Annotated in this window: 152 protein-coding genes, 2 tRNA genes, 1 rRNA gene, 1 other RNA gene and 3 pseudogenes; 66 read left to right on the top strand and 93 right to left on the bottom strand. The window is 58.4% G+C overall.

Annotated features, from left to right (window positions below; all coding sequences use genetic code 11):
* Positions 1-162: 162 nt before the first annotated feature.
* The 9 genes from msrQ to mrcB form a co-directional block, all read right to left on the bottom strand.
* The gene (gene msrQ / locus EQV96_RS22755) at positions 163-777 is read right to left on the bottom strand and encodes a protein-methionine-sulfoxide reductase heme-binding subunit MsrQ (RefSeq protein WP_095018779.1); all 615 of its coding nucleotides are present in this window, start codon (positions 775-777) and stop codon (positions 163-165) included.
* A complete protein-coding gene (gene msrP / locus EQV96_RS22750; RefSeq protein WP_095002582.1) occupies positions 777-1,790 on the bottom strand; it encodes a protein-methionine-sulfoxide reductase catalytic subunit MsrP in 1,014 nt (337 codons plus the stop codon). The genes msrQ and msrP overlap by 1 nt, the downstream gene beginning before the upstream one ends.
* Positions 1,791-1,853: 63 nt before the next feature.
* Entirely contained in the window at positions 1,854-2,711 is an 858-nt protein-coding gene (pssA, locus tag EQV96_RS22745; protein WP_095002581.1) for a CDP-diacylglycerol--serine O-phosphatidyltransferase, read from the bottom strand.
* Positions 2,712-2,856: 145 nt separating this feature from the next.
* Complete coding sequence (gene ilvC / locus EQV96_RS22740) at positions 2,857-3,873, bottom strand: ketol-acid reductoisomerase (RefSeq protein WP_095002580.1); 1,017 nt, start codon at positions 3,871-3,873, stop codon at positions 2,857-2,859.
* A 49-nt stretch (positions 3,874-3,922) separates the two neighbouring features.
* A complete protein-coding gene (ilvN, locus tag EQV96_RS22735; RefSeq protein WP_016783407.1) occupies positions 3,923-4,414 on the bottom strand; it encodes an acetolactate synthase small subunit in 492 nt (163 codons plus the stop codon).
* A 2-nt stretch (positions 4,415-4,416) separates the two neighbouring features.
* Positions 4,417-6,141 carry an acetolactate synthase 3 large subunit gene (locus EQV96_RS22730; RefSeq protein ID WP_095020695.1) on the bottom strand — a complete coding sequence of 575 codons (1,725 nt, stop codon included), beginning with the start codon at positions 6,139-6,141 and terminating at the stop codon, positions 4,417-4,419.
* A gap of 409 nt (positions 6,142-6,550) precedes the next feature.
* Positions 6,551-6,880, bottom strand: a complete 330-nt coding sequence (locus EQV96_RS22725; RefSeq protein ID WP_095002592.1) for a YqcC family protein — start codon at positions 6,878-6,880, stop codon at positions 6,551-6,553.
* A gap of 5 nt (positions 6,881-6,885) precedes the next feature.
* Positions 6,886-7,623 (bottom strand): tetratricopeptide repeat protein, encoded by a 738-nt coding sequence (locus tag EQV96_RS22720; RefSeq protein WP_095002579.1) that lies wholly within the window; start codon positions 7,621-7,623, stop codon positions 6,886-6,888.
* A 16-nt stretch (positions 7,624-7,639) separates the two neighbouring features.
* Positions 7,640-9,964, bottom strand: a complete 2,325-nt coding sequence (gene mrcB / locus EQV96_RS22715; protein WP_095025617.1) for a penicillin-binding protein 1B — start codon at positions 9,962-9,964, stop codon at positions 7,640-7,642.
* Between the two features lie 116 nt (positions 9,965-10,080).
* Between mrcB and EQV96_RS22710 the strand changes: the two genes are divergently transcribed.
* Together EQV96_RS22710 and EQV96_RS22705 are read left to right on the top strand one after the other, a co-directional pair.
* Positions 10,081-11,637 (top strand): AAA family ATPase, encoded by a 1,557-nt coding sequence (locus EQV96_RS22710; RefSeq protein ID WP_240882441.1) that lies wholly within the window; start codon positions 10,081-10,083, stop codon positions 11,635-11,637.
* Positions 11,638-11,949: 312 nt separating this feature from the next.
* The gene (locus EQV96_RS22705) at positions 11,950-12,222 is read left to right on the top strand and encodes a TfoX/Sxy family protein (RefSeq protein ID WP_095002576.1); all 273 of its coding nucleotides are present in this window, start codon (positions 11,950-11,952) and stop codon (positions 12,220-12,222) included.
* 221 nt (positions 12,223-12,443) lie between these two features.
* Here EQV96_RS22705 and EQV96_RS22700 read toward each other — a convergent pair whose 3' ends face one another.
* From EQV96_RS22700 to EQV96_RS22690, 3 genes are read right to left on the bottom strand one after another with little or no spacing between them, the layout of a single operon-like run.
* Entirely contained in the window at positions 12,444-13,211 is a 768-nt protein-coding gene (locus EQV96_RS22700; protein WP_240882440.1) for a heme ABC transporter ATP-binding protein, read from the bottom strand.
* Positions 13,211-14,194: an iron ABC transporter permease gene (locus EQV96_RS22695; RefSeq protein ID WP_169917069.1), complete on the bottom strand. Its 984-nt coding sequence runs from the start codon at positions 14,192-14,194 to the stop codon at positions 13,211-13,213. The genes EQV96_RS22700 and EQV96_RS22695 overlap by 1 nt, the downstream gene beginning before the upstream one ends.
* Positions 14,195-14,244: 50 nt before the next feature.
* Positions 14,245-15,120, bottom strand: coding sequence for an ABC transporter substrate-binding protein (locus tag EQV96_RS22690; protein WP_095002573.1), 876 nt, complete (start codon positions 15,118-15,120; stop codon positions 14,245-14,247).
* A gap of 166 nt (positions 15,121-15,286) precedes the next feature.
* Between EQV96_RS22690 and EQV96_RS22685 the strand changes: the two genes are divergently transcribed.
* The gene (locus EQV96_RS22685; RefSeq protein ID WP_240882439.1) at positions 15,287-15,625 is read left to right on the top strand and encodes a Rieske (2Fe-2S) protein; all 339 of its coding nucleotides are present in this window, start codon (positions 15,287-15,289) and stop codon (positions 15,623-15,625) included.
* Here the strand turns inward: EQV96_RS22685 and sfsA are convergent.
* Positions 15,608-16,315: a DNA/RNA nuclease SfsA gene (gene sfsA / locus EQV96_RS22680; protein ID WP_095002571.1), complete on the bottom strand. Its 708-nt coding sequence runs from the start codon at positions 16,313-16,315 to the stop codon at positions 15,608-15,610. The two genes, EQV96_RS22685 and sfsA, sit on opposite strands and share 18 nt — an antisense overlap.
* The gene (locus EQV96_RS22675) at positions 16,315-17,487 is read right to left on the bottom strand and encodes a pyridoxal phosphate-dependent aminotransferase (protein ID WP_240882438.1); all 1,173 of its coding nucleotides are present in this window, start codon (positions 17,485-17,487) and stop codon (positions 16,315-16,317) included. Before EQV96_RS22675 ends, sfsA begins: the two co-directional genes overlap by 1 nt.
* A 322-nt stretch (positions 17,488-17,809) precedes the next feature.
* Here EQV96_RS22675 and dksA point away from each other — a divergent pair, with 322 nt between their 5' ends.
* The 14 genes from dksA (at position 17,810) to EQV96_RS22605 (ending at position 36,838) form a co-directional block, all read left to right on the top strand.
* On the top strand, positions 17,810-18,250 hold the full coding sequence (gene dksA, locus EQV96_RS22670) for an RNA polymerase-binding protein DksA (RefSeq protein WP_016783419.1): 441 nt from the start codon (positions 17,810-17,812) through the stop codon (positions 18,248-18,250).
* Positions 18,251-18,419: 169 nt separating this feature from the next.
* Positions 18,420-19,307 carry a tRNA glutamyl-Q(34) synthetase GluQRS gene (gluQRS, locus tag EQV96_RS22665; RefSeq protein WP_095018774.1) on the top strand — a complete coding sequence of 296 codons (888 nt, stop codon included), beginning with the start codon at positions 18,420-18,422 and terminating at the stop codon, positions 19,305-19,307.
* Positions 19,308-19,385: 78 nt separating this feature from the next.
* Positions 19,386-19,562, top strand: a complete 177-nt coding sequence (locus tag EQV96_RS22660) for a hypothetical protein (RefSeq protein WP_003176118.1) — start codon at positions 19,386-19,388, stop codon at positions 19,560-19,562.
* The gene (locus tag EQV96_RS22655; RefSeq protein ID WP_165446546.1) at positions 19,546-22,500 is read left to right on the top strand and encodes a sensor histidine kinase; all 2,955 of its coding nucleotides are present in this window, start codon (positions 19,546-19,548) and stop codon (positions 22,498-22,500) included. Before EQV96_RS22660 ends, EQV96_RS22655 begins: the two co-directional genes overlap by 17 nt.
* Before the next feature lie 22 nt (positions 22,501-22,522).
* The gene (locus tag EQV96_RS22650; protein ID WP_095002567.1) at positions 22,523-23,956 is read left to right on the top strand and encodes a sigma-54 dependent transcriptional regulator; all 1,434 of its coding nucleotides are present in this window, start codon (positions 22,523-22,525) and stop codon (positions 23,954-23,956) included.
* Between the two features lie 735 nt (positions 23,957-24,691).
* Positions 24,692-26,086 (top strand): polynucleotide adenylyltransferase PcnB, encoded by a 1,395-nt coding sequence (locus tag EQV96_RS22645; RefSeq protein ID WP_095002566.1) that lies wholly within the window; start codon positions 24,692-24,694, stop codon positions 26,084-26,086.
* A gap of 3 nt (positions 26,087-26,089) precedes the next feature.
* A complete protein-coding gene (gene folK, locus EQV96_RS22640; RefSeq protein WP_095002565.1) occupies positions 26,090-26,572 on the top strand; it encodes a 2-amino-4-hydroxy-6-hydroxymethyldihydropteridine diphosphokinase in 483 nt (160 codons plus the stop codon).
* 222 nt (positions 26,573-26,794) lie between these two features.
* Positions 26,795-27,595: a 3-methyl-2-oxobutanoate hydroxymethyltransferase gene (gene panB / locus EQV96_RS22635; protein WP_095018772.1), complete on the top strand. Its 801-nt coding sequence runs from the start codon at positions 26,795-26,797 to the stop codon at positions 27,593-27,595.
* Complete coding sequence (panC, locus tag EQV96_RS22630; protein WP_095002563.1) at positions 27,592-28,452, top strand: pantoate--beta-alanine ligase; 861 nt, start codon at positions 27,592-27,594, stop codon at positions 28,450-28,452. The genes panB and panC overlap by 4 nt, the downstream gene beginning before the upstream one ends.
* Before the next feature lie 265 nt (positions 28,453-28,717).
* Entirely contained in the window at positions 28,718-30,382 is a 1,665-nt protein-coding gene (gene pgi / locus EQV96_RS22625; protein WP_095018771.1) for a glucose-6-phosphate isomerase, read from the top strand.
* 52 nt (positions 30,383-30,434) lie between these two features.
* Entirely contained in the window at positions 30,435-31,304 is an 870-nt protein-coding gene (locus EQV96_RS22620) for an oxygenase MpaB family protein (protein WP_095002561.1), read from the top strand.
* Between the two features lie 157 nt (positions 31,305-31,461).
* On the top strand, positions 31,462-32,643 hold the full coding sequence (locus EQV96_RS22615; protein WP_095002560.1) for an acetyl-CoA C-acetyltransferase: 1,182 nt from the start codon (positions 31,462-31,464) through the stop codon (positions 32,641-32,643).
* 177 nt (positions 32,644-32,820) lie between these two features.
* Complete coding sequence (locus EQV96_RS22610; protein ID WP_095002559.1) at positions 32,821-33,834, top strand: class I SAM-dependent methyltransferase; 1,014 nt, start codon at positions 32,821-32,823, stop codon at positions 33,832-33,834.
* A gap of 88 nt (positions 33,835-33,922) precedes the next feature.
* The gene (locus EQV96_RS22605; RefSeq protein ID WP_095002558.1) at positions 33,923-36,838 is read left to right on the top strand and encodes a DUF748 domain-containing protein; all 2,916 of its coding nucleotides are present in this window, start codon (positions 33,923-33,925) and stop codon (positions 36,836-36,838) included.
* A gap of 253 nt (positions 36,839-37,091) precedes the next feature.
* Here EQV96_RS22605 and EQV96_RS22600 read toward each other — a convergent pair whose 3' ends face one another.
* The 16 genes from EQV96_RS22600 to rlmE form a co-directional block, all read right to left on the bottom strand.
* Entirely contained in the window at positions 37,092-37,445 is a 354-nt protein-coding gene (locus EQV96_RS22600) for a BON domain-containing protein (RefSeq protein ID WP_095002557.1), read from the bottom strand.
* Positions 37,446-37,732: 287 nt separating this feature from the next.
* On the bottom strand, positions 37,733-39,838 hold the full coding sequence (gene pnp / locus EQV96_RS22595) for a polyribonucleotide nucleotidyltransferase (protein ID WP_095002556.1): 2,106 nt from the start codon (positions 39,836-39,838) through the stop codon (positions 37,733-37,735).
* Between the two features lie 224 nt (positions 39,839-40,062).
* A complete protein-coding gene (gene rpsO, locus EQV96_RS22590; protein WP_016783433.1) occupies positions 40,063-40,332 on the bottom strand; it encodes a 30S ribosomal protein S15 in 270 nt (89 codons plus the stop codon).
* 161 nt (positions 40,333-40,493) lie between these two features.
* Positions 40,494-41,411: a tRNA pseudouridine(55) synthase TruB gene (gene truB, locus EQV96_RS22585; protein WP_240882437.1), complete on the bottom strand. Its 918-nt coding sequence runs from the start codon at positions 41,409-41,411 to the stop codon at positions 40,494-40,496.
* 3 nt (positions 41,412-41,414) lie between these two features.
* On the bottom strand, positions 41,415-41,816 hold the full coding sequence (gene rbfA / locus EQV96_RS22580) for a 30S ribosome-binding factor RbfA (protein WP_016783435.1): 402 nt from the start codon (positions 41,814-41,816) through the stop codon (positions 41,415-41,417).
* A 158-nt stretch (positions 41,817-41,974) separates the two neighbouring features.
* Positions 41,975-44,479: a translation initiation factor IF-2 gene (infB, locus tag EQV96_RS22575; RefSeq protein WP_095002554.1), complete on the bottom strand. Its 2,505-nt coding sequence runs from the start codon at positions 44,477-44,479 to the stop codon at positions 41,975-41,977.
* Between the two features lie 27 nt (positions 44,480-44,506).
* Positions 44,507-45,988: a transcription termination factor NusA gene (gene nusA / locus EQV96_RS22570; protein ID WP_016783437.1), complete on the bottom strand. Its 1,482-nt coding sequence runs from the start codon at positions 45,986-45,988 to the stop codon at positions 44,507-44,509.
* A gap of 47 nt (positions 45,989-46,035) precedes the next feature.
* Positions 46,036-46,494 (bottom strand): ribosome maturation factor RimP, encoded by a 459-nt coding sequence (gene rimP / locus EQV96_RS22565; protein WP_016783438.1) that lies wholly within the window; start codon positions 46,492-46,494, stop codon positions 46,036-46,038.
* 141 nt (positions 46,495-46,635) lie between these two features.
* A tRNA-Met gene (locus tag EQV96_RS22560) sits at positions 46,636-46,712 on the bottom strand.
* A 96-nt stretch (positions 46,713-46,808) separates the two neighbouring features.
* Positions 46,809-46,894 (bottom strand) — tRNA-Leu (locus tag EQV96_RS22555).
* 29 nt (positions 46,895-46,923) lie between these two features.
* Positions 46,924-47,307 carry a preprotein translocase subunit SecG gene (secG, locus tag EQV96_RS22550; RefSeq protein ID WP_003439612.1) on the bottom strand — a complete coding sequence of 128 codons (384 nt, stop codon included), beginning with the start codon at positions 47,305-47,307 and terminating at the stop codon, positions 46,924-46,926.
* Between the two features lie 2 nt (positions 47,308-47,309).
* A complete protein-coding gene (gene tpiA, locus EQV96_RS22545; protein ID WP_095002552.1) occupies positions 47,310-48,065 on the bottom strand; it encodes a triose-phosphate isomerase in 756 nt (251 codons plus the stop codon).
* Between the two features lie 65 nt (positions 48,066-48,130).
* Positions 48,131-49,468 carry a phosphoglucosamine mutase gene (glmM, locus tag EQV96_RS22540; protein ID WP_095002551.1) on the bottom strand — a complete coding sequence of 446 codons (1,338 nt, stop codon included), beginning with the start codon at positions 49,466-49,468 and terminating at the stop codon, positions 48,131-48,133.
* Positions 49,469-49,484: 16 nt separating this feature from the next.
* The gene (gene folP, locus EQV96_RS22535) at positions 49,485-50,336 is read right to left on the bottom strand and encodes a dihydropteroate synthase (RefSeq protein ID WP_095002550.1); all 852 of its coding nucleotides are present in this window, start codon (positions 50,334-50,336) and stop codon (positions 49,485-49,487) included.
* Between the two features lie 8 nt (positions 50,337-50,344).
* Positions 50,345-52,252, bottom strand: a complete 1,908-nt coding sequence (ftsH, locus tag EQV96_RS22530) for an ATP-dependent zinc metalloprotease FtsH (protein ID WP_016783442.1) — start codon at positions 52,250-52,252, stop codon at positions 50,345-50,347.
* Positions 52,253-52,445: 193 nt separating this feature from the next.
* Positions 52,446-53,096 carry a 23S rRNA (uridine(2552)-2'-O)-methyltransferase RlmE gene (gene rlmE, locus EQV96_RS22525; protein WP_016783443.1) on the bottom strand — a complete coding sequence of 217 codons (651 nt, stop codon included), beginning with the start codon at positions 53,094-53,096 and terminating at the stop codon, positions 52,446-52,448.
* 107 nt (positions 53,097-53,203) lie between these two features.
* Here rlmE and yhbY point away from each other — a divergent pair, with 107 nt between their 5' ends.
* Complete coding sequence (yhbY, locus tag EQV96_RS22520) at positions 53,204-53,512, top strand: ribosome assembly RNA-binding protein YhbY (protein WP_003439595.1); 309 nt, start codon at positions 53,204-53,206, stop codon at positions 53,510-53,512.
* A gap of 279 nt (positions 53,513-53,791) precedes the next feature.
* On the opposite strand, the gene greA is transcribed toward yhbY, so the two are convergent.
* The 7 genes from greA to grpE all read right to left on the bottom strand — a co-directional run bounded on the left by greA (position 53,792) and on the right by grpE (position 63,830).
* Positions 53,792-54,268 (bottom strand): transcription elongation factor GreA, encoded by a 477-nt coding sequence (greA, locus tag EQV96_RS22515; RefSeq protein ID WP_016783444.1) that lies wholly within the window; start codon positions 54,266-54,268, stop codon positions 53,792-53,794.
* On the bottom strand, positions 54,265-57,486 hold the full coding sequence (gene carB, locus EQV96_RS22510; protein WP_095002549.1) for a carbamoyl-phosphate synthase large subunit: 3,222 nt from the start codon (positions 57,484-57,486) through the stop codon (positions 54,265-54,267). The genes greA and carB overlap by 4 nt, the downstream gene beginning before the upstream one ends.
* Before the next feature lie 114 nt (positions 57,487-57,600).
* On the bottom strand, positions 57,601-58,737 hold the full coding sequence (carA, locus tag EQV96_RS22505) for a glutamine-hydrolyzing carbamoyl-phosphate synthase small subunit (protein WP_016783446.1): 1,137 nt from the start codon (positions 58,735-58,737) through the stop codon (positions 57,601-57,603).
* Positions 58,738-58,996: 259 nt separating this feature from the next.
* Positions 58,997-59,803, bottom strand: a complete 807-nt coding sequence (gene dapB, locus EQV96_RS22500) for a 4-hydroxy-tetrahydrodipicolinate reductase (protein ID WP_240882436.1) — start codon at positions 59,801-59,803, stop codon at positions 58,997-58,999.
* A 10-nt stretch (positions 59,804-59,813) separates the two neighbouring features.
* A complete protein-coding gene (gene dnaJ / locus EQV96_RS22495; RefSeq protein ID WP_095002547.1) occupies positions 59,814-60,938 on the bottom strand; it encodes a molecular chaperone DnaJ in 1,125 nt (374 codons plus the stop codon).
* Between the two features lie 320 nt (positions 60,939-61,258).
* Positions 61,259-63,175, bottom strand: coding sequence for a molecular chaperone DnaK (gene dnaK / locus EQV96_RS22490; protein ID WP_095002546.1), 1,917 nt, complete (start codon positions 63,173-63,175; stop codon positions 61,259-61,261).
* Positions 63,176-63,275: 100 nt separating this feature from the next.
* Positions 63,276-63,830 carry a nucleotide exchange factor GrpE gene (gene grpE / locus EQV96_RS22485; RefSeq protein ID WP_095002545.1) on the bottom strand — a complete coding sequence of 185 codons (555 nt, stop codon included), beginning with the start codon at positions 63,828-63,830 and terminating at the stop codon, positions 63,276-63,278.
* A 252-nt stretch (positions 63,831-64,082) separates the two neighbouring features.
* On the opposite strand from grpE, the gene recN reads away from it, so the two are divergent.
* Positions 64,083-65,765 (top strand): DNA repair protein RecN, encoded by a 1,683-nt coding sequence (gene recN, locus EQV96_RS22480; protein WP_095002544.1) that lies wholly within the window; start codon positions 64,083-64,085, stop codon positions 65,763-65,765.
* A 98-nt stretch (positions 65,766-65,863) separates the two neighbouring features.
* Here recN and fur read toward each other — a convergent pair whose 3' ends face one another.
* Complete coding sequence (fur, locus tag EQV96_RS22475) at positions 65,864-66,277, bottom strand: ferric iron uptake transcriptional regulator (protein WP_029611724.1); 414 nt, start codon at positions 66,275-66,277, stop codon at positions 65,864-65,866.
* A 98-nt stretch (positions 66,278-66,375) separates the two neighbouring features.
* Between fur and EQV96_RS22470 the strand changes: the two genes are divergently transcribed.
* Positions 66,376-66,903, top strand: coding sequence for an outer membrane protein assembly factor BamE (locus EQV96_RS22470; RefSeq protein WP_095020681.1), 528 nt, complete (start codon positions 66,376-66,378; stop codon positions 66,901-66,903).
* Between the two features lie 57 nt (positions 66,904-66,960).
* Here the strand turns inward: EQV96_RS22470 and EQV96_RS22465 are convergent, their stop codons facing one another.
* The 3 genes from EQV96_RS22465 to EQV96_RS22455 are packed head-to-tail and all read right to left on the bottom strand — an operon-like array spanning position 66,961 to position 69,116.
* A complete protein-coding gene (locus EQV96_RS22465) occupies positions 66,961-67,278 on the bottom strand; it encodes an RnfH family protein (protein ID WP_240882435.1) in 318 nt (105 codons plus the stop codon).
* Positions 67,271-67,705: a type II toxin-antitoxin system RatA family toxin gene (locus tag EQV96_RS22460; protein WP_095002542.1), complete on the bottom strand. Its 435-nt coding sequence runs from the start codon at positions 67,703-67,705 to the stop codon at positions 67,271-67,273. Before EQV96_RS22460 ends, EQV96_RS22465 begins: the two co-directional genes overlap by 8 nt.
* Positions 67,706-67,712: 7 nt before the next feature.
* Entirely contained in the window at positions 67,713-69,116 is a 1,404-nt protein-coding gene (locus EQV96_RS22455; protein ID WP_240882434.1) for a sodium-dependent transporter, read from the bottom strand.
* 117 nt (positions 69,117-69,233) lie between these two features.
* Here EQV96_RS22455 and smpB point away from each other — a divergent pair, with 117 nt between their 5' ends.
* Positions 69,234-69,716 carry an SsrA-binding protein SmpB gene (gene smpB, locus EQV96_RS22450; RefSeq protein WP_048383611.1) on the top strand — a complete coding sequence of 161 codons (483 nt, stop codon included), beginning with the start codon at positions 69,234-69,236 and terminating at the stop codon, positions 69,714-69,716.
* Between the two features lie 155 nt (positions 69,717-69,871).
* On the opposite strand, the gene EQV96_RS22445 is transcribed toward smpB, so the two are convergent.
* Positions 69,872-70,639, bottom strand: a complete 768-nt coding sequence (locus EQV96_RS22445; RefSeq protein ID WP_016783458.1) for a GntR family transcriptional regulator — start codon at positions 70,637-70,639, stop codon at positions 69,872-69,874.
* 261 nt (positions 70,640-70,900) lie between these two features.
* Between EQV96_RS22445 and EQV96_RS22440 the strand changes: the two genes are divergently transcribed.
* The 9 genes and pseudogenes from EQV96_RS22440 to EQV96_RS22400 all read left to right on the top strand — a co-directional run bounded on the left by EQV96_RS22440 (position 70,901) and on the right by EQV96_RS22400 (position 82,061).
* Positions 70,901-72,595 (top strand): lactate permease LctP family transporter, encoded by a 1,695-nt coding sequence (locus EQV96_RS22440; protein ID WP_095020679.1) that lies wholly within the window; start codon positions 70,901-70,903, stop codon positions 72,593-72,595.
* Between the two features lie 113 nt (positions 72,596-72,708).
* On the top strand, positions 72,709-73,533 hold the full coding sequence (locus EQV96_RS22435) for a (Fe-S)-binding protein (protein ID WP_095020678.1): 825 nt from the start codon (positions 72,709-72,711) through the stop codon (positions 73,531-73,533).
* The gene (locus EQV96_RS22430) at positions 73,530-74,990 is read left to right on the top strand and encodes a LutB/LldF family L-lactate oxidation iron-sulfur protein (protein WP_240882433.1); all 1,461 of its coding nucleotides are present in this window, start codon (positions 73,530-73,532) and stop codon (positions 74,988-74,990) included. Before EQV96_RS22435 ends, EQV96_RS22430 begins: the two co-directional genes overlap by 4 nt.
* The gene (locus EQV96_RS22425) at positions 74,987-75,658 is read left to right on the top strand and encodes an LUD domain-containing protein (protein WP_095020676.1); all 672 of its coding nucleotides are present in this window, start codon (positions 74,987-74,989) and stop codon (positions 75,656-75,658) included. The genes EQV96_RS22430 and EQV96_RS22425 overlap by 4 nt, the downstream gene beginning before the upstream one ends.
* A complete protein-coding gene (locus EQV96_RS22420; protein ID WP_240882432.1) occupies positions 75,655-78,462 on the top strand; it encodes an FAD-binding and (Fe-S)-binding domain-containing protein in 2,808 nt (935 codons plus the stop codon). Before EQV96_RS22425 ends, EQV96_RS22420 begins: the two co-directional genes overlap by 4 nt.
* 262 nt (positions 78,463-78,724) lie before the next feature.
* Positions 78,725-79,006, top strand: a complete 282-nt coding sequence (locus EQV96_RS22415) for a hypothetical protein (protein ID WP_095002535.1) — start codon at positions 78,725-78,727, stop codon at positions 79,004-79,006.
* A gap of 73 nt (positions 79,007-79,079) precedes the next feature.
* Positions 79,080-79,471, top strand: a transfer-messenger RNA (tmRNA) gene (gene ssrA / locus EQV96_RS22410).
* 281 nt (positions 79,472-79,752) lie between these two features.
* Positions 79,753-81,129 (top strand): annotated as a pseudogene (locus EQV96_RS22405) (DUF927 domain-containing protein); the annotation flags it as partial.
* A gap of 92 nt (positions 81,130-81,221) precedes the next feature.
* Positions 81,222-82,061, top strand: coding sequence for a chromosome segregation protein SMC (locus EQV96_RS22400; RefSeq protein WP_240882431.1), 840 nt, complete (start codon positions 81,222-81,224; stop codon positions 82,059-82,061).
* 1,134 nt (positions 82,062-83,195) lie between these two features.
* Here the strand turns inward: EQV96_RS22400 and EQV96_RS22395 are convergent.
* Genes EQV96_RS22395 through EQV96_RS22385 form a run of 3 tightly spaced genes read right to left on the bottom strand, consistent with a single transcriptional unit; the run spans position 83,196 to position 86,122 of the window.
* Positions 83,196-83,885, bottom strand: coding sequence for a hypothetical protein (locus tag EQV96_RS22395; protein WP_240882430.1), 690 nt, complete (start codon positions 83,883-83,885; stop codon positions 83,196-83,198).
* Positions 83,872-84,978, bottom strand: a complete 1,107-nt coding sequence (locus tag EQV96_RS22390; protein WP_240882429.1) for a hypothetical protein — start codon at positions 84,976-84,978, stop codon at positions 83,872-83,874. The genes EQV96_RS22395 and EQV96_RS22390 overlap by 14 nt, the downstream gene beginning before the upstream one ends.
* A gap of 1 nt (position 84,979) precedes the next feature.
* A complete protein-coding gene (locus tag EQV96_RS22385) occupies positions 84,980-86,122 on the bottom strand; it encodes a hypothetical protein (RefSeq protein ID WP_240882428.1) in 1,143 nt (380 codons plus the stop codon).
* Positions 86,123-86,652: 530 nt separating this feature from the next.
* Here EQV96_RS22385 and EQV96_RS22380 point away from each other — a divergent pair.
* From EQV96_RS22380 to EQV96_RS22360, 5 genes are all read left to right on the top strand, one after another.
* Complete coding sequence (locus EQV96_RS22380; RefSeq protein WP_240882427.1) at positions 86,653-87,789, top strand: HNH endonuclease; 1,137 nt, start codon at positions 86,653-86,655, stop codon at positions 87,787-87,789.
* Between the two features lie 752 nt (positions 87,790-88,541).
* Positions 88,542-90,299 carry an ATP-binding protein gene (locus tag EQV96_RS22375; RefSeq protein WP_240882426.1) on the top strand — a complete coding sequence of 586 codons (1,758 nt, stop codon included), beginning with the start codon at positions 88,542-88,544 and terminating at the stop codon, positions 90,297-90,299.
* Entirely contained in the window at positions 90,271-91,704 is a 1,434-nt protein-coding gene (locus tag EQV96_RS22370; protein WP_346769641.1) for a UvrD-helicase domain-containing protein, read from the top strand. The genes EQV96_RS22375 and EQV96_RS22370 overlap by 29 nt, the downstream gene beginning before the upstream one ends.
* Positions 91,705-92,639: 935 nt before the next feature.
* Positions 92,640-93,383: a hypothetical protein gene (locus EQV96_RS22365; RefSeq protein ID WP_240882424.1), complete on the top strand. Its 744-nt coding sequence runs from the start codon at positions 92,640-92,642 to the stop codon at positions 93,381-93,383.
* Between the two features lie 720 nt (positions 93,384-94,103).
* The gene (locus EQV96_RS22360; RefSeq protein WP_240882423.1) at positions 94,104-94,559 is read left to right on the top strand and encodes a nuclear transport factor 2 family protein; all 456 of its coding nucleotides are present in this window, start codon (positions 94,104-94,106) and stop codon (positions 94,557-94,559) included.
* A 13-nt stretch (positions 94,560-94,572) separates the two neighbouring features.
* Here the strand turns inward: EQV96_RS22360 and EQV96_RS22355 are convergent, their stop codons facing one another.
* Positions 94,573-95,775: an NAD(P)/FAD-dependent oxidoreductase gene (locus tag EQV96_RS22355; RefSeq protein WP_153400498.1), complete on the bottom strand. Its 1,203-nt coding sequence runs from the start codon at positions 95,773-95,775 to the stop codon at positions 94,573-94,575.
* Positions 95,776-95,977: 202 nt separating this feature from the next.
* On the opposite strand from EQV96_RS22355, the gene EQV96_RS22350 reads away from it, so the two are divergent.
* Positions 95,978-96,541 (top strand): Rrf2 family transcriptional regulator, encoded by a 564-nt coding sequence (locus EQV96_RS22350; protein ID WP_095002523.1) that lies wholly within the window; start codon positions 95,978-95,980, stop codon positions 96,539-96,541.
* On the opposite strand, the gene EQV96_RS22345 is transcribed toward EQV96_RS22350, so the two are convergent.
* Positions 96,462-97,397 (bottom strand): EamA family transporter, encoded by a 936-nt coding sequence (locus EQV96_RS22345; protein ID WP_130872490.1) that lies wholly within the window; start codon positions 97,395-97,397, stop codon positions 96,462-96,464. The genes EQV96_RS22350 and EQV96_RS22345 overlap by 80 nt on opposite strands.
* 119 nt (positions 97,398-97,516) lie before the next feature.
* On the opposite strand from EQV96_RS22345, the gene EQV96_RS22340 reads away from it, so the two are divergent.
* The gene (locus tag EQV96_RS22340; RefSeq protein WP_095025623.1) at positions 97,517-98,299 is read left to right on the top strand and encodes a helix-turn-helix transcriptional regulator; all 783 of its coding nucleotides are present in this window, start codon (positions 97,517-97,519) and stop codon (positions 98,297-98,299) included.
* 59 nt (positions 98,300-98,358) lie between these two features.
* On the opposite strand, the gene EQV96_RS22335 is transcribed toward EQV96_RS22340, so the two are convergent.
* The gene (locus EQV96_RS22335) at positions 98,359-101,268 is read right to left on the bottom strand and encodes an RHS repeat-associated core domain-containing protein (protein ID WP_240882422.1); all 2,910 of its coding nucleotides are present in this window, start codon (positions 101,266-101,268) and stop codon (positions 98,359-98,361) included.
* A gap of 177 nt (positions 101,269-101,445) precedes the next feature.
* A complete protein-coding gene (locus tag EQV96_RS22330; protein WP_153328213.1) occupies positions 101,446-102,468 on the bottom strand; it encodes an aldo/keto reductase in 1,023 nt (340 codons plus the stop codon).
* 281 nt (positions 102,469-102,749) lie between these two features.
* On the opposite strand from EQV96_RS22330, the gene EQV96_RS22325 reads away from it, so the two are divergent.
* From EQV96_RS22325 to EQV96_RS22290, 8 genes and pseudogenes are all read left to right on the top strand, one after another.
* On the top strand, positions 102,750-103,337 hold the full coding sequence (locus EQV96_RS22325) for an XRE family transcriptional regulator (RefSeq protein ID WP_240882421.1): 588 nt from the start codon (positions 102,750-102,752) through the stop codon (positions 103,335-103,337).
* Positions 103,338-103,373: 36 nt separating this feature from the next.
* Positions 103,374-104,513: an LLM class flavin-dependent oxidoreductase gene (locus EQV96_RS22320; RefSeq protein ID WP_095039273.1), complete on the top strand. Its 1,140-nt coding sequence runs from the start codon at positions 103,374-103,376 to the stop codon at positions 104,511-104,513.
* A 20-nt stretch (positions 104,514-104,533) separates the two neighbouring features.
* Positions 104,534-106,162 (top strand): ABC transporter substrate-binding protein, encoded by a 1,629-nt coding sequence (locus EQV96_RS22315; protein WP_130872487.1) that lies wholly within the window; start codon positions 104,534-104,536, stop codon positions 106,160-106,162.
* On the top strand, positions 106,155-107,141 hold the full coding sequence (locus tag EQV96_RS22310; protein ID WP_095002516.1) for an ABC transporter permease: 987 nt from the start codon (positions 106,155-106,157) through the stop codon (positions 107,139-107,141). Before EQV96_RS22315 ends, EQV96_RS22310 begins: the two co-directional genes overlap by 8 nt.
* A 14-nt stretch (positions 107,142-107,155) precedes the next feature.
* Entirely contained in the window at positions 107,156-108,034 is an 879-nt protein-coding gene (locus EQV96_RS22305) for an ABC transporter permease (RefSeq protein WP_095018743.1), read from the top strand.
* Complete coding sequence (locus tag EQV96_RS22300; protein ID WP_240882420.1) at positions 108,031-109,737, top strand: ABC transporter ATP-binding protein; 1,707 nt, start codon at positions 108,031-108,033, stop codon at positions 109,735-109,737. Before EQV96_RS22305 ends, EQV96_RS22300 begins: the two co-directional genes overlap by 4 nt.
* A gap of 25 nt (positions 109,738-109,762) precedes the next feature.
* Complete coding sequence (locus EQV96_RS22295) at positions 109,763-110,989, top strand: acyl-CoA dehydrogenase family protein (RefSeq protein WP_130872486.1); 1,227 nt, start codon at positions 109,763-109,765, stop codon at positions 110,987-110,989.
* A gap of 3 nt (positions 110,990-110,992) precedes the next feature.
* Positions 110,993-111,085: pseudogene (locus EQV96_RS22290) on the top strand (transcriptional regulator); the annotation flags it as partial.
* A 10-nt stretch (positions 111,086-111,095) separates the two neighbouring features.
* Here EQV96_RS22290 and EQV96_RS22285 read toward each other — a convergent pair.
* The 10 genes from EQV96_RS22285 to EQV96_RS22240 all read right to left on the bottom strand — a co-directional run bounded on the left by EQV96_RS22285 (position 111,096) and on the right by EQV96_RS22240 (position 120,647).
* Positions 111,096-111,875, bottom strand: coding sequence for a transporter substrate-binding domain-containing protein (locus EQV96_RS22285; RefSeq protein WP_240882419.1), 780 nt, complete (start codon positions 111,873-111,875; stop codon positions 111,096-111,098).
* 28 nt (positions 111,876-111,903) lie between these two features.
* Positions 111,904-112,683, bottom strand: coding sequence for an ABC transporter permease (locus EQV96_RS22280; protein WP_095018739.1), 780 nt, complete (start codon positions 112,681-112,683; stop codon positions 111,904-111,906).
* 2 nt (positions 112,684-112,685) lie between these two features.
* Complete coding sequence (locus EQV96_RS22275) at positions 112,686-113,552, bottom strand: ABC transporter ATP-binding protein (protein ID WP_240882418.1); 867 nt, start codon at positions 113,550-113,552, stop codon at positions 112,686-112,688.
* Positions 113,552-114,583 (bottom strand): ABC transporter substrate-binding protein, encoded by a 1,032-nt coding sequence (locus EQV96_RS22270; protein WP_095002509.1) that lies wholly within the window; start codon positions 114,581-114,583, stop codon positions 113,552-113,554. Before EQV96_RS22270 ends, EQV96_RS22275 begins: the two co-directional genes overlap by 1 nt.
* 100 nt (positions 114,584-114,683) lie before the next feature.
* Positions 114,684-116,015, bottom strand: a complete 1,332-nt coding sequence (locus EQV96_RS22265; RefSeq protein WP_240882417.1) for an LLM class flavin-dependent oxidoreductase — start codon at positions 116,013-116,015, stop codon at positions 114,684-114,686.
* Between the two features lie 31 nt (positions 116,016-116,046).
* A complete protein-coding gene (locus tag EQV96_RS22260; protein ID WP_095002507.1) occupies positions 116,047-116,811 on the bottom strand; it encodes an ABC transporter ATP-binding protein in 765 nt (254 codons plus the stop codon).
* A gap of 25 nt (positions 116,812-116,836) precedes the next feature.
* On the bottom strand, positions 116,837-117,625 hold the full coding sequence (locus EQV96_RS22255; protein WP_095002506.1) for an ABC transporter permease: 789 nt from the start codon (positions 117,623-117,625) through the stop codon (positions 116,837-116,839).
* Positions 117,622-118,524, bottom strand: a complete 903-nt coding sequence (locus EQV96_RS22250; protein WP_095002505.1) for an ABC transporter permease — start codon at positions 118,522-118,524, stop codon at positions 117,622-117,624. The genes EQV96_RS22255 and EQV96_RS22250 overlap by 4 nt, the downstream gene beginning before the upstream one ends.
* An 80-nt stretch (positions 118,525-118,604) precedes the next feature.
* Positions 118,605-119,699 (bottom strand): ABC transporter substrate-binding protein, encoded by a 1,095-nt coding sequence (locus EQV96_RS22245; RefSeq protein ID WP_095002504.1) that lies wholly within the window; start codon positions 119,697-119,699, stop codon positions 118,605-118,607.
* A gap of 36 nt (positions 119,700-119,735) precedes the next feature.
* On the bottom strand, positions 119,736-120,647 hold the full coding sequence (locus tag EQV96_RS22240; protein WP_095002503.1) for a TauD/TfdA family dioxygenase: 912 nt from the start codon (positions 120,645-120,647) through the stop codon (positions 119,736-119,738).
* Between the two features lie 505 nt (positions 120,648-121,152).
* On the opposite strand from EQV96_RS22240, the gene EQV96_RS22235 reads away from it, so the two are divergent.
* From EQV96_RS22235 to EQV96_RS22185, 11 genes and pseudogenes are all read left to right on the top strand, one after another.
* The gene (locus EQV96_RS22235; protein WP_095002587.1) at positions 121,153-121,392 is read left to right on the top strand and encodes a type II toxin-antitoxin system RelB/DinJ family antitoxin; all 240 of its coding nucleotides are present in this window, start codon (positions 121,153-121,155) and stop codon (positions 121,390-121,392) included.
* A pseudogene (locus EQV96_RS22230) lies at positions 121,382-121,662 on the top strand (type II toxin-antitoxin system RelE/ParE family toxin). The gene EQV96_RS22235 and the pseudogene EQV96_RS22230 overlap by 11 nt, the downstream one beginning before the upstream one ends.
* Before the next feature lie 128 nt (positions 121,663-121,790).
* Positions 121,791-123,002, top strand: a complete 1,212-nt coding sequence (locus EQV96_RS22225) for a CmpA/NrtA family ABC transporter substrate-binding protein (RefSeq protein WP_240882416.1) — start codon at positions 121,791-121,793, stop codon at positions 123,000-123,002.
* Between the two features lie 14 nt (positions 123,003-123,016).
* Positions 123,017-123,592 carry an ANTAR domain-containing protein gene (locus EQV96_RS22220; RefSeq protein ID WP_240882415.1) on the top strand — a complete coding sequence of 192 codons (576 nt, stop codon included), beginning with the start codon at positions 123,017-123,019 and terminating at the stop codon, positions 123,590-123,592.
* 226 nt (positions 123,593-123,818) lie between these two features.
* Positions 123,819-125,030, top strand: coding sequence for a nitrate/nitrite transporter (locus EQV96_RS22215; protein ID WP_095002501.1), 1,212 nt, complete (start codon positions 123,819-123,821; stop codon positions 125,028-125,030).
* Between the two features lie 7 nt (positions 125,031-125,037).
* On the top strand, positions 125,038-126,708 hold the full coding sequence (locus EQV96_RS22210) for a bifunctional protein-serine/threonine kinase/phosphatase (RefSeq protein WP_240882414.1): 1,671 nt from the start codon (positions 125,038-125,040) through the stop codon (positions 126,706-126,708).
* 317 nt (positions 126,709-127,025) lie between these two features.
* Positions 127,026-129,479: a nitrite reductase large subunit NirB gene (gene nirB / locus EQV96_RS22205; protein WP_095025635.1), complete on the top strand. Its 2,454-nt coding sequence runs from the start codon at positions 127,026-127,028 to the stop codon at positions 129,477-129,479.
* On the top strand, positions 129,476-129,793 hold the full coding sequence (gene nirD, locus EQV96_RS22200; RefSeq protein ID WP_095002498.1) for a nitrite reductase small subunit NirD: 318 nt from the start codon (positions 129,476-129,478) through the stop codon (positions 129,791-129,793). The genes nirB and nirD overlap by 4 nt, the downstream gene beginning before the upstream one ends.
* A complete protein-coding gene (locus tag EQV96_RS22195; RefSeq protein ID WP_240882413.1) occupies positions 129,793-132,510 on the top strand; it encodes a nitrate reductase in 2,718 nt (905 codons plus the stop codon). Before nirD ends, EQV96_RS22195 begins: the two co-directional genes overlap by 1 nt.
* A 10-nt stretch (positions 132,511-132,520) precedes the next feature.
* A complete protein-coding gene (gene cobA / locus EQV96_RS22190; protein WP_240882412.1) occupies positions 132,521-133,297 on the top strand; it encodes a uroporphyrinogen-III C-methyltransferase in 777 nt (258 codons plus the stop codon).
* A gap of 279 nt (positions 133,298-133,576) precedes the next feature.
* Positions 133,577-134,977: a metallophosphoesterase family protein gene (locus EQV96_RS22185; RefSeq protein ID WP_176465004.1), complete on the top strand. Its 1,401-nt coding sequence runs from the start codon at positions 133,577-133,579 to the stop codon at positions 134,975-134,977.
* Positions 134,978-135,092: 115 nt separating this feature from the next.
* Here EQV96_RS22185 and garD read toward each other — a convergent pair whose 3' ends face one another.
* From garD to EQV96_RS22160, 5 genes are all read right to left on the bottom strand, one after another.
* The gene (garD, locus tag EQV96_RS22180; RefSeq protein WP_095020654.1) at positions 135,093-136,646 is read right to left on the bottom strand and encodes a galactarate dehydratase; all 1,554 of its coding nucleotides are present in this window, start codon (positions 136,644-136,646) and stop codon (positions 135,093-135,095) included.
* A gap of 11 nt (positions 136,647-136,657) precedes the next feature.
* The gene (locus EQV96_RS22175; protein WP_095002494.1) at positions 136,658-138,013 is read right to left on the bottom strand and encodes an MFS transporter; all 1,356 of its coding nucleotides are present in this window, start codon (positions 138,011-138,013) and stop codon (positions 136,658-136,660) included.
* Positions 138,014-138,163: 150 nt separating this feature from the next.
* Complete coding sequence (kdgD, locus tag EQV96_RS22170; protein WP_240882411.1) at positions 138,164-139,075, bottom strand: 5-dehydro-4-deoxyglucarate dehydratase; 912 nt, start codon at positions 139,073-139,075, stop codon at positions 138,164-138,166.
* Positions 139,076-139,428: 353 nt separating this feature from the next.
* Positions 139,429-140,178 (bottom strand): FadR/GntR family transcriptional regulator, encoded by a 750-nt coding sequence (locus EQV96_RS22165; RefSeq protein WP_095002585.1) that lies wholly within the window; start codon positions 140,176-140,178, stop codon positions 139,429-139,431.
* A gap of 263 nt (positions 140,179-140,441) precedes the next feature.
* A complete protein-coding gene (locus tag EQV96_RS22160) occupies positions 140,442-145,154 on the bottom strand; it encodes an AAA domain-containing protein (protein WP_240882410.1) in 4,713 nt (1,570 codons plus the stop codon).
* A gap of 182 nt (positions 145,155-145,336) precedes the next feature.
* Between EQV96_RS22160 and EQV96_RS22155 the strand changes: the two genes are divergently transcribed.
* Complete coding sequence (locus EQV96_RS22155; RefSeq protein WP_169917042.1) at positions 145,337-148,306, top strand: autotransporter outer membrane beta-barrel domain-containing protein; 2,970 nt, start codon at positions 145,337-145,339, stop codon at positions 148,304-148,306.
* A gap of 235 nt (positions 148,307-148,541) precedes the next feature.
* On the opposite strand, the gene EQV96_RS22150 is transcribed toward EQV96_RS22155, so the two are convergent.
* From EQV96_RS22150 to EQV96_RS22090, 13 genes are all read right to left on the bottom strand, one after another.
* Positions 148,542-149,120, bottom strand: a complete 579-nt coding sequence (locus EQV96_RS22150) for a TerD family protein (RefSeq protein ID WP_095002490.1) — start codon at positions 149,118-149,120, stop codon at positions 148,542-148,544.
* Between the two features lie 39 nt (positions 149,121-149,159).
* Complete coding sequence (locus tag EQV96_RS22145; RefSeq protein ID WP_016783512.1) at positions 149,160-149,735, bottom strand: TerD family protein; 576 nt, start codon at positions 149,733-149,735, stop codon at positions 149,160-149,162.
* Positions 149,736-149,761: 26 nt separating this feature from the next.
* Positions 149,762-150,808: a TerC/Alx family metal homeostasis membrane protein gene (locus EQV96_RS22140; protein WP_095002489.1), complete on the bottom strand. Its 1,047-nt coding sequence runs from the start codon at positions 150,806-150,808 to the stop codon at positions 149,762-149,764.
* A gap of 7 nt (positions 150,809-150,815) precedes the next feature.
* The gene (locus EQV96_RS22135; RefSeq protein WP_095002488.1) at positions 150,816-151,265 is read right to left on the bottom strand and encodes a tellurite resistance TerB family protein; all 450 of its coding nucleotides are present in this window, start codon (positions 151,263-151,265) and stop codon (positions 150,816-150,818) included.
* Between the two features lie 66 nt (positions 151,266-151,331).
* Positions 151,332-152,555: a TerD family protein gene (locus EQV96_RS22130; RefSeq protein ID WP_240882409.1), complete on the bottom strand. Its 1,224-nt coding sequence runs from the start codon at positions 152,553-152,555 to the stop codon at positions 151,332-151,334.
* The gene (locus tag EQV96_RS22125; RefSeq protein ID WP_095002486.1) at positions 152,552-153,142 is read right to left on the bottom strand and encodes a TerD family protein; all 591 of its coding nucleotides are present in this window, start codon (positions 153,140-153,142) and stop codon (positions 152,552-152,554) included. Before EQV96_RS22125 ends, EQV96_RS22130 begins: the two co-directional genes overlap by 4 nt.
* A 73-nt stretch (positions 153,143-153,215) precedes the next feature.
* Positions 153,216-153,893, bottom strand: coding sequence for an HAD family hydrolase (locus tag EQV96_RS22120; protein ID WP_095018727.1), 678 nt, complete (start codon positions 153,891-153,893; stop codon positions 153,216-153,218).
* Positions 153,890-154,849: an HpcH/HpaI aldolase/citrate lyase family protein gene (locus tag EQV96_RS22115; protein ID WP_095031909.1), complete on the bottom strand. Its 960-nt coding sequence runs from the start codon at positions 154,847-154,849 to the stop codon at positions 153,890-153,892. The genes EQV96_RS22120 and EQV96_RS22115 overlap by 4 nt, the downstream gene beginning before the upstream one ends.
* Positions 154,849-155,943: a cysteine protease StiP family protein gene (locus EQV96_RS22110; protein ID WP_240882408.1), complete on the bottom strand. Its 1,095-nt coding sequence runs from the start codon at positions 155,941-155,943 to the stop codon at positions 154,849-154,851. The genes EQV96_RS22115 and EQV96_RS22110 overlap by 1 nt, the downstream gene beginning before the upstream one ends.
* Complete coding sequence (locus EQV96_RS22105; protein WP_095018724.1) at positions 155,936-156,694, bottom strand: trehalose phosphatase; 759 nt, start codon at positions 156,692-156,694, stop codon at positions 155,936-155,938. Before EQV96_RS22105 ends, EQV96_RS22110 begins: the two co-directional genes overlap by 8 nt.
* Entirely contained in the window at positions 156,684-157,820 is a 1,137-nt protein-coding gene (locus tag EQV96_RS22100; RefSeq protein WP_095020647.1) for a phosphoribosyltransferase domain-containing protein, read from the bottom strand. Before EQV96_RS22100 ends, EQV96_RS22105 begins: the two co-directional genes overlap by 11 nt.
* A gap of 77 nt (positions 157,821-157,897) precedes the next feature.
* Positions 157,898-159,040, bottom strand: coding sequence for a trypsin-like peptidase domain-containing protein (locus EQV96_RS22095; RefSeq protein WP_138738824.1), 1,143 nt, complete (start codon positions 159,038-159,040; stop codon positions 157,898-157,900).
* Positions 159,041-159,080: 40 nt separating this feature from the next.
* Entirely contained in the window at positions 159,081-160,094 is a 1,014-nt protein-coding gene (locus tag EQV96_RS22090; protein WP_240882407.1) for an ATP-grasp domain-containing protein, read from the bottom strand.
* 176 nt (positions 160,095-160,270) lie between these two features.
* Here EQV96_RS22090 and EQV96_RS22085 point away from each other — a divergent pair, with 176 nt between their 5' ends.
* The 3 genes from EQV96_RS22085 (at position 160,271) to EQV96_RS22075 (ending at position 163,717) form a co-directional block, all read left to right on the top strand.
* Entirely contained in the window at positions 160,271-161,566 is a 1,296-nt protein-coding gene (locus EQV96_RS22085) for a carbohydrate porin (RefSeq protein ID WP_240882406.1), read from the top strand.
* Positions 161,567-161,657: 91 nt separating this feature from the next.
* Entirely contained in the window at positions 161,658-163,118 is a 1,461-nt protein-coding gene (locus EQV96_RS22080) for a phospholipid carrier-dependent glycosyltransferase (protein ID WP_138738825.1), read from the top strand.
* Between the two features lie 92 nt (positions 163,119-163,210).
* Complete coding sequence (locus EQV96_RS22075; protein ID WP_095018720.1) at positions 163,211-163,717, top strand: hypothetical protein; 507 nt, start codon at positions 163,211-163,213, stop codon at positions 163,715-163,717.
* Between the two features lie 47 nt (positions 163,718-163,764).
* Here the strand turns inward: EQV96_RS22075 and EQV96_RS22070 are convergent, their stop codons facing one another.
* Positions 163,765-164,487: a histidine phosphatase family protein gene (locus tag EQV96_RS22070; RefSeq protein WP_232527685.1), complete on the bottom strand. Its 723-nt coding sequence runs from the start codon at positions 164,485-164,487 to the stop codon at positions 163,765-163,767.
* Positions 164,488-164,855: 368 nt separating this feature from the next.
* Between EQV96_RS22070 and EQV96_RS22065 the strand changes: the two genes are divergently transcribed.
* Both EQV96_RS22065 and EQV96_RS22060 read left to right on the top strand, forming a co-directional pair.
* A complete protein-coding gene (locus EQV96_RS22065; RefSeq protein WP_240882405.1) occupies positions 164,856-166,778 on the top strand; it encodes a methyl-accepting chemotaxis protein in 1,923 nt (640 codons plus the stop codon).
* Positions 166,779-167,086: 308 nt separating this feature from the next.
* The gene (locus tag EQV96_RS22060) at positions 167,087-167,533 is read left to right on the top strand and encodes a hypothetical protein (RefSeq protein WP_141232290.1); all 447 of its coding nucleotides are present in this window, start codon (positions 167,087-167,089) and stop codon (positions 167,531-167,533) included.
* Between the two features lie 123 nt (positions 167,534-167,656).
* Here the strand turns inward: EQV96_RS22060 and EQV96_RS22055 are convergent, their stop codons facing one another.
* The 6 genes from EQV96_RS22055 to EQV96_RS22030 all read right to left on the bottom strand — a co-directional run bounded on the left by EQV96_RS22055 (position 167,657) and on the right by EQV96_RS22030 (position 173,894).
* Positions 167,657-169,102 (bottom strand): SulP family inorganic anion transporter, encoded by a 1,446-nt coding sequence (locus tag EQV96_RS22055; RefSeq protein WP_095018718.1) that lies wholly within the window; start codon positions 169,100-169,102, stop codon positions 167,657-167,659.
* A gap of 199 nt (positions 169,103-169,301) precedes the next feature.
* Complete coding sequence (gene ggt / locus EQV96_RS22050; RefSeq protein ID WP_095020641.1) at positions 169,302-170,969, bottom strand: gamma-glutamyltransferase; 1,668 nt, start codon at positions 170,967-170,969, stop codon at positions 169,302-169,304.
* A 155-nt stretch (positions 170,970-171,124) separates the two neighbouring features.
* Complete coding sequence (locus EQV96_RS22045; RefSeq protein WP_240882404.1) at positions 171,125-171,298, bottom strand: hypothetical protein; 174 nt, start codon at positions 171,296-171,298, stop codon at positions 171,125-171,127.
* 60 nt (positions 171,299-171,358) lie between these two features.
* A complete protein-coding gene (locus EQV96_RS22040) occupies positions 171,359-172,279 on the bottom strand; it encodes a LysR family transcriptional regulator (protein WP_095002472.1) in 921 nt (306 codons plus the stop codon).
* Between the two features lie 116 nt (positions 172,280-172,395).
* Positions 172,396-172,986, bottom strand: a complete 591-nt coding sequence (locus EQV96_RS22035) for an NAD(P)H-dependent oxidoreductase (RefSeq protein WP_095002471.1) — start codon at positions 172,984-172,986, stop codon at positions 172,396-172,398.
* 143 nt (positions 172,987-173,129) lie between these two features.
* Positions 173,130-173,894 carry a sulfite exporter TauE/SafE family protein gene (locus EQV96_RS22030; RefSeq protein ID WP_240882403.1) on the bottom strand — a complete coding sequence of 255 codons (765 nt, stop codon included), beginning with the start codon at positions 173,892-173,894 and terminating at the stop codon, positions 173,130-173,132.
* 167 nt (positions 173,895-174,061) lie between these two features.
* Between EQV96_RS22030 and EQV96_RS22025 the strand changes: the two genes are divergently transcribed.
* The 3 genes from EQV96_RS22025 to EQV96_RS22015 all read left to right on the top strand — a co-directional run bounded on the left by EQV96_RS22025 (position 174,062) and on the right by EQV96_RS22015 (position 176,966).
* Positions 174,062-174,943 (top strand): LysR substrate-binding domain-containing protein, encoded by an 882-nt coding sequence (locus EQV96_RS22025; protein ID WP_095020640.1) that lies wholly within the window; start codon positions 174,062-174,064, stop codon positions 174,941-174,943.
* 137 nt (positions 174,944-175,080) lie between these two features.
* Entirely contained in the window at positions 175,081-176,484 is a 1,404-nt protein-coding gene (locus EQV96_RS22020) for an amino acid permease (protein ID WP_095018713.1), read from the top strand.
* 137 nt (positions 176,485-176,621) lie between these two features.
* A complete protein-coding gene (locus EQV96_RS22015; protein ID WP_016783536.1) occupies positions 176,622-176,966 on the top strand; it encodes a cupin domain-containing protein in 345 nt (114 codons plus the stop codon).
* A gap of 60 nt (positions 176,967-177,026) precedes the next feature.
* On the opposite strand, the gene mmsB is transcribed toward EQV96_RS22015, so the two are convergent.
* Together mmsB and EQV96_RS22005 are read right to left on the bottom strand one after the other, a co-directional pair.
* Positions 177,027-177,914 (bottom strand): 3-hydroxyisobutyrate dehydrogenase, encoded by an 888-nt coding sequence (gene mmsB / locus EQV96_RS22010; RefSeq protein WP_240882402.1) that lies wholly within the window; start codon positions 177,912-177,914, stop codon positions 177,027-177,029.
* Between the two features lie 11 nt (positions 177,915-177,925).
* Entirely contained in the window at positions 177,926-179,440 is a 1,515-nt protein-coding gene (locus EQV96_RS22005; RefSeq protein WP_095002465.1) for a CoA-acylating methylmalonate-semialdehyde dehydrogenase, read from the bottom strand.
* Positions 179,441-179,554: 114 nt separating this feature from the next.
* Between EQV96_RS22005 and EQV96_RS22000 the strand changes: the two genes are divergently transcribed.
* Positions 179,555-180,502 carry a LysR family transcriptional regulator gene (locus EQV96_RS22000; protein ID WP_095002464.1) on the top strand — a complete coding sequence of 316 codons (948 nt, stop codon included), beginning with the start codon at positions 179,555-179,557 and terminating at the stop codon, positions 180,500-180,502.
* A 68-nt stretch (positions 180,503-180,570) separates the two neighbouring features.
* Here EQV96_RS22000 and EQV96_RS21995 read toward each other — a convergent pair whose 3' ends face one another.
* The 7 genes from EQV96_RS21995 to rrf form a co-directional block, all read right to left on the bottom strand.
* A complete protein-coding gene (locus EQV96_RS21995; RefSeq protein WP_095002463.1) occupies positions 180,571-181,074 on the bottom strand; it encodes an OmpA family protein in 504 nt (167 codons plus the stop codon).
* Positions 181,075-181,081: 7 nt separating this feature from the next.
* A complete protein-coding gene (locus tag EQV96_RS21990) occupies positions 181,082-182,353 on the bottom strand; it encodes a diguanylate cyclase (protein ID WP_095002462.1) in 1,272 nt (423 codons plus the stop codon).
* Positions 182,350-182,925: a YfiR family protein gene (locus EQV96_RS21985; RefSeq protein ID WP_095002461.1), complete on the bottom strand. Its 576-nt coding sequence runs from the start codon at positions 182,923-182,925 to the stop codon at positions 182,350-182,352. The genes EQV96_RS21990 and EQV96_RS21985 overlap by 4 nt, the downstream gene beginning before the upstream one ends.
* Positions 182,926-183,107: 182 nt before the next feature.
* Positions 183,108-185,192, bottom strand: a complete 2,085-nt coding sequence (recD, locus tag EQV96_RS21980) for an exodeoxyribonuclease V subunit alpha (RefSeq protein ID WP_240882401.1) — start codon at positions 185,190-185,192, stop codon at positions 183,108-183,110.
* Positions 185,189-188,878, bottom strand: coding sequence for an exodeoxyribonuclease V subunit beta (recB, locus tag EQV96_RS21975; RefSeq protein WP_095024389.1), 3,690 nt, complete (start codon positions 188,876-188,878; stop codon positions 185,189-185,191). The genes recD and recB overlap by 4 nt, the downstream gene beginning before the upstream one ends.
* Entirely contained in the window at positions 188,878-192,327 is a 3,450-nt protein-coding gene (gene recC, locus EQV96_RS21970) for an exodeoxyribonuclease V subunit gamma (RefSeq protein WP_150628828.1), read from the bottom strand. The genes recB and recC overlap by 1 nt, the downstream gene beginning before the upstream one ends.
* A gap of 141 nt (positions 192,328-192,468) precedes the next feature.
* A 5S ribosomal RNA gene (gene rrf / locus EQV96_RS21965) occupies positions 192,469-192,570 on the bottom strand; the annotation flags it as partial.

Here is a 192,570-nt window from a genome sequence, read left to right as displayed (position 1 = left end):
CACGCTGCTGTCAACACCTCATTTCCTGCTTCGATGACTTGAAGCTGACACCGCCGAAAACCGTCCAACTCATTGAAACTCAAGGAGTTTTCCGTTTCGACTGCGCCGGAAGTGGGGCGAATTATAGGCCGTTTGAATCTAGGGTCAAGCACTAATTTGAACTTAAATCGCAGAAGCTGATTTCTTCTTATATAGACGCGGAATCCGGCTCTTCACCATCGGTATGCGCAGTGCCAGCAGACCTACACCTATACAGGCATAAATCGACCATTCCTTGAGGTCCGCCCGCACTATCCAGAGCATATGCAGCAACCCCAAGCCCACTACCACATACACCAGACGATGGAGCTTCTTCCAGCGCGTGCCCAAGCGTCGCTGACTGTAGCGATTCGACGTCACCGCCAACGCCAGTAAACACAAGAACCCCAGGCTGCCGACAATAATGTAGGGACGCTTGCTTAGCTCAACACCCAACTGCGACCAGTCAAACCCCAGCACGAAAGTCAGGTAGGCACACAGATGCAGCACCACATAGGCAAAACACCACAAGCCGAGCTGTCGACGCACCGTGACCCAGCCCGACCAGCCCGTCAGTCTATGCATCGGCGTCATGCTCAACGTCACCAACAGCAGTATCAACGTTCCCAGCCCCAGACGATCGACCAACACCTTTCCCGGGTCTGGCCCCAAGGCAAAGATCCAGGCCTCGTACAACCAATACAAAGGCCAGATGGCCACCACGATAAAGACGCCAAGGCGCCAAGGTAGATGCTTCATCAGTAGTTCTTCCGCAGATCCAGGCCTGTATATAAAGAAGCAACCTCATCGGCGTAACCGTTGAACATCTGCGTATCGCGCACATTGGGACTGAACAGACCGCTCGGCAAGCGTCGCTCACGCGCCTGTGTCCAACGCGGATGATCAACTTGCGGATTCACGTTGGCATAGAAGCCGTACTCATCCGCAGCAATGCTTTGCCAGGTGGTTTTTGGCTGATCCTCGACCAGACTGATACGCACGATGGATTTCACGCTTTTGAAACCATACTTCCAGGGCACCACCAACCGTAGCGGCGCGCCATTTTGATTGGGCAATTCGCGGCCATACATGCCCACCGCCAAAATCGCCAACGGATTCATCGCCTCATCCAGCCGTAACCCTTCTACATACGGCCAGTCAATCAATGCAAAACCCGAACGCTGCCCCGGCATGACCTTAGGATCCTGCAATGTTTCAAAACGGATGTACCTGGCTTTGGAGGTTGGCTCCACCTGCTTGAGCAATGCCGAAATGGGAAATCCCATCCACGGGATCACCATCGACCAGGCCTCTACACAACGCAGACGATAAATCCGCTCCTCCAACTGATAAGGCTTCATGAAGTCTTCCAGCGCGTAACGACCCGGTTTGCCCACCTCCCCGTCGACTACCACAGTCCAGGGCTCGGTTTTCAAGGCACCAGCATTTTGCGCCGGATCCCCCTTGTCAGTGCCGAACTCATAGAAGTTGTTGTAGTGGGTCGCATCCTTGAAAGGTGTGATCGCCTCCCCCTTCACCGTGACGGCCTGCCATTTGGTTTGCGCTAGCTTGTCGGCAAACCAGGCTGGAGCCTTGCCCGGTTCAACATCTGCATAGCGCACCGCATCTTCGGCACTGGCCAAACGTGGAAGCGCGCCCACAGCCAATCCGGCAAGCGAACTGCCCAACAATGCACGACGGGATAAATAGAAGGATTCAGGCGTAACGTCCGACTCTTTGCAGTCGGACGCTTTAGGCAGCTTGATGAGCATGACAACTCCGCAGTATTGGAGGGCTGATGCACCAATAGACTACGGAGTATGGGAGAAATTACATCACTCGGCGTTTTTGTTACGACGCAAACGCAGCAAGTACTGGATCGGCCCCGATGCCGCATATGCCAGGAAGGCCAGCAACAGAATGCGCGGCGGATCGCTGAACACAACCGCGAAGACCAGTACCACAGCCAGAATCGCCACAAAAGGAACACGCCCTTTCAAGTCCAGTTCCTTGAAGCTGTTGTACTTGATATTGCTGACCATCAGCATGCCGGCTGCCGCTACGAGCAAGGCAACCAGGAACGACATTTTCGAACCCTGAATACCGTAATCACTGAATGCCCATACGATACCCGCCACCACACCAGCCGCCGCCGGGCTGGCCAGGCCGATAAAGTAGCGTTTGTCCGCTGTACCTACCTGGGTATTGAAACGCGCCAGACGCAACGCCGCGCCCGCAACATAGATGAAGGCAACCATCCAGCCGACCTTGCCCATGTCCCCCAGTGCCCAGCCAAAAGCCAGCAACGCAGGGGCAACACCAAAGGCAACCATGTCCGACAAGGAATCGTACTCGGCACCAAAGGCACTTTCGGTATTGGTCATGCGGGCTACGCGGCCATCAAGACCGTCGAGCACCATGGCGACAAAAATGGCGATGGCTGCAAAGGCAAAGTATTTGCTGGCCCCAGCAGTATCACCCGCACTCATGGCACTTTGCGCACTCATGGAACTGATGATGGAGTAAAAACCGGCGAACAGGTTCGCAGTGGTGAAAAGGTTCGGCAGCAGATAGATACCACGATGCCGGACTTTTCGGCCTTCGGCGTCATGCCCTTCTTCGACATGCTCATCGATAGGCAGCAGGCTATCGGCGTCTGAAGCCGCTTTTGGCTCTTCGGGACGTTCGCTCATGGACATTACCTTGCAACGATATGGAAAGTTTCGGTAGAAGCTTGGGGGCCAACACGCACCCGCAAACGATCCTGCTTTATACCAGAAGCCGCCGCTTAAACGAAAAAACGCGGCCTAGGCCGCGTTTTCTCTACAGGCTGGGAACTTAGTTCTTTGCCTGGTCAACGATTTTGTTCGCGCCGATCCAAGGCATCATCGAGCGCAGTTGCCCGCCAATGACTTCGATACCGTGAGCGGCGTTGTTGCGACGCTTGGCAGTCATCGAAGGGTAGCCGGTAGCACCCTCGCTGATGAACATTTTCGCGTATTCACCGTCCTGGATGCGTTTCAGAGCGTTACGCATTGCCTGACGGGATTCAGCGTTGATGACCTCAGGGCCAGTCACGTACTCGCCGTATTCGGCGTTGTTGGAGATCGAGTAGTTCATGTTGGCGATACCGCCTTCGTACATGAGGTCAACGATCAACTTCAATTCGTGCAGGCACTCGAAGTAAGCCATTTCTGGCGCGTAACCGGCTTCAACCAGAGTTTCAAAGCCAGCCTTAACCAGTTCAACAGTACCGCCACACAGAACTGCCTGCTCGCCGAACAGGTCGGTTTCGGTTTCGTCCTTGAACGTGGTTTCGATGATGCCGGTACGACCGCCGCCTACGCCCGAAGCATAAGACAGGGCCAGGTTCTTGGCGTTGCCCGACGCATCCTGGTAGATAGCGATCAGGTCAGGGATACCACCGCCACGTACGAACTCGGAACGAACGGTGTGACCTGGCGCTTTTGGCGCGATCATGATCACGTCGAGGTCGGCACGCGGCACAACCTGGTTGTAGTGAATCGCGAAACCGTGGGAGAAGGCCAGGGTGGCGCCCTTCTTGATGTTCGGTTCGATTTCATTTTTGTACAGCGCGGACTGGAACTCGTCCGGGGTCAGAATCATGACCAGGTCCGCAGCGGCAACAGCGCTGGCAACGTCAGTTACTTTCAGGCCATGAGCTTCAGCCTTGGCGACAGTGGCCGAACCCTTGCGCAGGCCAACGGTAACGTCAACGCCGGAATCTTTCAGGTTGCAGGCTTGAGCGTGACCCTGGGAGCCGTAACCGATGATGGCTACTTTTTTGCCCTGGATGATCGAAAGGTCGCAGTCTTTGTCGTAATAAACTTTCATGATTTTCCCTTATATCCAGGCCATTCAGGCCAATTAGCACTTGTTAGTTTTAGATGCTGAGTACTTTGTCGCCACGGGCAATCCCGGTGACGCCACTGCGAACTGTTTCCAGGATCGAGGCGGTTCCAATCGACTGAATGAAACTGTCGAGCTTCTCACTGGTGCCTGTCAACTGCACGGTATACACACTGGCGCTGACATCAACGATCTGCCCACGGAAAATATCCGTGGTGCGTTTGATTTCTGCGCGCTGTGCACCCGTTGCCTTGACCTTGACCAACATCAGTTCGCGCTCGATGTGAGCGCTTTCCGACAGATCCACCAGCTTGACCACTTCGATCAGCTTGTTCAGGTTTTTGGTGATCTGCTCGATCACTTCATCATGCCCCACCGTGGTCAGGGTCAGACGCGACAGGGTCGGGTCTTCTGTTGGTGCCACGGTCAGGCTTTCGATGTTGTAGTTGCGTTGCGAAAAAAGCCCGACAACGCGAGACAATGCGCCCGGTTCGTTTTCAAGAAGCAAGGAAATAATGTGCCGCATGATTAAGTACGCTCCGTCTTGCTCAGCCACATGTCGCGCATGGAGCCATCTTTGATCTGCATCGGATAAACGTGCTCACTGGTATCAACCTGAATATCCAGGAACACCAGGCGATCCTTCATGGCAAAGGCTTCTTCCATTTTCGGCTTGAGGTCTTTCAGATCGGTGATCCGGATACCTACATGCCCGTAAGCTTCAGCCAGCTTGACGAAATCAGGCAGCGATTCCATATACGAATGGGAGTGACGACTGCCGTAGTTCATGTCCTGCCACTGACGCACCATCCCCAGCACTCCGTTGTTGAGGCTGACGATTTTGACGGGCAAGCCGTACTGCAGACAGGTGGACAATTCCTGAATGTTCATCTGAATACTGCCCTCGCCTGTCACGCAGGCAACGTCAGCATCAGGGAAGCTCAGTTTTACCCCCATCGCAGCCGGGAAACCGAAGCCCATGGTGCCCAGGCCTCCGGAGTTGATCCAGCGGTTGGGCTTATTGAAGCGGTAGTACTGGGCCGCGAACATCTGGTGCTGCCCCACATCGGACGTTACATAGGCATCGCCCTTGGTCACTTCGCAGAGCATCTCGATAACAGCCTGAGGCTTGATCTGGCTGCCGTCACCCTTGTTGTAAGGGAACAGGTCACCGTCTCCGCGCCACTCGTCGATTTGCTTCCACCAGTTGGCAACCGCTTCCGGGTTTGGCTTGTCGCCGATGTCCTTGAGGATGGCGACCATTTCGGTCAGCACGCTCTCAACAGGGCCTACGATCGGCACGTCCGCCTTGATGGTTTTGGAGATGGACGCCGGGTCGATATCGATATGGATGATCTTGGCATTCGGGCAGAACTTGGACGGGCCGTTGATGACCCGGTCATCGAAGCGCGCACCTACCGCAAGGATCACGTCTGCGTTGTGCATCGCCATGTTGGCCGTGAAGCTGCCATGCATGCCAAGCATGCCGATAAACTGACGGTCGGTGCCAGGGTATGCACCCAGACCCATCAGCGTATTGGTCACGGGCACGTTGAGCATTTTTGCCAGCTCGGTCAGTGGCTCCGAGCCACCGCCCAAAATAACCCCGCCGCCTGCGTAAAGCACAGGGCGCCTGGCCGCCAGCAGCATCTCTGCCGCCTTGCGGATCTGGCCGGAGTGGCCACGCAAGGCCGGGCTGTAGGAGCGCAGCTTGGCTTTTTTCGGGAAAACGTATTCGAATTTTTCGGCCGGGTTGGTCATGTCTTTCGGGATATCGACCACGACCGGACCAGGACGGCCGGATTGCGCCAGGTAGAACGCCTTTTTCATGACTTCCGGGATTTCCGAAGCATGCTTGATCATGAAGCTGTGCTTCACGATGGGCCGGGAGATACCGATCATGTCGGTTTCCTGGAAGGCATCAGTTCCGACCATGGTACTAGGCACCTGGCCCGAAATGATCACCATCGGAATGGAGTCCATGTAGGCAGTGGCAATACCGGTGATGGCGTTGGTAGCACCCGGCCCGGAAGTCACCAGTACTACACCGGCTTTACCGGTGGCACGGGCGTAGCCGTCAGCCATATGGGTTGCAGCTTGTTCATGACGAACCAGGATGTGGGTAACTTCCGGCTCTTTGAACAGTGCGTCGTAGACATGCAGGAGAGCACCACCTGGGTACCCGTAGATATATTTGACACCTTCGTCGCGCAAAAAGCGGACGAGCATCTCACCACCAGACAAAAGCTCCACGTTGTTCACCTCTAAAACGCCAGAATACCGTCCACAAAAATACGAACGGGTCTTAATAGGTTTACTTTTCAGCAGAGCATGAGCGACGGTGGTCGCCGACTACGTCAGCACTGACTGAGCAAGTATTGGGAACTCCCCAAGTATTGCGGGGGTTTCCCACCCAGCGCGAGGTAACGCGTTGCGGGTGTAACAGGTCGGCGCGGGTGTGCGCCTCATGATCTGCTGAGAGAGCCTGCTTCTGGCAGCCCCTCTACAGCGGGAGTTCGATTCTTGTCATTAGGCCTGTCCAAGTCAAGCCATCAATTCAATTTATTTGCATAAATCGACAGGAACGCACAAAAAAACGCGCAAAATGACAGAAGCCAACAAGAAAATGGATGGCTGCCAGTAAAAACTGGCAGCCATGACCTTAGGAGGCAGGGCTGATCAGGTGGTCAAAGTCTTGGAAATGCTTGAGCAAGGGTTTCCAGTTGCCACGACGCTGGGCAAACACATGCTCAGCCATATGCCAAATACCCGAGACACTGGGCAGAGGCTGCCCCCGTTCGACGATGGTTTTCATCTTCGGCAGGAAGATCCACTGCACCCATTGCTCAAAATCCAGGCGATCGACACTGAACGGCTCCAGGCTGGAAAGGTCGTGTTCGGTCGGGACCTTGTCACTCCACAAGCCCTGGGTGCGCATTTCGTGTTCGATAAGCAGCAGGAACCCGGCAACTTCAGATGTGCGTGCATCCATGACCATCAGAGGCTCACCTTGGCTTTTTGACGGGCCAATGCAGCGCCAGCGGCATCACCTTGTTTCTCACGGGCCTGGGCAATCAAACCCCACAAGCTCGCCTGCAAATCCGGACGACCGCTGGCGAACGTCAAACCACGGCGGGCAAACTGCTCAGCCTGGGCGGCATCGCCCTGGGCCATACGCACCTGAGCCAGACGATAAAGCACCTGAGGCTCACGAGGGGCCACGCGCTGGGCACGTTCAAGGCTCGATGAAGCGCCGTTCAAGTCGCCGCTCGCCTGTTGTTGCTGAGCGGTGGTAAGCAGCGCCAGCACCGGGCCATCCAGTTGCTCGTCGGCAGCCAGGCCGCCGCTGTTCGACGGAATGCCGCTGGGGGTAATGGCCGTCGGGGCACTGTAGGCCGCGCCCGGTGTGTAGCTACCCGTGCTGATGGGGGCTGCGGCAGGGCCGGGGGTGATCGGCCCCGGCGTAAATGGCTGGGTGCTGATCGGCGTCGACACGCTGGCAGCGCCGCCCGGAATCATCACCACAACCCCCGAGTCCTCGGTAATCGTACGTGCCTGAGCGGCACGCGGCGCAGTGGCCTGTGGATAATTCCCCGCCGTACGCTGGGCCGAAACACGCTCGTTATTCGACACCGCAACACCAGAATCGACCACAGGGATGGACCCCTGCGGCACGCTGGCACAACCATTGAGCAAAGCCAGGGCTGAAACAGCCGCAATCCACAACTTATTCACGTCATACCCTCTTTGCTTAATTCAACCAGCCCTTGACCCAATCCATCACGGCTTCACCGGTGGCGGGCTCTTGCCCACCACAACTGGCACCAGCTGGCGGTTCACTGCCGCGAATATACGGCATCTGTACCGCGCCAGGGCAGCCGGCATCCGATCCTTGACCGGTATGCGGATCAATCCAGGCCTGCACAATGTTATCGGGCTGAGGCATGTCGAGCGGCAGCGGGTCAGCCTTCTTCATAAAGCTGGTCCACACCTGCAAGGCACCGGTTGCCCCCGTGAACGGGGTTTTGCCGTTGTCATCGCGCCCCAGCCAGACCACTGCCAGCAAGTCCTGGCTAAAGCCGGCAAACCAGCTGTCACGGGAATCGTTACTGGTGCCGGTCTTGCCCGCCAACGCGAGACTCTTGGGCAGCACGTTATAAACCGAGCGCCCCGTACCTTCGCGCATCACATGCTGCATGGCGCTCTGGATCAGAAAGATCGAGCCCGGATCAAAGCGTTGCTGGATCTGGAACGGGTAACGTTTGAGCGGCTCGCCTTCGGCTGTCAGCACGCTGCGAATGCCGCGCATCGGCGTATTGAAGCCGCCGTTGGCCAAGGTCTGGTACATGGTCGCCACTTCCATCGGGCTCAAGGCACCAGCCCCCAGCAACATGGACGGGAATGCCGGAAACTCGCGCTCCACACCCAGTCGCGCCAGGGTCTTGAGTACATTAGGCACGCCGACTTCCTGCCCCAGCCTTACCGTACCGAGGTTGTAGGAGTTCATCATGGACTGATAGAGGAAAATCGTACCGTGAGAGCGGCGGTCATAGTTCTGAGGCTTCCAGATCTGACCATCAGCGCCTTTGATCGACAATGGCTCATCCGACAGCCAACTGGTCAGCGTGTACTTGCTCGGCCGCTCAAGTGCTGTGAGATAGACCGCAGGCTTGATCAGCGAGCCAATCGGTCGCACCGCATCCAGTGCACGGTTGAAACCTGCGTAGCCTGGCGCACGACTGCCGATCAGTGCCTGGACTTCGCCGGTTTCAGGGTTGGTCACCACCATGGCGGCTTCCACTTCATCCGCGCCCTTGCGCCCGGCCAGACGCTTGAAGGTCTCGCCCACCGCAGCTTCGGACTTCATCTGCAGGATCGGGTCGAAGCTGGTGAAGATTCGCAGCCCTTCTTCGGTCAAGTCTTCGTCGCGGTAGTCTTCACGCAGCTGACGCTTGACCAGATCCAGGAACCCCGGGAACGAGCTGTCTGCCAGACTGCCGCGCTTGGTCACGCCCAAAGGCATTTTTTTCGCTGCAGCCACTTGCTCGGGCGTTGCAACACCTTGCTGCTCGAGCAGGTCGAGCACCAGATTACGTCGTACAAGCGCACGCTCGGGGTAACGCCGCGGGTTATAGGCCGAGGGCCCTTTAACCATACCGACCAGCAGTGCTACCTGGTGCAACTTGAGCTCGGCCAGCGGCTGGCTGAAGAAGAACTGGCTGGCCAGACCGAAACCGTGCACCGCGCGTTGACCGTCCTGGCCGACAAACACCTCGTTGAGGTACGCCTCAAGGATTTCGCGCTTGTCATAGTGCAACTCAAGCAGCAGCGCCATCATTGCTTCGGTCAGCTTGCGGCTCAGGCTGCGTTCGTTGGTCAGGTAGAAGTTCTTGACCAGTTGCTGGGTCAAGGTACTGCCGCCCTGGCGCATTTGCCCGGCCGAGGTATTGACCCACATGGCGCGTGCAATCGACTTGGGCGACACCCCGAAATGGTGATAGAAGTCCCTGTCCTCGACGGTGACCAGGGTTTCCAGCAGAAACGGCGGTACCTGATCGATATTGATCAGGATCCGGTCTTCAAGGTTTTTCGGGTACATGCCGCCAATCAGCAGCGGCTCAAGGCGCACCACCGGCAGTTTGGAACCATTGGTCGAGGAAAGCTCGGCAACATAGTCGCCAGAAAATCTTACCCGCACCGGCTGCGCCTGCTCGGCACCTTCATAAAACTGAAAGCCACGGGTATTGAGGTCAACCGTGTTGCCATTGACGGATGCCGCGCCCGGGCCGTTGGCCACGCTTTCACGGCGATAGCCCAGCGCATCGAGCTCGGTGAGGAAGTCGTTCTTGCTCAGCTTCTGGCCGACGAACAGCTCCAGCGGGCGCGCATACACCTTGGCCGGGATGGTCCAGCGCTTTCCGGAGAATTTCTCCTGAACGATGGCATCCAGATAGACGGCAAAACCTGCCAGCACCACCAGGCCGACCAGACTGAGCTTGATTGCCCAGCCCAGCCAGGGCCTGAGGCCACCAGAGGGACGTTTGGAACGGGAACGAGGAGATCGGGTACGAGTCATGGCGCGAGATTATACGCACTTTATTCATGTTCATCATGCGCAGCCCGGCGGTTTGCACTCCCGCGGCCAGCCGCCATAATGGCGCATCGAATATTCCCGACCTTGAAGGATCAACCGTGAGCCAGAACCTGATTGCCGCCCTGCAAAACCCGGACCTCTATCCCCATGAAGTCGAAGGATTTCAGGTTATCGAGACGCATATCTCCTGGGTCATCCTTACCGGGCCGTATGCCTATAAATTGAAGAAACCGGTCAACTTCGGCTTTCTTGACTTCACCGAACTCAGTGGCCGCGAACACTTTTGCAATGAAGAGTTGCGTCTCAACCAGCGCCTGACCGAAGGCCTGTACCTGGACGTGCTGCCGATCACCGGCAGCGCCGACGTACCAGCATTCGGCGGTGAAGGCCCGGCCATTGAATACGCGTTGAAAATGCGCCAGTTCCCGCAAAGCCAGCTGCTGAGCACACTGCAAGCCAATGGCGAACTGAATGCCGGCCATGTCGACGAAATGGCCCAGCAGATCGCCCGCTTCCACATGCAGGCACCCCATGTGCCTGCTGTGCACTACCAGGGCACGCCTGAGGCGGTAATGGACCCGGTTCGTCAGAACTTCGAACAAATTCGCCCGTTCCTTTCGGACAAAGCCGACCTGTTGCAACTGGAAGCACTCCAGGCCTGGGCAGAGGCCAGCTTCACCCGCCTCAAGCCGCTGTTCGAGCAGCGCAAGGCCCAAGGCTTCATTCGCGAATGCCACGGTGACATTCACCTGGGCAATGCCACGATGATTGACGGCAAAGTAGTGATTTTCGACTGCATCGAGTTCAACGAACCGTTCCGCTTCACCGACGTCTACGCCGATACCGCCTTCCTGGCGATGGACCTCGAAGACCGCGGTCTGAAATGCCTGGCCCGCCGTTTCGTCAGCCAGTACCTGGAACTGACTGGTGATTATCAGGGCCTGGAGCTGCTGAACTTCTACAAGGCCTACCGCGCACTGGTTCGCGCCAAAGTCAGCCTGTTCAGCATGCCTGCCGAAGCCAGCCCGGTGCAGCGCGCAGCCACTCTGCGTCAATACCGCAACTACGCGAACCTGGCAGAGAGCTACAGCACGATTCCTTCGCGTTTTCTGACCATTACGCACGGTGTTTCGGCTGTAGGTAAAAGCTCGGTAGCCATGCGACTGGTTGAAGCTTTGGGGGCGATTCGCCTGCGCTCAGACGTCATCCGCAAGCAACTGTTCGGTCAGCAGACGGCAGAAAACGCAGTCGGCGATGGCATCTACAACGCCGACGCCAGCGCAGCTACCTACAATAAACTGCATGAACTGGCCGGCATCGTCCTGCGTGCGGGCTTCCCGGTGGTGATCGATGCCACCTACCTCAAGCGTGAGCAGCGCGATGCGGCCGCCAAAGTGGCCGAAGCGACAGGTGTTCCTTGCCTGATCCTTGACTGCACCGCCCCGGACGCCGTGATCGAAGGCTGGCTGGCCCATCGCAAGTCCGTGGGTACCGACCCGTCTGACGCCACCCTGGAAGTAGTCAAAGCTCAGCAAGCCAGCCGCGAAGCGCTGGGCGCTGATGAGATCCTGCGCAGCAAGCGTGTTGAAACCCACAACAGCAAAAGCCTCGACACTCTGATTGCCGACATTCGCCAGCGCTTGCCGGGCCTGTAAGGTCCATGTTCGCCGTGGAACCGCAACGGTTTCACGGCGTTTACCTGCGTAACATCGCCCGTTAACACAAATACGACATCAGATTCGGCGCTGGCGTTTCACAGTCGCCAAGGTGGATTGAATGGTCATGGGCGCTCTACCCTCTTGGGTCCAGGGAACTGATTTGCGCCTTACTACAGCACATTCGCTCAATTCCAACTCCGCCTTGTTCCAAAACCGACTAACGGACTACGAATTTCCTACTGAGCGCTACACTCAATAGAGTCAACATACCCCGTAAACGCTGAGCTCACGCCGTCGCAAGGAGAGCTGATGAACGATGAACTCCAGCATTTGAAAAATCTTGGCAAGACCTCTTCACAATGGCTGCACGCTGTTGGCATTCACAGTGCCGCGGACTTGAAGCGCCTGGGCGCAGTGGATGCCTACCGGGCGGTGAAGGCACGAGGGTTCAGAGCCTCCAAAGTACTTTTATATGCTATCGAAGGTGCCCTGCTGGATGTTCACTGGAACGATATTCCTGCAGAACGCAAAGAGGCCCTCAATCAGCAAGTCGAGCATCTGGCCACACTGAAAAAGGCCTGATACGGCAGGCTGGCAACGAACACGATGAACGGTAAAAAACAGTTGTTGACTTGGTAATGAGAATTGTTATGATTACGCCATCTGGTCGCGAGACCAGTCGATCTTCTGAAAGGCCCTTGGTTCGGACTCTCAGAAAATCTCCTCATCAGGCTAATCACGGTTATTTGACCCGGCTCTTGCCGGGTCTTTTTTTGCCTGTGGAAAAGTGCTTGGGCGGCTGCTCAGCGAGCAATTACCATCGGGCAACCCAGCTCCGGGTGCGGCTGCACTAAAACATCGAGCCCAAACACGGCCTTGAGCTCATCCGGCTGCAATACCGCTTGCGGGCAATCCAGAGCCCGTGGGCGCCCCTGTTCCAGCAAGAGCAAGCGGTCACAGTAACGCGCCGCCAGGTTAAGGTCATGCAGGATGATCAACACCGCAGCACCGCGATCAGCAAATGCCCGAATGGCCTTGAGCGTGGTGTGCTGATGCAAGGGGTCGAGCATTGAAGTGGGTTCATCAAGCAACAGGGTCTGCCCGTTTTGCCCCGGCCATAATTGCGCCAGTACCCGTGCCAGATGCACACGCTGACGCTCGCCCCCCGATAAGGCCAGGTAGCTGCGCCCCGCAAGATGCTCAACATCGGCGGCCTGCAATGCCTCATGGATTATTTCGGCGTCGCGAGTGCGACCCGTCTGATGAGGCAGTCGGCCCATGCCCACCACTTCTTCAACGCGAAAGGCAAAATCCAGGGTCGAGGTTTGCGGCAGGACAGCGAGGCGTTGTGCCCGCTGCGCGCCCTTCCAGTGGCTCAAGGCCAGCTCATCCAGCCAGACCTGCCCGCCATTCGGCGCCAGCTCCCCGCACAAGGCCGCCAGCAGGGTACTTTTACCCGCGCCATTGGGGCCGAGCACACCCAGCACTTCCCCCGGGCGTACATCAAGGGTGACATCCGCCAGCACGATTTTCTGATCGCGACGGATCTGCAGGTTTTCCGTACGCAGCATCAGTGGCGTCCTCGCATCAGCAAATACAGGAAGAAAGGCGCACCGAGAAACGCAGTAACAATCCCGATGGGCAGTTCGGCTGGCGCCAGCGCCAGGCGAGCGATCAAGTCGGCAAACAGCAACAAGGTGGCCCCCGCCAGTACCGAAGCAGGCAACAGCACCCGGTGATCAGGCCCCGCCAGCAGTCGCACCAGATGCGGCACCACCAGCCCGATAAAGCCAATCATGCCTGCCGCTGCCACAGCGGCCCCCACCCCCAGGGCCGTGCAGAACACCAGTTCGCGCTTCAGGCCTTCAACGTCGATGCCCAGGTGATTGGCTTCGGATTCCCCCAACAGCAGTGCATTGAGCGCATTCGCCCGCCGGGGCAGCCACAGTGCGACCCCCACCGTCACAATCAACAGTGGCCACAGCCGTGCATAGCTGGCGCCATTGAGACTGCCCAGGTTCCAGAATGTCAGAGTGCGCAAGGTCGCGTCATCGGCGAGATAGGTAAACAAACCCACAGCAGAACCAGCCAAGGCTGTCAGGGCAATGCCCGCAAGCAACATCACCGCCACATTGGTCTGACCGTTGCGCCGGCCCAACCGATACACCAGCGCCGTCACCCCCAAACCACCGATAAACGCACACAGCGACAGCAGGTACGGGCCCATCACTTCCGGCAACCCGCCAAAAGCAGCCCCGCCGACAATCGCGATCGCCGCCCCGAGGGCGGCGCCGCTGGATACGCCGACCAACCCCGGATCGGCCAGCGGGTTGCGAAACAACCCCTGCATGGCTACACCTGAGAGCGCCAGCACGCCACCCACCGCCAGCCCCAACAAGGTTCGCGGCAAGCGGATCTGCCCCAGGATCAATTCGGCCTGCTCCAGGCCTTCACCCGCAATCGGCACCCCGATCAGGCGCAGTGCCGCGCGCAAGGTGTCAAACAACGGCAGGCTCACCGGCCCCAGTGCCAGCGACAGCCAGATCGACAACAGGCACAACGCGCTCAAACCTGTAAACAGGGCCCGGGGTTTAACCAACGTCCTCATTGGCTGACCGGAACCGCGGGATAGAACTCAGCCGTCAGTTGCTTCAGGCGTTCCGGCAGACGCGGCCCCAGGCCACCCACCAGCAGCGTCGGGTCCAGCTCATAGACACGGCCATTTTTAGCGGCGCGTATAGATGCCAGTACCGGGTTTTCTTTCATAAGCGCTTTGCGCGCCGCCTCACCGGTCAGGCTGCGATCGGCAAATACCAGCACTTCAGGGTTGAGCCCCGCCAGCGCTTCCACAGAAAACGGCTTGTAACCGCTGTGGGTCGCCAGGTTATGTCCCCCCGCTTGCGTCAGCAGCCAGTCCGCCGCCGTATCTTTGCCAGCAATCATCGGTTTACCACCGGCATGGCCCAACAGTAGCAATACCCCGGGTGCCTGATGACTGGCTTGTGCGGCCTTGACCTGCTGTTGATGCTCTTCCAGTTGCTGCTGGTAGTCCTTGAACACTTGCGCTGCCTGCGCCTCATCCCCCAGCAGGCGCCCCAAATGCTGCAAGGTGCCCTCAAGGCTGGCTAGGTCTGCCTGGGCCGAAAACATCTCCACCGGCACACCGGCACCGCGAATCTGCAACAACACCGCGGCCGGGCCCATTTCTTCAGTGCCGATCAGCACATCCGGCTTCAGGCTCAGGACACCTTCTGCCGAGAGTTGGCGCTGATAGCCGATACTGGGCAGCGACTTGAGTGATTCAGGATGCTGGCTGGTGGTATCGACCCCAACCAATTTAGACTCCGCACCCAATACGCTGACCCACTCCGAAAGCGCTCCTCCGGCGCTGACCCAACGTTGTGGCAACTCGCCAGCCAGGCTGACATGACTGATCATAAGGCCTGCACAGAACGTAATCAGGCGGGTACTCAGGCGCATACAGAGGCTTTCCTTGAATAAAGAGGGCTCACAATTTTCACGCTGTGAAAACAGCACATGCAGAGCAAGCCGCCATTTGATAATTGTTTGCATTTGCACGTCAACCTGTTAACCCGCTCAGAAACCCGTCATCGACTCAACCGTTTAGCTGTTATTAAGGATTGTCATGAAGTTTTTATGCTCATCGCATGCACTGAGCGAAGGTACCAGCCGTGGCTTTGAGCTGGATGAAGTGCGGCTGCTGATCACTCGCCGGGAGGGCCGGGTGTATGCCTACAAAAACCGCTGCCCCCATCGCGGGGTGGCACTGGAATGGCAACCCGACCAGTTTCTCGACCCCAGCGCCAGCCTGATCCAGTGTTCAACCCACGCAGCATTGTTCCTGATCGAAAGCGGGGAATGCGTGGCCGGGCCCTGCGCGGGACAATTTCTGACAGCCCTTGACTGCCGTGAAGACGGCCAAGGGATCTGGATTACACCGCAAGCCTCAGAGGATGACGTCTAGACGGCGATCAACCACTACAGCATCCGATGTCAGGCTGACCCCATAAGCCAGCACCTGCACCCCGGCCGCCACAGCCTCGCGCAGGGCAGCGGCATAACCCGGGTCGATTTCTTCAGCCGGACGCACCGCATCGATCCCCGTCAGGTTGACGCAATACAACTGCACTGCACGCACGCCTTCCTTCGCCAGGGTCGCCAGCTCGCGCAGATGCTTGGCGCCACGCTGGGTCACGGCATCCGGAAATGCCGCGACACGGGAACCGTCAAACCCCAGGGTGACACTCTTGACCTCAACATAGGCAAAGCCCTGCGGGTACTCAAGGCGAAAGTCGATGCGACTTTTTTCCTGCCCGTAAGGGACCTCGCGCTTGAGCGCGGTAAAACCCTCCAGCTCGGTAATCACCCCGGCCAGCAGCGCCTCTTCGATCAAGTGATTGGCGCGCCCGGTGTTCACGCACGCCAGCCGTCCTTGCGGGGTTTGGCTGATTTCCCAGGTACCCGGCAACTTGCGCTTGGGGTCGTTGGAACGACTGAACCACACCTGACCACCCTCGACCATGCAATTGAGCATGGAACCGGTGTTCGGGCAGTGGATGGTCATCAACTCGCCAGCGCTGGTTTCGATATCCGCCAAAAAGCGCTTATAGCGCTTGATCAGGCGCCCTTCTTCCAGTTCAGGTGAAAAACGCATCAGCCCTTCCAGCTCTTGAGGCCACGGGCAATCCGCTCAACAGCTTCCTGCAGGCGTGGCAAATTTTGGGTATAGGCAAAGCGTACGTGATGCCCGGATTTGTAACGGCCGAAATCCAGGCCTGGGGTAAAGGCGATGTGCTGGGTTTCCAGAAAATGCTGACAAAACGCGAAGGCATCACCGCCAAACGCGCTGATGTCGGCATACAGGTAAAACGCACCTTCAGGCTCAACCGCAATGCCAAAGCCCAGCTCGCGCAAGGCCGGCAACAGGAAATCGCGACGACGGCCAAACTCGGCCCGACGCTCTTCCAGAATCGCCAGGGTCTGCGGTTCGAAGCAGGTCAATGCTGCGTACTGGGCCATGCTTGGCGCGCTGATATAGAGATTCTGTGCGAGTTTCTCCAGGTCGGCCACTGCCTCTGGCGGCGCCACCAGCCAGCCCAGGCGCCAGCCGGTCATGCCGAAATACTTGGAAAAACTATTAAGCACAAACGCGCTGTCATCAACTTCCAGCACACTCGCCGCATCACAGCCATAGGTCAGGCCGTGATAGATCTCATCCACCACCAGATGCCCATTGCGGGCCTTGACCGCTGCAGACAGGGCTGCCAGTTCGTCACGACTCAACAGTGTGCCGGTCGGATTGGCCGGGGACGCCACCAACGCGCCTACGCTGTCCTGGTTCCAGTGGCGTTCGACCAGTTCGGCTGTGAGTTGATAGCGCACATCGGGACCTACAGGCACCAGTTGGGCCGCCCCCTCTACCAAACGCAGGAAATGTCGGTTACATGGGTAGCCTGGGTCTGCTAGCAACCAATGTTTACCCGGATCAACCAGCAGGCTGGAAGCCAGTAACAGGGCACCAGAACCACCGGGCGTTATAAGAATTCGCCCGGGGTCGATATTCAAGCCATAGCGCTGCCGGTAAAACCCGCTGATCGCTTCACGCAGTTCCGGCAGGCCACGGGCGGCGGTATAACGGGTTTTGCCGGCGGCCAGGGCAGCCTGGCCGGCAGCAATGATCGGCTCGGCCGTGGTGAAGTCCGGCTCGCCGATTTCCAGGTGAATCACATCGTGCCCGGCAGCCTGCAACTCATTGGCCCGCGCCAACAACGCCATCACGTGGAACGGTTCGATTGCGCGGCTGCGCGCACTGTATGACTGAGCCATGAGCCTGCCTTCCTGGGTAAGCAAAAAGCCGATTCTACCCAAGCAGTGCTATAAGAGAGAGCTAATTACGGTCTTAGCCCACTTGCCGATAGAACCAAACAACCCGGCCTTTAGTCATAGCTCGACTAAAATTATTAATTAGCCACTAATCTCAAGCACCACAGGCTCTGCACACATACCCTGAGAACGGGCTGGACATGCGGGAGTAGCGCAGCCCGATTTGATCTGGTAAGTTCGCCCGCTTGCAGCCGCAGGGCCGGCAGGTGTCGGTGATGTTGCAATCCTGCGCAATGGATTAGAAGAATGAGAGGCGGTCCATTTCATGCCCACACAAGCAAAGCAACAGAATACTCAACTTAGCGGCTTCGAACCCTACGTTGAAAAGAAGGGTGAAGAGTACATGGGCGAGCCCATGCGTAAACACTTCACCAAGATTCTGCAAAAGTGGAAACAGGACTTGATGCAGGAAGTCGACCGCACCGTTGATCATATGAAAGACGAAGCGGCAAACTTTCCTGACCCATCCGACCGCGCGAGCCAGGAAGAAGAATTCAGCCTGGAACTGCGCGCCCGCGATCGCGAGCGCAAGCTGATCAAGAAAATCGACAAGACGCTGCAACTGATTGAAGACGAAGAATATGGCTGGTGCGAATCCTGCGGCGTCGAAATCGGTATCCGTCGACTCGAGGCCCGCCCTACTGCCGACATGTGCGTAGACTGCAAGACCTTGGCTGAAATCAAGGAAAAACAAGTCGGCAAGTAATCGCCAACTTGACCAGATGGGGCGTGCGAACGCCCCATTTTTGTTTGTGAAATTTCAGTGCCCTGCGTGGGAGCGGGCTTGCTCGCGATAGCATCACCGCGCCAAAGGTTCAAAACCGGGTTGCCCCATCGCGAGCAAACCCGCTCCCACAAGAAATCGGCCCACGTCCATGACTGCACCCTCCTATATCGGGCGCTTCGCCCCAACGCCCAGTGGCCATCTGCATTTTGGCTCGTTGGTCGCCGCCCTTGCGTCATACCTCGATGCCCGCTCCGTAGGTGGCCGCTGGTTGCTGCGCATGGAAGATCTCGATCCGCCGCGGGAAATGCCCGGCGCCCAGGCCGCGATTCTCGATGCCCTTGAGCGCTACGGTTTTGAATGGGACGGCGAACTGGTCCGTCAAAGCGAGCGCCACGAAGCCTATGCGCACGTGCTAAACCGACTGTTCAGCATGGGCCTGGCCTACGCCTGCACCTGTTCACGCAAACAGCTGGAAGGTTACAACGGCATTTACCCCGGCTTTTGCCGCAATGCCGGGCACTCAATGGATAACGCAGCCATCCGCATTCGCGTCCCTGAGCTGGAATATGCCTTCACCGACCGGGTTCAGGGCGAGTTCCGCCAGCACCTGGGGCGCGATGTCGGTGATTTCGTGATTCGTCGCCGCGACGGTCTCTATGCCTACCAATTAGCGGTGGTGCTCGATGATGCCGCCCAGGGTGTGACCGATATCGTGCGTGGCGCCGACCTGCTCGACTCCACCCCGCGCCAACTTTACCTGCAAGAGTTGCTGGGTTTGTCACAACCGCGCTATCTGCATGTGCCACTGATCGTGCAGCCTGATGGCCACAAACTCGGCAAATCCTACCGCTCACCGCCCCTGACCCCGGAGCAGGCCACCCCGCTGCTGCTGCGGGCCTTGCGTGCTCTGGGTCAGACAACAGAGCAACACTTGAACGACGCAACCCCGCGTGAGGTGCTGGATTGGGGCATTGCCCACTGGAACGCCGCCAATATCCCACGCACACTGACCCTCGCCGAGGCGCAATTACGCTGACAGCCCTTGCAGGTTGCCAGCCATCCGTTACCATCGCCGCACGTTTTTGGGCATGCGGCCTGTAAAAGTGAGGGCGGGATGTATATCTATCGATTGGTCCTGTTGCTGGTTGTCGGGATCTACCTGTTTTCTCCCGCCATCATGGATTGGTGGATCGATGCGACAGGCGCCTGGTACCGGCCCTATCTGCTCTGGCTGATTCTGATCGTTGTGACCTTTATTCTGCAGAGCCAAAAAGATGCCGATGAGCTTTAGCCTGACCCAGATGATCCTGATCAGCGCCGCCTACCTGCTGGTGCTGTTTGGCGTGGCCTGGATCAGTGAACGCGGCATGATCCCGCGCGCAATCATTCGTCACCCGCTGACCTACACCCTGTCTTTGGGCGTTTACGCCAGTGCCTGGGCGTTCTACGGCACAGTGGGGCTGGCTTACGAATATGGCTACGGCTTTTTGTCCAGCTACCTTGGGGTTTCCGGGGCTTTTCTGCTGGCGCCTGTGTTGCTTTACCCCATTCTAAAAATCACCCGCACCTACCAGCTCTCATCGCTGGCCGACCTGTTCGCCTTTCGCTTCCGCAGCACCTGGGCCGGAGCCCTGACCACGATTTTCATGCTGATAGGCGTGTTACCGCTATTGGCCCTGCAAATCCAGGCCGTGGCCGACTCCATCAGCATCCTCACCCGCGAGCCGGTGCAACACCGCGTAGCCCTGAGCTTCTGCGCACTGATCACCCTGTTTACGATCTTCTTCGGCTCTCGGCATATCGCCACCCGTGAGAAACACGAAGGCCTGGTATTCGCCATTGCCTTTGAGTCGGTGATCAAGCTGATCGCCATTGGCGGTGTGGGTCTTTACGCGCTTTATGGCGTGTTCGATGGCCCGCAACAGCTGGAAGTCTGGCTGCTGCAAAACCAGACCGCCCTCGCCGCACTGCACACACCGCTTCAAGAAGGGCCATGGCGCACCCTGCTGCTGGTATTTTTCGCCTCGGCCATTGTGATGCCGCACATGTATCACATGACCTTCACCGAGAACCTCAACCCGCGCGGGCTGGTCAGCGCCAGCTGGGGCCTGCCGCTGTTCCTGTTGCTGATGAGCCTGGCCGTGCCGCTGATCCTGTGGGCCGGCCTCAAGCTGGGCGCCACCACCAATCCGGAATACTTCACACTCGGTATCGGTATTGCCGCCAACAGCAAACCCCTGGCGCTGCTGGCTTATGTGGGCGGGCTTTCGGCCTCCAGCGGGCTGATTATCGTAACCACCCTGGCGCTTTCGGGCATGGCCCTCAACCACCTGGTGCTGCCGCTTTATCAACCGCCCGCCGAAGGTAATATCTACCGCTGGCTGAAGTGGACCCGCCGCGCCCTGATCGTTGCCATTATCATGGCCGGCTACGGCTTCTACCTGCTGCTGGGCGCCGAGCAGGATCTGGCCAACCTCGGCATCGTGGCCTTTGTCGCCACGTTGCAGTTTTTGCCGGGCGTGCTCTCGGTACTGTACTGGCCGACGGCCAACCGACGTGGCTTTATTGCCGGTCTGCTGGCCGGGATACTGGTGTGGATGGCGAGCATGCTGTTCCCGCTGATCGGCAACTTCCAGGGCTTCTATATCCCGTGGTTGAACATGATCTATGTGCTGGACGATACCAGCTGGCACATGGCAGCCATCGCCTCGCTGGCGGCCAACGTGCTGATGTTCACCCTGATTTCCCTGTTCACCAACGCCAGCCCTGAAGAAGCCAGTGCCGCCGAAGCCTGTGCTGTGGATAACGTACGCCGCCCGCAACGTCGCGAGCTGCACGCGGCCTCCCCGCAGGAGTTCGCTACTCAGCTGGCCAAACCTCTGGGCGCCAAAGCGGCGCAAAAAGAAGTCGAACAGGCGCTGCGTGACCTTTTCCTGCCTTTCGATGAACGTCGCCCCTATGCCTTGCGACGCCTGCGCGACAGGATCGAAGCCAACCTTTCCGGCCTGATGGGCCCCAGCGTCGCACAAGATATGGTCGAAACCTTTTTGCCCTACAAGTCCGGCGGCGAAAACTACGTTACCGAGGACATTCACTTTATCGAAAGCCGGCTTGAGGACTACCACTCACGCCTTACCGGGCTGGCAGCCGAGCTCGACGCCTTGCGCCGTTATCACCGCCAGACCCTGCAAGAGTTGCCGATGGGCGTGTGTTCACTGGCCAAGGATCAAGAGATCCTGATGTGGAACAAGGCCATGGAAGAGTTGACCGGCATCCCGGCCCAGCGCGTGGTGGGTTCGCGCCTGGGTACCCTGGGCGATCCATGGCGCGAGTTGCTGCAAGGTTTTATCGACCTGCCGGACGAACACTTGCACAAGCAGCACCTGGCCCTTGATGGCCAGACCCGCTGGCTCAACCTGCACAAAGCCGCCATTGACGAGCCGCTGGCACCGGGTAACAGCGGCCTGGTGCTGCTGGTCGAGGACCTGACGGAAACCCAGATGCTCGAAGACAAGCTGGTGCACTCCGAGCGCCTGGCCAGCATCGGGCGGCTGGCGGCAGGGGTGGCTCACGAAATCGGCAACCCGGTCACCGGCATTGCCTGCCTGGCGCAGAATCTGCGCGAGGAACGCGAAGACGATGGCGAATTGACCGAAATCAGCAGCCAGATACTTGAACAGACCAAACGCATCTCACGCATCGTCCAGTCTCTGATGAGCTTCGCCCATGCCGGCAGCCATCAACACAATGACGAGCCCGTCTGTCTGGCCGAAGTAGCCCAGGATGCCATTGGCCTGCTGGCCCTGAACCGACGCAATTTCGAAGTGCAATTCTACAACCTGTGCGACCCGGACCACTGGGTCGACGGCGACCCGCAGCGGCTCGCCCAGGTATTGATCAACCTGCTCTCCAACGCCCGCGACGCGACGCCTGCCGGCAGTGCCGTACGGGTCAAGAGCGAGGCCAGCGAGCACACCGTCGACCTTATCGTGGAAGATGAAGGCACTGGCATTCCGCAGAACATCATGGACCGGTTGTTCGAACCGTTTTTCACCACCAAGGACCCTGGCGAAGGTACAGGTCTGGGCCTTGCACTGGTCTATTCCATCGTTGAAGAGCATTATGGACAAATCACCATCGACAGCCCGGCTGACATTCACAGCCAACGCGGAACCCGTATCCGGGTGACACTACCGCGTCATGTCGAAGCGACGTCCGCTGTGAACTGAGACCGTCGAGAGAACCGAATCAATGCCGCATATTTTGATCGTCGAAGATGAAACCATCATCCGCTCCGCCCTACGCCGCTTACTGGAGCGCAATCAATACCAGGTCAGCGAGGCTGGCTCGGTGCAAGAGGCGCAGGAGCAGTTCAGCATCCCGTCGTTTGACTTGATTGTCAGCGACCTGCGCCTGCCCGGCGCTCCGGGGACCGAGCTGATCAAGCTTGGCCAGGGCAAGCCGGTGCTGATCATGACCAGCTATGCCAGCCTGCGCTCGGCCGTGGACTCGATGAAAATGGGCGCGGTGGACTACATCGCCAAACCTTTTGATCACGACGAAATGCTGCAAGCGGTGGCGCGCATTCTGCGTGACCGGCAAAACACCCAGAGCGCGCCGGCCGAACGCCCTGCCAAAGCAGGCACCGCTGACAAAAACACGGTGGATAACAGCAACGGTGAAATCGGCATCATCGGTTCGTGCCCGCCAATGCTGGACATGTACAGCAAGATTCGCAAAGTAGCGCCCACTGACTCCAATGTGCTGATCCAGGGTGAATCCGGCACAGGTAAAGAGCTGGTAGCCCGCGCCCTGCACAACCTGTCGCGCCGCGCCAAAGCACCGATGATCTCGGTCAACTGCGCGGCCATCCCGGAATCCCTGATCGAGTCCGAACTGTTCGGCCACGAAAAAGGCGCGTTTACCGGCGCCAGCGCTGGCCGTGCCGGTCTGGTTGAAGCGGCCGATGGCGGCACGCTGTTCCTCGATGAAATCGGCGAATTGCCGCTTGAGGCCCAAGCCCGACTGCTGCGCGTGCTGCAGGAAGGCGAGATTCGCCGGGTTGGCTCGGTACAGTCGCAAAAGGTCGATGTTCGCCTGATTGCCGCGACCCACCGCGACCTGAAAAGCCTGGCCAAGGTAGGCCAGTTCCGCGAAGACCTGTACTACCGCCTGCACGTTATCGCGCTCAAGCTGCCTGCGCTGCGTGAACGTGGCGCTGACGTCAACGAAATCGCCAACGCCTTCCTCGCCCGCCAAAGTGCTCGCGTGGGTCGCACCGACCTCAAATTCGCCCCTGATGCCGAACGGGCGATCAGCCATTACTCATGGCCGGGTAACGTGCGCGAGCTGGAAAACGCTGTGGAGCGCGCGGTGATCCTCTGTGAAAGCCCGGAAATCTCGGCTGAACTGCTGGGTATCGATATTGAACTGAGCGACCTGCAAGACGATGACTTCATCGGCCTGGCCCCGCAGCAGAGCATCAGTAACGGTAACACCAGCCTTGATCCCACCGAGGACCTGTCACTGGAAGACTACTTCCAGCACTTCGTCCTTGAGCATCAGGACCATATGACCGAGACCGAACTGGCTCGAAAACTGGGGGTCAGCCGCAAATGCTTGTGGGAGCGACGTCAGCGTCTGGGAATCCCGCGACGCAAAACCGGCGTGCCAAGCGAGGGCTAGGTAACAGCGCCAGAGGTAACCAACTGTTACCTCTGTTAAATCACGTAACAAAAGCCGGGTCTTACGGTAACGATGGCCCGGCTTTTTTTTGCCCGGAAAAAGGCCAAAACCCTGAAAACCCCTTATTTTGCTGGGCCGCACAAAAGTTGGCACGCACCCTGCTATATGTATTCGTACAAGAACAATAAGAATCACAGCAGCACACAATAAAAATAAGACGTATCGGCTCACGCATAACAAGAACAACACGGCGGAGGCGCAGCTAACTGATTGTTTTGGAGAGGTGTTGTAAATGGGGCTTGCCCCGCGACCAGGCAGAGAACAACAAAAACTGCACTTAAAGCAGAGCCTGAACTGGTTGGATCATTGATCACATCAACGCAGCGACCAAAGCAATCCGTTTGCTCTTATCTCCCGATTGGGAGGGTTGCACAGGCAAGACCTTTGTAACCAGGGCGATTAACAAAAACAAAAAGCCCGCAATCAATTATAAAAATAGAGCACGCAACTAATTCTGGGGGAGCTTCGGCTCCCCTTGTGGTTTCTGCGATTTAACAAATCCCCTCGCAACCGTCTAAACCGCGCCTCTTACAGCTATTTATGCTTACGGCTTGCAGCTTCGCTCGCAAGAGCGGCTAAGCGTCCTACACCATCCCCTGACTAAATGCTAGAATCCCCGCCCATCATGCGGTCATTCTTCGTTTTGGCCGAACATTCCTTCAAACAGTGCATCCCATGCTGAAGAAGCTGTTCCAGTCATTCCGTTCTCCCAAGCGTCGTACGCAACAACTGCGCAGCACCCCTGAAGTGCTCAACAGCAGCCAACACTCGCTGCAACGTGCCCAGTTCAGCCGCTACGCGGTCAATATCGTCGAACGCCTGCAGAACGCCGGTTACCAGGCCTATCTGGTTGGCGGTTGCGTACGCGACATGCTGCTCAATATCACGCCAAAAGACTTTGACGTCGCCACCAGCGCCACGCCCGAGCAAGTGCGCGCCGAATTTCGCAATGCGCGAATCATCGGTCGTCGTTTCAAGTTGGTGCATATCCACTTTGGCCGCGAAATCATTGAAGTCGCGACCTTCCGTGCCAATCACCCGCAAAACGACGAAGAGGAAGACAGCAACCAGTCCTCGCGTAACGAAAGCGGGCGCATCTTGCGCGACAACGTCTACGGCACCCTTGAAGAAGACGCCCAGCGTCGTGACTTCACGATCAACGCCCTGTACTACGACCCGGTCAGCGAGCGCATCCTCGATTACGCCAATGGCGTACACGATATCCGCAACCGCTTGCTGCGCCTGATCGGCGACCCGCAACAGCGCTACCAGGAAGACCCGGTTCGCATGCTGCGCGCCGTGCGCTTTGCCGCCAAGCTCAACTTTGGTATCGAAAAGCACACCGCCGAACCAATCCGCGAACTGGCGCCGATGCTGCGGGAAATCCCTTCCGCGCGCCTGTTCGAAGAAGTGCTCAAGCTGTTCCTCTCCGGTAACGCTTCCGACACCTTCGAGATGCTGGTTGACCTCGAGTTGTTCGACCCTCTGTTCCCGGCCAGCGCCGAAGCACTGGAGCACAACCCGACCTACACCCACACCCTGATCAGCGAAGCCTTGCGCAACACTGATCTGCGCATCAAACAGGGCAAACCGGTGACCCCGGCCTTCCTGTTTGCCGCCCTGTTGTGGCCCGCGTTGCCTGCACGCGTATTGCGCCTGCAAGATCAAGGCATGCCGCCCATTCCTGCCATGCAGGAAGCCGCCCATGAACTGATCGCCGAGCAATGCCAGCGTATTGCTATTCCCAAGCGCTTCACCATGCCGATTCGCGAGATCTGGGACATGCAGGAGCGCCTGCCGCGTCGCAGCGGCAAACGCGCCGACATGTTGCTCGACAACCCGCGTTTCCGTGCCGGGTATGACTTCTTGCTCTTGCGTGAAAGCGCCGGCGAGCAGACCAATGGCCTGGGCGAATGGTGGACCGACTATCAGGACGCCAATGACAGCGGCCGCCGCGAGATGATCCGCGACCTGAGCAACGCCAAGGATGACGGTACCGGTCCTGCACCGCGCAAACGTCGCCGTACCAGCGGTGCCAAGCGTAAACGCAGCGCCGCAGCGGACGAGTAAGCGATGGAACGCGTCTACATTGGAATGGGCAGCAATCTGGCTGACCCGGCGGATCAATTGCGCAGTGCTGTCCAGGCCCTGGCGCAATTGCCGGACTCCCGACTCATCGGGGTTTCAGCATTTTATCAAAGCGACTCGCTGTTGCCTGGCCAGCCGCGCTACACCAATGCCGTAGCGGCCATCGACAGCTCGCTGGCGCCGCTGGACCTGCTCGATGCCCTGCAGGCCATCGAACTGGACCAGGGACGCGAGCGTCAAGAACGTTGGGGCCCGCGCACTCTGGACCTGGACATCTTGCTATTCGGCGATCGCCTGATCGACGAGCCCCGCCTTAAAGTCCCGCACTACCACATGCACGCCCGGCCTTTTGTGCTGTATCCGCTGGCCGAACTGGCGCCAGCATCGCTGAAACTCTCCGATGGCCGCACGCTCGCGCAATTGCTCGATGACTGCCCATTTATCGGGCTTGAGCGAATCCCCTCTTAAGCTGAATCGAATCAATACCCGGGTAACACCATTGCGGTAACACCCGGAATTGACTTCCAGTGCCCTCGTCACGACTATAGGCATCCCGCAGCCATCCACAGGATGGTGCAATGTGAAAAGCAGGCTTTATAAGCGCCCTCTATAAAGGTGTGCCTGTTCATAACGATGAATCACACGCGTTACTCGCAGTGGTTACCACACTGCCTGACGAGGATCCTTTTCATGCCAGCTATTACCCTGACCACCCTGCAAGGCCTTAAGCAAAAAGGTGAAAAAATCACCATGCTGACGTGCTATGACGCCACCTTCGCCCACGCCTGCAATCAGGCCGGTGTTGAAGTGCTATTGGTAGGCGACTCCCTGGGCATGGTTCTACAAGGGCATGACAGTACATTGCCTGTGACGACCGCTGACATGGCCTACCACGTGGCCTGCGTCAAACGCGGTAACCAGGACGCTCTGATCCTGGCGGACATGGCCTTTATGGCCAACGCCACCCTGGAACAAAGCCTCAACAACAGCGCGGTGCTGATGAAGGCCGGCGCGCATATGGTCAAGGTCGAAGGCGCCGTGTGGCTGGCCGAGTCGATCCGGGCCATGACTGAACGCGGCATCCCCGTGTGCGCGCATATGGGCCTGACCCCGCAGACCGTGAACGTGCTGGGGGGTTACAAGGTACAAGGCCGCAACGAAAACCAGGCGCGCCAGATGCGTGCCGATGCCATTGCCCTGGAACAGGCGGGGGCGGCCATGCTGCTGCTCGAATGTGTACCCAGCGAACTGGCAAAAGAGATCACCCACGCGGTCAAGATCCCGGTCATCGGCATCGGCGCCGGCAGTGACACCGACGGCCAGGTCCTGGTGCTGCACGACATGCTGGGCCTTTCACTGACCGGCCGCGTGCCCAAGTTCGTGAAAAACTTCATGAGCGGCCAGCCCGATATCCAGTCCGCCCTGCGCGCCTACGTCACTGAAGTCAAAGCCGTCAGCTTTCCTGCTACCGAACACGGATTCTCTGCATGAACACAGTTAAAACCGTTCGCGAACTGCGCGCCGTCATCGCCCGCGCACGCCGTGAAGGCAAACAGATAGCACTGGTCCCGACCATGGGCAATCTGCACAGTGGCCATGGCGCACTGGTAACCACCGCCGCACAACAAGCCGATTTCGTGGTGGCGAGCATTTTCGTCAACCCGCTGCAGTTTGGCGCCAACGAAGATCTGGATACCTATCCGCGCACCTTGGCAGCCGACCAGGAAAGGCTTCTGCAGGCAGGCTGTGACTTGCTGTTTGCCCCGACCGTTGAAGAAATGTACCCCAACGGCATGGACGGCCTGACCCGTGTTACTGCTGCCAAATTAAGCAATGAACTGTGCGGCAGCCGTCGCCCGGGGCATTTCGATGGTGTGACCACCGTGGTCAGCAAGCTGTTCAACATGGTTCAGCCCGACCTGGCGATCTTTGGGCAAAAAGACTACCAACAGCTGGCAGTCATTCGCGCAATGGTCAACGATCTGAACTTCCCGATCCAGATCATCAGCGAACCCACCGTGCGCGCCGAAGACGGCCTGGCCCTGTCCTCGCGCAATGGTTACCTGAGCGAAGAGCAGCGAGCCCTGGCGCCAGCGCTGTACCGTCACCTGAGTGAAATGGCGCGCGCCATCGAAGCCGGTGAGCGCGACTACCCGGCCCTGGTGCGCCAGCATCTGGCGCAAATCGAAGCCATTGGTTTTCGTCCGGACTACCTGGAAGTGCGCCACGCACAGACCTTGCTACCGGCGCAGGCGACTGATCGCGACCTGGTAATTCTGGTTGCGGCCTTCCTGGGTGCCACCCGTTTGATCGACAACGTACATCTTAATCTCGACAGCGCGCTCTGACAGAGTCGCCTGTGCGGAACCGCGGAATGACCCGCACTCCATAAAGAAACACTGAAACGTTTCACCTGCTGTGACGTAACTGTGACAAAAGTTACTTCTCGGTGTCAGACAAAGCCAAGACAGAAGCAGGCGCGAAGGTTACTGTAATCGCCCTGCTTCCAGTTAACGTGCAGAATCAGACCGACCGAACGCCTGAACAAGAAAAACCAGGCGCAGGTGTTTTCAGTGTCCAAAGGCAGTTCAAGCAAAAAGGATATCCGCAGCGATGGCGTACTACCGCACCCCTCACGACGTTACCGCTCTGCCCGCTTGGCAAGCGTTGAAACTTCACCGTGCCAGCATGCAAAACTTCAGCATGCGTGACGCGTTTAACAGCAACCCGAAACGTTTTGAAGAATTCACCCTGAGCAGCTGCGGGCTGTTTCTGGACTACTCGAAAAACCTGATCACCAACGAGACCCGCGACCTTCTGGTCGACCTCGCCAATGAGGTCGACCTCAAAGGCGCGATCAAATCGCTGTTCAGCGGTGAAATCGTCAACGCCTCCGAAGGTCGCCCGGCCTTGCACACCGCGCTGCGTCGCCCGGTTGCCGACAAACTGTCGGTCAACGGCGTGAACATCATGCCCGAGGTGCATAAAGTCCTGAACCAGATGACCGAGCTGGTCGGCCGGATTCACGACGGTCTGTGGCGCGGTTACACCGAGAAGCCAATCACCGACATCGTCAATATCGGCATCGGCGGCTCGTTCCTCGGCCCTGAGCTGGTTTCTGAAGCGCTGCTGTCCTACGCGCAAAAAGGTGTGCGCTGCCATTACCTGGCGAACATCGACGGCAGTGAGTTCCATGAACTGACCGCAAAACTGCGCGCTGAAACCACCCTATTTATCGTTTCGTCCAAATCATTCAATACCCTCGAAACCCTGAAAAACGCCCAGGCGGCACGAGCCTGGTACCTCGCCCAGGGCGGTTCGGAAGCTGAGCTGCATCGCCACTTTATCGCCGTATCGAGCAACAACGCGGCAGCCGTGGCATTCGGTATTCGAGAAGAAAACATCTTCCCGATGTGGGACTGGGTCGGCGGGCGTTACTCGCTGTGGTCGGCCATCGGTCTGCCAATTGCCCTGGCCATCGGCATGTCCAACTTCAAAGAGCTGCTGTCCGGTGCCTACAGCATGGACCAGCACTTCCAGACTGCTCCGTTCGAGCAGAACATGCCGGTACTGATGGCCGCACTGGGCGTGTGGTATGGCAACTTCTGGGGCGCGCAAAGCCACGCGATCCTGCCGTACGACCACTACCTGCGCAACATCACCAAGCACTTGCAACAACTGGATATGGAATCCAACGGCAAGAGCGTGCGCCAGGACGGCACTCCGGTGTCAACCGATACTGGCCCGGTGATCTGGGGTGGAGTGGGCTGCAACGGTCAGCATGCGTACCACCAATTGCTGCACCAAGGCACCCAACTGATCCCGGCCGACTTTATCGTGCCGATTGTCAGCTTCAACCCGGTGTCCGACCACCATCAATGGCTGTATGCCAACTGCCTGTCGCAAAGCCAGGCGCTGATGCTGGGTAAAACCCGCGCAGAAGCCGAAGCTGAACTGCGCGACAAGGGCATGAGCGAAGAAGAAGTTAAAAAACTGGCGCCGCACAAGGTGATCCCGGGCAACCGCCCGAGCAATACCCTGGTGGTGGAACGCATCAGCCCGCGCCGTCTGGGTGCACTGGTGGCGCTGTATGAACACAAAGTGTTTGTGCAAAGCGTGATCTGGGGCATCAACGCCTTCGACCAATGGGGTGTTGAACTGGGCAAGGAGCTGGGCAAGGGCGTATACAACCGCCTGACCGGTATCCAGGAAGAGCCTGCCGACGATGCGTCGACCCAGGGCCTGATCAACTACTTCCGCGGCCGTCACCGCGGGTGATTGATAGCCAGCCAGTTTTCATCGACTGGCTGGCACCATCGAGAAAGGCATAATGGAATTTATCCGCCGCCCCATCGAGCGCCAGATCATGAGCCTGACCGGGCTTTCCCTCGGCAAGCTCGACCTCGAAAACCCCAAGGGCGACCCCGGCCTGTTCGGCCCGGACTCCATCAGTTGGCAGGTCCACGGTGACTTCACCAGCATGCTGATTGGCGGCATCAGCGCCTTGATGCTGCAAGCCTTGCACCCACTGGCCCTGGCCGGGGTGTGGGACCACTCCAGTTTCCGCGAAGACATGCTGGGTCGGCTACGCCGCACCGGGCAGTTCATTTCAGGTACCACCTTCGGCGCCACTGGCGATGCCAACTGGCTGATCGACAAAGTGCGCACCATCCACCTGCAAGTCAGCGGCACCGGTCTCGATGGCCGCCCCTATGCGGCCAGCGACCCCGAGCTGCTGACCTGGGTGCATGTGGCCGAAGTCAGCAATTTTCTCGCCGCCCACCTGCGCTATCGCAACCCGCATTTATCCGCTGAAGATCAGGACCGCTACTACGACGAAATCGCCATGATCGCTGAACGCCTGGGCGCCACCCACGTACCGCGCTCACGTCAGCAAGTAGCCGATTACCTCGACAGCGTTCGCCCGCAATTGCTTTGCGATGAGCGCAGCCGTGAAGTCATTCGCCTGCTGCTCAACGCCCCTGCCCCCAGCCTGCTAGCCAAACCATTTGGTGCATTGATGATGCAGGCCGGGATCGATTTACTGCCCGACTGGGCCAGCGACCAGTTGGGGCTGCAACAACACTCGATGATTCGCAAAGGGGTGCGGGCCGGGGTCAACAGCACCGCGCCAATCCTGCGCTGGGCCGTACGCAACGGTTCGGTACAACGGGCGCGACGGCGCATGGGGCTTGGCTGAAAACCGCTACGTTGCCATCGCGGGCAGGCCCGCACCCACAGGATCTGTGGTGCTCTTGTGGGAGCGGGCCTGCCCGCGATGAACTCAACACCGATTTATGCCACCATGCCCGCCTGAATCCGGACACAACACTCCAAGAATAAAGAGGACTCAAGCAATGCAAGACGTCGTAATCGTTGCGGCTACCCGCACCGCCGTTGGCAGCTTTCAAGGTTCGCTGGCCCATGTACCTGCCGTGGAACTGGGTGCCGCCGTCATTCGCCAATTACTCGCACAAACTGGCCTGGATGGCGCCCAGGTCGACGAAGTGATCATGGGTCAGGTACTGACCGCCGGTGCCGGGCAAAACCCTGCCCGCCAGGCGGCAATCAAGGCCGGCCTGCCGTTTGCGGTACCGGCACTGACCCTGAACAAGGTTTGCGGGTCGGGCCTCAAGGCCCTGCACCTGGGGGCCCAGGCCATTCGATGCGGCGATGCCGAGGTGATCATCGCCGGCGGCCAGGAAAACATGAGCCTGTCCAACTACATCATGCCCGGTGCCCGCACCGGTCTGCGCATGGGCCACAGTCAGATCGTCGACACCATGATCAGCGATGGCCTGTGGGATGCGTTCAACGACTACCACATGGGCATTACCGCCGAAAACCTTGTGGCTAAATACGACATCAGCCGTGAAGCGCAAGACGCCTTCGCCGCCGCCTCACAGCAAAAAGCCACTGCGGCGATTGAAGCCGGGCGCTTTGTCGATGAAATCACCCCCGTCCTGATCCCGCAGCGCAAAGGCGATCCGATCGCATTCACTACCGACGAGCAACCGCGCGCTGGCACCACCGCCGAATCGTTGGCAAAACTGCGTCCCGCATTCAAAAAAGACGGCTCTGTCACCGCAGGTAACGCCTCCTCACTCAATGACGGCGCAGCCGCGGTCATGCTCATGAGCGCCGCCAAGGCCAAGGCCCTGGGCTTGCCGGTGCTGGCCAAAATCGCGGCCTACGCCAATGCCGGCGTGGATCCGGCCATCATGGGCATCGGCCCGGTCAGTGCCACCCAGCGTTGCCTGAGCAAAGCCGGCTGGACTTTGCAGCAACTGGACCTGATCGAAGCCAACGAAGCCTTCGCCGCACAAGCGCTGGCCGTGGGCCAGGAACTGCAATGGGACGCGAGCAAGGTCAACGTCAATGGCGGCGCAATTGCCATTGGCCACCCTATTGGTGCGTCAGGTTGCCGGATCCTGGTGACCCTGCTTCACGAAATGCTCAAGCGCGACGCCAAAAAAGGCCTGGCCACCTTGTGCATCGGCGGTGGTCAGGGCGTAGCGCTGGCGATCGAGCGGGAGTAATGCAAAACGTGTAGATACTCTGTTGCCGGTCAAGCCATCCTGTGGGAGCGAGCCTGCTCGCGAACGACCTTCGCGAGCAGGCTCGCTCCCACAGCGGCTACAAGAGCAACGCAGCAATAATCACCAGCCCTATTCTGCTAAACTGCCGCGCCTTATCTGTCCCCCAAGGCGCAATGCATGTCTTCCTTGAATCAGGCGCTGCGCGCCGCCCTCGATAATCGTCACGACCTGTTGGCCGAGCTGCACGCCCAGGGCACCGACTGCTATCGCCTGTTCCACGGCAGCCAGGAAGGCGCCGGCGGCCTGACCATCGACCGCTACGGCCCGCAACTGCTGGTACAAAGCTTTCATCAACGTCTTGAGCGCGATGACTTGCTGCAACTGCACGAAGCCATCAATCGCCACCTGGGCCTCGACCTGCTGCTGGTCTACAACGACCGCTCCCAGGGCAACTCGCGTATCGACCGCGAAGACACCGTGTACCGCGCCGAAGACGCCGCCCTTGAAGACACCGTCGGCCACGAATGGGGCCTCAAGTACCGGGTGCGCGGCCGCCATGCCGGGCAAGACCCGCTGTTGTTTCTCGACCTGCGCAACGCCCGTGGCTGGGTCAAGCAGCACAGTGCCGGCAAAAGCGTGCTCAACCTGTTCTCCTACACCTGTGGTGTTGGCCTGAGTGCCGCTGCAGGTGGAGCCAGCGAAGTCTGCAACCTCGATTTCGCCGAAGGCAATCTGGCGGTTGGTCGCGAAAACGGCCTGCTGAACCCTGAACTGCCAAAAATGAAATTCGTACAGTCCGACTATTTCGCGGCCATCCGCCAATTGGCCGGTCTGCCAATCATTCAGCGTCGTCACAAGCTGCCTGCCTACCCGCGCATGGATCAGCGTGAATACGACCTCGTGCTGCTCGACCCGCCTGCCTGGGCCAAGAGTGCCTTCGGCACGGTCGATCTGCTGCGCGACTACCAAAGCCTGCTCAAGCCGGCCGTACTGACCACCGCACCAGACGGCGTATTGATCTGCTGCAACAATCTGGCAAAGGTCAGCATGGACGACTGGCGCGAGCAGGTTTTGCGTTGCGCCGAGAAAGCTGGCCGCCCGGTTCGCGACTGGCAGGTCATGAGTCCGGCCAGCGATTTCCCGTCCCTGGATCAGCAGCCACCGCTGAAAACCCTGATCCTTCAGTTTTAATCCATTCTCCCAATACGGCGTTCGTCTCGGAACCAGAAACGCGTGCCATACTCCAAGGCACTTCCGACTGCTATAGACGACGCCCCACATGCTCAAAGGATTGATCCGCGCCCTTGGCGCCGTGCTGATTGCCATCGCACTTTACAGCGTGCTTGGGTTCCTGATCTTGCCGGGCATCGGCCTGCGCATCATCAACCAGCAACTGGCCAACTACGCCACGGTGCCCGCCCGACTCGACCGGCTGGAGTTCAACCCCTTCAGCCTTGAGCTGACCCTGTGGGGGTTCAGAGTCGGCGAACCGGGCAAGGAACAGGTCGGCTTCGAGCGGCTGTACACCAATCTGCAAGCCGACAGCCTGTGGACAAAAGCCCTGCACCTGGCCGACGTGCAGCTGGATAAACCCAAAACCGAGCTGCTGTTCAACAAGGACGGTACGCTCAACCTGACACAACTGTTCAAGCTGCCCGAGAGCGAGCCCACCCCGGCCGATCCCGAGAGCAAACCGTTCCCGCTGCGTATCGACAACATCAAGCTGGCGGGTGGCTACCTGCACTTCACCGATATGCGTCCCAGCGAACCCATCGAATTCCTCTATGACTCGATGGACCTGGAGCTGAAAAACCTCAGCACCCTGCCCGATGACAACGCCGATATGACCCTGGTGGCCGCAGGCCCTGCAGGCGGGCGGATCGACTGGACCGGCACCCTGAGCCTGGTACCCATCACCTCGACCGGCAAACTGAAAGTCACCGACGGCAAGATGAAAGTCTGGTGGCCCTATGTGCGCGATGCATTACCGCTGGCCCTGGAAGATGGCGTGCTGAATTTCAGCACCGACTACACCCTGAACCTGTCCAAAGAAACCGAAATGCTCCTGAGCAATGCCACGGCCAGCATCGCACCGCTCAAGATCAATGCCCCCGATGGCCGCCCGCTGGTGCGTCTGGAGCGCCTGGATGTCAGCGACACCAGCGTCGACCTGGCCAAACAGGAAGTGGTGGTCGGCAAGATCAACAGCCAGAACCTCGAAACCTGGGCCGCCCGCGAAAAAGACGGCCAGCTTGACTGGCAAAAGCTGTTTGCCAGCCAGCCCGACAAACCATCGACCAAAACCGAAGAAGTGGTGACCGTCGAAGCACCGAAAGCAGCCCCGGTGGCGCCTAGCAAACCCTGGGCCGTGCTGCTCAAGGATGTCGACCTGCGTGACTATCGCATCCACCTTGCCGACAAGGAGCCCAAAACCCCGGTGGAGCTGGAGGTCGGCCCGCTGAACCTGAACCTGAAAAACTTCGACAGCCTGAACCGTTCTCCTTTCACCCTCAACCTCGACACCGGCGTGGGCAAGCAAGGCAAACTCACCGCCAGCGGCGACGTCAGCCTGAGCCCGGTAAGCGCCAGGCTCAAGGTCAACACCAAAGATATCGACTTGCGTATCGCCCAGGCCTATATCGACCCGTTTATCCGCCTTGAGCTGCGTAGCGGCATGCTTGGCAGCGACCTGGCGGTTGATCTGAAAAGCACCGCCCCCCTGGCCTTTACCGTGGCCGGCCGCGCCCAGATCGATCAACTGCACACATTGGACACCCTGAAAAACCGCGACTTCCTGAAGTGGCAAAAACTGGTGCTGGAGGATCTGAAGTACCAGCACGGCGATAGCCTCTCGCTTGCACGGGTCAATTTCGAAAAGCCCTATGTGCGCTTCATGATCAACGATGACCGCACCACCAATATCGATGACCTGCTGATCCCGCAACCTGCAGGCAGTACGTCGGCCAAAGGCACGGCCAGCAAGGAAAAACCGCTGGGCATTCACATCGGCGCAATTGCGATCAACGATGGTTCGGCCAATTTCGCCGACTTCAGCCTGACACCCAACTTCCAGACCGCGGTTCAACAGCTCAACGGCCTGATTGGCACCATCGACAGCCGTAACCCCAAACCTGCCCCGGTCAATATTGCAGGCAAGGTCGACCGTTATGCGCCGGTGACCATCAAGGGCAGCGTCAACCCGTTTGACCCGATGGCCAGCCTGGATATCGCTACCAGCTTCAAGCGTGTCGAACTGACCACATTGACCCCCTACTCCGGGAAGTTTGCCGGTTACCGCATCCGCAAGGGTCGTCTCAACCTCGACCTGCATTACCTGATCACCAACGGCCAGCTCAAGGCCGAGAACAAACTCGTGGTCGAACAATTGCAGCTGGGGGAAAAGGTCGACAGCCCGGACGCCGTGGATCTGCCGATCAAACTGGCGATTGCCTTGCTCAAGGACACGGACGGCAAGATATCCATTGAACTGCCCATCAGTGGCGACCTCAACAACCCGCAGTTCAGCGTGATGCCGATTATCTGGCAAACGGTACGCAACCTGGTGCTGCGTGCCGCCCAGGCGCCCTTCAAGTTCATTGGCGGGCTGATCAGCGGCGGTGGAGCCGAGGACCTGGGCACCGTGTCATTCGCCCCAGGATCAAGCGAGCTGAGCCCTGAGGCACAAAAAGCCCTGACCACACTGGCCCAGGCCCTGAAAGAACGCCCGGCCTTACGCCTGGAGATCGAAGGTACGGCCGCACAGAGCAGCGATGGCCCTCTGATCGCCAAGGAACGTCTTGAGCGCGAGTTCCAGTACACCTACTACAAGATTCTCCAGCGCCGTGGCGACAAAGTACCGGCCAGCGCCGGCTTGCTCACCGTGCCGGACGATGAGAAAGGCCCGTTACTTGAAGGTATCTACCGCACGCGTCTCAAGCAGCAACCGCCTGCTGAATGGAAAGACCTGAGCCGTGACGAGCGCGCGGCCAAAATGACCGCGGCACTGATCGACTTCTGGAGCAAAAGCGAAGTGTTGTTGCGTCAGCTGGGGCAAGACCGTGCAAGCAGCATCAAGGACTACCTGGTGGACAAGGGCGGGCTGGCGGATGACCGCGTGTACTTTATCGATGCCACCCTGGGCCAAGCCGAGAGCGACGGCCGGGTAATCTCGCCACTGCATCTGGATAGCGAATAATGCACAACGTCGCTGATTTGTAGCAGCTGCCGAAGGCACGAGGCTGCGTTCGGCAGCTGCTACGCGGATTTTCGTAGCCCCAATCCCAAATAGACCCAATCCCAAAATAGAACAGCCCCCGACGCAAGCGCCGGGGGCTGTAATGGCCACATCCGTGTGGCCGTCGCATGAACCTTTTAAACAATGCCTGCAGGCGTACTGCTTCAATCACCTGCCAGAACCTTGTTCCCCCGGTTCTACGAGAAAGGGTGCTTTATTCCGCTTTCAGGCCATCAGCCGATACAGCTTTAACGCCTTTGATCTTTTTGGTGATCGCAACAGCAATCTCTTTTTGCGCTTCAGTCACCGGTACCATCGAGGACAGGGAAACAACGCCTTTGTTGGTTTCTACCTTGATGTCCGTGCCCGGAATGCCTTTTTCAGTGACCAGGTCAGCTTTTACTTTGGTAGTGATCCAGGTATCAGAAGTAGCTTCCTTGGCTTTGGTTACTTCGCCTGCAGCCACCACCATGGGTGCCTGGGTGGTCGCCTGGGCAGCAAATGCAGCATTGGCCATAGTCAGGGTCAGAGCGGTGGCAGTTGCGGCAGCGATAGCGAACTTCTTCATACGAGTAACTCCTGTCTTCTTTAGAATCTGCGCCGTCTTGCAGCAGCAGGGTTATCAGTACTATTGCAGGCCGCGTGCCAACTTTTAAAAACAAATAAACCTATATAAATCAACAACTTACAAAATAGCCAAAATTGCCCCGTCGTGCAAAATGCATGGCGCCGGTTAATTCTGCATGCAAGTTGCGGCTTTCGACTCGTGGCCTATGGCCCTATGGTGCTGACTTTGCTCCAGGCATAAAAAAAGGACCCCGAAGGGTCCTTTTTCAAAGCAGGTGTCGAGAGCGATTAAGCTTCCGAAGCCTTGGCAGCAGCGACGTCCTTGATGGACAGCTTGATACGGCCGCGGTTGTCCACGTCCAGTACCAGTACTTCCACTTCCTGACCTTCTTTCAGAATGTCAGTCACTTTCTCAACGCGAGCATCGCTCAGCATGGAGATGTGAACCAGGCCGTCTTTGCCCGGCAGGATGTTTACGAATGCGCCGAAGTCGACGATACGCTCAACCTTGCCCACGTAGATCTTGCCGATCTCGGCTTCAGCGGTGATGCCCAGAACGCGCTGACGCGCGGCTTCTGCTGCTTCCTTGGACTCGCCGAAGATCTTGATCGAACCGTCGTCTTCGATATCGATCGAAGCCTTGGTTTCTTCACAGATTGCACGGATCGTCGCGCCGCCTTTACCGATAACGTCACGGATTTTGTCGGTGTCGATTTTCATCGCGATCATGGTCGGAGCGTTGGCCGACAGTTCGTTGCGCGATACGGCAATGATCTGGTTCATCTGGCCCAAGATGTTCAGGCGAGCGTCCAGGGCCTGGCCCAGAGCGATCTCCATGATTTCTTCGGTGATGCCCTTGATCTTGATGTCCATCTGCAGCGCGGTAACACCTTTGGCGGTACCGGCTACCTTGAAGTCCATGTCGCCCAGGTGGTCTTCGTCACCCAGGATGTCGGTCAGAACAGCGAACTTCTCGCCTTCTTTAACCAGACCCATGGCGATACCGGCAACCGGCGCCTTCATCGGCACACCGGCATCCATCAGTGCCAGGGAAGCACCGCAAACCGATGCCATCGAGCTGGAACCGTTGGATTCGGTGATTTCCGATACAACACGGATGGTGTACGGGAACACGTCGGCAGCAGGCAGCATGGCTTGAACCGAACGACGGGCCAGACGGCCGTGACCGATTTCGCGACGACCAGCACCACCCATGCGACCACACTCACCTACCGAGAACGGAGGGAAGTTGTAGTGCAGCATGAACGGGTCTTTTTTCTCGCCTTCCAGGGTGTCCAGCAGTTGCGCGTCACGGGCAGTACCCAGAGTTGCAACAACCAGCGCCTGAGTTTCACCACGGGTGAACAGGGCCGAACCGTGGGTCTTCGGCAGAACGCCAACTTCGATGTTCAGAGGGCGAACAGTCTTGGTGTCACGACCATCGATACGCGGCTTGCCGTTAACGATGTTTTCGCGAACGGTGCGGTATTCGATTTCGCCGAATGCAGCTTTAACTTCGCTGGCAGAAGGCTGGCCTTCTTCACCGGACAGCTTGGCAACAACCTGATCCTTCAACTCGCCCAGACGCGCGTAACGGTCTGCCTTGACGGTGATGGTGTAAGCCTGGGAGATCGCTTCGCCGAACTCGGCACGGATAGCGCCCAGCAGTGCGGTCGCTTCCGGGGCAGCAGCCCAGTCCCAAGTTGGCTTGGCAGCTTCGGCAGCCAGCTCTTTGACAGCCTGGATAACCACCTGGAATTCGTCGTGGGCGAACAGTACGGCGCCCAGCATCTGGTCTTCGGTCAGCTCTTTGGCTTCCGATTCAACCATCAATACGGCTTCCGAAGTACCGGCAACAACCATGTCCAGGCTCGAAGCGGCCAGTTGCTCGTAAGTCGGGTTCAGCAGGTAACCGGTGCTTTCGTGGTAAGCAACGCGGGCAGCGCCGATCGGACCATCAAAAGGGATGCCGGAAATGGCCAGGGCAGCCGAAGTACCGATCATCGCAGCGACGTCCGGATCGGTTTTCTTGCTGGTGGACAGAACGGTGCAGACAACCTGCACTTCGTTCATGAAACCTTCTGGGAACAGCGGACGGATCGGACGGTCGATCAGACGCGACGTCAGGGTTTCTTTCTCGGAAGGGCGACCTTCACGCTTGAAGAAACCGCCAGGGATTTTACCCGCGGCGTAGGTTTTTTCCTGGTAGTGAACCGACAGAGGGAAAAAGCCCTTGCCTGGATCCGCTTGCTTGGAACCGACCACAGTCACCAACACGCTGACGTCGTCGTCAACGGTGACCAATACTGCGCCGGAAGCCTGACGGGCGATACGGCCAGTCTCGAGAGTAACGGTCGACTGACCGAACTGAAATTTTTTGATAACCGGGTTCACGGTGTCCTACCTTCTTTGTGGCTCTTGGGGAACGGGTTTCTTGCGAAAGTCATATGCAACATCGGGTGTTGGCCCGACTCAAGATGCTTACGAAAACAGCCCTATAGGCAAGCTTTCGTAAGAATCCGGGTAGTCCAGATAAAACTTGAGGCTGGAAGCCTGCCATGAGACTGCGGGAAACCCGCAGACACACGACAGACAACCAGCCTCTAGCAACATCGCTATTAGCGACGCAGACCCAGGCGAGCGATCAGCGCTTTGTAACGCTCAACGTTCTTGCCTTTCAGGTAGTCCAGCAGCTTGCGACGCTGGTTTACCATGCGGATCAGACCACGACGGGAGTGGTGATCTTTGCTGTTAGCTTTGAAGTGACCTTGCAGCGTGTTGATGTTAAAGGTCAGCAGTGCAACCTGCACTTCTGGAGAACCTGTATCACCTGGAGCTTGCTGGTAGTCTTTTACGATTTCTGCTTTGTGTTCAACTGTAAGTGCCATTTGGCTTTCCTTTCAATTAGGGCCTGCTTGCGAACAAGACAGATCCAATAGGCCGAGGACAAATCCTCGTATTTAAATGTGAGATGTGACCGTGCCTAATAACAGCCACCCTCATTCCAGTCTGCGCCGGTAATACTACACCCGATGCAGCCTGGTTCCGGTCATTCCGACCGAATCAGTCGACGCGGCGCAATACGCCCGTCTTCGCTCACTTCACCGATACCGATAAAGCGACCGTTGTGATCCTGTACCCGCACCATACCGAACTTCGGAGCATCCGGAGCACGCACCGGTTGGCCATTGAGCCAATAAAACGAGCTGGCTTCCGAGAAGTGCAGCAATGGCCAGTCGAGCAAACCGCTGTCCGATGGCATCAGGAAGCGATCAACCGCTTCATTGCCGCCTTCGGCATGCACCGCCTCCAGCTCTTCCAGGGTAACCGTCTGGGCCAGGCTGAAAGGTCCGGCGTGGGTACGACGCAGTTCTGCTACGTATGCCCCGCACCCCAATTGCTCACCGATATCTTCCACAAGGGTACGGATATAGGTGCCTTTGGTGCAGTCGACGGCCAGGCGCGCAGTGTCGCCTTCGCTGGCCAGTAATTCGAGGCGGGTAATAGTAACAGAACGCGGTTCACGCTCCACCACTTCGCCTGCACGGGCCAGCTTGTAAAGCGGCTGTCCGTCACGCTTGAGCGCAGAGTACATCGGCGGTATCTGGCTGATTTGCCCACGAAAACTGGGTAAAACAGCTTCAATATCGGCGCGACCAACGGTCACCGGGCGAGTCTGCAAAACCTCGCCTTCAGCGTCTGCCGTGGTCGTGGTCTTGCCCAATTGCATCAGGGTTTCATAACCCTTGTCGGAATCGAGCAGGTATTGCGAAAACTTGGTGGCTTCGCCAAAGCACAGCGGCAATACACCGCTGGCCAATGGATCGAGGCTACCGGTGTGCCCTGCCTTCTCGGCATTGAGCAGCCAGCGAACTTTCTGCAGGGCCGCATTGGAAGTAAACCCAAGTGGCTTGTCCAGCAGGATGATGCCGCTGACGTTACGACGGATACGCTTGACCTGAGCCACCGGTTACTCCTTGGTGTCTTCGGGAGCAGTGGTTTCAGGGTGCTGATTGTCTTCAGCCACTGCACGCTCGATCAAAGCGGACAGATGAGCACCACGCACGACGCTTTCATCGTAGTGGAAGTGCAACTGCGGAACGCTGCGCAGCTTCATTTCACGCGCCAGTTGCATGCGCAGGAAACCCGCTGCCGAGTTCAGCACCTTGATGCTCTGGGCGATATCTTCAGCGCTGTCCTGACCCATCACGGTGATGAAGATCTTGGCGTGACCGACGTCACGGCTGACTTCAACAGCAGTAATGGTGACCAGGCCCACGCGCGGGTCTTTGACTTCACGACGGATCAGCTGTGCCAGCTCGCGCTGCATCTGATCGCCAATACGTTGGGTACGGCTATATTCTTTTGCCATGTCTTGTTACCTGTTACTCACCCATGGGAAACCCATGCGGTCTGAAAGCGGCAAACGCCCGGCACGACAGAAGCCGGACCGGGCGTTGCGTTTAGAGTCCAGGCCGAGCGCTGCGCATTTGCATGCGCGGGCTCGTCCTCGCTCTTGAGGCTCGCGAGTTAGAGGCTGCGAGCAACCTGGACCTTCTCGAACACTTCGATCTTGTCACCGACTTTAACGTCGTTGTAGCTCTTGACGCCGATACCGCATTCCATGCCGGCACGCACTTCGGACATGTCATCTTTGAAGCGACGCAGGGATTCCAGCTCGCCTTCGTAGATAACGATGTCTTCACGCAGTACGCGGATTGGACGGTTACGGTGAACAACACCTTCCAGCACCATGCAACCTGCAACCGCGCCGAACTTAGGCGAACGGAACACGTCACGGACTTCAGCGATACCCAGGATGTTCTCCCGAACGTCGCTGCCAAGCATGCCGGTAAGGGCTTTCTTGACGTCTTCGATGATGTCGTAGATGACGTTGTAGTAACGCATGTCCAGGCCTTCCTGCTCGACAATCTTGCGAGCGCCGGCATCGGCACGCACGTTGAAGCCAAACAGTACAGCGTTGGAGGCCAGTGCCAGGTTAGCGTCGCTCTCGGTGATACCACCGACACCGCCGCCCACTACGCGCACTTGCACTTCGTCGTTACCCAGGCCGCTCAGAGCGCCCTGCAGAGCTTCCAACGAACCACGGACGTCAGATTTGAGGACGATGTTAAGCGTCTTCTTCTCTTCCTGGCCCATGTTCTCGAAGATGTTTTCCAGCTTGCCTGCGTGAGCACGCGCCAGTTTCACTTCGCGGAACTTGCCTTGACGGAACAGGGCAACTTCACGTGCCTTCTTCTCGTCGGTCATTACGCTCATCTCGTCGCCAGCATCTGGCGTACCGTCCAGGCCGAGAATCTCGACAGGGATGGATGGACCGGCTTCCTTGATAGGCTTGCCGTTCTCGTCGAGCATGGCGCGGATGCGGCCGTAGTTGGAGCCGACCAGTACCATGTCGCCTTGGCGCAGGGTACCGTCTTGAACCAGAACGGTAGCAACAGGACCGCGGCCTTTGTCCAGACGGGACTCAACCACTACGCCACGGCCAGGAGCCGATGGAGTTGCCTTGAGTTCCAGAACTTCAGCTTGCAGCAGTACGGCTTCGAGCAATTCGTCAACGCCGGTACCCATTTTCGCCGAGACCGAAACAAACGGAGTGTCACCACCCCACTCTTCCGACGTCACGCCGTGAACGGACAGTTCGCTACGAATGCGATCGAGGTCAGCACCTGGCTTGTCGATCTTGTTCACTGCAACAACCAGAGGCACGCCAGCGGCTTTCGCATGCTGAACGGCTTCGATGGTCTGCGGCATTACGCCGTCGTCTGCAGCCACAACCAGAATCACGATGTCAGTCGCCTTGGCACCACGAGCACGCATTGCGGTAAACGCAGCGTGACCCGGGGTATCGAGGAACGTGACCATGCCGCGTTCGGTTTCAACGTGGTACGCACCGATGTGCTGGGTAATACCACCGGCTTCGCCAGCCGCTACCTTGGCACGACGGATGTAGTCGAGCAGGGACGTTTTACCGTGGTCAACGTGGCCCATTACGGTCACAACCGGTGCACGGGAGAACGACTCGCCTTCGAACTTCAGGGACTCGGCCAGGGAATCTTCCAGGGCGTTGTCGCTGACCAGAGTCACTTTGTGGCCCAGTTCTTCAGCAACCAGTTGGGCAGTTTCCTGATCCAGTACCTGGTTGATGGTTGCTGGAGTACCCAGCTTGAACATGAACTTGATGACTTCGGCAGCCTTGACCGACATCTGTGCGGCCAAATCGCCGACAGTGATGGTCTCGCCAATCTGCACGTCACGAACTACAGGGCCGGTTGGGCTCTGGAAACCGTGAGCGTTGCGCTTCTTCAGCTTGCCCTTGCCACGACCACCGCGACGGAAGCTGTCGCTTTCTTCGTCGGAAGTGCGCGGAGCAACACGTGGAGTCGGTGCTTTTTCTTTAACCGAGGCACGATGCGGAGCGTTTTTGCGATCGCCGTCACCACTGCCGCGACGATTGTTATCGTCTGCGCGTGGTTTGTCCGGGCGACGCTGTTCGTCACGCTTGCGTGCATCAGCGGCTGGAGCCGGTGCTGGCGCTGCGGCTTGCACAGGTGCAGGCGCTGCAGCGGCCGGAGCCGGTGCTGCCACAGGAGCAGATGCAGGCTGGCGGCGCGCTTCTTCTTCGGCGCGACGCTTGGACTCTTCTTCAGCCTTTTGACGTGCGGCATTTTCTACTGCACGACGTTCATCCATCTCACGTTTGCGCTCGGCTTCGATTTCTTCCGGGCTTTGCTGTACGAAGACTTTCTTCTTGCGTACTTCAACGCTGATGCTTTTGCTGCCAGCTACACGCAGGGTACTGGTGGTTTTACGCTGCAAAGTGATCTTGCGCGGTTCTTCCACTTTAGCCTTGTGGCTGCTTTTAAGGTGAGTCAGCAGAGCCTGCTTCTCACTATCGGTTACATTCTGCTCGGCGGCGTTGTGCGGCAGACCTGCCTCACGCATCTGCTGCAACAGGCGCTCAACCGGTGTTTTGACCTCATCGGCCAGTTGTTTCACCGTGACTTGCGTCATGCATTTCTCTCCTCAGGCCGCGCCTAATTACTCGAACCAATGGGCTCGGGCGGCCATGATCAACTTGCCGGCACGATCATCGTCAATGCCGTCGATGTCGAGCAGGTCGTCAATAGACTGCTCGGCCAGGTCTTCGCGGGTAATTACGCCGCGCACCGCCAGTTCCATCGCCAAATCCTTGTCCATACCCTCAAGCGAGAGCAGGTCTTCGGCCGGATGGGCGTCTGCCAGCTTTTCCTCAGTAGCGATGGCTTTAGTCAACAGTCGATCCTTGGCGCGAGCGCGAAGCTCGTTGACGGTATCTTCGTCAAAGCCATCGATGTTGAGCATTTCCTCCACCGGTACGTAGGCAATCTCTTCCAGGCTAGTAAAGCCTTCATCAACCAGTACCTGCGCCAGGTCTTCATCAACTTCCAGCTCTTCGATGAAGTTGCGCAGGATATCGCCGGTTTCTGCTTGCTGCTTGGCCTGGATGTCCGATTCGGTCATCACGTTCAGGGTCCAGCCGGTCAACTGGCTGGCCAGACGTACGTTCTGACCGCCGCGACCAATCGCCTGGGCCAGATTGTCTGCGCCAACGGCGATGTCCATTGCATGGGCATCTTCGTCGACGATAATAGCCGCCACTTCTGCTGGCGACATTGCGTTGATCACGAACTGCGCCGGGTTGTCATCCCAAAGGACGATATCCACTCGCTCTCCGCCCAATTCGCCGGACACTGCCTGGACACGCGAACCGCGCATACCAATGCAGGCACCTTGCGGATCAATGCGTTTGTCTTTCGAGCGAACGGCTATTTTAGCGCGTGATCCAGGATCGCGGGAGGCCGCCATCACTTCGATCAGGCCTTCGGAGATTTCTGGCACTTCAATGCGGAACAACTCGATCAGCATCTCTGGCGCTGTACGCGACAGGATCAGCTGAGGACCGCGGTTTTCAGTGCGGATTTCCTTGAGCAATGCGCGAAGGCGTACGCCAACACGGAAAGTCTCACGCGAAATGATGTCTTCACGGGCCAGCAACGCTTCAGCGTTGTTACCCAGGTCAACGATCACATTGTCGCGGGTCACCTTTTTAACGGTGCCGGAAATGATTTCGCCCAGACGCTCACGATAGGCATCGACTACTTGAGCACGCTCGGCTTCGCGAACTTTTTGCACGATGACCTGTTTGGCCGTCTGTGCAGCAATTCGACCGAATTCGATAGAATCGATTTTCTCTTCGATAATATCGCCGGCTTTCGCGCCTGGCTGTTTCGCCTGGGCCTGGTCTACAGCCAACTCGTATGCTGGATCATCCAGATCTTCGTCTTCGACCACAGTCCAGCGACGGAAAGTCTCATAGTTACCGGTGTGGCGATTGATTTCCACACGCAGTTCGACTTCGTCTTCAAAACGCTTTTTAGTAGCGGTGGCCAGAGCCAGCTCCAGCGCTTCAAAAATAACGTTTGCCGGTACGCCCTTTTCATTGGACACCGACTCAACAACCAGCAGTACTTCTTTGCTCATCGTACGCCTCGCCTTTCGCAAGCCATTGGATCCGCGGGATCCGCGTCTCAGTCAAAACTGGGAATAATGTTGGCCTTGTCGATCATATCGATCGGCAACAGGAACTCATGGTCTTCAACCTGCACCACGATGTCCTGCTCTTCTACGCCGCGCAGAAGGCCCTGAAAGTTGCGTCGCCCTTCAAAAGGCGAGCGCAGCTTGATCTTCACTTGCTCACCGACAAATTGGGCAAACTGTTCAAGGGTGAACAGCGGGCGTTCCATGCCAGGAGAAGAAACTTCAAGGGTGTATTCAACAGCGATAGGATCTTCGACATCCAGAACGCCGCTGATCTGACGACTCACGATAGCGCAGTCATCCACCAGTACGCCGCCTTCCTTGTCGATATACACACGCAACATTGAATGGCGGCCTTGAGCCGAAAATTCAATACCCCAGCATTCATAGCCAAGGGCCACGACCACCGGGGCCAACAAGTCCTGCAACTGTTCTAGCTTGCTCGACACCTGAACCCCCTAGTGCATGTTTGTGCATGCTGTGCAAAATGAAAAAATGGGCGAAGCGCCCATCTCTGAAACGTCGTTGAATACCGACGCTATAAAGTGTCCAGCTAACAAAAAGCCCCTGAAAAGGGGCTCCGCTGAAACTGGTTGCGGGAGCCGGATTTGAACCGACGACCTTCGGGTTATGAGCCCGACGAGCTACCAGACTGCTCCATCCCGCGACAAAGCTGGAGCGGAAGTATACGGTTGATCCCGTGACGGGTCAATCCAACCTTCCACATACAAGAAAGCCCGCTACTGCGGGCATTCTTGATAATTGGTACCGAGAAGGGGACTCGAACCCCTACACCCTATGGGCACAACCACCTCAAGGTTGCGTGTCTACCAATTCCACCACCTCGGCAATACAACGTTTACATCATGAAACCCGTTTTACTTTTGCTCTTGAGCTGGAGGTACGTCAGTCGCAGGAGTTGCCGACTTTTGCTCTTGAAGCACCGGAACATCATCTGAAGCCGGCTTTTGCACTGGAACTTCCAACACCGCTGGATTTGGCAAACCTACTTGAGTCAGCTGTTCAGCCTTCTCTTTAGCAAAGTAACCTAACCCCAAGCTGGTTATGAAAAAACCTGCGGCAAGTATAGCAGTAAACTTACTAAGAAAGGTAGAGGAACCTTGGCTTCCGAACACAGTATTTGATGCACCTGCGCCGAAAGATGCTCCAGCATCCGCTCCCTTGCCCTGTTGCAGCAAAACCAGGGCAATTACACCCAATGCTGTCAACAGATGAAACACAGTTACGACGTTATCCAGCATTTTCAGTTTCCTGCGGCACGAATGATCGCACCGAACTCATCTGCATTCAGGGAAGCCCCGCCAATAAGTCCCCCATCGATATCCGGCATGCTGAACAGTTCGACCGCATTGGCCGCCTTCACGCTGCCGCCGTATAGAAGCCGCACACCTTGTGCCACTTCAGAATTCTTTTGCGCCAGCTGTGCGCGAATGGCCGCATGCACATCTTGCGCTTGCTGTGGTGATGCGGTCAGCCCGGTGCCAATGGCCCAGACCGGCTCGTATGCAATCACGGCATTTACAAAAGCATCAATACCAAACTCGTCAATCACGGCATTCAGCTGACGCTCTACCACTTCCAGCGTTTGCCCCGCTTCGCGCTGCTCCAGGGTTTCCCCTATGCACAACACTGGCGTCAAGCCTGAGGCTTGGGCCGCTGCAAACTTGCGATTGAGTGTCTCGTCCTGCTCACCCAGTATCAGGCGGCGTTCGGAGTGCCCCACAAGCACCAGCTTGCAACCTGCGTCGGCCAACTGACTAGAGGAAATCTCGCCAGTCAGCGCGCCCTGCCCCGACTCCACTGCAGCATCCTGAGCACCGACCGAAATCGCTGCGCCTTGCAAGCCATTGATAACACGATCAATAAATAGCTGAGGCGGAAAAACTGCAACATCAACATCGTTTGGCAGGACCAGACCACGCAGACCGTCGATCAGCTCAGCGACGCTGGCGCGGGTACCGTGCATCTTCCAGTTACCAGCTACCATAGTGCGACGCATGCTTTACCTCGTCGGTCAAAGTGGGCGCAGATGTTACCCAACCAAATCAAAGCTGGCAAGCCGAATCAGACACAAACTTCACTTACCAGTTTTGCCAGCTCTTCGGCGTAGCCGCGAACCATGTTTTCGTCATCGCCTTCGACCATCACGCGCACCAAAGGCTCTGTTCCGGACTTGCGCAACAACACACGACCACGGCCATTCATGGCAGCCGTCACTCGCGCGCACGCCTCCTTCACCGCCGGGTGCTCGACAGGGTCGACGCCACCGGCAAAACGAACATTCAGTAACACTTGCGGGCACTTGCGCAGCGCCTGACGCGACTGGGCCAGGCTTTCATCGCGACGACGCAAGGACAACAACACCTGCAGCGCAGCAATGATCGCATCGCCAGTGGTGGTGTGGTGGAAGCACACGATATGCCCGGAGTTCTCGCCACCCACCAGCCAGTTACGCTCTTGCAGGGCCGCGATAACGTAACGGTCGCCCACATTGGCGCGTACGAACTCGATACCCAGGTCAGCCAATGCCAGCTCAAGGCCAAGGTTGCTCATCAGCGTACCGACAACGCCACCCTGCAATTTGCCACGCTCGTGCAGGTCACGGGCAATGATAAACAACAGCTCATCGCCATCGACCACGGCACCGGTATGGTCAACCATCAACACGCGATCGCCGTCGCCATCAAAAGCAATACCCAGGTCCGCACCTTCAGCCACCACGGCAGCCTGCAACTGACCCATATGGGTCGAACCGCAGTTTTCGTTGATGTTCAGGCCATCAGGCTGCGCCGACAGAACAACGACTTGAGCACCCAGCTCCTTGAAAACACTTGGCGCAACCTTGTAGGTAGCACCGTGGGCGCAATCGAGAACAATCTTCATACCGCTGAATTTGGTGCTGCTTGGCACGCTGCTTTTACAGAATTCGATATAACGGCCCGGCGCATCATTGATCCGCGAGACCTTGCCGAGCTTGTCGGAATCGACAACGGTCATCGGCGCATCCAGCAACTCTTCGATCATCAGTTCAACGTCGTCAGGCAGCTTGGTGCCCTCGCCGGAAAAGAACTTGATGCCATTATCGTCGTGGGGATTGTGCGAAGCGCTGATCACGATGCCCGCTTCCGCATGGAAGGTACGTGTCAGGTAGGCAATGGCCGGTGTCGGCATAGGCCCCAGCAACATCACATCAGCCCCGGCAGCCGACAAGCCCGCTTCAAGAGCCGACTCAAACATGTAACCCGAGATGCGGGTGTCCTTGCCTACCAGGATCCGGCAAGCGCCCTTGCTGCGAAACGCCATGCCCGCTGCCCAACCCAACTTGAGCATAAAGTCAGGGGTAATCGGATAAACGCCGACCCGACCACGAATACCGTCGGTGCCAAAATACTTCTTTGTCATAAGTGCTCCATCATTCTTAGTCGGCGGAATCTACCGCTGCGATCATCCGTACCACATCAACTGTTTCGGCAACATCATGGACGCGCAGAATGCGCGCACCCTTGGTCATCGCCAATGCTGCAAGCGCCAGGCTGCCATAGAGACGCCCTGCAACTGGCCGGTTCAGTGTCTGCCCGACCATGCTTTTACGTGACACGCCCACCAGCAAAGGCCGACCCAGCGCATGCAAGGCCTCCATATGCTTGAACAGGCTCAAATTGTGCTGCAATGTCTTGGCAAAACCAAAGCCCGGATCGAGCACGATGCGTTCGGCCCCAATGCCAGCAGCAGCGCAACGCGCCATGCTGTCAGCGAGAAACGTCGACACCTCGCCCACCAGGTCTTCGTAATGCGGGTTGTCCTGCATGTCTCCAGGCTCACCGAGCATATGCATCAGGCATACCGGCAAGCCTGTCGCCGCAGCGGCCTGCAAGGCCCCTTCACGGCGCAGCGAGCGCACATCATTGATCAACCCTGCTCCCAGGCGCGCAACCTCGGTCATGACGATTGGCGCGGATGTATCGACCGAAATAATCACATCCAGTTCCCGGGCAATTCGCTCGACAACAGGAGCAACCCGGTCGAGCTCTTCCTGCGGCAATACCACAGGAGCTCCGGGGCGCGTTGACTCACCGCCAACATCAATCAGGGTTGCACCCGCCTGCACCATCGCCTCTGCATGGCGCAGAGCCGCATCCAGGGCAGCAAAGCGGCCGCCATCGGAAAAGGAATCAGGGGTGACATTGAGGATGCCCATAACATGCGTATGGGCCAAATCAAGAACCCGGTTGCCGCAAGGCAACCGGGTTGAGGACTGAACAGAAGTCATTTCAAGCCTTATTGATCAGCAGCAGGGCCGCCGATAGGTGTTTCCGGGCGCTCGGTTTTATCCAGCGTAGGGGCAGTCGGGGTACCCGAGTTGCCATCTTCCCAGTCACGCGGCTCACGTGGCGGACGACCCGCCATGATGTCGTCGATCTGATCGGCATCGATCGTTTCGTACTTCATCAACGCGTCAGCCATTGCATCCAGCTTGTCGCGATTTTCGGTCAGGATCTGCTTGGCCGTGTTGTAGCACTGATCAATGATGCTGCGCACTTCCGAGTCGATCAGCTTGGCTGTCTCGCCCGACACGTTTGCAGACTGACCACCGCCACGACCCAGATAGGACTCTTCGTCTTCGGCATACATCAGCGGGCCGAGCTTCTCGGACAAGCCCCACTTGGTCACCATGTTGCGGGCAATCTGGCTGGCTCGCATGATGTCGTTGGAAGCGCCGGTGGTCACACCGTCAAAGCCCAAGGTCATCTCTTCAGCGATACGGCCGCCATACAGCGAGCAGATCTGGCTGATCAGCGCACGCTTGGACAAGCTGTAGCGATCTTCTTCCGGCAGGAACATGGTCACGCCCAGGGCGCGGCCACGAGGAATGATCGACACCTTGTAGACCGGATCATGCTCAGGCACTACGCGACCAACGATAGCGTGACCCGCTTCGTGATAGGCCGTGTTGCGCTTTTCTTTATCGGACATGACCATCGATTTGCGCTCGGCGCCCATCATGATCTTGTCCTTGGCCAGCTCGAACTCTTTCATTTCAACAACACGCTTGCCGGTACGCGCCGCGAACAGGGAAGCTTCGTTGACCAGGTTGGCCAGGTCGGCACCCGAGAAGCCCGGGGTACCACGTGCAATAACAGCCGGCTGGACGTCGTCGCCCATTGGCACTTTACGCATGTGTACTTTGAGAATCTGCTCGCGACCACGGATGTCCGGCAAGCCAACCACCACCTGACGGTCAAAGCGACCTGGACGCAGCAGCGCAGGGTCAAGCACGTCAGGACGGTTGGTGGCGGCAATCACGATGATGCCGTCATTCATCTCAAAGCCGTCCATCTCAACCAGCAACTGGTTAAGGGTCTGCTCGCGCTCGTCATGACCGCCGCCCATACCGTTACCACGGTGACGGCCGACAGCGTCGATCTCATCGATAAAGATGATGCAAGGCGCGTGCTTCTTGGCCTGCTCAAACATGTCACGAACACGGCTTGCACCAACGCCCACGAACATTTCAACAAAGTCGGAACCGGAAATAGTGAAGAACGGTACCTTGGCCTCACCCGCAATCGCCTTGGCGATCAGGGTTTTACCCGTACCTGGCGGACCCACCATCAGTACGCCGCGAGGGATACGCCCGCCCAGACGCTGGAACTTGCCCGGATCGCGCAGGAACTCAACCAGCTCGCCCACTTCTTCCTTGGCTTCATCGCAACCTGCCACGTCAGCCAGGGTCGTCTTGACCTGGTCTTCCGACAGCAGCCGCGCCTTGCTCTTGCCAAAGCTCATCGGGCCGCCTTTACCGCCGGCACCGCCCTGCATCTGGCGCATCATGAACATGAAGACCGCAATAATCACCAGGATCGGGAAGCTCGCAACCAGCAACTGGGTCCAGATGCTTTGTTGCTCAGGCAATTTGCCTTCAACGGTGACGTGGTTATCCACCAGGTCGCCGATCAAACCGTTGTCCTGAATCGCCGGACGGATGGTTTTGAAGGTATCGCCATCGCTGCGTTTGCCGGTAATCACGTAGCCATCCACGGCAACGCGCTCGACCTTGCCATCCTTAACTTGCTGGATGAAGTCGGAATAGTTGAGGGTTTGTGGCTCGTTTGGACTGGAGAAGTTGTTCATCACTGTCACCAGGACAGCGGCGATGATCAACCACAGGATCAGATTCTTTGCCATATCGTTCAATTAGCTACCCTCTGAAGCACAAGCCCCGCTACTGAAGCGTGCTTCGCATGATATTCACCGGCATAACTTACTACATTGCCTACAACCCTTGCAGGCTCCGTCTGTAACCCTTTGTGAAACTTTGCCTACACAATATTCGTTATGCCAGATCTGTAAAGCGATTCAAAAAAATCTATCGCCCTTGTTACAGACGTTCATCACTGGCCGAACCTTCAACACCGCGGAAGCCGCGCCCCAGCAAATACTGCTCGCGGGACCTGTCTCGCGACGAGGAGGGCTTGCGCATCTGTACCTTGTCAAACAGCTTGCGAATGTCCTTGTGGTACTGATCGAAGCCTTCCCCCTGGAAAACCTTAATCAGAAAATCACCACCTGGACGCAGGACGCGACCGGCAAGATCCAGTGCCAATTCGCACAGAAACATCGCCCGCGGCATGTCGACAGCTGCCAATCCACTCATATTGGGGGCCATATCTGAAATCACAAGGTCTACTTGTGTATTTCCGACGGCCTCGAGGATCTGAGCAAGCACGGCATCCTCGGTAAAGTCGCCCTTGATGAAGGTCACATCAGGGATGCTGTCCATGTCCAGGATGTCGGAAGCAATCAAACGCCCCTGACCACCGATCAGACGACTGGTCACCTGCGACCAGCCACCCGGGGCTGCACCCAGGTCGATAACGGTCATACCGGGACGAATCAGCTTGTCGCGCTCCTGGATCTCCAGCAATTTGTAGCTGGCACGGGAGCGATACCCGTCTTTTTGCGCCATTTTGACGTACGGGTCGTTGAAATGTTCTTTCAGCCAGTTAAGGCTAGTCTTGGAACGGGCCACGGGCCACCTCAAAAATTTTAAACGGGTCGTGATTAACTGGGCGGTCTGGGACTCGCTCGGGTAAACTGGCCGCCGCTTTTTACAAGATCAGACACAGGGGTCAGATTATGCCGCTCACTCAAGAGCAGAAGAAACAGTACAAATCCATTGGCCACCATCTGAAACCAGTTTTGACTGTGGCTGACAATGGTTTGACTGAAGGTGTTTTAGCCGAACTCGAACGCGCATTGGGCGATCACGAGCTGATTAAAATCAAAGTCAACATTCTGGATCGCGAATCCCGCCTGGAGGCCATTGCAGAACTGTGCAAGGCCGGCAAAGCGGAACTGGTACAGGTTATCGGCAAAATGGCGCTTCTGTACCGCAAGAACGTCAATGTAAACAAGCAACTGTCGAACATCCACCGTTTCAAGTGATGTAGACAAGGGTCAAGGGCGCGCCTGGCGCGCCCTGAAACTCTTCCAGGGCCAAAGCCCGAGAGTCATGCAAGCACTGCCCGCGCAACGCATCAGGCAGCCAGAGACGCCCAACGCACTACTTCCCCACTTGCTCCATGCCACTTCAACAGCTTCGCTGCCAACCGCATTGCGGCCAGCACCGGCAAACAATTCTGTGTGCAACAACCACAGGCCGCCAACCCGGAACACCCGGGCCGACCGCCAAAAAAGTGCGCCCGCACACGGCGGGCGCTCTTCTTAGATGTGACTTACTTTGACAATTTCGTACTCAATGACGCCGCCCGGTGTTTTCACCGCCACCACATCACCCTCTTCCTTGGCAATCAAGGCACGGGCAAGTGGCGAACCAACGGAGATCTTTCCGAGCTTGAAGTCAGCCTCATCTTCACCAACGATCTGGTAGGTCACGCTTTCGTCAGTTTCAACGTTGGCGATCTCGACCGTGGTACCGAAAATCACTTTACCGGTGTGAGGAATAGTCGTTACATCGATGATCACCGCGTTCTGCATGCGGCCTTCGATGTCACGGATACGCGCCTCAACCATACCCTGCTGCTCACGGGCAGCATGGTATTCAGCGTTTTCTTTAAGGTCGCCCAGCTCACGCGCCGTGCCGATATCCTGGCTCAGCTTGGGACGAACAACCTTGGTCAGATGTGCGTGTTCTTCTTCCAGGGCTTTGGCGCCCTGGACCGTCATTGGGTACTTGATCATGCCTTTAATCCTGCGTGTAGATCCTGCAAGCGACGTACGGTTTTTTCAGGACCGAATTTAAGCGCTTCACAGATCGCTTCGCCAGCAGCAATAGTCGTGGTGCAGTAGATCTTGTGCTGCAGCGCGTTGCGGCGAATGGAATAGGAGTCAGCAATCGACTGACGTCCTTCGGTAGTGTTGATGATCAAGGTTACTTCGTCGTTCTTGATCATGTCGACAACGTGCGGACGACCTTCGGTCACCTTGTTCACACGACGTACTTTCAAGCCTGCTGCTTCGATGAACTTGGCAGTGCCAACGGTCGAAACGATTTCAAAGCCCAGGTTGATCAGGTCGCGGGCAACGCCGGCCACCAGCGGCTTGTCGTCGTCGCGCACGCTGATGAAAGCAGTACCGCCAGTCGGCAGCACTTCGCTTGCACCCATCTGGGCCTTGGCAAACGCTTCGCCGAAGGTATCGCCCACGCCCATCACTTCACCGGTGGACTTCATCTCAGGGCCGAGAATCGGGTCAACACCCGGGAATTTGGCGAACGGGAAGACCGCCTCTTTCACGCTGTAGAAGTTAGGAATGATTTCTTTGGTGAAACCGATTTCCTTCAGGGTTTTACCGGCCATTACGCGAGCTGCGATCATCGCCAGGGAAACACCGATGCACTTGGAGACGAAAGGAACGGTACGCGATGCACGCGGGTTCACTTCGATCACGTAGATATCTTCGCCCTGCAGAGCCAATTGCACGTTCATCAGGCCGACAACGCCCAACTCCAGAGCCATTTTCTTGACCTGCTCGCGCATCTCGTCCTGGATGTGCAGCGGCAGCGAGTACGGCGGCAGCGAGCAAGCGGAGTCACCGGAGTGAACGCCAGCCTGTTCGATGTGCTGCATGATTGCGCCGATCACTACATCAGTACCGTCGCAGACAGCATCCACGTCCATTTCGATGGCGCAGTTGAGGAAGTGGTCCAGCAGCACGGGGCTGTCGTTGGACACTTTCACTGCGTCACGCAGGTAGCGCTTGAGCTCGTCTTCTTCGTAAACGATTTCCATCGCACGGCCGCCCAACACGTAGGAAGGACGAACAACCAGCGGGTAACCGATCTTGCCAGCGGCACGAATGGCTTCGTCTTCGCTGCGCACAGTAGCGTTAGGCGGCTGACGCAGGTTCAGGCGCTCAACCATCTGCTGGAAGCGCTCACGGTCTTCTGCACGGTCGATCGCGTCAGGGCTGGTACCGATGATCGGCACGCCGGCTTCTTCCAGGGCACGCGCCAGTTTCAGCGGGGTTTGGCCGCCGTACTGGACAATCACGCCTTTTGGCTTCTCGACACGCACGATTTCCAGCACGTCTTCCAGGGTTACGGATTCGAAGTACAGACGATCCGAGGTGTCGTAGTCGGTGGAAACGGTTTCCGGGTTGCAGTTGACCATGATGGTCTCGTAACCGTCGGCACGCAGCGCCAGAGCGGCGTGAACGCAGCAATAGTCAAACTCGATACCCTGGCCGATACGGTTCGGGCCACCGCCCAGAATCATGATCTTGTCACGATCCGAAGGGTTGGCTTCGCACTCTTCCTCATAGGTGGAGTACATGTAGGCGGTGTCGGTAGCGAACTCGGCTGCGCAGGTGTCAACGCGCTTGTAGACCGGGAACACTTCCAGCTTGTGGCGGTGGCGACGCAGGTTCTTCTCGGTCACACCCAGCAGAACGGCCAGACGCGCGTCGGAGAAGCCCTTGCGCTTGAAGCGGTACATGGCGTCGCGATCGATCGACGACAGGGCCATGGTCTTGATTTTTTCTTCGTCCTTGATCAGATCTTCGATCTGTACCAGGAACCAAGGGTCAATCATGTTCATGCCGAAGATATCTTCAACGGTCATGCCGGCGCGGAACGCGTCAGCCACGTACCAGATACGCTCGGCGCCCGGCACGGTCAGCTCGCGCTTGAGCACGGCCATGCTTTCCGGGTTGCTCAGGTCCAGCTTTGGATCAAGACCGCTGACACCTACTTCCAGACCGCGAAGGGCCTTTTGCAGGGATTCCTGGAAAGTCCGGCCGATGGCCATGACTTCGCCCACAGATTTCATCTGTGTGGTTAAACGGGCGTCAGCCTTGGCGAACTTCTCGAAAGCGAAGCGCGGCAGCTTGGTCACAACGTAGTCGATGGACGGCTCGAAGGACGCAGGCGTAGCGCCGCCGGTGATTTCGTTTTGCAGCTCATCCAGGGTGTAACCGATCGCCAATTTGGCAGCGATACGAGCGATCGGGAAGCCGGTGGCTTTCGATGCCAGCGCCGACGAACGCGATACACGCGGGTTCATTTCGATCACGACCATACGGCCGGTGTCCGGGCAGATACCGAACTGAACGTTGGAACCGCCGGTTTCAACGCCGATCTCACGCAGTACCGCCAACGAGGCGTTACGCATGATCTGGTATTCCTTGTCCGTCAGGGTCTGTGCCGGAGCAACGGTGATCGAGTCACCGGTGTGCACGCCCATCGGGTCGAAGTTTTCGATCGAGCAAACGATGATGCAGTTGTCTTTTTTGTCGCGGACAACCTCCATCTCGTACTCTTTCCAGCCGATCAGGGATTCGTCGATCAGCAGCTCTTTGGTTGGCGACAGGTCCAGACCACGGGTGCAGATCTCTTCGAACTCTTCACGGTTGTAAGCAATACCGCCACCGGTGCCGCCCATGGTGAAGGACGGACGAATGATGCACGGGAAGCCCAGTCGCTCGAGGACCGCATTGGCCTCTTCCATGGTGTGGGCGATACCGGAGCGCGGGCAATCCAGGCCGATGGACTTCATGGCCTTGTCGAAACGCGAACGGTCTTCAGCTTTGTCGATGGTGTCAGCGTTGGCGCCGATCATTTCTACGCCGAACTTCTCGAGCACGCCTTCGCGCTCCAGGTCCAGTGCGCAGTTCAGAGCTGTCTGGCCGCCCATGGTTGGCAGCAGTGCATCCGGACGCTCTTTTTCGATGATCTTGGCAACGGTCTGCCACTTGATCGGCTCGATGTACGTGGCGTCAGCCATGTCCGGGTCGGTCATGATAGTGGCAGGGTTGGAGTTCACCAGGATGACGCGGTAACCCTCCTCGCGCAGGGCTTTGCAGGCCTGGGCGCCGGAGTAGTCGAATTCACACGCCTGGCCGATAACAATCGGGCCAGCGCCGAGAATCAGGATGCTTTTTATGTCTGTACGTTTTGGCATGGGTTTGTCACTCAAATCCGCAGGTCAGTCGGCAAGCTGTCAATCAGGTTCCTGAAGCCCCCTGGGGGCCACCGAGATTCGGGGCCGCCACAGGGCGCTGCAAAAGGGGGCTGATTAACGGCGCTTGGCCATCTCATTGATGAAGCGATCGAACAGCGGTGCAACGTCGTTCGGGCCAGGGCTTGCTTCAGGGTGACCCTGGAAGCTGAAAGCGCTTTTGTCGGTCAGCTCGATACCTTGCAGGGTGCCGTCGAACAGCGACTTGTGGATGGCGCGCACATTGGCTGGCAAGCTCGCTTCGTCTACCGCAAAACCGTGGTTCTGGCTGGTGATCATTACGACACCGGTGTCCAGATCCTGAACCGGGTGGTTTGCACCGTGATGGCCATGACCCATTTTCACGGTCTTGGCGCCGGAGGCCAGGGCCAGCAGCTGGTGACCCAGGCAGATACCGAAAACCGGAATCTCGGTGGTCAGCACTTGCTTGATTGCTGTGATCGCGTAGTCGCAAGGCTCAGGGTCACCCGGGCCGTTGGACAGGAACACGCCATCCGGGTTGAGTGCCAGAACGTCACTGGCCGGAGTCTGTGCCGGAACCACGGTCACGCGGCAGCCGCGCTCAACCAGCATGCGCAGGATGTTCCACTTTACGCCGTAGTCATAAGCGACCACGTGGTAAGGCAGCTCGCTGGCTTCGATAGTCGGGTGACTGTCGGTAGCCAGGTTCCAGACGCTGGAGCGCCACTCGTAGGCTTTTTCGGTGCTGACGACTTTCGCCAGATCCATGCCCTTCAGGCCCGGGAAGCCGCGGGCCGCTGCGATGGCAGCTTCTTCAGAAATGTTGTCGCCCGCCATGATGCAACCGTTCTGCGCGCCTTTCTCACGCAGGATGCGCGTCAGGCGGCGAGTGTCGATACCGGCGATAGCCACAACATTGTTGGTTTTCAGGTAGTCGGCCAGCGACATGGTGTTGCGCCAGTTGCTTGCAACCAGCGGCAGATCACGAATTACCAGACCTGCGGACCAGACACGATCAGACTCGGCGTCTTCCGGGGTAGTACCGGTGTTGCCAACATGCGGGTAAGTCAGGGTCACGATTTGCTGAGCGTAGGAAGGATCCGTCAGGATCTCCTGGTAGCCAGTCATTGCGGTGTTAAACACCACCTCACCAACGGTTTGACCGTCGGCCCCAATGGCTTCGCCGCGAAAAATGCTGCCATCAGCGAGGGCGAGTATGGCTTGCTTAGTCAAGAAGACCTCCCGTAAATAAAGCCTGAAAGGGCGATCGCAGGTTGTAAAAAAGCGGAGTGACGTATGGACACGTCACCCCGCTTCTTCATCGAATTATCTGCGCGCTTTTAGTGGACACACTAAAGCTGTAGCTTACAGAAAAAGGCTTTTTTGGTCTACCGCTAAAGAGTCTAAAAGACAGGGGAATGCGACAGAACATCGCTTAGCGGTTAAAAATCGGGCTACTGGCGCGCCAACAGCCCGATTTTACAGAGGTTACTCAGCGCAGGTCGAGCACATCCTGCATGTCATACAGGCCAGGCTCGCGCCCTTGCAGCCAGAGAGCAGCACGAACAGCACCCTTGGCAAAGGTCATGCGGCTGGATGCCTTGTGGGTAATTTCCAGGCGCTCGCCTTCAGTGGCGAACAAGACCGTGTGATCACCCACCACATCACCGCCGCGCACCGTGGCAAAACCGATGGTTTCGCGCTCACGGGCACCGGTATGGCCTTCACGACCATAGACCGCAACCTTTTGCAGGTCACGACCCAACGCATCGGCGATCACCTCACCCATGCGCATCGCGGTACCCGAAGGCGCGTCGACTTTGTGCCGATGATGAGCTTCGATGATTTCGATATCGGCATCCTCACCCATCACCCGCGCTGCCATATCCAGCAACTTGAACGACAGGTTGACGCCGACACTGAAGTTGGAAGCAAAGACAATCGCAATATCCTGGCCAGCCTCGACCAGCAACTGCTTCTGCTCGGCATTCAGCCCCGTCGTACCAATGACCATGGCCTTGCCCAATTTGCGACACACCGCCAGGTTGGCGAGCATCACTTCAGGCAAGGTGAAGTCGATCAGCACGTCGAAATCAGCCGCGACCGCTTGCAGGCTTTCGGACAACGGCACGCCGATGCGCCCGATAGAAGCCAGCTCACCGGCATCAGCCCCCACCAGGGAGCTGCCAGGACGCACGATGGCCGCCGTCAGCCCGCACTGCGGCGAACGCTGCTGCACCGCATCGATCAAGGTCTTGCCCATGCGCCCGGCAGCGCCCATCACAGCTATACGTCGCATCTACCGCTCCTTACAGGTCGCCGAAAAAACGCTTTACGCCTTCGAACCAGCCAGTGGCGTTCGGCGAGTGACTGCTGTCACCTTCCAGCGTGGTGCGGAACTCTTCCATCAGCTCACGCTGGCGGCGGCTCAGCTTGACCGGGGTTTCGATCACCACACGGCACATCAAGTCGCCAGCACCGCCACCCCGTACAGGGGCCACACCCTTGCCACGCAAACGGAACTGCTTGCCGCTTTGTGTGCCTTCCGGGATTTTCAGCTTGACCCGACCATCCAGTGTCGGCACTTCAATTTCAGCACCCAGCGCAGCGTCGGCAAAGTTGATTGGCACTTCACAGAACAGATGCTTGCCGTCGCGCTGGAAAATCGCGTGCTCGCGCACATCGATCACCACATACAGGTCACCCGTAGGCCCACCCTGCACGCCCGCCTCGCCTTCGCCCGACAGACGAATGCGGTCACCGGTATCAACACCAGCCGGCACTTTCACAGAAAGGGTTTTGTATTCTTCTACGCGGCCTTCACCACGGCAGCTCTCGCACGGATCAGAAATCACCTTGCCTTGACCGTGGCAGCGCGGGCAAGTCTGCTGAACCGCGAAGAAACCCTGCTGCATGCGCACCTGACCAATACCGCCACAGGTGGTACAGGTCACAGGCGAAGAACCTTTCTTGGCGCCCGAACCGTCACATGGTTTGCAATTGACCAGTGTAGGGACGCGGATATTGACCGTAGTACCGCGTACGGCTTCTTCCAGATCCAGCTCCAGCGTGTAGCGCAAATCGCTACCGCGCTGAGCGCCACCCCGGGAGCCGCCACGACCACCGCCAAAGAAGTCGCTGAACACATCACCGAAAATATCGGAGAAGTTCTGACCGCCGAAACCTGCACCGCCGCCGCCCATTTGTGGATCAACACCGGCATGACCGTATTGATCGTAAGCAGCACGTTTGCTGGAGTCCGACAGAACCTCGTAAGCCTCGTTGGCCTCTTTGAACAATTCTTCCGAAGCCTTGTCATCCGGATTACGGTCCGGGTGATGCTTCATCGCCAGGCGACGATAAGCCTTTTTCAGCTCTATCTCGGTCGAGGTGCGTTCAACACCCAAAATTTCGTAATAGTCGCGCTTTGCCATAATTCTTTGCACTCTCAAGGACGTTCGACAAAACCCTCCCGAGCCTCGCCAAACCCGCCAAGCCCGAAAAGGATCAGACCCGACTCACGTCTTTTCAACGATATAGGTTTGTGTTTAACAGCCAATGCATTGGCCGCCAGGAGCGGTTACTTCAGGCCGGAAAACAGAAAAGATCCAGACCAAACCGCCAGCATTCGACTTTGTCGCATGCTGTAAAAATTTCGGTACTCCAGACACGCCAACGCGGGAGCAAGCTCCCGCGCGGCGACATCCTACCAGTCACCGCGCAAGCGCGGTCAACCGGGCGACAAACAAGCTGATTACTTGTTGTCTTTTACTTCTTCGAACTCAGCGTCGACAACGTCGTCCGCTTTTTCAGCCGAATCAGCTGGCTTGGCCGCTGCGTCTGCCGGGTTCGCCTGCTCGGCGTACATTTTCTGTGCAACCGGAGCCGATACCTTGGACAGCTCTTCAACCTTGGCTTCGATAGCCGCCTTGTCGTCGCCTTTAACAGCGGTTTCAAGTGCAACTACAGCAGCTTCGATTGCAGCTTTCTCTTCCTCGGTCACTTTATCGCCAGCATCGACGATCATTTTGCGAGTCGAGTGAACCAGTGCATCGCCCTGGTTACGTGCAGCTGCCAGCTCTTCGAACTTGCGGTCTTCCTCAGCGTTGATCTCGGCATCGCGAACCATCTGAGCGATTTCTTCCTCGGACAGACCCGAGTTAGCCTTGATCACGATCGACTGAGACTTGCCAGTCGCCTTGTCTTTTGCACTTACGTGCAGGATGCCGTTGGCATCGATGTCGAAGGTCACTTCGATCTGAGGCACGCCACGTGGAGCAGGTGGAATGTCAGCCAGGTCGAACTTGCCCAACGACTTGTTCTGTGCAGCTTGCTTACGCTCGCCTTGCAGCACGTGAATGGTCACAGCGCCCTGGTTATCGTCTGCAGTCGAGAACACTTGCGATTTCTTGGTAGGAATCGTGGTGTTTTTCTCGATCAGGGCAGTCATTACGCCACCCATGGTTTCGATACCCAGAGTCAGCGGGCTCACGTCCAGCAACAGAACGTCTTTAACATCACCGGCCAATACCGCGCCCTGGATAGCAGCACCCATTGCAACAGCTTCGTCCGGGTTCACGTCTTTACGTGCTTCCTTGCCGAAGAACTCGGTTACCAGCTTCTGTACCAGCGGCATACGAGTCTGGCCACCGACCAGGATCACGTCGTTGATTGCGCCAACGTCGATACCGGCGTCTTTCAGCGCGATGCGGCAAGGCTCGATGGTGCGTTGAACCAGGTCTTCAACCAGCGATTCCAGCTTGGCGCGCGAAATTTTCACGTTCAAGTGTTTAGGACCGGTGGCATCTGCAGTGATGTAAGGCAGATTCACGTCAGTCGACTGGCTCGAAGACAGTTCGATCTTGGCTTTTTCCGCAGCTTCTTTCAGACGCTGCATCGCCAGCGGGTCACCTTTGAGGTTCATGCCGCTTTCTTTCTTGAACTCGTCAACCAGGTAGTCGATCAGACGGATGTCAAAGTCTTCACCACCCAGGAACGTGTCACCGTTGGTTGCCAGCACTTCAAACTGGTGCTCGCCATCCACTTCGGCAATTTCAATGACCGACACGTCGAAAGTACCGCCACCCAGATCATAAACGATGACAGTGTGGTCGCCTTTCGCTTTATCCATACCGTAAGCCAGAGCAGCTGCGGTTGGTTCGTTGATGATGCGTTTTACGTCCAGACCCGCGATACGGCCGGCGTCTTTGGTCGCCTGACGCTGGCTGTCGTTGAAGTAGGCCGGAACGGTGATTACCGCTTCAGTCACTGGCTCGCCGAGGTAGTCTTCGGCGGTTTTCTTCATTTTCTTCAGAATTTCAGCCGAGATTTGTGGCGGAGCCATTTTCTGGCCGTTCACTTCAACCCAGGCGTCGCCGTTGTCAGCCTTGGCGATCTTGTACGGAACCATCTGAATGTCTTTCTGTACAACTTCTTCGTCAAAACGACGACCGATCAGACGCTTCACCGCGTACAGGGTGTTATGCGGATTGGTCACTGCCTGACGCTTGGCCGACTGGCCAACCAGAATTTCGCCATCATTGGCGTACGCAACGATCGACGGCGTAGTACGCGCGCCTTCTGCGTTTTCGATAACTTTTGCTTTACCGTTTTCCAGAACCGACACACACGAGTTGGTGGTCCCGAGGTCAATACCGATAATTCTGCCCATGTTTACTCTCCCTAAATTTGAATTTTGTTGCCGCAGCAGTAATGACCAACTGCGGCACTGCTTAACGCTTGACTTCTAAATGGGGGCCTTGTGGCCGATTTCAAGCCTGCTCGTCAATCGATGGCGAAACCGGCGCTGGCGCCTTGCTGACTACGACCATAGCCGGGCGCAGCAAGCGACCATTGAGCTGATAACCTTTTTGAAACACCTTGAGCACACTGTTTGGCTCCAGGTCTGCGCTTTCCTGCATTGCCATCGCCTGGTGATGCTCGGCATTGAAGGGTTCGCCGTGCGGGTCGATGGCTTCCAGCTGATAGCGCTTCAGGGTGTCCTGGAACATTTTCAGGGTCAGCTCGATCCCTTCACGCATCGGACGGATGTTTTCATCGTCCGGGCTGGACAGCTCAAGACCGCGCTCCAGGCTGTCGATCACCGGCAACAGGTCGCCAGCGAATTTTTCCAGTGCAAACTTGTGAGCCTTCTCAACGTCCTGCTCGGCGCGGCGGCGAACGTTCTGCAGATCGGCAGCTACGCGCAGAGCCTGATCGTTAGCGGCTGCCAGCTGCTCTTCAAGCACCTGCACGCGGGTTGCCAGATCTTCGCCAGCTACTTCGGCTTCCTGGTTCTGCGTATCCATAGTCTGTTCGTCTGCCATAGATTTCTCCTTTCAAACTTCGTCCGCGAGCTCGACTCGCGCTTGTGCCAAGGTATATGGGGTCGCAATTCTCAGGTTCAAGAGCCAAAAACCCATAAAAGGCATGTTTGGCGAACCATCCTCCCACTGCCGAAAAAACCAAACGAGCTAAGAACCCGAATAAAACAAGCAAATCGAACTAAACACAGCCATTGTCAGCACGAAACAAAACACTGTATAAATAACCAGACATTACGTTTTGGAGCAGCTCCCATGCTGGTGCACCTGTCCGTACACAACTACGCCATCGTTGAACATCTCGATCTGGAACTGGATCGCGGGATGAGTGTAATCACTGGCGAGACCGGTGCCGGCAAATCGATCATGCTCGATGCATTGGGCCTCACCCTTGGCGACCGCGCCGACAGCGGCGTCGTGCGCCCCGGGGCCGACAAGGCCGATATACTGGCCACGTTCGACCTGCAGGATATCCCCGAAGCCCGTGCCTGGCTGGCCGAGCGCGACCTTGAAGGCGACGGCCCGTGCATCCTGCGCCGGGTCATCACCGCCGAAGGCCGCTCGCGCAGCTATATCAACGGCACGCCCTGCCCCCAGGGCGACCTCAAGGTCCTGGGCGAGCTGCTGATCGATATCCACAGCCAGCACGAACACCAGTCGCTGCTCAAGCCCGATACCCATCGTCGCCTGCTCGACGAGTTCGCCGGTGCCACCGACCTGGCCCGCCAGGTACAACTGGCGGCACAACGCTGGCGCCAGACCAAACAAGAGCTTGAGCACCTGTCCAACTCCGGCGACGAACAGCGCGCGCGCCATCAGTTGCTCAGCTATCAGCTTGAAGAGCTGGAGACACTCTCGCTGGGAGAAAACGAACTGGAAGAGCTGGAGCAGGAACATAAAAACCTGACCAACGCCGAAACCCTGCTGACAATCTGCCGCCAGGTAGTCGAGCAATGCAGCGAAAGCGATTCCGGCAACGTGCTCAATGCATTGACGGCCAGCCTCAACCGGCTTTCGAGCATCAACAGCAACTCCGGCTCACTGGGCGAAGCCACCGACCTGCTGGCCAGCGCACAGATTCAGGTCGAAGAGGCCGTAGGTGAGCTCAACCGCTTTATTGATCACTTCGATGCCGACCCGGGCCGCCTGCAGTATCTCGAGGAGCGCCTCGACACCATCTATACCCTGGCACGCAAACATCGGGTTCAACCCACCGAAGTGGCCGCCTTGCAGCAAAAACTGCTGGATGAGCTCGAAACACTCAACGCCAATGATGAAAATATCGAGCGTCTGGCCAATGAGCTGACCTCCTATGCCCGCCACTATCAAGAGTGTGCCCGCGAACTCAGCAACCTGCGCAACCTGGCCGCGACACGCCTGAGCAGTGCCGTCGAAGAAGAGATCCAGCGCCTGGGCATGCCTGGCGGCCGCTTTGTGATCGAACTGCGCCCGCAAGCCAGCAGCGACCCGGCGCCCTTCGGCCTCGAACACGTTGAACTGCTGGTGAGCGCCAACCCCGGCCAACCGCTCAAAGCCCTGGCCAAAGTGGCCTCGGGCGGCGAACTGTCGCGTATCAGCCTGGCCATTCAGGTCATTACTGCACAAACCTCGCGCGTACCGACCCTGGTATTCGACGAAGTGGACGTGGGCATTGGCGGGCCGACCGCAGAGATCGTCGGGCAACTGCTGCGCCGCCTGGGCGAACGCGGCCAAGTGCTGACGGTCACTCACTTGCCGCAAGTGGCAGCGCAATGCCATCAACATCTGTTTGTCCATAAGGTTCGCGAGAGCGACACCACCCGCACGGCCGTGGCCAAACTGAGCAAAAAAGAGCGCGTAGAAGAAGTCGCCCGCATGCTTGGCGGTATCGACCTGACCAAGGAATCCCTGGCCCACGCCAAAAAGATGGTGATCACTGCAAAAAATCTTGCAGCTTAACGACGAACGGTCATGAAATAACCGATATCAGAAAGCACGAAGGCGGCCCTTGGGCCGCCTTCGATCGTTTCGCGAACCGTAATTCGCGTGACATGCTCTTACTTGGCCTTCTTGCGCACGTACAGCACCAAGTTGTGATCCACCAACTCAACACCGTGCTTGGCTGCAATGGCGTGCTGCAGTTTTTCGATGTCTTCGTCGAAAAACTCGATCACTTCACCGCTGTCCACGTTGACCATATGGTCGTGGTGGCCGCCGTCAGCATCAGCCAATTCAAAGACAGCATGACCGCCATCAAAATTATGGCGAATCACCAGCCCAGCTGACTCAAACTGGGTCAGAACACGGTAAACCGTGGCCAGACCTACGTCCTCGCCTGCTTGCATAAGTGCCTTGTAAACATCCTCGGCGCTCATGTGACGCTGCTCTGCAGAGTCAAGCATCTGTAGAATTTTGACTCGTGGCAGAGTCACCTTAAGTCCGGCCTTACGTAGTTCGCTATTTTCAACCATGGTTAGCTTTCTCGCGGAAGCCGCTTCGCAGCTTCTCTTAATACGGGTATGATCGGCGTTTACGTTGTCCCAGCCAAGATAGTGGAAGTCGCCCACCGATGCAAAACACCAAGCTCTTGCTAACCAGTTTCACCTTTGTGGGACTGCTCGCACTCGCCGGTTGTTCATTCCCCGGGGTTTACAAAATCGACATCCAACAGGGCAATGTCGTCACGCAGGACATGATAAACCAGTTACGCCCGGGAATGACCCGCCGGCAAGTGCGGTTTATCATGGGTAATGCCCTGCTGACCGATACATTCCACCCTGATCGCTGGGATTATCTGTATAGCCTGCAGCCCGGCGGCGGAGAACGCCAACAGGAACGCATCAGTGTGTTCTTCAACCAGAACGACCAGCTCGTGAGCCTGTCAGGTGACTTCAAGCCTGGCGTCAGCCGCGACGAAGCCATTCTCGGCAAAACCGGCGGCACAGACGTGACCGAACCGGCTGCTCAAGCTCCAGCCGAGAAGAGCGAAGTTCCAGCCAAGCCTGGTTCATTGCTTGATCAGATCCAGAAGGACGTAGACGGTGTTGAAACCGTACCGGTTCCTACGCCAGAACCTCTGGATACCACCGAGCAATAAGCGCCCGGTACAAAAAAGCCCGGCATGCCGGGCTTTTTGTTGCCTGCAAGAAAGCCGTCAGGGCTGACTGAGGCGCTTGGCCTCGGCAGCCTTGGCCGCACGTTGACGGCGAATCTCTTTGGGGTCGGCCAGCAGCGCTCGATACATCTCGATACGATCCCCTGCCTGCAGCACCCGGGTATCAGGATCAGCCACCTGCTTGCCGAAAATCCCCACCGGGCAATTAGCCAGGTCAACCTCGGGAAATTCGCGCCCCATGCCCGACACCAATACCGCTGCCCGCACCGTGGTGCCTTGCGGCACAACCACGGTCAGCAGGCACTGGCGATCGACCGGGGCATAAACCACCTCAACTTCAATCACCGGCTCAGCCATACAACTGCTTGGCGCGCTGGCAAAAAGCATCCACCAGCGTATTGGCCGCCTGATTGAACAAAGGCCCCAGGGTGGCCTTGACGATGGCCCCGGCGTAATCAAAGGTCATGTCCAGGCTGATTTTGCACGCTTTGTCACCCAAAGGTTTGAACACCCACAGGCCGTGCAGCTTGGTAAAAGGACCTTCTTCCAGGTTCATCTCGATGGACTGCCCGGGCACCAGGGTATTGCGGGTGACAAAGTGCTGGCTCAGGCCACCCTTGGCCACTCCCAGGCTGGCGCGCATCAGCACTTCAGTGCTTTCCAGGATTTCGGCAGACGAACACCACGGCAAAAACTGCGGGTAGCTCGCCACATCGTTTACCAGGTCATAAAGCGCCTGGGCTGGATAGGGCAACAAGGCAGAGCGTTGGATATGGGTAGTCATGTCAGCGTTACTTCCACAGCTGGGCGGCAAACACAATCAGAATGCCGAGTGGCGCCACATAGCGCATCAAAAAAAGAGTCAGGGCGAACATCACCGGGCTGCGCATCGACAATTCGTCACGAACCGCGCCGCGCCCCATGATCCAGCCTGCAAAGACCACAAAACACAGGCCGCCCAAGGGCAACATGATACGCGAGGTGAAGAAATCGACGACACCAAAGAAGTCCAGACCGCTGGCCGCGCCCCATTGATAGAGATGAAAACCGGAATCTTCGTTCACGAAAAACTTCGCCTGTTTCCAGATATTGAACGAAAACACCGTGCCCAGGCCAACAAACCAGCAACTGAAAGCCAGCCAGAAAGTGACCCACAAGCGCCGCACCCTGGTGCGCTCCACCAGGTACGCCACCATTGGCTCAAGCAACGAAATGGCCGAACTCCAGGCAGCGACTGCCACCAGCACAAAAAACACCACGCCCATCAACTGACCAAAGGCCACGTTACTGAAGGCAAACGGCAAGGTCACGAACATCAGGCCCGGGCCTTCGCCAGGGTTGAGCCCCGACGCAAATACAATTGGAAACAATGCCAGCCCGGCGAGCAATGAGACAAAAGTGTCGATCAGCGCCACCCCGACTACGGTGCCCGAGATCGATGCATTCTTGGGCATGTATGCGCCATAAATCATGATCGACCCCACGCCCACGCTCAGGGAAAAGAACGCATGGCCCATCGCGGCCAGCAACCCGTCGAGTACGCGATCGGGGTTGAAGTCGAACATGAAATGTACGCCCTGCATAAAGTGCCCGGTGGTCATGCTGTAACCCAGCAGTACCAGCAGAAGCACAAACAGCAGCGGCATCATGATCCGCAAACTGCGCTCAAGCCCCGCCACCACCCCCTTGGCGATCACATACGCAGACAGCAACATAAACCCGGTATGCCAAAAAGTGAGGCGCCAGGGATTGGAAATCACATCACCAAAGTACTGGCCGACCTGATCGGCCGTCGCCCCCTGAAAATCGCCCTTGCCCATATTGATGATGTAATCCAGCGACCAGCCGCCCACCACACTATAGAAAGACAAAATCAGCAGCGCCGTGATCATCCCGGCAAAAGCCCCCCACGACCAACGCCCCGAGTGCCCCGCCTCGACCGCCAACACCTTCAAGGCATTCGCCGGACTCAGCCGGGCACGCCGCCCGATCAGGGTTTCAGCCAGCATCACCGGCACACCGATCAGCGCGATGCAGGCCAAAAACACCAACACAAACGCGCCGCCGCCATAGACGCCAACCATGTAAGGGAATTTCCAGATACTGCCCAAACCCACGGCAGAACCGGTCGCAGCGAAAATAAAGACCCAACGGCTTGCCCAACTGCCGTGGACAGAAACCTTGTCTGTCGACATCGTTACTACGCCCAACCACTAAAAAAAGAGGGCGCATTGTCCGGGAATCACCCTACGTGCTCAAGCACGCAGGTGCCCGTAGCCGACACGCTCGCAACTGCCTATAATGCTGCCCCTATGGCTAAACAGAAGAAACACCCAACAGGGACCATCGCGCAGAATAAAAAGGCGCGACACGATTACTTCATCGAACATCGGTTCGAGGCTGGTCTGGTCCTGGCCGGCTGGGAAGTAAAAAGTCTGCGTGCAGGCAAGGCACAGCTGGTCGACAGCTACGTGCTACTCAAGGATGGTGAAGCATGGTTGCTCGGCAGCCATATCGCGCCTCTGACGACAGCCAGCACGCACGTTATTGCCGACCCAACGCGCAGCCGCAAACTGCTGCTTAACCAGCGCGAGCTGGAAAAGCTGTTTGCCTCGGTGCAGCAGAAGGGTTACGCCTGCGTCTGCCTCTCGCTTTACTGGAGCAAGCACTTGATCAAGTGCGAAATTGCCCTGGGTAAAGGCAAGAAGGAATACGACAAGCGTCATACCGAGCGTGAGCGCGATTCCGATCGCGAGCTGCAACGTGCGGTGCGCAACAAGGGCAAGGAAGACTAGTTCTTCAGCCCCTGTACTCGTGGGAGCAACTGCCTTGATGCTGCCTCAGCTCTTGTGGGAGCGGGCTTGCTCGCGATGGAATCGACTTGGTATACCTGAATACCGAGTTGCATGAATCGCGAGCAAGCCCGCTCCCACAGGGTTTGCATCAACAATTACAAGCCATTGCGCCGCTCGGCCCGCGCCATGCGCTGAACTTCCTGACGCACTTCTTCCAGCACCTCCTGCACATACACCAGGTGTCGGCTCGCCACTTCCCGGGCATCTTCCGCCCTGCCCTCGATAATCGCCAGATACAACTCGCGATGCTGACTGATCAGCATGTCGCGCGTTTCACTGCGCTGCTTGTACATGCCACCAATATTGGTCACCACGTTGCGCTTGAGCAGGTCGAATAACCCGCGAATCGTATGCAGCAACACCGCGTTATGGCTCGCTTCGGCAATGGCCAGGTGGAAGTTGGCATCGGCCTCCCCCTCTTCTGCGCGACTGACTTCATCCACCCGTGCATAACAGTCCTGCAACCGTTCAAAAGCCAGCCGCAGCCGCTCACGGTCCATCTCGGTGGCACGCGATGCCGCGTAAAAAGCGCACGAAGCCTCAAGCGTGTGACGGAATTCAAGCAGATCGCGCTGCGCTTCAGGATTGCTTTCCAGCAACTGCAACAAAGGATCACTAAAGGTCGAGCCCAGGGATGTCGCCACATAATTGCCGCCACCCTGGCGACTGACCAGCAGCCCCTTGGCCGACAATTTCTGGATCGCCTCCCGCAACGAAGGGCGCGACACCCCAAACTGCTCCGCCAGCGCACGTTCGGCAGGCAAGCGCTCACCTGACTTCAACGTGCCCTCGAGGATCATGCCCTCGAGCTGCTCGACAATATCGTCCGACAAACGGCGCTGCCGGATCTGATCAAACCCCATAACTGCTCTCCACCCTCCCGACCACGCGCCGGGGGCCGCTATTCTCGCCGATTGGCGCCACGCATACACCCATCAGAAACACCGCTAAAAACCCCATCAGATGCCCGGACAACGAACACCCCGACGAAAGTTTGTGAGGCGGCAAATTGACACATGCCTCATAAGGCTTTTAACCTAGCCAACAGTGATTGTAAATTGGTAATACCAATATACCAAACACAGTCTGTAGCATCGACCAATAACAATTAGGGGCCACCCCATATGCAAACCTGGCAACAGCTCTACAGTCCGCTCGGCAGCCTCGGCCTGTCCGCTCTCGCGGCCGTCGTCCCGATCGTATTCTTCTTCCTCGCCTTGGCCGTGTTCCGTCTCAAAGGCCACGTCGCCGGCAGCATCACCCTTGCCCTGTCGATTCTGGTGGCCATCTTTGCCTTCCAGATGCCTGTCGATATGGCCTTCGCAGCAGCGGGCTATGGATTTGCCTATGGCCTGTGGCCAATTGCCTGGATCATCGTTGCCGCGGTGTTCCTCTACAAACTGACCGTCAAAAGCGGCCAGTTCGAAATCATCCGCAGCTCCGTGCTGTCGATCACCGACGACCAGCGCCTGCAAGTACTGCTGATTGGCTTCTGCTTTGGTGCTTTCCTTGAGGGTGCAGCCGGTTTCGGTGCGCCGGTAGCGATTACAGCAGCACTGCTTGTAGGCTTGGGTTTTAACCCGCTGTACGCCGCTGGCCTGTGCCTGATCGCCAACACGGCCCCGGTCGCGTTTGGCGCCCTGGGTATCCCGATCATCGTGGCGGGCCAGGTCACCGGAATCGACGCGTTCAAGATCGGCGCCATGGCCGGTCGCCAGCTGCCACTGCTGTCGCTGTTCGTGCCGTTCTGGCTGGTATTCATGATGGACGGCCTGCGCGGCGTGCGTGAAACCTGGCCCGCAGCCCTGGTGGCCGGTTTGAGCTTCGCCATCACCCAGTACTACACCTCCAACTACATTGGCCCGGAACTGCCGGACATCACCTCGGCCCTGGCCAGCCTGGTCAGCCTGACCCTGTTTCTGAAAGTCTGGCAGCCAAAACGTAGCGCAGGTGCACGAATTGCTGGCGTTAGCTCTGACGTAATTGTTACCGCGAGCGCAGGTGGTTTCGGTAAACCGACCAATCTGATGGCTTCGCCTTACAGCCTGATGCAGATTCTGAAAGCCTGGTCACCGTTCCTGATCCTTACCGTGCTGGTCACCATCTGGACCCTCAAACCGTTCAAGGCGATGTTCTCTGCCGGCGGCTCGATGTACGGCTGGGTGTTCAACTTCGCGATCCCGCACCTTGACCAACTGGTGATCAAGACCGCCCCTATCGTCAACGCGCCGACCGCGATTGCCGCCGTGTTCAAACTTGATCCGATTTCGGCCACCGGCACGGCGATTTTCTTCTCGGCACTGATCTCGATGCTGATACTGAAGATCGACATCAAGACTGGTCTGACCACTTTAAAAGAAACCTTCTACGAACTGCGCTGGCCGATTCTTTCCATCGGTATGGTGCTGGCCTTCGCCTTCGTCACCAACTACTCGGGCATGTCCTCGACCATGGCCCTGGTACTGGCAGGTACTGGCGCCGCGTTCCCGTTCTTCTCGCCGTTCCTCGGTTGGCTGGGCGTGTTCCTGACCGGTTCCGACACCTCGTCCAACGCCCTGTTCAGCTCGTTGCAGGCCACCACCGCGCACCAGATCGGCGTGAGCGACACCCTGATGGTGGCTGCCAATACCAGTGGCGGCGTGACCGGCAAGATGATTTCCCCGCAATCGATCGCTGTCGCCTGTGCGGCGACCGGCCTGGTGGGCAAAGAATCGGACCTGTTCCGCTTCACCCTCAAGCACAGTCTGTTTTTCGCCACCATCGTCGGCCTGATCACCCTGGCCCAGGCCTACTGGTTCACCGGCATGCTGGTTCACTGATAAGCGCTATGGTTACTGCACGTTAATGTCGCCGGGGCACAGCCCCGGCGTCAGTAATTCACGACCCGGTCCACCTCGGTGGACACATAACCGGGACCACCCGGAGACGCCTGATGAGCGAGCTTTTTTACAACGCCGTGCCGAATGCGACCCGTGTCGCCCCGCCCTTGCCTGTACCCCGCCAATACCCCGCGCAAAAACCGCGCAAGGTCTACCTGTTCGGCACCTGCGTGGTCGATCTGTTCTTCCCCGAAGCCGGGATGGACGCCATCCACCTGATCGAGCGCGAAGGTATCGACGTCGATTATCCCCAAGGCCAGAGCTGCTGTGGTCAACCGGCCTACACCTCGGGTTACACCGAGCAGGCCCGGGAAGTGGCCCGTGCGCAACTGGCCCTGTTCGCCGAAGACTACCCGGTCGTCGTGCCTTCCGGCTCCTGCGCCGGCATGCTGCGCGAACACTATGAAGACCTGTTCAAGGACGAGCCCGACACCCTGAAAAAGGTTCACGCCCTGGCTGAACGCACCTTTGAACTCACCGAATTTTTGCTGTTTGTGTGCAAGGTCCGCTTCAAGGACCACGGCGCCCCGGTCAAGGTCGCACTGCACACCTCCTGCTCGGCCCGCCGCGAAATGAACACCCACCTGCACGGCCGCGAAATGCTCGCGCAATTGGGCAATGTGGAGCGCATCGACCACAGCCACGAAAGTGAATGCTGCGGTTTTGGCGGGACCTTCAGCGTACGCATGCCGGATATTTCCGGCGCCATGGTCGCTGACAAAACCCGCTCCCTGATTGATACCGGCGCCCATCAAGTGCTCACCGCCGATTGCGGCTGCCTGATGAACATCAACGGCTCCCTGGAAAAACAGAAGGAATCACTGCGCGGCCAGCATCTGGCCAGTTTCCTGTGGCAGCGCACCGGAGGTGGCCAATGAGCGCCAGCACCCTGATCCCCACCGTCGCGGTCGAAGAAGACTTCCGCGAGCGCGCCCACGAAGCCCTGGGTGACAAGCAACTGCGAAACAACTTCCGCAGTGCGATGGATTCTCTGATGACCAAGCGCGCTGTTGCCTTCAGCGACACCCATGAGCGCGAGCACTTGCGCGCTCTGGGCAACGCCATCCGCGCCCGCGCCCTGTCCAAGTTGCCTGACCTGCTGGAACGACTGGAAGCCAACCTGACCCGTAATGGCGTGCAGGTTCATTGGGCTGAAACCGTCGACGAAGCCAATCAAATCGTCATGTCCATCGCCCGCCGGCGCGCCGCCAAACAGGTGATCAAAGGCAAGTCGATGGTCAGCGAAGAGATGGAGATGAACCACGTACTCGGCGCCCAGGGCATTGAATGCCTTGAGTCCGACATGGGCGAATATATTGTTCAACTCGACAACGAAAAACCCTCCCACATCATCATGCCCGCGATCCATAAGAACGCCGGGCAAGTGGCCGACCTGTTTCACGAAAAACTCGGCGTGGAATACACCAAGGACGTGGATCAACTGATCCAGATCGGCCGCCGCGTACTGCGCCAGAAATTCTTTGAAGCGGACATCGGCGTGTCTGGCGTCAACTTTGCCGTTGCTGAAACCGGCACCCTGCTGCTGGTGGAAAACGAAGGCAACGGGCGTATGTCGACCACGGTGCCGCCTGTGCATATTGCCGTTACCGGCATCGAGAAAGTGGTCGAGAACCTGCGCGACGTTGTACCGCTGGTGTCCCTGCTGACCCGCTCGGCCCTTGGCCAGCCCATCACCACCTACGTCAATATGATTTCCGGCCCACGCAAACCCGGCGAGCTGGACGGCCCTGAAGAAGTGCACCTGGTGCTGCTCGATAACGGTCGCAGCCAGGCGTTTGCCGACAGCGAATTGCGCCAGACACTCAACTGCATTCGCTGCGGTGCCTGCATGAACCACTGCCCGGTTTACACCCGCATTGGCGGTCATGCCTACGGTGAGGTGTATCCCGGCCCCATTGGCGCAATCATCACGCCACATATGGTGGGCTTGAACAAAGTCCCGGATCACCCGAGCGCCTCGTCGCTGTGCGGTGCCTGTGGCGAAGTGTGCCCGGTAAAAATCCCGATCCCGGCCCTGCTGCGGCGCCTGCGTGAAGAGAACGTCAAAGCCCCCGATACCGTACCGCGCATCATGCGTGGTCAGGGCAGCAAGTATTCGCGTAAAGAGCGCCTGATCTGGAATATGTGGGCCAAGCTCAACAGCTCACCCGCGCTTTACCGCACCTTCCTGAAAGCCGCTACCCGTCTGCGCGCCCTGACGCCGAGCAAGGTAGGCCCGTGGACGCAAAACCACAGCGCGCCCAAACCCGCCGCCCGTTCGCTGCACGATATGGCCCGCGAGCATCTGGCGAAAAAGTCGGGAGAAACACGATGAGCGCCAAGCAAAACATCCTCAATAAACTGCGTAAAAGCCTGACGGGCACCACACCGGTGCCTGACAATTTTGACGAAGTGCTGGTCACAGAGCCCTGGACCTACACCCCGGAGCAACGTATCCCGCAACTGCGCAAGCTGATGGAAGCGGTCCACACTGAAATCCACCTCAGTACCGAGCAAGGCTGGCCTGCATTGCTCGCGCAATTGGTCACCGACCGTCAGTTGCCAAGCCTGCTGATCGCACCGACTACAGCGCACGGGCAAAAGGTCAGCGAACACTGGGCACAAAACCCCGGGTTGCCAGCACTTAAAGCCTACGACCGGCCGGTAGAAGCGTGGAAAGCCGAACTGTTCAACGATACACCGGCCAGCTTCACCACCACCCTGGGTGCGATTGCCGCCACCGGTAGCCTGATCATGTGGCCAACCCCGGAAGAACCACGGCTGATGAGCCTGGTGCCGCCGGTGCATTTCGCCCTGCTTAAGGCCAGCGAAATCCGCGACAACTTTTATCAGGTGCAGCGTGAAATGAACTGGACCGCCGGCATGCCGACCAATGCGCTATTGGTGTCCGGACCGTCGAAAACCGCTGATATCGAGCAAGTGCTGGCCTACGGCGCCCACGGCCCCAAAGACCTGATCGTGCTGATTCTGGAGGATGCATGAGCCTGCCCGCCGCCTTTGTGCGTGATGCCGAGCGACTGATCCCCCAGGACCGCCGTTTTACCGATGCGCTGTCGACCCTGGCGTTCGGCACCGATGCGAGCTTTTACCGACTGATCCCCAAGCTGGTGATTCGCGTCGAGTCCGAAGACGAAGTGGTGGAGCTGCTGCGCCTGGCCCGTCGCGACCAGGTATCGGTGACCTTTCGTGCAGCGGGCACCAGCCTCTCTGGCCAGGCCATCAGCGACTCGGTGCTGATCGTGCTCGGCGACAACTGGAACGGCAAGGAAATCCGCGGCCAGGGCAGGCAAATCCGCCTGCAACCGGGAGTGATCGGTGCCCAGGCCAACGCCTGGCTGGCCCCGTTCGGACGCAAGATTGGCCCAGACCCGGCATCGATCAACGCCTGCAAAGTTGGCGGCATCGTCGCCAATAATGCCAGCGGCATGTGTTGCGGCACCGCGCAAAACACCTACCACACCCTGGCGGGCCTGCGCGTAGTGCTGGCCGACGGTACCCGGGTCGACACCGAAGATGCCGCCAACATCGCCGCCTTTCGCCAAAGCCACGGGCCATTGCTCGAGCAGTTGGGGACGTTGGCTCGCGAAACCCGCGCCAACGCTGAACTGGCTGCAAAAATCCGCCACAAATACCGTCTGAAAAACACCACAGGCCTGTCCCTTAATGCCCTGGTGGATTTCGACGACCCGCTGGATATCCTCAGCCACCTGCTGGTGGGCAGCGAAGGTACCCTGGGCTTTATCAGCGCGGTGACCTACGACACCGTGATCGACCACCCGAACAAGGCTTCGGCGCTGATCGTGTTCCCGGATGTCGAGACCTGCTGCAACGCCGTCACCGTGCTTAAAAGCCAGCCCGTGTCTGCCGTGGAACTGCTCGACCGTCGCAGCCTGCGTTCGGTGCAGGACAAACCCGGCATGCCGGCTTTCGTACAACAATTGTCGGCCAATGCCTGCGCGCTATTGATCGAGTCCCGCGCAGCATCCCAGACCTTGCTGCACGAACAACTGGCGCAAATCATGGCCTCGCTGGTCGATTTCCCGGTTGAAAAACAGGTCGACTTCACCGAAGACCCTAAAGAAAACGCCAAGCTGTGGGCGATCCGCAAAGACACCTTCCCGGCCGTCGGGGCGGTGCGCAAAACCGGCACCACGGTGATCATCGAAGACGTGACCTTCCCCGTTGAACAACTGGCCATCGGCGTCAACCGCCTGATCGAGCTGTTCGACAAGCACCACTACGACGAAGCGATCCTGTTTGGCCATGCGCTGGAGGGCAACCTGCACTTCGTCTTTACCCAGGGTTTCAACAACCCCGAGGAAGTGGCGCGCTACCAGGCCTTTATGGATGACGTGGCGCAACTGGTGGCCGTGGAGTTTGGCGGTTCGCTCAAGGCAGAACACGGCACCGGGCGCAATATGGCGCCCTTTGTCGAGCTGGAATGGGGCAGCGACGCCTACCAGTTGATGTGGACGCTCAAGCGTTTGCTCGACCCGCAGGGCATTCTCAACCCCGACGTGGTGCTCAGCGAAGACCCGCATATCCACCTCAAGCACCTCAAGCCGATGCCTGCGGCGGACGAGATTGTGGATAAGTGCATCGAGTGCGGTTTTTGCGAACCGGTGTGCCCGTCCAAGGGACTGACCCTGAGCCCGCGCCAGCGGATTGTGATCTGGCGCGATATCCAGGCCAGGAAACGCGCCGGCATCGACACCACGGAGCTGGAAAAAGCCTACGCCTATCAAGGCATTGATACCTGCGCAGCCACCGGTTTATGCGCGCAACGCTGCCCGGTGGGCATCAATACCGGCGAACTGGTGAAAAAACTCCGGGCACGCAGCGCAGACAGTGTGAAAACGGCTGACTGGCTGGCCAGTCACTTCACCACAGCACTGCAGGGGGCACGTTTTACCCTGCACGTGGCCAATGGTGCGCGCATGCTGCTGGGGGCGCCGCGACTGGCAAAACTCTCATCGGCCCTGAGCAAGGCCAGCAAAGGCCGCGTGCCATTGTGGACCAACGCCATGCCCCAGCCGGAGCGGGCGATTCGTTTTACCCCGCCGGTCAAGGATGCCCGCCCGCGGGTGGTGTACCTGGCGGCTTGCGTGTCGCGGGTCATGGGCCCTGCGGCAGGAGACAAAGAACAAATGTCGTTGCTGGACAAAACCCGCGGCCTGCTGGAAAAAGCCGGTTACCAGGTGGTGTTCCCCGACAATATGGACAGCCTGTGCTGCGGTCAGCCGTTTGCGTCGAAAGGTTACAACGAACAGGCCGAACACAAGCGCCAGGAACTGATCGGCGCACTGCTGCATGCCAGCCGTGGCGGGCTTGACCCGATCTACTGCGACACCAGCCCCTGCACCCTGCGCCTGGTGCAGGATCTGGGGGAAAGTCGCCTCGACCTGTACGACCCGGTACGCTTTATCCGCACCCACCTTGTGGACAAGTTGACCTTTACCCCGCAAACCGCACCGATTGCCGTGCATGTCACCTGCAGCACCCAGCACCTGGGCGAAAGCCAGGCCCTGATCGATATTGCGCGGCTGTGCAGCACCGACGTGGTGATCCCCGAGGGTATCCATTGCTGCGGCTTTGCCGGTGACAAAGGCTTTACCACCCCGGAGCTGAACGCCCACTCACTGCGCACTTTGAAAGACGCGGTGCAATATTGCAGCGAAGGGATCTCCACCAGCCGAACCTGTGAGATTGGCTTGAGCCAGCATGGCGGGATCGACTATCACGGCCTGGTGTACCTGGTAGACCGCGTCACCAGCGCCCAGGCCTGAAAATGTGGGAGCGGGCTTGCTCGCGACAGGATCGCTGCGGTGTGACCCATACACCGCGTCGATGCCATCGCGAGCAAGCCCGCTCCCACCAAATCAAATATTCGCTCTACTTTAGGGCACAAAAAAAACCTGAAATTAATGGCCTGACCCAGGCAGAACTCCCGAGCGTGGCTATAGTCAATTGGCTTAAGGCCCCAATGTTTGGGGCATAAAACCGAGCCTGGAAACACCGGGCCTACCCTGTGCACAAGGAGTTTTCCCCATGAAGCGTACCGCTCTTGCTGGTCTGTTTATATCCGCAGTGATGTTGGCCTCCCCGGTGTTTGCGGCAGACGACCTTTGCCAGATCAACCTGCAAAAGATCAACGACGCCGTAGCCAGCTCTGGCGAAATCAGCTCCGACTTACAAGACAACATCGACAGCACCGTTGCCCAGGCCAAGGAAGAACAATCCAAAGGCACCAAAGAAGGCACTCAGGCCTGCGTTTCACTGACCACCCAGGTGCTCCAGGACATTGCCAACAACAACAAAGGTGGTGAGTAACCCCTTTGGGTTGGCCTTCTGCGTCAGAAAGGCGTAGACTCCGCTAGCTTGCTGGTTATACACAGCAGGCATCGGGGCCGTTTAGGATTCGACGCCGGTTGCGAAACTCTAGGTGCATGCCGAGTTGGTAACAGAACTCGTAAATCCACTGTTGCAACTACTTATAGTTGCCAATGACGAAACCTACGAGGGTCAAGCTCTCGCAGCGTAAGCTGCCTTAGCCATCCTCCTGGTACCTTCGGGTCCAGCAATCACTAGGGGATGCCTGTAAACCTGAAGTGATTGTCATATAGAACAGGATCGCCGTGCAGTACGTTGTGGACGAATCGGCTAAAACTTACACAACTCGCCCAAAGCACCCTGCCCTTCGGGTCGCTGAGGGTTAACTTAATAGAAACGGCTAAGCATGTAGTACCGACAGCGGAGTACTGGCGGACGGGGGTTCAAATCCCCCCGGCTCCACCAAATAGCTGTCCAGACCTGTCTCAGACAGTCTGCGAAACACCCAAGAAGCCCGCCCCGTGCGGGCTTTCTTGTTTCTGGCTATCCGTCCCTGTCTGCCCTTTCCTGTACCACGCCCGAAACCACCGGAAACACTCCTTCCCTGTACCAGCCTCATAAATTGAAACTGAGGGGGCACGGAAATGAAGCGTAGTGAAATCAAACGTCGCCCCGTGGCCGATACCTTGAATCGGACACCAAGGAGTACCCTGAGCATAACGGCAACAGCCTTTACCTGAGGGTCCCTACTGCCAGAACAGCAGGTCGGCTCCCACACTGAGCACCTGCACTTCTACGAGGCAAGCGCACAGCTGCCACCTATCAGCAAGGCTGGCACCCTGGAGCAATGGCAAGAGCAAATCGGCGCCTTGTGCGTTGGCAATCATCGCTTGGCATTTGTGGCCAGCGTGGCGTTTGCTGGACCACTGCTGCACATGCTTGGTCATGAATCAGGCGGCTTTCACCTGTACGGCGATAGCTCAGGCGGTAAAACCACCCACCTGCAAGTCGCTGCCTCGATCTACGGCGGGCCCCGATTGGTACGGTCATGGCGTTCAACCGACAACGCCTTGGAGTCCATCGTAGCCGCTCACTCGGACGGCCTTTTGGTACTCGATGAAATCGGCATGTGCGACCCGCGCATCATTGGCGAAACCGTATACATGCTCGGCAACGGCACCGGTAAAGCCCGCGCGAATGATCGTGGTCAAGCGGGCCGACAGGTTCAAGAGTGGCGCCTGCTATTTCTATCCACAGGCGAAAAAACCTTGGCGCAACCCATGGCCGAGGCCAACAAAGAGCTCAAAGCAGGCATGGAAGTACGTATGCTCGCGGTGCCTGCAGACGCCAGTAAAGGGCTCGGCATGTTCGACGCGTTGAATGGTTTCGAGGACGCTGCCGCCCTTTCTGACGCACTCAAAGCCCGAGTGGCCAAGTACTACGGCACACCGCTCACTGCCTTCCTATCAGCGTTGTGCGAACCCGGAAAAATGCACGCCTGGGCGATCATCCTGCGCCGCACCCTTGAAGGGTTTATTGCAAAGTCCCTGCCCTCCTCAGCGAGCGGTCAGGCCCATCGCGCTGCCCTGCGCTTTGGCCTTGCGGCTGCAGCTGGTGAGCTGGCTACCGCACTGGGCATCACAGGCTGGCCAGATGGCACCGCTACCACGGCAGCCCGTGTATGCCTCAATGCATGGCTGAATGAACGCGGCGGCGCTGGTAACTATGAAGGTGACGCCATCGTAGCTCGGCTGCGCCAAGTCATCGAGCGCTTCGGCGAAAGCCGCTTCACTCGTTGGGAGTCCGCCGCCGCCAAGATCGATGAGCACGGTCCTCGTACCATCGACCGATTGGGCTTTCGAAAATCGTTGGAGCATGGCCTCGGCGACGAACTGCATACCACCAACACCTACTACGTACTGCCCGAGGCTTGGCGCTCCGAAGTATTCAAAGGCATGAACATCAATGCCGTGAACAAGGAGCTGCTACGTCGTGGAGTGCTCGAGCCGGGAAGCGACGGGAAGGCGTCGAGCCTCGTCCGGCTTCCCGGGCTAGGCCCGCAACGCTGCTACATCGTAAAGACGATTCCGGGGACGGATGAGAGCGAGGCCAGGGCTGCCTGACGGTAACCCACAGAACGAGGTAGCGCCGGCTCATTCCCGGCCTCGCCAGCCATTCAGCCAACCCCAAATCAAATTACATTGAGATAGAACAAATGAACGAGATCCAAGAGCTGAAAGACCGCCGCGAACAAACAATTCTCGAGAAGGAAGCACTTGAGCGGGAACTAGTCCCCTATGCGGCTGCACTCGAAGACTATGACGTGATGCAAAGTTTGGAAGACAACCTGCGCTACAAAATCACCGATAAAAAAAGAGAGGTCGGCTACCGTGAGCGGGACATCGAGACGCTCGATAAGAAGATCCATCGCAGAGAAACACTGGCCAATCACCAGAGCCTGATGGCTGGCTATGTCGAAGCCATCGCTACATGGAAGGCTGACGAAGAAGAGCTAAACCAAAAACGTAACAGCATCAACACGCGCCTTGAGCAGGTCCGTCAGCAAGCACATGAAGATATGGTAAAAGCGCGGCAGTCAGAGACAGAGGCCGCTACAGCTTATGCACAGGCAGTCGCTTGGGGCGATGTGGAGGGTGAGAAAAAAGCTAATGACGACGCTCAAAAAGCTGCGAAACATCTCACCTCTGCCGCTGAGCATCAGCGTCGGCAACAGCTGATTATTACTGCGCTGGAGCAAGAAATCGTCACTATTGATCGGCATATCTCAGAAGCACAGAAAACGCGCGCAGATATTGAAAACCAAGCATCACGCTTGGCAAACACAGTGCTTGAAGAAAAGTGGAATGCTGCTGCAATAGCTCTGCTCGAGGTAGGCGGCAAGCTATGGGCCGCTCGACGTCTAATAGATCGCGACCCAATAGCACTGACGAACCTGAAAATCCCTGAGCAGGGCGAAAACTACGGGCCTTGGGGCTGGAGCGATCTTTCAGAACGCTCTTATCAGCATAGCTTCGAAGACGTACTAGCTATGTGACGCAGCTTCCCCCCGAGACGGCTTAGTAGCAAGGCCGCCTCGGTCACCCAAAAGGCCCAACCATGAACGCTGCCATACAAAGCAAAGTCAGTTATTCGGAATCCCTGAAAGCCAGGAAAACGCATCTGAACGGTCTAATAAACCTCGTAAAGCCAAGGATAGGGAAAGCTACAAAAATAGAGACAATGACGATTGCAGCAATCAATGCAGAGATTAGTGTAATAGAACAACAGCTGAATAAACGGGGTTAATGCTATGGCGGAAGCACACAAGGCTTCCGCCATAGACTGAGCTTCAAGTCTCTGCCAACAGCCCTACAACCCTTCACCGAAAATCTTCATGCTTTCATGAACTCTTTCAAAATAGTGCGTTTGGTCAATTGATAATTTAACGATCAACAACTATCAGCAAAAAAACCACAGAACATTTTTATTTTTACTTTCTGATTTTTGCCTATTCCCAAACGCAAGATCGTATATAGCGTTTCGGCAAAACACTAACAGCACTCAGGCGTGAAAGCAGAGGCATATCGTGTAACATTTCCACGTTACTCAATGATGCCTTCGTGGAATACATTGTGGAAAACCTAAGGACTCAGAGTGATGCTAGGTCAGTAGCTTGGTGCTGATAGTTTTATCTTAAGGAAAAATTAACGCTTCAATTTATGGATTGTTTATCCGCGCTCGGTATAGCAATCTATTACTCCGCAACCAGATTCCACCAATACTCTTAACGCTAACGGAGTTCCTTATCTATACTACTAGAGTTAGAGCAGAGGTCTTGATCCCGCTTATAAACCCAACAAATACAGACAAAGACAATCCGTATTTATTAGTATCCATTACCGCACAAACAATCAACAGAACTTTTCCGTCTAATCAATAACTTATCGAGTTAGTACGTTCTTGAAACCCTGCTCGCTGGGCACGCAAAAAAAACAGTTCGTCATCTATCTCCGGCCGGCGAGCATAATGAGCTACCGTTACCTCCCTCTAAGACCTAACAACAAGCCAGGGTATTAGTCGAGTTAAGCGGTGGGCGAATAAACGATCAAAACGTGTTGCTGCTCGCGCTGCAAATCTTGGGCTATTATTAAGTAGCCCATGCGACTCGCAATGCAAGCATCACAAACAATCACTTATACAAATCACTTACAAAGCTTGTAATGATTTCCTCAAGAACCTTACTTTTAACGCCTGTTATTCCGACAACACCACTTGCTTTGATCTCTAGCTGTGATTTTCTCCCATGATCAGTCAGGGAGAAACGTGCTCGTTCGATAAGAATATCTTGAGATGGAAAATGATGCTTCAGATCGGACAGAGCATTTGAACTGCTAAGCAATTCAATATTAGCGGTACTATGATTATCCAATGTTAGATTCGATGCAAAAACTTTCGTAGCCACTAAGGCCTGCTCGTTATAATGAAGCTTTACATACTGCCCAAATCTCTCAACATCTAGGACTATGGACGCAGCAAAAAAACCGTTTCCAACTAGCGCAGAAAATCTCTTAACAAGTGCATTGACGCTGCGCGACGGATTTCTAAGCGCCAACACATATATCCCACTAAAATTTGAAACAGTTAACTCAGTGGTCCCGTATCGTGTTGCAATAATTTCTTGAACATTCCCAAACGGATCTGTAATTTGCTCTTTCGTTATAATCTTCTCAATAAATTTTGCCTCGATATGATTTTTAGAGAAAGAAGTAACTTCAAATCCATCTTGCCCATCGCGAGAAAATGGCGCATCCGCTAAGTGGCGGTAAGTTTTTTCCAAACCATCTGGAAGATTGATACGTAGGAATTTAATCTTCAACATTTTTTCCTCCGGATGCTTTGTCAGAAATCAAGGTAACAACCATTCGAGCTTTAGCCTCCAGATTCTGAAGAAAGAGCTTCTCCTGAGTATAAGTAAGCATTGTCCTGCCGACAGCGTAAACCCCTTGCGACTTATATCGATAAAATCCTTTGGTCATATAGGAGAAATCTGCACACGCTTGTGGATTCGCAAACTGCGCCTCGCACTCAATCATGTCACTACCTACAATCGACTCCTTGCATCGCCATACGATTTTCCAGATGTAAAATCCTTTTTCGTAAAGTCCGTGCAACTCCTCAGATTGTAGGACCCCCTCACCCTTGAGTGATGCTTTTGTTATATGAACGCCGAAGTCTACCTCATCATCCTCTTCATCCGAAAACTCTTGATCACCATCACTGCTTACACTTTTCGGATGATACACATACACATCAGTTACGTCATGAAGGACATTATTGCCGATTTGCTTAATCAGGGTAGTAAAGAACTCAGTTCTTAATTCTGGCGACTGAATATGTTCGAGTGTAATCTCATTAAAAGAAACCTCCGCGGACGACTCTGCTTGAATTTTTTGCAGCAGGTCTTCTTTCCACCCACTGGCATCTTCATTTAAAGGAGTACGAAGAGTAAAACCCTGCTTATTAGACTCTATGATTAGCACAGCCTCCTTATTAACTGTTTGCCGCAGCTCGCTCTTTTCTAGATGAAGCTTAGTATATTTTATTGTTATTTCAATATCGCCATTCGCAAGAATATTACTATCCGCTCGATTCCCTTCTGAGTTAATCTTACTGCACAACTCTTGCGCCGCAATTACCAACTCATCACTAGTTACTGAATTCGAGATTTCACAGGAAGTAGATTTTTCACGCCTAGTTGCCGTACCTAACGTTTCGTATAGCATTTGAAAGTCATGATAGCCATGAGTAAGCCTAGAGAAATACTCTGCCAAGTCACGTCGACTAGTGTCTTTGGAGATCAGAATCCCACGAGAGAAAAACAGATCGAAAATCTCGTGAATAGTTACTTTTGAGTTGTTTATAGCGTCGAATATTGCCTTATCGCTCACGCTATACAAATGCCCTGTTTTCATTCTAGACCCTCCAGCCTACGTCAGTCGCTGAGAATTTTTTCTGTGCAACCTCGATCAACTTCAACTCAATACGATTTAGTTTCTCTATTTTATAATGGTCAAACCCCCAATCTTCCGCATATGTCGCCTTTGCAGCCTCGAAATTACTACGGAGAGCATCCGCTGGAGAATCATGAGCTATTCGTAGTCGCAACGAACAGTCACGATCAAGCATTTGAAAGCTTGATAGAGTGTCAAGAAGGTATATGAACTCTTTGACAGTAGAACCCGACCTATTATAGTAGACGACAAAGCCATCTCCATAGCGATCCTCTAAAGCGCTAGTCCTTTCATTATACTTTTTTATCGGCCCATGCTCAATTATAAGATAAGGCGCAGAAAGCAGCTCAATTGTTGCAGGCCTAACCTCTTTGGGCAACTTGGTCTTATGGAGAGTTAGCTCGGGATAATAAAAAAAATATTCCGTCTCAGGAAATGTTCCTTCTGCATGTAAATTCGCAGAGTCGTTGATAATGGACAGCATATAGTTAATTATTTTTGGCTCAATAATATGAAGCAACTGACCTTTACTGATAGGCAAATTAGTTATATCGATCTTCCCTTGACCTTTATCTCCACCCTCTCCAGGAGTACTGCGAAAAATATCATAGAAATTTTTGTCATAATCACCATCATGATTATATACAAATAGCAAACCCCGTATATCGGCATCCTCTGTAAAGTTGTACTTAGCCTTCCAATCCGGGCTAGACCTAGCACACTCGATAGTATTACCAAGCGACTTCAAAGCATTACGAATCATCGTTTTCGATATAGAGTTCGTCTGGTAACTTTTGAGGTCGGTATTAAGCATCACACGCTTAGCTGTATATGGATCAACATAACTCAAAATCACATCTACTGGATGATTGTGCGATTTAGGTATCGTATCCTCCACCAGTACATTTCCATCATCCTGACTAGCTTCTTGTGTAGCGTCCCCTCCCACCTTACGTTTTCGACGAGGTGTAGAGTGCTTTTCTACTTTAAGACATTTAAAATTTTGATCTACAAGAGGAAATTTCGTCCACTTGAACCACTTAACCAAGTCATTGGCTACTAAGTTTGCCATTTCAGCAATAGCCGATACTTCTCCGCCCGCCATATCTAACTCCATTTATTCTGTTGGCAATCTTTAACACTTTTTAATTTTAGCCTGGAGATCTTCTTAGATTCTAATCGCTAAATCTCGCATTTATTCTTCAATAAACTGTGTTCGTTTACTCCAAAACCTTCGCCTGATTTTTAGATCTCCAATCTCGCGTCAATGAGTCTTCAGCGCTGGAGATGTGACTCTACAAGGTTTTGGAGGCACAGTAATATCACAGGAGAGCTCACTATAGAACAAATTGCCTTAATAGAGTTGGAGCCGGTAGGTTGAGCTAAAAAGCCCTAATTGAGGCCACACGCGCTCGACGCTAGTACGCCGCAATGCTGGCTCGGTGCATCGTGTCTACGGTCCGATACTGGTCTTGAGTATGTAAAAACGCAGATGACGTCTAGAGTGCGTAATTGCATTGACTTGACCACCCATTTGCATTCGACTTGACCAGTCGTTTGCATCGGATTTGACCAGCATTCGGTCGTCTCATGCTTAGTCTCATGCAGTAAAATCAGTTCAAAGGTGAGGGGAATTTGGTAGACCATAAGAAGTGCGCGCTTTGCCCAAACACCTTGTCAGCCAAGAATAGGACGAAAGAGCACATCATTCCTAATGCGATTGGAGGCAGAAAAAAGACGACAGGCTTTATCTGCAACTATTGCAACAACAACCTTGGTGAACGGTGGGATGCTGAGCTTGCTAGGCAACTCAATTGGTTCTCTTTGGCAGTAGGGATCAGCAGAGAACGGGGTGAGCCGCCCAAACAGATCGTACAAACCATCGATGGCGACAGATACTGGTTGCTCAGTGACGGATCCTTTACTCCGGAGAAATCTTCTTATTCGGAAGTGGATCTTGACGGCGCGACCAGAATAGATTTGACAGCCAAGACCATTGACGAGGCGAAGCAGCGGCTCAAAGGTATTGCTAGAAAGTATCCGAAGTTCGATGTTCAGAAGGCTCTCAAGGAATTATCTGTAACGACTGACTACCTTGATTCGCCGCTTCATGTTAGCTCGTCTCTAGGCGGACCCAATGCTGGAAGATCGCTGGTTAAGACGGCCTTTGCCTTTGCATCTGAGTGTGGCATCACGCATGAGCAGTGTGAAAAAGCGCTGGAGTATCTGCTGAATCCAAATTTCCAGACCTTTCCGTTTGGTTTCGCTTACCTGTCCGACCTGGTCGAAGACAGGCCAACCGATAAGATTTTTCATTGCGTTTCGTTGCACGGCGATCCAAAGAAAAAGCGTCTGTGGTCCTACATAGAATATTTCGGGATGTTCAGGCTCGTTGTTCTTCTGAGCGACGTATACGACGGCCCCTATAAGAACGAGGTATACGCCATCGATCCGATCAAGGGAGAACGGATTGCCGTGAAGATAACGACGCAAATCAGTGAGGCAGAATTCACTGCACTGATGGTAGGAGAAGGCTTCGATCAGGATAAACACAAGGCAGCTGCGGACTACGCTCTTCCAATCATATTGGATAGGGGGAGGAGCCGAACCTTGGAGCGGACGGTAAAGGAAGCCTTTGAGCACGCCGCGAAGCGGCTTGGAATAAAAGAGGGGGAGATTATTCCCAAGGAGAAGGCTGCGGAATTTACCGGGCTTATGATGGAGAAACTTTCTCCGTTCATAGAACACTTGGTTCGGAATGGTCGTTCGTAAGCAATCTGCTCGTGTGAGGGAACTCTATGCCCTGATACCCAATGCAGCAGAAGAAGATATCGTGCGGCTGGTCGATGCATCCACCGTCACCAATCTGCTCCGCTGCCGACGTACAACTGAGCCCTCCCCAATGTCAGCTATGGCCGATAACCGCTCGCCAAAATTGCAGTGTGCGCGTCTACGTTAAATCTGAAATTTATCGGCACCTCAACAGATGTGGATTTTACTTAGAAGCGCGATTTCCAGTCCGGTTTTGAGTACCTGTAGCGCTGAAAAACGTTTTTATACAGCCTCGGCCGATTTCTGCTGGTCAAGGCCACCCAGTGTGCTGGTCAAATCCGATGCAAACGACTGGTCAAGTCGAATGCAAATGAGTGGGCAAGTGCAATGCAAAAGGGTGGTCAGATGGAGTGCAATTACTCACTAGAGCGCCTGGGCTGCCACGTAAGATCTGCCAACACCTTAGGTTTGTCGGTAGACCTAGAATTTGCATAGGAACGCGATTTCCTCTTTTACTCTGAGCCTCGTAACTGCTTTAGAACGTTTCTTTTGACAGCCTAGGCCAATAGCGTTCATTGCCTTAGCATCCAGGAGGCCCGACGGGGGCAGCTAGCATCGATTGGATTCCACGCCCTGCATTAGTTCGTCCGAGCCATACTCTCGACATGGAACATGCAAGCAGCCAGAAATGTTGGTGATAAGACTGTACCCTTCAAAAATAAATATATGGTCACATAGCAGGAGGCTCGGGCATGGCAAGAATACGGTATGTCGAAATTCAAAACTTCCGCGGAATTGAACAGCTGAATTGGGCTCCCAATGAGGGCATCAATTGCCTCATCGGGCCCGGGGATAGCGGAAAGACGTCTATTCTCGATGCAATCGAAGTCTGCATGTCGGTACGCCGCAGTGTAGAGTTTTCAGACGCCGACTTCTTTGGAATGGATGTTTCCAAGCCGATCATTATCAGAGTGACCATTGGCGCGCTCCCAGACCATCTGATGGATTTGGATAGTCACGGTGACGTACTGCGCGGCTTCAATACTGCTAGTCGATGTGTCGAAGACGAGCCTGGAGATGGTCTTGAAGTCGTTCTAACATTCCAATTGGTGGTCGGAGGCGACCTAGACCCAAAACGGGCGTTGTACTCCAAACGGACAGAGTCCGATGCTTACCAGCGTCAACTCCAATGGAAAGACAGAGCAATGCTTGCGCCGAGTCGCATTGGCAGTCACTCGAGCGCTAATCTGTCTTGGAGCAGAAGCTCTGTATTGGCGCGTTTATCGGAAGAGAAGCTTGCAGTCGGGAATGACTTGGTCTCAGCTGCAAGAGAGGCTCGGCTGGCTTTTGGGGACAAGGCTGGCGCCAACATTGGTGACATACTCGATCTAGTAACGACCAAAGCTAAGGAGATGGGTGTTGACGTCGGCGAGAGGGCTAAGGCATTGCTGGATGCGGAGGCACTTTCCTTCTCTGACGGGGCAATTACGCTGCACTCTGATAGCGGCGTTCCGTTACGCAACCTTGGTACGGGCTCCAGCCGCCTGTTACTGGCTGCTCTTCACCGGGAAGCTTCATCTGCAGCAAGCTGCTTGTTGGTTGATGAGGTCGAGCATGGACTTGAACCACATCGCGTGATTAGCCTACTGCACTCTCTCGGATCAAAGGATACGGAGGCTCCGCTTCAAGTCTTCATGACAACACATTCTTCGGTTGCGGTAAGGGAGCTCAGTGGTGATCAGCTCGTCATTGTTCGTAAAGTGGATGGCGGACAACACCAAATGCGTTCGGTCAGTAGCGAGGACGCAGTTCAAGGTGTTGCTCGGCTCTATCCGGAGGCATTCCTTGCGCGGACAGTGATTGTTTGTGAGGGCGCTAGCGAAGTGGGGCTCCTTCGAGGCATTGACCGATATCGGGTGTCGCAAGGAGAGCAATCTGCATACGCAAATGCAACTGCGTTTGTTGATGCCGGAGGAAGGAGTCCGGAGCATATCTTGCAGCGTGCACAAGTTTTCGCTCAGTGGGGCTATCGAACAAAAGCGTTCTTAGACGCAGATGTTGTCATTCCACAAGAGGCCAGAGAGGCAGCGGAAGCAGATGGTGTCACGGTTTGTACTTGGGGCGAATCTCTTGCACTCGAGGAGGCCTTGTTCAGATGGCTGCCTGACAATGGTGTGGACGATCTGATTGAGCTGGCGATTGAGCTCAACTCAGAGGAGTTAGTCGGCGGGGCTCTAGAGGAGGTTTCAAAGAAGACGTACGACTTGGAGAAAATATTAAGCCTTGTGCGCGAAGATGCCCAGTACGAAGACGAAGAACGGGCGTTTTTGGGTAAGGCTGCCAAGCTCTCAACAAGGGACTCCAAAGTTGGACCGGGTCGCAAAGGCTGGTTCAAATCCATCAGCAAGATGGAGTTGGTAGGAGAGAAGGTAGTTGGTCCTTATATCAGTGAAGCCGAGCCGGAGCTAAAACGGCCGATTAATGAATTGTTCAGGCGGCTCTATGTGTGACGGCGATTTGGACATTCTCGCGTACCGTCGTGGGAGCGTCAGCGCCCCTGCTGGATGTGGCAAGACGCAGCTCATCACCTCTGCACTCCTGCGAAGTGAAGATAGTAAGCCTGCCCTTGTGCTAACACATACCAATGCGGGGAGAGCCGCGCTCGAGCAGCGCTTGAAGAGGCTCGGCGTAAGCGGCACTACCGCACGGGTGGCAACACTGGATAGCTGGGCCATTCGCTTGGTTCAGTGCTTTCCTCAGCGCTCAAGTCTCACACCAGCTGTCCTTCGAGTGCAAGGAAACAGTGCAAACTATGCAGAAATTCGGCAAGCCGCACTGGATATCCTTAAAGCAGGTCACATAGATAAGATTGTCTCAGCGACATATTCGCGAGTCATTGTGGACGAGTACCAAGATTGCGGAAAGTTGCAGCACGAGATGATTCTCACGCTTGCTAACTTACTTCCAACGGTGGTTCTGGGTGACCCTCTTCAGGTCATCTTTGACTTCGCCGGCCCAGTTGTCGATTGGCACAAAGATGTAGTAGCGGCTTTCCCCCCTCTGGCGTGGAAGCCGGAGCCTTGGCGCTGGAACAATGCAGAAACACCAGAAATTGGCGATTGGCTTCTCAACTCCGTTCGACCTTCCCTGAGTCAACCTGGGGCCTCTATTGACCTTTCCAAGGCTCCAAAAGGGGTGGAATGGATTCGCCTTGAAGGCACGACGGCTCAGATGAACGAAACACGTCTTGCCACTGCAAAGCGAAAGTTTGCAGGCACAGCTCTCATCATTGCGGATTCGAAAAACAAGGAGAGTCAGTGGCAAACCGCTCGCAGAGCACGCGCGACCATGGTTGAAGCTAATGACATGATGGACTTCATAAAATTCGCTGCAACATTTGATCCTCATGCGCAATCGTCTCTGGACGAGGCGGTGCACTACTTTGGTAACTTACTGTCGGGACTGTCACCAGAAAATCTGATTGCCCGGACGCGCTCGCTTGATGCAGGGAGGGCAAAAACGGAGGCCAGCCGTATCGAAGAGATTGCGCTCGCGTATCTGCGAGCTCCGTCTCATCGAAGTGCCGCTGAGATGCTCGATGCCTTCTACGATACCGCCGATGTTTTCGCCTTCCGTCCAGACATCATGCGCTTGTGTTCAAAGGCACTCCGAGCGGTGAACGAGACAGTGACATTCCACGCTGCGGCGATGCGGGAACGAGAGCGCTTTAGGCACCTGCCTCGTACGATGCGCCCTAGGTCTGTAGGAAGCACCTTGTTGTTGAAAGGGCTTGAGGCGGACGTAGCCGTGATTCTTGAACCAGAGAAAATGAATGCAAAAAATCTCTATGTTGCAATGACGCGTGGCAGCAAACAGCTATTCATCTGCTCAAGCTCACCGATACTGAAATGCTAAAAACCGGTTCGCACCGATGCTCAGCCCTCAGAAACTGCTGATCGCAAACATGCTCCTCGACACGGCGAAGGTATTTTTCTACGCAGGTGGGTATTACTGGTTCTTACACGAATACTCGGCGGTGGCAGGTCGACGCTAGGTGTACTGGAGTCAAGGTTAGCCGGACGTCACCGTGGGAGCGGCATTAGCCCACGGTGTCTTGAACCCACAGTAGTAGTTGGTGCATGAGCGCTCCCGGAGGAAAACTGAACGACCACGATAACCTGACAAGTCCGGCTACTTCTGGCCGATTACTGCATTAGCTTAGGCTAATTTCCGGTTGATAAAAGACAACTCACGATCAGATTGCATGTAACACCTAAGGTACTGGTAACACTTGCCTATGAGTGTGCTTAACAGCGGTGTAACAATTAAAAAAACTAACAATATCAACAACTTAATCCAAATCGTAACACTAGTAACCTTTGTAACACAGCTTTGAGAGCCCCCCAATCCCCCTAAGCGATCACTCCTCCAGCGACAAGAACCAAGGCATTTCTCCGCGCGTTGAACGGTAGTGGGGACCCTGGGCATTTCGAGTAGGTACGGGGCAGGAAACCCGCACGAAATCGTCAGTGGCTGGGTTCCAAAGTTTGTTGACCACACTTGACCGGTTGACCCAGTTGACTCACCTAGGTGTTCACTATCAGCAACACATCAAGCGCCCTGCTGCGGGCCAAGACCCACCCCTCCTCTTTTCTTCAATACCTTTCAATTTCAACGATTGAAATTTCAATAAGCTGGGTGCCCTGCTGCTAAAAAAATCCCGCGGGTTTCCTGCCCCGTACCTGCTTTAAATCCTCAGGGGCCCCCGGCACCTTAGGATTTGATGGGCCACTAGCAAGTGGTCCCACGACTAAGTATGTTTCCCTCTCCATATCTAACAAGGAAGTACTGTGTTCTGGAGTAACGAGAAAATACTCAAGGTAGAGATGACGACACCGATCAACATTACGATGCCGCCAGTGAAAGTGATTGCTGATGCACCTGAACCAGCGGACCCTCAGGATGCAAAAACAAACACAGACCTAGCCTTTAAGCTACTCATCTACGGTGCATTGTTCCTACAAGCAGCCCTTATAGTCACCGGGTACTCAGTGCTCGTTGCTTACTACGAGCAATTTGGCATTGATACAAACGAGCTGACGTTAGGCACACCCACCCTTCTGCTCTACGGTTACGTGAATATTTTTAGCGATGCCTTAACCGCAGCAAGTCGTCTTCCTATCATTGGTCCTGCCCTACTAGCCCTCGTATTTGTAGGTGTTGCCGCGATCTTCATTGGGCTCATCACAAAACGCCTGAAGGGAGGGGTCATTATTGGCCTCTCCACCTGGATCGGTTTCTCCATGTTCTTAGTGTTTTTGGCGCCGGCAGCTGGAGTTCAGAAAGGCGTGGATATGGGTTTGGAAAAATTCGGTGAGCTCACGAACCAACCTGCACCTAAGGCTTTGGAGAGTACCCATACTGTTCTGACAGAAAAAGGAGGCAGGCTCACAGGCCACCTAATACTGGCAGATGCCTCGAATACCTTTCTGCTCGTGGATAGCACAGTCTTCAAAATTGATGGGGACACTGGTCGAGTCATCCGCGAAACTGAACTGCGAACCGTAGAACCAAGAGCCAAATCTAAGAAGTGAATTTCGTCTTTGTAGGGGTAGTAGAAAGCATCGTGTATCCCCACATGTATCCCTAAAAAAACATCACTCACCACAAGCCAATGATTACGGGCGCTAAAGCTTCTAGTTCAAATGACCCCGGCCCACCACTTCAACAAAAAAAGACGTCCTCGGACGTCTTTTTTTGTGCCTGGGATTCAGTGACATATAGCTCTTAAGAACGTCCCGAAATTCATAACGCCACGCAGGTCGCAAGCGGCCGCAAAAATCAGCTACAGGCTATGCATTCCGTTGGTTAAAGCCTTTCAATCACAGTCCTTCGCTTGTTAATGCGCTAGGTGCGTGTGATAACTTTTTCAAGTCAATGTTTTCCACCCTTGTGGGTACTTTTGCCATGATCAGCGGCCACCAGCATTCAAAAAACCTTAGCTTTGCGCAAATGATGAGCCTTAAAAGCAGCTCGCATGAACGCCAGGTTGATGCTGTCTATGCAGCGGCCCCTCAGATGCTTGAAATGGCAGCTGCCCGTGCCAAAGTCGCCCTTCGTGGCAGCTCTGCTTCAATCGCTCGCCCACAACGATTCTCTGCGCTCAGCAACTGATGCCCGATGCGGTAAACGAAGACGCCCCGTCCACCCTGCCCACCACAAATAGTCCAAACGAACGATGAGCCCCTCCCCCAGTCAGGCCGAGCATCAGCTCAGCGCCAACCCAACCGGCAGACTGAAATAGAGGCGACAAGATGGACATCAAACAATTGCTGCTTGAGCGCGAGCTCAATGCAGTCCTTTCTCGCTATGCACGGGCTTGTGATCAGCGCGACTGGGCTGCCATGGATGATGTGTTCCTCAAGGAAGCGACTGCCGACTATGGCGGTTTGCATCAGCTTCAAGGTCGCGGGCCGATTGTGGCCATGATTCGTGTGCACCTTGAGGGCTGCGGGCCTTCCCAGCACTTGCTCGGCAATCTGTTGGTCGAGTCCAGCGATTCAACGATCGTGAGCCGCATCTATGTCCGCGCAGCCCATCGCGGCGCCGGCAGTATGCAAGGCTTGACCTATGAATCGCTGGCCGAATATCAGGATCGCTGGGTTTCAACACCAGACGGCTGGCGTATTGCCCATCGGCGTATGGATATCAGCCACGAGCTGGGATGCCGCGATATCCTGCGCCCGGCCACTGAAAGCGCGCAGGGTTAAGCACCCTGATATTTCAGGCAATCGGAATCAATGGGTCCGCTGCCGCCCAGGCTACATCGCGGTCGGCAGCCGGCGGGTAGATCCACACCGTATTGATCTGTGTCTTCAACGATTTGCCTTCCTGGCGGGTCAACTTGACCTGGCGATCCCAGCCTTCGGTGTAGACCGCTCCCCAGCCACCCAGGTCCAGGCAGGTAACGTACTTGGGCTGGCTGTAGGCAACCGGGGCCACGCCCAGTATCTGCGCAGCTACGTTATTGCCCGCGTGGCGCCCCAGGACGATGGCGTGCTGGCAGGTCATCAGCGCATGGTTGCCCAGGTCATCCGTGGCGGCATAAGCCACGTCGCCGGTGGCGAAGATGTCTTGCTGGCCTATGACTTGAAGGTGCGCGTCCACATGCAGACGCCCAAGCCCATCACGCTCCCCCGGGATTTGCGCCGTCAGCGAGCTGGCCCGTACACCGGTGGTCCAGATCACTGTTTTCGATTCAATTCGTTGACCATCACCCAGGGTTACGCCTTGCTCGTCGACGGCTACCACAGACGATTTCAAGCGCCAGGTCACCCCCAGCTCATCGCTGGCTTCGGCGATCGACTGGCTGATTTCGGCGCCCAGTGAAGCCCCGACTTTTTCACCCCGATCAACGATGATCACTTCCATATCTGCATGCTCGCCCAGTATGGCGCGCAGACGGGCCGGCATTTCGGTTGCCGTTTCAATGCCGGTGAAGCCTCCGCCCGCCACAACCACCGTGTTGCGACCACGGCTTGGTGGTAGTTCTGCCAGGGATTTGAGGTGGTTTTCCAGGCGTATGGCTTGCTCGATCTGGTCCACGTCGAAGGCGTATTGCGCCACACCTTGGGTGTCAGGCAGCGCAAGGCCGCTGCCAGTAGCCAGGACCAGTTTGTCGTACTGATGAATTTGTCTGGCGCCTGCAGCATCGGTGTAAACCACATGTTTTTGCTGCACGTCGATGGTCTCTGCAGCGCCCTTGATAAAGGTGACACCTACCGCGTCGAGCAGTTCGCCAATGGGCGCGACCAGCCGGTGCGCTTCAGGCTCGTAAAAACGCGGGCGTATGCGCAGCTCGGCCTGGGGGGCCAGCACGGTCACTTCGACTTGGTTGTGGCCGTGAATATCCAACAGCCGCGTTGCACTCAAAGCGGTCCACATGCCACCGAAGCCTGCGCCAATAATCAGAATCTGCTGTTTCATTTTTTATCCCCTGATGAGAAGCCCGAGCAAAGCAACCCCGAATGACGATCACCACCGAACCTCAATAACGGCGACTATATTAGTCGTAGTTACAGAGAGCAATCTTTATTTGGGGTCCATGCCACTGCTGTCACGCCCAAGGAGCGTTGCTCGCCTGACTGATCACTGCTAAAATATGCGACTAATTCAGTCGGAGATTTTGATGTCTCTTTACAGCGCGGGCGTTGAGTACGGCATTCACTGCCTGCTCTTTTTGGTAGGCGATGGCGGCGAAAGCCGTGAGGCGAGCGTGCGTGATCTTGCAGAGTTGCAAGGCGTACCTCAGGACTATCTGGCGAAGATCTTCACCAAGCTGGCCAAGGCCAAACTGGTCGTGGCCACCGAAGGCGTGCGCGGCGGATTCAAACTGGCCAGGCCTGCTGACGAAATCAGCATTCTCGATATCGTCAACGCTATCGACGGCCAAAAGCTTATTTTCGATTGCCGGGAAATTCGTGGCCGCTGCGCACTCTTCGAAGGCTCGCCGCCTGCCTGGGCGCTGGACGGCCACTGTTCGGTTCACGCGGCGATGATGACAGCACAAAAGCGCATGGAAGAGGCCCTGGCCCAACAAACCATTCTTGATCTTGCCCGAAAGGTCGGCCGTAAATCACCCGCCGAGTTCCCGGCACAGGTCGGCAAATGGATCAACGATCGTCGAGAGAAGAAAAGCGCCGCGCAGACTTCTGACGACCAGGCCATCCCGGTAACTGAAATCTCGGACTAAGCCCCGGCCCTTTTACAAACCCCACTGCCAGCGCCGCCAATATCAGCACAATCGCAAGCCCTTCATTGAACCCAACCTTGTGCCCCAGCATCAGCATCGAACCTGCGATCCCGAAAACCGGAATCAGCAGGGACAGCGGCGCCACCCTGGATACCGGGTACTCGCGCAGCAACAGATTCCAGCCCCAGTAACAGAAATGCGTCGCCGCGTAGACCTGAAACAACAGGGAAAACAACGCCACCCACTCAAAGTGGGTGACTAAAGAGGTAAAAGGCGCAGATCCGTGGGCAAGCCAGGTAAGAGCCAACAGCGGCAGCGGCGCAAACACACTGGCCCACACCACAAAGGCGAACATCTCCCGCACTTTCGACTGTTTGATAATGACGTTGCCGATACTCCAGCTCAGGGCACTGATCAGCAACAGGCCATAACCCAGGGTCGTGCCCCGGCCGGGGCTGGCCACAATGATGCTGATCAACCCCAACAGTGCCAGCCCCATCCCCAGTATCTGGCCGAAGCCCAGACGCTCGCGAAACAGCAATACCCCCCAGCCCAGGGTGAAAAAAGCACTGAACTGGATCAGCAACGCAGCGGTTCCTGGGGGCACGCCCCATTCAATACCCAGATTGATCAGGGCCCACATGGCCACTCCAAAAATCAAGCCATAAGCAGCCAGCCACTTGATGGCAATCGGCGGCCGTTTGACGAAAAATACCCACGGCAACGCCGCAAGGGTAAAACGCAGCGCTGTTAGCAACAGCGGATCGATAGCTGCCAGGCCCAGTTTGGTGATGGGGAAGTTCAGCCCCCAAACGGCCGTCACCAGCACGGCCAGGATCAGATGTTTCTTTTGCATAGGTGGGGGGCTTCCAGTGGCAAGGCGGGCGGCGTCATGCACCAACCAAAATGCCACTATGCACACTTGCCGTATCGGCCCGCTTGCACTATCAGGTCAAAGATCATTAAATTCGGGCCATGGGCGAATTTGAATCCGACACCTGCGAAAATATCCCCCGCGACGCTGTGGTCACGGCCATTGACTATGCCGACGGGCAGCGCTTTGCCCTGCACAGGCATAACCGCGGGCAGTTTGCCTATGCCGCCTGCGGTGTCATCACGGTGTTTACCGACCAGGGCAACTGGGTGGTACCGCCGCAACGGGCCATCTGGGTACCGGCAGGGGTACCCCACGAAATGAGCATGAACGGCCCGGTGACCCTGCTGAACACCTATATCCGCGAGCCCGCGTCTGTGCGTCTTGGCCTGCCGGCGCATTGTCAGGTTTTCGGCATATCGCCGCTGCTGCACCAGTTATTGATCCAGGCCACGGATATTCCGGCGCTCTATGACGAAACCCGCAGAGAGGGGCTGCTGATGAATCTGCTGCTCCACGAAATAGCCGAGATGCCACCCCTTTCGCTCAATGCGCCGCTACCGGGTGAGCCCAGGCTGGCGCGGGCCTGCCGCACACTGCTGGAGCAGCCGTCGCTGGATATCGGGATTGATGATATGGCCCGGCAGGTTGGCATGAGCCGCCGTACCTTTACCCGCCTGTTTCGCCAGCAAACCGGCATCAGTTTTGTCGAATGGCGCCAGCAAGCCTGCCTGTTGGCAGCGGTGGTGCGCCTGGGCCATGGCGAGGCCGTTACGCAAGTGGCGACCGATCTGGGCTATAGCAGCCCGAGCGCTTTCACCAGCGTTTTTCGCCGGGTGCTGGGCGAGGTGCCAAGCCGGTACTGCCTGAAGGAACCGAGTTGAACCAACTGGCCAGCCCCGCTGCCGGCAAACACAGCACCCGACTCAAAAGGGTATGTGCCTCAGTGCGGATTTCGTATCCCCACAACGCGGTAGGCAGCGCTCCCCGTGCGCTCGAACATCAGGCGCCAGGCGCCTCGCCTGCGGCTGTTGTTATAGCCAATAAGGTCAGCGGACATTAATCGATCGCTATGGGGGTGCCAGTTAATCGACCGCAAACGCCCCTCGCGCAAATGGCTCAAGGTCAGGGCAATACTGATACCCGCAGAGCCCGCTGGCAAAGGTGTCACCGCTGAATCATCGATCGTCAGGGCGGCAGGCGAACGGGGGGGCGGGAGCGCAGCGGCGACCGGCCTCGCGCTTTGCAGGGGCTGTTTTTTTGCGGCCGCGCTTTTACCGGGCAGTCGGGTCATGGCCGTTGCCTCGGGTGTCCCCGTGGCACTCGAGGGGCCTGCGGCCTGTGGTTCCCGGTGGGCACGAAGCAACAGACTGCGAACGCCCAGATGCCTCAGCTCACGGGTGGGTGGCCGCCCTGATGCCACTACAGCGCGCAAACGCTCCCGATACTCGACGCCCACGACATATCCGTATAGGTCACCACGCACGGTGGGGTAAACCGCCAACGCCACACCTGTGCTCTGCAGAACCTGACTGTGCTGGCTGTAAAAAAAGTTGACCAGCTTGACTGTTTCTTCAGGGCTCAGCGCCATGTCCCGGGCAAACTCCAGGGCTTTTTCCGTGACGCTTTGCGCCAGCTCATATTCCTGCGCATCCGTGAGGCCTGGTGCTGGCTGTTGCGCCTCGGCCATATCCAGATACCGGTTCAAGGCAAAGAGTGCCGAGCCTGCCACTGCCCCCAGTCCTGCAACGGCTTGAGCAGCATTAAATAGCCAGCCCAAGGCATAGCCAAGGGCGGTAAAAATGACGATCAGGCTCAGACCGGCAACGACCCGATAGCGTTGGGGTAGATCTTCTTCCCGCCCATCAGGATCTATCCGATTTATCGGGTTGTTACCGACCATGGCATAAACATTCAAGCCGTCGATGGTCCCTGCCGGGTCTGCACTGACCCAACGCTGGAGCCAGGCCGCGTAATAACGCAAACCGTAGTAGTAAAGCCCGGATGCATCGCGTTCCTTGCCCGAATAACGCAGGGTCTTGAATGTGGCTTCAAGCGCGCTTTTCGCCGCCCACCATGCCGTCGCCCCGAACGGGTAAAAACCCTCCTGGCTGAGCAGTGCCGCGCGCTCATCAAGCTCCAGTACGCCGCTGCCCAGGTGATCGCAAAGGCTGAAGCGCACATGCTCATTCTCGACCCCATCGGGCAACCCCTGCTCCCAGGCAAGTAAACGCACCCCAGTGCGGCCTGCTTGCAGCGTCAAGGCACTTGAGCGCTCTCCCGTGGCCCGGTTGAGGCGCAGCTCCAGCCCCGGCAAATAACGCACTTCATCCACATGGGTGAGGTTTGCGGCCCGGGTCGTTCTACGCTTGAAAACCCGCTGCCCCTGACCGTCGTAGACGTAGGCTTCTTCATCATTCTCACCGTTGGTGCGCTGCACGCTGGTGACACGGCACAGTTGATTGCGCACATTCCACTCCAGGGCCTGACCACGCACCAAGACCCGTTGATTACCACAGGCATCAAACGCCTCGCCTGAAGCCAGCAGAGAACCAGGCTCAATCATCTGGCTGCGGTTACTGGTTTGTGACACGGACATACGCCGGGTGTAGCCCTGGCCGGCAGAAGGTACATGCTGCATCTGTACCAGGTTGGCGCCGGCATCGTACTGATAGTGCCGCGTGTAGTTGCGCCATTGCTGCGTGTCCGTTGTGTCGAAGAGCACCGCCGCAGGGGTACTGGCGCCACCGGGGTGGCGCGCATTTTCTCGTCCGCTGGCTTTGACCAGTTGGTAGAGGGTGTCGTAGGTAAAAGTGCTCGAAGCCTGGATCATCGCGTTGCTGGCCCAGGTGGTCGGTTGAGCGCCATCCACCACATGGGTCACATTGCCTACCCGGTCGTAGGTGTAGGTCAGATCCTGCAAGATGCCACCCTGTGCCCCCCCGCGACTGGCCTGCAACCGTCGCAAACTGCCATCATCGTCAGCGTAAGTAGCCCGGGTGACAACACCGTTGCCTGCCCGCTCGCTGGTCACTTGTCCGGCGGCGTTGTAGACCAGCTCATCCACCAACAGTTTTGACTTGCCACCTGCCGTAAGCAGGCCAACACGTACCTGTTCCCCTGCAACGTTATATTCCAGGCGCTGCCGGTTGCCCCTGGCATCACGCAGCCCGAGCAGTTCACCCAGCGCATTGCGATGCCAGGCCGTCAGGTAATGCCGAGCCTCCAATTGTCGATCGCGCCACGCTTGCGGCTCAGGCCAGCCGAGCGCTTCAGGGGCCTGGCAGAAACGCCGCGACTGGCTGTTTGCCTCGCCGGTCAAATCGTAATGTTCGTTGATGACGCTGCCAGCCGGGTCATCATGGCGGACCAGACGGCCGCATCGGTTCCGCGCCCTGTCCGCTGAATCGGCCGGCCCGTAGGTAAAACGCTCAAGACATCGGGCGTGGGGCTCATCACTGCGCTGTTCATGAACGGCCACAAGCCTGGACTGGGCATCGTAGTCAAAACACTGCTGATGCCCGCGCCCGTTCCAGGTTTTGCGCATCTGCTGCGCGACGCCAAACAGAGTGATGTGCCATCCGCTATCGACACTGTCAGTGCGCAACGCCAGCCCTGAAAGGCTGGAAATCTGGCGTTGATTGGCCGCGACTGTGGCCCCATGACGACGCAACGCCCCCAATCGCGGGTCCCACTGCCCGAGTACAAAACCGGTGGCGCCAAAGACAGTTTCGTGAATCCGCGCCCGGGGGCTCTGCTGTGCACTCAGACGGTGGTATTGCACCCTGCGTACACTCAAGCCCCTGGGGTCAACCGCCGTCAGTGACGGCGTGTGGTGATGCACATGGGTCATGGCGCCTGGCCTGTTTAACGAAATGGAGCAAAAAGGCTATGGCTCAAGTCGAGGGCAAAGGTGGTAAATAATTAGTTTTATTTAAAATCCGCAGCCCCAAGGGTCTGGGCTGAGGGTGGCTTTATCGCGCTCACAAAAAAACGCCCGAAGGCGTTTTTATATCTGACAGCCGGGGTTTCACACCCGCGACTTACGTCCGAAAAACGGATGGCTCGGGTCGTTGTAGCCCGGTGTCGTCGAGTGCCCGGTGACCACCAGATCATTGATAAAGGCTTCGTCCTGCGCGGTGAACCTGTAGTTCAACGCTGGCACATAGTCTTCCCATTGCTGCTCAGTTCGCGGCCCGGCAATGGCCGAGGTGATCAGTTGGTTATTCAGCACCCAGGCCAAAGCGAACTGGCCTGCGGTAATGCCTTGCCCTTCGGCATAGTCACGAATGCGCTGGGCCAGGTTGAGGGACTCGGGGCGCCATTCGGTTTGCTGCAGGCGCGGGTCGTTGCGCCCGGCGCGGGTGTCCTGGCCAGGGGCCTGATCGGGGTCGTACTTGCCCGTCAGTACGCCACGCGCCAACGGGCTGTAGGAAATCACGCCAATGCCGTAATGCTCCGCCGCCGGCAGGTGCTCGACTTCGATCTGACGGTTGGCCAGGTTGTACAGCGGCTGGCTCACGCTCGGACGCTGTATGCCCAGCAGGTCGGCGCTGCGGCTGAATTCGGCAAGTTTCCAGCCGCGGTGATTGGACAAACCGTAGCCACGGATCTTGCCCGCCCGGATCACGTCATCCAGCGCGCGCAGGGTTTCGTCCACCGGGGTGTCGTGGTCTTCGCGGTGCAGGTAGAACAGGTCGATATAGTCGGTGTTGAGGCGCTTGAGGCTGGCGTCCACCGAGGCAATCACGTTCTGGCGCGAGGCCCCGCTGTTGTTCGGCCCGCTGCCGCCCGGGTTGGGATTGACGAACTTGGTAGCCAGTACCCAGTGCTGACGACGATCACCGATCAAACGGCCCACCACGGCTTCCGAGGCACCGTCGTTGTAGCCGTTGGCGGTGTCGATGGAGTTGATGCCCTGCTCGAAAGCGCGGTCGGTGATGCGCCGGGCGACGTCGTCCGGGGTCTGTCCGCCGAACATCATGGTGCCCAGGGTAATGGGCGAAACCTTCACGCCGTTGCGGCCCAGGTTGCGGTATTGAATGTCGCTCATGCTGACTCCCTGCGTGGTGATCGTGAAATCAAGTGGCGCAAACAGTAGTCAGCCGTGTTCTGGCGGTCAACGCCCAACGGGGCATAACCATAGAGCGGTTTTGTCAGGGTAGCTCTTATTCAAAACGGGTCTTTAAACGTCGGAATTAATTATTTATGGATCTAAAAAACCCTCGGTAATCTCATGACTTTTCGGACCGCATGAAAAGGAATCATCATGAGCCGTCGCCCCCATGGCCCTGACAATTCACCTGCATTCACCTCACTTGCAGGTTCACGCCCATGAATATCCCTACCGGTTTTCTCGACAGCAGCGGCAGCGTTCCCTTCAGCTTGCCCGAGCGTGATCCACAGGGCGACGATCCTGTCGCCAAACGTATCAGCCACAACCTGCAGCGCTTGCGCGACAAGCGCCAGTTGTCCCTGGAAGCACTGGCCCATGCCAGTGGTGTGCGCCGCGCGATGATTGCGCAGATCGAAGCAGGCCGCAGCTTTCCCTCGGTCAAGGTGCTGAGCAAAGTCGCCGCCGCACTGAAAGTGTCCATCGCCGAGTTCCTCGACCCCGACGGCGCCGGCATGGTTATACGCCGCGCCCTGCCCCCTGAGCACACCGCCCCCCTGGTGACGTTCAACGAGCTGCGCCTGGGGCCCCAGGCCGAGGAAAGAGTGCCCGGCACCCCCCATGGCGTGCAAAACCACCTGCTGGTGGCCGAGGGCATTCTGGAGCTGAAAATCAATGACGAACTGGTTGTGCTGCACGCTGGCGACTCGATCCTGTTTCGCGCCGAACGGCCCCACCGGTACCGCAACCCGCACAACAGCGAAGCCGTCGCCTACCTGCTGACCAGCCCTGCGCAAGTGCAGGAATAGCCCGCGTTTTCCTATCCCCTGCCTGGAGCCTTCGCCTTGTCACGTCAGCCCTCCCCTCTGGATTTTCCTCAAAGCCCGCTGTCCCGTGCCTTTGAACAACCGTTGTTTCTGGGCCTGTTCCTGCCGGTGCAGTCCGGTGGCTGGAGCCCTTCGGCGCTGCCACGCAGTACCACCTGGACCTTTGACTACAACCGCCAGTTGACCCTGCGCGCCGAAGAGTTGGGTTTTGACCTGGTGTTTGCCCTCGCTGAATGGTTGGGCAAAGGCGGCTACGGGGGCGATATCCGTTACCACGACGAGTCGCTGGATGCCTTTATCACTCAGGCAGCGCTGGCGTCGGTAACCTCGCGCATCCTGCTGATCTCTACCCTGCATGTGCTCTATGGCCCCTGGCATCCACTGCACCTGGCCAAGTTCGGCGCCACCCTTGACCATATCAGCAAGGGCCGCTGGGGCCTGAACCTGGTGACCGGGCATCGTCATCGCGAACACCGGCGCTTCGGTCAGGCCCCCATCGAGCACGACCAGCGCTACCGCCAGGCCGACGAATTTATCCGCGTGGTGCAAGAACTGTGGCACAGCCAGGAAAACGTCGATTTCAGCGGTGATCATTACAAGCTCGAAGAGGCCTATGTCAGCGTCAAACCGTCCTTTGGCCGTCCGGTGCTGGTCAACGCCACCGGCTCACCCGCCGGTATCGACTTCGCGGCACGGCATTCCGACATTGTGTTCACCACCAGCCCCGGTAGTGCCGAGATCGAAAACGCGCTGGAGAAACTGCCCGAGCATTTGCAGCGCATCAAACACGCCGCCCGTGGCTATGGCCGTCAGGTGCGCACCCTGATCAACCCGCTGGTGATTTGCCGCGACAGCGATGCCGAAGCCTGGGAAGTCCATGCCGCGATCACGGCCGCAGGTGACCCCGGTGCACTGGAGGGCCATGCCCGTGAAGCCAGTGATGCCCATGCCTGGCGCGGCCATCAACCGGCCGAGCGTTATGTGGGCGGCAATATCCAGCTGGTCGGCAGCCCCGAGACCGTGGTGCGCGACATCATCCGCCTCAAAGAGGCCGGTATCGACGGCTTGCAACTGAGCTTCTTCGACTTTGCCCCCGACCTTGAACAGTTTGGCGAGCGCGTGTTGCCCCTTTTGCGCCAGGCCGGCCTGCGCCGCTAACCCACCCCAGGAAGACCGCCATGCCCTTTACCCGTCGTCAATTTGTTGTTGGCCTGTCTGCCCTGTCCGCGCTCGGCGCCAGCGTGCCGTTCCTGCCCACTGCCCTGGCCGATGCCACGGGGCAGGCCGTCAGCGGACGCCGGGTGTTCAACTTGCTGATCAATCCCGAGCCGCCTTCGCTGAGCTCTTTCAACACCACCGCCGGTACCAGCGTCACCGCCAGCAGCAAGGTACTGGAGGGGCTGCTGACTTACGATGAAGCCCTCAATGCCCGCCCTGCACTGGCCACCGCCTGGGAGGCCGCCCCTGATGGCTTGAGCTACCGCTTCACCCTGCGCGAAGGGGTCAAATGGCATGACGGCGAGCCGTTCACCTCGGCCGACGTGGCGTTCTCCCTGGACCTGATCAAGCGTTTTCACCCCCGGGGTTCCAGTACCTTTGCCAACCTGGAGCGGGTCGACACCCCCGACGACCACACTGCCATCGTTCATTTGAGCAAGCCGGCGCCGTACTTGATTCGCGGTTTTGCCGGCGGTGAAACGCCGATCCTGCCCAAGCACCTGTATGCCTCGGGCGACCCGCTGAGCAATCTGCACAACAACGCCCCGGTGGGCACCGGCCCCTTCCGTTTCAAGCGCTGGGAGCGCGGCAGTTTTATCGAGTACGAACGCAACCCGAACTACTGGGACCCGGCGGCAACGGTGGTCGATACGCTGATTCTCAAAGTCATCCCCGACGGTGCCGCGCGCCTGGCCGCGTTTGAAAACGGCACGCTGGATGCAGGCGGGCAAAGCCCGGTGCCGCTAAGCGAGCTGGAGCGCCTGACCAAATCCGGCCGTTTAAAAGCCACTACCCGCGGCTATCGCTACACCATTACCCCGACCATGCTCGAGTTCAACCTCGATAACCCGCTGTTGTCTCGCCTCGAGGTGCGCCAGGCAATTGCCCATGCCCTGGACCGCGAAGTGATCCGCAAGGTGGTGTACTACGGCTACGCCGAAGCCAGCTATTCACCGATCCCGAAAAGCTTCGCCAACTACGTCTACGAGGGCCCCAACCCGTATCCCTTCGACACCGAGGCAGCCAATGCATTGCTGGACAAGGCCGGGTTGGTAAAAAAAGGCACCTGGCGTTTCAGCCTGACCCTCGACCCGCTGCCCTACGGCGACAGCTACAGCCGCACTGCCACCTATGTGCGCAGTGCCCTGGCACGCATTGGCATCGAAGTGAAACTGCGCGCCCAGGATTTTCCCACCTATATCAAACGTATCTACACCGACCGCGACTTTGACTTTGCCGTGGTCGGCATGGGCACCCTGTATGACCCCACGGTAGGTGTGCAACGCCTGTTCTGGTCGAAGAATTTTCGCCAGGGCGTGCCGTTTTCCAATGGCACCCACTACAACAATCCCGAAGTCGACCGCCTGCTGGAAAGCGCCGCGGTCGAGACCGACGAACAAAAACGCGGCGAGCTGTTCAAGGCGTTCCAGAAGATCGTGATTGAAGAGGTGCCTTCGATCACCCTGGTCATGCAGCAACAGGTCTCGGTGTACAACGCCCGGGTCAGCGGTTTCGAAGATGACGCCAACGGCCTGGACAGCAGCCTGGCCAATATCAGCCTGGCTGACACCGGAGGCGCCCATGCTTGAACGGCGCAGAATGTGGCGCCTGTCACGGCGCACCTTGTGGCAGGCCATCCCCACCGTAGTCGGCATCCTGTTGCTGAATTTTTTGCTGCTGCGGCTGATCCCCGGTGACGCCGTGGATGTGCTGGCCGGTGAGTCCGGCGGCGCCAGTGCCGAAACCCTGCTGCAGTGGCGCAGCCATTTTGGCCTGGACTTGAGCCTGCTGGAGCAATTGCAACGCTACCTCGGCCAACTGGCCCATCTGGACCTCGGCCTGTCGCCACGCTTCAACCTGCCAGTCAGCCACCTGGTACTCGATCGCCTGCCCAATACCCTGGTGCTGATGGTCGGCGCATTGGGGCTGGCGCTGGCCATCGGCATCGCCGCCGGTACGGCAATGGCCACCTGGGTCGGTCGCTGGCCTGACCGCGTGTTGTCACTGGCGGTGTTGCTGCTGTATTCCACGCCGGGGTTCTGGATCGGCTTGATGGCGGTGCTGCTATTTTCGGTCAAGCTCGGCTGGTTGCCCAGCAACGGTTTTCAGACCCTGGGCCTCGATCTGCACGGCACGGCCTGGCTGCTCGACCGCCTGCAGCACGCCGTGTTGCCAGTGCTGGCGCTGGCCACGTTCTATATCGCCCTGTATGCCCGCCTGACCCGTGCCGCGATGCTCGAAGTGCAACGTCAGGACTACGTGCGCACCGCCCGGGCCAAGGGCCTGGCGCCATGGCGAGTGGTGTCACGGCATGTGCTGCGCAATGCCCTGCTGCCGGTTTCGACCCTGGCCGGGCTGCATTTCGCCGCCCTGCTCGGCGGCGCCGCCGTGACCGAAACCCTGTTCGGCTGGCCCGGTCTGGGCCGTCTCACCCTCGAGGCGGTGATGTCCCGTGACTACAACCTGCTGCTGGGCATCCTGCTGCTGTCATCGATGCTGGTGGTGGTGATCAATATCGCCGTCGACCTGCTGCAAGCCTGGCTCGACCCGCGCATCCAGGCCGACTGAAAAGGAGCTGCCCCATGACCACTGCCGTACTGCCAAACGCTCCGACCGGCTACAGCGAAAGCGTCTGGACGGCCCTGTTGCGCAATCCCTCGGCGCTGATTGGCGCGACCATGCTGGCACTGGTGCTGACCCTGGCACTGCTGGCGGGCACGCTCTACCCCGGTGATCCGCTGGATATGGTCGCCATGCCGATGCTGTGGCCCGGCGACGATCCGGGCTACTTTCTGGGCAGCGACTCACTGGGCCGCGACGTAGCTGCCGGGATCGCCCACGGGGCCCGCGGGTCTTTACTGATTGCCGCCAGCGCCACCCTGATCAGCGTGCTGATCGGCGGGCTGGTCGGGGCTCTGGCCGGCTACCACGGCGGCAAGCTGGGGGATGTGCTGATGCGCCTCTGCGAAGTGTTCCAGACCGTGCCGTCTTTTTTGCTGGTGATCGTGATCGTGGCCATCGGCAACCCGACGCTGGGGGTTATCGCGCTGGCGATCGGTATCTCCTCATGGCCCACGGTGGCACGCCTGGTACGCGCCGAGTTCCGTACCCTGCGTGAAGCCGACTTTGTGACTGCCGCGCGCAGCCTGGGCTTCGGCAACAGCTCGATCATCTTGCGCGAAATCCTGCCCAACGCCCTCGCGCCGCTGGTGGTCACCACCTCGATCCTGATCGCCCAGGCGATTCTGGTGGAAGCCGGGCTGGCCTTTCTGGGGATGAGCGACCCGAATCAGGCCAGTTGGGGCGCCATGCTCGGCAGTGGCCGCGAGCAGATCGCCAGCGGCTGGTACCTCACCGCCCTGCCGGGGCTGGCAATCATCTTCGTGGTGCTGGCCCTCAACCTTCTGGGCGACGGTCTCAATGACGCCCTCAACCCTCGCCTGCGACGGTATATCCCATGAGCCTGCTGGACGTACGCGGTTTGCGCGTGAGCTACGACAACGCCGATGCCGTCAAAGACCTGAGTTTCACCCTGCAAGCCGGCGAGACACTGGCGCTGGTGGGTGAGTCCGGCTGCGGTAAATCCACCACGGCTCTGGCCCTGATGGGCCTGCTGCCGGACAACGCCCGGCTGGGCGGTCAGGTCTTGTTCGAAGGCCGCGACCTGCTGTTCATGCCCCCCCGCCAACGGCGCCAATTGCAGGGCAGTGCACAGGGCATGATCTTTCAGGACCCGCTGTCGAGCCTCAACCCCGTACTCACCCTGGGTGAGCAAGTCAGCGAAATCCTGCTGACCCACACTGACCTGACCCGGCGCCAGGCCTGGCAGCGGGCCGAAGAACTGTTCGCCCTGGTGCAATTGCCGCGCCCGGCAGCGCATTTACGTGAGTACCCACAGCACTTGTCGGGCGGCCAGCGCCAGCGGGTAGTGATCGCCATGGCGATTGCCTGCCAGCCCCGACTGTTGATCGCCGACGAGCCGACCACGGCGCTGGATGTCAGCGTGCAGGCGCAGATCCTTGAGTTGCTGGCTCGTTTGCGGGGCGAGCTGGGCATGGGTCTGCTGCTGATTACTCATGATCTGGGCGTGGTCGGCCAGCACGCCGACCGGGTCATCGTGATGCACGATGGCCACGCCCTGGAAAGCCGGTCGACCCGCGACCTGATCGAGCACCCGCAACACCCCTACAGTCGCGGCCTGCTGCAGGCGTCGCTGGGGGCTGAACATAAGCAGCATTACTTGAGTAACCGTCTGGCTGAAATCAATGTCGAGCGCCAGCCGGAGCAGGCCACCCGCTATGGCGTCAAGTCCACCCTCTACGCGCCGGGCCGCCAGCCTCGGGCACCCACGGGCAACCCGGCGCTGCTCAAGGTCAGCGACCTGACCACCGGCTATGGCAACAGCACCGTACTTGACCGCATCAGCCTTGAAGTGGGCGAGCGCGAGAGCGTGGGCCTGGTGGGCGAGTCGGGTTGCGGCAAGTCGACCCTCAGTCGCACCCTGCTGCGTTTACTGCCCGCACGCAGTGGCACAATCGAATTCGACGGACGCGATATTGCCAGCCTCAAGGACGAGTCGCTGCTGGGCTGGCGCCGTCAGGTGCAAATGATTTTTCAGGATCCCTACGCGGCGCTTAACCCGCGCCACAGCGTGGAGAGCATTCTCGATCGGGTGCAGCGCCTGCACGGGCAGATCGACCCGGGCCAACGCCAGCAGGCCCGTTTCGCAATGCTCGATGCCGTGGGGTTGGCGCGCAGCAGCCTGGTGCGCTTGCCCCATCAGTTTTCCGGTGGCCAGCGCCAGCGCATCGGCATTGCCCGGGCGTTGATCCTCAAGCCGCGGCTGGTGATCTGCGACGAACCGGTGTCGGCGCTGGATGTTTCGACCCAGGCGCAGATCCTCAATCTGCTGGTGGAGCTGCGCGAAGAGCTGGGCCTGTCCTATCTGTTTATCTCCCACGACCTGTCGGTAGTGCGCTATTTCGCCGACCGGATTCTGGTGATGGAACAAGGGCAAATCGTCGAACAGGCCACCCCGCAAACCCTCTGGCATTCACCCCGGCACCCCTACACCCGTCGCCTGCTGGCGGCGATCCCCGGCGCCGCTGCGCCGGAACCGGCCCCTCAACCTGTATCCGGCCTGCGCTTTGCCGTCGGCTGGTAATCCGTTCAACGCCAAGGAGCACGACATGTCGCAAATTGACTCTGCCTGGGGCGCCGTCCCGTCGGCGCGATACGAAGCATTGGCGGCCCGTTATCGGCCGGTCTTTGCGCAGATTCGTCAAGGAGCCGTAGATCGCGAACTGGAACGGCGCTTGCCGCTCCAGGAGTTGCAATGGCTCAAGGAGGCAGGCTTCACCACCCTGCGCGTGCCCAAGGAATATGGCGGTGCCGGCGCCAGCCTGCCGGAACTGTTCAACCTGCTGATCGAACTCGCCGAGGCCGATTCAAACCTGGTGCAATCATTGCGCGGGCACTTCGGTTTTTGTGAAAACCTGCTTAACAGCCGCGACCCTGAGTATCAGGGCGTGTGGCTGGAGCGCCTGGGTCGTGGCGAAACCGTCAGCCCGGCGTCCGGCGAAGTGGGCAATGCCAAACAGCTTGAATTCGGCACCCGCCTGAGCCTGCACGGCGGCCACTGGCAATTGAGTGGCAGCAAGTTCTACACCACCGGTGCGCTGTATGCCGACTGGGTCGATGTCAGCGCCAACAACCCGGATGAACAGCGCGTATCGGTGACGGTGCGCACCAATGATCCGGGGGTGGAAATCATCGACGACTGGAATGGCTTTGGCCAGACACTGACCGCCAGTGGTACTGCGCATTTTCGCGAAGTGCCGGTGGACCCGCTCAATGTGATCCTGGCTGAAAACCGCTTTCGCTATTCACCGGCTTTTTTCCAGTCTGTGCACACGGCAACCCTGACCGGGATTGGCCGCGCGCTGGCCGACGAAACTGCCGGGCATGTGGCCAGGCGCACCCGCAGCTTCAGCAGCGGCAATGCACCGCGCGTGGCCCACGACCCGCAAGTGTTGCAAGTGGTGGGCAACCTGCGCAGCGCGGCCTATGCCGCTGGCGCTATTGCAGCGCAGAACTTCCAGGCGCTGGAGCGAGTCCATCAGGCCCATTTGAGCGATGATGAACACGCCCTGAGCCACGCCGTGAATATTGCCGAACTGGAAGTGGCGCAGTCGCAAACCATAGTCTCGGACTTGATCATCAAGGCCAGTGGCGATCTGTTTGATGCACTGAGTGCATCGGCCACCCTCAAGCCCTTGGGACTGGACCGTTTCTGGCGCAATGCGCGCACGCTGTCGTCGCATAACCCGCGTATCTACAAGAGTCGCATCGTGGGGGATTTTGCGGTGAACGGCACACCGCCACCGGCGCAATGGCGCATTGGTGTGGCGGAGTAAACCCTGTGGGAGCGGGCTTGCTCGCGATGGCATCGACGCGGTTTGCCTGACAGACCTCAACGTTTGCATCGCGAGCAAGCCCGCTCCCACCGTGGCGTGGTATCGCTCAGTGACACACCAACCCGTCGCCTATTTTCAGGCTGTCCACCAGCAACGCATTGCTGCGCAGCTCCCATGCACGGTTCTGGCCGCCACGGGCCTGCCAGTCGCGCAGTGCCGCATTGATCAACGCGCGGCTCTGCTTGTCGACTACGGGCAGGTAAACCCGCAGGTCGCTGCTTGCCTTCAAGGTTTGCGGTAACAGCGCATAGAAGCGCCAGTCCGGCGCCTGTGCCAGCGCCTGCAAGCTGTTGCGTTCTTCAGCCAGCAGGTTGCACTCGCCCGCCATAAACGCCACCGCGGCACGGATCGATGACACATAAGTGCGCAGCTCGGCGCCCTGTTGCTGCAGGGTTTGCGCCCACGGGCTACCCATCGCCAGGCATACGCTTTGCCCGCGCACAGGACGGGCGGGAGCATTGCGCAAGCCAATCAACGCTCCCGCACGGTACTGCACCGGCAAATCCCGCAAGCTCGCCACCCGGTCAGCTTCGACCGGCAGTTTCAGACTGCCGGCAATGACCAGGTCGACGTGGCCGTCACTCAACGGGCCACTCTGCGGCAATGCCTGCAACTGCACCTTCAGTCCAAGGTAAGCCCCCAGGGCCTCGGCCAACTGACTGTCCAGTTCATCCGGCTCAGCCACCAGCGCCTCTTGCCCCAGGCTCGGCCGTGGGTAACTGCGTACGCCCACACGCAAGACCTGGCGCTGTTCGGCTGCCTGCAACAGCGGCCCACGAGGCATCTCACCCGGTGCCAATGGCCATTGCCAGGCGACCAGCGACACAGCGCCAACCACCACTGCTGCCAGCCACCTAACCACCGTGGCGCAAGCCCCGGCGCCAGTAGGTAAAGCGCCGTTCCAGCAAGGCCAGCAAAAAGTTGAGCAGCAAACCCACCACCGCCAGCAGCAAAATGCCTGCGTACATGCTGGGAATCTGGAACACCTCCTGGGAGTTCAGCGTGAGGAAGCCCAACCCGGAATGAGCACCAATCATCTCGGCGGCCACCAGTGCCGTGATGCAATACGCCCCCGCCAGACGAATCCCGGTAAAGATCGACGGCGACGCCGCCGGCAGCACTATTTTGGTAAACAGAAACCAGCGGTTCGCGCCCATCGACAGCGCCGAGTTGATCAGCAACCCGTCGACCTGCTTAACGCCGCTGATGGTACTCAACAGGATCGGCCAGAACGACGCCCAGAAAATGATCGCGATTTTCGACAGTTCACCGATACCCAGAAACAGAATAAACACCGGAAACAATGCCAGCGCCGAGGTCTGGCGGAAGAACTGCAACAACGGATCAAGCACATGCTCGACCCGTGCAAACCAGCCCATTATCAACCCCAGGCTGACACCGCAGGCAATCGCCAGCAGCAGTCCGGCAAAGGAACGAAACAGGCTGGCCTGCAAGTGCTTGATCAGATCGCCACTGCTGGCCAGGTCCAGCACCGCACCCAGCACCGCCGATGGCGGGCTCAGGTAGCCGGGGTTGACCACGCCCAATTGCGGCAAGGCCTCCCAGAGGGCGAGGAACAGGACAATACCCACCGAGCTTTCGATCACCCGCCGTGAAGTCAATTTAAAGCCCATGTTTACACTCCAATCCGATAACCACCCAGGGTCGCGATGCTCTGCCAGTTCTGAGGCACTGGCGCCGCAACGGGCTCACGGGCCACGTCTGTGACCTCGTCGCGCAGGGCTTCCCAGGCACGCTGGCGGTAGTGCACAAAGGCCTGGGTATTACGCAATTCCGGCTGGCGCGGGCGCGGCAGGTCGATGTCGAAGATCTCCTTGATCCGCCCCGGGCGCTGGGTCATCACCGCCACCCGGTCCGACAGGAAAATCGCCTCGTCCAGGCTGTGGGTAATAAACACGATGGTTTTTTTGTGCGTATCCCAAATGCGCAGCAACTCACTCTGCAGGGTCTCGCGGGTTTGCGCGTCGAGGGCGGCGAAAGGTTCGTCCATCAGCAGCACATCCGGGTTGTAGGCCAGCGAGCGGGCAATCGCTACGCGCTGGCGCATGCCGCCGGACAACTCGTGAGGGTAGCGCGAGGCGAAGCCATTGAGGCCCACCAGCTCCAGGTATTCGCGGGCAGTTTCCAGCCGCCGGGCCTTGGCCACCCCGCGGATCTCCAGGCCCACGGCAATGTTGTCGAGCACCGTGCGCCAGGGCAGCAATGCATAGCCCTGGAACACAACACCCTGGTTACGGTTGATGCCCTGCAGGGGCCGGCCATCGACCAGAAGGTCGCCGCCGATCTTGTGCGCAAGCCCTGCAAGGATATTCATAAAGGTCGACTTGCCGCAGCCCGAAGGCCCGAGGATGGACAGGAACTCGCCCTCGCGTACCTGCAGGTCAAACCCCTCCAGCACGGGCACCCGCTCCTCTCGCCCCGCTTCATTCAAGGCCCGGTACTCCATGCTCAGGTCACGGGCGACGATCTTGTGTTCCGGCATCAGGCATGCCCCCGGGCGAACGGGTTGAAGTCGTTGGTGTAGACATCCTTGACCCCTATCGAACCTTTTTTGATCTTGCCTTCGTTTTCAAGAATGTCGATGTAGTACTGAATCGGCGGCTCGGTCACTACCAGGTCATCGACATAGGCAAAGCGCTCCACCAACTCGAGCTTCATGCCGATGCGCTCGGAGGTGATTTTGCGCGCGTCGTCGGGGTTGGCATTGACCCAGTTGGCCGCGCGGGCGATCGCGTTTACAACGTCGCGGGTAGCCTCCGGGTTCTCGCGGCTGAACTTGCCATACACACTGTAGGGCGCCATGCCGCCCAATCCGCCATCCAGATCGTAGTCGCTCCACAGCTTGCGTAATGCCGGGTTGTGCTCGGCACCGCCGGACGATGGCGGATGAATGATTGCAATGTCGATATTGCCGGTGGCCAGGGTCTGCTCGGCCTGGTTGTCCGGCACCACCACCCAGTTGATCTTGTCGACATTGACGCCCTGCTCGCGCAGGTATTTTTTGGTGACAAATTCGGCGCAGGCGCCAAAGCTGTTGAAGCCTACGGTCTTGCCTTCCAGGTCTTTGGGCTTGACGATGCCGGAGTCGTCGCGCACGAAGTATTTCATGTGCGGAGCCTCTTGCAGGGTCTTGCCGCCGGCGGCCACCACCTTGAGGTCAAGACCACTGGCGATGGCTGAAATCACCAGCGGTACCATGCGCGCGCCGAAGTCTATTTCGCCGGTGCCGGTCAATGGAATGATCTGGGGCGCGGCAATACGGCCGATGTACTTGGGCCGTGCCCGCGAGCCTTCGAAATAGCCGAGGGAGTCGGCGACATAGACCAGATCGAATGAGGGGTTGTCGGGGTATTTGAAGTCCACCACCTGATCGGCGCGGCTCTTGATCACGGCGGCGCTTTTAGCGCCGCTGTCCTTTTTTTCGCAACCGGGCAGCAGAATGCCCGCAGCGCCGACCGCACCCAATACCGCGCAACTACGCAGGAATGCTCTTCTGTTGTTGATCGGGTTCATGCCCGCTCCTTGTGGGTTTTGAATTGTGGGAGCGAGCCTGCTCGCGAAGGCATCAAGGCCAGCTTCGCGAGCAGGCTCGCTCCCACTAGGGTGGGGGGAGTCAGGCGGTTTTCAGGGTGTAGCGCGACTCCGGGCGAGTCAGGCCGTAGTGTTCGCGCAAGGTGCTGCCCGCATACTCACTGCGGAACAAGCCGCGCTGGCGCAAGATCGGCAGCACTTCGTCGAGGAAGACTTCAAAACCATCGGGGAATGCCGGCGGCATCACGTTGAAACCATCCGCCGCACCGCTGCGGAACCACTGCTCAATCAAGTCGGCAATCTGCACCGGGGTACCCACCGGCACCCAATGCCCGCGCGCGCCTGCCAGGCGGTTGATCAGCTGGCGCAAGGTGACGTTTTCGCGGTCGACAATATCGATGATCAGCTTGAAGCGGCTGGACTGGCTTTCGACGCCTTCGAAGTTGATCAGATTGCGCGGAAACGGGGCGTCCAGATCCTGACCCGACAAGTCCACACCCAACATGCGCCGCAATTGGCCCAGGGACACGTGGGGCAATACCAGCTCATTGAGCTCATCAAACTTGCGCTGCGCTTCGGCTTCGGTGCTGGCGATATACGGGCTGATGCCCGGAAGAATTTTCAGCTGGCGCGGGTCGCGGCCCACGGCTTTCGCCCGGGCGCGGATGTCATTGGCAAATTCCGTGGCGCTTTGCAGTGTCTGGTGCGCGGTAAAGATGGCTTCAGCATGCCTGGCGGCAAAATCACGACCATCCTCGGATGAGCCGGCCTGCACCTGCACCGGTCGCCCCTGGGGCGAACGCGGCGAGTTCAGCGGGCCCTTGACCTTGTAGTAAGCGCCGACGTGGTTGATCGAGTGCACCTTGCCGCTGTCGGCAAATACCCCGGCGGTTTTATCCAGCACCAGCGCATCGTCTTCCCAGCTGTCCCACAGGTCACCGACCACCTGTACGAACTCTTCGGCCTGGGCGTAGCGATCATGGGCCGAAGGGTGTTCATCAAGCCCAAAGTTGGCCGCTGCGGCAGCCATTGACGTGGTGACAATGTTCCAGCCCGCACGGCCCTTGCTCAGGTGATCCAGCGCGCTGAACGAACGCGCCAGGTTGTAAGGTTCGCTGTAGGTGGTGCTGGCCGTGGCAATCAGGCCGATGCGCTGGGTAACCGCCGCAATGGCTGCCAGCCAGGTCACCGGCTCGAAGCGGATGCGCAGGCCTTCGCGGCCGCTTTCGGCCAGTGACGGCGAGTCGGCAAAGAAAATCGCATCGAGCTTTTCGCGCTCGGCGCGTAACGCCAGCTGCTGGTAGTAGCCAATGTCCATTGACGACTCCGGCACTGACTGCGGGTGGCGCCAGGCGGCTTCGTGATGGCCGTTGGGGTAGATAAACAGGTTGAGGCTGAGCTGACGTTCGGACATGTTCTGTTCTCTGAATTCAGGTGGCAGGGGTTCAATGCAATTCGGCGAAGTCACTCAGCACGTCGTCGCGCAGGGCGATAAAGCGGCTGTCACTGCGGTTGCGCGGGCGCGGCAGGTCGATATCGAGGATGCGCCGGATACGCCCGGGGTTGGGCTGCATGACCACCACGCGATCACCGAGAAACACAGCCTCATCCACATCGTGGGTCACCAGGATCATGGTGATTTTTTCCTTGGCCCAGATGTTTTGCAGCTCGCCCTGCAAGCGCGCCCGGGTCAGAGCATCGAGGGCGCCAAGGGGTTCGTCGAGCAACAGCACGCTGGGGCGGTTGACCAGCCCCCGGGCAATCGCCACACGCTGGGCCATGCCGCCGGAAATCTGGTGCGGGTAGGCGTCGATAAAGTCCTGCAGGCCCACCAGTTCGATATGTTCGCGCACGGTGTCGCGCTTTTCCTTTGTGCTCAGCGGCGAGTTTTTCAGCGCCACGGCAACGTTCTGTTCAACGTTGAGCCAGGGGAACAAACGGTGATCCTGAAACACGATGCCGCGCTCCAGCCCCGTGCCGTCGATGGGCTGGCCATTGAGCAGGATGCGCCCCTCGTACTCCTCGTCCAGGCCCAGAATCAGGCGCAGCAGGGTGGACTTGCCGCAACCGCTGGCACCGACGATGCTGATAAATTCGCCGGGAGCGATATCCAGCTGGATATTGTCCAGCACTTGCAACTGGCTGCTGCTACCGGGGCGCGAAGCAAAGCGCTTGCTGATGTTTTCCAGGGTCAGGCTGTTATTGAGCATGCTGCAATCCTTTTGAAAGTGCCGATCAACGCGGTTCAATGCCGTACAGGCGTTGCATGCGTCGCTCAAAAATTCGGGCCAGGGCATTGAGGCTCCAGCCCACCAGGCCGATGACCACCATGCCGAACAGCACCAGGTCCATCATGAAATGCTCGCTGCCATCGATCAGCGTGTTGCCGATGCCCTCCCCCGACACCAGCAGATATTCGGCGCCGATGGTCGCCAGCCACGAGTACACCAGCGCCAGATACAGCCCGGTGAAAATCGAGGGCAAGGCGGCGGGCAGCATGACTCCGACGATGGTCTGCCAACGGCTGAAGCGGTAGACCCGCGCCACTTCCAGCAGGTTGGGCGGCACATTGCGCAGGCCGTCGCAGGTATTGACCACCACCGGTACCAGGGCCGCCAGTGACAAAAACACCACCTTGGCCACATCGCCCAGGCCGAACCACACCGAAATCAGCGGGATCCAGGCGAACAGCGAAATCTGTTTGAAGGTGTTGAAGCTCGGGCCGACCAAACGCTCGAAATAGTGCGACAGGCCCAGCAGGCAACCCAGCACCAGGCCCAGGGTGGTGCCGATAAAAAAGCCGCTCAGGTTGCGCGTCAGGCTGGCGCTGATGGCCCGCCAGAACTTGCCCGAAGCGATCTGGTCCCAGGCCGTGGCCGCCACTTTCTCCGGTGAAACCAGCAGCCCGGACTGGCTCCAGCCCATATGCGAAGCCAGCCACCACAGGGCGACGGCACTGATCGGCAACACCCAGCCGCGATAGCGACGGCTGCTGCCATGACTGATAGCCAATGCGCTGCTCATGACAGGCGCCCCGCTACCGGTGCGCGGCCACGATTAAGGCGGCGCTCGGCATAATCAAAACCACGGTCGATCACCAGGCCGATCGCCCCGACCACCACCACGGCGGCCATCACCAGATCCAGCTGGAACAGTTGGCGACCATAGACAATCAGGTAACCCAGCCCTTCGCTAGACGCCACCAGCTCAACCACTACCAGCGACAGCCAGGCCTTGGTGAAGCCCAGGCGCAGGCCGGTAAACAGGGTCGGGATAGCCGCCGGCAACACGATAAACACCACACTCTGCCAGCGGCTGAAACCATAGGCCCGCCCTGCTTCCAGCAAGCCCTTGGGCGCCTGGTGGAAAGCCTGCAAGGTGCATAGGGTGATCGGCACCATCGCCGCCTTGGCAATCAGCACGTACTTGAGCGGCTCGCCGATGCCGAACAGCAACAAGGCAAACGGCAACCAGCCCAAGACCGGGATTTGCACAATGGCATTGAAGGTGGGCAGCAGATAATCCTCGACGGTTTTCGACAACCCCATCGCCAGCCCCAGCGCCACACCGATAGCGCCCCCCAGGGCAAACCCGACGACTACCCGCTGCAGGCTGGCGGCAGCATTTATCCACAGGTCGCCAGAAGCAAAGAGATCCGACAGGGTTTCGTAAACATAGGCTGGTGGCGGCAAGACCTGCTCTGACAGCCAGCCCTGCTCAACCCCCAGATACCACAGGCCCAGCAGGGTCAGCGGCAAGAGCCAGGGCAAGCTCCGGTCACCCAGGGTCGTGGCCCAGGCCGAGGTGCGCGGCACTTCGACCTTGCGTACCGGGCGTGCCGGGGCCGGTGGCAAACGCTTGACGTTGCCCTTGGGTAGCGCCGGTGCGTACTGCTGCGGTATGACGGTCTGTGCCCTGGCCATATGCCTGGCTCCTTTGTTGCTACTACAAAAAACGGAGTCCCTGTGGGCTCCCACAGGGGTATCCCCATAAGGGTATGCAGTTACTTGCCCGCTACCGCATTGCCGGCGGGCTGTTTGCCATCCACGCCATAGGCCGTCCAGAAGCTCTCCAGGCCCTTGGCTTTCAACGCGGTCTGCAAATAGTTCGGCTCAAACCAGCCTTCGATACTCACCGGGCGGCGGATCAGCTTTTCGTCCTTGGCCTGCTCTGCCACTGCCTGGTAGCGACTCACCAGAAAGGTGTCGATCAGCGGCGAATTCCGGTCTCGCAAACTCACCCCGGTAAAGTCGGCGCGCAGTGAGTCCACCGGATCATTGCTCTTGGCCCACTCGCTGAACACCTCATCACGATGGCTGTCTTCGGACGCCCATTTCGCCGCATCCACCAGGGTATCGACGACTTTTTGCACATTGCCCGGGTGCTCTTTTTCATAGGCACCGCGCACCACCAAGGCGGTCTGACGGGTGTAGCGCACATCCTGGGCAGGGTTGTCGTAAACGATGTCGATCAGGCCCTTGTCACGCAGCTTGAACAGCTCACGACCACCGAAGGCCGCATCCACGCCATTGGAAACCAGGGCTGCCTGGGTACTGCCGGCATCGAGGTTGATCACCTTGATATCGCGCTCGCTCATGCCGTGCGCTGCCAGCAGGTTGATCGACACCAGATGACCGTTGGTGCCGCGAAACACCGCGACCTTCTTGCCTTTGAGGTCTTCGATGGTCTTGATGTCAGAGCCCTTTGGCACCGCCAGATACAGGTTGGCCCGCACCCCCAGTGCTGCCAGCAGTTTGGTGTCCAGCCCGTTGGAGCGCCCGACCACCGCCGGCAGATCACCCTGATAGGCGAAGTCCAGCTGCTGGTTGGACAACGCTTCGTTGACCGCAGGGCCAGCGCCTTTGAAGAAGAACCACTGCACCTCGGTGCCGGTACCGGCGAAGGCTTTTTCCAGCAGTTGCTGGTTGCGCACGATGCCCAGCGGCGAGCCACTGAACGTGACCGGATCACCGCCACCGGCGCTCGCCACACCGACGCGCAACACATCGGCCTCGGCCAGCGGAACAGCCATGACCGCCGCCAGCACGGCGGCAATGCGGGTCTTGCGCAACAGGGCATTTACTTTGAATGTGGCCATGGGCAGGTCTTCCTTGAAGCAATGAGGCGCGGGCCGTCAGGCGGCGAGGTGTTTTTTGTCGGCTTCGGTTTTCGGCGAGCGGGTGTCCGGGGTCGGCTTGAGCGCCTGGCTCAGGCGGCCGTCGACACCCACCGGCACATCGCCGTCGATGGTGGTGCGACGTACGATGCGCGGGGCATCGCCGTAGTCGTTGATAGCAATATGCTGGGTGGCGCGGTTATCCCAGATCACCACATCACCTTCCTGCCAGCGCCAGCGCACGGTGTTGTCGACATGGGTAATGCGGTCATGGAACAGGCGAATCAGTTGCTTGGAATCGTTGCTGCTCACACCCTGAATATCTTTGACAAAGTGGCCCAGCAACAAACTTCTTTCGCCCGATTCCGGGTGAACGCGAACCAGCGGATGTTCAGTTTCATAAACTTCGGCAGTGAACTGTTCGCGATAGCGCTTGAGACCGGACTCATCGGTACCGCGAGGCGTCGCATAGTCATAAACATTGGTGTGCAGGGCGCGCAAGTTGTCCGCAAGTTGCTTTAACGGCTCGGGTAAATCGTTATAAGCCGAGGCGGTATTGGCCCACACCGTGTCGCCGCCATAGGGTGGAATGACCACACCGCGCAAGATGGAGATTTTCGGGTAATTGGCCACAAAGGTCACATCGGTATGCCAGGAGTTGGCGCGGGTTTCCTTGGCGTCCAGGTGCAGGATGGCGGAACTTTGCTCGGCAGAGCGCACGGTCGGGTGGGGCACCTGATCACCGAAGCGGCGGGAAAATGCTTCGTGCTCGGCGTCGCTTAAATGCTGGTCGCGAAAGAACAGGACTTTATATTTCAACAAGGCCTGATGAATAAACTCGAATGTTTCGCCACTGATATCACCGCCCAGTTTTACGCCTTCAAGTTGTGCACCAATTCGACCCGCTACGGGTTTTACTTGAATAGTCATCGCCCCACTCCTGCTTCACGAGTTGTTGTGAACAGATCATAAAGGCATAAAAACTCGGGCAGCCAATCACTTTTTAGTCTAACGATAGATGAGCAGTTTTATAGAACATGTCCGGTGTTAGCGGCGTTAAAGGGTTATAAACTTTTCAGTTGTAAGTTAATAACCCTTTCAATTATTCACCTGTTTGCCTGGCTCGCGCATAACCGCTTTACGACGCGGCAACCGGCCATTGAGCAGCGGTGGAGCGAGACTCTTCCCCGATTTGGACAGGCGCAAGCGAGCGGGATTACGCTCGGATGTTTCACGGGAATGAAAGCGAATCGTCGTACGAATCACCTGATTATCTCTAGCTAGGCTCACAGAACTGACCCCCCTTCTTTGGTTTGGTGGCTTAAATTCAGGAGCGCATATGAACAACGCAGAACACTTAACCGCCCAATGGCACTTGCAAAAGAAACGGGCAGAGGTCAGCGTAATGACAAACGTCATTACACGAGTCAAAGCCATGGCCTCCATCAACATTCGCATTGACGATGAACTCAAAGCCCGCGCTTACCAGGAACTTGAGCGCCTGGGTGTCACCCCCTCTGAACTGGTCCGCCAGGCATTTCAGTACGTAGCCGAACGCGGCCAACTGCCCTTTCGCCCCATGCTGGTAACCGAAGAAGACGAAGCCCTCATCAACACTGTGCGCGAACGCCTGGCTGCACCGCAAAGGGTCAAGGTAACACTGGATGACCTTTGATCTTGAGTTTGACCAGCGCGCACTCAAGGAATGGCACAAGCTCGCAAACCGGTCATGCAGCAACTCAAGAGCAAACTGTCAGAGGTGTTGCTCAACCCCCGCGTTGAAGCCAACCGGCTGCGCAAGCTGCCCGATTGCTACAAAATCAAGTTACGCAGCGCGGGTTACCGACTGATCTATCAGGTCATTGATCAAGAGGTTGTGGTGTTCGTCGTCGCCGTTGACAAGCGCGAACACGAGACCGCGTATCGCAAGGCGCAGACCGTTTGAAGTAAGCCACCCCATTAAAGGCAAGCGCAAATCCAAAGCCCTGTAAAATCCAGGTTTTCAACTGGGTCAACACCTCTGGCATATGCCTTGCACCCTCGCAGTATGCTTTTGCCAAGGTGCTGCCTCCCATGAACGAATCACTCGCCGGGCCTCTGGCCTGGGTCAACGGCAGCGATGCCCCGGAAAAAACCGAAATCAATCTCGGTTTTATGGCCCTCAGCGATTGTGCCTCGGTGGTGGTGGCCGCCACTCAAGGGTTCGCCCAGCCCTTCGGGCTGACGCTGAACCTCAAGCGCCAGTCGTCCTGGGCCAGCCTGCGGGACAATCTGGTCAACGGCCAGCTCGACGCCGCCCACAGCCTCTACGGGCTGATCTACGCCGTGCACCTGGGCATTGGCGGCGTGGCGGCCACCGACATGAGCGTACTCATGGGGCTTAACCAAAACGGCCAGAGCCTCAACCTCTCCCACGGTTTGCAGGCCCTGGGCGTGACCCGTCCTGAGGCGCTGCAACAACACGTGCACCAAAGTCGATCGAAACTGACCTTCGCCCAGACTTTTCCCACGGGCACTCATGCCATGTGGCTGTATTACTGGCTGGCGAGTCAGGGCATTCATCCGCTGCAAGACGTCAACAGCGTAGTGGTACCACCGCAACAGATGGTTGCGCACTTGCTGGCAGGTCGCATTGACGGCTTTTGCGTCGGCGAGCCGTGGGCTGCCAGCGCGGTTGCACAGAATATGGGGTTTACCCTCGCCACCACCCAGGCGCTGTGGCCCGATCACCCGGAAAAAGTCCTGGGCTGTACCCGGGCGTTTGTCGAGCAGTACCCCAATACCGCCCGGGCGCTGGTGATGGCGATCCTGGAAGCCAGCCGCTTTATCGAGCAGAGCGACGAAAACCGGCGCAGTACCGCGCAGTTGCTGAGCGCCCCCGAGTACCTGAATGCACCCGTAGAGTGCATCGCGCCGCGTCTGCTCGGCGACTACAACGACGGCCTGGGCAAGCACTGGCAAGACCCGCACGCCCTGCGTTTTTATGGTGACGGCGAGGTCAACCTGCCGTACCTGTCCGATGGCATGTGGTTTATGACCCAGTTCCGCCGCTGGGGCTTGCTGCGCGAAGACCCGGACTACCTCGGTGTTGCCCGTCAGGTTCAGCAATTGGCCCTGTACCGCGACGCGGCCAACGCCGTTAAGGTGCCGGCAGGTGCCGCAAACATGCGCAGCAGCCAGTTGCTCGATGGCAAGGTGTGGGACGGCTCGGATCCCGCAGGCTATGCCCGAAGCTTTGCGCTGCATGCCATGAGCACCCGCGCTCCTCTTGCTGCCCGTCGTTGACCGGAGCCACCCCCATGCTGCGTATCTTGCTGATCAACGACACGGCGAAAAAAGTCGGCCGCCTGAAAGCCGCGCTGAGTGAAGCCGGATTTGAGGTAATCGATGAGTCGGGCCTGACCATCGACCTGCCTGCTCGCGTCGAAACGGTGCGCCCGGACGTGATCCTGATCGATACCGAGTCGCCAAGCCGCGATGTGATGGAGCAAGTGGTGTTGGTGTCTAGGGACCAACCACGACCGATTATCATGTTCACCGACGAGCACGACCCCGGCGTGATGCGTCAGGCGATCAAGTCAGGGGTTAGCGCCTACATTGTCGAAGGCATTCACGCACAGCGCTTGCAGCCAATTCTCGATGTGGCCATGGCTCGCTTCGAGAGCGACCAAGCCCTGCGCGCCCAACTGCATGCCCGCGACCAGCAACTGGCCGAGCGCAAGCGCATCGAACTGGCCAAGGGTCTGCTGATGAAGATGAAAAGCTGCAACGAAGAAGAGGCTTACACCCTGATGCGCCGCCAGGCCATGAGCCGCCAACAAAAACTGATACAGGTGGCGGAACAGATCATAGCCATGAGTGAGCTTCTGGGTTGACCCATGATCCTCCTCAATTGGCACAGTTTTCGCTAAGCAATCCTTACCGGTAACCAACGGCGGTTGCCCCATCTACGACAGAGACGTCGCTCCCCTGATTCGCCCATGGCGGATCCGGCAGCGGCGTTTTTTCGTTTTGGCCCCAGCGACCGGGGCCGGTGGTGCGGCCGTTACGGCGCCCCATCGCAACTCTTCTTCTAAAAACGATCAACCGTTGAGGTGCGCGATGAATTCAAGCTTCTGGAAGTCCGGCCATACTCCAACCCTGTTCGCGGCGTTTCTGTATTTCGACCTGAGTTTTATGGTCTGGTATCTGCTCGGCCCACTGGCCGTGCAAATTGCCACCGACCTGCACCTGACCACGCAACAGCGTGGGCTGGTGGTGGCCACGCCGATCCTCGCGGGGGCCGTGCTGCGCTTTGTGATGGGCCTGCTGGCTGATCGCCTGTCTCCCAAAACCGCCGGGCTGATCGGTCAGGTCATTGTTATTGGTGCGTTGTTTGTGGCCTGGAAGCACGGTATTCACAGCTACGAGCAGGCTCTTTTGCTGGGACTGTTTCTGGGCATGGCTGGCGCCTCGTTTGCCGTTGCGTTGCCGCTGGCCTCGCAGTGGTATCCACCGCAACACCAGGGCAAGGCAATGGGCATCGCCGGTGCAGGCAACTCTGGCACGGTGTTCGCTGCGCTACTGGCCCCGGTGCTGGCAGCGGCCTATGGCTGGAGCAATGTGTTCGGCTTTGCCCTGATCCCGCTGGTGCTGTGCATTTTCGTGTTTGCCTGGTTGGCCAAAAACGCCCCGGAACGGCCCGTGGCCAAGTCCATGAGCGATTACTTCAAGGCCCTGGGCGACCGCGACAGTTGGTGGTTCATGTTTTTCTACAGCGTGACGTTCGGCGGCTTTATCGGCCTGGCCAGCGCCCTGCCCGGCTATTTTAACGATCAATACGGACTAAGCCCGGTGACGGCGGGTTACTACACAGCCGCCTGTGTGTTTGGCGGCAGTTTGATGCGGCCGCTGGGCGGTGCGCTGGCAGATCGCTTCGGCGGTATTCGTACCCTGTTGGGGATGTACACCCTGGCGACCATCAGCATCGCCGCCGTAGGTTTCAACCTGCCAAGCTCCTATGCAGCACTGGCGCTTTTCGTCTGCACAATGCTGGGATTGGGTGCAGGTAACGGGGCAGTTTTCCAATTGGTGCCTCAGCGCTTTCGTCGTGAAATTGGCGTTATGACGGGCTTGATCGGCATGGCAGGCGGCATTGGTGGTTTCGCCCTCGCAGCAGGCATGGGCGCGATTAAACAAAGCACCGGCAGCTATCAATTGGCCTTGTGGTTATTTGCCAGCCTTGGCGTACTGGCCTGGTTCGGCCTGCACGGGGTCAAGCGCCGCTGGAGAACAACGTGGGGCTCGGCTGCCGTGACCGCTGCCCGAGTGTGAGACTGCGATGAGTCTGCAACTGAGTTTCGCCCACGCCAGCGCCATCGGCCCTCGCGCAGAGAATCAGGACGCACTGCGCGAAGTCACGCCTGTGCCCATGCTGGCGGCAAGCAAGGGGCATTTATTTGCCATTGCCGATGGCGTCAGCCAATGCGCCGATGGCGGCCTGGCCGCCCGTTCGACGTTGCAGGCACTGGCGCTGGACTACTACGCCACACCAGAAACCTGGAGCGTCGCCCAGGCACTGGAGCGTTTGCTGCAAGCGCAAAATAGCTGGCTGCGGGTCAATGGCGGCGGGCAACCGCTGCTGACCACGGTAAGTGCTGTGGTCATGCGCGGCAGGCGTTTTACGTTGGCCCATGTGGGTGATTGCCGGGTCTACCGCTGGCACGCCACAACCTTGCAGCGCATCAGTGAAGACCACGTCTGGGACCAGCCGGGTATGCAGCATGTGCTCAAGCGGGCGCTGGGGCTGGATCAGTATCTGGTGGTGGATTTTCTGGACGGTGAACTGCAACAGGGCGAGACCTTTGTGCTGCTTAGTGACGGTATATGGTCGACCCTGGGCGATACCGCCATAGCCGCCCTGTTGCGTGATCTTCCCGACCTGCAAAGCGCCGCCAGCACGCTGGTGAATGCCGCGCATCGGGCAGGCAGTCAGGACAATGCCAGCGCTCTGCTGGTGAGGGTCGACGCTCTGGGGGAAAGCGCCATCGGCGACGCCCTGGCGCAACTGCAGCAATGGCCACTACCGCCCGCGCTCAAACCGGGGCAACACTTTGAAAACTGGCAGGTCGAAAGCCATGTTGGCCAGAGCCAGCAATCACTGCTCTACCGGGTGCGGGATGCACAGCAAAAGCCCTGGCTACTGAAAACCCTGCCGGCCCATCTGCACGACGATCACCTGGCAGGGCAAGCGCTGCTATCGGAAGAATGGTTCCTCAAGCGCGTGGCGGGTCGTCATTTCCCCGAGGTGCACCCCGCCAGCCAGCGTCAGCATTTGTACTACGTGATGCGTGAATACCCAGGCACCACCCTGGAAAATCTCTATACCAAGCGCGGGCCTCTGCCCCTGGCACAATGGCTGGATCTGGCCGAGCGCCTGTTGCGAGCTGTGGGCCTGTTACACCGACGGCAGATTTTTCATCGCGATATCAAACCGCACAATCTGTTGCTGGGTGACGACGGTGAATTGCGCTTGCTGGACTTTGGGCTGGCCTACTGCCCCGGTCTGTCGGAGGATCTGCCATCAACGTTGCCCGGCACACCCAGTTATCTCTCCCCGGAAGCCTTTCGCGGCGAAAAACCCAGCCCCGGACAGGATCTCTACGCCGTGGGCGTGACGCTGTATTACCTGCTGACCGGGCATTACCCCTACGGAGAAATCGAAGCATTTCAGCGTCCGCGCTTTGGTATGCCTGTCAGCGCCAGTCGTTATCGACCCGATCTGCCGGAGTGGATTGCCCATAACCTTGAGCGCGGGGTTGCCGCCGATCCGGCGCAACGCTTTGAAACGGCCGAAGAATGGCTGCTACAACTGGAGCAGGGTGAGCGCCAGAGCTTGAGCGTGCGCCCCCGGCCCTTGCTGGAGCGCGAGCCGTTAAAGGTATGGCGGACGGTGGCATCAGTGTCGTTGTTGATAAATCTGGTGCTGATATTTTTGCTGTCTCACCCATAAAGGTGTTCGCTACAGGGCAAGCGGCGCCCCAATAACGGGCGAGGCGCATTGCATCGGTGCACAAAAACACCCCGCGAATATCCAGACATCGTGTAAACACGGGCTCTTGTCAACTTGGCACAACCACTGCATTAGCTAATCCATCAAACATAAAACCCGGTCTTCAACGACGAATACCAGGTTTCCCGAGAGAACGGGACAAGGACAAAGGCGTCCTCGCTAGGCAACTAGCGGGACGCCTTTTTTTGTTTTTGCACAATGTGTCGAGCAAGGCCGCAATGCCCCCCAGAAGGCCGGCCTTGCTCGCGGAGAACCTGATGAAAAAACTCAAACTGGTGATGATCGGCAACGGCATGGCCGGGGTTCGCACCCTGGAAGAGTTGCTCAAACTGAGCAACGAGCTGTACGACATTACGGTCTTCGGCGCCGAACCTCACGCCAACTACAACCGTATCCTACTCTCGCCCGTTCTGGCCGGGGAACAGACCTTCGAGGAGATAGTGCTCAACGATCTGGACTGGTACCTGGACAACAACATCAAGCTGCTGCTCAACCGCAAGGTGGTGCAGATCGACCGGGCCAGGCGCCGGGTTATCGCCGAAGACGGTACCGAAGCCGAGTACGACCGTCTGCTGATTGCCACCGGCTCTACGCCCTTTATCCTGCCGATCCCCGGCAACACCCTGGACGGTGTGATCGGCTACCGCGATATTGCCGATACCCAGGCGATGATCGATACCGCCAAAACCCATAAACACGCGGTGGTCATCGGCGGCGGACTGCTGGGGCTGGAGGCAGCCAATGGCCTGATGCTGCGCGGCATGCATGTGACCGTGGTGCATATCGGCGAATGGCTGCTGGATCGCCAACTCGACCCGATCAGCGGCCAACTGCTGCAAAATGCTCTTGAAGCACGCGGCCTGCATTTTCGCCTGCGCGAACAGACCAATGCCCTGCACGATGCTGGCAATGGCCGGGTGGGCTCGGTGGAGTTCAAGAACGGCGAGATCATCCCTGCAGATCTGGTGGTGATGGCTGCCGGTATTCGGCCCAATACCGAGCTTGCCGAGCAGGCGGGCATCCCCTGCAATCGCGGCATTCTCGTCAACGACACCCTGCAAACCTACGACCCGCGCATTTACGCCATCGGCGAATGCGCCAGCCATCGCGGCATCGCTTACGGCCTGGTGGCGCCACTGTTCGAGCAGGCCAAGGTCTGCGCCAACCACCTCGCGCAACTGGGTTTTGCCCGCTATCAGGGCTCGGTTACGTCGACCAAACTGAAGGTCACCGGCATCGATCTGTTCTCGGCAGGCGACTTTATGGGCGGTGAAGGCACTGAAATCATCACCCTCAGCGACCCGATTGGCGGGGTCTACAAAAAGCTGGTGATCAAGGACGACATTCTGGTGGGTGCCTGCCTGTACGGCGACACCGCAGACGGCGGCTGGTACTTCCGGCAAATCCGTGAGAATCACGCCATCGGTGAGATCCGCGATCATTTGATGTTTGGTGAAAATGCCATAGGCGATGTCGGCCATCAGGGCCAGGACAAGGCCATGAGCATGGCCGACACCGCCGAAATCTGCGGTTGCAATGGCGTGTGCAAGGGCACCATCGTCAAGGCTATTCAAGAGCACGGGCTGTTCAGCGTTGATGAGGTCAAAAAGCACACCAAGGCGGCCAGCTCCTGCGGTTCATGCGCCGGGTTGGTGGAGCAGATTCTGATCAACACCGTGGGGGGCGCGGCAGACGTCAAACCCAAAAGCGAAAAAGCCATCTGCGGCTGCAGCGACCTGAACCACGGACAAATCCGCCGGGCCATTCGCGAGCAACATTTGCTGACCATCGCCGACACCCAGCGCTACCTGAACTGGCGCTCGCCAAACGGCTGCGCCACCTGCCGCCCGGCGCTCAACTACTACCTGATTTCGACCTGGCCGGGAGAGGCCCGCGATGATCCGCAATCACGGCTAATAAACGAAAGGGCTCACGCAAACATTCAAAAAGACGGTACCTACTCGGTGGTTCCGCGGATGTGGGGCGGCGTCACCAACCCCTCCGAGCTGCGGCGTATCGCCGATGTGGCCGACAAGTACAACGTGCCGATGGTCAAGGTTACCGGCGGGCAGCGCATCGATCTGCTGGGGATAAAAAAACACGACCTGCCGGGCGTGTGGAAGGATCTGGACATGCCCTCGGGGCATGCCTACGGCAAATCCATCCGCACGGTAAAGACCTGTGTGGGCAGCGAGTTCTGCCGCTTCGGCACGCAAAACTCGACGCAACTGGGCATCGAACTGGAACACGATCTGTTCAATATGTGGTCGCCGCACAAGGTGAAGTTGGCAGTGTCCGGTTGCCCGCGTAACTGTTCGGAAGCAGGCATCAAGGACGTAGGAATTATCGGCGTGGACTCCGGCTGGGAGATGTATATCGGCGGTAATGGCGGGATCAAAACCGAGGTTGCCGAGTTCTTCGTCAAACTCAAAACGGCTGAAGAAGTACGCGAGTACAACGGTGCCTTTTTACAGTTGTATCGCGAAGAGGCCTTCTACCTCGAGCGCACCGTGCATTACCTGCAACGGGTCGGTATGGAGCACATCAAAAAGGCTGTGCTTGAAGACCCCGAACGGCGCAAGGCGCTCAATGATCGCCTGCAGTTTTCCCTGTCGTTTGAGCAAGACCCGTGGAAAGAGCGCCTGGTGCAGCCGTTGCTGAAAAAGGAGTTCGAGGTCATCCCCGTGAACAATCTGGAGGTGCCGGCATGAACTGGCTCGATATCTGTTCACTTGAAGAAATCAACACCCTGGGCTCACGGATCATCAGCGGACCGAAGGGTGATATCGCGATTTTTCGCACAAGCGACGACGAAGTGTTCGCCCTCGACGACCGCTGCCCGCACAAGGGCGGCCCGTTGTCCCAGGGTTTGATCTACGGCAAGCGCGTCGCCTGCCCGCTGCACAACTGGCAGATCGATCTGCAAAGCGGCGAAGCCCAGGCTCCGGACATCGGTTGCGCCCACCACCATCAGGCGCGGGTGGAAAATGGCCGTGTGCAGTTGGCCCTGCGGGACGCAGGCTGATGAGCCGCCAGATCACCGCCTCCACCTGCTGCTACTGCGGGGTCGGCTGCGGCGTGCTGATCGAACATGATGGCGAGCGTATTCTCGGCGTTAGCGGCGATCCGACGCATCCGGCCAACTATGGCAAGCTGTGCAGCAAAGGCTCGACCCTGCACCTGACCGGCGACTTCAATGCCCGCGCGCTGTACCCGCAACTGCGCCTGGGCAAGGCACTGGCCCGTGGTCGCATCGACTGGGACAGCGCCCTTGATCACGCGGCCAATGTGTTCGCCGCCACCATCGCCGAGCACGGCCCCGACAGCGTGGCGTTTTATATCTCGGGGCAGTTGCTGACCGAGGATTACTACGCCTTCAACAAACTGGCCCGGGCGCTGGTGGGCACCAACAATATCGACAGCAATTCGCGGCTGTGCATGTCCTCGGCCGTGGTCGGCTACAAACGAAGCCTGGGCGCCGATGCGCCGCCTTGCAGCTATGAAGACCTGGAGCTGAGCGATTGCGTGATGATCGTCGGCAGCAATATGGCCTACGCACATCCGGTACTGTTTCGCCGCCTGGAGGAGGCAAAAGCCCGACGTCCGCAGATGAAAGTCATCGTTATCGACCCGCGGCGTACCGATACCTGCGATCTGGCCGACCTGCATCTGGCAATTTTACCGGGCACCGACGTCGCGTTGTTTCACGGGATTTTGCATTTATTGCTGTGGGAAGACTGGGTCGATCGCGACTTTATCCAGGCCCACACTCAGGGCCTGCCCGAGCTGAAAAGCCTGGTGCGCGATTACACCCCGCAGATGGTCTCGCAATTGTGCGGCATCAGCGTCGAGCAACTGCAGCAATGCGCCGAATGGGTGGGCACCTCCCCAAGTTTTTTATCGCTGTGGTGCATGGGCCTGAACCAGTCCACCGCCGGCAGCGCGAAAAACAGCGCCCTGATCAATCTGCATCTGGCCACCGGGCAAATCGGCCGCCCGGGTGCAGGACCGTTCTCGCTTACCGGTCAGCCCAATGCCATGGGCGGGCGCGAAACCGGTAGCCTGTCCAACTTGTTACCCGGCCATCGTGATGCGGCCAATGCCGAACACCGGGCCGAAGTCGCCGCTTACTGGGGGGTTGAGCAACTGCCGCAGAACACCGGCCTGAGCGCCATCGAACTCTTTGAGCAAATGGCCAGCGGCAAGGTCAAGGCCGTGTGGATCGCCTGCACCAACCCCGCGCAATCCATGCCGGACCAGACTGCCGTGCGGGCGGCGTTGCAGGCCTGCCCGTTTGTGGTGCTGCAAGAGGCGTTTCACACCACCGAAACCGCGGCCTTCGCCGACCTGCTGTTGCCCGCCGCCAGTTGGGGAGAAAAGGACGGCACAGTGACAAACTCTGAACGGCGTATTTCCCATGTACGCAAAGCCATCCCGGCACCAGGCGAAGCCCGTTCAGACTGGGCAATTACGGTGGATTTCGCACAGCGCCTGGAAAAACATCTGCGTCCCGAGCACAGCAGCCTGTTTGCATTTGAAACTGAAGCCCAGGTGTTCGACGAATACAAGCACCTGACCTCTGGCCGTGATCTGGACCTGTCGGGTATCAGCCATGCAGTGCTCGATGCCATCGGCCCGCAACAGTGGCCCTTCCCGACGGGGGCTCGTGAAGGCACAGCGCGGCTGTATCTGGACAGGGCATTCCCTACCGCCACCGGTCGTGCGCAGTTCGTGGCCGAGCCCTACCGCGCCGCCAAGGAGCAGCGCGACGCACGCTTCCCCCTCACGCTGATCACTGGTCGCCTGCGCGACCAATGGCACGGCATGAGCCGTACCGGTACGGCCGCGCAATTGTTCGGTCACGTCAGCGAAGCGGTGTTGAGCCTGCACCCGGACGAGTTGCGCCGTCATCGCCTGCAGCCCGGAGATCTGGTCAGCCTCAAGAGTCGGCGCGGCGCCGTGATTGTTCCAGTCAGCAGCGACGACAGCGTGCGCCCGGGGCAGGCGTTTTTGCCGATGCACTGGGGTGACCGCTTCCTCAAGGGCGGGGTCAACACCTTGACCGTGCCAGCGTTTGACCCGCTGTCCAAACAACCGGAACTCAAACACAGCGCCGTGCGCCTGGAACCGGCGCAATTACCTTGGCACCTATTCGCTCTGATCGAGGGTGATGTTCAACAGAACTTCGAGACACTGCGCCAGCTCTGCGAAACCTTTTCGTACGTCAGTTTCAGCCTGACTGGCCGCGAGCGCCCTGCGTTACTGATCCGTGCCGCCAGCGCCAGCGCACCCGATCCGCAACTGCTACGCGAGATTGATCAATGCCTGGGGCTCAACGAGGGGCCGGTACTGGCTTACGACGACCCGCGCCGCGCCATTGGCAAGCGGGTGCGCATCGAGCACGGAAGCATCACTGCGATTCGTCTGGCGGGCGAAACCCTGGCACGGCACTGGCTGCAAAACCTGTGGCAGGAAGGCCGCGCCGACGAGCAATTGCGCCGCTGGCTGCTGGCGCCACTGAGCGCGCCACCGGGCAACGCCAACGCCCCGACCGCTGGCAACTCGATTGTGTGCAATTGCAAGAACGTCAGTCAGAGCGTGATTGAGGCTGGCATCGCCCAAGGGCTGGACTTGCAGGGACTGAAAAGATCGTTGGGCTGCGGGACGCAATGCGGCTCCTGTGTCCCGCAAATCAAGCGCTTGCTGACTGCCCAGGCGCAGCCGGTCGCCATTAACCCGTGAGGAAATCACAATGAGTGCAAAAGTCTGGCTGGTGGGCGCAGGGCCGGGTGATCCCGAACTGCTGACGCTCAAGGCCGTGCGCGCCCTGCGCGAAGCAGATGTCGTATTGATTGACGATCTGGTCAATGACGCGGTGCTGGAGCATTGCCCCGCTGCGCGGGTGATTTCGGTGGGCAAACGCGGGGGCTGTCGTTCGACTCCACAGGCGTTTATTCATCGCCTGATGCTGCGTTATGCCCGCCACGGCAAATGCGTGGTTCGACTCAAGGGCGGCGACCCATGCATTTTCGGCCGTGGCGGTGAAGAGGCACAGTGGTTGCGTGAACACGGGGTTGAGGTGGAACTGGTCAATGGCATCACGGCCGGCCTGGCTGGCGCGACGCAATGCGCTATCCCCCTGACCCTGCGCGGCGTGGCCCGTGGGGTGACGCTGGTGACGGCACACACCCAGGATGACAGCCAGGTGAACTGGCAGGCGCTGGCGCAAAGCGGCACCACGCTGGTGGTGTATATGGGGGTGGCAAAGTTGAGCGAGATCCGCGAACAATTGCTGGCGGGCGGCATGACGGCGGACATGCCGGTGGCCATGATCGAAAATGCCTCCCTGCCCCACCAGCGCGAATGCCGCAGCGACCTGACGGCGATGGAGAAAGATGCTCAGGCGTTTGAACTCAAGAGCCCGGCGATTCTGGTGATTGGTCGCGTGGCGGCATCCAGCGCGGCACAACCATCACGGGAGGAGAATGTGTGGGAGCTGGGCTTGCCCGCGATGCAGGCAACCCGCTAGTTCTGAAGGGAATTTTAACTGTGGGAGCGAGCCTGCTCGCGAACGACTTTCGCGAGCAGGCTCGCTCCCACAGGGAGGGTTGACCGGCAACAGAGTATCTACAGAAATGGCGCAGAAGGGGTGATCTCAAACGACCCCCTTCGCCTCAACGTTTACCCCGCTGCGGGCCACAAGCCACGCGCAAAGCGACTTGTGACTGAGCCAAATCGACCCCCGCCGTCATCCCGGTGTCATGGGGCTTTGTTTCCTTGACGGGCATTCAGCCCTCAAGGAGCCCCCATGATTCGCCCCACATTACTGGCCCTCGCGCTTTTTTCCGTGATCAACAGCGCTTGCGCCGCCCCCGACACGCCGCTGCCCCACTCCCCCGGCGCGCCTTATGCCGCCAGTGGCCTGGCCGACCGTATCGTGCTGACCCCCGGGGCCGATCCTGCCAGGGAAATGGCCGTAACATTCCGCACCGATACCCGCCAGCAGGCCAGCCAGCTGCAACTGGCTCCTGCCCTCGATGGCCCGCAACTGGCCAAGGCGGCGCATGAGGTCCAGGGCACAAGCATCAGCCTGGACAACGAGAACGGCGCGGCGTTGTTCCACCAGGTACGCCTGCACGACCTGCAGCCGGGCACGGCCTATGTGTACCGGGTCAAGGGCAGCGACGGCTGGAGTGAGTGGTTGCAGTTCCACACTGCGACCAAGAGTTTCAAGCCGTTCAACTTTATTTATATGGGCGATGTGCAGAACGACATTCTGTCACTGGCCTCGCGCAGCATTCGCCAGGCCTTGCAGAGCGTGGCCAACCCCGCGTTGATCGTGCATGCCGGGGACCTGGTGTCGCAACGCGAAGACCTGGTACACGACGATCAATGGGGCGAATGGAACCAGGCAGGTGGTTTCAATTACGGGATGATTCCCCAGCTAGTGGCCGCCGGCAACCACGAATACCTCGACGGCCTCAACCCCGACGGCAGCGAAACCCGCACTCTCGGGCCGCACTGGAGCCGCCAGTTCGCCCTGCCGCAAAACGGTGTTGATGGGCTCAAAGACACCACCTACTTTGTCGACTATCAGGGTGTGCGGTTTATCGTCCTTGATGGCACCTCGGCGCTCGATATGGGCACCCTTGATCAACAGACCCGCTGGCTTGAGCAGAGCCTGAAAACCAGCCCCGCACGCTGGAATATCGTGGTCACTCACCAGCCGGTCTACACCTGCGCCCGCCCCGAAGATACCGAGCCGTTGAAAACTGCCTGGAAGCCGCTGTTCGAGCGTTATGCGGTGGATCTGGTGTTGCAGGGCCATGATCACTGCTACAGCCGTGTCAGCAACGAGGCCGGGCGTGTTGCGTCCAAAGCCGCACAAGCCGGCGGCAAGATTCAGGGACCGGTGTATATGGTCTCGGTGGCGGGTTCGAAGATGTATGGCCTCAATGACCGGGCCCGGCAGCAACCGGATCGCAGTGCTGAAGAAACCCAGCTGTACCAGACGGTCGACGTACAGGACTCAAGGCTGAAGGTGCGCAGCTACACCGCCGCTGGCAAGTTGTATGACGCCTTTGACCTGGAGCGCGACGGCAAAAATCGTAACCACTTGCGCGAGCCGGTGAAAAACCTGCCCGCCGAACGCGCCTGCACGCAAACGGCTGGCCCCGACGGCTTCGCCTGCAGCTCAAGGGCCAAGTAACCCGCTGCTACGGGAAAACTTCAACTGTGGGAGCGAGCCTGCTCGCGAACGACCTTCGCGAGCAGGCTCGCTCCCACTGGAAGGTATCTACGGGGTTCGGCGGCACCTCACTGCTCTAGGTGATCGGCGCCGGATTGAACAGGGTGATGTCGTTGTGCAATTTGTGCTGCTCGGCCCAGGTGTGTTGTTTACCGCTGGCCACGTCCAGGTAGTAATGGAACAGCTCCCAGCCCAGTTCCTCGATGCTCGCCCGCCCGGTAGCGATGCGCCCGGCGTCGATATCGATCAGGTCCGGCCAGCGTCGGGCCAGCTCAGTGCGGGTCGAGACTTTCACCACCGGTGCCATCGCCAACCCATAAGGCGTGCCGCGACCTGTGGTGAATACGTGCAGGTTCATACCGGCGGCCAGTTGCAAAGTACCGCAGACAAAATCGCTGGCAGGCGTGGCACAAAAGATCAGGCCCTTGCCCTTGACCCGTTCGCCCGGCCCCAGCACGCCATTGATCGCGCTGCTGCCGGATTTGACGATGGAGCCCAGGGACTTTTCGACAATATTCGATAGCCCGCCTTTCTTGTTCCCCGGCGTGGTGTTGGCGCTGCGATCCGCCTCACCCTTGGCCAGGTAACGGTCGTACCAGTCCATTTCACGCACCAGTTCTCGGGCGACGGTTTCGTTGACAGCACGGGAAGTCAGCAGGTAGATGGCGTCGCGCACTTCGGTGACTTCGGAAAACAGCACCGTCGCCCCTGCCCGCAGCAGCAGGTCCGAGGCAAAGCCCAACGCCGGGTTGGCAGTGATGCCGGAGAACGCATCGCTGCCACCGCACTGCATACCCAAAATCAGCTCGGACGCCGGTACGGTTTCGCGGCGACGTTGATCGAGCTTTTTCAACCGCACTTCGGCCAGCGCCATGATCTGTTCGATCATTTCGGTAAAGCCGTGGCTGGAGTCCTGCAAGCGGTACAACCACGGCTCGCTCAAGTCCACTGAGCTGTCGTTTTCGTGCATCACCTGGCCGGCCTGGAGCTTTTCGCAGCCCAGACTGATCACCAGTGCTTCGCCACCCAGGTTGGGGTTGCGCGCCAGGTTGCGCACGGTACGGATCGGGATATAGGCGTCGGTGGCGCTGATCGCCACACCGCAGCCGTAGCTGTGGGTCAGAGCCACCACATCATCGACATGCGGGTAACGGGGCAACAACTCGTCCTTGATGCGCTTGACCGCATGGTCCAGCACGCCGGTCACACACTGCACGGTGGTGGTGATGCCGAGGATATTGCGCGTCCCGACCGTGCCATCGGCGTTGCGATAACCCTCGAAGGTGAAGCCCTCAAGTGGCACTTGCGGTGCGGGAACATCAGTGGCCAGTGGCAGGCTATCGAGCGGCGGTGCGGTGGGCATGCGCAGTTGGTCCTCATTGACCCAACTGCCCCGCGCAATGGCTTGCAGGGCATAGCCGATCACCTGACCGTAGCGGATCACCTCGCCACCTTCGGCAATAGCCGCCAGCGTGACCTTGTGGCTCTGGGGGACAAAATCCACCGTCACCAGCCCGTCGGCAAACACAGTACCCGCCGGTACGCCCTGGTCGTTGACCACCACCGCGACATTATCCCGCGGGTGCAGGCGGATCGAGCGCGGTGAGTCGGAATGTTCAATCAACGTCATGACGCCGCTCCTCAAATATGGACAGGTAAAATGTCAGCGATTTTCGGGTCGCTGGTCGGTGGTTCTTTAAGTACCACACGCTTGATCGGGCCGACGATCACCAGATAGCTGAAGACCGCCACCAGTGCGTTGCAACCGACAAACACCAGCGCCCATTTGAACGAGCCGGTGGCACTGATGATGTAGCCAATGACGATCGGGGTAGTGATGGAGGCGATGTTACCGAAGGTATTGAACAGGCCGCCGCTCAAGCCGGCGATCTGCTTGGGCGAGGTGTCGGAAACCACGGCCCAGCCCAGTGCGCCCACGCCCTTGCCGAAGAAGGCCAGGGCCATAAAGCCCACCACCATCCATTCAATGTCCACATAGTTGCAGGCCACGATACTGCTCGATACCAGCAGGCCGGCGATGATCGGCGCCTTGCGGGCGAAGGTCAGGGAGTGGCCCTTGCGCAGCAGGTAATCGGAAATGACCCCGCCCAGCACGCCGCCGATAAACCCGCAGACCGCCGGCAGTGAGGCAATAAAACCGGCCTTGAGGATGGTCATGCCGCGATCCTGCACCAGGTACACCGGGAACCAGGTCAGAAAGAAATAAGTGATGCCATTAATGCAGTACTGACCCAGGTAAACGCCGAGCATCATGCGATTGGTCAGCAGTTGGCGTATGTAGTCCCACTTGGGGCCGTCGGCCTTTTTGCCTTTCTGGTCCATGTCGACCATGCCGCCGTTGTCGGCGATGTGTTTGAACTCCGCTTCGTTGATGCGCGGGTGCTCACGCGGGCTGTAGATCACTTTGAGCCAGATGCCCGAGAAGACGATGCCGAACACACCCATCACGATAAAGACGTGCTCCCAACCGTAGGAATACACGATCCAGCCCATCAACGGTGCAAACAGCACGGTGGCAAAGTATTGCGCCGAGTTGAAAATAGCTGAGGCCGTGCCACGTTCGGCGGTGGGGAACCAGGCGGCCACGATGCGGGCGTTGCCGGGAAAGGACGGCGCTTCGGCCAGCCCCACCAGAAAACGCAGCATGAAGAGCGCCACCACGGCCGTGGACATGCCGAATTCACCGACAAAGCCTTGCAGCACGGTGAACAGGGACCAGGTAAAGATGCTCAGGGCATAGATTTTTTTCGAGCCAAACCGGTCGAGCAACCAGCCACCGGGGATTTGCCCGGCCACATAGGCCCAGCCAAATGCGGAGAAGATATAGCCCAGGGTCACGGCGTCGATGCCGAGGTCTTTTTGCAGGCTGGAACCTGCGATGGCGATAGTGGCACGGTCGGCATAATTGATCGTGGTCACCAGAAAAAGCATGAGCAAAATCAAATAACGGACATGCGTCGGCTTGGTCGCTTGCATGTAGTACTACTCCCACTGATTATTTTTATGTGCGGGTTAATCTGTTTTGGCTGTAGCTGACGGGTGGAACTTATGTGGGAGCTGCGTGAGCCACCGATCGTATTCCTTTACGTAAAAAGCCGCTGATTACTCAGCGGCCTTGGTCATTGCTTACTGCGGACCTTGCTTGTCGATCAAGGCTGCCAGCGCCTCGTACTCGTCCGGCAGCAGATCGGTCAACGGGGGACGCACCGGGCCTGCGCCGTAACCGGAAATGGTGGCCCCGGCCTTGACGATGCTGACCGCGTAGCCGGCTTTGCGGTTGCGGATGTCCAGGTACGGCAGGAAGAACTCATCGATGATCTTGCCGATCGTGCCGTGATCGTCACGGGCCACCGCACGGTAGAACTCCATCGCGGTTTTCGGGATAAAGTTGAACACCGCCGAAGAGTAAACCGGAACGCCCAGTGCCTTGTAGGCCGCGGCGTACACTTCGGCCGTCGGCAAGCCGCCCAGATAGCTGAAGCGATCACCCAGGCGGCGACGGATCGACACCATCAATTCGATATCGCCCAGGCCATCCTTGTAGCCGATCAGGTTGGGGCAGCGCTCGGCCAGACGTTCCAGCAGCGGTGCGGTCAGACGGCAAACGTTGCGGTTGTAGACGATCACGCCGATGTTTACCGACTTGCACACAGCCTCAACGTGGGCGGCAACGCCGTCCTGGCTGGCTTCAGTCAGGTAATGCGGTAACAGCAGCAGGCCTTTGGCGCCCAGGCGCTCGGCTTCTTGGGCGTATTCGATGGCCTGGCGGGTCGAACCGCCGACACCGGCCAGGATCGGCACGCTGGTAGCGCAGGTATCGACTGCGGTTTTGATCACTTGCGAGTATTCGCTGGCTGCCAGGGAGAAGAACTCACCCGTGCCGCCAGCGGCAAACAGGGCCGAAGCGCCGTACGGAGCCAGCCATTCCAGACGTTTGATGTAACCCTCAGGGTGGAAATCACCTTGAGCATTGAAGTCGGTTATCGGAAAGGACAACAGACCGGAAGAGAGGATGGACTTCAGTTCTTGTGGATTCATTATTCGAACACCCTGGGAGCACATTGTGATGAGAAATACGTTAGCGATTCGTTGCGTCGTACGTCATCGTACAACTTAAAAAAAGAACGTCAATCTCATTTCTTGAAATCGTGGCTGCCCTGGGGCGAATCAGTTTCGATAAAAACAAAAAAGCCCGTCTAGTACGGGCTTTGGTGGAGTGTGGTGAAAGTGAAATTTAATTTTTGGTAAGTGACAGGTTGTCGTAGAACAGCTCATCTTACGCAGCAATACCCTGTGGGAGGGGCTTGCTCGCCATGCAAGCGCCGCGTTCTGTCAGGCAAACCGCGTCGATACGATCGCGGGCAAGCCCGCTCCCACAGGTGGAGGACGCCCTACCCGCGCTGCGCCTCTGCCTCTTCATGGGCATGGCGCAGGCGCTCGCGGCTGTTGGTCAGGTGCAGGCGCATGGCAGCGCGGGCCGCTTCCGAATCCTGACGGGCAATAGCCTGGTAGATTTCTTCGTGTTCACGGTTCAGGCGGTCCATGTACTGCTGCTGGTCATCATGGGCCAGACGCGCCGAATTGAGCCGGGTTCGCGGGATAATGCTGGTGCCCAGGTGAGTCATGATGTCCGTGAAGTAGCGGTTGCCGGTCGACAGTGCAATCTGCAAATGGAACTGAAAATCCGAGGCCACGGCATCACCGTTACGCGCGGTGTTTTCATTCAGGGCATCCAGCGCCGCGCGCATTGCGGCCAGTTGTTCGGCACTGCGACGCTGCGCCGCCAGCCCTGCAGATTCAACCTCCAGGCTGATGCGCAACTCAAGAATCGCCAGCACATCGCGCAATGTGACGACAGTTGCCGGATCGATGCGAAAACCGCTCGGGCTCGGTGTATCCAGCACAAAGGTGCCGATGCCGTGTCGCGTCTCGACTTGCCCTGCGGCCTGCAGTCGGGAAATGGCCTCGCGCACCACCGTACGGCTAACACCATGGGCTTCCATGATCGCCGACTCGGTGGGCAACTTGTCGCCGCGCTTGAGCATGCCGTCGCGGATCTGCTCGGACAGCACCGTCACCAACTCTTGCGCCAGGCTGCGGCGCTTGCGAGGGAGGCGGGGTACGTCGTTGTGGTTTTCCATGGTGAACATTTTTCTCGAAATCAAAAGGATCGGAAGCATTGATGATTAAAGCAGCTGATCTATCGCCTTGGCCGACCTGAACACTGCGAAATCGCGCCCCCATATGGACGCATCATAGCTCAAGGTGGTTGTACGATCACCTGCTGACACATGACAACGCAAAACCCCAAGGGGCTGGCCTGCCTGTAATACGGGCGCTGCGGTCTGGCTGGCCGGGTCACGGTATCGCGAGCAGGCTCGCGCCTACTGTGACCCGGCGAGCATCAGACGGTCAGTGGCAAAGACTGCTCAGCCTCGACATCGCTCACGGCCAATGTGTCGTCCGGTACCCAGAACAAAAACGGGTCTTTGGCCGGACGGTTATCATGGGCCCGCACACGGCCCTCCTCGGTGACTGTTCCTGCGCGTTCAAAGCCATATACCCGACGGCGCTCGACATGAATGCTCGGCGCCGCGCCTTCGCCGCTGGCAGGCTCGATGTTCATTGCCTTCAAGGTAGCCAGCAAATCATCAATGATCTGCTGACGATCAAGGGTAAAAGCCGATGCAAAGCAACGCCAGAAACGCCAGCCCGCCCGCTCCAGAATACGCTGGCGACGCATGTCGCTGTCCCAGCGGTCCGGGCCGTGGAAGCGGTCGCCGTCACATTCGATGGCCAGGCGACTGTCGTTGTCGCCCTCGACCACCATGTCGATGCGATACGCGCCAACGCCCACCTGCGGAATCACCCGATAGCCACGCTGGGTCAGCTCATCGTACATCTCCTGCTCGAAGCCGGATTCGCACAACTCGCGCAGATCACTGACCTGCGCAGCATCCTGGGTAAAAGGGGTTTCAAAGTGCTCAATCAGGCCGCGGCGCAAACTGTCCACAGGGCTGAGGTCGGTCAGCTCGACACTGCGCACCAGGTACATGCGATCCCGTGCCCGCGAAGCGGCCACGTTGAAGCGCTGGGCTATCGAGTCGCGGCTGTTGGCAAAGCAATCGCCGGGAGAGGCCACCATGCTCAGGAACATGATGTCGCGCTCCTTGCCCTGGAACGTGCGGGCATCGCCACAGCTGATCTGGAACTGGGTAATAACCTCTTCGCCCAGCTCTTTGGTCAGCATCTGCATGATCTTTTGCGCTTGCTCGGCGCCCAGCAGCGAGACCACGCCGATGCTGCGTCCAGTGATCTGCGGCAGGGCGATCAGGCGGCGAATTTCCTCGACGATCACCTGGGCTTCGCCAAGGTTGAACTTGCCTTTCTTCTCCCCGTCCATCACCAGCAGATCCACCAGCGGCGGGTCCAGACGCTCAGTCATCAACGGCAGGCGCAGCGGTTTGAGTTCGTGGTTGTAGAACTCTCGCTTGGAGTATTCGATGATCGGCGCCACACAGCGAAAATGCTCGCGCAGCATGGTGCCGCTCTTGGCAAATACCACTTTGAACAGGTCATACAGCGAACGCTCGGGCGACATCAAGGGTCGAAACAGGCCCACCTGATTGCCCAGAAAGCGCGCCATCATGTTCTGCACGCGCTCTTCTTCCATGCCGATACCATCGGGCGATACTTGTTTGTCATCGCCCACCACCAGCACTTTTTTCGCCCGCAGCAACGCCGGCAATGCACTGAGATCCGACTGCGACGCTTCGTCGATAATCACCAGGTCAAAGGCACCGTACTGCGCGGGCAGGCTTTCGCAAATGCGGTAATGCGGCATGATCCAGCACGGGATGGCCGAGATCGCCACATCGGCCGCCAGTCGCGCATCCTGACGATAACGCCCGGCGCGTACGCCGGTGCCCTTGCCGATCTTGCGGATTGCGGTGCGGTACAGTTCAAGGGCTGCCCTGACACTCGGCGTGGCGTTTTCCGACAGCCGCAGCCAGGTTCGTTTGACCACCGCATCCTGATAAAGACGCGACAGACTCAGCTCCAGCTCACCGCGTAACTTGAACAATCGCTTGAGGTCTTCGCGTCCGTCGATGCTTTCGAGGTAGCGGGCCAGACGGCTCAGGCGCCACACATCCAGGCAGTTGTCCGGGAGCAGGCCGTCGACCGGCCCGACGACCGGCTCTTCACGCAAACGGGCGGCCCAAAGCAGGCCGCCGCTTTGCGCGATCAGGTCGGTTACCCGCTGTACGGTCTCAAGGGCACTGGCCAGGGCCATCACCCGGCGCAACTCGTCCATCAGCGCGGACCACCGGGTTTGCAGTAAGGCGGTATCAACCTGAGGCTGACCAAGGCTCAAATCCAGAAAGCCTTGCAACTGCTCACTGATATCGCCACCACACCCGGCCAGCGCTTTGTTGAAGGTTTCCTTGATGGCCCAGGTGGCCGCCAGGCGATGGCGTATCAGGTAGTGTCGCAGGATGCTTTCGGCCTCGGCCAATACCGGTGCGTTGCTGCGCAACTGGCTAACCTCGGCCCAGTCCGGGAGCAGCTGCTTGAGTTCGCGGTGGGCACGGGCTTCGCCCTGCTCGGTGAGCACAATGGCATCGAACTGCTCGATCGCCCGGGCCGCTGCCATCAGTTGCTCGGCGTCGGTTTCCAGCGTCGGCAAGGGTATTTCGGCGGCCAGCGCATTCCAGCGCAGCAGCAAGGTACGGCTGTGTTGCTGGAAGTGCACAAAGGCTTGCACATGCTGCCAGTCCTGGTCGCTTTGCGGCTTGCTGCCCAACACCACAATGGTGTCCAGCAACTGTTTTTGCGTGCCCTTGCCAAGCAGGCCGGACAAGCCGAACGGGCGTCGCCCCTGGGCCAGGTTATCGATAGCTGCCACCACCTCGGGTTGCGCATGCAACTCGAACGACAGGCTTACCGGTCGTGCCACAAAGGCCTTGCGCCCTGCCAGCGCGTCTTCGATCTCGCCCTTGAGGCTGGCAAACAGCGCCAGCACATCATCGTTGCCACCACGCATCAGACAAGCCTGCATGGGCGCGGCCCAGCTGTGGGCCGAGGTGCTGATCTGTGTGCGCAGGGTTTGCAGTTGGCCCAAATGCTCGACCAGCGCCTGGGCCTGCTCCAGGGTTTCGGCACTGTTATCCAGCAGGCGCGGCACTTCGCCGGTGCTTTCCTTGAGCTGCAGCTGGCTTTCCTGAGCCAGATCCTGATGCACCTGAATCAGTGTCTGCGCGTCCGGGAAGTCAGCCAGCTGCGGCAGTTTCTGGCCCAGGTAGGCCAGTGAGTCCTTGAGTTCAAGCCGGGCTTCGCGCAAGGCGATGATGTCTTGCAACGTAAAGCGCGGACGATACGCTTCGTCCACGCCGATCTGGTCGGTAAAACCGCTGATCTCATCTTGGGCCGCCGCAACCTGCAAGGCCGCATGGGTAGGGCTCAGGCGCTCACCGTCGATCTCCAGGTCCGACAGATTACGCTCGGCCCAATGAGTGATCTCACGATCAACGCCGGCCATCTGACCATGAAGGGTGTTGATTTCGTCGTCAATCTGCCCGATTTCGCGCTTATACAGCGCACGATCGATGCGCTGTACTTCAGCTGAGATCTTTTGAATGGCGAACTCGAACTGCTTCATGCCGTCCGCTTCACTGCTCAACAAACTGATTGCCAGCGGACGTATGGCTTCCGGGAGTTTTTCCTGCAGCACCGCCAGGGCCGGGTCTTTCATCGACGTCACCAGCACCCGCTTGCCATTGGCCAGGTAATGGCTGATGACGTTGGCGATGGTATGGGTCTTGCCCGTACCGGGCGGGCCCTGCACCACAACGCCATCGTGCACTTGCAGCAGCTGGATGATTTGCACCTGCTCATCGTTGTACGGTTTGGGGAAATACAGCTCCTGCGCTTTTGCCGCCGGCGCATCATCCCCCTGGGTACCGCTGACGTAGGACAAACCACGAAACGGTGGCAGGACCACATCTTCCAGCACACTGGACGGTTCGGTGAGAATGGCCCGCACGGCCGCCGGCAGCTCACCGGCCTCCTCGATCCCGGCTTCAAAGCGACCCAGGTCTTCAATAAACATATTGCTATCGCGGGCGCGGGCAAACAGGCACCAGGTATCGGTGACACACAAGAACTCGGCAGCCTTGGGGACGGATCGATCGCCCTCGGCCAGCGTCACCGGCAAAAACTGACCATGGGCATCGAGCAGGGTCGTTGCTGAACGAATCACCGGCTCGTAGCTGGCGGCGTTGAACGGGCTGATGCCGGCCTGATCCTGTTTGAAAAAATCCTTGGCCAGGGTTGCCAGCGGCCCGACACCGGCAATATCGGCCGCCACATAGGCATCCACTTCCAGACGTGGCTCGGCAGCGCGCGGACGCACTTCAATGGCCATGCTGTCGGGGTTGATGGCGATCTCCACCAACTGGCTAATTAACGGGTAATGGATGACACCGACCACGGGATGTTCCCACGTCGAAACCCCCAGGCCCCACACCAGTTCCAGCTGCGCATCCCCTAGGTTGCCCTGCATCTGTTGCACCAGCATAAAAAGCTCGGCATACAGTTCGATGCTTTTGCGCCGCTGTTTTTCCTCAGCGGCCCACAGGCGCCAGGCCGTTTGGCTGTAAGACTTGAATTGCGCACGGATCTCGCCAGCATCCAGGCAGTCTTCCAGATTGACCCACTCTTCGACAGCGACGTCTTCCCCGATCTGCAGAGCTACAGGCATCAAGCGCGAGCGTTCGTCCTCGGAGATCGCCGTGCTGTTGATCAGGACCTCCCGTGCCAGGCGGACCTTGAGTGCCGGTTCGGTCTGCGGCGTGCCCTTGAGTTCGATCCACAACCCCAGCAGCGGGCTGAGGGGCGCCGGTGGCTTGCGCTCATGCAGACGTTCGAGCTGCAGCCAGACTTCGTCTTCCTCGCCGTTGTGCAGATCCAGGCTGACCCCGGGCAACGCCCGCAATTTTTCTTCGCTGGCACTGAAGGCGCTGTGTTGGCTAAGGGTTAACGCCGGCCGCTTTTGCATCAGCGCGGTCTGTTTAACAAATTCAATCAGGCCGGCAAGACGGGCACGTACTGTTTCCATGGGTGAGCTGAACCACTTCGATAAGGGGGCACTTCGACAGAATCTGGAAGCGCCGAGTAAAAGCGAAATTTCTTACAATGGCCGACACGATACAGAGGTTCTGGTGGTATTCGGATACATCATTTTGTAAAACCTGTTCGCTATACATGACGACCTTATTATTACAAAAAAGGTCGTTCGTCATGCCCGCCTCACCCCAGCGTCTTGCGCTCACCCTTGCACTGCTGAGTACCAGCTGTTTATCCCCTGTGGCGTTTGCCAAAGCTGCCCTCCTCAGCACCGCCAGCACCGACAGCCTGACCCTCAATGGCAACGACACCCTGACGTTGACGCCCAGCGGCAGCCTGACCACCACCAAGGTGGCGGTCACTCTGAAAGACGACACCCGCGGCTCAGGTGTCGTCATCGACAACGCCGGCAGCTTGATCTCGACAGGCGGGCGAGCCATCGATACCAGCGGCAGTACCCGTGGTGAACGCAACTACAGCATTATCAATCGCAGCGGCGCGACGATTCAGGGCAGTAACGATGCTTTGCGAATCGACACCAATTTCACCAGTGGCAGTGTGTTGATCGACAACAGTGGCACTGTGCGCTCGACCGGCAGTGGCCAGGCCATCGACCTCGACTCGCTGCGCAGCGAAGGTGTCCAGACCACCCTTATCAACCGCGAGGGTGGGCTGATCCGCGGCGAATTCAGTGACGGCATGAAAACCGGTTCCAACGCCACAATCCTCAACTACGGCGAGATTTCATCGGGTGATGCCCTGACCGACGACAACAAATTCGACGGCATCGATATTGACTCGGCAACCGGCGTGACCGTGACCAACCACGGCACCCTTTCAGGTGGTCGCCACGGCATGACCACCGATCTGGGCGCAACCCTGGTCAACTACGGCGAAGTCACCGGGCGCAACGGTTCGGGCTTTGGTTCGGACGGCAACGGCACCGTGATCAATTACGGCACCATCACCGGCGCCTACTCCGGGCTCAAGCCCAACGGTGACGGCGATGGCGTGGATATCGACCTGATCGCCCATATCGAAAACTATGGGGTGATTCAGGGCACCGGCGCCGGTGGCGTCGATAAAAACGGCTTTGCCAATGGCAGCGAAGGTATCGCCCTTGGCGGGGGTTATCTCTACAACGCCGCAGGTGCACTCATCAGTGGCGCCAACAATGCGGTGCTGGTGGATGACGGCAGCGATGGCCCCGGGGTCGCGGCCACCCGACTGATCAATAACGGCACAATCAAAGGGCTGGACGGTTTTGCCGTCAGATTTGTGGGAGAGTTCGATGATGTGGTCAGCAACAAGGGTCTGATCAGTGGCAGCAATGGTCTGGCCCTGGACCTCGGCGGCGGCGATGACCACCTGACCCTGGGCAGCGCCAGCCGCTTCGACGGCCTGGTGGACGGCGGTAGCGGCTACGACCGGGTGACATTGGATGACCCGGCCGGTGGCCGCTTCGGCAATAGCCAGAACGTTGAATGGCTGGACGTGAAGTCCGGCAGCTGGACCCTCACCAGCCACAACGACTTCAGTGACGGCGGCGAGGTGTTCAGCGGCGCCCGCCTGGTCAACCTGGGAGCCATCAGCGGCGCTATCACTGTCGATGAAGGTGGCATGTATGCCGGTGGTGGCAGCGTCGCCAACCTGCAGGTCAACGGCACACTGCAAACCGACACGCAGCTGGGCAGCGCCACCATCAGCCATGACTTGACCCTGAGCAGCGGCGCGACCCTGGCCTATGGCGTCAATGCCGATGGCAGCAGCGCACCGGTGCAGGTTGGCGGCACCGTCCACCTCAATGGCTCGACCCTGGCCATCAATGCCGGTAGCGGTACCTATCCGTGGCTAAGCCAGTACAGGGTGCTGAACGCAGCGGCCATCGACGGCACCTTTGGCAAAGTCACCAGCGATTACGCCTTCCTCACCCCGACCCTCAACTACACCCCCACCAGCGTCGAGCTGACCTATGCGCGCAATGACGTAGCATTTACCGATTATGCCAGCAGCGCCAACGGCCACAGTGCGGCCATCGGCCTGAGCCAGCTAAAGGCCGGCAACGCGCTGTATAACGCCCTGCTCAACACCTCGGCACAGACGGCGGGCGCCGCCATCGAGCAGCTATCCGCCAGCAGCAATGCGAGCCTGGGCAGCGCCACACTGGGCGCCTCTTTGCAGGTGGGCAGCAGCATGCTGGCGGCCATGCAGTCGTTGGGCGCAGGCGGTGGCCTACAGGTTGCCAGTGCAGCCAATGATACCCCTGCCCTGGCCGCCACGGGCCTGGTGCCGGGCGTGCGCAACCTCAACGACCCGAATGCCCGGGGCAGGCTCTGGCTGCAGGGCCTGGGCAGCTATGGCCGGCTGGACGCAATCCACGGCAACAGCGACCTGACCCAACGTACCAAAGGCGGTGTACTGGGTGCCGACTGGGCGCTAACCCCGGACTGGCGCATGGGCGTACTGGGCGGCTACTCAAAAACCGACGTGGACAGCACCGGCATGGAGGGCAGGGTCAACAGCTGGCACGCGGGCGCCTATGCCATCCACCAGAGCGGTGCGCTGGCCCTGCGCCTGGGGGCGGCGTATAGCGGCCATAACGGCGACAGCAAACGCAGCGTGATATTCAACAGCTTCAGCGATCAGCCCAAGGGGGACTACCACGCCAGCAGCCAGCAGGCTTTTGCCGAACTGGGCTACGCCCTGGGCAGCGGTCGTCTGAGTGCCGAGCCGTATGCCAACCTGGGTTATCAGCGTTATCAACGTGACAGCTACACCGAAAAAGGCGGTGCCGCGGCGTTGCAGGTTGACCGGCAAACCCAGGACAACTTCAGTAGCACCCTGGGTGTACGGCTGGCGCATCTGAACCAGCTCGAAAACGGCATGAGCATCACACCCCGCCTGAGCGCTGGCTGGAAACACCTCTATGGTGATGTCAGCAGCTCAACCAACCAGGCCTTTGTGCTGGGCGGATCGGCCTTTGATGTCGAGGGCAGTGCGCTGGATCGCAACTCGCTGGTGCTGGAGGCCGGGCTGGATCTTGGCGTCTCTGCCAGGCAGACCCTGGGGGTGGGCTATACCGGCGATATCGGCAGCAACAGCCGCAACCACGGGCTGATGGGGCAGTGGCAGATGAGGTTTTGATCAAGCGGTGCGTGGAATACTTGTAGCAGCTGCCGAGGAACGAAGGCTGCGTTCGAGGGCGAAGATCTCGTAAAACCTGAGCGTTCAATCTATCTGATGCAGCGAAGTGTCTGATTTCACGACGGCTTCGCCGCCGAACGCAGCCTTCGTTCCTCGGCAGCTGCTACAGGTGTTTATACACAAAAAAAAAGGCCCTCCCCGATACCGGGGAGGGCCTTTCGTTTAACGCCGGGGGTTAGCCCAGGTTAACGCCAAAGTTCGAAGCCAATGGCGCCAGGCCACCGGCAAAGCCCTGACCAATTGCCTTGAACTTCCACTCTTCGCCATTGCGATACAGCTCGCCGAACACCATCGCGGTTTCGGTCGAAGCGTCTTCGCTCAGGTCAAAACGTGCCAGCTCCTTGCCGTCAGCCTTGTTCAGAACGCGAATGTAAGCGTTGGATACCTGACCGAAGTTTTGCTTGCGGCCATCCGCTTCGTGAATGGTCACCGCGAAAGCCAGTTTTTTGGCTTCTTGCGACAGACCCGACAGGTTGACGTTTACTTGCTCATCATCACCGTCGCCGGCGCCCGAGCGGTTGTCGCCCTGGTGCACAACGTTGCCGTCGGGCGAAGTCTTGTTGTTGTAGAACACAAAGCTGCCGTCGTTCAGCACTTTGCCGTTCTCACCAACGATAAACACCGAGGCGTCCAGGTCGAACTCCTGACCGTCAGTAACCCGCGGGTCCCAACCCAGGCCTACAACCACTTCGGTCAGGCCAGGTGCTTCTTTGGTCAGGGAGACGTTGCCGCCTTTACTCAGACTTACTGCCATGTTCGTGAACCCTTATATGAAAAGTTGATGGGGTGCAGATTAAAACTTCAGGCCGTAGCTTTCCGCCAATGGCTTGAGACCGCCAGCAAAGCCCTGGCCCACAGCGCGGAACTTCCACTCGGCGCCATTGCGATACAGCTCGGCAAAGATCATCGCGGTTTCGGTGCTGGCGTCTTCTGCCAGGTCATAACGCGCCACTTCACTGTTGTTGTCCTGGTTCACAATGCGGATGAAAGCATTGCGCACCTGACCGAAGTTTTGACGGCGAGCGTCAGCTTCGTGAATGGTCACGGTAAACGCGATCCGGTCGATGTCAGCGGGTACTTTGGACAGGTCGACCTTGATCGCCTCGTCATCACCGTCGCCTTCACCGGTACGGTTGTCGCCCGTGTGTTCAACCGAGCCGTCCACGCTTTTGAGCTGGTTGTAAAAAATGAAATCGGAGTCAGCGCGTACTTTACCGTCAGCCTTGAGCAAGAAAGCGCTCGCATCCAGGTCGAAGTCTTGACCATCGGTGGAGCGAGCATCCCAGCCCAGACCCACGAGGACTTTGGTCATCCCGGGGGCTTCTTTGGACAGAGACAGGTTGCCGCCTTTGGAAAGGGAAAGTGCCATGTGTAATTCTCCTTAGTAATGTGCGATCAAGCTTTCGTGTCGTTGTTAACGTCGGATTGCTCTTCTTCCTTACCGGGAAAGATGATGCTGGCCACGATACCGATAGCCAAGACCACCAACACCACAATCAGACTGGTGTTTGGATCAATTTCATAACCATGGCCAAACAGGTGATCGGTTGCGTTCAGGGCCAGCTTGCCGGCGATAAAGAACAGCAGGGCGATAACCGCTTTTTCCAGGTGCACCAGGTAGCGTTTCAGTGCTTCGAGAACGAAGTACATGGTCCGCAGACCCAGAATGGCGAACATCATGGCCGAGTACACGATCAAGGGTTCACGGCTCACGGCAATCACTGCCGGTACGGAGTCGAAGGCAAACAGAATGTCTGAAACCTCAACCACCACCACACACAAAAACAGTGGGGTAGCAAAAAGAGCGCCCTTGCCTACAAGAGTCATTCCCTTGTTCTGCGGCTTCGTGATCTCTTTTTCAAGCTCTTTGCGTGAAACAAAGAAATTATGCCCGTGCAGTTTCGGCCAGACCGGGAACAGTTTTTTCGCAAAACGGTAGGCGATGTGCTTGGAGTAATCCTCCTCCTCATCCTCTTCCTTGCTGCGCAACATCATCACTGCGGTCCAGGCCACGACCACGGCAAACAGCACTTCGACCCAAGGGCCAAACGCCAGCAGGCCAGTACCGATCGCCACGAAAATCAGGCGGAACACAATGGCGCCGATGATGCCCCAGTACAGAACCCGGTGACGCAATGCGTCCGGGATCTTGAACCAGGCAAAAATCGCCATGAACACGAACAGGTTGTCGACGCTGAGTACTTTCTCCAGCGCATAACCGGTAACGAACAGGCTGGCCACACTTGGGCCGTGGGCCACATACAGGTAGCCCGCAAACATGAGCGAGATCACCACCCAGAACACCGACCAGACGGCGGCGTTGGTCAGCGAGACCGGTTTATCGCTTTTGTGGGTAAACAGGTCGATTGCCAGAGCAATGACCGCCAGAGCCACAAATACAGCGATGGTAGTTGGCGGAAAGCCAATTGCCGTGTTTTCCATGATGTCCTCAGAGATCAAAATCGCCAGGGTTCAGCCCCAGCTCATTGCAGATAGTGCGGCAGGCAGCCCGCTCACTTTCATCGAAGTTGCCGTCGGCGCTACCGATTGCGCAGCAAACACGCACCAGCAGGCGGGCGGCATCTTCTTTTTTACGTAGCTGACCGATAGATTTCAGCGCTTCAGCGCGACCGATCTGCTGGTCAAATTCAAACTTTTCACACACGGCGTTGAAAGCTTTGATCACGTCCTTGACGTCAAAGACCTTCAACTCATTGGAGTTTTGAATAAATCCGACCATTTTCTGTTTTTCGTCGCTGCTGATATTGCCATCGGCAGCGGCCACCAGTGCGCAACCGGAAACCACGGCTTCCATAAACTCACGGTTCTTGAATTTGCTGACTTCCGCCGAGAGCTTGTCACGGGCGGCGCTTGCGTTGGTTTTGAGCCATTCGAGCATTGGAGTCACCTTGTCAGAAATTGCAGGTACGGCGCCTGTTTCATCAGGCGGCCACTTACAGAGCGCTCATTTGGAGCCGGCAGCCCAGCGCATACCCCAACCAAACGCTTTATCCATGTCAGAGTGGCCCTTGAAGAATTCAACCCGACGGTTGACCTTCACACTGCCACCGACGTTTTCGAGCAAAGCAATGGCGCACATGCCTTTGGTCCCGCCCTCTTCGCTCAGGCGCACTTCAATCGGCGGCTCACCCGGGATGTACAAGGTGATGACACCGTCAGTCGCCTGCCAGTTCGGGGCACCTTCGTAGATGAACGCGTAAACCAGCACGCGACGCATCTTGCGCCACTCCTTGCCATTGATGCGCAACCACTCGCCGTCACTTACCGAGCCGGTGCGGTCGTCGCCCATCAACTGGATAAACGGCTCGTCACGGAAATCACCGAAGGCATTGCCCAGGGCCTGTACCGCGCCTTTGCGGCCGTTCTCCATTTCGTACAGGCAGCCCACGTCCAGGTCGATCCCGCCCGACTTGCCGCGCAGCGAAGCAAAGAAGCCGCCGCCCCCGGCGTTGGGGTTGGTACGGTTCCAGTTGAGGTTGATCTTGATCTCGCCGAAGTCACCGTCCTTTTTCTCAAGGCTGATGGACGGACGCTGCTTGTCCAGGGTGATCTTCGACAGATTGATCTTCGCTGCCGGTGCCGGTGCTGGTGCTGGTGCTGGTGCTGGAGGCGCTGGAGGTGGCGTCGGCGCTGCAGCAGGAGCAGGAGCAGGAGCAGGAGCAGGAGCCGCAATATCAACCCCAAAGTGCTCGGCCAAGGGCGCAAGACCACCGGCAAAGCCCTGTGCTACGCAGCGGAACTTCCACACGCCCTGACGACGATAGAACTCGCCGAGGATCAACGCAGTTTCCTGCATGCCCTGGGTCGGAATCGGTGCTTCGATGCCGCCGCTCACCGTTACGGTCAACTGCGGGAAGGCGTCGAAACGGGCCTTGTTCTCATAGATGGTTGCGGTGAGGGCGACTTTTTCGATGGCCTGATCAATGGCGTCCAGATTGACGCTGAACACACTGCGACCTGCAGCCGATTCCACCAGCTTGACCGCGCCATTATTGACGCTTTGCTGGCCGAAGAAGCACATGTCGTTGTCGCCACGCACCTTGCCCGACTCATTGAGCAAAAACGCAGAAACGTCCAGGTCCGCGCCGGTCACCGGGGTATAGCTGACGGTGACGCTCAGGGTACCGCTGGCAACGCCGGTGTTGGCGCCCGGGGTCAATGTGGTCATGAGCGCACCGCCTGGGCTGCGTCAGTGGCCAGATCCTGGGCGGTACGGCCATTGGCCACGGTGCCGATGGCGGTCAGGTCCCAGCCCGCCGATGTGCGGCTGATGTATGCCATGACCACGCCGGTGTGACGGCCCTTGTCCGACAGGTTGAAGCGCGCCAGCTCTTTGCCGGTCAGCTCGTCAACGATACGGCAGTAGGCGTTTTCTACCGCTTCGAAATTTTGCCCGGTAAACGAGTTCACGGTAAACACCAGGTGCTTGACCCCGGCCGGCAGCTGCTCCAGGTTGACCTGGATCGACTCGTCGTCGCCATCGCCCTCACCCGTGCGGTTGTCGCCGGAGTGCACGATGGAGCCGTCTTTGGACTTGAGCTGGCGAAACCACACCAGGTCCAGCGGTTGTTTGGCACTGTCGAGCAGGATGCACGAAGCATCCAGGTCGATGGCGGTATCACTGCTCAGCAGCTTGGCGAAAAAACCGCTGGGCTTGACCGGATCCCAGCCCAGGCCCATGCGAATTTTCTTGAGACCGGCTCCCGCTTCTTTCTCGAGAGAGATGGTTTGATTCTTGGACAGCGAAATGGCCATGAAACGTCTCCTTGTCTGCACTGAAGCACGATAGGTAATTACTGATTATTGACATGCTTTGCTTGCGCCTGGCTTACAGCTCCTCGCGCAAGCACACGTCAAGTGGCCGCTTGCGACGCCACAGTGCGTGAAATTCACGCCAATGCGGCTCTTGAGCGGCTCCGAGCATCTGTTCATCGCCCCGGGTGTCACCCCAGGCACGCAGTGTGTATTGGTCCAGAGGCCCGTATTGCGCCTCCAGCCGAATGACTTTTTGTTCACAGCGACAGTTGGTGCCCTCGATATCCCCGGTCAGCACGCCATCGACTGAGGCCAGCCGTGTACCGATCAAGCCGATACCGAGTTTTTTGGCAAAAGGTGTGAGCACCAGTTCAGGGGACGCCGAGCAAATTGTTACCTTGGCGCCCTGCTCAATCTGGTTGGCGACGGATGTTAAGCCCAAAGGCCGCATCAGACGCTGCCAGGAAACGTCACAAAATGCTTCAGCGCGCTCCTTTACCCAGGCCTCTTTGGCGCCGGTCAGGTAGACCGCGATCAGTTTCTCTTTCAAATCATTGCGAGAAATCCTGCCCAGCAGGTAGCACGCCGTGGCCGGAATCATCCGCAACAGGCGCATCGCGAACAGGCGATTGCCAAAGGCAAAGCGCAAAAACGGCACAAAGCTGTCGTGATAGGTCAGTGTGCCATCGAAGTCGAACGCTGACAGAACCTGCTTGTTGCCTTTGTCCGATGTATTCAAAACGTCGTTCAACCCACTAATTCAGCCAATCTCAGGCTGCCTCCAAAAGTGTCTGTCGGGCAGGCGACTTCAGGGCGAACCCCTTGCCAATGTGCCCGTTCAATAATTGTTTGCGCCCATTTGTAATGGGTCGCAGGCTCGCACATGGCGTCGTTGAACTTGAACACCGCAGGCGCCGCCTCACTCAATATTTGGCGTGCGCTGTTGAGATCTTCAAGGCTGACTTGCAACGCCCTGTGGATAACTGCAATTTGTGACGGGTGAATCGCAGTTTTCCCTACAAGCCCGTGAGCCATATCCAGCGCCAGTTCCTGATCCAGCACGTGTGGCGTATTGAGCTGCTCGAACACCGGTGCGGTCAGGGCAAAACCTGCCGAGCCCATGATCCCGCACAACATGGGAATCACATAGCTCATGGGCGTGCTGTACAGGGTCATGGTTTGTGGACGACGCAAGCCCAGGCAGCCCATCAGGTCGTTGCCACCGATGCGCAGGGCAATAATGCGCTCAGGCAACAGCTCCAGCATGGCGCTGCGCAGCTCTACCATGGCATTGGGCACAAAGACTTCCGGGGTTTCCAGAGTGGGCATCAGCATCAGGTCGTCGCGGGTCACCGCCTGCTGCCACTCGCGGATATTGCCCAGACTGAGTTTGGGCACCACAAAACCGTCGACATGGCGCATCAGCGACCAATCATTAAGCACCGCTGCCATTGCCGCATCACGAGGGCGCACAAACAGGATCGGCCCCGCCGACGGACGGCCGCCACGCGCCTCGATGCCCAACAGCAGGTTCTTGAGGTTGTTCAGCCCCTGCTGCACGTCGATTTCGGCCACGGCGTCTTCCAGGCACACCACCAGCGAGCGTAAACCCTGGATCTTCTCGCCCAGCACCACATCCAGAATATCGGGACGGGTGGCCGGCATATAAAGTGTGGCGCCCAAGGCATAGGCTGAATGCTTGATCATCAGCGAACACTCCTGATTACGGTCACCGCGCGATACGGCCCCAGTTCATCACCGACTTCCTGGACCTCGATATTGGCCTGGCGCGTCAGGTGCAACAGCAGTTGCACGTCCTGATCGTCAAGGTTGCGCACCAGCACGTGGTCCGGTACCCGGCGCATCACGGCGCGGGTGGCCTCGGCGATACCCGGTTTGACCCGGTTGGGGTTGGTCACCGCAAACCGCGTCGAGATACGTTCGACCGCGGCTACCGCCGAGTGTTGCAAGGCTGCGGCCTGATCCAGTGTCCAGGGTTGCGCAGCGGCCAACGGGGCAAGCTGTGCCCGCTCGGTTTCGATGCTGTGGATAAAACTCATGGTCACGTCGTGTTCCGCCAAATGGTCATACACCACGCAACCATGCAGGCCCGGGGTTTGCGGCCAGATGGAACGAGAAACCAGCCCGGAAACCGTAGCCCCCAGAATGCCCGAGGGGATCAGCCAGTCTTCAGCGGACGCCGCCAGCCAGGCGCGGCCACAAGGGTCCGCCAACACCACCAGGCGTGGGTCTGCCGGGAAACGCGAGTCTCCCGCCAGGCTGTCGCGGATCTGGCCGCTGATCGCGCCCTTGCCGGTCCAGCCATCGACAAACACGATGTTTTCGGCACCGTGGCTCTTGATGATAGCTTCGAGTGCGACGTTGTCGATTCCACGGTCACGAATAATGCTGATGCCGTAATGCGCAGCCTCGCGCCCCAGATCAAGCAGCGCCCGGCGCAGCAGTACACCCAGCGGTAAACCGGCGCGCACAAAGGACACCAGCGCAATCGAGGGGCCGTTGTAGCGCTCATTCAAGGCCAGCGCCAGCGCCTGCACATCGGCCGCCATGCGCGCGCCATTTTGCGTCAGGGCACGCTGGTAAAGGCTTTTATGGGTGTCGGACGGCGCATGTTCCTGGCTGATCATCTCGGAGTAATGGCGTTGCCGGGTCTGGATCAGCCGCTCTTTTTCCTGCACGTCGGTGACTTCAATCTGTAGGGCGCGCAGTAAAAAGTGCACGTCATCGGCGTCATAGCTGCCACTGCCGACGGTTTCCAGGCCTACGAAAGCATTACTCATGGTCGACGCTCGCCAGCACATGAGCGGCCAACTGCCCGCGTTTGGGCGTGCCCCACCAGTCGCACTCGGCCATAAAGCCCAGGTCCGACACACTGTCACCGAAGCCCAGCAACGGGCGCTTGCCGTTGATCGCCTGATCGCGGCGGATCCATTCACGTACCGCTTCACGCTTTTGCAGGGTGATGGGCAGAAACGCCAGGTTGTTGCCATTGCCGTGTACATACAGGCCATCGAGCAACCCGCGCGCCTTGACCTCGGCCAATACGACGAGCAGCGCTTCGTCGGTTTCGTTGTTGTGCTTGGTGACCACGTAATTGGCCAGGCCCTGCTCTTCAACCACCCAGCCACGCAACGAAAAGCCAAGTTCGGCACCAATGGCCAGGGTTTGCTCGCTCAGTTGATGCAACCGAGTTTGCTCAAGGGCCAGTTCGTCGCACATGCGCGCATGCCAGACCGGGTCCAGCGAGCCGTCGGGCTTGAGAATCACGCCGCCGTGGGCACACACCGCGCCGTGGACGAACGGCAATTGCACACGTTGATAGGCCTCGATGCTGCGCGCAGTTACGGGGACGACATCGCTGGTGGCCAGCAGCCATTCCACAAAGCTCTTTTGTGTTGCGCTCATAAAGCCGTTGGGCTGGCCGTCCACATCCAGGGTGGCGGCAAAGCGTGGCTCATCACCCATTTTGCGGGCGGTTTGAAACAGGGTGTCGTCCAGATCAACGAACACCAGAGGACGATTACTGCTCATCAACGATTACCTGCGCATTCAACGCGCTAACCAGCGCCGGATCGACCGCAGCTGCCGGGGTTTCGCTGCAGATCAGCACCCGGTCGAACTGGCCGGGGGCGACGTTATAAAGAAAGTTGGGGATACCCAGGCCATAGTTGTCCGAGAACGACAATGCATGATCGATGCAATGGCCCAAGGCAATGGGCGAGCGGCTGGTGGAGCTGAAGCGCACGTCGGCGCCCGCCCGCTCAAGGCGCTCGGCCAGCAGAAACGGGCGCCAGACAAATTCGCTGGTGCCGACCACCAAGACCCGTTCACCAGGGGCGACCTGCAGATCGGGCGCCAGGGTATCAAGGTGTTCGCGAACGCCCATGCGCCCCCAGTCACGGCTGGCATCAAGTGCCCAGTCGCCCTGGGCCACGCTGCCCACTTCGGGCATTTGAGGGAGCTCTGCGGTGGTATCTTCGGCGAACGTGTAGCGACCATCGAGCAAAGAGACGCTGCTGACATGATCGCCCATGGCCTTGCGCACAGCGTCCCGGGACCAGTCGGTCAGGGTCGTGGTGACAATACGCTCGACCGAGTTGAGCCCTGCTTCGGCCAGCGCCCGGGACAGATTGATAAAGGTATTGCCGGTAGAGGCTTCATCGTCCACCAGCACCAGCGAGCGGGCGTTGAGCATCATCTCGCGGGTGTGTGCGTCTTGCGGCAAATGCAGCAGATGCGAGCTGGCGTGACTGTGCTCTTCTTCAAAACGGGCAAACAGTTCACTGCCCGTAGGGTGGCGGCTGCTGCACAGATACACGCTGTCATCACGGGTCTGGCTGAGCGCACGGTGCACGCCAGCACCCAGGCCAACGGCGGTTTCAGCCATGCCGATAACCAGCACCGGGCCGGGCAGGTCGGCAGGGATTTTTGCAGCCAGGGCATTGAAGCTTTCCGCCATCAGTGACGGCCGTGCCGGGATATGACGCCCCAATACACGGGAAACGAATAAAAAGGCGCGCTTGGGGTTTCGGCGCTCGGCAAAATCGAAAAGTGCCTGTGGCTCAAAGGTCGATGCATTGACCTCTACCTCCAGACGACCGCGCTTGAGGTTTGCATGCAATACCTTGGGTTCGGTCTTGGAATTACCGCTGTTCATTGATGTTTACTACCTGAACATACTGAAAAAATGGGGGACGATTAGGGAGACGGGGGGTTAAGACAAGTAAAAAATGGTTACTGAAGATGGCTGGCGTCAATCCGCCACAGTCCAGCCTGCGAAGCGCGTACCAACTCCGGCGTGCTCAACGAACGTTCACTGCACCCGCGCCGGGCCGGTACACGGGCTGCCTCAAGGAACGCCAGTACCAGTGCCGACTTGACAGCAAAGTTCATGTTCTGCGCATCCGCCATGCTCGAGGTCACCAGGCCACTGACCAATCCTTGCGGGTCAAACACCGGGCTTCCGCTGGAGCCGGGCTGAATCGGTGCGGTGAACTGCATCAGGCTGGCATCGTCGCGAAGGCCAAACAGGCCCGAAACCACACCTTGGGAAACTTGCACGCCACCGCCTGCCAGCCCGGCGAGCGGAAACCCCAGGGTGACGACACTTTCGCCCAGCTCACAGCCCACGCCCTCACGAAAAGTCACCGGGTTCAAAGGGGGGGCACCAATGACCCGCAGCAAAGCGAGGTCGTTCTTGCGATCGACCACCACAGACTCCGCCTTGTATCGACCCTCAAAGGACGTAATCGACAATTGCTCGAGGCCTTCAATGACATGGGCACAGGTCAAAATATGCTGGGTGCTTACGGCAAAACCAGTACCTGTAGCCCCTTGGCGCGCAACGCTGTCGTCTGATGCCTCAGGTCTCATGCGTTGCGGATGACGATCATCCAGAGCCAGCCCCAGGCGTCGGGCAAACGCGCTCAAGCCGTAGGCGGACGCTTCGGCGAGTGCGCGGATTTTCCATTGATCGCTGCGTCGGTACACCTCGGCAATGACCATTGCGCCATCACCGAACTCATCCAGTGCCAGACTGTGCTCGATCTGCTCTCCGACCTTGAGCCGGAACTGGCCGAGTTCACGTAACGGACCCAGCGCGCCGAACACATAGAGCACCAGCAATACACGCTCACAATCTGCAGGCAATTGTTCCAGCACCAGGCTGAAGCGTGCCAGGCCGGCGGTGTCATGCCATGCCAGCCAGGGTTGCGGGGCGTGTATCAGCGCAGGCTCCCCGACGGGTTGGCGCTTGCCATCCACGGCCAGCAACGCCAGCCCCGCATAGTCACCCAATGCGCCCGCTCGCGAGCAGGTCAGGCTCATCTCACAACGCACAGATTCAAGGGCCGCATTGGCGCCCGGCATCAATATCATCGCTTGTGACTCCCCTGTGCCCGCGACAAACAAGAGCTGATCACCTTAACAGCTCTTCTCCGCGAACCGGAACCACCACCGTGATTGCCTTGACCTGCACATTCTCGCGCCATGTACTGGCTGGCACGGGCAGGCCCAGGCGGCGTGCGGCAAAGATACCCGGCAGGTTGACTCCGGCTTCGCGGGTGTAGCCGATACCGCCAGAATAGCGCAGGTTGATCTCCAGCAAATGCGGCTGGCCTGCGGCATCATCCCGGGTCTGCACATTGACGATACCGTCGCACTTGAAGTGCCGCGCCGCCTTGATCGCCAGTTCGACCGCCGCACCATCGCGCTCGAATGTCTGCATCAGGCCCTGCTTGCGCCGCCCCACATAGGCCACGGCCTCGCCCGCCTCACAGACCATGTCCACCGAGCATTCGCTGCCGGGCATATAAGGCATCACCAGCAACGGTTGGGGCGCATCCGATTGACCGTAGGCCTGGGCAAACACCGCCGCATTGACTTCATGGGCGTCGGCATTGGCAAAACTGCGAAACGGGTCCACGTTATCGGCCAAACGCCAAAAGCCCTGGCCGTAAATACCGCGCGTCGGTTTTACACACACCTGGCCGTCGCGGGCCAACTGGGCGTAAGCCGTTTCCAGTTCAGCTTGGGTGCTCACCGTCATCGCCGGTATGCACGCCAGTCCGGCCGCCAGGGCCTCACGGGTAAACGTCGACTTGTCGTCAACCCGCTCAAAGGTGTCCAGATCCAGAGCGCCAGTAACCAGTTGCAACCCGGCCGCTTCGAACTCGGCGCGGTGCGCTTCATATACCTGACCCACACGCCCGGCCAGCACCACCTTGATCTGCCGGGCGCGGGCCTGCTCGATCACCCAGCCGATGCGCTCCTGATTGTCTTGCGGCTCCCGCCAGGCGACATCCGCCAATCCGGTGATTTCAGGGCGATTTTGGCGGTGCGAGGCGAAAACTTGCACGGTGTCCGGCAGCGCCGCCCGGGCACCTGCAATCACATCGCGTTGGCTCGATTGCCCTTCAAGAAACCAGATCATGAACATCCCTTGGTACGGATAAACGCGGGAGTCTAGCGGATGGCCGCTACCAACGCCCTTAGTCATTAGAGGGAGGTCGTGTAACCAAATATGAAATTAATTAACTAAATAGTTCATAATGTGCGGCATCGTGTCGCGCCCCGTCGCCGACACTTCATATAAAGGAGCTTCTGTAGATGTTTTTCTCTTCCCGCGCCCTGCTGAACACCAGCCTGTGCGGCGGCTTGTCATTGCTGGCCCTGACGCCTGCCTGCGTACTGGCCGACACCACCGACAACCTGATGAACCGTTCGACCCTGACCGGCGACTGGGGCGGCGAGCGCCAAAAGCTGATCGACAAAGGCATCAAGCTGACCGGTGATTACAACTCCGAAACCTTCTCCAACTTGCATGGCGGGATCAAGCACGGCACCCGTTACTCGCAACAAGTGCGTATCGGTGCCCAGTTCGACCTGAGCAAAATACTGGGTAGCGCCGATGCTGGCCTGGTGCAAATCACCGTCAATGATCGTCGCGGTCACAGCGCCTCCGAAGACCTCGTAGGCAACCGCCTGCCAATCCAGGAAAACGCCGGCGGCAACTACACCCGCCTGTCCGAGTTCAGCTACCAGCGCACCCTGTTTTCCGAAGACCTGACCACCAAGGTTGGCTTTATGCCAATGGGCAACGACTTTGGCGGCATGCCGCTGTTGACCAGCTTCGTCAACGCCGGTTTCTGCGCGCATCCGCTGACGCAGTCCAATGGCAGCGGCTGGACCAACTACCCCACCGGCCACTGGGGCGGCGAACTGCGCTACACCGTCAGCCCGGCCCTGACCCTGCAAACCGCCGTGTTCCAGGTCAACCCCGAATACAACAGTCGCTCCTCCGAAGCCTTCAGCATGACCACCAAAGGCACTACCGGAGCGATCATGCCGCTGGAAGCGATCTTCACCCACAACGCCTGGCTCAATGGCCAATACAAAGTGGGCTGGTACTACGACACCTCCAATACCCGCAAGATTGGCAGCACGCAAAAAGCCAACAACCGCACCGGCGCCTATGTGCTGGTCGACCAGGCCATCTGGCGTGATGAGCAAGACCCCGAAAGCGTATTGCGCGCCTTTGGCCAGGCATCCAGCAGCAATGCCGCGACCTCGCCTATGCGCCACTGGTACTCGGTAGGCCTGGTCAAACAAAAGCCGTTTGCCAGCCGCCCCAAAGACAGCATCGCCTTTGCCTACGGCCGCGCCGTATTCAACTCGCGCTCCCGCGACGTGCAGGAAGCGGCAGCCAGCAGCCCGGAACAGGCGGACATGATCGCCAGCCTGGACAGCGGCGAGCAGTTGCTGGAGCTCAACTACGGCGCGCAAGTCACGCCGTGGCTGCTGTTGCGCCCGGACCTGCAATACATCATCGAACCAGGGGCTTTCTACGGCGCCAAGCGCAGCAATGCGCTGGTCGCGGGGCTGCAGGTCAAGGCAACGTTCTGACACAAGCGTTTGTGTAGCTTTCACAAAGCTTTAAGATTTGCCCTCCTATACTCCAGTGCAGTACTCCATTCGATTGCTGCCTGGTAGCCCAATGCGTCTGACTCGTCCTGCCCTGCTGTTACTGCTTCTCGGTTGCGTGCTGTTCTTTTTTGCGCTGGGGAATCACCAATTGCAGGGCTCGACAGAGTCCCGCGTGGCAGGCATAGCCATGCAGATGCACCTGAGCGACGATTGGGTAACGCCCAATTTGCTCAATGCCCCCTTCCTGGAAAAACCACCCCTGAGCCTCTGGCTGGATGCAGGAGCCATTCGCGTATTCGGCGGCGAACTGTTCGCCGTACGCCTGGCTTCGGCCTTTGCCGGTCTATTTTGCGTGTTGTTGCTCTATGCAATGCTGCGCAAGCTGGGCCGCCCCACAGCACTGGCCTGGACAGCCGCCGCCATGCTGGCAACCATGGGCATATTTTGGGGCAACACCCGCCAGGTGGGCGAAGATGCCTTGCTCACCCTGGGCGTAACCATGGCCTTGCTGGCGTTTTTTCATGCCAACCGTCAACCCGGTTTTGCCCGGGGCAGCTGGCTGTTATTCGCGACCGGCATCGCCATTGCCACCTTGAGCAAAGGCGTACTGGGCCTGGCACTGCCGGGCGTGGTGATTTTTGTCTATCTGGTGTGTGAAAGCCTGCTGGAAAAACGCTTCAAGCCGCGCAACTGGCTACGCCCTGCCCTGCTGACCCTATTGGGGCTGATCCCGCTGACGGTCTGGCTGTGCATGCTCTATCAGCGCGGCGGCATGCAGGCCGTCAGCGAACTGCTGCTGACCAACAGCGTTGGCCGTTTTAGCGGCTCCTTTGTTGAAGCCGGACATTACGAACCCTTTTACTACTACCTGCGAAAACTGCCCGAAGCCTTCCTGCCGTGGAACCTGCTGACCTATCTGGGCCTGTGGCACTTTCGCAAACAACTGCGCAGCAACCCCTTCCTGTTGTTTTTCTGTGTATGGCTGGTCGCGCAATTTGTGCTGCTCAACCTCGCCTCCAGCAAGCGGGCGGTGTACATGATGTCGATGGCCCCTGCGGCTGCAGTGATTGCCGCCGAGTACGCCCGGGTGCTGCTGGGCTGGCTGTACCAAAAAAGCGCGCACTCGACCGTGGCCAAATTCTTCAGCGACAACCATCGCCCGCTTGCCATCGCGCTGCTGGCCGCTCTGGTGGGCGCCTACCTGCTGGCGGCCCATCGGGCACCGCTGGCCGACAAGGAACAGTCTTTCCAGCCCCTCGCCGCTGAGGTCATGAGCCTGCAGGCCAGCGGCAAGCAGGTCGCACTGCTGCGGCCCGACGAACGCCTCGGCGCCGTGGTGTTCTACAGCCAGCAGTTGCAGCACACCCTCAGTTCAACCGAAGAGTTGCAGGCATTCCTCAGCGCATCCCCCGACAATATCGCCCTGGTAGAAAACCCCGAGATACCGGGCATGGCCCTCAAGACTCTCGACAAGCTCAGCGTCGGCCGGCACCACTTCTACCTTGTCAGCCTGGCCGCTTCAGCCCCATAAACTTGATCCCGGGCAACGCAACCGCAGATACCGTGGCCGATCACGGCACATTGACTACGCTCCTTGGACAATTCCCGACCAAGGAGCCCGCCATGACCATCGGTATATCCAGCAAAACATTGAGCGACTACGACGCTCACCTGGCCTTCAATACGGCCACCGCCTTCTTGCGCAAATCCGATCTGGCCAACTATCTGATCGATCAGCTAGAGCAGCAGCATGTGAAACTCAATGTCGAGGTCAGCACCGACCCGGCATTGGCCAATCAGGAGGTGTCGAACAACGGCGCGATTCTATGGAACCTGCGCAGCAACCTGTCACCCGGTGCGAACCTGCCTGACGTGGCCGCCCTGCTCAATCGCATCCCCGAGCAACAAAAACCCTACATCACCAGCCTGTGGGCGCTGATGCACTTGCTCGCCCAGGCGTGCCAGCAATTGAACAACCAGCTCAACTTCCGCGATGCGGATGCGACCTGGCCATGGCTCGACGAAAAAGTGCTCAGCGCCAACGATATCGAAAACGTGGTGGCCCGCGAACTCAGCGACCTGCCATTGCCGGCAGAACAGAACTGGGATCGTTTGTTCAAGCACAATTGAGGGGGGATGGATTGACTCTATGGGCGCGAGCCTGCTCGCGCCCACGATTAGAACTGCGAGGCTTCAAACCCGTGACGGTTGTTCGGGGTGACCACCGGCACGATATTTTTCCAGTCTTTGGGCTCGATATAGCCCAGCATCTGCGGATCCTCGTTCGCGCCATCGGTCTTGATAAACAACGAAGCGCCATAGCCAAACGTGGTGCTGGTTGACAGGTTCATGTCCATCAACAGTTGGTCCATGCATTCGCTGTGGCTCACCAGAATCAGGTTGTGGCCCGCCACTTTGTGCTTGAGAGCATCACGCAGCATGCTGCCGCGGCAGTTGAACAGCCAGTCCTGCGCCTCTACCGGGCGGGCAAACATGGCATCGGCGGTTTGTCGGGCCCGGGTCAGCAGGCTGCTGTGAATATCAGTATGGCTGAGCCCCAACTGCCTGAAGTCTGCGCCCAGCGCCTGAACTGCTGCTTCACCGCGCACCGTCACGCCGTCCATGGGGCCCAGGCACTGGGCCGAGGAACGGTCGCAACGCTCGCCGTGTCGAACCAGCGCAATCACATCACCCTTGGCCCAGCTGTCGGTGAGCAACAACACACGATCGGCATGGCTGGGCTGCGCCAGATCAGGCGGGGCCGCAGGGGCCAGCAGCCTCAATGTCAGCGCAACGGCAAGCGCACTTGCCACGATCACCACCAGCACATTTTTGTAACGGAGCAGAGCACGACGCAACAGCGTACGGTTAATTCCGGTCTGATCAAGACTCAACGTCACGATGCTTATGCCCTCTGCGCCAGCCAGTGATATCACTGACCGACACCCTATAGCGCGAATATGACAACGGGTCGCTTCGCGGCCCGGCGGTATAAACAGACTTGCATAAAGCAGGTCTCTATTAGCTGAACGCAGGCTAAAAAAAGGGAGGTCAGAGGCAGGTGAAACGGATGTGAAAAAAAGCGTAAAAGCGCAATCCAGGCACGCTACTCAAATGGATAGGTTGTTATGTGAACTGGCGCCCAACAAAACGTTTCAGCTCTGGCGAATGCAGCCGATACCTCTCCAACACAACACTCGGCTGGGTCAAAAAAAATAATTCCCTCCAGCGAACTTAGATCATGCGTGCAGCGTTCCTGGAGAACTCTATGAATAGATGGCTGAGCAATATCAGCGTCAACCTGAAACTGTCCCTGGGCTTTGGCCTGGTACTGGCCCTTACCTGCGTAATGGCCGTCAGCAACTGGATCAGTCTGGGCCAGATGATTGATCGCAGTAACTGGATGAGCGACATCACCCGTTTAAACACCGCGTTTACCAACCTGCGGGTGACGCGTTTGCAATACATGCTGACCGATGGCGACGAAACTGCCGCACAAAGTGTACAGGCCAGCATTGACGCGTTTTCTGCGCAACAAAGTCAGCTGATTGCCACCTTCCAGAGCCCGGAAAACCTCAAGTTGCTCAAGGAGCAACAAGCCATCATCGGCCGCTACGAGCGTGCACTGGTGAGCATGCGCAAGGCTTACGTCGAGTCCGCCGCATCCCGTGCCGACATGGACCGCAGCGCCGCTCTGGCCCAGGACGCCATCACGACGTTGCTGAACCGCGCCCTGCAACTGCCCGCAGGTGACGAAAACCGTTTTGCCATGTACCAGAGCGTGTCTGAAGTACGTGAACAGTTCCTGCTCTCGCGCTATCAGGTGCGCGCTTATATTGCTGCGCCCACCCCCGCCACGGAAAAGGCCGCACGCCAGCAACTGGACGCGGCCATTGCCAGCCTTGACCGCCTGAGCTCGCACTTTGCCGCCAATGCCGGCGACACCCTGCGCACCCTGAACAAAACCATGGAGCAGTACCAGCAGGCGCTGGAGCTGTACACCAGCACCGACAACACCATCATTGCCATGCGCAAGGACATGACCGAATACGGCTCCAGCATCCTTGGCCGCAGCGATGAGCTGTACAAGATTCAACTGGAACGCCGCGACATCGAAAGCGCCACGGCCAACAGCATGCAACTGATCACCACCTTGCTGGTATTGCTGTTTGGCATCACCGCGGCCGTGATCATCACCCGCCAGATCACCGTGCCCCTGCGTGAAACCCTGGCCGTGGTCGATCGCATCGCCAGTGGCGACCTGACCCAGAACCTGCGCGTCACCCGTCGCGACGAGCTGGGCGTGTTGCAACAAGGTATTGCACGCATGGGTACGACCCTGCGCGAGTTGATCAGCGGTATCCGTGATGGCGTCAGCCAGATTGCCAGTGCCGCCGAAGAGCTGTCCGCGGTGACCGAGCAAACCAGCGCCGGGGTCAACAGCCAGAAGATCGAGACCGATCAGGTGGCCACCGCCATGCATGAAATGACCGCCACCGTGCAGGAAGTGGCGCGCAATGCCGAGCAAGCCTCGCAAGCCGCCGCGGCCGCAGACAATGAAGCCCGCGAAGGCGATACCGTGGTCAACCAGGCCATTGACCAGATCGAGCGCCTGGCGGTGGAAGTGGGTCGTTCAACCGAAGCCATGGCCGTATTGCAACAGGAAAGCGACAAGATCGGCAGCGTGATGGACGTGATCAAGGCCGTGGCCGAGCAGACCAACCTGCTGGCCCTCAACGCCGCAATCGAAGCAGCCCGTGCCGGTGACGCCGGGCGCGGTTTTGCCGTAGTGGCCGATGAAGTGCGTGGCCTGGCCCAGCGTACGCAAAAATCCACCGAAGAGATTCAAACCCTGGTCGCGGCCCTGCAAAGCGGCACCCAGCACGTGGCCACCGTGATGCAAAACAGCCGCACCCTGACCGACAGCAGCGTGACCCTGACCCGCCACGCAGGCACCTCGCTGCAGGGCATCACGCGCACGGTGTCGAATATTCAGTCGATGAACCAACAGATTGCCGCTGCTGCCGAACAGCAATCTGCGGTCGCCGAAGAGATCAGCCGCAGCATCGTCAACGTGCGCGACGTGTCCGAGCAAACCGCAGCGGCGAGTGATGAAACGGCCAAGTCCAGTGTTGAACTGGCGCGGCTGGGTAACCAGCTGCAAGAAATGGTGAGCCATTTCAAAGTGTAATAACTCAGGGTTCAACTTCTGTTGCAGAAGTTGAACCCTCTTCAACTCTTTAAGATTAAATCCGGATAAATGACGATTTAAACTTGGCGCCCCAACATAGCCGGAACTGACGTTTGCACCCTCGCAGCGTTATAACTATAAGTCCACAACATCAAGGCTTAATGGCATCACCTATACCGAAGCCACTAACTACTCCTTACTACAACTTATAACGACTTCCCCCACATCTAAATGTAATCCCGCCCATCGCCGCCCCTGATTACAGCACTTAAGATCTCTGGACCTCATTAAAAACAGGCCCCTGGACTATGCTAATCAAAAATAAACGTGCGCTCCTGACAGGTCTTGCTATCGCCAGTGTACTGACCGCTTCTCCACTGCTGGCTGAATCTCGCAAAGACTACACCCTGAGTTGCTCGGCGAATGGCTTTACAGGTACCGCTTATGTAACGGCCGTCAGAAACGGAGACTTGCTCTTCGCTACCACCACCGGGTATACAATCAAAGCACCTAGAGAGTCACAATCGCGTACCAGTGCCAATTTAAATCTTCGGGTGTGGGGCGCCACAAAGAATGCCTGGTCTCCTTGGAGCTACTCGAATGACAACCTTCAGCAGGATGGAGTGCGTCGCCCTGTATTCGTGAAAGCCAGCGTTAACGAATCACGTCTAGGAGCAGTAGAAGTCAACTTTATATTTGATAAAACCGGCACCGATCCCCGCTGCACAGCGAAAGAGATGATTCGCAAGTTTTAATCGGTCATAAACAATAAAAGTCGCATGTTCAACATGCGACTTTTTAAAAACCCCGACAGCACCGCATCACTGTAAAAATCGCAGCCTTCGGCAACCCCCGCGTTAACGGGGGCGATAGCCGATTCAGTCGTGCCCCACCCGTGCACGCTTAAGCAGCTTCTTGCTGCGCTCGGACAGGTGCAGCACCCGCAGATGCTTGCCCGCTTTGCGATAACGCTCGCGCAGGGTGTCCAGTGCCGCAATGGCCGAGTAATCGACCAGGTTCAAATGGCGACAATCGAGCGTCACCTGCGCCGGGTCATTACCCGGATCGAACTGTTTGAGAAACGTCGTAGTCGAGGCAAAAAACAGCGTGCCGTGCACACGGTAAAGCTTGCTGCCATCGCTCTGCAGATCCGCGTCGGCATACATCTGGCGCCCCTGCTGCCAGGCAAAATTGAGCGCAGCAATAACCACCCCGCACATCACCGCTACCGCCAGATCGGTAAACACGGTAATCACGGTCACCGCGACAATCACCAGCACATCGTTGAGCGGCACTTTGTTCAGTACTCGCAAAGAGGCCCAGGCAAAGGTCTGCTGCGACACCACAAACATCACCCCCACCAGCGCCGCCAGCGGAATGCGTTCAATAAATGGCGACAGGAACAACACAAACAGCAAAATCATCACACCGGCGGTCACGCCGGACAATCGCCCGCGCCCGCCGGAGCTGAGGTTAACCACGGTCTGGCCGATCATCGCGCACCCGCCCATGCCGCCGAATGCCCCCGACACCATATTCGCCGCCCCCAGCGCCACGCACTCGCGGTCCGGGTAGCCACGGCTTTCGGTGATTTCGTCGGTGAGATTGAGGGTCAGCAGGGTTTCCAGCAAACCCACCACTGCCATCACGATCGCATAGGGCGCAATGATGCCCAGGGTCTCAAGGGTCCAGGGAATCTGCGGCAGGCTGAAGCTGGGCAAACCACCGGCGATATGCGCCATGTCACCCAGGGTGCGGGTTGGCAAACCCAGCAAGTACACCGCCAGCCCTACGCCCAAAATGGCCACCAGCGCAGGTGGCGCGGCGCGGGTCAGACGAGGCAACAGATAGACGACGGCCATGGTCACGGCCACCAGCCCGATCATCATGTACAACGCCATACCGCTGAGCCAGGTGTCGCCATCCTTGAAGTGATCCAGTTGCGCCATGGCAATCACGATTGCCAGGCCGTTGACGAAGCCCAGCATCACCGGGTGCGGCACCATGCGTACCAGCTTGCCGAGTTTGAACAAGCCGAACGCCAGCATGATCAACCCGCTCAGCAGCACCGTAGCCAACAGATACTGCACACCGTGTTGCACCACCAGGGCAACGATCACCACCGCCATCGACCCGGCAGCACCGGACACCATGCCCGGCCGGCCGCCAAACAGCGCGGTTAGGGTGCAAATGATGAACGCGCCATAGAGCCCCATCAAAGGGTTGAGATGGGCGACCAACGCGAACGCAATGCACTCGGGCAACAGGGCGAAAGACGTCGTGAGCCCGGCCAGGACATCAGCGCGCAGACGTGAGAGTTTCATGGTTTACCTAAAATTCGGGACGGGAAAAACGGAGGGAGTTACAGGCAACAGATGGTAGCAAATTGCAGGGGCTAAAAAGCAATTGTGGGAGCGGGCTTGCTCGCGATGGCAACAACTCGGTGAACCAGAATGGCCGAGGTGTCTGCATCGCGAGCAAGCCCGCTCCCACAAGAGTGATGCGTCTATGTGCGTTGCGGGCTTACTTCACCACCATCCCCACACCACGGCCACGCGGGTCGGAGGCGGTTTCAAGCTCAGTGCCTTTAACCCGGATGGCCTGAATATCCCCCATGTTCCAGCCCTGATCCTCCAGGGTGTAGCCCATCGCTTTCAGCTCCTGAGCCACCTTGCCGGTAAGTGGCGCATAGGCGTCGAAGTAGATCGTGTCTTTAGGCAGCAACTGGTGATGCACACGCTGTGCAGCTACGGCTTTTTCCAGCGGCAGGTCGTAGTCGTAGATATTGTTCAGCACCTGGAAAATCGAGGTAAAAATCCGTGAGCCACCCGGCGTGCCCAGCACCAGCGTAACCTGGCCATCGCGGGTTACCAGACTTGGACTCATGGAAGACAACATGCGCTTGCCCGGCTCGATAGCGTTGGCATTGCCGCCCACCACACCAAAAGCATTGGCCACCCCGGGCTTGGAGCTGAAGTCATCCATTTCATCGTTCAGCAAAAAGCCCGCGCCTTTAACTACAACGCCGCTGCCGTAATCCCAATTCAGGGTATAGGTGTTGCTGACCGCGTTACCCTGTTTGTCGACAATGGAAAAGTGCGTGGTCTGATGGGGTTCCAGGCCCGGTTTGACATTGGCGGTCGGTGAAATCGCTTTCGGGTTAACCTCTTTCGCACGCTTGGCGATATAGGCCGGATCGGTCAGCTCGGCCACAGGCATCTTCCCGAAAGCCGGGTCGCCGAGGTAGTCGGCACGGTCGGCGAACACACGTTTTTCGATTTCGGCCAGCAGGTGGATATAGGGCGCAGAGTTCAGCTCCACACCTTTGAAGTCCGCTGCGCGGTCCTCCTTGATACCGATCAACTGCGCCAGGGCAATACCGCCCGAGCTTGGCAGCGGCGCGGTGTACAGGGTGTTGCCACGAAAATCCACGCGCATCGGCTCACGCCAGCTGACCTTGTAGTCGTTGAGGTCTTGCTTGGTGATCAAGCCCTTGTCCTGCTGCATTTGCGCGACCAGCAGGTCGGCGGTCTTGCCGCGGTAGAACTCCTTGGCGCCCTGGTCGGCAATGCGCTCCAGGGTCACGGCCAGCTCTGGCTGTTTGAACGTTTGCCCGGGCTTCATGCTGCCAAAGTAGTCCGCGAAATTGGTAGTGCCCTTGAATAGCGCCAGTGCATCTTCGCGGTACTGAAATTGCTGATCGGCCACTTTAAAGCCGTTTTTCGCATACCCCACGGCCGGGGTCAGCAATTCGGCCCACGGCAATTTGCCAAAGCGTTGATGCGCTTCCCACAGCCCCATCACCGTGCCCGGCACGCCGGCAGCGCGGGAACCGACCAGGCTCAAGTTCTCGATGATGTCGCCTTTGTCGTCCAGGTACATATCGCGGCTGGCGGCTTTGGGGGCGGTTTCGCGATAGTCGAGGAAATAGGGTTTGCCATCGATGTACATCGTCATAAACCCGCCACCGCCGATATTGCCGGCTTCGGGGTAGGTCACGGCCAGGGTAAAGGCGGTGGCAACTGCGGCGTCGACGGCGTTGCCGCCTTTTTTGAGAATTTGTGCGGCCACTTCGGCGCCGTATTGATCGGGTGCGGCGACTGCGCCGCCGTCCAGGGTGACGGCATACGCCGAAGAGCTGGCCGCGATGGCAGCCGTCAGGGCCAGGGTTTTGAACCACACAATGCGCATTCGATACATCCTTTTATTGTTATCAACTGTGGCCGAACCTTGTCTGAATTCGGCGATATTTTCAAACAACAAACGTAAAAGTGCGCAATGACACACACCCTTGAGGGCAGCGCGGTTCTGCACCAAAACAGAACTGGTACCAGCTGCCGAAGGCGTTATGTGCGCGTTTCGGTGATCAGTGCATCCACCAGACCACGGGCCAGCTCGACGCCGTGAATGACGCACCACAACTGCTCGGCCTCAAAACCGCCGAGGTGGGAACGGATGTCGTCGGCGGTCAGTTCTGCGCCCTTGAGCAACAGCGAGGCATGTTTGAGCGCCTCCTGCATCGGCACGCCGGGATAGAAAGCGACGCAGCAGGTGCAGACGTTGCTTTATATGTAGGAACCTCACTCAAGCCCTGTGGGCTTGTCGCAGATCGCGTAGCTGGCGAGCTTGGCCTGGATAAAGTCCAGAAAGCACTGAATGCGCAGCGCCAGCTGCGAGTTGCGGTAATACACAGCATGGATCGGCTGGCGATAGCCGCTGTTGAACTCGCCCAGCACCACCTGCAGGCGCCCGGCGCTGATATCTTCGTGGGTCATAAAGTGCGACAGGCAGGCGATGCCCTGACCTTGCAACGCCAGATGACGTACGGTTTCACCGCTTGAGGCACTGATGGCAGGCTGAATGGGCCAGCGGTCGCCCTGCGCATAACGCAGCGGCCACTGGTTGAGGCCATCGTTCTGGGTAAAACCTATCAGGGTATGGTGGGCCAAATCCGCAACATTTGTGGGCATGCCGTGGGCGGCAATGTAGTCCGGGCTGGCGAGGATATTCAGCGGGCTGCACCCCAGGGAGCGGGCATGCAGGGTGGAGTCGGCCAGGGTGCCGATACGAATGGCAATATCGGTGCTTTGTTCCAGCAGGTCGATAATCAGATCGTTGCTGTTGAGTTCCAGCTGGATCTCGGGGTACAGGGCACGGAATTCAGGGATATACGGCACGATGGCATGTAGCACAAACGGCGCGGCGGCATTGATGCGCAAGCGCCCGGAGGGGGTACGCTGGTGCGAGATCAGGCGCTCTTCCAGCTCGTCCATTTGCTCAAGGATCAATTTGGCCCGTTCGAAAAAGAACTTGCCCTCCTCGGTCAGGTCCATGCGCCGCGTGGTGCGGTTGATCAGCGTGGTTTCAAGCTTGGCCTCCAGCCGTGACAGCGTACGGCTCACGGCCGAAGGCGTTTGCCCGGCCTGCTCGGCGGCGGCAGAAATCGAGCCGCACTCGATCACCGAAACAAAGATTTGCAGCTCATCGGATCTGGCTTTCACGCGGTCGACCTTATCTACGTGTGGGAGCGGGCTTGCTCGCGATGGTATCACCGCGGTTCGTCATAACAACCGAGTTGCCTGCATCGCGAGCAAGCCCGCTCCCACCCCGGCATCGCTTACGCCTTCAGGCCAAACACCTCGGCCAGGTGCTGCTCGTAACGGGCCGCATCAACGTCTGGCTGCGGACGCTTCATCACGTCAACACACAGGAAAGTCGGCAGGCCGGTCATGCCCAAAAACTCATTAGCCTTGTGGAACGGGAAGTACACCGCGTCCACGCCCTTGCCTTCAAAGAAGTCGGCCGGGTCATCGAACGCCTGCTGCGGTGCGTTCCAGGTCAGCGACAGCATGTACTGCTTGCCCTGAATCAGGCCGCCGCTGCCGTAGCGCTGCGAAGCGTCGGAACGGGTGCGGCCGTCACTGGCGTAAAGTTTGCCGTGCCCCTCGGTGAACACTTCATCCATGTACTTTTTAACGATCCACGGCGCGCCCATCCACCAGCCGGGCATTTGGTAGATGATTACGTCAGCCCAAAGAAATTTTTCCACCTCTTCGGCGATATCGTAGCCTTCGTCGATATGGGTCACTTTGACTTCAAAGCCCTGACGATCAAAAAACGCCAGCGCAGTGTCGTGCATGGTCAGGTTGTAGCGACCATCGGAGTGGGCGAATTTTTTCGCACCGTTAAGCAAGAGTATTTTTTTCATCATCAGCCTCCAGGGGGTTAAACCCTCAGCGCTGTTGAGCGACAGGGGGGTTCAAAAACATGTCGGCAGAATATCGTTGCCCTCGCATGAGAAAAACCCGTGATGGGTCAAATCACCTTTGCCGCTAAAGCACGAATCCATTGTTAATTATTGATTAGCAAGTGAGTACCCAGCAGCGCCATGCCGATAAAAAACACCCGCTTAAACAGCAAGGCGCTGATGCGCTGGCGCAACCATTGCCCCAGCCACATGCCGAGCATGGCGGGCAACAGCGCCAGCAATGAGGCATTGAGCTCAGCGCCAGCCAGGTTGCCGCGCCAGTACAGCCCGGCGGCAAGGGCCAATGTGGAGACGCTGAAGGACAAACCCAAGGCCTGCACCAACTGGTTTTTGCTCAGGCCCAGGGCTTGCAGATAGGGCACGGCAGGGATCACAAACACCCCGGTAGCCGAGGTGATGCCCCCGGTGATCAGCCCGCACACCGGGCCCAGCCAGGGCTCCCGTTGCGGGGCTACGCGCAGGGTGGGCAGGAACAACCCGCTGAGGGCATAAAGCAACAGGGCCGCGCCCAGCGCTCGTACCACCCAGCTACCGCCATCGATACTGAGCCACAGCATGCCTGACGCGGTGCCGATAAAAATCCCCAGCTGCATGGGCCACAGACGTTTGAGCAACCCCCGCAGCTGGCCGCCGGCGGTCAGTTGCCAGGCGTTGGTCACGATGGACGGGATAATCAGCAGAGCCGCAGCCTGCGCCGGAGCAATAGCCAGCCCGAGCATACCCATGGCGACAGTCGGCAGGCCCAGGCCGATGACGCCCTTGACCGTACCGGCCAGCAAAAAGGTCACTATCACCAGCAGTGACAAGGCCCATCCCAGGTGTTGGTAAAACTCGACAAGTGTTTTCATGGGCCTATGCTGGGGCATGGGCCAGCGCCTGAAAATGCGCCATGCACAGAGTCAGCCTCTTGCCTGACAATAGACAGAACCCCTCGCCCGTAGCAACTGCCGAAGGCTGCTACAACAGCGGTTTGCGGCGCTATTTAGAATCTTTACAGGATCTTCAAGGACCTTTCATGCACTTCGACCTGGTTGACCTGCGTCTGTATTTGAATGTGCTGCAGGCAGGCAATATCACCGCCGGCGCCAGCCTCAGCCATCTATCGCTGCCTGCCGCCAGTGCGCGGATCCGGGCGATGGAAGCGTCCCTGGGCGTGGCGTTTTTGCAGCGCAGCCGTCGTGGCATCAGCCCTACCCCTGCCGGGCAAGCGCTGGCCCAACATGCCCGGTTACTGTTGCAGCAGGTGGAGCGCATGAACCACGACCTGAGCGAATACGCCCAGGGCTTCAAAGGCCGTATCCGCCTGCTGTGCAACACCGCCGCCCTCACCGAATACCTGCCCGAGCTGCTCGCCGACTTTGTACGCCAGCACCCTGCCATAAGCGTCGACCAGCAAGAACTCACCAGCCTGCGCATCACCCATGCCCTGCGCCTGGACGCGGCCGATATCGGTGTGATCTCCAACGCGGTAGACACCCGTGACCTGCAAACCCGACCCTTTCGCGATGACCCGCTGGTACTGGTCATGCCCCTCGACCATCCGCTGGCCCACAGGCCCGGCCTCTCGTTCAGCGACACCCTGAGCCATGACTATGTCGGGTTGTCGGCCAGCAGCGCGCTGGCGGTGTACCTGGAAGAACAGGCACTGCATATGGGGTGTCGCATGCAGGTGCGTATCCGTGCCGAAGGCTTTGACGGGGTATTGCGCATGGTCGCTCGCGGCGCCGGGCTGGGGATTGTGCCCAGGGCCACCATCGAGCGCTGGCAGGCCCCGCGCACCTTTGAAGTGGTGAATTTGAGCGAGCCCTGGGCTGATCGTAAATTGCTGCTGTGCGCCCGCTCGTTTGCGCAATTGCCCACCTATGCCATGGCATTGCTGGAAGCTTTGAGCTTGTAAGAATAGTCGCCGTTTACTGCCAGCCTGTATGCCTTGGTTTTTACCCAGAGTAATATCCGGGGCTTGCGACACCCGGGGCGCCTTTGCCCACGGGTACTTTTATCCAGTTTTGAGAATAACAACTCACAGGGCACCCGATGGCTGACGCTAATTCCCCCCCGGTCACACTCAAACGCGGTTTGAAAAACCGCCATATCCAGCTGATTGCCCTGGGCGGCGCTATCGGTACGGGCCTGTTTCTGGGGTCGGCGGGCGTACTCAAGTCGGCCGGGCCGTCGATGATCCTGGGCTATGCGATCGCCGGCTTTATCGCGTTCCTGATCATGCGCCAACTCGGTGAAATGATCGTCGAAGAACCAGTGGCCGGTTCCTTCAGCCACTTTGCCCACAAGTACTGGGGCGGTTATGCGGGGTTTCTGTCGGGCTGGAACTATTGGGTACTGTATGTGCTGGTGGGCATGGCCGAGCTGACGGCCGTGGGCAAGTACATCCAGTTCTGGTGGCCCGAGGTGCCAACCTGGGTCAGCGCCGTGGTGTTCTTTGTACTGGTCAACCTGATCAATACCCTGAACGTGAAAGTGTTCGGCGAAATGGAATTCTGGTTTGCCATTATCAAGGTGGTGGCGATTGTCGGCATGATCGTCCTGGGTTGCTACCTGCTGTTCAGCGGCACCGGCGGCCCTCAGGCGTCGATCAGCAACCTGTGGAGCCACGGCGGGTTCTTCCCCAATGGCGGCATGGGGCTACTGATGGCCATGGCCTTTATCATGTTTTCCTTCGGTGGCCTGGAGCTGGTGGGTATCACCGCGGCGGAAGCCAGCGAGCCGAAAAAGGTGATCCCCAAGGCCATCAACCAGGTGGTGTACCGGATCCTTATTTTCTACGTGGGCGCCCTGACCGTGCTGCTGGCACTGTACCCGTGGGACCAGTTACTGGTAACCCTGGGCGCCGGCGGCGATGCCTACGGCAGCAGCCCGTTTGTGCAGATCTTTGCCTTGATCGGCAGTGATACCGCCGCGCAAATCCTCAACTTTGTGGTACTGACTGCCGCGCTGTCGGTCTATAACAGCGGCGTGTACTGCAACAGCCGCATGCTGTTTGGCCTGGCCGAGCAGGGTGATGCCCCCAAAGCCCTGATGAAACTGACCAAAAATGGCGTGCCGTTGCGTGCACTGGGCGTGTCGGCACTGGTGACGCTGTTGTGCGTGGTGGTCAACTATGTGGCCCCGCACAAGGCACTGGAGCTGCTGTTTGCCCTGGTGGTTGCCTCGCTGATGATCAACTGGGCACTGATCAGCCTCACCCATATCAAGTTCCGCAAGGCCATGGCCGTTCAGGGCGTGACGCCTTCGTTCAAGGCATTCTGGTTCCCGTTCAGCAATATCCTGTGCCTGGTGTTTATGGCGGTGATCGTCTCGGTTATCTGGATGATCCCCGACGTTCGTGCGTCGGTGTATGCGATTCCGGTGTGGCTGCTGATCATCTACGGCTTCTATGTACTGCGCCTGCGCACCGGTAAGGCTCTGGCCAACTCGCACTAAGCATTTGGCTGTTACAAAAAAGCCCCGGCACTGAAAACAGTGCCGGGGCTTTTGCGCATCTGGGGGTCGGAACCAGGCATCTGTCAGAGTATCGCTGCGGTTAGGGTGAGGTTCGATAACCCATCACCGGAGGTCTTATGTCTGCGCCAATCACCGTGCTTCGCGACACCCACCCCCTGCCCGTGCTCGATGCCTGCAAATGGGAAAAACTCGAGGGCGACCCCCATACCGTCAACCTCAACGCCTACACCAGCGAAGACGGCAGCAAGATCATGGGCACGTGGATTTGCACGCCCGGCAAGTGGTATGTGGAATATGTGAAGTGGGAATACTGCGATTTCCGTGAGGGCTATTGCATCATCACCCCAGAGGGCAAAGAACCGATCCATCTGCGGGCCGGGGATATCTTTGTGGTCGAGCCGGGCATGAAAGGCACATGGGAAGTGGTTGAAACCGTGCGCAAGTATTTCGTTTTTGCCTGAGTGAAACCACGCAAAAAACCCGGGAGCCCGCCCGACGCGGGCTCCCGGTAAAGCGACCAGTTACTGAGGTTTGCGATAGCTGTTGATGATGGCCGAGAAATCCTTGCCGCCTTCGCCGCGCAGGCTCATGGCCTGATACAGCTGTTGCGCCACGGCACCCATCACCACAGGCTGGTGGGCCTGACGTGCCGCCTCGGTGGCCAGCCCCAGATCCTTGAGCATCAGCTCGGCACCAAATCCACCGGTATAGCCGCGTGACGCAGGGGCGGTTTCAACGATGCCCGGCCACGGGTTGTACACCTCCGAGCTCCAGCAGCGCCCGGTGGAGCTGTTGATCACCCCGGCCAGTACTTCGCTGTCGATACCCAGTACAGCCCCCAGGGCCATGGCCTCGCTGACGCCGACCATGGAGATCCCGAGCAGCAGGTTGTTGCAGATTTTAGCCACTTGGCCGGTGCCCACATCCCCGCAATGGACGATGTTGCGGCCCATTTGTTCGAGTACAGGGTGCAGGGTGTCGAACAGCGCCTGGGGAGCGCCGACCATAAAGGTCAGGGTGCCCGCCTGCGCGCCACCGGTGCCGCCGGACACCGGCGCATCGGCCATCTGCACGCCCTGTTTGGCGGCTGCAGCGGCGACATCGCGGGCGGTCTGCGGGTCGATGGTGCTGCAATCCACGGCGGGTACACCTGCGCCGATGCCAGCCAGCACGCCGTCCTCACCCAGCCACACGCTGCGCACATGGGCAGCAGCCGGGAGCATGGTGATCACCAGTTCGGTGCCTTGGGCGGCCTCCCGAGGCGAGGTGCTGATATGGCCACCCAGGGCGGCCAGCTCGGCGAGAATGCTTTGGTTCAGATCAAACAGGTTCAGCAAATGCCCGGCCTTGAGCAGGTTGCGCGCCATTGGTGCGCCCATGTTGCCCAGGCCGATAAATGCGATATTCATGCTGTGTGCCCTCAACGAAGATTGATGGTTGTGTTGACGCCATCATTCACGCTGTCATCGTCGAACCAGCGACTGGTGACGGTCTTGGTTTGAGTATAGAACTGCACCACTTGCTTGCCGTACGGGCCAAGATCACCGAGTTTCGAGCCACGGGAACCCGTGAAGCTGAAGAACGGCACCGGCACCGGGATCGGAATATTGATACCGACCTGGCCCACATCGATTTCAGTCTGGAACTTGCGCGCTGCAGCGCCGCTTTGGGTAAACAGGCCGGTGCCGTTGCCAAACGGGTTGGCGTTGACCAGTGCAATGGCCTGGTCGAGGGTATCGACCTCAATCACCACCAGCACCGGGCCGAAAATTTCCTGGGTATAGATTTGCATATCGGTGGTGACCCCGGAAAACAGGGTCGGACCGATAAAGTTGCCTTGTTCGAAACCCGGGACCTTGATGTTGCGGCCATCCAGTTCCAGCACTGCGCCTTCTTTGATGCCGCTTTCGATCAACCCCAGTACCCGCTCTTTAGCACGCCTGGAGATCACCGGACCTACATCCGTACCCGCCTCGCTGCCGGCGTTGACCTTGAGTTTTTGCGCCAGCGCCTTGAGATCCGGCAGCCATTTTTTCGCCGCCCCCACCAGTACCACCACCGAGGTAGCCATACAGCGTTGGCCGGCTGCGCCAAAGCCGGCACCGACCAGCGCGTTGAGGGTTTGCTCGCGGTTGGCATCGGCCAACACCACGGCGTGGTTTTTCGCGCCCATCATCGATTGCACGCGCTTGCCGTGACGGCCCGCCAGGTCATAAACGTGGGTACCGACGGCGGTTGAGCCAACGAACGAAACCGCTTTGATATCGGTGTGGGTGCACAGCGCATCCACCACATCCTTGCCGCCATGCACGACGTTGAGCACACCCGGCGGGACCCCGGCTTCCAGCGCCAGCTCGACCAGCATCAAGGTCGAGAGCGGGTCTTGCTCGGACGGTTTGAGAACGAAGGTGTTACCGCAGGCGATGGCCATCGGGAACATCCATAGCGGAATCATGGCCGGGAAATTGAACGGTGTGATCCCGGCGCAGACCCCGATAGGTTGGCGCAAGGTGTAGGTATCCACCCCGCCCGCAACGTTTTCAGCGAATTCACCCATCTGCAAGGTGCCGATGGAGCAAGCATGCTCGACCACTTCCAGGCCGCGGAAAATATCGCCCTCGGCGTCGGCAATGGTTTTACCCTGTTCGGCACTGAGCACAGTGGCGATGCGCTTGGAGTGCTCGCGAATCAGCGCCTGCAGCTTGAGCATGATGCGCATGCGCGCGCCAATGGGCGTCAGCTTCCAGGTCTGGAAAGCGCGCTGGGCAGCAGCGATGGCGGCGTTGACTTCAGCGGCAGTGGCAAACGGTACTTTGGCCAGCACTTGCTGAGTGGCGGGGTTGATGATGTCGTGCCACTCGGTGGTCTGCGACTCGACCCATTCGCCATCGATCAGCAGGCGGGCGTTTTGGTACGGGGTGGTAGAAACGTTCATGGAAGTCTCCGGCATTATTATTTTAAGTAGGGCTGTCCAGATTGGTCGCAGGACTGTTTTTGGAGTATAGGTGTGCGTTCTTCTAATAAGAACGCACATAAAAGCCGATCAAACATGCAAAAAAACATCACATCGTTAAGCGCATTGAACTGGGACGACCTGAAGTTTTTTCTCGAGGTGGCCCGTACCCGTAAAGCCAGCACTGCGGCCAAACGGCTGGCGGTGGACTACACCACCGTATCGCGACGCATCAGTTCGCTGGAGGCTGCCCTCGGCACACTGCTGTTTGAAAAATCACGCACCAACGGCTTCACCCTGACCAACGAGGGCCAGCGCTTGCTGGGCTATGCCGAGGCCATCGAAAGTACCCTGCATATGGCCTGCGAGCAGGTGTCGGGCTCGGGGGTGGCGTTGTCCGGGCATGTGCGCATGGGTTGCACGGAGGGGTTCGGGAGCTTTTTTATCACCCCTCAGCTCAGCCATTTTGTCGACGCCTACCCGGCCATTTCAGTGGATATCCTGCCCCTGCCGCACTTCATCAGCCTGTCCAAGCGCGAGGCGGATATCGTGATCGCCCTGGAGCGTCCGGAACACGGGCCCTATGTGTGCTGCAAGCTATGCGACTACCGCTTGCAGCTGTATGCCACCCAGGAGTATCTGGACCAGCACCCGCCTATCAACCGGGCGGCGGATTTGGCCGAGCACACTTTTATTAGCTATGTGGACGATCTGGCGTTCAGTTCGGAGCTGCTGTACCTGGCCAACGTGCTGCCTGGCGCCAGCGCCAACCTGCGCAGCACCAGCGTGATTGCGCAATTCGTGGCAGCGCAGCAGGGCCGCTCGCTGGCGATTTTGCCGTGCTTTCTGGCCGCCCAGGACCCGCGTTTGCTGCCGGTATTGCCGGGCGAGGTCACCCTGACGCGGCAGTTCTGGATGTACTGCCGCGAAGATCTGAGGAAGTTGAAACGCATCACCCTGCTATGGGATTACATCCGCGAAGTGACGGAACTGAATGCGCCGCTGTTGCTGGGCGAGACCCGGGGCATGAGGTTTGTGGACTGACCACACCGCCCCGTAGCAGCTGCCGAACGCAGCCTCGTTCCTTCGGCAGCTGCTACGGACCCGGCTTATCAGTCGGCAATCACCACAATCGACACACGGCGGTTTTCCGTACGCCCGGCCCGGGTGTTGTTGCTGGCTACCGGCTCGCGACTACCCAACCCACGGACCTGGATATTCTCAGGGCGCATGCCAACTTTGGTCAGGGCCTTGACCACGCTGTTGGCGCGGCGTACCGACAGTTGCTCGTTGTAGGACTCCTTGCCCGAAGAGTCGGTGTGACCATCCACCCGCACCCGCTGGATATCGGCACCCAGCAAGGCCGTGCCGATACGCTCAACGATTTCCTGGCTCTGTGGGTTAAGCACTTCAAGGTCGCTGCCAAACAGCACTTTGCCCGAAAGACCAAATGCCCAGCCCTCCTCGGTCAACTCAAAGCCCTGTTCCTTGAGGACCGCAATCTGCGCCGGGGTCAGACCCTTTGGCGGGGGAGTCTGGCAACCGGTCAACGACAACGTGGCCAACAACAAGGCAACGCTGAAAAACTGCAGATAACGCTGGGTCAATGCACGCATTTTTGAGTTAGCTCCTGATATTTACGGTGTTTGCGGGGTGCTCCGACTCCGCTACATGTTGCCCGCCTCGGGCGAGGCGCTTGGCCTGGTACATCGCCGAGTCCGCTGCACAGAGCAGTTCCTGGGCGCTTGCACCATGTTCGGGGTAGACGGCAATGCCGATACTCAGCGATGTCACGACACTCACCTGCCCCGGCAGTTCGATGGCCTCCAGCATGCTGGCAATGATCTTCTCGGCAATGCGCTGGGCATCTTCTATTTTGTGCAGCGGAGTCAGCAAGATCGCAAACTCGTCACCGCCCAGGCGCGCCACTACGTCGTCTTCACGCAGTTGCGCACGAATGCGCGTTGCTACCGCTACCAGCACCGCATCACCGGCGGCATGGCCGTAGGCATCATTGATACCCTTGAAGCGGTCACTGTCGAGAAACAGCACCGCAGCCTTATCCCGCGTTTTATTGAGCGAGCGCAGAGTGCGCGTCAACCGGGCTTCAAAGTAGGCGCGGTTAGGCAGGTTGGTGAGCGAATCGTGGCTGGCCTGATGGGCCAGGGCCTCATTTTCGTTTTGCAGATGGCTTTGCCATGACTCCAGCTCGTCGAGCAGGGCATTGAAGTCGTTGCCCAGACTGTCGAGCTCGGCAATATGCGCGGGCGGTACGCGACGATCGAACGCACGTTCACGACGGGCAGCGTGGGCCACTTGCGCCAGCTGCTGCAAAGGCCCGGTAATGCCATCCAGCAGCCGGCGCGACAGGTACAGCGCACTCCAGGCACTGAGCGCGGTACACACCAGCACGCCAAGCAAGCCGCTAAGCAAAAAACGCAGCATATTGGCGCCATGCCCGCGCAGAACGACCCGGCCAACCTCCTGGCCCTGATGCAAAATCGGCATGCTGATCGGCTGCTGCAGCAAGCCATCGGCCAACAGCATCTCGACCCTGGACAGCAGATCGGTTTGCGGACGCTGCCATTGCGCGAGCAGTTCACCCTCGGCGGTATACACCTGAGCCTCGGCGACCGCTTCGGTGGAAGCAATCAAGGCCAGGGCCTCGGTTGCTGCCCCGGGGTCGTCAAACACCACGGCCGCTTCCACGGTGTAGTTGATGGAGCGGGCAATCAGGTGCAGGTTGTGATCGGCATAGACCTTGAGCGCCAGCACGCCCAGCAGGGTCATGGAGGCGCTGGCCAGTGTCACCGCAACCAGTGCCACGCCAAGATGCCCACGGCGCAACACCGAACGTAGCCGGCGACGTCGTTGCGGCGCATTCAACCCGCTCATGGCTGCGCCGCCCGACGGCGTGACAGTTGCAACACGCTGGGGTGAATACGTACACCGCTGCGGGCGACGGAGTCGAGGTTGACCTCGAACGACACTTGCTCATCACGCACATGCAGGCAAAACAGGCTGCCCACGGTGCATTGGTCACCGTCTTCGCTGATGCTCAGCACCGCCTTGGTGTTGAGGCTGCTAAACAGGCGACTGCGCTCGTCGGCGCTCAGCTTGCCCAGGTATACCGCGTTGCAACTGCTGGCGATGCCGGGGTCACTCGCCAGCACGCGACGCACCTGCACCGGTCGGCCAGTAGACTGGGTCGCGCCCTTGAGCAGGTCATCGGTGTATTCGGTGGGGCCGATCACGCACAACTGCAGTTGTGCCGGTTCTGTGGGCCAGCGCGCATAACTGAGGATGCCCAGCACAACCTGGGTCACGGCCTTGGCGCGCTGATCCGCCAGGTTGATGGGCGTTTGAGCCTGAACCAGACAAGGAGTGCTCAGCAGTAACAGGCAAAAGGAAATCAGCCGTAGCCGCCATCCAAAGTGCTGTTCTGTCGATGAGACAGCCACATCCATGCGGGATTTCTCTGAGATCTTTATGGGAATAGTGTCGTAACGATAGCACGACAACCGTATTAACTGTGATACAGGTCACATTGGACGCGCCATTTCTTGTGGGAGCGGGCTTGCTCGCGATGGCATCACCCAAGTTTGCCAGCTCCCATAAAAAAGTACCCCGATCAGGATCAAGACTTCGGCTATCCCAGCCCCAGCATCAACCCGCTCAGGCGCTTGACCTTGCGCTGTACGGCCTCCTCAAAAACTCCCGCACGCGGCTCTATCAGACTGAACCAGTGCTTGGCCCGGGTGATGCCGGTATAGATCAGCTCTTTCGTCAACACCGGGTTGAGCGCTTCGGGCAGCACCAACGCCGTATGGGAAAACTCCGAGCCCTGGGATTTATGTACGGTCATGGCATAGACCGTCTCGACATCATTGAGCCGGCTTGGCAGTACAAAACGGATGCCGCCCTGCCCGTCGTTACGCGCGAAAGCCACCCGCAATACATGACGCCGGGCCTGACCATCACCCTCGGGAAGTGTGAGGGCGATGCCAATATCGCCGTTCATCAGGCCCAGTCCGTAATCATTGCGGGTCATCAGCACCGGGCGGCCTTCGTACCAATGCCGGTCGCCATCAATCAGCTTGCGGGCAAACAGGGCGCCGGTGATACGCTCATTCAGGCCCTCCACGCCCCACGGTCCCTTGCGCACGGCGCAGAGCACCTGAAAGGCCTCGAACGCCTGCAGCACGTTACCCGCCCATACCGCCCAACACGGGTCTTCAAGACCGCTCTCGGTGTCTGGTCGCTGATCGCGCAAAACCTCCAGGTAGTGCCGATAGCCTTTAGCCTCTGTCCCCCGCCCTTCCAGCGCCAGACGTTCAAATGCGCGGTCCTGCTCACCCTTGAGGGGCAACGCAAAGAGGTCGGCATGGCTGCCTGCCGTCAGCAAGGCTCGCGCTTCGCGGGGCAGTTGCTGGTTGACCAGACGCGACAGCTGGCCAATACCGCTGCCCTCACCAAAGCGCCGCGAGTGGCGCAGCATCACTACCTGCTGCGCCAGCGGGTGCGTACTGTCCAGGTCTTGCTGCAAACCACTGGCACTGAGATTTTCGCCGCTGACCTGCTCCAGCCAGTTACGGGTTTGCGGGGTATACCAGCCCGCTTCGGCGTCGCGGCACAAATCACCCAGCACGGCACCGGCTTCAACCGATGCCAACTGGTCCTTGTCACCCAGCAGCACCAGCCGCGCATGAGCAGGTAGGGCATCGAGCAAATTGGCCATCATTTCCAGATCGATCATCGACGCCTCATCAACCACCAGCACGTCCAGCGGCAAGCGATTGCCCGCATGATGGCGAAAATGCCGCGTACCGGGGCGGCTGCCGAGCAGGCGATGAACAGTGGTCACGTCGCTGGGGATTTTTTGCCGGACCTTGTCGTCCACTTCCAGGGATTTGACTTGCAGGCTGATCGACTCTGTCAGGCGCGCAGCCGCCTTGCCGGTCGGTGCCGCCAGGCGAATGCGCAAAGGCGTGCCCGCCTCTACCGCCGGTGCTTGCAACAACGCCAGCAAACGCACCACGGTGGTGGTCTTACCGGTGCCGGGGCCACCGGTGACAATGCTGAAAGCTCCCCGCGTGGCCAGGGCGCAGGCCAGTTTTTGCCAGTCAATCGGCGCATCCTGTGCAGGTCTGCCAAACAAACCGTCAAGGCGCGTAGGCAAATCCGCCGGTGTCGCTTCAGCCATCGCCAGACGTTGGCGCAAGGCACCGTCGATTCGACGTTCATAGGCCCAATAGCGACGCAAATACAGACGCCGCTCACTCAATACCAAGGGTCGGCTGGCCGCATCCGCAGACGACCGGCCCGCGTGTTCAACCAGCGGGCTGGTTTGCAGGGCCTTGCACCAGGCCTCGCCGTCCAGGGCCTCAAGCAGTTGCGAAGGCAGCAGCATGGCGCCGGTTTGCACATCACCTTCGGGGGGTAAAGAAAGTGCAAAGTCCGGCTCTTTCAGGGTTTCAAACAAATCCAGGCACACATGACCGTGGCCCAGTTGATGGCTGGTCAGGGCCGCCGCCAGCAACACCAGGGGGTCGCCCTGCGGATCGCGCTCATGCAGGAACGCGACGAAGGCCTTATCCAGAGCGCGCAACCAGCCGCGCTCGACCCAGCGTTCAAGTAACAACAGCAAATCCTCGGCCCGGCCCAGCGGTTGAAGCAGGGCCAGGCTTTCGGCCGTCAATGGCGTAGGCAACAGTTCGGCAAACGAACGACTCATAACAACACTCCCTGTTCCCACGCCGGTTCAGCTGTTTTCGGCAGCGGTTTGCCCTGGAACATCAGGTCCAGGCTTTCGATCAATAGTCTGGGCGGGCGGGTGAAAAACACGCCCTGTCCCTGGGCGCGGGTACCACGCAAAAACAGATACAGTGCGCCGCCCATATGCTGGTCGTAGTCATAGCCGGGCAATCGAGCCTTGAGCTGACGATGCAAAGCCAACAAATACAGGACATATTGCAGGTCGTAGCGGTTGTCCAGAATGGAGGCGGTCATCGCCTGCTCGGTGTAGGCCGAATCATCGGTACCCAGCCAGTTGGATTTGTAGTCCGCCACGTAATAACGCCCCTGGTGCTCAAAGGTCAGGTCGATAAAGCCCTTGAACATGCCATTGAGCAGGCTCGGCTCGGCCCCCGCCCGCGCGGCGCCACCGTGGGTATGCTGACGCACCAGTGTGTCCATCTGCACAACATCGACCTTGTGGCTGGCAAACCAGAATTCCATTTCAATCTGGTACTGGCTCAACTCACTCAAGACCACAGCGGGCTGACCATTATTCAGACGCAGCGGTTCATCTTGCAGATGCTGCAGCCAGTCACTCAAGGTTTCGATCCAGCCTTGCCAGCCACGCCGGTTGCAGCGCCGTGCTACAGCGTCCTTGATCGCTTCGGGGTCGGCCTTGAAGCCTTCGCTGCCCGCCCATTCAAGCAGGCCATGGAGAAAAGTCCCGGGATTTGGCCCACGGGGGAAGCGGTGAATATCACCTCCACTGAGCAACACTTCACGCGGTGCCTCAGGGTCGAGTCGCTCATCATCCGAGAGCTTTTGCGCCAAGGCACTTTCAGGTGCTTCGGCCGGGCTGAGGCTGTCACCAATGCGCAGTGCGCTATAGGAAGCGATCCACCAGTTTTCAGCGGCACGGCGGCCCGGGATCAGCGGCTCAAGCAAGGTTGCCTGGTTGAGCGGTGGATAAAAATGCGCCGCGTCAGCAGCTGGAACGGGTTCGCACTGCAGGGCGTCGCAACCTTGCTGCACCTCGGCCAACCAGCTCTGCAAGCCCGCCGACTCGGCCAGCATGGCACCACCACCCAGCAAATAACCCAGGGCGCAGAGGTGCAAGACCGAGCGATTGCTATTGCCGCGCTTGAGGTCGGCAACCCCCAGCCAACACGCATGCCGGGCACGGGTCAGGGCTACATACAGCAAGCGCAGGTCTTCGGCCAGACGCTCGTCATCGGCCTGGGCAATCAGCTCTGGCGTCGGTTTCAAACTGACCTGGGCGTTGCCCGCAGCATCGTGGAAGTGCAGCGGCAGACGACTGCCATCCACCGGTTTTGCTGAGCAGATAAACGGCAAAAACACCAACGGGTACTCCAGCCCCTTGGACTTGTGGATAGTCACCACCTTGACCAGTTGCTCGTCACTTTCCAGGCGCAGGATCTGCTCTTCACCCGCCTGGCCGGACAAGGCCAGGTGCTCGGCCAGATGACGGATCAGCGCCTGCTCACCGTCCAGCTCGGCTGCGGCTTGCTGCAACAATTCGGACAAGTGCAAGACGTTGGTCAGCACGCGCTCGCCATCGGGGCGGGCAATCAGGGCCTGGGGCAGTTCAAAGTCATGCAGCAGACGACGCAACATGGCGAGTACCCCTTGCTTGCGCCAGGTTTCGCGGTAACCGCGGAACTGCATAACGCGTCTTTCCCAGGCCAGTTCGTCCTGGTTCAGACGCTCCAGCTCAACCAGCGGCAAGTCCAGGGTGATACAGGCCAATGCGGCACGCAGTGGACGCTCGACGTCAGGCTCGGCGCAGGCCTTGAGCCAGGCCAGCACATCATGTGCTTCCTGCGCGGCGTACACCGAATCCTTATCCGACAGGTAAACGCTTCGCACACCACGGCTCGATAATTCTCTCCGCACGGCCTGAGCTTCCTTGCCGTCACGCACGAGAATCGCGATGTCGGCAGGTAATACGCCACGCAGTGCTTCGCCGTCCTTGATAAAACCGCAGCGCCCTTGCTGGCCACCATTAAGCAGCTCGACAATCTGGCTGGCACAGGCGGCCGCCAGATACTGACGATACACAGCACCCGACAGCGGTTGCTCGGAGGGCAATTGCCAGAGCGTCAGGGCGCTGACAGGCTGGCCATCAAGCTGCAGGACTTCCTTACGCCCTTGGGATTTAACCGAAACAAAGGGCACGGGGTTTTCTGAACCCTCGCGGAACAAAAATGCACCACGTCCGCTATCGCGCAGCTCCGCCCGCTCAAAGACATGATTGACTGCCTTGACCATGGCGTGACTGGAGCGGAAGTTGGTATCCAGCGTGTGCAAGCGCCCTGCAGTCGCCTGACGTGCGCGCAAGTAGGTGTAGATATCCGCCCCGCGAAAGGCATAGATAGCCTGTTTCGGGTCGCCAATCAAAAACAGCCCGGTGTCTGGGCAATTGTCTTCAATCCGGTAGATGGTCTCGAAGATACGGTACTGCACGGGGTCGGTGTCCTGGAACTCATCGATCAGCGCCACGGGGAACTGTTCACGAATCAGGGTCGCCAGGCGATCACCGCCATCGGCCTGCAATGCCGAGTCCAGGCGCAGTAGCATATCGTCGAAACCCATTTCGGCACGGCGGCGTTTTTCTTCTTCAAAACGCACACTCACCCAGTGCGCCGCATGCTGCAGCACGGCGGCGTCCGGGCTCGGCAAGGCATCGAGCGCGGCCTTGAGGCCGGGCATGGCATCCAGGCCCGGATGCTGCGGGGCAACGCCTTTCCAGGCTTCGGCCATACCGTCGGGAGTCAGACGCGTGAAGCCGGTACCCAGATCAAGCTGCTCCTGATCTTCGTCAGCCGCCCAGGCGCTGAGCTTTTCAAACCAGGGTTCAAAATACCGGGCCTGCATTTTACGACCGTCGACCGTTTTGCTGGCCACGCCCTGCAGGCAGATCTCACGCAGCTCTTGAGCCCATTGCAACCAGGGGGCTTTAAGCTGCACCAATGCCTGGCGGCGCTCCAGCAAGCAGGCTTCGATCATTTGTGCAGGCGTTTGTTCAGCATTGGCTGGCTGGCGCGAGCTACCAAACAACGCTCGCACGCGCGGCATCAAGGCGGCGGGGCCGCTCCAGTTGGCACGCACCCAGTTCAGCGCGTCGCCGTGCATGGGGTAGCAAAACAGCCGCCAGTAATCGCGCAGCACTTCGCCCAGCAAGTCGCTGTGATCGGTTTCCAGGGTCTGGGTAAACAGGCTGCCGCTATCGAAAGCGTGCTCGCGCAACATGCGCTGGCACCAACCGTGAATGGTCGAGACCGCAGCCTCGTCCATCCATTGGGCGGCGATATCCAGACGCCCGGCGCAAGCAGCCCACTGCTCGGGAGCAAACTGGTCACGCAGTTCTTCGACCAAGGCATCCGGCGCGTCGATCTCGCCACGAAAATAGCGTGCGGCTTCTGCCAGGCGGGTACGGATGCGGTCGCGCAGTTCTTTGGTGGCAGCATCAGTAAAGGTCACCACGAGAATTTGCGGTGGTAATAGCTCACGGCCAAAACCCGATTCTACGCCGCCGTGCCCCAAAATCAGGCGCAGGTAGAGTGCCGAGATCGTGAAGGTTTTACCGGTGCCTGCACTGGCCTCGATCAATTGGCTACCGCGCAGGGGAAATGCCAGGGCCAGCGGTAATGTTTGCTCGCTCATTAGCGGGATGCCTCGCTGTTTAATGAGCGCCAGGGCGCATCAAAAAGGGGTCGATAGAGGGCATCGCACCACTCTTCGAATTCGTCGCCAGCCATCAAGGCCGCATAGTCAGGAAACTGCCGGGCCAGGGCGGCGCTTTCACGGCGCTCGCCGTCACTGGTTTGGCCATCACCCTCATAGGCTTTTTGCGCCGCCGCATCGGCCTTGGCCGGATCTGTCTGGGCCAGCCAGGCAAAAGCAGTTTTTACCGCGACAGGCAGCGGGTGGCTCATCCCGACTTTCCAGGCAGTGAGCAAGTTGCCAAGAATCTCCCGGGCCTGCCTGGTGTCCAGAGGTTCGAGCAGCAAGGTGTCATCACTGGCCACCAGGGCGGTCGTCATCTGCAGGCCACAGGCGCAGGCTGCCAGATGGTTTACCCATGGCCGGGTCAAACGGTGCCATTTCCGGGTTTTGATCGCACCAATGCTATTAGGAATAGTGGTAACAGACAGTAAGCCCTTGTCGCTACGCTGGTGCAGATTGCCGAGCCAGCCTTCCAGCGTCAGACCTTGATCCTCAAAACTGACAGGCAACGCGCTGTTTAGCGGTGTAGGCCAAAGAGCCAGCAGTTGCTGATAGCGCTGTAGTACATCTGGTAATGGCTCGATTAGTTCGTGTTGCAGGCACTCTCCAAACCCGGCCATGGGCAGCAAACCGCTGCCTTGCAGGCGCTGGGCACGGGTATGCAAGGCGCTTTCCAGTTGATCCGGCTGCGCCAGTGCAGCTTCAAGCAGGCTGTCGCTCAAGGTGTAGCGCTGCAATGCGTCGAGTACGAAAGGTTCTTCATCGGCCAAAGGTACTTCCGCTGCCTCAAAGAATACTTTCAGGCGCTGACTAAAGAAGTGGCGCACTGGGTTTCGCAAAAAATCCTGTAACTGCGTCAGGTTCAGTGGTTCTTCCTGGATATGCGCGCCAAGCGTGCCGGGACCAACGGGCTCCGGTTGTGGCGCATGCAAGCGCTGCCATTCACGCGCATAGCTGAACAGGTTAGGGTTGCCTTCATGAAAGTAACGAGTGCTAAAGGGTTGCAGTGGGTGCTCTTGGGTCATGGCCTCAAGCAGGTCGCCGCCCCCTTGCAGATGCCAACCACTGGCAAGGTGGTCACGCAGCTGGCCAATCAGGACACAGGCCGGACGCTCGCTGTTGTCGCGAATACTGCGCCCTACCCAGCTGATATAAAGCTGATCACGAGCCGAAAGCAGCGCTTCAAGAAGCAGGTAACGGTCATCTTCGCGGCGCGAACGATCGCCCGGGCGGTAATCGCTGCCCATCAGATCGAAGTCCAGCGGCGGCTGGGCTCGCGGGTAGTCGCCGTCGTTCATGCCCAGCAGGCATACCAGCTTGAAGGGGATGGCCCGCATCGGCATCAGGGTGCAGAAGTTGACCGCCCCGGCCAGGAAACGTTGTGACAACTTGCCCTGGTCAAGCCCGGTAAGCCAGGCCTCGCGTACTACGGTCAGCGGTAACTCATCCTGCAGACCAACCAGTTCACAGGTTTCGAGCCAGGTTTCGCGCAGCTCTTCAAGCTGGGCCAACAGGTAGTCGTCGTGCTCTGTTTCGGCCTGGAAAAACAGCTGCACCAAAGCCTGCAGGCGCTCGCCCCAGAGCTGCGGCAATGCCGGTTGCGAGAGCTCCTGATGAGCGATTTCCAACGCATCGAGCAAAGCTACCAGCGGGCCGATCAGTACGGCATCCAGCCCCCCGATCTCATCGTAGGGCTCAATACCGTCGCAGGCCTCACCACTGCCTACGGCATATCCGAGCAACATGCGGCGCAAACCAAAACGCCAACTGTTTTGCTCCAGTTGCTCGGGCAAACCAAGACCGGCACGCTGCTGCGCATTCAACCCCCAGCGAATGCCAGCGCCTTCAATCCAGCGATGCAAGGTTGGCAAGTCGCGCTCTTGCACCTTGAAGCGGGCGCGCAGTGATGGCACGTCGAGCAAATCCAGGATTTCACTGACGGGGAAACGGCTGTCAGGCAATTTAAGCAAGTGTTCGAGAGCGATCAGCAATGGATCACGACCACGCTGCCCCTGGTCGGCCAGGGTGTAGGGAATAAAGCGCCGATCATCACGTTCGATTTGCCCAAAAACAGCACGGATATGCGGCGCGTAACTGTCCACATCCGGCACCATCACAATCACATCACGTGGCTGCAACTGAGGGTTCTCGCTGAAACGTGCGAGCAACTGGTCGTGCAGGATCTCGACTTCACGCTGCGCACTATGCGCAACATGGAAGCGTATTGAGCGATCCTGTGCCAGATCGATGGCGGGCCATAGCTCCCGGGTTTCGTTGAGCGGGCGCAGCTCAAGAATATCGTCCTGCAACTGGTTGAGCAGGTTAAGCGGTTCAACTTCGCTGAACAGGTCGATACGGCCATCGCGAAAAGCTGCGCGATAACTGTTGGGCTCGTCGTAGCTGTCGAGCAGGTTGATATAGTCACGGCCTTGTTTACCCCAGGCAGCCAGCAAGGGATGGGCATGCTGATGCAGGGTATCCAGATCAAGTGCTGTAGGCATGCCGCTTTTGCGGGCCTGACGTTTGTACTGATGACGCAGCAGATCTTTATCGGCAACGATGTCAGACCAATGATGGCGGCAAGGGTTGTGCACACACAACAATACCTGGCTGAAGCGGGCGAGCCCGGCCAGGGCTTCAAGTGCCTGAGCAGGCAGTGACGAGATGCCAAAAACGATCACCCGCGCGGGCAAGCCGGGCGGGGCTTGCTCGAGGCTGTTGATCTTGTCCATAAAACGCTGATGAACGCCGGCACGGCTCTGTGACATGCCCTCTTCACCTACATCGAGCAGAAGCGCACGCCACAACTCGGCCTGCCAGCAGTTAGCCGGGCTCAGGGCCGGGCTTTCGCCCCGGGCGTTACGCAATTGATGGCGACCTGCGGCCCAGTCCTCAAGCCAGTCGGCGCGATATACCTGATATTGGTCGAACAGGTCGGCAAGACGCTCAGACAGCTGATAGCGCTTGCGCAGATCGGTGTCGTGAGTCAGGAAGCGCTGCAGGGGTTCGAAGTGCGGCTGATCGATAAGGGCAGGCAGCAGGCGCATCAGACGCCAGGTCAGCGGGGCTTTATCGAGCAATGACTTGGCGGGGATTTCTTCACTGCCCAGTACCAGCCGATAGAGCTGCCACAAAAAACTGCCGGGCAACTGCACGTCCACGGCTGCAGCAATACCGCAGCCGCCGAGGTCGTCGTCGCGGGCATCTTCGGCAAGAGCCAGCTTTAACCATTGGGCGATGCCGTTACTCTGCACCAGAGCAATTTCGTTCTCCAGAGGAGCCAGCGGGTAAAGGCGCATCCAGCTGACAACCAGGCTGCGTAACTCATCGAGGCGGTTGCCATGAACCACCATAAAACCCGCATTGAGAGGCGTAGCAACCGACATGACGGCATCCTTAGGAGAAAGCGAAATCCAAAGGCGAACCTTAACATTGCTCGGCAATGGAGGCTTGAAGCTGCGGCTGTTTTTCTGCGCACAAAAACAAACCCCCTATCTGCGTTAGCAGACAGGGGGTTTGGAATTTAATCTTGACGATGACCTACTCTCACATGGGGAAACCCCACACTACCATCGGCGATGCATCGTTTCACTACTGAGTTCGGGATGGGATCAGGTGGTTCCAATGCT

This window comes from Pseudomonas sp. TMW22080, assembly GCF_022496745.1.
Lineage (GTDB): Bacteria > Pseudomonadota > Gammaproteobacteria > Pseudomonadales > Pseudomonadaceae > Aquipseudomonas > Aquipseudomonas bubulae.
Note: the sequence above shows the minus strand (reverse complement) of the source record. Positions and strands in the feature narration are given on the sequence as shown.

Coding starts and splice junctions, on each gene's coding strand:
- msrQ (WP_095018779.1), bottom strand. CDS start 777: ATGAAGCATCTACCTTGGCGCCTTGGCGTCTTTATCGTGGTGGCCATC.
- msrP (WP_095002582.1), bottom strand. CDS start 1,790: ATGCTCATCAAGCTGCCTAAAGCGTCCGACTGCAAAGAGTCGGACGTT.
- pssA (WP_095002581.1), bottom strand. CDS start 2,711: ATGAGCGAACGTCCCGAAGAGCCAAAAGCGGCTTCAGACGCCGATAGC.
- ilvC (WP_095002580.1), bottom strand. CDS start 3,873: ATGAAAGTTTATTACGACAAAGACTGCGACCTTTCGATCATCCAGGGC.
- ilvN (WP_016783407.1), bottom strand. CDS start 4,414: ATGCGGCACATTATTTCCTTGCTTCTTGAAAACGAACCGGGCGCATTG.
- EQV96_RS22725 (WP_095002592.1), bottom strand. CDS start 6,880: ATGGATGCACGCACATCTGAAGTTGCCGGGTTCCTGCTGCTTATCGAA.
- mrcB (WP_095025617.1), bottom strand. CDS start 9,964: ATGACTCGTACCCGATCTCCTCGTTCCCGTTCCAAACGTCCCTCTGGT.
- EQV96_RS22705 (WP_095002576.1), top strand. CDS start 11,950: ATGAACGATGAACTCCAGCATTTGAAAAATCTTGGCAAGACCTCTTCA.
- EQV96_RS22700 (WP_240882440.1), bottom strand. CDS start 13,211: ATGCTGCGTACGGAAAACCTGCAGATCCGTCGCGATCAGAAAATCGTG.
- EQV96_RS22690 (WP_095002573.1), bottom strand. CDS start 15,120: ATGCGCCTGAGTACCCGCCTGATTACGTTCTGTGCAGGCCTTATGATC.
- EQV96_RS22685 (WP_240882439.1), top strand. CDS start 15,287: ATGAAGTTTTTATGCTCATCGCATGCACTGAGCGAAGGTACCAGCCGT.
- sfsA (WP_095002571.1), bottom strand. CDS start 16,315: ATGCGTTTTTCACCTGAACTGGAAGAAGGGCGCCTGATCAAGCGCTAT.
- EQV96_RS22675 (WP_240882438.1), bottom strand. CDS start 17,487: ATGGCTCAGTCATACAGTGCGCGCAGCCGCGCAATCGAACCGTTCCAC.
- dksA (WP_016783419.1), top strand. CDS start 17,810: ATGCCCACACAAGCAAAGCAACAGAATACTCAACTTAGCGGCTTCGAA.
- gluQRS (WP_095018774.1), top strand. CDS start 18,420: ATGACTGCACCCTCCTATATCGGGCGCTTCGCCCCAACGCCCAGTGGC.
- EQV96_RS22660 (WP_003176118.1), top strand. CDS start 19,386: ATGTATATCTATCGATTGGTCCTGTTGCTGGTTGTCGGGATCTACCTG.
- EQV96_RS22655 (WP_165446546.1), top strand. CDS start 19,546: ATGCCGATGAGCTTTAGCCTGACCCAGATGATCCTGATCAGCGCCGCC.
- EQV96_RS22650 (WP_095002567.1), top strand. CDS start 22,523: ATGCCGCATATTTTGATCGTCGAAGATGAAACCATCATCCGCTCCGCC.
- EQV96_RS22645 (WP_095002566.1), top strand. CDS start 24,692: ATGCTGAAGAAGCTGTTCCAGTCATTCCGTTCTCCCAAGCGTCGTACG.
- folK (WP_095002565.1), top strand. CDS start 26,090: ATGGAACGCGTCTACATTGGAATGGGCAGCAATCTGGCTGACCCGGCG.
- panB (WP_095018772.1), top strand. CDS start 26,795: ATGCCAGCTATTACCCTGACCACCCTGCAAGGCCTTAAGCAAAAAGGT.
- panC (WP_095002563.1), top strand. CDS start 27,592: ATGAACACAGTTAAAACCGTTCGCGAACTGCGCGCCGTCATCGCCCGC.
- pgi (WP_095018771.1), top strand. CDS start 28,718: ATGGCGTACTACCGCACCCCTCACGACGTTACCGCTCTGCCCGCTTGG.
- EQV96_RS22620 (WP_095002561.1), top strand. CDS start 30,435: ATGGAATTTATCCGCCGCCCCATCGAGCGCCAGATCATGAGCCTGACC.
- EQV96_RS22615 (WP_095002560.1), top strand. CDS start 31,462: ATGCAAGACGTCGTAATCGTTGCGGCTACCCGCACCGCCGTTGGCAGC.
- EQV96_RS22610 (WP_095002559.1), top strand. CDS start 32,821: ATGTCTTCCTTGAATCAGGCGCTGCGCGCCGCCCTCGATAATCGTCAC.
- EQV96_RS22605 (WP_095002558.1), top strand. CDS start 33,923: ATGCTCAAAGGATTGATCCGCGCCCTTGGCGCCGTGCTGATTGCCATC.
- EQV96_RS22600 (WP_095002557.1), bottom strand. CDS start 37,445: ATGAAGAAGTTCGCTATCGCTGCCGCAACTGCCACCGCTCTGACCCTG.
- rpsO (WP_016783433.1), bottom strand. CDS start 40,332: ATGGCACTTACAGTTGAACACAAAGCAGAAATCGTAAAAGACTACCAG.
- rbfA (WP_016783435.1), bottom strand. CDS start 41,816: ATGGCAAAAGAATATAGCCGTACCCAACGTATTGGCGATCAGATGCAG.
- infB (WP_095002554.1), bottom strand. CDS start 44,479: ATGACGCAAGTCACGGTGAAACAACTGGCCGATGAGGTCAAAACACCG.
- nusA (WP_016783437.1), bottom strand. CDS start 45,988: ATGAGCAAAGAAGTACTGCTGGTTGTTGAGTCGGTGTCCAATGAAAAG.
- secG (WP_003439612.1), bottom strand. CDS start 47,307: ATGCTGGATAACGTCGTAACTGTGTTTCATCTGTTGACAGCATTGGGT.
- tpiA (WP_095002552.1), bottom strand. CDS start 48,065: ATGCGTCGCACTATGGTAGCTGGTAACTGGAAGATGCACGGTACCCGC.
- glmM (WP_095002551.1), bottom strand. CDS start 49,468: ATGACAAAGAAGTATTTTGGCACCGACGGTATTCGTGGTCGGGTCGGC.
- folP (WP_095002550.1), bottom strand. CDS start 50,336: ATGACTTCTGTTCAGTCCTCAACCCGGTTGCCTTGCGGCAACCGGGTT.
- ftsH (WP_016783442.1), bottom strand. CDS start 52,252: ATGGCAAAGAATCTGATCCTGTGGTTGATCATCGCCGCTGTCCTGGTG.
- yhbY (WP_003439595.1), top strand. CDS start 53,204: ATGCCGCTCACTCAAGAGCAGAAGAAACAGTACAAATCCATTGGCCAC.
- greA (WP_016783444.1), bottom strand. CDS start 54,268: ATGATCAAGTACCCAATGACGGTCCAGGGCGCCAAAGCCCTGGAAGAA.
- carB (WP_095002549.1), bottom strand. CDS start 57,486: ATGCCAAAACGTACAGACATAAAAAGCATCCTGATTCTCGGCGCTGGC.
- dapB (WP_240882436.1), bottom strand. CDS start 59,803: ATGCGACGTATAGCTGTGATGGGCGCTGCCGGGCGCATGGGCAAGACC.
- dnaJ (WP_095002547.1), bottom strand. CDS start 60,938: ATGGCAAAGCGCGACTATTACGAAATTTTGGGTGTTGAACGCACCTCG.
- dnaK (WP_095002546.1), bottom strand. CDS start 63,175: ATGGGCAGAATTATCGGTATTGACCTCGGGACCACCAACTCGTGTGTG.
- grpE (WP_095002545.1), bottom strand. CDS start 63,830: ATGGCAGACGAACAGACTATGGATACGCAGAACCAGGAAGCCGAAGTA.
- recN (WP_095002544.1), top strand. CDS start 64,083: ATGCTGGTGCACCTGTCCGTACACAACTACGCCATCGTTGAACATCTC.
- fur (WP_029611724.1), bottom strand. CDS start 66,277: ATGGTTGAAAATAGCGAACTACGTAAGGCCGGACTTAAGGTGACTCTG.
- EQV96_RS22470 (WP_095020681.1), top strand. CDS start 66,376: ATGCAAAACACCAAGCTCTTGCTAACCAGTTTCACCTTTGTGGGACTG.
- EQV96_RS22465 (WP_240882435.1), bottom strand. CDS start 67,278: ATGGCTGAGCCGGTGATTGAAGTTGAGGTGGTTTATGCCCCGGTCGAT.
- EQV96_RS22460 (WP_095002542.1), bottom strand. CDS start 67,705: ATGACTACCCATATCCAACGCTCTGCCTTGTTGCCCTATCCAGCCCAG.
- EQV96_RS22455 (WP_240882434.1), bottom strand. CDS start 69,116: ATGTCGACAGACAAGGTTTCTGTCCACGGCAGTTGGGCAAGCCGTTGG.
- smpB (WP_048383611.1), top strand. CDS start 69,234: ATGGCTAAACAGAAGAAACACCCAACAGGGACCATCGCGCAGAATAAA.
- EQV96_RS22445 (WP_016783458.1), bottom strand. CDS start 70,639: ATGGGGTTTGATCAGATCCGGCAGCGCCGTTTGTCGGACGATATTGTC.
- EQV96_RS22440 (WP_095020679.1), top strand. CDS start 70,901: ATGCAAACCTGGCAACAGCTCTACAGTCCGCTCGGCAGCCTCGGCCTG.
- EQV96_RS22435 (WP_095020678.1), top strand. CDS start 72,709: ATGAGCGAGCTTTTTTACAACGCCGTGCCGAATGCGACCCGTGTCGCC.
- EQV96_RS22430 (WP_240882433.1), top strand. CDS start 73,530: ATGAGCGCCAGCACCCTGATCCCCACCGTCGCGGTCGAAGAAGACTTC.
- EQV96_RS22425 (WP_095020676.1), top strand. CDS start 74,987: ATGAGCGCCAAGCAAAACATCCTCAATAAACTGCGTAAAAGCCTGACG.
- EQV96_RS22420 (WP_240882432.1), top strand. CDS start 75,655: ATGAGCCTGCCCGCCGCCTTTGTGCGTGATGCCGAGCGACTGATCCCC.
- EQV96_RS22415 (WP_095002535.1), top strand. CDS start 78,725: ATGAAGCGTACCGCTCTTGCTGGTCTGTTTATATCCGCAGTGATGTTG.
- EQV96_RS22400 (WP_240882431.1), top strand. CDS start 81,222: ATGAACGAGATCCAAGAGCTGAAAGACCGCCGCGAACAAACAATTCTC.
- EQV96_RS22395 (WP_240882430.1), bottom strand. CDS start 83,885: ATGTTGAAGATTAAATTCCTACGTATCAATCTTCCAGATGGTTTGGAA.
- EQV96_RS22390 (WP_240882429.1), bottom strand. CDS start 84,978: ATGAAAACAGGGCATTTGTATAGCGTGAGCGATAAGGCAATATTCGAC.
- EQV96_RS22385 (WP_240882428.1), bottom strand. CDS start 86,122: ATGGCGGGCGGAGAAGTATCGGCTATTGCTGAAATGGCAAACTTAGTA.
- EQV96_RS22375 (WP_240882426.1), top strand. CDS start 88,542: ATGGCAAGAATACGGTATGTCGAAATTCAAAACTTCCGCGGAATTGAA.
- EQV96_RS22370 (WP_346769641.1), top strand. CDS start 90,271: ATGAATTGTTCAGGCGGCTCTATGTGTGACGGCGATTTGGACATTCTC.
- EQV96_RS22360 (WP_240882423.1), top strand. CDS start 94,104: ATGGACATCAAACAATTGCTGCTTGAGCGCGAGCTCAATGCAGTCCTT.
- EQV96_RS22355 (WP_153400498.1), bottom strand. CDS start 95,775: ATGAAACAGCAGATTCTGATTATTGGCGCAGGCTTCGGTGGCATGTGG.
- EQV96_RS22350 (WP_095002523.1), top strand. CDS start 95,978: ATGTCTCTTTACAGCGCGGGCGTTGAGTACGGCATTCACTGCCTGCTC.
- EQV96_RS22345 (WP_130872490.1), bottom strand. CDS start 97,397: ATGCAAAAGAAACATCTGATCCTGGCCGTGCTGGTGACGGCCGTTTGG.
- EQV96_RS22340 (WP_095025623.1), top strand. CDS start 97,517: ATGGGCGAATTTGAATCCGACACCTGCGAAAATATCCCCCGCGACGCT.
- EQV96_RS22335 (WP_240882422.1), bottom strand. CDS start 101,268: ATGACCCATGTGCATCACCACACGCCGTCACTGACGGCGGTTGACCCC.
- EQV96_RS22330 (WP_153328213.1), bottom strand. CDS start 102,468: ATGAGCGACATTCAATACCGCAACCTGGGCCGCAACGGCGTGAAGGTT.
- EQV96_RS22325 (WP_240882421.1), top strand. CDS start 102,750: ATGAATATCCCTACCGGTTTTCTCGACAGCAGCGGCAGCGTTCCCTTC.
- EQV96_RS22315 (WP_130872487.1), top strand. CDS start 104,534: ATGCCCTTTACCCGTCGTCAATTTGTTGTTGGCCTGTCTGCCCTGTCC.
- EQV96_RS22310 (WP_095002516.1), top strand. CDS start 106,155: ATGCTTGAACGGCGCAGAATGTGGCGCCTGTCACGGCGCACCTTGTGG.
- EQV96_RS22305 (WP_095018743.1), top strand. CDS start 107,156: ATGACCACTGCCGTACTGCCAAACGCTCCGACCGGCTACAGCGAAAGC.
- EQV96_RS22300 (WP_240882420.1), top strand. CDS start 108,031: ATGAGCCTGCTGGACGTACGCGGTTTGCGCGTGAGCTACGACAACGCC.
- EQV96_RS22295 (WP_130872486.1), top strand. CDS start 109,763: ATGTCGCAAATTGACTCTGCCTGGGGCGCCGTCCCGTCGGCGCGATAC.
- EQV96_RS22280 (WP_095018739.1), bottom strand. CDS start 112,683: ATGGGCTTTAAATTGACTTCACGGCGGGTGATCGAAAGCTCGGTGGGT.
- EQV96_RS22275 (WP_240882418.1), bottom strand. CDS start 113,552: ATGCCGGAACACAAGATCGTCGCCCGTGACCTGAGCATGGAGTACCGG.
- EQV96_RS22270 (WP_095002509.1), bottom strand. CDS start 114,583: ATGAACCCGATCAACAACAGAAGAGCATTCCTGCGTAGTTGCGCGGTA.
- EQV96_RS22265 (WP_240882417.1), bottom strand. CDS start 116,015: ATGTCCGAACGTCAGCTCAGCCTCAACCTGTTTATCTACCCCAACGGC.
- EQV96_RS22260 (WP_095002507.1), bottom strand. CDS start 116,811: ATGCTCAATAACAGCCTGACCCTGGAAAACATCAGCAAGCGCTTTGCT.
- EQV96_RS22255 (WP_095002506.1), bottom strand. CDS start 117,625: ATGAGCAGCGCATTGGCTATCAGTCATGGCAGCAGCCGTCGCTATCGC.
- EQV96_RS22250 (WP_095002505.1), bottom strand. CDS start 118,524: ATGGCCAGGGCACAGACCGTCATACCGCAGCAGTACGCACCGGCGCTA.
- EQV96_RS22245 (WP_095002504.1), bottom strand. CDS start 119,699: ATGGCCACATTCAAAGTAAATGCCCTGTTGCGCAAGACCCGCATTGCC.
- EQV96_RS22240 (WP_095002503.1), bottom strand. CDS start 120,647: ATGACTATTCAAGTAAAACCCGTAGCGGGTCGAATTGGTGCACAACTT.
- EQV96_RS22235 (WP_095002587.1), top strand. CDS start 121,153: ATGGCCTCCATCAACATTCGCATTGACGATGAACTCAAAGCCCGCGCT.
- EQV96_RS22225 (WP_240882416.1), top strand. CDS start 121,791: ATGAACGAATCACTCGCCGGGCCTCTGGCCTGGGTCAACGGCAGCGAT.
- EQV96_RS22220 (WP_240882415.1), top strand. CDS start 123,017: ATGCTGCGTATCTTGCTGATCAACGACACGGCGAAAAAAGTCGGCCGC.
- EQV96_RS22215 (WP_095002501.1), top strand. CDS start 123,819: ATGAATTCAAGCTTCTGGAAGTCCGGCCATACTCCAACCCTGTTCGCG.
- EQV96_RS22210 (WP_240882414.1), top strand. CDS start 125,038: ATGAGTCTGCAACTGAGTTTCGCCCACGCCAGCGCCATCGGCCCTCGC.
- nirB (WP_095025635.1), top strand. CDS start 127,026: ATGAAAAAACTCAAACTGGTGATGATCGGCAACGGCATGGCCGGGGTT.
- nirD (WP_095002498.1), top strand. CDS start 129,476: ATGAACTGGCTCGATATCTGTTCACTTGAAGAAATCAACACCCTGGGC.
- EQV96_RS22195 (WP_240882413.1), top strand. CDS start 129,793: ATGAGCCGCCAGATCACCGCCTCCACCTGCTGCTACTGCGGGGTCGGC.
- cobA (WP_240882412.1), top strand. CDS start 132,521: ATGAGTGCAAAAGTCTGGCTGGTGGGCGCAGGGCCGGGTGATCCCGAA.
- EQV96_RS22185 (WP_176465004.1), top strand. CDS start 133,577: ATGATTCGCCCCACATTACTGGCCCTCGCGCTTTTTTCCGTGATCAAC.
- garD (WP_095020654.1), bottom strand. CDS start 136,646: ATGACGTTGATTGAACATTCCGACTCACCGCGCTCGATCCGCCTGCAC.
- EQV96_RS22175 (WP_095002494.1), bottom strand. CDS start 138,013: ATGCAAGCGACCAAGCCGACGCATGTCCGTTATTTGATTTTGCTCATG.
- kdgD (WP_240882411.1), bottom strand. CDS start 139,075: ATGAATCCACAAGAACTGAAGTCCATCCTCTCTTCCGGTCTGTTGTCC.
- EQV96_RS22165 (WP_095002585.1), bottom strand. CDS start 140,178: ATGGAAAACCACAACGACGTACCCCGCCTCCCTCGCAAGCGCCGCAGC.
- EQV96_RS22160 (WP_240882410.1), bottom strand. CDS start 145,154: ATGGAAACAGTACGTGCCCGTCTTGCCGGCCTGATTGAATTTGTTAAA.
- EQV96_RS22155 (WP_169917042.1), top strand. CDS start 145,337: ATGCCCGCCTCACCCCAGCGTCTTGCGCTCACCCTTGCACTGCTGAGT.
- EQV96_RS22150 (WP_095002490.1), bottom strand. CDS start 149,120: ATGGCAGTAAGTCTGAGTAAAGGCGGCAACGTCTCCCTGACCAAAGAA.
- EQV96_RS22145 (WP_016783512.1), bottom strand. CDS start 149,735: ATGGCACTTTCCCTTTCCAAAGGCGGCAACCTGTCTCTGTCCAAAGAA.
- EQV96_RS22140 (WP_095002489.1), bottom strand. CDS start 150,808: ATGGAAAACACGGCAATTGGCTTTCCGCCAACTACCATCGCTGTATTT.
- EQV96_RS22135 (WP_095002488.1), bottom strand. CDS start 151,265: ATGCTCGAATGGCTCAAAACCAACGCAAGCGCCGCCCGTGACAAGCTC.
- EQV96_RS22130 (WP_240882409.1), bottom strand. CDS start 152,555: ATGACCACATTGACCCCGGGCGCCAACACCGGCGTTGCCAGCGGTACC.
- EQV96_RS22125 (WP_095002486.1), bottom strand. CDS start 153,142: ATGGCCATTTCGCTGTCCAAGAATCAAACCATCTCTCTCGAGAAAGAA.
- EQV96_RS22115 (WP_095031909.1), bottom strand. CDS start 154,849: ATGATCAAGCATTCAGCCTATGCCTTGGGCGCCACACTTTATATGCCG.
- EQV96_RS22110 (WP_240882408.1), bottom strand. CDS start 155,943: ATGAGTAATGCTTTCGTAGGCCTGGAAACCGTCGGCAGTGGCAGCTAT.
- EQV96_RS22105 (WP_095018724.1), bottom strand. CDS start 156,694: ATGAGCAGTAATCGTCCTCTGGTGTTCGTTGATCTGGACGACACCCTG.
- EQV96_RS22100 (WP_095020647.1), bottom strand. CDS start 157,820: ATGAACAGCGGTAATTCCAAGACCGAACCCAAGGTATTGCATGCAAAC.
- EQV96_RS22095 (WP_138738824.1), bottom strand. CDS start 159,040: ATGATATTGATGCCGGGCGCCAATGCGGCCCTTGAATCTGTGCGTTGT.
- EQV96_RS22090 (WP_240882407.1), bottom strand. CDS start 160,094: ATGATCTGGTTTCTTGAAGGGCAATCGAGCCAACGCGATGTGATTGCA.
- EQV96_RS22085 (WP_240882406.1), top strand. CDS start 160,271: ATGTTTTTCTCTTCCCGCGCCCTGCTGAACACCAGCCTGTGCGGCGGC.
- EQV96_RS22080 (WP_138738825.1), top strand. CDS start 161,658: ATGCGTCTGACTCGTCCTGCCCTGCTGTTACTGCTTCTCGGTTGCGTG.
- EQV96_RS22075 (WP_095018720.1), top strand. CDS start 163,211: ATGACCATCGGTATATCCAGCAAAACATTGAGCGACTACGACGCTCAC.
- EQV96_RS22065 (WP_240882405.1), top strand. CDS start 164,856: ATGAATAGATGGCTGAGCAATATCAGCGTCAACCTGAAACTGTCCCTG.
- EQV96_RS22060 (WP_141232290.1), top strand. CDS start 167,087: ATGCTAATCAAAAATAAACGTGCGCTCCTGACAGGTCTTGCTATCGCC.
- EQV96_RS22055 (WP_095018718.1), bottom strand. CDS start 169,102: ATGAAACTCTCACGTCTGCGCGCTGATGTCCTGGCCGGGCTCACGACG.
- ggt (WP_095020641.1), bottom strand. CDS start 170,969: ATGCGCATTGTGTGGTTCAAAACCCTGGCCCTGACGGCTGCCATCGCG.
- EQV96_RS22045 (WP_240882404.1), bottom strand. CDS start 171,298: ATGCAGGAGGCGCTCAAACATGCCTCGCTGTTGCTCAAGGGCGCAGAA.
- EQV96_RS22035 (WP_095002471.1), bottom strand. CDS start 172,986: ATGAAAAAAATACTCTTGCTTAACGGTGCGAAAAAATTCGCCCACTCC.
- EQV96_RS22030 (WP_240882403.1), bottom strand. CDS start 173,894: ATGAAAACACTTGTCGAGTTTTACCAACACCTGGGATGGGCCTTGTCA.
- EQV96_RS22025 (WP_095020640.1), top strand. CDS start 174,062: ATGCACTTCGACCTGGTTGACCTGCGTCTGTATTTGAATGTGCTGCAG.
- EQV96_RS22020 (WP_095018713.1), top strand. CDS start 175,081: ATGGCTGACGCTAATTCCCCCCCGGTCACACTCAAACGCGGTTTGAAA.
- EQV96_RS22015 (WP_016783536.1), top strand. CDS start 176,622: ATGTCTGCGCCAATCACCGTGCTTCGCGACACCCACCCCCTGCCCGTG.
- mmsB (WP_240882402.1), bottom strand. CDS start 177,914: ATGAATATCGCATTTATCGGCCTGGGCAACATGGGCGCACCAATGGCG.
- EQV96_RS22005 (WP_095002465.1), bottom strand. CDS start 179,440: ATGAACGTTTCTACCACCCCGTACCAAAACGCCCGCCTGCTGATCGAT.
- EQV96_RS22000 (WP_095002464.1), top strand. CDS start 179,555: ATGCAAAAAAACATCACATCGTTAAGCGCATTGAACTGGGACGACCTG.
- EQV96_RS21995 (WP_095002463.1), bottom strand. CDS start 181,074: ATGCGTGCATTGACCCAGCGTTATCTGCAGTTTTTCAGCGTTGCCTTG.
- EQV96_RS21990 (WP_095002462.1), bottom strand. CDS start 182,353: ATGAGCGGGTTGAATGCGCCGCAACGACGTCGCCGGCTACGTTCGGTG.
- EQV96_RS21985 (WP_095002461.1), bottom strand. CDS start 182,925: ATGGATGTGGCTGTCTCATCGACAGAACAGCACTTTGGATGGCGGCTA.
- recD (WP_240882401.1), bottom strand. CDS start 185,192: ATGAGTCGTTCGTTTGCCGAACTGTTGCCTACGCCATTGACGGCCGAA.
- recB (WP_095024389.1), bottom strand. CDS start 188,878: ATGAGCGAGCAAACATTACCGCTGGCCCTGGCATTTCCCCTGCGCGGT.
- recC (WP_150628828.1), bottom strand. CDS start 192,327: ATGTCGGTTGCTACGCCTCTCAATGCGGGTTTTATGGTGGTTCATGGC.